This window comes from Microcella sp. (assembly GCF_019739195.1).
GTDB lineage: Bacteria > Actinomycetota > Actinomycetes > Actinomycetales > Microbacteriaceae > Microcella.
Genome location: NZ_JAHHDS010000003.1, coordinates 1,588,144 through 1,814,246, shown reverse-complemented (window position 1 = coordinate 1,814,246; position 226,103 = coordinate 1,588,144). Strand labels below are relative to the sequence as shown.

The 226,103-nt window shown below is 66.5% G+C and carries 229 protein-coding genes, 4 tRNA genes and 1 pseudogene (2 of these 234 only partly in view); 94 read left to right on the top strand and 140 right to left on the bottom strand.

Annotated elements, in window-relative coordinates:
- Positions 1-774: the 5' portion of a polyprenyl synthetase family protein gene (locus tag KL788_RS10610; RefSeq protein ID WP_293171202.1), read on the bottom strand. Its footprint begins 291 nt before the window's first position; the window shows 774 of its 1,065 coding nt (coding positions 1-774); the start codon lies at positions 772-774; its stop codon lies beyond the left edge, outside the window.
- A complete protein-coding gene (locus KL788_RS10605; RefSeq protein ID WP_293171200.1) occupies positions 771-1,508 on the bottom strand; it encodes a class I SAM-dependent methyltransferase in 738 nt (245 codons plus the stop codon). The genes KL788_RS10610 and KL788_RS10605 overlap by 4 nt, the downstream gene beginning before the upstream one ends.
- Before the next feature lie 126 nt (positions 1,509-1,634).
- On the opposite strand from KL788_RS10605, the gene KL788_RS10600 reads away from it, so the two are divergent.
- Positions 1,635-2,852 carry an isochorismate synthase gene (locus tag KL788_RS10600; RefSeq protein ID WP_428846135.1) on the top strand — a complete coding sequence of 406 codons (1,218 nt, stop codon included), beginning with the start codon at positions 1,635-1,637 and terminating at the stop codon, positions 2,850-2,852.
- 195 nt (positions 2,853-3,047) lie between these two features.
- On the opposite strand, the gene KL788_RS10595 is transcribed toward KL788_RS10600, so the two are convergent.
- Positions 3,048-3,458 (bottom strand): hypothetical protein, encoded by a 411-nt coding sequence (locus KL788_RS10595; protein ID WP_293171196.1) that lies wholly within the window; start codon positions 3,456-3,458, stop codon positions 3,048-3,050.
- Between the two features lie 356 nt (positions 3,459-3,814).
- On the opposite strand from KL788_RS10595, the gene KL788_RS10590 reads away from it, so the two are divergent.
- Both KL788_RS10590 and KL788_RS10585 read left to right on the top strand, forming a co-directional pair.
- Complete coding sequence (locus KL788_RS10590; protein ID WP_293171194.1) at positions 3,815-4,078, top strand: type II toxin-antitoxin system prevent-host-death family antitoxin; 264 nt, start codon at positions 3,815-3,817, stop codon at positions 4,076-4,078.
- Complete coding sequence (locus KL788_RS10585; protein WP_293171192.1) at positions 4,075-4,332, top strand: type II toxin-antitoxin system RelE family toxin; 258 nt, start codon at positions 4,075-4,077, stop codon at positions 4,330-4,332. Before KL788_RS10590 ends, KL788_RS10585 begins: the two co-directional genes overlap by 4 nt.
- 3 nt (positions 4,333-4,335) lie before the next feature.
- On the opposite strand, the gene KL788_RS10580 is transcribed toward KL788_RS10585, so the two are convergent.
- From KL788_RS10580 to KL788_RS10570, 3 genes are read right to left on the bottom strand one after another with little or no spacing between them, the layout of a single operon-like run.
- Positions 4,336-5,160 (bottom strand): PPK2 family polyphosphate kinase, encoded by an 825-nt coding sequence (locus KL788_RS10580; RefSeq protein WP_293171190.1) that lies wholly within the window; start codon positions 5,158-5,160, stop codon positions 4,336-4,338.
- A gap of 26 nt (positions 5,161-5,186) precedes the next feature.
- Positions 5,187-6,878 (bottom strand): 2-succinyl-5-enolpyruvyl-6-hydroxy-3-cyclohexene-1-carboxylic-acid synthase, encoded by a 1,692-nt coding sequence (menD, locus tag KL788_RS10575; RefSeq protein ID WP_293171188.1) that lies wholly within the window; start codon positions 6,876-6,878, stop codon positions 5,187-5,189.
- On the bottom strand, positions 6,850-7,206 hold the full coding sequence (locus KL788_RS10570; protein ID WP_293171186.1) for a PLD nuclease N-terminal domain-containing protein: 357 nt from the start codon (positions 7,204-7,206) through the stop codon (positions 6,850-6,852). Before KL788_RS10570 ends, menD begins: the two co-directional genes overlap by 29 nt.
- A 60-nt stretch (positions 7,207-7,266) precedes the next feature.
- Between KL788_RS10570 and KL788_RS10565 the strand changes: the two genes are divergently transcribed.
- The 5 genes from KL788_RS10565 to KL788_RS10545 all read left to right on the top strand — a co-directional run bounded on the left by KL788_RS10565 (position 7,267) and on the right by KL788_RS10545 (position 10,769).
- Positions 7,267-7,563, top strand: coding sequence for a DUF4229 domain-containing protein (locus tag KL788_RS10565; RefSeq protein WP_293171184.1), 297 nt, complete (start codon positions 7,267-7,269; stop codon positions 7,561-7,563).
- A gap of 110 nt (positions 7,564-7,673) precedes the next feature.
- On the top strand, positions 7,674-8,150 hold the full coding sequence (locus KL788_RS10560) for a thioredoxin family protein (protein WP_293171182.1): 477 nt from the start codon (positions 7,674-7,676) through the stop codon (positions 8,148-8,150).
- A 9-nt stretch (positions 8,151-8,159) separates the two neighbouring features.
- Complete coding sequence (locus KL788_RS10555; RefSeq protein ID WP_293171180.1) at positions 8,160-8,903, top strand: cytochrome c biogenesis CcdA family protein; 744 nt, start codon at positions 8,160-8,162, stop codon at positions 8,901-8,903.
- Positions 8,896-9,645 (top strand): response regulator transcription factor, encoded by a 750-nt coding sequence (locus KL788_RS10550; protein WP_293171178.1) that lies wholly within the window; start codon positions 8,896-8,898, stop codon positions 9,643-9,645. Before KL788_RS10555 ends, KL788_RS10550 begins: the two co-directional genes overlap by 8 nt.
- Positions 9,642-10,769 (top strand): sensor histidine kinase, encoded by a 1,128-nt coding sequence (locus tag KL788_RS10545; RefSeq protein WP_293171176.1) that lies wholly within the window; start codon positions 9,642-9,644, stop codon positions 10,767-10,769. The genes KL788_RS10550 and KL788_RS10545 overlap by 4 nt, the downstream gene beginning before the upstream one ends.
- Here KL788_RS10545 and KL788_RS10540 read toward each other — a convergent pair.
- The 3 genes from KL788_RS10540 to KL788_RS10530 all read right to left on the bottom strand — a co-directional run bounded on the left by KL788_RS10540 (position 10,766) and on the right by KL788_RS10530 (position 14,043).
- Positions 10,766-11,743, bottom strand: coding sequence for a 1,4-dihydroxy-2-naphthoate polyprenyltransferase (locus KL788_RS10540; RefSeq protein WP_293171173.1), 978 nt, complete (start codon positions 11,741-11,743; stop codon positions 10,766-10,768). The two genes, KL788_RS10545 and KL788_RS10540, sit on opposite strands and share 4 nt — an antisense overlap.
- 10 nt (positions 11,744-11,753) lie before the next feature.
- Positions 11,754-12,893 carry an AMP-binding protein gene (locus KL788_RS10535; protein ID WP_293171170.1) on the bottom strand — a complete coding sequence of 380 codons (1,140 nt, stop codon included), beginning with the start codon at positions 12,891-12,893 and terminating at the stop codon, positions 11,754-11,756.
- Positions 12,894-13,011: 118 nt separating this feature from the next.
- A complete protein-coding gene (locus KL788_RS10530) occupies positions 13,012-14,043 on the bottom strand; it encodes a serine hydrolase domain-containing protein (protein WP_293171167.1) in 1,032 nt (343 codons plus the stop codon).
- Between the two features lie 80 nt (positions 14,044-14,123).
- On the opposite strand from KL788_RS10530, the gene KL788_RS10525 reads away from it, so the two are divergent.
- Complete coding sequence (locus tag KL788_RS10525; protein WP_293171163.1) at positions 14,124-14,747, top strand: TetR/AcrR family transcriptional regulator; 624 nt, start codon at positions 14,124-14,126, stop codon at positions 14,745-14,747.
- Between the two features lie 105 nt (positions 14,748-14,852).
- On the opposite strand, the gene KL788_RS10520 is transcribed toward KL788_RS10525, so the two are convergent.
- Positions 14,853-15,767: a 1,4-dihydroxy-2-naphthoyl-CoA synthase gene (locus tag KL788_RS10520; RefSeq protein WP_293171160.1), complete on the bottom strand. Its 915-nt coding sequence runs from the start codon at positions 15,765-15,767 to the stop codon at positions 14,853-14,855.
- A gap of 121 nt (positions 15,768-15,888) precedes the next feature.
- Between KL788_RS10520 and KL788_RS10515 the strand changes: the two genes are divergently transcribed.
- Positions 15,889-16,893, top strand: a complete 1,005-nt coding sequence (locus KL788_RS10515; protein WP_293171157.1) for an o-succinylbenzoate synthase — start codon at positions 15,889-15,891, stop codon at positions 16,891-16,893.
- 80 nt (positions 16,894-16,973) lie between these two features.
- A complete protein-coding gene (locus KL788_RS10510; RefSeq protein WP_293171154.1) occupies positions 16,974-17,576 on the top strand; it encodes a hypothetical protein in 603 nt (200 codons plus the stop codon).
- A 135-nt stretch (positions 17,577-17,711) separates the two neighbouring features.
- Here KL788_RS10510 and KL788_RS10505 read toward each other — a convergent pair whose 3' ends face one another.
- Entirely contained in the window at positions 17,712-18,152 is a 441-nt protein-coding gene (locus tag KL788_RS10505) for a peptidoglycan-binding domain-containing protein (protein WP_293171151.1), read from the bottom strand.
- A gap of 114 nt (positions 18,153-18,266) precedes the next feature.
- Positions 18,267-19,229, bottom strand: a complete 963-nt coding sequence (gene ccsB, locus KL788_RS10500) for a c-type cytochrome biogenesis protein CcsB (protein WP_293171148.1) — start codon at positions 19,227-19,229, stop codon at positions 18,267-18,269.
- A gap of 107 nt (positions 19,230-19,336) precedes the next feature.
- Here ccsB and KL788_RS10495 point away from each other — a divergent pair, with 107 nt between their 5' ends.
- A complete protein-coding gene (locus KL788_RS10495) occupies positions 19,337-20,068 on the top strand; it encodes a DsbA family protein (protein WP_293171145.1) in 732 nt (243 codons plus the stop codon).
- 32 nt (positions 20,069-20,100) lie between these two features.
- Here KL788_RS10495 and resB read toward each other — a convergent pair whose 3' ends face one another.
- The 4 genes from resB to KL788_RS10475 are packed head-to-tail and all read right to left on the bottom strand — an operon-like array spanning position 20,101 to position 23,696.
- Positions 20,101-21,720, bottom strand: a complete 1,620-nt coding sequence (resB, locus tag KL788_RS10490) for a cytochrome c biogenesis protein ResB (RefSeq protein WP_293171142.1) — start codon at positions 21,718-21,720, stop codon at positions 20,101-20,103.
- The gene (locus tag KL788_RS10485; protein ID WP_293171139.1) at positions 21,698-22,462 is read right to left on the bottom strand and encodes a cytochrome c biogenesis CcdA family protein; all 765 of its coding nucleotides are present in this window, start codon (positions 22,460-22,462) and stop codon (positions 21,698-21,700) included. The genes resB and KL788_RS10485 overlap by 23 nt, the downstream gene beginning before the upstream one ends.
- Positions 22,459-23,049, bottom strand: a complete 591-nt coding sequence (locus KL788_RS10480) for a TlpA family protein disulfide reductase (protein WP_293171136.1) — start codon at positions 23,047-23,049, stop codon at positions 22,459-22,461. The genes KL788_RS10485 and KL788_RS10480 overlap by 4 nt, the downstream gene beginning before the upstream one ends.
- Before the next feature lie 14 nt (positions 23,050-23,063).
- Complete coding sequence (locus KL788_RS10475) at positions 23,064-23,696, bottom strand: histidine phosphatase family protein (RefSeq protein ID WP_293171133.1); 633 nt, start codon at positions 23,694-23,696, stop codon at positions 23,064-23,066.
- Positions 23,697-23,814: 118 nt separating this feature from the next.
- Here KL788_RS10475 and aspS point away from each other — a divergent pair, with 118 nt between their 5' ends.
- Positions 23,815-25,155, top strand: a complete 1,341-nt coding sequence (gene aspS, locus KL788_RS10470) for an aspartate--tRNA(Asn) ligase (protein ID WP_293171130.1) — start codon at positions 23,815-23,817, stop codon at positions 25,153-25,155.
- A gap of 19 nt (positions 25,156-25,174) precedes the next feature.
- Here the strand turns inward: aspS and KL788_RS10465 are convergent, their stop codons facing one another.
- The gene (locus KL788_RS10465) at positions 25,175-25,354 is read right to left on the bottom strand and encodes a YegP family protein (RefSeq protein ID WP_293171127.1); all 180 of its coding nucleotides are present in this window, start codon (positions 25,352-25,354) and stop codon (positions 25,175-25,177) included.
- An 89-nt stretch (positions 25,355-25,443) separates the two neighbouring features.
- Positions 25,444-25,803 carry a hypothetical protein gene (locus KL788_RS10460; protein ID WP_293171124.1) on the bottom strand — a complete coding sequence of 120 codons (360 nt, stop codon included), beginning with the start codon at positions 25,801-25,803 and terminating at the stop codon, positions 25,444-25,446.
- A gap of 108 nt (positions 25,804-25,911) precedes the next feature.
- On the opposite strand from KL788_RS10460, the gene KL788_RS10455 reads away from it, so the two are divergent.
- Positions 25,912-26,880, top strand: coding sequence for a ring-cleaving dioxygenase (locus tag KL788_RS10455; RefSeq protein WP_293171121.1), 969 nt, complete (start codon positions 25,912-25,914; stop codon positions 26,878-26,880).
- On the top strand, positions 26,877-27,518 hold the full coding sequence (locus KL788_RS10450; protein WP_293171118.1) for an alpha/beta hydrolase: 642 nt from the start codon (positions 26,877-26,879) through the stop codon (positions 27,516-27,518). The genes KL788_RS10455 and KL788_RS10450 overlap by 4 nt, the downstream gene beginning before the upstream one ends.
- Positions 27,519-27,603: 85 nt before the next feature.
- Here the strand turns inward: KL788_RS10450 and KL788_RS10445 are convergent, their stop codons facing one another.
- Positions 27,604-28,587, bottom strand: a complete 984-nt coding sequence (locus tag KL788_RS10445; RefSeq protein WP_293171115.1) for an MBL fold metallo-hydrolase — start codon at positions 28,585-28,587, stop codon at positions 27,604-27,606.
- Positions 28,588-28,910: 323 nt separating this feature from the next.
- Entirely contained in the window at positions 28,911-29,300 is a 390-nt protein-coding gene (locus KL788_RS14115; RefSeq protein WP_367120446.1) for a hypothetical protein, read from the bottom strand.
- 476 nt (positions 29,301-29,776) lie between these two features.
- Here KL788_RS14115 and KL788_RS10440 point away from each other — a divergent pair, with 476 nt between their 5' ends.
- On the top strand, positions 29,777-30,181 hold the full coding sequence (locus KL788_RS10440; RefSeq protein ID WP_293171112.1) for a nuclear transport factor 2 family protein: 405 nt from the start codon (positions 29,777-29,779) through the stop codon (positions 30,179-30,181).
- A 4-nt stretch (positions 30,182-30,185) separates the two neighbouring features.
- Positions 30,186-30,587: a nuclear transport factor 2 family protein gene (locus KL788_RS10435; protein WP_293171109.1), complete on the top strand. Its 402-nt coding sequence runs from the start codon at positions 30,186-30,188 to the stop codon at positions 30,585-30,587.
- 94 nt (positions 30,588-30,681) lie between these two features.
- On the opposite strand, the gene KL788_RS10430 is transcribed toward KL788_RS10435, so the two are convergent.
- From KL788_RS10430 to KL788_RS10395, 8 genes are all read right to left on the bottom strand, one after another.
- Positions 30,682-31,653, bottom strand: a complete 972-nt coding sequence (locus KL788_RS10430; RefSeq protein ID WP_293171106.1) for a phosphotriesterase family protein — start codon at positions 31,651-31,653, stop codon at positions 30,682-30,684.
- Positions 31,650-33,833: a hydantoinase B/oxoprolinase family protein gene (locus KL788_RS10425; RefSeq protein ID WP_293171103.1), complete on the bottom strand. Its 2,184-nt coding sequence runs from the start codon at positions 33,831-33,833 to the stop codon at positions 31,650-31,652. Before KL788_RS10425 ends, KL788_RS10430 begins: the two co-directional genes overlap by 4 nt.
- The gene (locus KL788_RS10420; protein WP_367120445.1) at positions 33,830-35,860 is read right to left on the bottom strand and encodes a hydantoinase/oxoprolinase family protein; all 2,031 of its coding nucleotides are present in this window, start codon (positions 35,858-35,860) and stop codon (positions 33,830-33,832) included. Before KL788_RS10420 ends, KL788_RS10425 begins: the two co-directional genes overlap by 4 nt.
- Positions 35,861-35,992: 132 nt before the next feature.
- A complete protein-coding gene (locus KL788_RS10415; RefSeq protein ID WP_293171100.1) occupies positions 35,993-36,691 on the bottom strand; it encodes an ABC transporter ATP-binding protein in 699 nt (232 codons plus the stop codon).
- A 7-nt stretch (positions 36,692-36,698) separates the two neighbouring features.
- Positions 36,699-37,436 (bottom strand): ABC transporter ATP-binding protein, encoded by a 738-nt coding sequence (locus KL788_RS10410; protein ID WP_293171097.1) that lies wholly within the window; start codon positions 37,434-37,436, stop codon positions 36,699-36,701.
- A complete protein-coding gene (locus KL788_RS10405) occupies positions 37,433-38,437 on the bottom strand; it encodes a branched-chain amino acid ABC transporter permease (protein WP_293171094.1) in 1,005 nt (334 codons plus the stop codon). The genes KL788_RS10410 and KL788_RS10405 overlap by 4 nt, the downstream gene beginning before the upstream one ends.
- A complete protein-coding gene (locus KL788_RS10400) occupies positions 38,434-39,297 on the bottom strand; it encodes a branched-chain amino acid ABC transporter permease (protein ID WP_293171091.1) in 864 nt (287 codons plus the stop codon). Before KL788_RS10400 ends, KL788_RS10405 begins: the two co-directional genes overlap by 4 nt.
- Positions 39,294-40,556 (bottom strand): ABC transporter substrate-binding protein, encoded by a 1,263-nt coding sequence (locus KL788_RS10395; protein WP_293171088.1) that lies wholly within the window; start codon positions 40,554-40,556, stop codon positions 39,294-39,296. Before KL788_RS10395 ends, KL788_RS10400 begins: the two co-directional genes overlap by 4 nt.
- A gap of 486 nt (positions 40,557-41,042) precedes the next feature.
- On the opposite strand from KL788_RS10395, the gene KL788_RS10390 reads away from it, so the two are divergent.
- Positions 41,043-41,972: a cytochrome b/b6 domain-containing protein gene (locus KL788_RS10390; RefSeq protein WP_293171085.1), complete on the top strand. Its 930-nt coding sequence runs from the start codon at positions 41,043-41,045 to the stop codon at positions 41,970-41,972.
- An 18-nt stretch (positions 41,973-41,990) separates the two neighbouring features.
- Here KL788_RS10390 and KL788_RS10385 read toward each other — a convergent pair whose 3' ends face one another.
- On the bottom strand, positions 41,991-42,797 hold the full coding sequence (locus tag KL788_RS10385; protein ID WP_293171082.1) for an SDR family NAD(P)-dependent oxidoreductase: 807 nt from the start codon (positions 42,795-42,797) through the stop codon (positions 41,991-41,993).
- 157 nt (positions 42,798-42,954) lie between these two features.
- On the opposite strand from KL788_RS10385, the gene KL788_RS10380 reads away from it, so the two are divergent.
- Both KL788_RS10380 and KL788_RS10375 read left to right on the top strand, forming a co-directional pair.
- Positions 42,955-44,631, top strand: a complete 1,677-nt coding sequence (locus KL788_RS10380) for a class I adenylate-forming enzyme family protein (RefSeq protein WP_293171079.1) — start codon at positions 42,955-42,957, stop codon at positions 44,629-44,631.
- Entirely contained in the window at positions 44,628-45,218 is a 591-nt protein-coding gene (locus KL788_RS10375) for a biotin transporter BioY (RefSeq protein ID WP_293171076.1), read from the top strand. The genes KL788_RS10380 and KL788_RS10375 overlap by 4 nt, the downstream gene beginning before the upstream one ends.
- A 15-nt stretch (positions 45,219-45,233) precedes the next feature.
- Here the strand turns inward: KL788_RS10375 and KL788_RS10370 are convergent, their stop codons facing one another.
- From KL788_RS10370 to KL788_RS10360, 3 genes are read right to left on the bottom strand one after another with little or no spacing between them, the layout of a single operon-like run.
- Positions 45,234-46,004, bottom strand: coding sequence for an SDR family NAD(P)-dependent oxidoreductase (locus KL788_RS10370; protein ID WP_293171073.1), 771 nt, complete (start codon positions 46,002-46,004; stop codon positions 45,234-45,236).
- The gene (locus tag KL788_RS10365; protein ID WP_293171070.1) at positions 46,001-47,986 is read right to left on the bottom strand and encodes an acetate--CoA ligase family protein; all 1,986 of its coding nucleotides are present in this window, start codon (positions 47,984-47,986) and stop codon (positions 46,001-46,003) included. Before KL788_RS10365 ends, KL788_RS10370 begins: the two co-directional genes overlap by 4 nt.
- On the bottom strand, positions 47,983-48,783 hold the full coding sequence (locus KL788_RS10360; RefSeq protein ID WP_293171067.1) for an enoyl-CoA hydratase/isomerase family protein: 801 nt from the start codon (positions 48,781-48,783) through the stop codon (positions 47,983-47,985). Before KL788_RS10360 ends, KL788_RS10365 begins: the two co-directional genes overlap by 4 nt.
- Before the next feature lie 127 nt (positions 48,784-48,910).
- Here KL788_RS10360 and KL788_RS10355 point away from each other — a divergent pair, with 127 nt between their 5' ends.
- The 3 genes from KL788_RS10355 to KL788_RS10345 all read left to right on the top strand — a co-directional run bounded on the left by KL788_RS10355 (position 48,911) and on the right by KL788_RS10345 (position 51,295).
- Complete coding sequence (locus KL788_RS10355; RefSeq protein ID WP_293171064.1) at positions 48,911-49,681, top strand: electron transfer flavoprotein subunit beta/FixA family protein; 771 nt, start codon at positions 48,911-48,913, stop codon at positions 49,679-49,681.
- A gap of 17 nt (positions 49,682-49,698) precedes the next feature.
- Positions 49,699-50,658, top strand: a complete 960-nt coding sequence (locus tag KL788_RS10350) for an electron transfer flavoprotein subunit alpha/FixB family protein (protein ID WP_293171061.1) — start codon at positions 49,699-49,701, stop codon at positions 50,656-50,658.
- Positions 50,659-50,764: 106 nt separating this feature from the next.
- Positions 50,765-51,295: a MarR family winged helix-turn-helix transcriptional regulator gene (locus tag KL788_RS10345; protein ID WP_293171058.1), complete on the top strand. Its 531-nt coding sequence runs from the start codon at positions 50,765-50,767 to the stop codon at positions 51,293-51,295.
- Here KL788_RS10345 and KL788_RS10340 read toward each other — a convergent pair whose 3' ends face one another.
- From KL788_RS10340 to KL788_RS10300, 9 genes are read right to left on the bottom strand one after another with little or no spacing between them, the layout of a single operon-like run.
- Positions 51,296-52,345, bottom strand: a complete 1,050-nt coding sequence (locus KL788_RS10340; RefSeq protein WP_293171055.1) for a branched-chain amino acid ABC transporter permease — start codon at positions 52,343-52,345, stop codon at positions 51,296-51,298. It lies immediately after the preceding gene.
- Positions 52,342-53,196, bottom strand: a complete 855-nt coding sequence (locus tag KL788_RS10335; protein WP_293171052.1) for a branched-chain amino acid ABC transporter permease — start codon at positions 53,194-53,196, stop codon at positions 52,342-52,344. The genes KL788_RS10340 and KL788_RS10335 overlap by 4 nt, the downstream gene beginning before the upstream one ends.
- Positions 53,193-53,912, bottom strand: a complete 720-nt coding sequence (locus KL788_RS10330) for an ABC transporter ATP-binding protein (RefSeq protein ID WP_293171049.1) — start codon at positions 53,910-53,912, stop codon at positions 53,193-53,195. The genes KL788_RS10335 and KL788_RS10330 overlap by 4 nt, the downstream gene beginning before the upstream one ends.
- Entirely contained in the window at positions 53,909-54,757 is an 849-nt protein-coding gene (locus KL788_RS10325) for an ABC transporter ATP-binding protein (RefSeq protein ID WP_293171046.1), read from the bottom strand. Before KL788_RS10325 ends, KL788_RS10330 begins: the two co-directional genes overlap by 4 nt.
- Positions 54,754-55,653, bottom strand: a complete 900-nt coding sequence (locus tag KL788_RS10320) for an SDR family NAD(P)-dependent oxidoreductase (protein ID WP_293171043.1) — start codon at positions 55,651-55,653, stop codon at positions 54,754-54,756. Before KL788_RS10320 ends, KL788_RS10325 begins: the two co-directional genes overlap by 4 nt.
- Positions 55,653-56,873, bottom strand: a complete 1,221-nt coding sequence (locus tag KL788_RS10315) for an acyl-CoA dehydrogenase family protein (RefSeq protein WP_293171040.1) — start codon at positions 56,871-56,873, stop codon at positions 55,653-55,655. The genes KL788_RS10320 and KL788_RS10315 overlap by 1 nt, the downstream gene beginning before the upstream one ends.
- The gene (locus tag KL788_RS10310) at positions 56,870-57,310 is read right to left on the bottom strand and encodes a Zn-ribbon domain-containing OB-fold protein (protein WP_293171037.1); all 441 of its coding nucleotides are present in this window, start codon (positions 57,308-57,310) and stop codon (positions 56,870-56,872) included. Before KL788_RS10310 ends, KL788_RS10315 begins: the two co-directional genes overlap by 4 nt.
- Positions 57,310-58,518, bottom strand: a complete 1,209-nt coding sequence (locus tag KL788_RS10305) for an acetyl-CoA acetyltransferase (RefSeq protein ID WP_293171034.1) — start codon at positions 58,516-58,518, stop codon at positions 57,310-57,312. Before KL788_RS10305 ends, KL788_RS10310 begins: the two co-directional genes overlap by 1 nt.
- Positions 58,519-58,528: 10 nt before the next feature.
- Positions 58,529-59,386 carry a MaoC/PaaZ C-terminal domain-containing protein gene (locus KL788_RS10300; RefSeq protein WP_293171032.1) on the bottom strand — a complete coding sequence of 286 codons (858 nt, stop codon included), beginning with the start codon at positions 59,384-59,386 and terminating at the stop codon, positions 58,529-58,531.
- 76 nt (positions 59,387-59,462) lie between these two features.
- On the opposite strand from KL788_RS10300, the gene KL788_RS10295 reads away from it, so the two are divergent.
- Positions 59,463-60,653 (top strand): acyl-CoA dehydrogenase family protein, encoded by a 1,191-nt coding sequence (locus KL788_RS10295; RefSeq protein ID WP_293171030.1) that lies wholly within the window; start codon positions 59,463-59,465, stop codon positions 60,651-60,653.
- A complete protein-coding gene (locus KL788_RS10290) occupies positions 60,653-61,522 on the top strand; it encodes an SMP-30/gluconolactonase/LRE family protein (RefSeq protein ID WP_293171028.1) in 870 nt (289 codons plus the stop codon). The genes KL788_RS10295 and KL788_RS10290 overlap by 1 nt, the downstream gene beginning before the upstream one ends.
- Here the strand turns inward: KL788_RS10290 and KL788_RS10285 are convergent.
- From KL788_RS10285 to KL788_RS10255, 7 genes are read right to left on the bottom strand one after another with little or no spacing between them, the layout of a single operon-like run.
- Complete coding sequence (locus KL788_RS10285) at positions 61,519-62,295, bottom strand: enoyl-CoA hydratase/isomerase family protein (protein WP_293171026.1); 777 nt, start codon at positions 62,293-62,295, stop codon at positions 61,519-61,521. The genes KL788_RS10290 and KL788_RS10285 overlap by 4 nt on opposite strands.
- Entirely contained in the window at positions 62,292-63,116 is an 825-nt protein-coding gene (locus KL788_RS10280) for a 3-keto-5-aminohexanoate cleavage protein (protein ID WP_293171024.1), read from the bottom strand. The genes KL788_RS10285 and KL788_RS10280 overlap by 4 nt, the downstream gene beginning before the upstream one ends.
- Positions 63,117-63,125: 9 nt before the next feature.
- On the bottom strand, positions 63,126-64,580 hold the full coding sequence (locus KL788_RS10275; protein WP_293171022.1) for a hypothetical protein: 1,455 nt from the start codon (positions 64,578-64,580) through the stop codon (positions 63,126-63,128).
- Complete coding sequence (locus tag KL788_RS10270) at positions 64,573-65,946, bottom strand: acetyl-CoA carboxylase biotin carboxylase subunit (RefSeq protein WP_293171020.1); 1,374 nt, start codon at positions 65,944-65,946, stop codon at positions 64,573-64,575. The genes KL788_RS10275 and KL788_RS10270 overlap by 8 nt, the downstream gene beginning before the upstream one ends.
- Positions 65,947-65,957: 11 nt before the next feature.
- On the bottom strand, positions 65,958-66,461 hold the full coding sequence (locus tag KL788_RS10265) for an acetyl-CoA carboxylase biotin carboxyl carrier protein (protein WP_293171018.1): 504 nt from the start codon (positions 66,459-66,461) through the stop codon (positions 65,958-65,960).
- The gene (locus KL788_RS10260; protein ID WP_293171016.1) at positions 66,458-67,537 is read right to left on the bottom strand and encodes an acyl-CoA dehydrogenase family protein; all 1,080 of its coding nucleotides are present in this window, start codon (positions 67,535-67,537) and stop codon (positions 66,458-66,460) included. Before KL788_RS10260 ends, KL788_RS10265 begins: the two co-directional genes overlap by 4 nt.
- A 1-nt stretch (position 67,538) precedes the next feature.
- Positions 67,539-68,735 carry an acyl-CoA dehydrogenase family protein gene (locus tag KL788_RS10255; protein ID WP_293171014.1) on the bottom strand — a complete coding sequence of 399 codons (1,197 nt, stop codon included), beginning with the start codon at positions 68,733-68,735 and terminating at the stop codon, positions 67,539-67,541.
- Between the two features lie 132 nt (positions 68,736-68,867).
- Between KL788_RS10255 and KL788_RS10250 the strand changes: the two genes are divergently transcribed.
- The gene (locus tag KL788_RS10250) at positions 68,868-70,235 is read left to right on the top strand and encodes an MmgE/PrpD family protein (protein WP_293171012.1); all 1,368 of its coding nucleotides are present in this window, start codon (positions 68,868-68,870) and stop codon (positions 70,233-70,235) included.
- A 7-nt stretch (positions 70,236-70,242) separates the two neighbouring features.
- Here KL788_RS10250 and KL788_RS10245 read toward each other — a convergent pair whose 3' ends face one another.
- Both KL788_RS10245 and KL788_RS10240 read right to left on the bottom strand, forming a co-directional pair.
- Positions 70,243-71,010, bottom strand: coding sequence for a crotonase/enoyl-CoA hydratase family protein (locus tag KL788_RS10245; protein ID WP_293171009.1), 768 nt, complete (start codon positions 71,008-71,010; stop codon positions 70,243-70,245).
- A gap of 2 nt (positions 71,011-71,012) precedes the next feature.
- On the bottom strand, positions 71,013-72,356 hold the full coding sequence (locus tag KL788_RS10240) for an MmgE/PrpD family protein (RefSeq protein WP_293171006.1): 1,344 nt from the start codon (positions 72,354-72,356) through the stop codon (positions 71,013-71,015).
- 191 nt (positions 72,357-72,547) lie between these two features.
- Here KL788_RS10240 and KL788_RS10235 point away from each other — a divergent pair, with 191 nt between their 5' ends.
- Both KL788_RS10235 and KL788_RS10230 read left to right on the top strand, forming a co-directional pair.
- A complete protein-coding gene (locus tag KL788_RS10235) occupies positions 72,548-73,708 on the top strand; it encodes an ABC transporter substrate-binding protein (RefSeq protein ID WP_367120433.1) in 1,161 nt (386 codons plus the stop codon).
- A gap of 77 nt (positions 73,709-73,785) precedes the next feature.
- Entirely contained in the window at positions 73,786-74,685 is a 900-nt protein-coding gene (locus KL788_RS10230) for a 3-hydroxyacyl-CoA dehydrogenase family protein (protein WP_293171000.1), read from the top strand.
- A gap of 382 nt (positions 74,686-75,067) precedes the next feature.
- Here the strand turns inward: KL788_RS10230 and KL788_RS10225 are convergent, their stop codons facing one another.
- Positions 75,068-76,282 (bottom strand): acetyl-CoA C-acetyltransferase, encoded by a 1,215-nt coding sequence (locus tag KL788_RS10225; RefSeq protein WP_293170997.1) that lies wholly within the window; start codon positions 76,280-76,282, stop codon positions 75,068-75,070.
- Between the two features lie 252 nt (positions 76,283-76,534).
- Positions 76,535-77,317 (bottom strand): IclR family transcriptional regulator, encoded by a 783-nt coding sequence (locus tag KL788_RS10220; RefSeq protein ID WP_293170995.1) that lies wholly within the window; start codon positions 77,315-77,317, stop codon positions 76,535-76,537.
- A gap of 142 nt (positions 77,318-77,459) precedes the next feature.
- On the opposite strand from KL788_RS10220, the gene KL788_RS10215 reads away from it, so the two are divergent.
- From KL788_RS10215 to KL788_RS10205, 3 genes are all read left to right on the top strand, one after another.
- Positions 77,460-78,191, top strand: coding sequence for a CoA transferase subunit A (locus tag KL788_RS10215; RefSeq protein ID WP_293170992.1), 732 nt, complete (start codon positions 77,460-77,462; stop codon positions 78,189-78,191).
- 1 nt (position 78,192) lies between these two features.
- The gene (locus tag KL788_RS10210) at positions 78,193-78,843 is read left to right on the top strand and encodes a CoA transferase subunit B (RefSeq protein ID WP_293170990.1); all 651 of its coding nucleotides are present in this window, start codon (positions 78,193-78,195) and stop codon (positions 78,841-78,843) included.
- Positions 78,844-79,015: 172 nt separating this feature from the next.
- The gene (locus tag KL788_RS10205; RefSeq protein ID WP_293170988.1) at positions 79,016-79,501 is read left to right on the top strand and encodes an alpha/beta hydrolase; all 486 of its coding nucleotides are present in this window, start codon (positions 79,016-79,018) and stop codon (positions 79,499-79,501) included.
- Between the two features lie 3 nt (positions 79,502-79,504).
- Here KL788_RS10205 and KL788_RS10200 read toward each other — a convergent pair whose 3' ends face one another.
- From KL788_RS10200 to KL788_RS10190, 3 genes are all read right to left on the bottom strand, one after another.
- The gene (locus KL788_RS10200) at positions 79,505-79,990 is read right to left on the bottom strand and encodes a glutathione peroxidase (RefSeq protein ID WP_293170986.1); all 486 of its coding nucleotides are present in this window, start codon (positions 79,988-79,990) and stop codon (positions 79,505-79,507) included.
- Between the two features lie 52 nt (positions 79,991-80,042).
- Positions 80,043-80,687, bottom strand: coding sequence for a hypothetical protein (locus tag KL788_RS10195; RefSeq protein ID WP_293170984.1), 645 nt, complete (start codon positions 80,685-80,687; stop codon positions 80,043-80,045).
- 91 nt (positions 80,688-80,778) lie between these two features.
- The gene (locus tag KL788_RS10190; protein WP_293173294.1) at positions 80,779-82,836 is read right to left on the bottom strand and encodes a heavy metal translocating P-type ATPase; all 2,058 of its coding nucleotides are present in this window, start codon (positions 82,834-82,836) and stop codon (positions 80,779-80,781) included.
- A gap of 99 nt (positions 82,837-82,935) precedes the next feature.
- Here KL788_RS10190 and ppk2 point away from each other — a divergent pair, with 99 nt between their 5' ends.
- From ppk2 to KL788_RS10170, 4 genes are all read left to right on the top strand, one after another.
- A complete protein-coding gene (ppk2, locus tag KL788_RS10185; RefSeq protein WP_293170982.1) occupies positions 82,936-83,748 on the top strand; it encodes a polyphosphate kinase 2 in 813 nt (270 codons plus the stop codon).
- A 150-nt stretch (positions 83,749-83,898) separates the two neighbouring features.
- Positions 83,899-84,900 (top strand): isopenicillin N synthase family dioxygenase, encoded by a 1,002-nt coding sequence (locus KL788_RS10180; RefSeq protein ID WP_293170980.1) that lies wholly within the window; start codon positions 83,899-83,901, stop codon positions 84,898-84,900.
- Between the two features lie 84 nt (positions 84,901-84,984).
- The gene (locus tag KL788_RS10175) at positions 84,985-85,599 is read left to right on the top strand and encodes a nucleotidyltransferase domain-containing protein (protein WP_293170978.1); all 615 of its coding nucleotides are present in this window, start codon (positions 84,985-84,987) and stop codon (positions 85,597-85,599) included.
- A gap of 92 nt (positions 85,600-85,691) precedes the next feature.
- A complete protein-coding gene (locus KL788_RS10170) occupies positions 85,692-86,000 on the top strand; it encodes a hypothetical protein (RefSeq protein WP_293170976.1) in 309 nt (102 codons plus the stop codon).
- Positions 86,001-86,141: 141 nt separating this feature from the next.
- Here KL788_RS10170 and KL788_RS10165 read toward each other — a convergent pair.
- Positions 86,142-86,229 (bottom strand) — tRNA-Ser (locus KL788_RS10165).
- A gap of 87 nt (positions 86,230-86,316) precedes the next feature.
- Between KL788_RS10165 and KL788_RS10160 the strand changes: the two genes are divergently transcribed.
- Together KL788_RS10160 and KL788_RS10155 are read left to right on the top strand one after the other, a co-directional pair.
- Positions 86,317-86,958 carry an SGNH/GDSL hydrolase family protein gene (locus KL788_RS10160; RefSeq protein WP_293170974.1) on the top strand — a complete coding sequence of 214 codons (642 nt, stop codon included), beginning with the start codon at positions 86,317-86,319 and terminating at the stop codon, positions 86,956-86,958.
- A gap of 12 nt (positions 86,959-86,970) precedes the next feature.
- Positions 86,971-87,342 carry a cupin domain-containing protein gene (locus KL788_RS10155; protein ID WP_293170972.1) on the top strand — a complete coding sequence of 124 codons (372 nt, stop codon included), beginning with the start codon at positions 86,971-86,973 and terminating at the stop codon, positions 87,340-87,342.
- On the opposite strand, the gene KL788_RS10150 is transcribed toward KL788_RS10155, so the two are convergent.
- Positions 87,339-87,845, bottom strand: coding sequence for a hypothetical protein (locus KL788_RS10150; protein ID WP_293170970.1), 507 nt, complete (start codon positions 87,843-87,845; stop codon positions 87,339-87,341). The genes KL788_RS10155 and KL788_RS10150 overlap by 4 nt on opposite strands.
- A 110-nt stretch (positions 87,846-87,955) precedes the next feature.
- Here KL788_RS10150 and radA point away from each other — a divergent pair, with 110 nt between their 5' ends.
- Positions 87,956-89,302: a DNA repair protein RadA gene (radA, locus tag KL788_RS10145; RefSeq protein WP_293170968.1), complete on the top strand. Its 1,347-nt coding sequence runs from the start codon at positions 87,956-87,958 to the stop codon at positions 89,300-89,302.
- Position 89,303: 1 nt separating this feature from the next.
- On the opposite strand, the gene KL788_RS10140 is transcribed toward radA, so the two are convergent.
- From KL788_RS10140 to KL788_RS10125, 4 genes are all read right to left on the bottom strand, one after another.
- A complete protein-coding gene (locus KL788_RS10140) occupies positions 89,304-89,753 on the bottom strand; it encodes an SseB family protein (RefSeq protein WP_293170966.1) in 450 nt (149 codons plus the stop codon).
- A 20-nt stretch (positions 89,754-89,773) separates the two neighbouring features.
- Positions 89,774-90,403, bottom strand: coding sequence for a hypothetical protein (locus KL788_RS10135; RefSeq protein WP_293170964.1), 630 nt, complete (start codon positions 90,401-90,403; stop codon positions 89,774-89,776).
- A 73-nt stretch (positions 90,404-90,476) separates the two neighbouring features.
- The gene (locus KL788_RS10130; protein ID WP_293170962.1) at positions 90,477-90,998 is read right to left on the bottom strand and encodes an amino-acid N-acetyltransferase; all 522 of its coding nucleotides are present in this window, start codon (positions 90,996-90,998) and stop codon (positions 90,477-90,479) included.
- Positions 90,999-91,144: 146 nt separating this feature from the next.
- Positions 91,145-93,643: an ATP-dependent Clp protease ATP-binding subunit gene (locus KL788_RS10125; RefSeq protein ID WP_293170960.1), complete on the bottom strand. Its 2,499-nt coding sequence runs from the start codon at positions 93,641-93,643 to the stop codon at positions 91,145-91,147.
- A gap of 177 nt (positions 93,644-93,820) precedes the next feature.
- On the opposite strand from KL788_RS10125, the gene KL788_RS10120 reads away from it, so the two are divergent.
- From KL788_RS10120 to KL788_RS10105, 4 genes are read left to right on the top strand one after another with little or no spacing between them, the layout of a single operon-like run.
- A complete protein-coding gene (locus KL788_RS10120) occupies positions 93,821-94,477 on the top strand; it encodes a hypothetical protein (protein ID WP_293170958.1) in 657 nt (218 codons plus the stop codon).
- On the top strand, positions 94,477-95,112 hold the full coding sequence (locus tag KL788_RS10115; RefSeq protein ID WP_293170956.1) for a hypothetical protein: 636 nt from the start codon (positions 94,477-94,479) through the stop codon (positions 95,110-95,112). The genes KL788_RS10120 and KL788_RS10115 overlap by 1 nt, the downstream gene beginning before the upstream one ends.
- The gene (locus KL788_RS10110) at positions 95,112-95,816 is read left to right on the top strand and encodes a hypothetical protein (protein ID WP_293170954.1); all 705 of its coding nucleotides are present in this window, start codon (positions 95,112-95,114) and stop codon (positions 95,814-95,816) included. Before KL788_RS10115 ends, KL788_RS10110 begins: the two co-directional genes overlap by 1 nt.
- Positions 95,816-96,076 carry a helix-turn-helix domain-containing protein gene (locus KL788_RS10105; protein WP_293170952.1) on the top strand — a complete coding sequence of 87 codons (261 nt, stop codon included), beginning with the start codon at positions 95,816-95,818 and terminating at the stop codon, positions 96,074-96,076. Before KL788_RS10110 ends, KL788_RS10105 begins: the two co-directional genes overlap by 1 nt.
- On the opposite strand, the gene KL788_RS10100 is transcribed toward KL788_RS10105, so the two are convergent.
- The 11 genes from KL788_RS10100 to KL788_RS10050 all read right to left on the bottom strand — a co-directional run bounded on the left by KL788_RS10100 (position 96,073) and on the right by KL788_RS10050 (position 106,769).
- The gene (locus KL788_RS10100) at positions 96,073-97,017 is read right to left on the bottom strand and encodes a sugar kinase (RefSeq protein ID WP_293170950.1); all 945 of its coding nucleotides are present in this window, start codon (positions 97,015-97,017) and stop codon (positions 96,073-96,075) included. The genes KL788_RS10105 and KL788_RS10100 overlap by 4 nt on opposite strands.
- Entirely contained in the window at positions 97,014-97,646 is a 633-nt protein-coding gene (locus KL788_RS10095; protein WP_293170948.1) for a bifunctional 4-hydroxy-2-oxoglutarate aldolase/2-dehydro-3-deoxy-phosphogluconate aldolase, read from the bottom strand. The genes KL788_RS10100 and KL788_RS10095 overlap by 4 nt, the downstream gene beginning before the upstream one ends.
- Before the next feature lie 198 nt (positions 97,647-97,844).
- On the bottom strand, positions 97,845-98,603 hold the full coding sequence (locus tag KL788_RS10090; RefSeq protein ID WP_293170946.1) for an SDR family oxidoreductase: 759 nt from the start codon (positions 98,601-98,603) through the stop codon (positions 97,845-97,847).
- The gene (locus KL788_RS10085) at positions 98,600-99,418 is read right to left on the bottom strand and encodes an IclR family transcriptional regulator (protein ID WP_293170944.1); all 819 of its coding nucleotides are present in this window, start codon (positions 99,416-99,418) and stop codon (positions 98,600-98,602) included. The genes KL788_RS10090 and KL788_RS10085 overlap by 4 nt, the downstream gene beginning before the upstream one ends.
- A gap of 32 nt (positions 99,419-99,450) precedes the next feature.
- Positions 99,451-100,302: a 5-dehydro-4-deoxy-D-glucuronate isomerase gene (kduI, locus tag KL788_RS10080; protein ID WP_293170942.1), complete on the bottom strand. Its 852-nt coding sequence runs from the start codon at positions 100,300-100,302 to the stop codon at positions 99,451-99,453.
- Positions 100,303-100,322: 20 nt separating this feature from the next.
- Positions 100,323-101,282, bottom strand: a complete 960-nt coding sequence (locus KL788_RS10075) for a 2-hydroxyacid dehydrogenase (RefSeq protein WP_293170940.1) — start codon at positions 101,280-101,282, stop codon at positions 100,323-100,325.
- Between the two features lie 87 nt (positions 101,283-101,369).
- Positions 101,370-102,464 (bottom strand): extracellular solute-binding protein, encoded by a 1,095-nt coding sequence (locus KL788_RS10070; protein ID WP_293170938.1) that lies wholly within the window; start codon positions 102,462-102,464, stop codon positions 101,370-101,372.
- Positions 102,465-102,484: 20 nt separating this feature from the next.
- A complete protein-coding gene (locus tag KL788_RS10065) occupies positions 102,485-103,606 on the bottom strand; it encodes an ABC transporter ATP-binding protein (protein WP_293170936.1) in 1,122 nt (373 codons plus the stop codon).
- Positions 103,603-105,363 carry an ABC transporter permease subunit gene (locus tag KL788_RS10060; RefSeq protein WP_293170934.1) on the bottom strand — a complete coding sequence of 587 codons (1,761 nt, stop codon included), beginning with the start codon at positions 105,361-105,363 and terminating at the stop codon, positions 103,603-103,605. Before KL788_RS10060 ends, KL788_RS10065 begins: the two co-directional genes overlap by 4 nt.
- Before the next feature lie 13 nt (positions 105,364-105,376).
- Complete coding sequence (locus KL788_RS10055) at positions 105,377-105,742, bottom strand: cupin domain-containing protein (protein WP_293170932.1); 366 nt, start codon at positions 105,740-105,742, stop codon at positions 105,377-105,379.
- A gap of 46 nt (positions 105,743-105,788) precedes the next feature.
- Complete coding sequence (locus KL788_RS10050; RefSeq protein WP_293170930.1) at positions 105,789-106,769, bottom strand: C-terminal binding protein; 981 nt, start codon at positions 106,767-106,769, stop codon at positions 105,789-105,791.
- Positions 106,770-106,891: 122 nt separating this feature from the next.
- Here KL788_RS10050 and KL788_RS10045 point away from each other — a divergent pair, with 122 nt between their 5' ends.
- A complete protein-coding gene (locus tag KL788_RS10045) occupies positions 106,892-107,866 on the top strand; it encodes a pirin family protein (protein ID WP_293170928.1) in 975 nt (324 codons plus the stop codon).
- Here KL788_RS10045 and glsA read toward each other — a convergent pair.
- From glsA to tilS, 17 genes are all read right to left on the bottom strand, one after another.
- Positions 107,863-108,912 carry a glutaminase A gene (gene glsA / locus KL788_RS10040; protein WP_293170926.1) on the bottom strand — a complete coding sequence of 350 codons (1,050 nt, stop codon included), beginning with the start codon at positions 108,910-108,912 and terminating at the stop codon, positions 107,863-107,865. The two genes, KL788_RS10045 and glsA, sit on opposite strands and share 4 nt — an antisense overlap.
- An 11-nt stretch (positions 108,913-108,923) precedes the next feature.
- Complete coding sequence (locus tag KL788_RS10035) at positions 108,924-109,109, bottom strand: hypothetical protein (RefSeq protein ID WP_293170924.1); 186 nt, start codon at positions 109,107-109,109, stop codon at positions 108,924-108,926.
- A gap of 55 nt (positions 109,110-109,164) precedes the next feature.
- A complete protein-coding gene (locus KL788_RS10030; RefSeq protein ID WP_293170922.1) occupies positions 109,165-109,743 on the bottom strand; it encodes a hypothetical protein in 579 nt (192 codons plus the stop codon).
- A gap of 134 nt (positions 109,744-109,877) precedes the next feature.
- A complete protein-coding gene (locus KL788_RS10025; protein WP_293170920.1) occupies positions 109,878-110,033 on the bottom strand; it encodes a hypothetical protein in 156 nt (51 codons plus the stop codon).
- A gap of 9 nt (positions 110,034-110,042) precedes the next feature.
- Positions 110,043-111,557: a lysine--tRNA ligase gene (lysS, locus tag KL788_RS10020; protein ID WP_293170918.1), complete on the bottom strand. Its 1,515-nt coding sequence runs from the start codon at positions 111,555-111,557 to the stop codon at positions 110,043-110,045.
- A 21-nt stretch (positions 111,558-111,578) separates the two neighbouring features.
- Positions 111,579-112,442 carry a pantoate--beta-alanine ligase gene (gene panC / locus KL788_RS10015; protein WP_293170916.1) on the bottom strand — a complete coding sequence of 288 codons (864 nt, stop codon included), beginning with the start codon at positions 112,440-112,442 and terminating at the stop codon, positions 111,579-111,581.
- Positions 112,439-113,140, bottom strand: a complete 702-nt coding sequence (locus tag KL788_RS10010) for a Rossmann-like and DUF2520 domain-containing protein (protein WP_293170914.1) — start codon at positions 113,138-113,140, stop codon at positions 112,439-112,441. Before KL788_RS10010 ends, panC begins: the two co-directional genes overlap by 4 nt.
- Positions 113,140-114,777 carry a PH domain-containing protein gene (locus KL788_RS10005; protein ID WP_293170912.1) on the bottom strand — a complete coding sequence of 546 codons (1,638 nt, stop codon included), beginning with the start codon at positions 114,775-114,777 and terminating at the stop codon, positions 113,140-113,142. The genes KL788_RS10010 and KL788_RS10005 overlap by 1 nt, the downstream gene beginning before the upstream one ends.
- The gene (locus tag KL788_RS10000) at positions 114,774-115,271 is read right to left on the bottom strand and encodes a PH domain-containing protein (protein WP_293170910.1); all 498 of its coding nucleotides are present in this window, start codon (positions 115,269-115,271) and stop codon (positions 114,774-114,776) included. The genes KL788_RS10005 and KL788_RS10000 overlap by 4 nt, the downstream gene beginning before the upstream one ends.
- Positions 115,268-115,729: a DUF3180 family protein gene (locus KL788_RS09995; RefSeq protein ID WP_293170908.1), complete on the bottom strand. Its 462-nt coding sequence runs from the start codon at positions 115,727-115,729 to the stop codon at positions 115,268-115,270. Before KL788_RS09995 ends, KL788_RS10000 begins: the two co-directional genes overlap by 4 nt.
- Complete coding sequence (gene folK, locus KL788_RS09990) at positions 115,726-116,235, bottom strand: 2-amino-4-hydroxy-6-hydroxymethyldihydropteridine diphosphokinase (RefSeq protein WP_293170906.1); 510 nt, start codon at positions 116,233-116,235, stop codon at positions 115,726-115,728. Before folK ends, KL788_RS09995 begins: the two co-directional genes overlap by 4 nt.
- On the bottom strand, positions 116,232-116,603 hold the full coding sequence (gene folB, locus KL788_RS09985) for a dihydroneopterin aldolase (protein WP_293170904.1): 372 nt from the start codon (positions 116,601-116,603) through the stop codon (positions 116,232-116,234). The genes folK and folB overlap by 4 nt, the downstream gene beginning before the upstream one ends.
- Positions 116,600-117,442, bottom strand: coding sequence for a dihydropteroate synthase (gene folP, locus KL788_RS09980; RefSeq protein ID WP_293170902.1), 843 nt, complete (start codon positions 117,440-117,442; stop codon positions 116,600-116,602). The genes folB and folP overlap by 4 nt, the downstream gene beginning before the upstream one ends.
- A complete protein-coding gene (gene folE / locus KL788_RS09975) occupies positions 117,442-118,023 on the bottom strand; it encodes a GTP cyclohydrolase I (protein WP_293170900.1) in 582 nt (193 codons plus the stop codon). The genes folP and folE overlap by 1 nt, the downstream gene beginning before the upstream one ends.
- Before the next feature lie 7 nt (positions 118,024-118,030).
- Complete coding sequence (gene ftsH, locus KL788_RS09970; RefSeq protein ID WP_293173291.1) at positions 118,031-120,043, bottom strand: ATP-dependent zinc metalloprotease FtsH; 2,013 nt, start codon at positions 120,041-120,043, stop codon at positions 118,031-118,033.
- Positions 120,044-120,358: 315 nt separating this feature from the next.
- Positions 120,359-120,913 carry a hypoxanthine phosphoribosyltransferase gene (gene hpt, locus KL788_RS09965; RefSeq protein ID WP_293170898.1) on the bottom strand — a complete coding sequence of 185 codons (555 nt, stop codon included), beginning with the start codon at positions 120,911-120,913 and terminating at the stop codon, positions 120,359-120,361.
- Positions 120,914-120,932: 19 nt separating this feature from the next.
- Complete coding sequence (gene tilS, locus KL788_RS09960) at positions 120,933-122,027, bottom strand: tRNA lysidine(34) synthetase TilS (protein WP_293170896.1); 1,095 nt, start codon at positions 122,025-122,027, stop codon at positions 120,933-120,935.
- A 78-nt stretch (positions 122,028-122,105) separates the two neighbouring features.
- On the opposite strand from tilS, the gene KL788_RS09955 reads away from it, so the two are divergent.
- On the top strand, positions 122,106-122,600 hold the full coding sequence (locus tag KL788_RS09955) for an inorganic diphosphatase (protein ID WP_293170894.1): 495 nt from the start codon (positions 122,106-122,108) through the stop codon (positions 122,598-122,600).
- A 6-nt stretch (positions 122,601-122,606) separates the two neighbouring features.
- Here KL788_RS09955 and KL788_RS09950 read toward each other — a convergent pair whose 3' ends face one another.
- Both KL788_RS09950 and KL788_RS09945 read right to left on the bottom strand, forming a co-directional pair.
- Complete coding sequence (locus KL788_RS09950; RefSeq protein WP_293170892.1) at positions 122,607-123,977, bottom strand: NlpC/P60 family protein; 1,371 nt, start codon at positions 123,975-123,977, stop codon at positions 122,607-122,609.
- 9 nt (positions 123,978-123,986) lie between these two features.
- Entirely contained in the window at positions 123,987-125,246 is a 1,260-nt protein-coding gene (locus KL788_RS09945; protein ID WP_293170890.1) for a peptidoglycan DD-metalloendopeptidase family protein, read from the bottom strand.
- Positions 125,247-125,590: 344 nt separating this feature from the next.
- Here KL788_RS09945 and KL788_RS09940 point away from each other — a divergent pair.
- From KL788_RS09940 to katG, 5 genes are all read left to right on the top strand, one after another.
- Positions 125,591-125,666: transfer RNA gene (locus KL788_RS09940), tRNA-Glu, on the top strand.
- Between the two features lie 30 nt (positions 125,667-125,696).
- Positions 125,697-125,773: transfer RNA gene (locus KL788_RS09935), tRNA-Asp, on the top strand.
- A gap of 59 nt (positions 125,774-125,832) precedes the next feature.
- Positions 125,833-125,908: transfer RNA gene (locus tag KL788_RS09930), tRNA-Phe, on the top strand.
- Between the two features lie 124 nt (positions 125,909-126,032).
- A complete protein-coding gene (locus tag KL788_RS09925) occupies positions 126,033-127,277 on the top strand; it encodes an ATP-binding protein (RefSeq protein WP_293170888.1) in 1,245 nt (414 codons plus the stop codon).
- 84 nt (positions 127,278-127,361) lie between these two features.
- The gene (katG, locus tag KL788_RS09920; protein ID WP_293170886.1) at positions 127,362-129,533 is read left to right on the top strand and encodes a catalase/peroxidase HPI; all 2,172 of its coding nucleotides are present in this window, start codon (positions 127,362-127,364) and stop codon (positions 129,531-129,533) included.
- 154 nt (positions 129,534-129,687) lie between these two features.
- Here the strand turns inward: katG and KL788_RS09915 are convergent, their stop codons facing one another.
- From KL788_RS09915 to KL788_RS09895, 5 genes are all read right to left on the bottom strand, one after another.
- Positions 129,688-130,662 (bottom strand): PD-(D/E)XK nuclease family protein, encoded by a 975-nt coding sequence (locus tag KL788_RS09915; RefSeq protein ID WP_293170884.1) that lies wholly within the window; start codon positions 130,660-130,662, stop codon positions 129,688-129,690.
- Positions 130,659-136,088: a DEAD/DEAH box helicase gene (locus KL788_RS09910; RefSeq protein WP_293170882.1), complete on the bottom strand. Its 5,430-nt coding sequence runs from the start codon at positions 136,086-136,088 to the stop codon at positions 130,659-130,661. Before KL788_RS09910 ends, KL788_RS09915 begins: the two co-directional genes overlap by 4 nt.
- 21 nt (positions 136,089-136,109) lie before the next feature.
- Positions 136,110-137,036 (bottom strand): hypothetical protein, encoded by a 927-nt coding sequence (locus KL788_RS09905; protein ID WP_293170880.1) that lies wholly within the window; start codon positions 137,034-137,036, stop codon positions 136,110-136,112.
- Positions 137,033-139,084, bottom strand: coding sequence for a hypothetical protein (locus tag KL788_RS09900; protein WP_293170878.1), 2,052 nt, complete (start codon positions 139,082-139,084; stop codon positions 137,033-137,035). The genes KL788_RS09905 and KL788_RS09900 overlap by 4 nt, the downstream gene beginning before the upstream one ends.
- A gap of 179 nt (positions 139,085-139,263) precedes the next feature.
- Entirely contained in the window at positions 139,264-139,926 is a 663-nt protein-coding gene (locus KL788_RS09895) for an HNH endonuclease (protein WP_293170876.1), read from the bottom strand.
- A 277-nt stretch (positions 139,927-140,203) separates the two neighbouring features.
- Here KL788_RS09895 and KL788_RS09890 point away from each other — a divergent pair, with 277 nt between their 5' ends.
- Positions 140,204-141,454: a DNA cytosine methyltransferase gene (locus tag KL788_RS09890; protein WP_293170874.1), complete on the top strand. Its 1,251-nt coding sequence runs from the start codon at positions 140,204-140,206 to the stop codon at positions 141,452-141,454.
- Positions 141,455-141,503: 49 nt separating this feature from the next.
- A complete protein-coding gene (locus KL788_RS09885) occupies positions 141,504-141,965 on the top strand; it encodes an iron chaperone (protein WP_293170872.1) in 462 nt (153 codons plus the stop codon).
- Positions 141,966-141,977: 12 nt separating this feature from the next.
- On the opposite strand, the gene KL788_RS09880 is transcribed toward KL788_RS09885, so the two are convergent.
- Positions 141,978-142,985 carry a tocopherol cyclase family protein gene (locus KL788_RS09880; RefSeq protein WP_293170870.1) on the bottom strand — a complete coding sequence of 336 codons (1,008 nt, stop codon included), beginning with the start codon at positions 142,983-142,985 and terminating at the stop codon, positions 141,978-141,980.
- Positions 142,986-143,030: 45 nt separating this feature from the next.
- Here KL788_RS09880 and KL788_RS09875 point away from each other — a divergent pair, with 45 nt between their 5' ends.
- From KL788_RS09875 to KL788_RS09865, 3 genes are all read left to right on the top strand, one after another.
- The gene (locus KL788_RS09875) at positions 143,031-143,234 is read left to right on the top strand and encodes an antitoxin MazE family protein (protein ID WP_293170868.1); all 204 of its coding nucleotides are present in this window, start codon (positions 143,031-143,033) and stop codon (positions 143,232-143,234) included.
- Positions 143,231-143,557: a type II toxin-antitoxin system PemK/MazF family toxin gene (locus KL788_RS09870; protein WP_293170866.1), complete on the top strand. Its 327-nt coding sequence runs from the start codon at positions 143,231-143,233 to the stop codon at positions 143,555-143,557. The genes KL788_RS09875 and KL788_RS09870 overlap by 4 nt, the downstream gene beginning before the upstream one ends.
- A gap of 67 nt (positions 143,558-143,624) precedes the next feature.
- A complete protein-coding gene (locus KL788_RS09865; protein ID WP_293170864.1) occupies positions 143,625-144,419 on the top strand; it encodes a DUF554 domain-containing protein in 795 nt (264 codons plus the stop codon).
- On the opposite strand, the gene KL788_RS09860 is transcribed toward KL788_RS09865, so the two are convergent.
- On the bottom strand, positions 144,416-144,847 hold the full coding sequence (locus KL788_RS09860) for a rhodanese-like domain-containing protein (protein ID WP_293170862.1): 432 nt from the start codon (positions 144,845-144,847) through the stop codon (positions 144,416-144,418). The two genes, KL788_RS09865 and KL788_RS09860, sit on opposite strands and share 4 nt — an antisense overlap.
- Positions 144,844-145,956: a DUF998 domain-containing protein gene (locus tag KL788_RS09855; protein WP_293170861.1), complete on the bottom strand. Its 1,113-nt coding sequence runs from the start codon at positions 145,954-145,956 to the stop codon at positions 144,844-144,846. Before KL788_RS09855 ends, KL788_RS09860 begins: the two co-directional genes overlap by 4 nt.
- A 58-nt stretch (positions 145,957-146,014) precedes the next feature.
- On the opposite strand from KL788_RS09855, the gene KL788_RS09850 reads away from it, so the two are divergent.
- Together KL788_RS09850 and KL788_RS09845 are read left to right on the top strand one after the other, a co-directional pair.
- Complete coding sequence (locus tag KL788_RS09850; protein ID WP_293170859.1) at positions 146,015-146,263, top strand: glutaredoxin family protein; 249 nt, start codon at positions 146,015-146,017, stop codon at positions 146,261-146,263.
- An 84-nt stretch (positions 146,264-146,347) separates the two neighbouring features.
- Positions 146,348-146,494, top strand: coding sequence for a hypothetical protein (locus KL788_RS09845; protein ID WP_293170857.1), 147 nt, complete (start codon positions 146,348-146,350; stop codon positions 146,492-146,494).
- 6 nt (positions 146,495-146,500) lie between these two features.
- Here KL788_RS09845 and KL788_RS09840 read toward each other — a convergent pair whose 3' ends face one another.
- The 3 genes from KL788_RS09840 to KL788_RS09830 are packed head-to-tail and all read right to left on the bottom strand — an operon-like array spanning position 146,501 to position 149,916.
- Positions 146,501-147,229, bottom strand: coding sequence for a dienelactone hydrolase family protein (locus KL788_RS09840; protein WP_293170855.1), 729 nt, complete (start codon positions 147,227-147,229; stop codon positions 146,501-146,503).
- 9 nt (positions 147,230-147,238) lie between these two features.
- Positions 147,239-147,751: a methyltransferase family protein gene (locus KL788_RS09835; RefSeq protein WP_293170853.1), complete on the bottom strand. Its 513-nt coding sequence runs from the start codon at positions 147,749-147,751 to the stop codon at positions 147,239-147,241.
- Positions 147,752-147,792: 41 nt separating this feature from the next.
- The gene (locus KL788_RS09830; protein ID WP_293170851.1) at positions 147,793-149,916 is read right to left on the bottom strand and encodes an acyl-CoA dehydrogenase; all 2,124 of its coding nucleotides are present in this window, start codon (positions 149,914-149,916) and stop codon (positions 147,793-147,795) included.
- A gap of 216 nt (positions 149,917-150,132) precedes the next feature.
- Between KL788_RS09830 and trxA the strand changes: the two genes are divergently transcribed.
- Positions 150,133-150,513 carry a thioredoxin gene (gene trxA / locus KL788_RS09825; RefSeq protein WP_293170849.1) on the top strand — a complete coding sequence of 127 codons (381 nt, stop codon included), beginning with the start codon at positions 150,133-150,135 and terminating at the stop codon, positions 150,511-150,513.
- 52 nt (positions 150,514-150,565) lie between these two features.
- Here trxA and KL788_RS09820 read toward each other — a convergent pair whose 3' ends face one another.
- The 5 genes from KL788_RS09820 to cysK all read right to left on the bottom strand — a co-directional run bounded on the left by KL788_RS09820 (position 150,566) and on the right by cysK (position 156,489).
- Positions 150,566-151,276, bottom strand: a complete 711-nt coding sequence (locus KL788_RS09820; protein WP_293170847.1) for a lysophospholipid acyltransferase family protein — start codon at positions 151,274-151,276, stop codon at positions 150,566-150,568.
- A gap of 21 nt (positions 151,277-151,297) precedes the next feature.
- Positions 151,298-153,244 carry a DNA helicase RecQ gene (recQ, locus tag KL788_RS09815; RefSeq protein WP_428846118.1) on the bottom strand — a complete coding sequence of 649 codons (1,947 nt, stop codon included), beginning with the start codon at positions 153,242-153,244 and terminating at the stop codon, positions 151,298-151,300.
- 31 nt (positions 153,245-153,275) lie between these two features.
- Positions 153,276-154,910: a SulP family inorganic anion transporter gene (locus KL788_RS09810; protein WP_293170845.1), complete on the bottom strand. Its 1,635-nt coding sequence runs from the start codon at positions 154,908-154,910 to the stop codon at positions 153,276-153,278.
- 76 nt (positions 154,911-154,986) lie between these two features.
- Positions 154,987-155,547, bottom strand: coding sequence for a serine O-acetyltransferase EpsC (gene epsC, locus KL788_RS09805; protein ID WP_428846117.1), 561 nt, complete (start codon positions 155,545-155,547; stop codon positions 154,987-154,989).
- Positions 155,548-155,553: 6 nt separating this feature from the next.
- Positions 155,554-156,489, bottom strand: a complete 936-nt coding sequence (gene cysK, locus KL788_RS09800) for a cysteine synthase A (RefSeq protein WP_293170841.1) — start codon at positions 156,487-156,489, stop codon at positions 155,554-155,556.
- Positions 156,490-156,669: 180 nt separating this feature from the next.
- Between cysK and KL788_RS09795 the strand changes: the two genes are divergently transcribed.
- On the top strand, positions 156,670-157,713 hold the full coding sequence (locus tag KL788_RS09795) for an EamA family transporter (RefSeq protein WP_293170839.1): 1,044 nt from the start codon (positions 156,670-156,672) through the stop codon (positions 157,711-157,713).
- Between the two features lie 255 nt (positions 157,714-157,968).
- Here KL788_RS09795 and KL788_RS09790 read toward each other — a convergent pair whose 3' ends face one another.
- Positions 157,969-159,927 carry a DEAD/DEAH box helicase gene (locus KL788_RS09790; protein WP_293170837.1) on the bottom strand — a complete coding sequence of 653 codons (1,959 nt, stop codon included), beginning with the start codon at positions 159,925-159,927 and terminating at the stop codon, positions 157,969-157,971.
- Positions 159,928-160,154: 227 nt separating this feature from the next.
- On the opposite strand from KL788_RS09790, the gene KL788_RS09785 reads away from it, so the two are divergent.
- Positions 160,155-160,613, top strand: a complete 459-nt coding sequence (locus KL788_RS09785; RefSeq protein ID WP_293170835.1) for a GNAT family N-acetyltransferase — start codon at positions 160,155-160,157, stop codon at positions 160,611-160,613.
- On the opposite strand, the gene KL788_RS09780 is transcribed toward KL788_RS09785, so the two are convergent.
- From KL788_RS09780 to KL788_RS09765, 4 genes are all read right to left on the bottom strand, one after another.
- Positions 160,610-161,809, bottom strand: coding sequence for a hypothetical protein (locus tag KL788_RS09780; protein ID WP_293170833.1), 1,200 nt, complete (start codon positions 161,807-161,809; stop codon positions 160,610-160,612). The genes KL788_RS09785 and KL788_RS09780 overlap by 4 nt on opposite strands.
- Positions 161,806-162,801, bottom strand: a complete 996-nt coding sequence (locus tag KL788_RS09775) for an ion transporter (protein ID WP_293170831.1) — start codon at positions 162,799-162,801, stop codon at positions 161,806-161,808. The genes KL788_RS09780 and KL788_RS09775 overlap by 4 nt, the downstream gene beginning before the upstream one ends.
- Positions 162,802-162,863: 62 nt before the next feature.
- The gene (locus tag KL788_RS09770; protein ID WP_293170829.1) at positions 162,864-165,980 is read right to left on the bottom strand and encodes an efflux RND transporter permease subunit; all 3,117 of its coding nucleotides are present in this window, start codon (positions 165,978-165,980) and stop codon (positions 162,864-162,866) included.
- Positions 165,981-166,136: 156 nt separating this feature from the next.
- Positions 166,137-167,588 carry a PLP-dependent aminotransferase family protein gene (locus KL788_RS09765; RefSeq protein WP_293170827.1) on the bottom strand — a complete coding sequence of 484 codons (1,452 nt, stop codon included), beginning with the start codon at positions 167,586-167,588 and terminating at the stop codon, positions 166,137-166,139.
- 62 nt (positions 167,589-167,650) lie between these two features.
- Between KL788_RS09765 and KL788_RS09760 the strand changes: the two genes are divergently transcribed.
- Positions 167,651-168,280 carry a YczE/YyaS/YitT family protein gene (locus KL788_RS09760; RefSeq protein ID WP_293170825.1) on the top strand — a complete coding sequence of 210 codons (630 nt, stop codon included), beginning with the start codon at positions 167,651-167,653 and terminating at the stop codon, positions 168,278-168,280.
- Complete coding sequence (locus KL788_RS09755) at positions 168,277-168,417, top strand: hypothetical protein (RefSeq protein ID WP_293170823.1); 141 nt, start codon at positions 168,277-168,279, stop codon at positions 168,415-168,417. Before KL788_RS09760 ends, KL788_RS09755 begins: the two co-directional genes overlap by 4 nt.
- Here KL788_RS09755 and KL788_RS09750 read toward each other — a convergent pair.
- A complete protein-coding gene (locus KL788_RS09750; RefSeq protein WP_293170821.1) occupies positions 168,393-169,139 on the bottom strand; it encodes a MerR family transcriptional regulator in 747 nt (248 codons plus the stop codon). The genes KL788_RS09755 and KL788_RS09750 overlap by 25 nt on opposite strands.
- Positions 169,140-169,317: 178 nt before the next feature.
- Here KL788_RS09750 and KL788_RS09745 point away from each other — a divergent pair, with 178 nt between their 5' ends.
- Positions 169,318-170,157 (top strand): DUF4097 family beta strand repeat-containing protein, encoded by an 840-nt coding sequence (locus KL788_RS09745; RefSeq protein ID WP_293170819.1) that lies wholly within the window; start codon positions 169,318-169,320, stop codon positions 170,155-170,157.
- The gene (locus KL788_RS09740) at positions 170,154-170,882 is read left to right on the top strand and encodes a PadR family transcriptional regulator (protein ID WP_293170817.1); all 729 of its coding nucleotides are present in this window, start codon (positions 170,154-170,156) and stop codon (positions 170,880-170,882) included. Before KL788_RS09745 ends, KL788_RS09740 begins: the two co-directional genes overlap by 4 nt.
- A 3-nt stretch (positions 170,883-170,885) precedes the next feature.
- Here KL788_RS09740 and KL788_RS09735 read toward each other — a convergent pair whose 3' ends face one another.
- Positions 170,886-171,542 (bottom strand): hypothetical protein, encoded by a 657-nt coding sequence (locus tag KL788_RS09735; RefSeq protein ID WP_293170815.1) that lies wholly within the window; start codon positions 171,540-171,542, stop codon positions 170,886-170,888.
- A 129-nt stretch (positions 171,543-171,671) separates the two neighbouring features.
- Here KL788_RS09735 and KL788_RS09730 point away from each other — a divergent pair, with 129 nt between their 5' ends.
- Genes KL788_RS09730 through crcB form a run of 4 tightly spaced genes read left to right on the top strand, consistent with a single transcriptional unit; the run spans position 171,672 to position 173,337 of the window.
- Entirely contained in the window at positions 171,672-172,037 is a 366-nt protein-coding gene (locus KL788_RS09730; RefSeq protein ID WP_293170813.1) for an ArsR/SmtB family transcription factor, read from the top strand.
- Entirely contained in the window at positions 172,034-172,486 is a 453-nt protein-coding gene (locus KL788_RS09725) for an SRPBCC family protein (protein WP_293170811.1), read from the top strand. The genes KL788_RS09730 and KL788_RS09725 overlap by 4 nt, the downstream gene beginning before the upstream one ends.
- Before the next feature lie 39 nt (positions 172,487-172,525).
- Positions 172,526-172,966, top strand: coding sequence for a fluoride efflux transporter FluC (locus KL788_RS09720; protein ID WP_293170809.1), 441 nt, complete (start codon positions 172,526-172,528; stop codon positions 172,964-172,966).
- A complete protein-coding gene (crcB, locus tag KL788_RS09715) occupies positions 172,963-173,337 on the top strand; it encodes a fluoride efflux transporter CrcB (protein WP_293170807.1) in 375 nt (124 codons plus the stop codon). The genes KL788_RS09720 and crcB overlap by 4 nt, the downstream gene beginning before the upstream one ends.
- Positions 173,338-173,379: 42 nt before the next feature.
- Here crcB and KL788_RS09710 read toward each other — a convergent pair whose 3' ends face one another.
- The 4 genes from KL788_RS09710 to KL788_RS09695 are packed head-to-tail and all read right to left on the bottom strand — an operon-like array spanning position 173,380 to position 177,721.
- Positions 173,380-174,273 (bottom strand): carbohydrate ABC transporter permease, encoded by an 894-nt coding sequence (locus KL788_RS09710; protein WP_428846116.1) that lies wholly within the window; start codon positions 174,271-174,273, stop codon positions 173,380-173,382.
- Positions 174,270-175,394, bottom strand: coding sequence for a carbohydrate ABC transporter permease (locus KL788_RS09705; protein ID WP_293170805.1), 1,125 nt, complete (start codon positions 175,392-175,394; stop codon positions 174,270-174,272). The genes KL788_RS09710 and KL788_RS09705 overlap by 4 nt, the downstream gene beginning before the upstream one ends.
- A 5-nt stretch (positions 175,395-175,399) precedes the next feature.
- On the bottom strand, positions 175,400-176,632 hold the full coding sequence (locus tag KL788_RS09700; RefSeq protein ID WP_293170803.1) for a sugar ABC transporter substrate-binding protein: 1,233 nt from the start codon (positions 176,630-176,632) through the stop codon (positions 175,400-175,402).
- A 33-nt stretch (positions 176,633-176,665) separates the two neighbouring features.
- Entirely contained in the window at positions 176,666-177,721 is a 1,056-nt protein-coding gene (locus tag KL788_RS09695) for a LacI family DNA-binding transcriptional regulator (RefSeq protein WP_293170801.1), read from the bottom strand.
- A gap of 165 nt (positions 177,722-177,886) precedes the next feature.
- Between KL788_RS09695 and KL788_RS09690 the strand changes: the two genes are divergently transcribed.
- The gene (locus tag KL788_RS09690) at positions 177,887-179,890 is read left to right on the top strand and encodes a glycogen debranching N-terminal domain-containing protein (RefSeq protein WP_293170799.1); all 2,004 of its coding nucleotides are present in this window, start codon (positions 177,887-177,889) and stop codon (positions 179,888-179,890) included.
- Here KL788_RS09690 and KL788_RS09685 read toward each other — a convergent pair.
- Positions 179,813-180,019, bottom strand: a complete 207-nt coding sequence (locus KL788_RS09685; RefSeq protein ID WP_293170797.1) for a hypothetical protein — start codon at positions 180,017-180,019, stop codon at positions 179,813-179,815. The two genes, KL788_RS09690 and KL788_RS09685, sit on opposite strands and share 78 nt — an antisense overlap.
- Before the next feature lie 2 nt (positions 180,020-180,021).
- Positions 180,022-181,122, bottom strand: coding sequence for an NAD(P)-binding domain-containing protein (locus tag KL788_RS09680; protein ID WP_293170795.1), 1,101 nt, complete (start codon positions 181,120-181,122; stop codon positions 180,022-180,024).
- A gap of 160 nt (positions 181,123-181,282) precedes the next feature.
- On the opposite strand from KL788_RS09680, the gene KL788_RS09675 reads away from it, so the two are divergent.
- On the top strand, positions 181,283-181,492 hold the full coding sequence (locus tag KL788_RS09675; protein ID WP_293170793.1) for a DUF3073 family protein: 210 nt from the start codon (positions 181,283-181,285) through the stop codon (positions 181,490-181,492).
- 214 nt (positions 181,493-181,706) lie between these two features.
- Here the strand turns inward: KL788_RS09675 and KL788_RS09670 are convergent, their stop codons facing one another.
- Entirely contained in the window at positions 181,707-182,069 is a 363-nt protein-coding gene (locus tag KL788_RS09670) for a hypothetical protein (protein WP_293170791.1), read from the bottom strand.
- Between the two features lie 46 nt (positions 182,070-182,115).
- Positions 182,116-183,210 (bottom strand): phosphoribosylformylglycinamidine cyclo-ligase, encoded by a 1,095-nt coding sequence (gene purM / locus KL788_RS09665; protein WP_293170789.1) that lies wholly within the window; start codon positions 183,208-183,210, stop codon positions 182,116-182,118.
- 73 nt (positions 183,211-183,283) lie between these two features.
- Here purM and purF point away from each other — a divergent pair, with 73 nt between their 5' ends.
- On the top strand, positions 183,284-184,741 hold the full coding sequence (gene purF / locus KL788_RS09660) for an amidophosphoribosyltransferase (protein WP_293170787.1): 1,458 nt from the start codon (positions 183,284-183,286) through the stop codon (positions 184,739-184,741).
- Positions 184,742-184,753: 12 nt separating this feature from the next.
- Here purF and KL788_RS09655 read toward each other — a convergent pair whose 3' ends face one another.
- From KL788_RS09655 to KL788_RS09640, 4 genes are all read right to left on the bottom strand, one after another.
- Complete coding sequence (locus tag KL788_RS09655; RefSeq protein WP_293170785.1) at positions 184,754-186,322, bottom strand: sigma-70 family RNA polymerase sigma factor; 1,569 nt, start codon at positions 186,320-186,322, stop codon at positions 184,754-184,756.
- 110 nt (positions 186,323-186,432) lie between these two features.
- Positions 186,433-188,403: a choice-of-anchor G family protein gene (locus KL788_RS09650; RefSeq protein ID WP_293170783.1), complete on the bottom strand. Its 1,971-nt coding sequence runs from the start codon at positions 188,401-188,403 to the stop codon at positions 186,433-186,435.
- A gap of 149 nt (positions 188,404-188,552) precedes the next feature.
- Positions 188,553-188,873: a hypothetical protein gene (locus KL788_RS09645; RefSeq protein ID WP_293170781.1), complete on the bottom strand. Its 321-nt coding sequence runs from the start codon at positions 188,871-188,873 to the stop codon at positions 188,553-188,555.
- Between the two features lie 37 nt (positions 188,874-188,910).
- A complete protein-coding gene (locus KL788_RS09640; RefSeq protein WP_293170779.1) occupies positions 188,911-189,267 on the bottom strand; it encodes a sterol carrier family protein in 357 nt (118 codons plus the stop codon).
- A 36-nt stretch (positions 189,268-189,303) separates the two neighbouring features.
- On the opposite strand from KL788_RS09640, the gene purD reads away from it, so the two are divergent.
- The 6 genes from purD (at position 189,304) to KL788_RS09610 (ending at position 194,835) form a co-directional block, all read left to right on the top strand.
- Positions 189,304-190,551, top strand: a complete 1,248-nt coding sequence (purD, locus tag KL788_RS09635; protein ID WP_293170777.1) for a phosphoribosylamine--glycine ligase — start codon at positions 189,304-189,306, stop codon at positions 190,549-190,551.
- Positions 190,551-191,432 carry a phosphoribosylaminoimidazolesuccinocarboxamide synthase gene (locus KL788_RS09630; protein WP_293170775.1) on the top strand — a complete coding sequence of 294 codons (882 nt, stop codon included), beginning with the start codon at positions 190,551-190,553 and terminating at the stop codon, positions 191,430-191,432. Before purD ends, KL788_RS09630 begins: the two co-directional genes overlap by 1 nt.
- Positions 191,433-191,573: 141 nt before the next feature.
- Positions 191,574-192,467, top strand: coding sequence for a VOC family protein (locus tag KL788_RS09625; protein WP_293170773.1), 894 nt, complete (start codon positions 191,574-191,576; stop codon positions 192,465-192,467).
- A 74-nt stretch (positions 192,468-192,541) separates the two neighbouring features.
- On the top strand, positions 192,542-193,333 hold the full coding sequence (locus KL788_RS09620) for an SGNH/GDSL hydrolase family protein (protein ID WP_293170771.1): 792 nt from the start codon (positions 192,542-192,544) through the stop codon (positions 193,331-193,333).
- A 60-nt stretch (positions 193,334-193,393) separates the two neighbouring features.
- Positions 193,394-194,155: an SGNH/GDSL hydrolase family protein gene (locus KL788_RS09615; protein WP_293170769.1), complete on the top strand. Its 762-nt coding sequence runs from the start codon at positions 193,394-193,396 to the stop codon at positions 194,153-194,155.
- A complete protein-coding gene (locus KL788_RS09610; protein ID WP_293170767.1) occupies positions 194,152-194,835 on the top strand; it encodes a nucleoside/nucleotide kinase family protein in 684 nt (227 codons plus the stop codon). Before KL788_RS09615 ends, KL788_RS09610 begins: the two co-directional genes overlap by 4 nt.
- Here the strand turns inward: KL788_RS09610 and KL788_RS09605 are convergent.
- Both KL788_RS09605 and KL788_RS09600 read right to left on the bottom strand, forming a co-directional pair.
- Positions 194,781-195,266: pseudogene (locus KL788_RS09605) on the bottom strand (mechanosensitive ion channel family protein); the annotation flags it as partial. The gene KL788_RS09610 and the pseudogene KL788_RS09605 overlap by 55 nt on opposite strands.
- Positions 195,267-195,281: 15 nt before the next feature.
- Positions 195,282-195,842 carry a hypothetical protein gene (locus KL788_RS09600; RefSeq protein WP_293170765.1) on the bottom strand — a complete coding sequence of 187 codons (561 nt, stop codon included), beginning with the start codon at positions 195,840-195,842 and terminating at the stop codon, positions 195,282-195,284.
- Positions 195,843-195,938: 96 nt separating this feature from the next.
- Between KL788_RS09600 and purS the strand changes: the two genes are divergently transcribed.
- Positions 195,939-196,211 carry a phosphoribosylformylglycinamidine synthase subunit PurS gene (gene purS, locus KL788_RS09595; RefSeq protein WP_293170763.1) on the top strand — a complete coding sequence of 91 codons (273 nt, stop codon included), beginning with the start codon at positions 195,939-195,941 and terminating at the stop codon, positions 196,209-196,211.
- On the top strand, positions 196,211-196,906 hold the full coding sequence (gene purQ / locus KL788_RS09590) for a phosphoribosylformylglycinamidine synthase subunit PurQ (RefSeq protein ID WP_293170761.1): 696 nt from the start codon (positions 196,211-196,213) through the stop codon (positions 196,904-196,906). The genes purS and purQ overlap by 1 nt, the downstream gene beginning before the upstream one ends.
- 16 nt (positions 196,907-196,922) lie before the next feature.
- Here the strand turns inward: purQ and KL788_RS09585 are convergent, their stop codons facing one another.
- Entirely contained in the window at positions 196,923-197,723 is an 801-nt protein-coding gene (locus KL788_RS09585; protein WP_293170759.1) for a hypothetical protein, read from the bottom strand.
- A 149-nt stretch (positions 197,724-197,872) separates the two neighbouring features.
- Between KL788_RS09585 and KL788_RS09580 the strand changes: the two genes are divergently transcribed.
- Entirely contained in the window at positions 197,873-198,376 is a 504-nt protein-coding gene (locus KL788_RS09580; RefSeq protein WP_293170757.1) for a DUF3817 domain-containing protein, read from the top strand.
- A 123-nt stretch (positions 198,377-198,499) separates the two neighbouring features.
- Positions 198,500-201,097 (top strand): beta strand repeat-containing protein, encoded by a 2,598-nt coding sequence (locus KL788_RS09575; RefSeq protein WP_293170755.1) that lies wholly within the window; start codon positions 198,500-198,502, stop codon positions 201,095-201,097.
- Here KL788_RS09575 and KL788_RS09570 read toward each other — a convergent pair.
- Entirely contained in the window at positions 201,094-202,338 is a 1,245-nt protein-coding gene (locus tag KL788_RS09570; RefSeq protein WP_293170753.1) for a mechanosensitive ion channel family protein, read from the bottom strand. The two genes, KL788_RS09575 and KL788_RS09570, sit on opposite strands and share 4 nt — an antisense overlap.
- A gap of 222 nt (positions 202,339-202,560) precedes the next feature.
- Between KL788_RS09570 and purL the strand changes: the two genes are divergently transcribed.
- Entirely contained in the window at positions 202,561-204,873 is a 2,313-nt protein-coding gene (gene purL, locus KL788_RS09565) for a phosphoribosylformylglycinamidine synthase subunit PurL (protein ID WP_293170751.1), read from the top strand.
- Between the two features lie 98 nt (positions 204,874-204,971).
- A complete protein-coding gene (locus tag KL788_RS09560; protein ID WP_293170749.1) occupies positions 204,972-207,428 on the top strand; it encodes an HAD-IC family P-type ATPase in 2,457 nt (818 codons plus the stop codon).
- Here KL788_RS09560 and KL788_RS09555 read toward each other — a convergent pair.
- Positions 207,361-208,302, bottom strand: a complete 942-nt coding sequence (locus tag KL788_RS09555; protein WP_293170747.1) for a DMT family transporter — start codon at positions 208,300-208,302, stop codon at positions 207,361-207,363. The two genes, KL788_RS09560 and KL788_RS09555, sit on opposite strands and share 68 nt — an antisense overlap.
- A gap of 63 nt (positions 208,303-208,365) precedes the next feature.
- Entirely contained in the window at positions 208,366-208,719 is a 354-nt protein-coding gene (locus KL788_RS09550; protein WP_293170745.1) for a chorismate mutase, read from the bottom strand.
- A 150-nt stretch (positions 208,720-208,869) separates the two neighbouring features.
- On the opposite strand from KL788_RS09550, the gene KL788_RS09545 reads away from it, so the two are divergent.
- Positions 208,870-209,643 (top strand): glycosyltransferase family A protein, encoded by a 774-nt coding sequence (locus tag KL788_RS09545; RefSeq protein ID WP_293170743.1) that lies wholly within the window; start codon positions 208,870-208,872, stop codon positions 209,641-209,643.
- 68 nt (positions 209,644-209,711) lie between these two features.
- Complete coding sequence (locus KL788_RS09540; protein ID WP_293170741.1) at positions 209,712-210,377, top strand: hypothetical protein; 666 nt, start codon at positions 209,712-209,714, stop codon at positions 210,375-210,377.
- Here KL788_RS09540 and KL788_RS09535 read toward each other — a convergent pair.
- The 3 genes from KL788_RS09535 to KL788_RS09525 are packed head-to-tail and all read right to left on the bottom strand — an operon-like array spanning position 210,374 to position 212,947.
- On the bottom strand, positions 210,374-210,967 hold the full coding sequence (locus KL788_RS09535; protein ID WP_293170739.1) for a GNAT family N-acetyltransferase: 594 nt from the start codon (positions 210,965-210,967) through the stop codon (positions 210,374-210,376). The two genes, KL788_RS09540 and KL788_RS09535, sit on opposite strands and share 4 nt — an antisense overlap.
- A 2-nt stretch (positions 210,968-210,969) precedes the next feature.
- The gene (locus KL788_RS09530) at positions 210,970-212,256 is read right to left on the bottom strand and encodes an adenylosuccinate synthase (RefSeq protein ID WP_293170737.1); all 1,287 of its coding nucleotides are present in this window, start codon (positions 212,254-212,256) and stop codon (positions 210,970-210,972) included.
- A gap of 40 nt (positions 212,257-212,296) precedes the next feature.
- Positions 212,297-212,947, bottom strand: coding sequence for a TetR/AcrR family transcriptional regulator (locus KL788_RS09525; protein ID WP_293170735.1), 651 nt, complete (start codon positions 212,945-212,947; stop codon positions 212,297-212,299).
- Positions 212,948-213,047: 100 nt separating this feature from the next.
- Here KL788_RS09525 and KL788_RS09520 point away from each other — a divergent pair, with 100 nt between their 5' ends.
- Both KL788_RS09520 and KL788_RS09515 read left to right on the top strand, forming a co-directional pair.
- Positions 213,048-214,340 (top strand): MFS transporter, encoded by a 1,293-nt coding sequence (locus KL788_RS09520; RefSeq protein WP_293170733.1) that lies wholly within the window; start codon positions 213,048-213,050, stop codon positions 214,338-214,340.
- A 146-nt stretch (positions 214,341-214,486) separates the two neighbouring features.
- Positions 214,487-214,897, top strand: coding sequence for a DUF3253 domain-containing protein (locus KL788_RS09515; RefSeq protein ID WP_293170731.1), 411 nt, complete (start codon positions 214,487-214,489; stop codon positions 214,895-214,897).
- A gap of 17 nt (positions 214,898-214,914) precedes the next feature.
- Here the strand turns inward: KL788_RS09515 and KL788_RS09510 are convergent, their stop codons facing one another.
- The gene (locus KL788_RS09510) at positions 214,915-215,286 is read right to left on the bottom strand and encodes a nuclear transport factor 2 family protein (protein ID WP_293170730.1); all 372 of its coding nucleotides are present in this window, start codon (positions 215,284-215,286) and stop codon (positions 214,915-214,917) included.
- Between the two features lie 610 nt (positions 215,287-215,896).
- Here KL788_RS09510 and KL788_RS09505 point away from each other — a divergent pair.
- On the top strand, positions 215,897-216,199 hold the full coding sequence (locus KL788_RS09505) for a hypothetical protein (protein ID WP_293170728.1): 303 nt from the start codon (positions 215,897-215,899) through the stop codon (positions 216,197-216,199).
- On the opposite strand, the gene KL788_RS09500 is transcribed toward KL788_RS09505, so the two are convergent.
- Positions 216,193-216,870: a TrmH family RNA methyltransferase gene (locus KL788_RS09500; protein WP_293170726.1), complete on the bottom strand. Its 678-nt coding sequence runs from the start codon at positions 216,868-216,870 to the stop codon at positions 216,193-216,195. The genes KL788_RS09505 and KL788_RS09500 overlap by 7 nt on opposite strands.
- Before the next feature lie 124 nt (positions 216,871-216,994).
- Between KL788_RS09500 and KL788_RS09495 the strand changes: the two genes are divergently transcribed.
- From KL788_RS09495 to KL788_RS09475, 5 genes are all read left to right on the top strand, one after another.
- Positions 216,995-218,332 carry an acyltransferase family protein gene (locus KL788_RS09495; protein ID WP_293170724.1) on the top strand — a complete coding sequence of 446 codons (1,338 nt, stop codon included), beginning with the start codon at positions 216,995-216,997 and terminating at the stop codon, positions 218,330-218,332.
- Positions 218,333-218,451: 119 nt separating this feature from the next.
- Positions 218,452-219,717, top strand: coding sequence for an HNH endonuclease signature motif containing protein (locus KL788_RS09490; RefSeq protein WP_293170722.1), 1,266 nt, complete (start codon positions 218,452-218,454; stop codon positions 219,715-219,717).
- Between the two features lie 68 nt (positions 219,718-219,785).
- On the top strand, positions 219,786-220,664 hold the full coding sequence (locus KL788_RS09485; RefSeq protein WP_293170720.1) for a DNA-methyltransferase: 879 nt from the start codon (positions 219,786-219,788) through the stop codon (positions 220,662-220,664).
- Between the two features lie 163 nt (positions 220,665-220,827).
- The gene (locus KL788_RS09480) at positions 220,828-221,916 is read left to right on the top strand and encodes a hypothetical protein (RefSeq protein ID WP_293170718.1); all 1,089 of its coding nucleotides are present in this window, start codon (positions 220,828-220,830) and stop codon (positions 221,914-221,916) included.
- A gap of 46 nt (positions 221,917-221,962) precedes the next feature.
- The gene (locus KL788_RS09475; RefSeq protein ID WP_293170716.1) at positions 221,963-222,739 is read left to right on the top strand and encodes an HAD-IIA family hydrolase; all 777 of its coding nucleotides are present in this window, start codon (positions 221,963-221,965) and stop codon (positions 222,737-222,739) included.
- Between the two features lie 9 nt (positions 222,740-222,748).
- Here KL788_RS09475 and KL788_RS09470 read toward each other — a convergent pair whose 3' ends face one another.
- Positions 222,749-223,864, bottom strand: a complete 1,116-nt coding sequence (locus tag KL788_RS09470; RefSeq protein ID WP_293170714.1) for a hypothetical protein — start codon at positions 223,862-223,864, stop codon at positions 222,749-222,751.
- The gene (gene pyrE, locus KL788_RS09465; RefSeq protein ID WP_428846115.1) at positions 223,861-224,442 is read right to left on the bottom strand and encodes an orotate phosphoribosyltransferase; all 582 of its coding nucleotides are present in this window, start codon (positions 224,440-224,442) and stop codon (positions 223,861-223,863) included. The genes KL788_RS09470 and pyrE overlap by 4 nt, the downstream gene beginning before the upstream one ends.
- Between pyrE and KL788_RS09460 the strand changes: the two genes are divergently transcribed.
- On the top strand, positions 224,441-225,274 hold the full coding sequence (locus KL788_RS09460) for an exodeoxyribonuclease III (protein WP_293170710.1): 834 nt from the start codon (positions 224,441-224,443) through the stop codon (positions 225,272-225,274). The two genes, pyrE and KL788_RS09460, sit on opposite strands and share 2 nt — an antisense overlap.
- Before the next feature lie 121 nt (positions 225,275-225,395).
- Positions 225,396-225,863, top strand: a complete 468-nt coding sequence (locus tag KL788_RS09455) for a hypothetical protein (RefSeq protein WP_293170708.1) — start codon at positions 225,396-225,398, stop codon at positions 225,861-225,863.
- Between the two features lie 34 nt (positions 225,864-225,897).
- Here KL788_RS09455 and KL788_RS09450 read toward each other — a convergent pair whose 3' ends face one another.
- Positions 225,898-226,103 carry the final stretch of a LuxR C-terminal-related transcriptional regulator gene (locus KL788_RS09450; RefSeq protein WP_293170706.1) on the bottom strand. 2,392 nt of this gene lie beyond the right edge of the window, so only the last 206 of its 2,598 coding nucleotides appear in the window; its start codon lies beyond the right edge, outside the window — the gene reads right to left on this strand; its stop codon occupies positions 225,898-225,900.

Genomic DNA, 226,103 nt, shown 5'->3' with positions numbered 1-226,103 from the left:
GCGCAGATCGGTTCCCTGAGGCTTGCCGGTCTCCGACTCGGGCTCGGCCAGATCGATCACGTCGTCGATGAGCTGGAAGGCCACGCCGATCTTCTCGCCGAAGGCGACCACGGGTGCCGCGTAGTGCTCGGGCGCCTTCGAGAAGATGACGCCCATCTGCGCCGCGGCGGCGATGAGCGAGCCCGTCTTGTCGGCGAGCACGCGCAGGTAGTGCTCGATCGGGTCGTCGTCGATGCGCGGGCCGATGGTCTCGTGCAGCTGCCCGAGGCACAGCCGCTCGAAGGTGTCGGCCTGCAGCTTGATGGCCCCCTCGCCGAGGCTCGCGACGAGCTTGCTCGCCCGAGCGAACAGCAGGTCTCCCGTGAGGATCGCGACCGAGTTGCCCCAGACGCTCTGCGCCGAGGGGACACCGCGGCGCATCTCGGCCTCGTCCATGACGTCGTCGTGATAGAGCGATGCGAGGTGCGTGATCTCGACGGCCTGCGCGGCGGTGATGACGGAGGGGTTGTTGCCCTCGCCGAGCTGCGCCGTCAGCAGCGTGAGCACAGGGCGGATGCGCTTGCCCCCCGCTTCGAGCAAGTAGCGCGACGTGACATCGGCCATGTCGTCGGCGAAGGCGACCTCGCGCAGCAGGCCCTCTTCGACCTCGACGAGGCCGGTCTCGATCGCGTCGGCGAAACGACGTTCCTCGCTCGAGGCGAAGAGCTTCTCGCCGAGGCCGAGCGATGCGCTGAGCGTCTTGCTGCGGCGGGCGAGCGGTGGAAGGCGGGTCAACGGTTCGCCGATCTCTTGGGGCGCGGGGCCGACGGAGCGACGGCGGGCTTGCGGCCGCGGTGCAGTGCCACGACGCCCGCCGACAGATTGCGGTACCCGACGGTCGTGAAGCCGGCGGTGCGCAGCCACTCACTGAGCACCGGTTGCGACGGCCACGCCTCGATCGACTCGAACAGGTAGCGGTAGGCGTCGGGGTTCGAGCTCGCCGCGCCCGCGATGAGCGGCATGACGTGCTTGAGGTAGGCCTGGTAGGCCGCACGCAGAGGGGCGAACGGTGGGCGTGAGAACTCACAGATCACGACGCGACCACCGGGCTTGAGCACGCGGAGCATCTCGGCGAGCGCCACCTCGGGGTGCTGCACGTTGCGCAGGCCGAAGCTGATCGTCACGGCGTCGAACTCGGCGTCGCCGAACGGCAGCTTCTCGGCATCGCCCTGCACGAAGGTGAGGTCGGGGTGCCGGCGTCGACCCTCGTCGACCATGCCCTGCGAGAAGTCGAGCGCGATGATCTCGGCACCCGTCTTGGCGAGCGCGACCGAGCTGGTGCCCGTGCCGGCGGCGATGTCGAGAATGCGCTCGCTCGGCTTCGGGTCGACCGCCTTGACGGTCGCGATGCGCCACAGCGCCGCGTTGCCCACCGACAGCACGGCGTTCGTGCGGTCGTAGCCGCGGGCGACACCGTCGAACATCGCGGCGACGTCTCGCGGAGTCTTCGACAGATCGGCCCTCGTCACAGGATCGAGTCTAGTGAGCGTCGGCCCGGGGTTCGCCGTGAGCGACCTGGGGGACTGTCGGGCGCGGAGTACCCTGAGCAGGTGCCTGAATCCGCCGCGCCCGCGGTCTCTGTGCCCCCGGTGGCGTTGCGGGCGGTGACCGCGACAGCGCATCCGCACGAGGTGTTGCTGGAGCTTGCCGACCTGCGCGACCCGCTCGTCGCTCTGCGTCGAGACGACGGCATCATCGGCATCGGTGAGCTGCTGCGGCTCGAGTTCTCGGGCCCCGATCGGCTGACCGAGGCTGCGGAGGCCTGGCGGGGCATCTCAGCCGCGGCCGACGTGAAAGACGGCGTGGGCCTCGCGGGCTGCGGACTCGTGGCGTTCGGCACCTTCGCGTTCGCCGACTCGTCGACTGCGGCGAGCGTGCTCGTCGTTCCGCAGTTGATCGTCGGCCGGCGCGACGGGGTGAGCTGGGTCACCCGCATCACGGTGCAGGGCGACGACACGGTGACCGAGCCCCCGAACGCCGCGCCGATCGGCGAGCGGCCTCGCGCGACCCTCGCCGCGGCCTCGCTGAGCCGCGAAGGCTTCACGGCGGTCGTCGGCAGTGCTGTGCAGGCGATCCGCGACGGGCGGGTCGAGAAGGTGGTGATCGCGCGCGATGCTGTGGCGAGCATCCCGCCCGATGCCGACCGGCGCGCCCTGCTGAGCGAACTCGCCGACCGCTACCCCGACTGCCTCACCTTCGCGGTCGACGGCCTCATCGGCGCGAGCCCCGAAACGCTCGTGAGCGTGCACGCGCACGAGGCGAGCGCACGAGTGCTCGCGGGCAGCACGGCCCGCGGCGCGGGGTCGGCCGACGATGCCGCCGCGGCCGCCACGCTCGCAACGAGCCAGAAAGACCTCGACGAGCACGCCTTCGCGGTGCGCAGCGTGCTCGACGCCCTGCAGCCGCACGTGCGGGCGATCACCGCGAGCGAGCTGCCCTTCACGCTCAAGCTGCCCAACCTGTGGCACCTCGCGACCGACATCGAGATGCAGCTGGGCGACGGGGCGAGTGCGCTCGATCTGGTCGCGGCGCTACACCCGACCGCGGCGGTCGCCGGTTCGCCTCGGGATGCTGCGCTCGAGCTCATCGGCGAGCTCGAGCCTTTCGATCGCGGACGCTACGCCGGCCCCGTCGGCTGGATCGACCAAGACGGCGACGGCGAGTGGGTCATCGCCCTGCGCTGCGCGCGCATCGACGACGACGGCGCACTCACGGCATATGCCGGCGCGGGCATCGTCATCGACTCCGATCCCGACTCCGAGCTCGCCGAGACCCGCATGAAGTTCCGGCCCATCGCCGACGCTCTCCGCTAAGGCTGGGCTCGTCCTACCGCGCTAGCCGCCGTCAGGAGAGCCTGAGAAGTCGTCTCTCACTACTCGGAGACTTGAGACAGACTTCTGAGACTCATCGCCCGGGCGTGTCGTCGGCTCAGCGCGGGGTCTCAATAGAAGATCGCTTCTGAGACCGCGCTAGATCTGACAGCGGTTGTTGGGAGAACTCCCCGTGCACTAAAACCCGGTGTGATTCAGTCGAGCAGTCCTACGACGCTGACCAAGAATCACCCCTGCCGGCGACCGCGTCGGACAGGAAACCGGACAGGCATTAAACCCAGGCCGAATCACATCCCTCTCCACCACCGGAAGCCCTTCGGCCTGCGCCAAGAGATCATCCTCGGCAGAGGCGCGCACCCCGGCGGCCTTCTTGATGACGTCTTCGGACAGCAACACCGGTTCATCGATGTCGAAACGACCCTCAGGAAAAGTGGGAAGCGGTGCAACGTAGTCAAGAGCCTCCACCAGGGGGGCCTCTCGCTCCTCGTCAAGGAGAATGTCGACCGGTTCCACCGGCGCCGCGACAGCGACTTGCTCGGTGCCGGGCATCATGGCTAAGCCGGCGACCAGGGCGACGGCTGAGGCCATGCCGACAAGACGAAGAGATTGGGACCAAACGACCATGTGACTACTCCGCGCTGCCAAGGGGGGTGGAGGCCGGCGAGCACGAGATGTGAGCGTCGATCAGGCATCACGCTAAGCCCCAGAGAAACCCGCCCGCAGTCGGCACTTTGGAGGACATGGCCCCGTAACCGTCACGCAGCCTTCTTCGGATTCAGGCCCGGGCGCGCGGAGGGTCGGCCCGATGTCTCAATAGACGATCGTTGAGGAGACCAGGCTTCGGAGGGCTGCGTCGGATGGGGTCAGAATCACGTGAGTTTGGCGCCTGACCGACAACGTATTCACGTTGTGTACACAAAGCCAATTCGCATACAATGGTCCTCATGGACACAGTGACTAACGAGGTTTCGACGCGCGAACTGCGCAGTCAGTTGGCCGATGTGCTCGGCCGAGCGATGTATGCGGGCGAGCGCATCGGCGTGACCCGCAATGGCAAGCTCGCCGCGGTCGTCATCAGCGTGGCTGACCTCGAGGCACTCGAAGCATTCGAGCATGCGCAGGATCTTGCCGCCTACCGCGACGCGAAAGCCGCGGACGACGGGGCTCGCGTGACCCTCGATGAACTGCGAGCCGAGCTGGCTTCTTGACCTACAGCGTCGAATTCACCACTTCCGCTGCGCGCCAGGTGAAGAAGCTTCCGCGCCCCGCCCGTGAGCGCCTTCTCGCCGCTATCCAAAAGCTCGGCGATGACCCGCGCCCGCCAGGCTGCACGAAACTGGTCGGTGAAGAGATCGCGTGGCGACTGCGTGTTGGTGACTATCGAATCGTCTACGACGTCTTCGACGACGTGCTCACGGTGCTCATCGTGCGGGCGGGGAACCGGCGCGAGATCTACCGGTAGTTGCTACGTAGCCGCGAGGCGCTTCTTCTCGGCCTCGACGTCGAAGTCGGCCGCAGGCCACTGCGGGTCGATCTTCTCGAGCGCGTCGAGCAGCAGGGTCTGCACGGCGAGCCGTGCGTACCACTTGCGGTCGGCGGGCACAACGTACCAGGGGGCGTCGTCGGTGTCGGTGCGCGTGATGGCGAGCTCGTAGGCCTGCTGGTAGTCGTTCCAGAGCATCCGTTCATCGATGTCGCCCGGGCGATACTTCCAGTGCTTGTCGGGTCGGTCGAGGCGCTCGGCGAGACGCTCTTTCTGCTCGTCGGCGCTGATGTGCAGCATCACCTTGACGAGCGCGATGCCGCTGTCGACGACGCGGCGCTCGAACTGCACGATGTCGTCGTAGCGCTGCTCGATCTCGGCGGCGGGGGCCAGCTGGCGCACGCGCCCGATGAGCACGTCTTCGTAGTGCGAACGGTCGAAGACGCCGATCATGCCGGGCGCCGGCAGCTGCTTCTCGACTCGCCACAAGAAGTGGTGGGCGAGCTCTTCCTCCGTCGGCTTCTTGAAGGCGGCGAGCTGAATGCCCTGCGGGTCGACCGCCCCGACAACGTGGCGTACGATGCCGCCCTTGCCGGCGGTATCCATCGCCTGAATCACGAGCAGAACGCGCTGGGTCGAGCCCGCCTTGCTCGCCGCGTACAGCCGCTCTTGCACCTCGCTGAGCCGCTCGGCGCCGTCGGCGAGCGCTGCCTCGGCCGCCTTCTTGTCGCCGTCGAATCCGGGCGTCGACGAGGTGTCTATGTCGTTGAGACGCAGATCGGCAGGGGGTCTCAGCAGTTCGCGCATGACTCGGATGCTACCCGCCGCTGTTCTCACGGCTCGAGCGGCACCTCGACGAGCAGCAGAGACTCAGGGGCGGTCAGCGCGTCGTCGAGCTCGGCGCGGGTGGTTGCGCGGCGATAGGCCCAGCCGCCCGCCGCGGCGAGCGACGCGAAGTCGGCGCGGTGCGGCGTGCGCATGACGGTGGCGAAATCGTCGGGGTCGGCGGTCTGCGCCACCTCGAGGGCATCGAAGATCGTGCCGCCACCGTCGTTGCCGACGATGACGTGCAGGCGGATGCCCTCCGGCAGGGGCACGAGCAAGGCCCCCGCATCGTGCAGCACCGCGAGGTCACCCGCGAGCACTCGCGTCGTGCCCGTCGAGCCGTCGCGCGCCGCGGCGAGCGCGATGCCCGTCGCGGTCGAGATGGTGCCGTCGATGCCCGCGAGCCCCCGATTGGCATGCACCCTGATGGCTTTGCCGGGCACGATCGCGTCGGCGACGCGGATGAGGCGCGACGCTGCCAGCACCAGGCGATCGTGCGGCCAGGTGGATGCCCACAGAGCCCGCGCGAGCATCCGCCGGTCGATCGGGGCGCGAAGAACGGCGAGCTCGGCCTGCGCGAAGGCGGCGCGCACGCCGCGGTCGCTCGACACCGCGAGCGACAGGTCGGGAGCGGGGTCATCGGGTGCGTCGCTCTCGAGCACGGCGCGCGACATGCTCACCCAGCCGCCCACCCAGCGCCGCACAACCGCGGGGTCGGGGGTGCCCAGCACGCGCACGTCGTCGACGACGCGGGCGCGGCGCCCGGGGTTGTAGTCTTCGACCCCCGGCGTGCGCACGACGATGACGTCGACGTCGCCGCGTTCGAGCAGCTGCGGCACCTCACGGCTGAGCGTCGGGTGCCCGAGCACGATGGCCCGCCCGACGGCCTCGCCGTGCGGCCCGCGCAGCACGTCGCGGTAGGCGACGACGGCGTGGCGGCCGAAGCGCGCGCCGCTCGACACCTCGGCGATGAGGGGGGCTCCGAGATCGACGGCCAGCTGTTCGGCGCGGGGGCCGGCGCCGTGGCCCGCGATGACGACCGTGGCGTCGTCTGGGTGGAGATCGAGCACGGTAGCCGCGACCGCGTCACTCACGGGCGGTTCGCCGAGCGCGAGGCCCGTGTCGATCGAGATCGGCCCGCTCAGGGGCTCGCGGTAGGCGAGATTGACGTGCACGGGCCCGTCAAGGCTGGCGCGCACGGCCAGCACCGCGAGCTCGCGCGCGTCGTCGAGCTCGCCGGGGGCGCCGGTGGGCGCCGGAACATCCCAGTCGGCACGCACGAGGTCGCCGAAGATGCCCGGCTGCTGCGTGGTCTGGTTCGCGCCGATGCCGCGCAGTTCAGCGGGCCGGTCGGCGCTGAGCACGATGATGCCGACCCCGCTGTGGTGCGCCTCGAGCACCGCGGGGTGCAGATTGGCGACGGCCGTGCCCGAGGTGCAGATGATCGCGACCGGGCGCCCGCTCTCGACAGCAAGGCCGAGCGCGGTGAACCCGGCGACGCGCTCGTCGATGCGCACGTGCAGCGAGACGGCACCCGTGCGAGCGAGCGCGGCGGCCGTGAGCGCGAGAGCCTGCGAACGAGAGCCGGGGCTCAGCACGATGTCGGCGACACCGCGCCGCACGAGCTCATCGAGCAGTGCGCCCGCCGCCGCGCTGGCCGGCGAGGCGGTCTCAGCGCTCGGGGTCGGCGGGGGTGTCATCGTCGAGATCGGCGAGCTCTTGCTCGAGCCGACGCAGTCGTTCGTCTTGCTCGGCGCGCCTCGTTATCTCGTCACTGCTCAGGGTGCTGAGAAAGCTGGGGTCATCGTCGGGGGCGACGGGGCGGGCCATCGAGCCGGCCGTGCGCCGCGCCTTGCCGACGAACAGCCAGAGCAGGCCGCCGATGACCGGCAACAAGACGACCACGAACGCCCACAGCGCTTTCGGAAACGCCCGCACGCGCGAACGCTCGGTGAGCAGCACGTCCACGAACGTGTAAATCGTGAACGCAATGGCAATCACGAGCAGCACGATGAGGAACCTGGTCATGCTCGCAGTCTACGCCGGGGGTCTGGGCAGGCCCCGAGAAGGGCCTCGTAGACTGCAGTCGTGAGCCCCTGGATTCAGTACACGCTGGTGCGCCTCGGCGTCTTCGCCGCGGCCTTCACCGTGCTCTACCTCGTTCTGCCGACGCCGCTCGCCTCGGTGGATGTGGTCGGGTTCGCCGCCATCGTGGTCGTCACGCTGGTCGCCGCCATCATTGCGCTCACCCTGTCGTACATCTTCTTGGGGCGGTTGCGTGATGCCGTCGCACTCGATCTGGCCTCCCGTCGCGCCCGACCCTCGATCGATCCGGATGCTGATGCCGAAGACGCCGCAGTGCGCAGCGACTCGGCCGAGAGCTGACGAGCCGTAAGAATCTGTAATCGTCTCGCCCTGTGCGCGGCCGTTGCCCGCACCTACAGTCAAGTCATCGGTCGGGCATCGTCGGCCAGAAACAACGAGAGGTGCGGGGAATGCGCAACATGACACTCATCGCCGCCATTGCGGCCACCATGCTGCTGGCGGGGTGCGCGACGGGCGGGGGCCCGGACGCAGCGCAAACACCTCCTGTTGTCTCTGCGCCGACGACGCCCGACCCGACTCCGACCGACGAGATGCCCGTTGAGGCTGAGCCGGCCGTGCAGCCCGGCGACTACGTCGAGTACTACGACGGTGCGATCGCCGAGACAGCCGGCACCAAGGTGCTGTTCTTCCACGCCTCGTGGTGCCCGAAGTGCCGTGCGCTCGAAGAAGACATTCTCGCCAACCAGATTCCCGACAACTTCACGGTCTTCAAAGTCGACTTCGACACGGCGACCGAGCTGCGGCAGCGCTACGGCGTGACCCTGCAGACCACGATCGTCTACGTCGATGACGAGGGCGACGCCCTGGCCAAGGGCGTGCTCTACGACGACACGACACTCGCGGCGCTGCTCGCCGCGGCACCCTAGGTCGCCGGCGTGGAAGGCCTGATCTTCGTCAGCCTGGCCGCGGGCGTGCTCACGGTCGCTGCGCCGTGCGTGCTGCCGCTGCTGCCGGTCATCGTCGGCGGCTCGATCGTGGCCGACGGCGAGGATTCACGCCGGGCGCGCTGGCGCCCGTTCGTCATCGCCGCGTCACTCGCGGTGAGCGTCATCGCCTTCACGCTGCTGCTCAAGGCGACGACGGCGCTGCTCGGAGTGCCGACGCAGGTCTGGCAGATCATCTCGGGCGTCATCGTCATTCTGCTCGGCATCAACCTGCTGTTCCCGGCGCTGTGGGAGTCGCTCTCGACGCGCCTCGGGCTCGGCACCCGCAGCAACAAGGTGCTCGACTCGTCGGTGCAGCGGCAGTCGGTCTGGGGCGACGTGTTGACGGGCGCCGCACTCGGACCAGTGTTCAGCAGCTGCAGCCCAACGTACGCGCTCATCGTCGCGACGGTGCTGCCCGTCTCGTTCGCCGAAGGCCTGCTCTACGTCACGCTCTACGCGATCGGCCTCGCGGTGCCGCTGCTGCTCATCGCGCTGGCCGGGCGCACCGCCGCGCGGCGTCTCGGCTGGCTCGCCGACCCTCGCGGCTGGTTCAGGCGGTCGATGGGCGTGCTCTTCATCATCGTCGGCATCGTCGTGATCATCGGGGCCGACAAGGCGCTGCAGACACTCATCCTCGACCTGGGCTGGTACGACCCGATCGCCGACCTCGAAGGCGTGCTGCGCGGTGGCTGACGCGTCGCACACGGGCGCCGCTGATCGACCGCTCGACGGTCGACGGGTGCTCGTGGTCGACGACGATCCGACGTTGCTCGAGATCGCGGCGGCCTACCTCACCGCCGCCGGTAGCGTTGTCGATGTGGCGCCTGACTCGGTCACGGCGCTCGAGCTCGCGAGTGCGCGACCGCCCGACCTCGTCGTGCTCGACCGCATGATTCCCGGCGTCGACGGCCTGACCGTGGCGCGTCGACTACGTGAGACCTCGGCCGTGCCGATCATCATGCTCACGGCGCTCGGCGAGCCCGAGCACCGTATCGAGGGGCTTGAGGCGGGTGCCGACGACTACCTCGCCAAGCCCTTCTCGCCGCGCGAGCTCGTGCTGCGGGCCGAAGGTCTCATGCGGCGCGCGAGCCCGGGGCCCGAGCCGACGGGCGAGGTCGCCCTCGGTCGCCTTCGGGTTGACGCGGCACGTCGCGAGGCGCGGCTCGACACCCGAGCACTGGCCCTCACCGCTCGCGAGTACGACCTGCTCGACTACCTCGTGCGGCGGCCTGACCGCACCATCACGCGAGAACAGTTGCTCGCCGACGTCTGGGGGTGGACGGTGGGCGACGTCTCGACCATCACCGTGCACGTTCGACGCCTGCGCGAGAAGCTCGAAGCCGACCCGGGGGCTCCGGAGATCATCCAGACCGTGTGGGGGGTCGGCTACCGACTCAGCTCGGCCGCCCTGACGTCGCCGGCGGTGCCGCGATGACCGGCATGGACTACCTGCAGATCATCGCAACCTCGGCGGGCTCTGCGCTCGTCGCCGGGCTGATCGCCGCGGTGCTGCTGCGGCTCGCCCGCCGGGCCCCCCTGATCGTGCACGTGGTCGTCATCGTCGCGGCCGCGGTCGCCGCCGTCGCCGGCGGCATCGCACTCACGGCGAGCGGCATGTACATCTCCGACGACGACACGGCGGTGGCGCTCGCGGTGACCGCCGCGAGCGGCGTGGTCTCGGTCGTCATGGCGGTGCTGCTGGCGACGACGCTGTCACGGGATGCCCGCCACCTGGGCCGCGACGCCCGACGACTCGGTGCCGGCGAGGCGGTGCTGCCGGCCCCGCGCACGACCGCCGAACTGCACGCGGTGCAGGGTGAGCTGGTGGAGTCGAGCGCGCGACTGCGCTCGGCCCGAGAGGCGTCGGTGCGCGCAGAGCAGGCTCGCCGAGACCTCGTCGCGCGCATCGCGCACGACCTGCTGGCGCCGCTCGCGAGCATCCGCGCCATCGCCGAGACGCTCGAAGACGGCATGTCGCCCGACCCGCAGCGTCACGCCCGCCAACTCGGCGGCCACGTCACCCGGCTGCACTCGCTCATCGACGACCTCTTCGCCCTCTCGCGCATCGACGCGGGCACGCTCGCGATCACGCCCGAGCGCGTCTCACTGACCGACCTTGCGAGCGATGTCGTCGCCGACTACACCGAGCTCGCGGCCCGGCACGACGTGCGAGTGCGCTTCGGCGAGAGTCAGGGCGTGACGGTCGAGGTCGATTCGCGCGAGCTCAGCCGTGCCCTCATCAACGTGCTCGTGAACGCGATCGAGCACTCGCCGGCCGGTGCCGAGGTCACCGTGACCGTCGGGGCCGTCGAGGGGCGCGCCGCAGTGGTCGTGCGCGACGAGGGCCCCGGCGTCGACGCCGACGACCTGCAGCACCTGGGCACGGCCGGGTGGCGCGGCAGCACCGCACGCACGAGCCCTCGCGTCAGCATCGCGGGCGGCGCCGGGCTCGGTCTGGCGATCACCCACGCGATCGTCGAAGCCCACGGCGGCGAGGTGCGCGCCCGCACCGTCGACCCCGGCCTCGAGGTCTCGGTGCTCTTGCCGCTGCCCGCCTAGAAGGCGATCGCCGCCGCGAGCCCGAGCCCGGTGAGCAGAGCGCCGAGCGACGTGAGCTTGAGCGCGAGCACGAGCTCGCCCGGCGTGCGCGCCAGCAGCACGATGAGCGCGACCGGCGCCGAAATGAGCAGGGTGAAGTAGACGAGAGGCGCCCACTCGAACAGCAGCGCGAAGGGCACGAGCACACCGTAGACGCCCGCGAGCAACACAGTGAAGACAATGCGCGACGGAAGGTCGCCGATGCGCACGGCCAGCGTCTTCTTGCCGACCCGGGCATCCTGCTCGCGATCACGGATGTTGTTGACGAGCAGAATCGCCGCCGCGAAGAACCCGGCGATGACGCCCGCGAGAATCGACTCGAGCGGCGCCTGCTCGATCATGACGTAGGTCGTGCCGACGGTCGCGACGAGCCCGAAGAAGACGAAGGCGACGAGCTCGCCGAGCCCCGCATAGCCGTAGGGCCGCTTGCCGCCCGTGTAGAACCAGGCCGCGACAAGAGCGACCGCTCCCACCGCGAGCAACCACCAGATGCCGGTAAGCACCACGATCGCGATGCCCGCCGCCGCAGCGAGCGCGAAAAAGACGAGGGCGACGGTCAGCACCGTGCGGGGCTTCGCAGCCCCCGAGCCCGTCAGGCGGCTCGGACCGACGCGGTAGGCATCGGTGCCCCGCACGCCATCGCTGTAGTCGTTGGCGTAGTTGACGCCGATCTGCAGAAACATCGCGACGCCGAGGCACAGCAGCGCGATCGCGAGGTTGTACCCGAGCGTGTAGTACGCCACGGCGGTACCCATCGCCACCGGCGAGATCGCGAGGCTCAGCGTGCGCAGTCGCGCGCCGGCGATCCAGTCGCGGGCGGTCGCCTTCTGCACCTTGGCTGGGTTGCCGGATGCCGCGGTCGACTTCGCGGGGTTGGTGCGCTTGGTCTTCTTGTTGGCGGGCTTCTTCGCGCGCGCCTTCTTCGTCGTGGCCACGAGCGTGAGTTTAGTGACCCTGAGTCACGCGGCGAGTCAGCGCGAGCCGGTCGGGCTTGCCGCTCGGCAGCAGAGGGAGAGCATCCACCGTCAGAATGCGATCGGGACGCGCCTCGGGAGGCAGCACGGCACCGACAGCTCGGCGAAGGTCGGCGAGCGCGGGCCTCGCCGTCGTGACGACCACGGGCACCTCGCCCCACTCGGGGTCGTGGCCCGCGATGACGACGGCGTCGGCGAGCCCGGGCTGCTCGCGCACGATGCGCTCGACGTCGCCGAGGCGCACCTTGAGGCCGCCCGTCACGATCGTGTCGTCAAGGCGCCCGGTGATGCGCAGCACGCCGTTCTCGAGCTCACCGGCATCATCAGTGCGGTACCAGCGCGCCTCGTCGTGCTCGACGAAGGTGGCCGCGGTGCGCTCGGGGTCATCGAGGTAGTACTCGGCGAGCGTCGGCCCGCCCAGCTCGACGCGGCCGTCGACGATGCGAACCTGCGCCTGACCGACCGGCACACCGTCGTAGACGACGCCGCCGCAGGTCTCGCTCGAGCCGTAAGTGCGCGTGAGGTGCCAGCCGAGCGCGGTGGCCCGCTCGACGAGCGGTGCGGGGGTGGCCTGCCCGCCCACGAGGATGCGGTCGAAACCCGCGAGCGCGCGCCGCAGGTGGTCGTCTGCCTCAGCCTCGTCGACGAGGCGGCTCAACTGCGCGGGCACCAGGGCGGTGTAGTGCGGTGCGGAGGCCTCCATGGCGGCGACGGCCCCGATCACGCGTTCGGCGGTCAGCCTGCCGGGCGGCACGGGCATCGGTGTCGTACCCGCGGCGAGCGAGCGTGCGAGCACGTTGCTGCCCGCGATGTACTGCACCGGCAGCGCGAGCAGCCACTGCCCAGGGCCGCCGAGCGCACTCTCGGTCGCGGCCGCACTGGCGAGCACGGCGTCGGCGCTCAGCGCCACGCGCTTGGGTCGGCCGGTCGTTCCGCTCGTCTCGACGACGAGCGCGATGCGCTTCTCGACTGTGAGCGGGGCCGTGTGCACAGGGTTGACTCCCCCGCCGCGGAACAGCACGGCGGGGCCGTCGCCGCTCAGCGCCTCGCGCAGTGCCACCAGGCACGCGAGCGGATCAGCAGTGTCGACGACGGCGAGCGGACGAGTCACGCGCTCACGCTACCCCGCCCACCTGCGCCCCCCTTTTCAGATCTGGGGCAAAGGGGCGCTATCCCGGGGGTGATACGCCCTGTTGGCCCAGATCTGGGCCTCGGGGAGCGTCGGGGGCTCAGGATGCTGCGACCGCGGCCGTGCGGATCATCAACTGGTAGGGCAACTGCCGCTGCGCGAGCTGGTTGACCGTGCCGACGACGATGACGCCGCTGCGAGCATCCCGATAGAAGACCACCCCGGAGGCGCCGGAGTGCCCCTGAAACTCGAACGAGCGAAAGCCCGTGAGCACGGCCGGTAAGCGAAAGCGCATGACACCCGTGCCGTACTCGAGCGGTGAGAAGATGCGGTGCCAGTCGGTGAGCATCTCGTCGAGGAGGGCCGCGTCGAACAGTCGGCCGTCGAAGAACGCTTGTACGAAGGCGACCCCGTCGCGGAGGGTTGAGACCACGGCACCCTGACCTCCGCATGAGGCGAGCAACAGCGGCAGACGGAGTTCGCGATCGCTGTGCCGGATCACCGCCATCTCGTCGAAGCGGTCGAGCGTGTCAGTAGTGAACACGTAGGTGTGGTCGAGACCGAGGGGAGCCGTGATGCGCGCGCGCACCGAATCGGCAAACGTGCGCCCGTCGAGGCGCTCGACGACGCCGTCGAGCAGCTGGAACCCGGTGTCGCTGTAGAGGCCGCGGCCGCGGCGGGCGGGGGCCATCGCGCGGGTCCACTCGATGACCTCGGCCTCGCCCCAGCCGAAGTCGCTCTGCATGGCGCGCTCAAGTGTTGTCGGGCCGTCGGGGCGCTTGCCTTCGAAGTAGTCGGCGAGACCCGCCGTGTGGCCCATGACCTCGCGCACGGTGATCTCGGCGCTGACGTCGCGGCCGCTGTCAACGGCAAGGTCGCTGAGGTCGAGGTCGGTCAGGTAGCTCGCGATCGGAGCATCCCAGTCGAGCGTGCCCTCGTCGCGCAGCTGGGCGAGGCACACGACCGTGAAGAGCTTGCTCACGCTTGCGACGAAGAACGGCCGGTCGAGATCGCCGTGCGCGACGTCGAGCGCACCGTCGGGGGTAACGACGCGCCACAGCACCTCGCCGGTACGGCGGTCGGCCGCGCTCTTCTCGATCAGGCGGTGGATGCGCTGCTCTCGTGTCGCCATGCGCGGGTTCCTCTCGGCTGGTGTTATCGCCGTTAACATCGGCAGGTCATGTCTAGCGCACTCATGTGTACACTGTCAACATGTCGAGTGCGCGGAAGGCTGCGGGGTCAGCGCGGTCTCGCCCGGAACGCACCGCGTACCACCACGGCGCCCTGCGCGAGGCGCTCGTCGACGCCGGCGAAGCTTTGGCTCGGGCCGAAGCGCTCGAAGGCGTCACGGTGCGGCGCATCGCGGCAGCGTGCGGCGTGAGCGCGGCGGCCGTCTACCGGCACTTTCCGAGCGGCGATCACCTCATCGCGGCCGTCGCCCAGCGGGCGCGCGAGATCATGGCGCGCGACATGTTCGCCCGGCTCGCCGCGGCTGTCGGGCACCCGCCGATCGACCGGCTGCGCGAGGTCGGAGAGTCGTACATCGCCTTCGCGCTCGCAGAGCCGCAGCTGTTCTCGCTCGTGTCGATGCCCATGACGACACCGCCCGATCGGCCCGACGACCCGAATGCGGCCGACCTCGTGCGCGACATCGTGCTCGAACTCGAGCCGCCTGGCGCAGTCGACGAGAGCCGCGTGGCGAGCCGCATGATGCTCGCGCAGGCGAGTGCGCACGGCCTCGCGGTAATCCTGCGCGATTTCGTGCCCGACCCCGCCGCGCGCGAGATGCTCATCGCCGGGGTGCTCGACCGCGTGGGCGCAGGCCTCGAGGCCTAGCGCCATTTTGCCCCAGATCTGGGGCAAACCGGCGTTCAGGCTTCACTGTTCAGCCCTTTTGGAGCGAATCTGGAACTGGTCAGACCGGAGGTCAGCATCCCCCGCTCAGTACTGCCAGGGAAACGGCGACCAGTCGGGCGCGCGCTTCTCGAGGAAGCTGTCGCGACCCTCGACGGCCTCGTCAGTGCCATAGGCGAGCCGCGTGGCCTCGCCCGCGAAGAGCTGCTGGCCGACCATTCCGTCGTCGGTCAGGTTCATGGCGTACTTGAGCATGCGAATGGCCGTCGGGCTCTTCGTGAGAATCGTCTCGGCCCAGTCGAGCGCCGTCGACTCGAGCGAATCGTGCGGCACGACGGCGTTGACCGTGCCCATCTCGTAGGCGCGCTGCGCGTCGTACTCACGGGCGAGAAAGAAGATCTCGCGCGCCACCTTCTGCCCGACCTGCTTCGCGAGGTAGGCGCTGCCGTAACCCGCGTCGAACGAGCCCACGTCGGCGTCGGTCTGCTTGAAGCGCGCGTGCTCGCGGCTCGCGATCGTCAGGTCGCACACGACGTGCAGCGAGTGCCCGCCGCCGGCCGCCCAGCCGGGAACGACGGCGATCACGACCTTCGGCATGAAGCGGATAAGGCGCTGAACCTCGAGGATGTGGAGGCGACTCGCGCGCCCCGGCTCGACCGTCTCGGCCGTCTCCCCTTCCGCGTACTGGTACCCGCCGCGCCCCCGGATGCGCTGATCGCCCCCCGAACAGAACGCCCACCCGCCGTCTTTCGCGCTCGGGCCATTGCCTGTCAGCAGCACGACGCCCACCTGCGGGTTCTGGCGCGCGTCATCGAGCGCCCGGTACAGCTCATCGACCGTGTGCGGACGGAAGGCGTTGCGCACCTCGGGCCGATCGAACGCGATGCGGGCGATCCGGCCACTCGTGTCGAGGTGGTACGTGAGGTCGGTGAGATTCTCGAAGCCGGGCGCGACCACCCAGCGTGCGGCGTCAAAGGTCTCAGACACAAACGGCTCGGCCATGCCGCCAGCCTACGCGCGCGCCCTGTTCGCAACTCAGGCTGTCGCGGGAGTTGTGCGCGAAAAACACCGCACATCGGTCGGTTCCGCATGAGTTGCGAACAAGAACCGACAGACTGGGGGCATGGATGCTCTGCCCGAGCTCGACGACGTGCTGGGCCGCGCCCACGTGGTGAGTGTTCCGCTCGTGACGCGGTTCCGCGGCGTGGACCGCCGCGAGGCTGTGCTGCTCGACGGCCCGAGCGGATGGAGCGAGTTCAGTCCTTTCGTCGAATACGCCGATGACGAAGCCAGCACCTGGCTTGCCGCGGCCCTCGACTTCGGCTGGCGCGACTCGACGGTGCCCGCCGTGAGAGCGAGCATCCCTGTCAATGCAACACTGCCAGCCGTTCCGCTCGACCGCATCGCGCACACCCTCAGCCTGTTCGGCGACTGCCGCACCGTGAAGATCAAGGTGGGCGAACCGGGCGAGACGCTCGCCGACGACATCGCCCGCGTGCGCGAGACCCGGCGCCTGCTCGGGCCTGCCGGCCGCATCCGACTCGACGCGAACGGCGCGTGGACCGTCGACGAGGCTGAGCACGCCGTGCGCGCCCTCGAGCAGTTCGACCTCGAGTACGTCGAGCAGCCGTGCGCGAGTGTGCCCGAGCTCGCCGAACTGCGGCGGCGCATCCACCGCATTGATGTGCTCGTCGCCGCCGACGAGAGCGTGCGCAAGGCCGCAGACCCCCTCGCCGTCGCGCGTGCGGGGGCCGCCGACCTGCTCGTCATCAAGGTCGCTCCGCTCGGCGGCATCGACCGCGCGCTCACGATCGTGGCCGAATCGGGCCTGCCCGCGGTGGTCTCCAGCGCCCTCGACACGAGCATCGGCCTCGCGATGGGCGCCGAGCTCGCCGCACGCCTGCCGACTCTCGACTTCGACTGCGGGCTCGGCACGGCCGCATTGCTCGCCGACGACGTCGTCGCCCGGCCGCTGCGACCCGTCGACGGTGCGATCGCGGTCAGCCGCGTCGCCGCCGATGCGGATGCTCTCACGAGGCTCTCCGCCGACGCCGAACGCACAGCGTGGTGGCGTGCGCGGCTTGCTCGATGCCTGGCCCTGCTCGCCGACTCGGCAGAAGCGGACTAGGCAGAAACTGCTCACGCGCGCGACCCGGAGGCGGCGATACCCTCGAAGTGTTCGCCCGCTCGCCCGTCGAAGGAGCCACCATGCGCCGCGCATCACTCGCCCTCACCGCTGTCGCCCTGCTCGTTCTCGCCGGCTGCTCGACGGGCGGCAGCACCGAGGCTGACGTCGACCCCGATGCCTCCAGCTCTGGCGAAGGTGTCGAGACCGAGGCGCCTCCGGCCGACCCGCTCGACCCCGCGTGCCTGATCGGCGACTGGGTGCTGACGCAAGAGCAGATGCAGAGCTTCTACGACGCGGTCGCGTCAGAGACCGAGGGCATCACGTTCACCGCCGAAGGCCAGGCCGGCCTGAGCTTCACCGCGACCGACTACCGCTGGACCCCGGAGTTCACGTTGAGTCTCGAGGTCGCGGGTCTGGAAGGCCAGGGCGTCACCACCGGAACACTCGGCGGCACCTACACGGCGTCAGAAGGTGTGATCACGACAACCGTGGGTGACAACAACCTCGCGGCAACCCTCACGATCAACGGCGCGGTGCAAGACGGCTCAGACATTCTCGGATCGTTCATCTCGAGCGACCCCATCAACGACACCCCCTACGACTGCAGCGACCCCGATGCCCCGGTGCTGCAGTTCGAGACGGCGACGGGCCGCACGCCCATCGTGCTCGCCCGCGCGGGCTGACGCCGGGCGCCCCCAGACTTCTGCCGCTTCGCCAGCACTGTCCTTCCCGGGGTGGAGCCCGAGGCGGCGGAGGAACACGTCGACGGCGGCGCCCCCGAGGTGGGGAGCGCCGCCGTCGAGAGCCGTGGGTCGCGCCTAGAAGGTGCCGGCGTTCAGTCGCGTCTGCAGCGCCTTGACGGTCTGCGGACCGACCGCGCCATCGGCCGTGACCTTGAGGTGCGTCTGCAGCGCCTTCTTGCTCTGCGGGCCGAAGACGCCGTCGGCGGTGACGCCGAGCTTCTTCTGCAGGGCCTTGGTCGAGGCGGGGCCGAACTTGCCATCGACGGTCACGCCGAGCACGGTCTGCAGCGCCTTCGTCGTCGCCGGGCCCCACTCGCCGTCCACGACGAGCGACGCCTTGGGGGCGCTGGCGGCAGACGTCGCTGCTGCTTCAGCCTTCTCGGCAGCTTCGGCCTTCTTCTCGCGGGCCGCTTTCGCCTCGGCGAACGCCTTGTCATTGCGAGCCTGGATGCCCGCCTTGCGGGCCGCGTCGCTACGGGCCTTCTTGGCCGCCTCGTCGTCGTCGATCTTCGCCATGGACTACTCCTCGATGTCGGGCCCGCGCATTGCCATGGTCGACGATGACTCCGGGCATCGTGGCGTCACGGTAGCACAACGGTGCAACGAGGTGAGAGGGTCTCGCGCCTTGCGCTACAGGCCCGAATAGGAGTGCAACCCGGTGAAGGCGATGTTGACGATCGTGTAGTTGAAGATGACGGCCGAGAACCCGATGATCGCCAGCCACGCCGAGCGGTCGCCGCGCCAACCGCGCGTCGCACGAGCGTGGATGTAGCCGGCGAAGAGGGTCCAGATGATGAAGGTCCAGACCTCCTTGGTGTCCCAGCCCCAATAGCGGCCCCAGGCGCGCTCAGCCCAGATGGCTCCGGCGATGAGCGTGAAGGTCCAGAACACGAAGCCCACGACGTTGAGCCGGTAGGCGAGCGACTCGAGCGTCGCAGCGCCGGGCAGCGTGTCGAGAAAGCGCAGGCCGTTGACCTTGCGCACCTCGCGCTGCGAGCGCAGCAGCTGCATGATCGAGAGCCCCGCGCCGATCGCGAAGAACGCGGTAGCAAGAGTCGCGACGAGCACGTGGATGACGAGCCAGGCCGACTGCAGAGCGGGCGGCAGCGGCACGACGTCGACGTAGAAGTTGACGGTCACGATGCCGAGCGACAGAAGGGTGAAGCCCGTGATGTAGGCGCCGAGGTAGCGCACGTCTTTCCAGAACTGCACGAGCAAGAAGACGCCCATGCCCATGGCCGTGGCGGTGAGGCCGAACTCGAACATGTTGGCCCACGGCACTCGCTCGGCGGCGACGCCGCGCAAGACCGTGGCGCCGAGGTGCAGGGCGAAGCCCAGAACGGCGAGGGCGAAGGCGGCCCGCTGGTATCGCGTGGCGCCGTTCGACGGCTCTGCCGGTGCGACCTCGGGTGCCTCGAGCACGGCGGTGGTCGCGCCCCCGCCAGCGGCGGCCGACGTCTGCACGACAGCCGCGGGCACGGGTCGTTCGGCCGAACGCTTCGCGAGATCGAGCGTGAAGAGAATGAACGAGACCGTGTACACGCCCATGGCCGAGTAGACGGCGACGAGCGAGAGTGAGACGAGGTTTTCCATCAGGCCTTCATCGTACGGTCGAAATCTGAGAGCGCGGCTCGCCCCTCAGCGACAGTCGGGCCCTTCGACCCTGGGGTGCGCCGAGCAGACCGGGTCAGAATGGAACCATGAGTCGTTCTGCCGCGCCCAGTGCGCCGTCGTCCAAGAAGAAGCCCGTCAAGAAGCCGATGTCGCCCCGCACGGCACAGTTCATCGCCATCGGCGTCGCCCTCGCTTTCGTCGCGGCGATCGCCCTCATCGTCGTCACGAGCCTCGGCGGAGGCGCGCAGACGGATGCTCTTCCTGACGTCACCCCCGAGGGTCAGGCCGAGGTGCAGCGCGCCGATTCGCACTACATCAACGGCTCAGCCGATTCTGCGGTGACCATCGTCGAGTTCCTCGACTTCCAGTGCCCCGCGTGCGCCGTTGCGGCGGGCAGCGTCGGCTCGATCATCGACACCTACGGTGACGACGTGGCCGTGGTCATTCGCAACTTCCCGCTCACGAGCATCCACCCCCACGCCGTCGACTCGGCCGTGGCCTTCGAAGCCGCCGCTGCCCAGGGTGCTGCCGCCGAGATGTACCGGGCCCTCTTCGCGACGCAGCAGCAGTGGAGCCCCGGCAGCGGCTCGCAAGCCGACGTGTTCCGCGGCCTGGCAGAAGACCTCGGTCTTGACATGGCGGCGTACGACGCCGCGGTCGCCGACCCGGCCACGCTCGAGCGCGTGTCGCGCGACAACGCCGACGCAATGGGCCTGGGCTTGCAGGGCACCCCGAGCTTCTTCATCGACGGAGAGCAGGCGGCGATCGCCTCGCTCGACGACCTGGCCGCTCTGGTCGCTCAGGCTCTCGGCGAGTAGACCAGCCAAGAGCGGTCGCGGGCGACCGACGGCTAGCGAGTCGCCGGCTGCTGCGGTCGGGCGAGCAGCTCGACGTGCCGGTCGGCGAGTTCGCCCACCGCGCGCTCGAGCCCGGCATCATCACCACGCGCGAGGCCCGCGTACTGCAACCGCACCCCTTCGCCGTCGGCCGTTGCCACGACCCACAGTCGACGCCGCGGCACGAACAGGCTCGTCAGCAGCCCGGCGAGCACGAGCAGCGACGAGATGAGCACGCCCGCCTGCGTCGGGTCATGGTGGATATCGAGGCTCACGAAGCGCGGCAGGCGCGTGAACTCGACGCTGCCCCGCCCGTCAGGCAGCTCGGCGCTCTCGCCGAGCTGCAGCACGATCGAGTCGACGCCCGTGTCGCCTCCGGTGATCTGGTCGAGGTCGTCGGTGTTGAGCGAGTAGGCGTTGCGCGGCACCCCCTCGTCGAGGCCGAGGTCGCCTTCGAAGACGTTGAGCGTCAGCACGGGGTTGTCGGGCTCGGGAAAGATCGAGCTCAGGGCCCCCGAGTCGAGCGCGACGGCTGAAGGGTAGAAGAAGCCGATCATGCCGAGCTGCTCGTCGAGCCCGTCGGGCACCTTGACGACGCCCAGACTCGTCAGGTTGGCGTCTTGCGGCAAGAACGGCACGGGCTGACTGAACACCGCTGTGCCCTCGCCATCGAAGACGGTGATCCAGGGCGCGAATCCGTTGCCGAGCAGGTAGGCGTTCGTGGCGCCGACCGGTAGCGGCTCATTCACCCGCACGGTCTCGGCACGGGATTCGCCGTTCTCGGTGACCGTCACCGACGCGGTGAAGTCGAGCGGAATCGGTCGCCCGGTCGTGGTGTCGAGGTCGTAGACCGCCTCGAAGTCGTCGAGTCTGAGCGAGAACGGGTCGAGCCGGGTCTCGTCGAAGAAGCGGCCGGGGCTGAACGAGTCGTAGCTCGTGAGCTGGTTCGTGAACGTCTGCCCCTGCACGATGACGCGCTGGCCGTTGTAGCCGAATCCACCCGCGAGACCGATCGTGGCGAGAATGCCGACGAGCGCCATGTGAAAAACCAGGTTGCCGGTCTCGCGCAGGTAGCCGCGCTCGGCGCTGAGAGAGTCGCCGTAGCGCTCGACGCGGAAGCGCTGTTTACGCAGCAGCGTGCGCGCTTCGGCGAGCGCCGTCTCGATATCGACGGATGCTCTCCGCTCGGTGTGCCCGACGAGCCGGTCGAGGCGTGCCGGAGTGGCCGGGGGTCGCGCGCGCAGCGCCTTCGCGTGATGCTGAGTACGCGGGATGATGCAGCCGATGAGCGACACGAACAGCAGCAGGTAGATCGACGAGAACCACACCGAGGTGTAGGTGTCGAAGACCTGCAGGGCGTCGAGCACCGGGAAGAGGTCGGGGTTGTCGCGCTCGAACTGCACGACGCCATTGGGGTCGGCCGAGCGCTGCGGCACGAGCGAGCCGGGAATCGCGGCGACCGCGAGCAGCAGCAGTAGCACGAGCGCTGTGCGCATGCTCGTGAGTTGGCGCCAGGCGAAGCGCAACCAGCCCGCCGCATCGAGCTTCGGCTGGGCGATCGTCGAGCGCGTCGCGGGCTCGTTCTTGTCAGGCTCAGTGCTGTCGTGAAAGTCAGAGGGGCGTAACGGTTCCACCGATCACCGCCGAAAGGCTCGAGACGAACAGTTGCCAGAGACCGGTCACCATCATGAGGCCGATGACGATGAGAAGCGCGCCGCCGATGATGTTGATGACGCGAATATTGCGCTTGAGCCACGCCGTCGCCCCGGCGACCCACCGGAAGCCGAGGGCGACGAGCAAGAACGGCACGCCGAGACCGAGGCTGTAGGCCGTGCCGATGAGGGCCGCCCGCCCGAGGTCGCCCTCGCCGAGCACAAGCGCGTTCACCGCGATGAGCGTCGGGCCGATGCACGGCGCCCAGCCGAGGCCGAAGACGATGCCGAGCAGAGGTGCCCCGGCGAGACCCGTGGTCGTCGTGATGCTCGGCGTGAGCGTGCGCTGCAGAAAGCTCACCTGCCCGATGAAGACGAGCCCCATGACGATGACGATGACGCCCGCGATGCGCGTGATGAGGTCGAGCCACGGCAGCAGCAGCAGACCGGCCGTGGCGAAGACGATCGAGAAGCTGACGAAGACCGCGGTGAACCCGAGCACGAAGAGCGCAACCCCGAGCAACAGCCGGCCGCGGCCCTTCTCGAATTCTTCAGCACGCGTGAAACCGCCGATGTAGGCGAGGTAGCCCGGAACGAGCGGCAGCACGCACGGCGAGGCGAACGCGAGAAACCCCGCGGCGAGCGCGATCGGCAACGCGAGCAGCAGGTTGCCACTCAGCACGATCTCACCGATCGGGTTGACGGCGGCCGCGAGCGTGATCACTGCGCTTCGGCGAGCACGTCGGTGATCATCGACCGCAACACGCTCGGCTCTGTGAGCAGCCCCGAGATGCGCGCGGCAACCCTGCCCTGCTGGTCGAGCACGAGAGTCGTCGGCACGGCGTTGGGTGCGACCTGGCCCGCGAAGGCGAGGCGCACAGACCCGTCATTGACGTCGAGGATCGAGGGGTAGGTCACGCCGAACTCGTTGGCGAATGACAGGGCGGTCGGCGCCTGGTCGTAGATGTTGACTCCGAGAAAGCTAACGCCGTCGGCGGCGAACCGCTGCGAGAGCTCTTCGAGGTCGGCGGCTTCGAGGCGGCACGGAGGGCATCCGGCGTACCAGAAGTTCACGACGAGCACGTCGCCGAGATAGTCGTCGCTCGAGACCGAGTCGCCGTTCTCGATGAGCCCCGCGAACTCGACGGGCTCACCCCGGTCGGCCGCGGCGATGACGGTGTAGGCGCCGTCGCCCGAGATGTAGCCCTGGCCGGTGCCGTCGCGATACTGCTGCGCGAGCGGATCGCTCGAGGTGCAGCCGGCGAGAACGATCACGGCCGCGGCGAGGGCGAGGGCGCTCGCGCGGCGCACGGCGGTTCGGTGGTTCACACTGCTCCCAGGTCGGTCGACTCTGCGATCAAGTCTGCACTCGGCTGCTGATAGTCGGTCTCAGTGAAGCGGCCGTCGGCCCAGGTGAAGCTCGTGACGCTCGAGAGCGAGCAACGGCGCTTGCGGGGGTCGTGATGCAGGGGCTCTCCGGCGAGAGCGCGGTGCGCCATCCAGATGGGCAACTGGTGGCTGACCATGACCACCTCACCCGAGTCGACAGACGCGCGGGCATCGGTCATGGCGGAGAGCATCCGTGCTGCGATGTCGGCGAAGGGCTCGCCCCAGCTCGGCAGCCGCGGGTTGCGCAGCAAGTGCCAGTTGCGAGGGTCAGAGAGAGTGCGGCCGTTCATGCGCTTGCCCTCGAAGCGGTTGGTCGGCTCGATGATGCGCGGTTCGGTGCGCACGTCGAGCCCGAAACCCTCCGCCCAGGGCGCCGCCGATTCCTGCGCGCGCTGCAGCGGGCTGGCATAGAGCGCGGTGACCGGATGCCCCGCCAGCAGCGACACAGACGCGGCAGCCATGCGGTGCCCGAGGTCACTGAGCCCGAAGTGCGGCAGTCGCCCGTAGAGCACACGATCGGGGTTGTGCACCTCGCCGTGGCGCACGAGGTGAACCAGGTCGGCGGGCATGCTTTCAGTCTAGAGTTCGCAGGCTTGGTCGCCGCCGGGAGCGGCGGCCACAGCAGCACAGCGTCGCCGCCGAGAGCGGCGGCGGGCATCCCCTGCCCCGCCGGTAGGCTTGGGCCTCATGACTCGCACCGTGATCGCGCACCTCGCCCCCCTGCCCGACGGCCCTGTAACCGTCGCCGGATGGGTCGAGACCGTGCGTGATCAGAAGAAGGTGCAGTTCGTCATTCTGCGCGACGAGTCGGGAGCCGTGCAGCTGGTCAACCCGGCCACGAGAGATCTCGAAGACGGTGCCTCGGCCGAGGAGCTCGCCGCCGCCGCGCTCACCGAGACCATCGGCGGGCTCGCGCACGGCACGATGGTGCGCGTCACGGGCGAGCTCAAGCACGACGAGCGCGTCAAGCTCGGCGGCATCGAGGTGAAGATCGCCGCGCTAGAGGTCGTGAGCGAGGCCCTCGCCGAGACGCCGATCGCCGACGACTCCAGCCTCGACAAGCGGCTCGACTGGCGTTTTCTCGACTTGCGTCGCCCCGAGGCCTCGCTGATCTTCAAAGTTCAGACGACGTTCGAGCACGCCCTGCGCACCTGGTGGGTCGAGCGCGACTTCATCGAGCTGCATACCCCCAAGCTCATGGCGAGCGCGTCAGAGAGTCGCGCCGAGCTGTTCGAGATGGAGTACTTCGAGACGAAGGCTTACCTCGCGCAGAGCCCGCAGTTCTTCAAGCAGATGGCGCAGCCCGCCGGCTTCGGAAAGGTCTTCGAGATCGCTCCGGCCTTCCGCGCCGACCCCTCGTTCACCTCGCGCCACGCGACCGAGTTCACCTCGATCGACGCTGAGATCAGCTGGATCGACTCGCACGACGACGTCATGGCCATGCACGAGCAGCTGCTGGCCGCGGCGTTCGGCGCAGTCGTCGAGAAGCACGGGGCCGCGATCGAGGCAGCGTTCGGCGTCGAGCTGAGCGTGCCGACCGCGCCGTTCCCGCGCATCCCGCTCGCCGAGGCGCGCCAGATCGTGGCCGACGGGGGCTACGAGATTCCGCGCGCCGACGGCGATCTCGACCCCGAGGGCGAGCGCCGACTGAGTGCGTGGGTGAAGGCCAACCACGGTCACGACTTCGTGTTCGTGACCGACTACGCGACCGGAATCCGGCCGTTCTACCACATGCGCCGCGAGGGCGACCCGAGCATCACGAACAGCTACGACCTGCTCTACAACGGCGTCGAGATCTCGACCGGCGCGCAGCGTGAGCACCGCATCGACGTGCTCATCGAGCAGGCGAAAGAGAAGGGACTCGAGCCCGAAGAACTCGAGTTCTACCTCGACTTCTTCCGCTACGGCGTGCCGCCGCACGGCGGTTTCGGTATGGGCCTCGCGCGCGTGCTCATGCTCATGCTGGGCCTCGGCTCGATCCGCGAGACGACCTACCTGTTCCGCGGCCCGACGCGCCTGCTGCCGTAGAGGTCAGGTCAGGCAGCGGCTAGGTCAGGTCGACGACCGTGGCTCCGGCCGCGTGCTTCATGACCGACTCGACCGCACTCTTTGCCGAGGCCTTCGCCTTGTAGTTCTCGCTCACCGCGAGGGTCTGGCCATTCGACGACACGATGCGCCAGAAGTACGGCTGGGTCGCGCTCTTGCCTTTGACGATCTCGAACTTCATCGGTCTCTCCCGTCTGCGGGCGGCCTCGGGTGCCGCCTCTGTCGTGATGCTATTTCGCTATCTCGCATCGCGCCAGAGGCGTCAGAGATTCAGACGGTGAAATCGGGGCGGATGCTCCAGCCGGTGTACTGCTCGAGCTGGGCCATGAGGGTCAGCGCCTGCAGTCGCGCGTGGTCGTCGCTCACCGTCGAGTAGACGTCAATCGCCAGGGGCGGGGGCTCGCCGAACTTCGGAATCTCGATCTCGACCCAGGCGCCGCGGCCGTCGCGCGCTTCGTCGAGCGGCACGAAGGGGCGCATGGTGCGCTGCCTCTCGACGGGACGGTCGACGGCGAGGGCGACGATGGCGAGAGCATCCAGCTTGGTCACGGCGCTCATGACCACGATCGTGGCGCAGTATTCCGCCGGCTGGTCGGGGCGGCGCAGCAGTTGCCGCAAGGGGTCGAGCATGAGGCAACGCTAGGCGGCGATTCTGAATGCGCGCCGGGGTGGGAATACCCCTGTCACTCTATGCGTTTGCATGAATACTATTGAGGCGAGCACGACAAGGAGCCCACCATGACCGTCGCCCCCGAAGGCCTGCACCATGTCACCGCGATCGCCGGCGACCCGCAGAAGAACATCGACTTCTACATCACCGGGCTCGGCCTGAGGCTCGTGAAGAAGACCGTCAACTTCGACGACCCCGGCACGTACCACCTCTACTACGGCGACGAGTCGGGCCGGCCCGGCAGCCTCATGACCTTCTTTCCGTGGCGGGGCATTCAGCAGGGGCGCATCGGCGCTGGCCAGCCGACCTCGACCGCCTTCTCGGTGCCCGCGGGCTCGCTCGGCTGGTGGGTCGACCACTTCGCCTCGGTCGGTGCCCAGGCCCGCATCACTTCGACGAGCTCGAGCGAAGAGCGGCTGCTCGTGCACGACCCCGACGGCCTGCAGATCGAGCTCGTCGCGACGCACGAGCACGACCCGCGCGACCCGTGGGACTCGGCGAGCGTTCCTGCCGAGCACGCGATTCGCGGCCAGCACTCGAGCGTTCTCACGGTGCGCGACGCGGAGCAGACGATCGCCCTCATGGTGAACGATCTCGGCATGCGGGTCGTCGAGCAGGAGGGCAACCGCACGCGCCTCGCCTCGGGCGTGGGTCTGCCGGGCGCACTCGTCGACGTGCACGGCTCGAACCTCGTGCAGCCAGGACTCACGGCGGGCGGCACGGTGCACCACATCGCCTTCCGCGTGCCCGACCAGGCGACGCAGCAGCAGTGGCGCGACGAGCTCGCCTCGCGCGGCCACCGGGTCACCGAGATTCTCGACCGGCAGTACTTCACGAGCATCTACTTCCGAGAGCCCGGCGGCGTGCTGTTCGAGATCGCGACCGACACCCCCGGCTTCGACGTCGACGAGCCGCTGCTCGAACTCGGCCGCTCACTCAAGCTGCCGCCGTGGCTCGAGCCCTCGCGCGAGCAGATCGAGCACGCCGTGATTCCGATCACGCTGCCGGCAGAGAACAACCCCGAGGTGGCGGCATGAGCCCGGATGCTCTACCGACGGTCGACCTCGACGAGTGGCCCCACCTCTTCATCGAGGGCGCTTCGGCCGTTGCGCCGGTCGTGCTCACGCTGCACGGTACCGGCGGTGACGAGCGCGAGATCGTCGCACTCGGCGAGGCCGTCGCACCGGGAGCCGCCGTGCTCTCGCCGCGCGGCCGGGTTCGCGAGGGCCTCGCGAACCGATGGTTCCGGCGCCTCGGCGAGGGCGTCTTCGACGTCGACGACGTCATCGTGCGGGCCGCAGAGCTCGCCGCCTTCGTGGTCGCCGCGCGGTCGCGGTATGCGCTCGAGGGACGCGAGCTGATCGCGGCGGGCTTCTCGAACGGCGCCAACATCGCCCTCGCGACGGCGCTGCTGCATCCCGACGTGGTATCCCGCGTCGTCGCGTTCAGCGGCATGTACCCGTTCGGCGACCGCGAGCCCGGCGGCTCGTCACCAGGACTCGAGCTGCTGCTGCTGGGCGGCGACCACGACCCGATGGCGCCGGCGACGAGCGTCGACCGGCTCGAAGCGTTCGCGAGCGCGAGGGGGGCATCCGTCACCCGGCACCGCCGCCCCGGCGGCCACGGCATCGAGGCCGGCGAGCTGCAGTTCGCGAAGGAGTGGTTGGCCCGCTGACGCGCGAAAGAGGGCAGGCACGACCGACATCGACCGCTGTGCTGGCCGACACCCGTCGGTCATGCGGCAGCCGTCGACGCCCGCCTCAGGGTCGCGCGGTCGGGTAGCGCTCGAACCACTCGGTTGCGTTTCCGCTCTCGACGAACTCGCGATGCAGGGCCGTCTGACGCAGGGCTGATTCGAGCGCATACCCCCTCAGCGCGGCCCATCCTCGTGTCCACGAAACTCGCCGGGCGTACTGCCAGATCGACGCGGAACCGAGTTCACCGAGAAGCTCCGACACTTCTCGGGCACGACGCACGTGGTGATAGGCAATCTGCCGTCTCCTCTTTCCGAGTTTCGTGAAGCCGTACTCATGGCCCGGAAGCACGTCGAATGCGTCGAACGCAGAAAGCTTCTCGAGCGATGTCAAGAAGTCATGAACGGGATCATGCCCCGGAAGAGAACCGATGCCGATACCGGAGAAGATCTGCGGAAGCACATGGTCGCCTGTGTAGACGACCTGACGATCACGGTCGGCCAGGCACAAATGCCCCTGCGTGTGACCGGGCGTGGCGACCACTTCGAGTGAATGCCCTTCGAACGGCAGGATCTCACCGTCGTCGACTGTGCCGTCTGCATGAACCGGTCGATCGTCGTCCTTCTGCTCGGTGGGAACGGTCAGATCGTCGCGACGATCTTGCGGAACACCCCAGGTCTCCCATTGCGCTTCACGGGCCTGAAGAGTGCTCGGCTCACCGGCCTCTGATCGAGCAATCACGTCACATTCCACCGTCGACAAGAGCAGACGGGCGCCCGTGCGCTCCCGCAGTTCGGCGCTCAGCCCCAGGTGGTCGCGGTGAAAGTGAGTGGCCAAGACTGTGCGCACGTCGTGAATGCGAAGACCAATGTTCTCGAACGATCGAGACAGTTGCTCGTATGAGCCGATGCCAGCCCAACCCGGGTCGATGACATGCAGGTCGCCCCGGGGCGAGACGAGCACGTAGCACAAGGTGAAAGGCAAACCCGGAACTGGAGTACGCGTAGCGATCGCCCATATTCCCTCAGCAATGCGGGTTGGCTCGGCCACCCGACCGTGCCTCCACGACTCACGCTGCGCCACGCACTGGTCGAGGGGTCGCACCACGGGGCCCTCGCGCACGTTCGAAGCCTAGCGCGCGGTCACAAGGTAGACAGGTGCTCCGTGCGGCAAGTTCGTATCTTTGAGGGCCGCGGTCTCGGGAGCGTCCGGTCGCACTTCCGGGCGGCAGCGGTGCTTATCGCCGCTCTGCAGAACGACATCCTTCTCAACGTCCCCGGTGATCGAGCCCGCAAGGCCAAGCGCATCTTTCGTTTCGACCAAGTGGGCACAGAGCGAGTGCCGGTTGCGGCCGCCAACCGTGACCTTCCTGGTCATCGGAGTGGTACTGCCCCAGGTCGTACCGCAGTAGACGGTGGTCTTCTACTCGCTCGATAGCTCGTGCAGGAACCAGTTCTAAGTAACCCCAAGGCCGCGAAACCGCGGTGGTCGGAGGTCTTCCGCAGTTGCTCCAGCTGCTCGTACGGCGGAACGGCACCACAGCGTGAAGCCACGTTGACGACGAGCGCGACGCGATTGGCAGACTTGGCGAAGGCTGTCTCGCGGCCCTCGATCACGGAGTGCAGTAGATTGGCGTGCTTCAGTGTGCTTGTGCTGATACATAGGCGCAGCCTGGGCACACGCGTGCACTCGCTCAGCGAGCAGAGAGCACGCACTGGCAGCTGGTGGAGCACGCGACCGGCTGCAGCGACGGAGTCGCACATGGACAGGTGCGCTTCGAGGAGCGCCAAGCTCAGGTTCCGCAGTACGAGCACGAGCCGCGGGTCGTCAGCCTGTGCGAGCATCTCGTCGGTCGATGCCCATTTTCCTGGGCAACCGAATGCAGTCATTCAGCCAAATACGCCGGAGTGAGGCCGCTGGTCTACGTCGAAGAGAGCGAAAGTTGGCCGCAGGTCAAGAGGGCTGCGAATGGATCAATGCGTCGCCCGCAGTCGGAGCCGCGCACGATCGCAATCCACCGATGCCGAAGCACACTCCCCCATTGGCTTCCGCGAGCGTCACACGTTCGCTGTTGAGATCAGCGCTACGCGTGAACTCCATGTCGGACAGCCGACAACTTCTAACCCAATGCGCTCTTGTTTAGGCTTAAAGCAGGAGCGCTTCATTGCCTCTGTAACGTATTTTTTTCAGGTCCAAAAATTTGCTACTATGTTGAAATAATTCCCAGGAATGGATCTCTATGTCTCAGGCCCTGTACGAAGAGTATGTCCACGCACTGATCGATCGTGACTGGGCGAGACTCGAGACAACCCTCACCGAAGACGTGCGAAGAGAGGGATTCGACGGGCCACGAGACTCAACATTCAGCCGCGCTGAGTACCTCGAATACCTAGCGCGTGTTATGGATCCGATTGAGAGCTTCGGATACGACGTGCATCGCATAGTCTCGACCGACGATGGACAGGTCGGGCTTGTCGAAGTCACCAGCCGCTACCTTGAAGACAGCGTGAGTTTCGGCTATCGCATGGCCTTCGTCCTCACGAAGCGCGCTGGTGAGGAACGGATCGAGAACGTCGAGATCTATTGGAAGACCCCTGAGCATCGCCTCAAGCAAGAAACCGTCTACGACCGCAGCTCGGAGTGAACTCATGTCTCTAGAAGTCTTTCAGTCTTACCTGCAAGGCATCATCGACCGCGACTGGGACCAGGTTACGGCCACGCTAGCCGCTGGTGTCCATCGCGAAGGCTACGACGGACCGCAAGACTCAACCGATGGACGCGACAACTACATCCAGTTTCTTGACCGTGTAATGACCCCCATCGAAGGGTTTGGGTACGACGTCCACCGAATCGCCTCAACGGAGAACGGAAAGGTGGGCCTCATTGAGGTCACGAGTCGCTACGTCGAGAACGGCGAAGAGTTGGGCTATCGAATGGCATATGTCATCACCGTCGATGACAATGACCTCATCGACAACATCGAGATCTACTGGAAGACACCCACCAAACGCCTTTCTGTCGACACGGTATACGACCGCACGGCAGGCTAGTTGCGCCGATTCCGGAGCTTCTCACGAAGCCGCCCCCAGCGGCGGGCTTGTTTCGCAGCAGTCGCCCCGGTCTGCACAATGCACCAGCAACCAGCTAGTGGCTGCCAGCGAGGATTCGTGCAGGGTTTCCCACGATGATCTGATCGATCGTTTCTTCCGAGACACCGCGGCGCCTCAGCTCCGGAAGAACCTGCTCAGAGACGATGAGATGGGTCCATTCGGGCATGATGCGGTCCTTGTGAGTCGGAGCCATGTTCACGCTGTAGAGCGACGAGTCATGCGAGACAACGAGTTGTTCCGCGTACCCGAGTTCAATCAGCTGGTGAAGAGTGTCGACCCGTTCCGTATCCACTCCCGTAATCGTCATTCCGAATCGGTCCAACCCCACCGTTGAACCCGCATCCAGAAGGCGTCGCAAGTACGTGATGTCCGTTGTGTCTCCGCTGTGTCCGATCACGACGTGCTGCAAGTCGATTCCCAGTTCTGTGAAGCGCGCCTGCTGATCGAGCCCGCCGAGCACATGAGGGTTCGAGTGCGTCGCAATCGGCACGCCGGTCTGTTGGTGCGCGGCTGCAGCCGCGGCGAATACGCGGGCGACATCGTCGGTGATACCGAACCGATCGCTCGAGACTTTGATGATCGCCGCCTTCACCCCCGTACCGGCGATGCCTTCCCGGATGTCACCGATGAACATCTCCGCCAACGGATCCTCATCGATGTACCCCCCGCGGGAGTGCGTTGAGAAGTAGGTCGGAAGATCACGCTGTGTGTAGAAGCCAGTCGCCACAACAATGTTGACAGGACTCTCGGCCGCCAACCGTTGAATGCGCGGAATCGATCGGCCGAGACCCATGACCGTGAGATCAACAAGGGTCGAGATGCCCGCTGCGGCAAGCGCACGCATCCGCGCCAACGCTGCTGCGTGCATGACATCCTCATCCCATTCACCCGTTGGGTAGTTCTCCTCCAACTCGGGGTTTCTGATGAAGAGGTGCTCGTGCATGAGAGTAGCGCCGAGGTCCTTCACTGCGACTTCGCCGCGCACTGTCGCAACCGTGCCGGTCATGCCACACGCTCCTCGCTGGTCAGCACGGGCGCCGCCAACGTCGGCCAGTCAGCCGTCACGACGTCCACTTCGAGCGCCGCAGCGCAGGAGGGGCAGTAGTACTCCCTCATGAGAACCTCAGGTGACGTCGTGCGAGGGGCCACGGCCATGTCAAGTTCTTCGTATCGAGCCGCAATCTCCTGTACCTGCATCGTCGCTCCATCTCGCCAATTGCGGGAGATCGGTCCCAAGACCTGGAGACAGGACTCGCAACGCCACGTGCCATCCGCGACACCGATCGAGATTCCGATATTGCTCGGTGCCCGTAATTCCGCCCGGGGCTCTGCGCCAATGCGCCTGCGACGCAGCTCCTCACGAGCGCTGGCTGTCGCGTCCGGATCGACCATTCCGGTCTCCGTGAGAATTACGGCGTACGCTGCCTCCGCGTGTTTGCGCGTTATCCAGCCAGCCTGCACATCTTCCGCGACTATCTCCGGACTCCGCAGCAGAGGGTCGCCGAGACCGCTCCCGCCGCCGCCTGCATGGATGACCACGTCTCCGCGTTCGACTACGAGATCAGACATCTTCTTGCGGTAGTACTCGGTCTCTCCGGTCAGGCGGGCTTCCTCGCTCGGCGCGATGCCGTGATCCAGGAGTTCCCTGACGCCAGCGCTCCGAATGACGCGCGCAGCGCTCGCCGCGCCGGGAAACCCCCCGCCGGGACCGCACGCGGGCTGGTGGGCGACGTTATTCCATGCGGGACCGCGGAGCTTCTCTGCGTGCGCGATCTCGTAGGCCTCTTCCATACCCTGCCCACCGCGCATGGCCCCAGGTCCGCCCGAGTTCGGCGCAATTCTCTTCCACAGAAACCGCGTGGGTCCGTCGTGTTCGTAGACCTCGAGCTCGGGGATGCGCGCCGCGAGTTGCCCCGTGCCGCCGTGCACATCCTGCCCATCGTGGTTGGTCTGTGCGCCACCTCCGGTTCCGATCGCATCGTCCATGTAGAAGATCGTCGACTGGTGGCCTGCATCATGAGTACCCGAAAGTGCGTTTGACGAGTGCCCGTTGTGGGCGATACCTGCGACCCGACTACGAAGCACGGGATCGTCAGAAAGCGAGCACGCTTGGATGAGCAGACTCGCGGTGAGCTTGCGCACCGCGAATCCCGTCTCTACGTGCCCAAAGCTCACTGCCGCAGGCATCGTGGGGTTGACATTGGTTCCCGGCTCGCCGAAGTCGAACGAAAGCGGCCGCCACATTCCTCCGTTGATCGGAAAGTCGCCGTACCCCAAGAGCACCACAAGCGGAGCTGCGATCGACCCAATCATCGCCCCTCGACCAGCGTTCACGTAGGCCTCGATCTGCGGGAAGCCCTCGAAAGAGAACACGAGATCAGACCCATCGATCGCGAGCCGTCCCTGAATGGGGAGCATGACGTCAGGGTCGGCGCGACCGTCCCACTCCACCCAGTCCACAGCCTCGTAGACACCGTCGGGCATGCTGGAGATACGTTCTCGAAAGGTCTTCTCAGTGAGGTCTTTGTTGTGCTCCGAGTAGGCGAGATGCGCGTCGATACCGAACCGCTCGATCACCTCGTTGAGTTTGGACGCACCGACGTGACTCGCGGCGATCATGCTCCGGATATCGTTGATCACCGGCCGTGGGGCGCGAACGTTGGCCGCAATGAACTTTTCCCATTCTGGGTCGAGCAACCCACCTCGAATGACGCGGATCGGTGGGAACCGCAAGCCTTCTCCGAAGATGTTGAGGGCACCAGGTGCAATTCCCGAGACTCCCGAACCGCCGATGTCGAGTACATGAATATTGGTGAAGGTCCAGCCCTGGTGGGTGTCGCCCGTGAAGACCGGCATGATGATTCCGACGTCTGCCTGATGAAGCGCGCCTCCCACGTGCGGGTCGTTGACGATCCAGCCATCGCCCGGGGCAAGATCGCCGAGCTCAGCCGCTGTTGCCGCGACTGCCTGCGTTCCGACGAGAGACGACCCAAGATGCGCCTGAACGAACGCTGCCGAGCCGAGGTGCTCGGGGATCGCGTCGAATACGCAAGCCTGGAAGTCAGAAGCCTCGGTGACGACCGGAGAGCCCGAGGTGCGACGGAGTGTGATCGCCATTTCGTTGGTGATGTTCTCCAGCGCGCGACGGTGAACCTCTGCAGCCAAGGTGTCGTTGATGGCACTCATGAGATCTCTTCCGTTGTCGTGGTCACCTCTGTGTCGGTGAGTACGTAGTTCAGAAACTCATCGCGCGACGCTCTGAAGCCGGGCGGCACGAAGATCGTCGTGTCAGACGCATCGATGATCGCCGGGCCGTTCACCGAACTGCCCGGGGTGAACTTGTCATCGGCATAGAGCGGGATGTTCTCCCGGGACCGCTTCGAAGGCAGGAAGACCGCACGCGATCCGGTCTGAATCTTGTTCGGCGCAGTCGCGCTGAGCGCGGCCGGGGTGAGTTGTGCTTTGTCTCGGCTTGCGCGAGCGGTGACGACGTAGTTGACAAGCCGAACGGTGGAGTCCTTCCAGGCAGTCCCTGCGCCGTAGGTTCGCTCGTAGAGTCTGAAGAACTGTTCAGATAACTGCGGGGCATCCGACGCTGAAATCGTCGCGGTGTCGAGCGCCATCGGCAGTTCGTGGTGCTGTCCTGTGAAGCGGAACTCGCCGCTGTACTCGAGCGCGATATCGTCCGCGCTGAAGCCTTGAGCCTGAAGCAGTTCACGCGCTTGCCCAAGCATCTCCTCGGCTATTGCGCCCATCGCATCCTCGTCGATCGAATCGAGCTCGTCGCCGATGGTGCGCGTCAGGCGCACCATGTAGTCGGAACTCAAGACCCCCACCGCACAGAAGACCGAACTGTTGTGCGGGATGATCACCCGCTCGATCGTGAGTCTCCGTGCGATCTCCGCTGCAAACATCGGGAGCGTGCCCCCGTAGGCGACGAAGGCGAAAGCGCGCGGGTCATACCCCTTGGCGACTGTTACCTCGCGCATGGCGCTCGCCATGTGGGCGACGACCAGATCGTGCACCGCGGCCGCGGAGTTCTCGATGTCAGAACCAAGAGGAGTTGCGATGACCCTGTCCAGAGCGTTCTCAGCGAGGTCGGGCCGCAACTTCAAGCGGCCGCCGAGGTAGTTCTCGGGGTCCATAACCCCGAGAACGATCATCGCGTCGGTCACGGTCGGCTCGGTACCACCGCGGCCGTAAGCGGCGGGTCCCGGCTCAGAGCGCGCGCTCTGGGGGCCGACTCGAGGCACACCGCGTTCACTGATCCAGGCGATCGAGCCACCGCCGGCACCGACCGAGTCGATGTCGACGATGTTCACCGTCGTGCGCAGCGGACCCACTTGCACATCGCCCGCTATGTGCGGCTCATAGTCGGTGATAATGCCCGTGTCAAAGCTCGTACCCCCCATATCGCCGAGCAGGACATGGGGAGTCTGCATCCGCTCGGCAAGCGCCTTGGCGCCGACAGCGCCACCCGCGGGGCCGCTGCCATAGAGAGCCAGAGGCTGTTCGGAGGCAGCCTCGCTCGACATACGGCCGCCCAAACCTTGGAAGAACGAGAGATTGCCCGTGAATCCGCCCTCGTCGAGGCGGTCCCTGAGCGACGCGACGAAACGAGTGGCTTCGCTCTGCACGAATGCGCTAAGCACCGCAGTCGTCCAACGACGGTTCTCCCCGATGACCGGCGACATTTGGTGCGACTGGACGACGAACGTCCCGATTCCTGCATCGCGAACGGCCTGCGCCGCACGCAGCTCGTTGTCAGGATTCAGGTAGCTGTTCACGAAGCAGATCGCGACGCTGACCACCCCGAATTCATCGACAAGTCGACGAGCAGCGGCAACGATTACCGAAGGGTCGGGGGCGAGCAACACGCTTCCGTCACCGTCTGTGCGCTCGTCGATCTCGACGATCCACCGCCGATCGACCATGTCAGGGGCATTCTCCTGAAGGTGGTCGTCCCGTACCGCGCTGCGGTGTGAGTCGCCGATACGGAATGTGTCTTTGAATCCGCTGGTCACGAGCACGCCGACGCGCGCACCGCGAAGGGTCATGAGAGAGTTAGTGACCACTGTGGTCGACACCGTGAACTCAGTGGTCGCCGCAAGAAACTCAGCGCTCGGAACCCCGACAACCTCGGCGACGACACCGACCGCTTCGAGCACACCTTTGCCGAAGTCGTCGTATGTCGTGAGTGCCTTGCCCCGCACGACGCGGCCGTCCACCGCGGCGGCAACATCAGTGTGGGTGCCTCCGACGTCGATGCCAATCTGGACCGGCGTACAGAATCGTTCCTGCACGGGTGATTTCCTCTCGTTCACGAATGGTGTGCGTGTGCAGGACTAGTGCGCACTTCGGCCTAGATAGAGATCTTCGATCAGGGGGTCGTCCTGCAGGGCGCTGGGCGTGCCACTGAGCTCGACTCCACCGCGCACCATGACGTGCACTTCACTGCTCTCAGTCATCGCAATCTTCACGTTCTGCTCAGTCATGAGTACTCCGATGCCCATGTGTCCCAAGCGACGCACGACATCGATCACTCCACGAATGGCGACAGGTGACAGGCCGATCGAAGGCTCATCCATCAGCAAGTAGCGAGGTCGGGCAGCGATGGCCCGCGCCATGCTCACGAGTTGCTTCTGCCCTCCGGAGAGTGATCCTCCCTCACGGTCGGCGAAATCGGCGAGCAACGGGAAGCTCTCTGCGAGCTCGTCGTAGACGCCTTTGTCGGACTTCTTTGTTCCGAGGAGCACCTGTTCACGCACAGTGAGTTCGGGGAACACTCCCCGCGCATCTGGCACGAAGCTGATGCCCCGGCGGGCTCGCACATGAGACGACGAGTGAGTACAGCGGGTGCCATCGACAACGACGTCACCGCCATGCGAGATGAGACCAAGGATTGCCGACATAAGGCTCGTCTTGCCCGCTCCATTGGGGCCGATCACTGAGATGATCTCGCCGGGTTTCACCACCAAGCTCACCCCACGCACCGCAGTGATCGGGCCGTAGCTCACTGTGACGTTGTTGATTTCCAACGGCATGCGATCCTCAATTCCCCATGTACGCGGTCACGACGGCCGGGTCGCGCAACACGGCGTCTGTCTCACCGTCGGCGAGTACGGCACCTTTATCCATCACGATCGTGCGAGTCGAGATTTGGCGCACGAATTCCAGGTCGTGCTCGACGACAAGGAACCCACGGTTGTGCTCAACTGCCCATGCCATGATCATGTCGCCGATGCGCCTGCGCTCGCCGTCGGTGAGACCTGCGGTCGCTTCATCAAGCATGACAACGCGGTCACCGCCGATGACGGCCATCACAATGCCGACGAGCCGGCGGTAGAGAAAGCTCAGTTGGTCGACGGGAACATCAAGGTGCTCTTCGAGGCCGGCCGACCGAACGAGCTGCATGTGCACAGGCTCGAGCACGCGTCGACGCAAGAGCTTGCCGTGGAGCGCGGCGACGCTGAGATGCTCGCGCGCAGTGATTCCCGTCGCGAAGGCGACTCGCTGAAACGCCCTACCCAGTCCCATTCGCGACCGCCCGAAGATTGTTTCGCGCGTGAGGTCGATGCCGTCGAGCAGGATCGCGCCCCCGGACTGCGGCACGAAACCCGACACGGCGTTGATGACGGTCGACTTGCCGGCCCCGTTGGGTCCGATCAGGCCGACGATCTCACCCGGGTTCACATGACCACTGAAGTCGTTAACAGCCTTCGTTCCACCGAAGGTCACTGTGATGTTCTGAATGCTGAGGACTGGTGCGATCGTCGACGGCAAGTTCATTTCTGTGCCTCCTTCGCGGCGTCGGGCACGGGGGCATCAGAGGTGGGAGGCTGCGTGGCCCGTTTTCCCGGATACATGCGTCGCATGAGTTTGGCTATCTCCGGCACGATCCCAAAGGGAGCGACAAGGATGGCGAGCAACAGGAGCGCGCCCGCGACGATCTGGTCTACGACCGCCGAGAGGTTGAAGAAGGCAGGAATGACCGCGACGATCAGAACCCCGACTACGGTGCCGGTACGAGTGCGCATCCCCCCGACGATCACAATCGACAGCGGAATAATGAGGTATTGGAATCCGAAGACGTCAGGGCTGATGAACCGGGTGGACTGCGCGAAGAATGCACCGACGAGACCCGCCATGAGCCCGGAGACGACGGTGACGACCAGCCGAAGCCGACGCACGTTGACACCACTCACGAGAGCAAGTTCCCGGTCTTCCCGCGCCAGTTCAAGGACCACCCCAGGCGTCGAAGACTTCAGCAAGGAGTAGGCCACAAGCAGCAGCACGAAGATGGTGCCGGCGTAGATCGTCTGCGTCGAGAAGCGCAGAATGTCGGGAATGACCGGCCACCCTTCTACCCCCGGGATGCCCGCGGTACCTCCGAGCTGCGCGTTCGCCCGCACGATGACAGCGAGAATCATGGTGAATGCGAACGTCACGACCGAGAAGTAGATCCCAGAAAGCCGAAACGTGAGGAGGGCCATGACGGCAGCAACGATGCCCCCTAATGCGATCGCCCCCAGCGTCGCGACGAGCCAGTTGGTGCCCGCACTCGTCAGCACGGCATACGTGTAACCCCCCGCGCCAAAGAGTGCCGCGTGTCCGAGACTCAGTTCACCGAGGAGGCCGAAAACGACCTGGAACGACACAGCCAGCGCGCCCATGATGAGCGCGAACTGCAAGGTCGGAAGGAGCGACGCAGGCGCGGTGAACGCCAGGGTGACAACGAGGCCCAAGCCAACGACCGCGAGGACGGGAATGCGCACGGTCAGATTTCTCATGCTGAGGTCCTTGTGTTGAACAGGCCACGCGGGAAGAACACGAGCGCCACGATGAGGAGCACGTAGATCACTGCCGGGGTATACGCGCCCGTGAGGTTGACGCTCAAGAGCACTTCTGAGATCCCGATGACGAAGCCGACGATGAGAGCTCCCCAGAGTTGCCCGAGACCGGCGAGCGCCGCGATCGCGAATGCCTTGAGGAAGAAGTGCTGGCCAGCGAAAACAGTGGGAACAATGTTCGCGGCGACGAGAGCGCCTATCGCCGCGGCGATGACGACACCGACGAGTACAGCGACGATGTACGTGCCCCTCACGTTGACTCCTGAGACGCCCGCAAGGTTTGGCTCCTGGGCAACCGCTCGAATCTCCGCGCCCCGCCTCGTCCGCTTCATGAAGAGCACGAGGGCGAGGGTCACAAGCGGAGCAAGCACGACGATGAGCAGCTGCTGCAGGGTCACATGGGTTCCGAGAAGCCGCAATACGGTCTGCGAAAGAGGCGTATCGACGAGTACCGGATTGGTGCCGAAATACATGAGGCCAAGATTGACCAGGATCACGTCAATCGCGAGCGTACCGATGATGACCGCGTCTGGATCGGCCACCAACCGTATGATCACGAACCGAGCGATGATGAACCCGATGACCCCGACCAACAGAACAGCCACCACTACGGCAAGCGAATTGCCGGCCAGCGAGGCATTGAGTCCTCCGAACGACGCGACGATCATCGCGCCGAGCATGTACATCGTTCCGTACGAGAAGTTGATGATTCTCGAAATACCGATGGTGTAGGTGAGCCCGACCGCCGCGAGGGCGTAAGCCCCCCCGACGATCAGACCCTGCAGCAGCTGACCAGTCACTCGACCGACACGATCTCGCCGCCCACCACCTGCACCGCGATCTGCGGAGCGACCGCTTGGCCGCTAGCAGAAAACGAGATGACACCCTGCGGCATGTCCCAGTCGTTCTCGAGAATCGCCTGGTAAACCTCGCCAGCGTCGCGCGTACCAGCCATCGCGGCCGCAGCGTGGTAAAGCTTCACAGAGCTGTACTCGATGAGTCCTTGGATCGAAACGTTCGTGTCGACGCACTCTGCATGATCCGGTGCGTAGGCCTCGAAGTCCTCGCGCATCTGCGTCGACGCGTCGTTCTGCACAGACATGTTCCACGAGTCAAACCCGTATACGCCTTCGAGATCCGCACCGCCGGCATCCACGAGCGGCGCGTTCAGAATGGAGAGTCCGAGAGCAAGCGGAACATCCGTTCCGGTCCGCGTGTACTCACGGATAAACGCGAGCTGCTTGTCGAATCCCGCGATCGGCAAGAAGAACGCGTCGGGGTCGGTCGCGAGCAACGCGTCAATCTGCGAGGCGAACGTGACCTCGTCGAACGGCACGGACTGGACTGACACCTCGACGTCAGTACCGAGAGCGTCGGTCGCTCCCTTCGCCATCTCTTGCGAGTACTCAATGTCTTGCGTGAGCATCGCTACCTTCGAGACGTCGAACTCGTCGAGCAAGAACTGTGCCGCAAACGCACCTGCAACGGAGGTGTCGGGCTGCAGTCGAGCCACCCGCGCGCCGCTCGTGAGAATTGACAGCGCCTGCGAGGTGCCTGCAGTCGTGATCGCGCCGGCATCGGCGAAAATGGGCAGCTGGGCGGCGACCTCCGAGGTCGTCGGACCACCTTGGAAGAAGACGATGCCTTCACTGGTCAGTTCACCTGCGACACGCGCAGCTTCAGCGGGATCGGCCTTGCTGTCTTCGATGAAGAGCTCGACCTCCTCACCAGGGTTGGTAGCCAGAGCGTTCAAAGCGTCGCGAGCGACCAGTGCGCCACACGCCTGTGCTTGTCCGATGGACGCAGTCGGGCCAGTCAGCGGCGCAACCACACCAATCTGAAGCGGCATTAGCTCGCCGTCCCCTTCAGTGCTGACACTCTGGTTGCAGGCAGCAAGGGGCAAAGTCATTGCAGTGACGGCCAGTCCGACAGCCGCAGTGCGGGTCCAACGCTTCATTTCACACTCACCTTTCCGGTCGGCTGAATGAACGGCCGCCAGCTGTGGAGCCAACATTCGGCGCGCGCGTCGCGCCGCCGTACACGGGCTCTGAATCGACATTGATCCTCTCCGGGAGTGGAGATTCTTTTAATCCTGAACCATATACTTCAGACACTGATTGTCAAGGACTAGCGCCGAAAATGTGATCGGTCGTTTGTGCTTGAAGCGATTGCGAGTTCGAATCGATGGTCGACAAACCGGACCCTAGGCTGGTGATGTCGCGAGGCAGTGAGGGCTGTCGAGGGAGGGCCAAAGGCGCATCGGGCCCGCACTGCAGTGCGTCGAGCTCACCGCATTCTTCTCATCGCCGTGAAGCGGACGATGACTTCTCTCGCAGTTCGGCGGCACCGAGTCCCTCGTCGGCCCCCTCGAGCGGTAGACAATCGTGCGGGGTCGGGAAGTGGCGTGCAGTGAGCGGGCGTGAGGGGCAGTCTCACAAGGACTCAGCCCATCGGTTCGCTTTTATTCAACCTTGAAGTACAGTAAGCGCCAGCATAGGGCGAGACGACCGTCGTCACAGCGTGCCCACGACCGATGGAGGGACCCATGAAGTTTCTCGACGACCGCTCCCCCTCTCAACGGCTGCTGATGGTAGTCGTGCTCATGCCGATCGCCGTCATCGTGGCTGGCGCTGTCGTATGGCTCGCCACGCTCGTTCGCGAGATCCCCGCAGTAGAGTCGTTTATCCTTCGGTACCCCGGAGAACTAGAGTTGCCCGAGGGCACCCGTGAAGGCATCCCCCCGTGGGTCGGCATCACTCACTTCGTGAACATGCTGTTCATGTTGCTCATCATCCGGACCGGTTGGCAAATCCGCACCGGGGCGAAACCCGACTCGTACTGGACCCGAAACAACGCTGGTCCGCTGCGCACGAAGTACCCACCGACCAAGATCTCCTTGACCCTGTGGACCCACCTCGTGCTGGATGTGCTGTGGATCACCAACGGAATCGTCTACATCGTGCTGTTGCTGGTCAGTGGGCATTGGGCGCGGGTGATTCCCACCAGCTGGGAGGTTTTCCCGCACTCGATCTCGGTGGCGCTGCAGTACGCATCGTTCGATTGGCCGTCAGAAAACGGTTGGATCAACTACAACTCGCTCCAGGTCCTCGCCTACTTCGTCACGATTTTCGTTGCGGCGCCGCTCGCCATCGTCACCGGCGTTCGCATGTCGCCCGCCTGGAGTCCTCGTTTTCGAGCGCTAGAACGCATCTACCCGGTGACGCTCGCGCGGGTCGTGCACTTTCCGGTCATGCTCTACTTTGTGGCTTTCACGGTGGCTCACGTCACCCTCGTGCTCGCGACGGGGGCTCTCCGCAATCTCAATCACATGTACGCCAGTCGTGACGAGGTCTCGTGGGTGGGCGCGCTGATCTTCGCAGGCTCACTCATGATCATGGCGACGTGCTGGTTACTCTTGCGCCCGATGCTTCTGCGACCGGTCGCGTTGCTCGGTGGGCAAGTCACCAAGCGATAGGACAGAGCGAAGATTGCGCTACTGCCCCCCTTCAAAGCGCAGGGCATCTGCATAGGTCGGCATATGCGCTGTGAGCCCGCCGTCCACGACGAGCGCATGGCCTGTTATGAAGCGTGCGGCATCACTCGCCAAGAATGCGACCACGTCGGCAACCTCTTGCGGGCCAGCGTGAAGCGGAAGCAATTGGTGCCGTGTCAAGAGCTCTCGCTTCGCGGGGGGTAGCCCCGTGCCGGCGGCGCGATTGACATCGATGAGCCCAGGGATGATGGCATTGCAGCGAATGGATTGTCGGCCATATTGAGTGGCCACGGACTTAGTGAGTTGAACGACGGCAGCCTTGGCTGCGCCATATGCAGTGAGACCGAGGTCGCCGAGAAGTCCCGACGCCGACGCGGTGTTGATGATGCTGCCACCCCCTCGGTGAACCATGGCGGGGATTGCATGCTTGCAACCGAACATCTGCCCGCGAAGGTTGACCTCGAAGGTGTCGTCCCAGTGACGAGAGTCTGCGCGTGTCACGGAGCCGTCGTCGCGCACCAGATGCATGGCAGCCGCATTATTGTGCATGATGTCGAGGCCGCCCCATCGGGCGAGAGCGGCGGCGACTGCAGCGGAGACTTGTGCTTCGTCGCGCACGTCGCACCCAATCGAAAGGGCGTCTCCACCAGCCTCTCTGATCTCCTCTGCCCGCCTCTCGACTGTCTCTGCCGCAATGTCTGCAAGCAGAACGCTCGCGCCCAGTCGGGCGAGGGTTGCAGCGCTCGCCGCGCCAATTCCCGTGGCCGCTCCCATGACGAGCGCGATCTTGCCTTCTAGATTTGCCATGCCACGATGGTACGGTAGTGCCCTGTCATTTAGATTCAAACCATCGAGGCAAGTTCTTCATGAGATAAGTCTTCTTCCCTATCTCTAGTGGGCGAAAAGACCAGTTGAGCATTAAGTTCAGACTTGAAATGCTTTGCCTCTCAGTGCAGAATCAGGTGTGTCGCTAGGCCATCCGGTCGGCCTGCGTGACGCGAAACAAAGGAGTTTTCGTGACGATCTTTCGCACTGGCCACGTGGTCGGGCTTCAATGGTGAGCTCAGCATTCACGATCGGCGACCGGTTGCGCACCCACGCCACCGAGAGGCCGAATGACGTCCTGCTCGTCGACGCAGGGAACGATCGCACACTCACCTACGGCGAGGTCTACGGCCGCGTGCGCAGATTGGCGTCTGCGCTCCACGAACTGGGTGTGCGGAAGGGCGACCGGGTCGGAGCGATCTCTGTCGACAATTATCGGTTTGCTGAACTCCTGCTCGCGACGATGAGCATGGGTGCCACGATCGTGCCCATCAATCCGAGAGCAGTGCGACGCGAAGTCGAGACTTTTCTCGCAAAGTCGGAGGCGCGTTTGCTCTTCGCTGACGCTCGTAGCCTTGAGAATGTGCACGATATCGCCGACGTCCTCGGCTGTATTGGAGCGATCGTCGCCTTTGACCCAGACTCTCCGCTCCGTCCAGAGCCAGGCGGCGCCGACTTCTCTTATGACGCCCTGCTCGCCGAGGCACCTAACGGCCATGAGTGGCCTGACATCGAGGACTCCGACATTCTGCGACTGTCATTCACGAGCGGTACGACTGGCACACCGAAGGGCGTGCTTCAGAGTCATCTGATGCTCAAGCGACTCGCGATCCAATGCTCGATCGATCGAGAGTTCACCCGTCGCACATTTCACTACAACGGTTCTCCCCTTTTTCACGTGTCGGGTTTCTCGCACCTCTTGGCGGCGGTTGCCGTCGGCTTCCGCATACTTCTGATGCCCGCGTTCAAGCCATCGGAGCTCTTAGACTGGCTGAGCGACGGAGGGCTCACCGACGTATTTCTTGTGCCGACGATGGTGAGTAGCCTTCTCACGACCCCCGACATTGAAGGCCGCGACTACTCGCAGGTCAGGTCATTCGGCTACGGCGCTGCCCCTATGCCCCCCGCGCTGCTGCGTCGGGCCATGGATGTGTTCGGGTGCGACTTCCTTCAGTTGTTCGGAGCCAGCGAATGTGGAAGCCAGACGGTACTCGGCTGGGAAGAGCACCGTCGTGCCGTCGCAGGCGAGCACTGGCTCTTGGCTTCCATCGGAAAAGCGGCCTTCGACACGGAGGTAAGACTGTGCGACGACGACATGAACGATGTGCCTCCTGGCGAGATCGGAGAGATAGTGTCGCGCGGAGATGTGAACATGTCGGGCTACATGGACCTGCCGGTCGAGACGGCTCGGGTGATGATCGATGGCTGGTTTCGTAGCGGAGACATGGCTCGTCGTGACGACGACGGCTACCTCTATCTGATGGGCCGCAAGAAGGACCTCCTCATTCGTGGTGGGGAGAACATCTACCCGATCGACATTGAGAGCGTCCTGTTCGAGTTTCCCGGTGTTCGGGAGGCTGCTGTTGTCGGCTATCCGGACGAACACTGGGGTGAGATCGTCATGGCGTACCTGGTCGTGGATTGGCCGGAAGACCGCGAGGAAGACTTGCTCGCCTTCTGCCGCACCCATCTGGCCCCGCAGAAGATCCCCGTGCGCCTTGCCTATCTCGACACACTTCCCAAAACCTCCACCGGCAAGATCGACAAGGTCGCCATTCGCAGCATCCTCCACGAAGACCGAAAGGAATCGTCATGACCGCACTTTCCGCCCCCGCTCCCGCCACACTCGCAGACTGGGCCGTCCGCCGAGCAGTGCTCACTAACGCGCTCCTGGTGGTCGGTGGCGCTGCATTTACCGGGATACTCGCTCAAGTCTCGGTGCCTCTCTGGCCCGTACCTATCACCGGGCAGACCCTGGCGGTGCTGCTGGTCGGAACATCCCTCGGCGCAGCGCGGGGATCCCTCTCCCTCGCGGTGTACGCGCTCCTGGGCATGGCGGGCGTGCCGTGGTTCAGCGACCAGACGGGCGGATGGGGAGTCATCGTGGGGCCCACCGGAGGTTACATTCTCGGCTTCATCGCAGCGGCCGCGCTCACGGGCTGGCTCGCGGAACGTCGCTGGGACCGGCGGTGGTTCGGCGCTCTGGTGTCGTTGAGCGCAGGAACCGTCGTGGTGTTCGCCTTCGGACTCCCCTGGCTCGCGTTCAGTCTCGGCTTGAACCTCGAGCAGACTCTCCAGGCTGGTCTCTTTCCGTTCTTGATCGGCGGCGCCATCAAGGCCGTCATCGCTGCCGGTCTCATTCGAGGCGCCTGGACGCTCGCTGACCGCAGAGCCTCCTCGTGACCGACGCGCCGCTTCTCAGCTCGGGATGAGCCCGGCAAAGCTAGCGGTGAGCCCGCCATCCACCACGAGCACGTGCCCGGTCACATAGCCTGCGAGTGCGGACAGCAGAAAGAGCACAGGTCCTGCAACGTCGTCAGCAGTGCCCGTGCGCCCGAGTGGCACTACCTTGCGCCGTCTAGCTTGAACGGCTTCCGTGTCGATCTTGGCCCCGGATCCGCGGATACCAGTTCCGCTGACCAATCCCGGCGACACAGCATTGACTCGAATCCCCATCTGACCCCACTCGCTCGCGAGTTGCTGGGTGAGCGACACCACGCCCGCCTTCGAAACGCTGTACGCTCCGAGCCCGGCAAATGGGAATTGGGCTGCAATCGACGCCACATTGACTATCGATCCACCGCCGCGTAAGTGAGGCCGGGCGGCGCGCGCGCAATGCAGCATGGCGAGAAGATTAACGTCCATGGCAAGCTTCCACTCATCGAGAGTCATGTCGGTGAGCGTCGCGGTGCGATAAAGGCCCGCGTTGTTCACGAGACCGGTGAGTCCGCCGAAGTGATCGACAGTCCTATTCACGACGATCTCGGCGGTCGCGCGCTCGGAAATGTCGCCGGGCACCGCGAAGCCTCCGATCTCCGCGGCGACAGCCTGTGCTCTGGGGCCGTCGATATCATTTACTGCCACCGCCACCCCAGCTGCTGCGAGGGCACGCGCGATGCCCGCGCCGATGCCCGAGCCCGCTCCGGTCACGAGAACCTTTTCGCCGTGCATCGTCATTGTCATCGTCATCCGACCACCTCTAGTTTCGAGTCCAGGGCGTAGATTTCGCCGTCTGCCGTGATGCAGACGGGATTCAGATCGAGAGTCGCGATATCGGGACGACGTAACGACAGGTCAGCGACGTCCGCGACCAAGTCCTGCACCGCTCGAGCCGACGGACCGACGACGTGTGAGGCGACCAGTGAATGAATGTCTTCTGGCCCGAGCGGCGCGCTGGCGAAGTCCACCGCATCGCCGACGTGGGTTCCCCCGATACCGAACGACACAAGCGGACCATGCTCGCGACTGCGCACGAATCCGACGATCAGCTCGGTTTCGTGCTCGATCTGTTCATGCGCGCTCACTGGTGCGCCGGGAAACCGGCTGTGCAGGAATGCCAAGGCTGCATCGAGCTCGGCGCGACTGTTGATGTCGCGGATCACACCTCCGGCGGCGGCTCGGTGCGCGAGGGACTCCGCCTTCAGTACCAACGGAAGACCGATCTCCATCACCAGAGCGTCGATGTCCGTCTCCACGTCCATCGAACGAGGCCATTCGACTCGGACGCCCTCAAGAACAGCACGCGACTCGGCCCCGGTGATGAGCCGCACAGGCCCACGTTGCAGATCAGTGTGATCCGGACTGAGCGCGGGGGACGTGCGCCTGAACCGTGCCGCAAGCGCACGAGCTTTCGCGACACCTTCACGCGCACTGGTCGCCGTGACAACACCGTCCCACCGTTCGATTGGCGGAGCCCCTACGATCGCGGACAGGACGACTGCGCGACCGTGGCCCTGAGCGATGTCGACGAATGAACGCGCGACCGCGGTGTGCTGCGGCAGCTCGGCACGAGGGAGCCCCACTCCCGCGACATGAACAAGCACTGAGTAGCAGCTGTCCGTCGCATAAGACGTCACGATGTCCGCGAAGGCGGCGGCGTCGTTCATCACCGCCGCACCGAGGTCGTGGGGATTCCCGGCATGAGGAACGGCGGTTTCTGTTGCCTTCGAGGGAGTTTCGAGCGCGAGCCCGCCCCGTTGGGCGGCATCTGCCATCGCGACGGCTCCGCCGCCCGAAGTCGTCAAGACAGCGACGCCCCCAGGCTGGGGAATAGGGAGACCTGGCGTCGTCAGCGCTTCTATCGCCCACACCGCTTCCTCAAGGTCTCGACAAGCCAAGATGCCAGCCTGTCGTGCAACGCCCTCCACGATGCGTGCAGGTGTCGCGAGCGATCCGGTGTGCGAAGCCGCGGCAGAAGAACCTGCTTCTGATTGACCGCCCTGAACCAACACCAAGTTCTTGCCCCGCGACGCCGCGTCGGAACCGGCGACGCGGAGCAGCCGGACATCTGCGATCGACTCGGCATACAAGAGCACCGTCTCGATTCGGCTGTCCTCGAGAAGCCCTGCGACCAAGTCCGGATACCCGAGCACAGCCCCGTTGCCGTACGACACCGCGGTCGACACACCGATGTCGCGTGCCGCCAGAGCGGCAACCACACCGGACAGCATGCCGCCGCTTTGCATGACCAACCCCACCGGTCCACGTGAGACAGAGGGCAGCGGACCGGCGTACCCGAAAAACCCGTCCTCGAGCGACATCAGTCCCATGCAGTTCGGGCCGAGAACTGGCACCTCTGTGCTCGTGGACCAAGCACGAAGAGCCTCTTCTTCGTCGGGCGAGAAGTCCGAACTGATGACGACCACTGCTTCGATGGGCGCCCGCGTGCTTTCGAGAACCGGCACGCAATGACGCGCCGGAATCGCCATGTAGACCATTCCTGGTTCATCGACGAGATCGAGGGAACGCGCCGTGGGTCGACCCCTCACCTCAGTTCGCGAATGGCTTACTAGATGAATGGGCTTACCGAACCGAAATGCGCCAGAAGTCAGGTTGGTCAGTAGCGCATCGGCGAAGAAGGACTCGGGGGATGCGCCGACGATGGTGACAGCAGACGGCGAGCGCAGCGCCGCGAGCCCCTGTCGCTGCGCCGGGCGCTCAGGAATGGTCATTGCCGGCGGAAGTCGAAGAGCTGGTACGCGACAGCGGGGTCGAGAGTTGCGTTCATGTCGGTCACGACGCGCCGGTTCAAGACACGCTTCGTGAACGCAAGGACGTCGGCTGATCGCCTGAGTAGACGCGCGATGAGGTCATCGACGGCGGCATCCAGCTCTGCGAGTGGCACGGCGGTGTTGATCATGCCTGTCGCCGCGAGCTCGGCACCTGTGTACTCCTCAGACAAGAAGAAGTACTCCTTCACCTTCGGCGGCGACATGAACTGAGAAACGAAAGAGAGCGCGCCATCGCCCGGTACGAGACTGTAGTGCGGCCCCACCGGCTCGTTCCCGTGGGTGGGCATCGTTTCCCCGAGCGCGAGGTGCATGTCACAGATCTTCGCGTCCTCGCGAGCAACCACGAGGTCGGAGTTGAACATGAGGCTCTGGCCGAATCCCATCGCATCGCCGTTGACCTTTGAGATGACAACTTTCTCCATCTCGGCGACGGCCTGGTGGGCACGGATGATGCCAGTAAAGCGCTCCCACTCGCCTCTCGGGCTTCCGAGTCGGCCGTTCTGTGATCCGCTCCGATAGTTGTCGGTGGGAGGAGGAACAAGAAACTCGCCGTCCTCTTCTCCGGTCAGCACGACGATGCGAATGTCGTCATCGAGTCGCAACTCCGAGAGCGCTCTGCCCATCTCGTGGTGGATTTCGGCGTATGGCACGAGATTCATTGATACGCGGAGCGGCTTCATTCTCACCGTGGCAACCCCGCCAGTGCGTGCGATCGAGATGGCGCGATACTCGGACACGATACATTTTCCTTTACTGTTGAATCTTCTGTCCTAGCCTAGCGTCTCCTCTCTGTAGAATTGAACTTGTCATCATCATCAGGAGTTGTTACAGTATTGAAATACTTAGCTGCAAAGGGGTGAATCCGTGAAGATCGTCGTCCTTCTCAAACAGGTACCCGACACCTGGGGCGAACGCCGACTCGACCTCGAGACGGGATGGCTCGATCGTGCCGCCAGTGAGGCAGTCATCGATGAGTCGGGCGAGCGCGCGCTCGAGTTGGCGCTGGCATACCGCGATGCCAAGAACGCCGCAGAGATCACCGTCATGACGATGGGACCTCGACAAGCTGCTGATGTCCTGCGCAAGGGTCTGGCCATGGGCGCCGACCGCGCCGTGCACATCCTGGATGATGCCCTGGCTGGCTCAGACCTCAGCTGGACCTCATTGGTGCTGGCCACCGCGATCAAGCGAGAAGGTTTCGATCTCGTCATCGCTGGTAACGAATCAACAGACGGGCGCGGCGGTGTCATTCCGGCAATGCTCGCGGAGCGGCTGGGGGTCGCCGGTCTTGGGTACCTGAATGTTGCCGAACTCTCTGACCTCGAGGTTCGTGGGGAACGGGCGACGGAGTACGGAACGGCTGACGTGCACGCCGCCCTCCCCGCTGTGATCTCCGTCACTGAGCGAGCACCGGAGGCTCGGTTCCCAAGCTTCCGGGGAATCATGCAAGCCAAGAAGAAGCCTCTCGAAGTTCGACACCTCGCCGACCTCGGCCTGAACGAGACCGCTCGGGCCGTCTCGGTGATTCTGAATACGGCAGAGCGGCCAGCACGCGACTCTGGCCGCAAGATCGTAGACGATGGCACCGCCGGTCAGCAGATTGCGGATTTCCTCGTCGAAACCAAGCTGATCTGACGCTGGAGGTTTGTCACATGGCTCACGCCCTCGCTCTCATTGAGACCCTGCCGTCCGGGGCGATCGCCCCCTCGGCCTCGACCACGCTCAGAGCCGCCGCAGCCGTAGGGGATCCCGTCGCGGTGATCGCCTTGCGGCCGGGTGCCGGTGACGAGCTGGCCGACGAGCTCGGCAGCCTCGGCGCTCGAGTGGTGTTCATAGCAGAGATAGACAGTGCTCTATCCACCGTTACAACCCCAGCACTCGCAGCCCTCGCCGCTGCCACTGAGCGCTACTCACCGGCAGCCGTCTTCGCGCCGAACTCGACGGATGGTCGCGAAGCGGCGGCGCGCCTGGCGGTGCGGACGGGTGGCGCGCTGGCTGTGGATGTGGTCGGCGTGCAGGGCGGTGAGCGGATCAGGCTTGCTCACTCGGTGTTCGGCGGTGCGTTCGACGTCGAATCGACGGTCGAGGGCGGCCTGGTAGTCGCCACCGTGCGGATCGGTAGCATTGACTCAGAGGCACCAGCCACGTCTGCAGAAGTTGTTCGAATGGCTGTCACCGAACAGTCGCCAGCTGGCGTGATCGACGGTGTTTCCGAGTTGCCCTCCACCACGAATCGCCCCGACCTGCGCAGCGCGCCGCGGGTGGTGGCGGGTGGCCGTGGCATCGGCTCTGCCGAGAATTTTGCTCTTGTTGAGGAACTCGCTAATTCTCTCGGAGCGGCGGTGGGCGCGTCACGAGCCGCGGTCGATGCCGGCTTCGTTCCTCAGTCGTATCAGGTCGGCCAAACCGGCACCATCGTGTCACCACAGCTCTATGTCGCCCTAGGTATCTCCGGTGCCATTCAGCACCTGGCGGGCATGCAGACGGCCAAGACAATCATCGCCATCAACAAAGATGAGAATGCGCCAATTTTCGACATCGCAGACCTCAGTGTCGTCGGCGATGTGTTCACGGTGGTGCCCCAACTGATCGAGGCCATCAATCGGCGCTGAGGATGCTCGCCAAATGGAATGTCTTTCACATGTGAAATACAAGCTCAAGCCCAAAAGCTGAGGGCTTCCTGGCATGTCGGGCGAGATTCCAGGCTAATGTTTCAATATGGATGCAGTGGACCTTTTCAGTGCGCAGTGGATCGCGGAGCGCCCGGGACTTGATGTCGAACCTATTGAAGCATGGGGGCGCCTGAAGCGTTCAGCGCATCTCTTCGAGAAGGCGCTTTCGCAAGTCCTCGAGGAGTGCGACCTCAATATGTCGGAGTTTGAGGTGCTCTCGGCGCTTGTCCGCTTGGGCGCGCCGTACGAAACTCGCCCGACGGAACTCACCCGATCGCTCATCATTACGCCGGGGGCAGTCACCGCCCGTTTGTCGACACTCGAGCGCCGTGGGCTGATCGCGCGCCGCGCCCATCACGAAGACGGACGAGTTCAACTGGTATCCCTGTCTGCGAATGGTCTCAGACTCTTCGAACCCGCCTTCGATCGGATCGTAGACACGTGCTCGTCGATCCTCAACTCCCTCAGCGTCGAAGACAGACGTGACCTCCACTCCTCGATGAGAGGACTCATGTCAGTGCTCGACTCCTCCGCGCAACGGCGAAGTCAGAAGAGGCTCAGCGCCCCCAGCAGTTGATTACACCCGGTGGCGCCGAGCCAAGAGTCGCTTTCCGGTGTCGCGCAACAGGTGCCACAGCCCCAACAGGCCCGAAGGCCACACTGTGAGTACGACGACGAGTACGAGTCCAAGAATGAGCTTGTCGACGCTTCCGCCCAGACTGAATAGGTTCTGCTGGGTGATGATCAAAGCGACGCCAATGACTGGGCCGAGCAGCACTCGGCGTCCGACGATCGCGGCGGCCGTGAGCATGATGATGAGAAAGTACATCTCGAAGAGATCGGGACTCACATAGCTTCGGTAGTAGGCGTACAGCCACCCGGCAAGTGCGGGGGGAACCGAGGAAATCACGAGAAGCAGGAATCGGGCCCGCGACACGTTGACTCCCATGGTGGTCGCCAAGTCAGGGTTCATGTAGGCCATCAAGGAGGTACGTGCGAGCTTCGAATGGCGGAATCTCGAGATGCCGAGAATCACCAGCACCAGCACCACATAGACGACCGGCCACATGTCTTGAACCGAGTTAGTCGCGATTTGGATCGGTCCGATGCTGAGGTCGAGAAATGGCACGCCCACAACACCGTCGGAGCCGCCCACGAACTCCCAGTTGTGCGCGATGTTGCTCAGCACTACCGCGGCCGCGTAGGTCGACAGCGTGAAGATGAAGGCTCGGGACTTGTAGACCGCCCCTCCCAGCACTGCTGCGAGTGCGAGGCAGAGCACGATCGACGCTACTAGCGTCATCCAGCTGTTCCAGCCGAACCGAGTTGCGCTCGCCGCGGTCACGTAGGCACCAGCCGCCCAAAATGCGGTATGACCAAGACTGATGTCTCCGAGGTACGACAACAGCATGTCGACCCCGTAGACCATCAGCGCGAAGATCGCGATCACGACGAGCGTGTCATAGATCCGAATGCCCCCTCCCAGCGCCACAGGCAGAAAGAAGAAGGCGACGATCACCGCGGGCACTCCCGCCCACCTGATGACGCGCTCGCGAGTCGAGTATGGACGGATCCCCGGAATTGAGAACTGCGACGGGGGGGCGCCTGTTTGCTTGTTCATGGTCATTGCACCTGCACTCCTCGCGGACGAATGATGAATAGCAGCAATACGATCGCGAACAACACGCCAGTCGTGTAGGCGGGCGAAACGAGTGCGCCGAAGATCGATGTGAAGAGACCGACCCCGAGTGCCGCGAGCAGATTGCCCCAAATGCGGCCAACACCGCCGAGCACGACGATGACGAAGGTCAGCAAGACCTGTTCACCTCCGACGGTGGTGAACACTGGGCTGCGAGCGGTCAAGAGAGCCCCCGCGAGGGCAGCCAGAACCGTGGAGAAAGCGAACACCGTGATGTATACCTGAGCTGGGCGCAAACCGCCCAGCTCGGCCAACTTCGGGTCTTCCGCCACCGCCCGAATCACGCGCCCGAGCCTTGTACCTTGCACTACGAAATAGGTCACGGTGAAGAGCACGAGCGCCAGCACGACGACGATGATGTCCTGAACGCTGAGGCGCACACCCGCAACGTCGACATAGATCTCTTGGAACGGCGATATGACCCTCTGCGCGTTTCCGCCAAAAATCAGTGTCGCGAGCGAGGAGAGCACATAGCTGAATCCGAGCGTGACGATCATGATCCGCACGAGGTCGTGCTCGATCGTCATCCCGAGAATCACCCGCTGCATGAGCATTCCCACGAGACCCGCAACCACGAGGGCGACTACGAGACTCACGAGATACGGAGCACCGGTCATGGTCATGAACCACCAGGTGACGAACGCGCCAATCATGTAGAACTGCCCGTGCGCAAAGTTGACCACCCGTGCGGCACCGAGCAGCAGTGTCCAGCCGAGCGCGAGCAGCGCATACCCCGAGCCAATCACGACTCCGTTGATGATTTGAGCGATAGTGATCATGATTCGGTCCCGAGATAGGCGTCGATGAGGCGTGGGTCGTCCTTGAGTTCGTCCGGAGTCCCTCTCGTAAGCACCGAACCGCGCTCCAAGAGGATCAACTCGTCCGAGACACCGAGCACCGCAGTGACGTTCTGTTCAGACAGAAGGACACTCATGCCGGAGTCGACGAGGTTGCGTACGAACTGCAGAATCTCGACGATGACCTGAGGGGCCAGGCCGATCGAGGGCTCGTCAAGCATGAGCAGAGTCGGGTTGGCGATGAGCGCACGTCCGATTGCGAGCATCTGCCGCTGCCCTCCGGACAACGAACCCGCCTGCTGCTTCTTCCGTTCCGCAAGCCGAGGAAGGAGCTCGTAGATTTCTTCGAGGCTACGTTGCCCTTCGCGATGGCTCTCACGATGAAGTGTGAGGTTCTCCTCCACAGTGAGCGAATAGAAGATCGAATGCGACTCAGGCACCAGTGTCACGCCTGCGTTAGCGCGATACACCGTCGACCTCTTGCTGATGTCTTCCTCGCGCAGGAATACGTCACCGGTCTGGATCGCCTTGCCTCGCGACCATCCTGCTATCGCGCTGAGGAGGGTCGACTTGCCGGCCCCATTCGATCCCACCACGGTAATCAGACTTGCTTCAGGTATCTCAAGGTCGAGTGGCTGCAGCGCAACATTGCCGCCATAGCGAACCGTGAGCCCCTTCGTGGTCAAGATGGCGCTCATGCTGCCCGCCCCAAGTAGGCCTCGAGAACCTTCTCATTGGTGCGAATCTCGTGGGGGGTCCCTGCAGCGAGCATCGCGCCCCGATCGAGCACTACTATTCGGTCTGCCACCGACATGATCAGGTCCATATGGTGCTCGATCACAACGAGTGCGGTGCCTGTCTTCGCGATCCTCTGGAGCGTCTCGGCCAAGTCGCGCATATCAGACCCACCCACGCCGGCGGCTGGCTCATCGACCAGCAAAGCCTTAGCGCCAGAGCCGAATGCGAGGGCCACCGACAGCATTCGCTGCGTGCCGTAAGGAATCTCGCTGGGCAAGTTGCCGAAGAGCTCAGAAGGCACACCGAACTCGGTCAGAAGCTCTCCAGCCATCGCCAGACGACGCCGCGTCTGCCGGGTCTCTCTCCTCGGAAGAAGTACCGACGCCCAGAGCGGAGTGCCTTCATGCTGAAGTAGTGCACTCGAAGCGTTCTCAATCACGGAGAGCTCGTTGTAGAAGGCGTTCTGTTGAAATGTGCGTCGGAGCCCGAGTCGCGAGAGCCTGTCGGTCGGAACCCCAGTCACATCCTGACCATCGAGAAGAACAGCGCCGACGTGCTTGACACTGTTGGTGATCGCCGCCATGCAGGTGCTCTTTCCGGCGCCGTTGGGACCGATGATGCCGAGGATCTCTCCCGGAGCGACCGACCACGAGACATCGTCGAGAGCCACGAATCCCCCGTACTTCACGCCGAGCCCACGCACTTCCAAGGCGCCGTTCTCAATGACCGCCGCCGCCGCGACGGACTTGTCAGTGACCGCGGCCTGAACGTCCGTTTCACTGAGGCCGAGCGACTCGTCTTTCATGCTGCACCTGCCTTGATCTGCGCGAGGAGGAAGTCGGCTTGCGCCGGAACTCCGTCTGGGGTGAATGACCCGGCCTCGTCGTGAACCTTGTCCAAGTTCGCGATGAGATCGTCGACCGTCAGGCGAGTATTCACGTAGCCAGGTGTCTCGGAGATATTCACGAGAGCTACGCGCCCTCCTCCTGCGGCAATGGTCTGACCGGTCCACGGGCACTCGCGACTCACCATGAGTGCAACCACGGGGCTCACCAAGGCCGGGTCGAGCGCCTGAGCGAACTCCTCTTCCAGGGTGTCGTTCGACATGCGGGTGCGCGCCGCCGGCGAGAGTGAGTTGGCTTTGATCCCATCGCGTGCACCCTCTACCGCGAGAGTGCGAGCCAAGCCGACCATGCCCATCTTCGCGGCGGCGTAGTTTGCCTGACCGAAGTTGCCGTATAGCCCAGCGCCGGATGTCGTCATCACCACTCGCCCGTAACCTTGACTGCGGAAGTGCGGCCACGCCTTCTGGGTCACGAGGAACGATCCGACGAGATGCACCTCAAGCACTGCTCGCAACTCGTCCATGCTCATTTTTCCGAAGGTCCGGTCACGCAGAATTCCGGCGTTGTTCACCACTGCGTCGACACGTCCAAAGGTGTCGAGCGCTGTACGAACTAGCCGATCCGCACCCTCCTCGGTTGCGACTGAGTTCTCATCAGCAACTGCCTCACCGCCCGCCTCGACGATGAGCCTCACGACCTCGTCAGCCGGCCGTTCGCCGAGATCCTGCCCTTGCAGGCCGACTCCGACGTCGTTCACGACGACTCGCGCACCGAGTGAGCCGAGCAGCAGGGCGTGTTCACGGCCCATGCCAGCCCCCGCGCCCGTGACAATGACGACGTCTCCTCCGAGTTGCATCAGCTCTGCCCTTCCCTTGCGTGAGTGATGGTGCTAGTCCTTTTGGCTGCGGCGGGCACACCAAGGATGCGGCCCGCGAGGATATTGCGTTGAATCTCATCGGTGCCGCCGGCGATCCGGTACATCGGCGAGTTGAGCGCCTCATAGGCCCAGTGGTCACCCATTGGACCGTCGGTCACCATTCCCGCCGCTCCCTGCAGATCGAGACCGAGTCTTGTAGTGCGGCTGATGTGCCGACCGTGATGGATCTTCTTGACTGAGCTCTCCATCTCCGGGTCCCTTCCGTGTGCCAGCGCAGACTGCACTCTGGCATCGAGAAGATCGAGCATTCGCTCGCCGATGTACACATCGATGAGTTCTCGGCGGCGGTCGGACCCCGGCTGGTCGGGTGCCGCAAGCGCGAGCCCCCTGAGTTCGTCGAAAGACGGGCCCTTATGGCCGCCGCCCATAATGGCGCGTTCGTAAGTGAGCGTCGTAAGCACGACGCGCCAACCGTTTCCCACTGCGCCGAACTCGCTGCCGCCAGGAAGCCGAAGGTCGTCGAAGAACTCCTCGTTGAAGTGCGATGACCCGGTCATCTGCCGCAAGGGGCGAATGTCGATCCCTGGTAACGCCATATCCACGAAAAAGCAGGTGAGGCCTTTGTGCTTCGGCACCTCCGCATCAGTTCGAGCCAAGAGCATCGCCCATTGGCAGTAGGTGGCGCCCGAAGTCCAGACCTTCTGTCCGTTCACCACCCAGCCATCGCCATCTCGCACCGCTGTGGTGCGGACGCTGGCCAGATCAGAGCCGGCCAGCGGCTCACTGTAGAACTGGCACCAAATCTCCTCGCCGCGCAGCATCGGCGGCAGGAAACGTTGCTTCTGCTCTTCCGTAGCGTGCGCAATGATCGTCGGCCCGATCATGCGAATCGCCACGTCAAACACAGCGGTGGTCACTCCGAACTTCGACTGCTCCTCCGCGAAGATGATTTCTTCCGTGGTCGACAGCCCCTGTCCGCCGTACTCCTTCGGCCAACTCAAGCCTGCGAATCCCGCGTCGGCAAGCTTCGCCTGCCAGTCACGGGACTGACGAAGAAAGCGTTCCTCGGCCTCGCCTTCGAGCGCACCGTATCCGTGAGAGAAGTCCTCTGGTGAGCCTTTCTCGGGAGCGTTGGACTGAAGCCAAAGCCGAACACGCGCACGGAACGCGGCCTCTGCGGGGGTATCGGTGAGATTCACGAGTCTGCCCGCGGAGTGAAGAACGGCAGAGTGATATCGCCTGCCGATACGGGTTCGAGTTCGACCGGGAGGTCGATCCGAACGTCGTCGGGATCAATGCCCGTAAGGTTCGTCATCATGCGTGGTCCCTCTTCGAGTTCAACGATGGCCAGCGTGAAGGGCACCAGTGAGCGGAACGGCTCTGCCCCATGTGTCCTCACCACCGTGAAGGTGTGCACCGTGCCTTTTCCTGTGGCGGCAAACCACTCAACGCTGCCCCCGCACGTGGCGCAGAGTGAGCGCGGATAGAACTGTGCGATGCCACAAGCGGTGCACCGCTGCAGACGAAGTTCGCCGCGCGCAAGACCCTCCCAATACTCGGCGCTGTCAGAATCGGGCATCGGGAGAACCCGGTCGGACGCCCTCAATTCCACAGAGGTGTTCGCTTCCTTGCCCATCACGGTTGCCTCCCGAGGATCGCGACGCCGATATGGGACAGGATTCCTCCGCTGCCAGAAACGAGTGCGAGCTGCGCATTGGGAGTCTGCGCGTCGCCCGCATCGTGACGCAGCTGCCGGGTTGCCTCAATGATGAGGAAAATGCCGCGCATGCCGGGATGGCATGCGCTGAGGCCGCCCCCGTCGGTGTTAGTCGGCAATGCTCCACCGACCTTGAGCTTGCCGTCAGAGACCCAGGCCCCGCCCTCGCCCTTGGGGGCGAACCCGAGATCTTCCAGTTGGAGCAGGACGGTGATGGTGAAACTGTCGTAGATCTGCAGGGTGTCGATGTCGTCGCGGGTGACATCTGCAGCACGGAACACGTCGTCGGCCACCATCGCCGCGGCGGTTTGGGTGTAGTCGGGCATCTGCGCGATGTTGTAGTGCGTCGCGGCGTTCTTGGCAGCCAGCACGTAGACCGGCGTCGTCTTGAGATCGCGCGCGCGCTCGCCGCTCGTCATGATGACCGCACCTCCACCGTCTGACACCACACAACAATCCCAGCGATGCAACGGGTCAGCCAGCATGGGAGAAGCGAGTACTTCCTCCACGCTCAGCGGGTCTCGGTACATTGCATTCGGATTGAACTGAGCGTTGTAGCGCATTGCCACCGCGATTTCAGCGAGTTGGGCACTCGTCGTTCCGTACTCATACATGTGCCGCTGAGCCGCAAGCGCGTATGAACTGATGATCGAGCTGCCCCAGGGAGCTTCGAAAGCCGCAGCGTTTCCTTGCCGCCTCGGCCCGGACTGCGGCTGATCAAACAGGTACGTGGTTGGTGCGAGGCCTTTGGCGCCGAGCCCGCGCTTATGACGACTGCGTGCATCCGATCCGTAGACGATCAGTGCCACTTCGCACTCGCCGGCCGCGATCGCCAGAGCCGCGTGCTGGAGAAGTACCTCGAAGGCCGATCCGCCGGTGAAGGTACTGTCGAAGTATCGAGGCTGGATACCGAGATACTCAGCGAGGTTTTCTGCGTCTTCGAAGTGAGGAAGCGCGTCGCCGGCGCTGAAGAAGCCGTCCACGTCTGCTTTCGTGAGTCCGCTGTCGTCGAGGGCACGCCGGAATGCAAGTGCGGCGTGCTGCTCGCTCGTCATTCCGGGTGCCACGGGATAGTCGCTGAGTCCGATTCCGGCTATCGCGACTTCTCGCTGCAAGGCTCCGCGCATGAGGTCTCTCCTATCCCGCCGCTGGCGCGCCGATGGAAGCTTGTCCTGACGAAAGAACCTGACGTCCATCTGCGTCAGCCGCCGAGAACCGCGCCACCTGCCCGCTCCCACTGACCTCGACCACGATCGGATCCCCAGGAAACGCAACGCCCGTGAAGCGACAGCCGAGCCGGCGCAGCTGCGTCGGGTCACCTCCCCCGACCGCGCTCACAACCGCACGACCAGCGAGCGCGAGCGAGCACATGCCGTGCAGTATCACGCCGGGGAGCCCGATCGCCTTCGCTGCGTCATCGTCGAGGTGTATCGGGGAGTCGTCTCCCGATGCAGACGCGTACCGCGCGGGGAGGCCGAGGTCCGTCGGCATCTCGACGACCTGGGTTCGGGACGAGCGAAAAGCCGCCGGATTCGTTGGCAGTTCTCCAACGCCCGCGTTCGCGATGACGCCGATCACGAAGGCAGTGCTGACCTGGTGAACGAGAAGTTCACCCTGAGTCGAACGGGACTCCGCCTCGATAGCCACCACTGACCCCTTGGATGTCGGCTTGACGCCGACGAGGCGGGCGCGCGTCTGAAGTATGTCTCCGGGGCGGAGCGGCCGAGGGGAAGTGATCACGTGTTCGCCATGCACTTGTCGCCCATGGCCGGATGGCGGAATCACCGCGTTGAACTGGTCAACGATGTGACGCCAGGACGGAACGACGCCGTACATCAAGGGCGATACTTCTCCGCGGAGCATACGCTCGTCGGTCTCACCAATCGCCTCTGAGTACGCGACGATGGCTTCATGGCGCACGACGGATTCGGCCTCGGGAGTCCACCGACTCACAAGTCCAATCTCGAAGTCATCATTGACCAGCATCTGCGCCATTGTTGTGACTGTACGGGATTAGTCCAGAGATTTCAATATTGAATCAAACTGGTGTCATTGCGCATTCTGCCCCTAGGTGGCAGTGTCGCTCATCTACTTCAATGCTGTAGCATATGACAAGCGGCAGCGACGGCGCGCTCGCCCCGCACGACGAATCGGGAGCACTATGGATTTCGACGAGACCGAAGATCAGCGAGATCTGCGTGAGATGGTCCGCGAGTTCCTGGACCGTCGCTGGAGCGAGTCTGAGGTGCGCCGCCAGATGGCGACCGAACGTGGTTACAGCGATGCCATCTGGAAACAGGTTGTCGACCTGGGACTCCCCGGCGTGCTCGTACCTGAAGAACACGGCGGGCTCGGGCTCGGCATCGTCGAGGCGGGCATCGTGCTCGAGGAGTTCGGCCGTACCCTGTTCACCACTCCGTTTCTCGCCAGTTCAGTTGGCGCGACAAGCGCAGTTCTGGCCGCGGGAGACATGGAGCGCGTCGAGGCGCTCGCCTCCGGCGCACACCTGGCGACACTGGCGACCGTCGAGGCCGATGGCGACTGGCGCGCATCATCGGTTGAGACGACTGCCACCGCGAACAGGGATGAGGTTCGCCTCACCGGAGAGAAGCACTTCGTCGTCGATGGCCTTGCCGCCGACGAGTTCTTGGTGACGGCACGAGACGATTCCGGTGTGAGCTTGTACGCAGTCTCGAGCAGCGCCAGCGGCGTGACAGTGAGCCCTTCAGAGACTCTTGACCAAACTCGCAAGCTCACGCGCGTCACCTTGAGAGATGTACCCGGCGAGAGAGTGGGCAGTGCAGGTGACGGGGCACGAATCGTCAACGAATCTTTGGCGTTCTGTGCGCTCGCACTTGCAGCCGAGCAGATCGGAGCCGCGCAACGATGCCTAGGAGCCGCGGTCGGCTACGCCAATGTTCGGGAGCAGTTCGGGCAGCTCATCGCCGAGTTCCAAGCCGTGCAACACCGCTGCGCCGACATTCTCGTCGAGATCGAGAATGCTCGAAGCGTACTGCTCTATGCGCTCGGGGCGACGGAATCGCGCATAGAGGGCTGGCAAGACGCGATTTCCGTTGCGAAAGTGGCATGCTCCGACGCGCTCAACTACGCGGCAGCGGAGAACCTCCACCTTCACGGAGGCAACGGATTCACCTGGGAATACCCGGAGCACCTTTACTTCAGGCGAGCTCGTTCCGCTGATTTGCTCTACGGCTCGCCCGCTTTCCACCGCGCATTGCTCGCCGAGTCGCTCGGTCTGTGATGGCGGATTTGACGACGACACCGTCGGGCTGGCGGATGCTTGCGGAGGGCTACGGATTCGTCGAGGGGCCTGTTGCCCGCGGCAACCTCGTGGATTTCGTGTCAGTGAACCGTGGAGTGGTGTACCGCGCTGCTCTTGACGGAACCGGGGCGACCAAGCTCCGCGAACTCGGAGGCGGCCCAAACGGGGCAGCGGCCGACGCGTCCGGGCTCTGGGTCGTCAACAACGGTGGCCGCGTGATGGACGGTAAGTCGGAAATCACCACCGATCCGGGAATCCAGAGAATCGGTCTCGACGGATCGGTCAGCGCGTGGCTACGTTCAGATCTGCACGCCCCGAACGACTGTGCCTTCGGTCCTGATGGTCGACTCTGGTTCACTGATCCATACGGTCGGCTGCTCCCGCCGGTCGACGGCCCACAAGGTCGAGTGTGGGCTTTCAACCCCTCTGACGGCGAGTTCGAGTTGATTGCAGAAGGCCTGCCACACCCGAACGGCCTCGCGTTCAGCGCAGATGGTTCGGAACTCTACGTCACAGACACCAAGGATTGCTCCGTCGTGGCGTTCGATGTCGACGGCGCAGGCGTACGCCGCGGTCGTGAGGTCTCCGTGCTACCCCACGGACAACCTGACGGCATGGCATTCGACCTCGAAGGCCGACTCTGGATCGCCGCCACCACATCCGAAGGTATCTGCGTGCTTGAGACAGACGGGTCTTGGAGCTTCATCGACCTCGGCGACTCGTTCCCCACGAATCTGTGTTTCGCCGGAGATGAGCTCACCACGTTGGTGGTGACTGCGGCACGCGGAGGCCGGGTTATTGCGCGAGACGCGGTCGCCCCGGGCGTGCCACTCTTCGGCGCGCCCTAGTCCTCTTGACCGCGCGGACGATTGACGAATGCTTCCGCGCCCTTGCGGGCATCTGGGGTGTCACCGTACATTGCCGTCACCGACTTCCACAGCGGTGAGGCGACAGCCGACGGCAGGTCGCCCAGTCCGCTGTCAAGCCCGCGCTTCAGCCCGGCCACAACAGTCGGAGAGAACGCGGCGATGATGCTGGCCATCGCGTAAGCCTCATCGAGCAAGCTGTTCGGCCCCACGACGCGACTGACGAGGCCGTAGTGCAGGGCTTCCTGAGCGTCTAGTCTGCGACCGGTGAAAACCATGTCCAGTGCAACCGCCGCCGGCACCCCGATGCGTCGCAGATACAGCGGACTCTCGGTTGCCCTGCCCACCTTTGCCTGCGGACTGCCGAAGATGGCGCTCGTCGCCGCTATCCTCAGGTCGCACTCAGCCGCCATCTTGAGACCCGCACCCATGCAGTATCCGTCGATCGCCGCAATAACTGGCTTACCCGGGGGGGTATCGACGGGATAGCCTGTACGACCACCGAGCTCCCAGTCAGGACCCGTCTGAGCTTGTTGGTACGCTTCGGCGGTTTCTTTCATGTCGCGACCAGAACTGAAGGATGAACCAGGGACTCCTGCGATGACGGCGACTTTCACCTCATCGTCTTCGCGGACTCGATCCCAGAAACCGGCGAGCGCCGCGCGAAGTTCGCTGTCGAGGGCGTTGTGCACCCTCGGGCGATTCATCAGTCCAGTGAGAACGCCCTCACGCAGATGGGTTGAGAAGGTGTTCATGAGCTCGCCGGGAGGCCGAGAATCTCACGTGCTTGCGACGGGGTTGCGACCTCTCGCCCGAATGTCTTCGCAAGTCCGGCGAGACGCTCGACGAGCTGCTTGTTTGTCGCCAAGACGCCCTTTTCGTAGTACCAGTTGTCTTCTAGACCCGTGCGCGCATGACCACCCATGAGGATGGCCAGCACATCCATCGGCAACTGGTGCCGGCCGATTCCCGCCACAGACCAAATCGCACCCTTCGGCAGACTCTCGACCAAGTGCACGAGATGCTTCGCCGTCGCCGGGGCTCCCCCATTCACGCCGAGAACGAACTGCATGTACAAGGGGTCATCAATCAATCCCTCTTCGGCGTATCGCACAGCGTTGCCGATCTGTCCGGTGTCGAAGATTTCGATCTCCGGCTTCACTCCGTGCTGCTGCATCTTCTTCGCCAGCTCCCGAAGGAACTCGGGCTTGTTGTAGAACACGTGCTCGTTGAAGTTCATCGTTCCTGCGTCATAGGAAGCGATGTCGGGCGACAGGGTAAGGGGCGAGAATCGCGTCTCCCAATCGTCGACGTTGGAGCCAGTGAAACTGGTCGTGAGATTGATCAGTATGTCGCTGTCGTGCTCCTTGATGTAGTCGACCGCACGCTTGAAGTACTGAACGTCGCCCGAATGCACGCCGTTGTCGTCCTTGGCGTGAATGTGCACGATCGACGCGCCTGCTTGCCAGACCTCGATCGCCATCCTTCCGATGTCTTCCGGGTCTTTCGGAAGGTTTGGCATGGCATCTTTATTGAGCGAGCCCGAGATTGCAGCATTGATGATGAGCGGTTGCATGGGTGTCCCCTATCGATGAAGCTGGATGTCGAGTTCGCCTTTACGCACGTGAACCGACTGTGCGCGAGATGCCGCGGCGTCGCGAAGGGCAAGGATGAGCGGATGCTCGTCGCGCTTCGGATACGCAGTCTGCACGGGCCCAGCCGCGATCATCGCATCGACCGCAGGACCGGGAACGAGAATGCGCAACAGCAGTTCCTCGTCAGTGAGGTGGATTCCGTGCTGCTGACGAAGCTCCTTGAGACTCGGCTGAGGCAACTCCCAAGCGGCAAGCTCTTTCGCTCTCTTGTGGCCGAGAATCTTGTCTCGCGCGTTCTCGTCCATCGGCGCTGGCGGGGTACCAAAGCGGCCTAGCGCGTACAAGATGACTTCATCGGTGACGAGTCCGTAGCGTTCACCGGTTGTGATGTTGAGCACGGACTGTGTGCCGATGAACTGCGAGAATGGCGTCGCCATGACCGGATAGCCAAACTCCGCGCGCACCCGCGCCCCTTCGTCGAGCACTTCCTGAAGCCGATGCTCCATTCCGTGAGTGCTGAGCTGAGCCCTCAGTGTGCCCATCATGCCGCCCGGCATCTGCTCGGTGAATGTCTTTACGCGGAACTCCTCGACAGCTCCGAGCCGGTATCCCTCGCGCTTGCCGACGTATTCAAAGTGTTCAGAGATGCGATCGATCGCCGTGAGGTCTAGGCGCGTTGTGTGGCCGAGTTCCGTCACGTTCTCATGCATAACTTCTGTCGAGGGAAGCGAGGAACCGTTAGCCAGTGGACGCGAAGCCGTGTGAATTCTCGTGATGCCGAGTTCGATTCCCATCAAGTAGATAAGCGGGGCTAGGCCGGTGGTGTTGTGAACATGCAGCTCGATCGGAACACCGTTCGCCGCTTCGATGATGGCTGGCAGAAGAGTCCGAGCGCGATCGGGAGTGAGCACACCGGCCTCGTCAGCCAGCATGATCGCATCGGTGTGCCTCCAACTGGCAAACTCACGGATCTTGTCGGCGAAGAACTCGTCTGTGTGAACAGGGCTCTCCGCATACGTCGCGGTCGGGACCGACTCCGCACCCAAGCTCGAGACGACCTCGCCTAGGCGCTCCATCTTGTCGATGTTGTAGAGGCAGTCGAAGAACCAGAAGCTGTTGATGCCGTGTTTCATCATGACGCTGACCGAGAGATCAATCACGGAGTAGGGCTGCAGGCTGAAGTTGGCCGTGTCGGGTCGCATGCCCGCGCGCAACACCATGCCGGGCATTCGACTCGTCACTAAGTCGAGTCCCTCGTATGGGTTCTCTTTGAAGTCGCGCACGAGCAGCGACTGAATCGTCGTGCCGGTCAGCTCGGCGGAGAGGAAGCCCGCTTTGGGGAACTCGTCGGCAACGGGCAAGATATGCGCCGCGCGCATCTTCATTCCCCACAGACTCTGTTGTCCGTCTCGCAGGGTCTGATCAAGAAACTCGATCTCAGCCATGTGAGCCCCCATCTGACCACTTAGGCATAAAGTCCGCTTCGAGCCAACGGGTCGTGACTCCCATTGCCGCGAATGCCGGATCAGTCACTACGGCTTCGAGAAGCGAAAGGTTCGTGCTGATTCCGTCAACCCGCACTCGCTGAAGGGCGCGAGAAGTCGTCGCGATCGCCTCTTCACGATTCGCGCCGCGCACGATGATCTTGGCCAACAGCGAGTCGTAGTACGGAGGCACGATGTAGCCGGGGAACAAATGGGTGTCAACCCGAACATCGGTGCCCTGTGGAGCGACCCACTCGGTCACGCGCCCCGGCGTGGGCATGAAGTCCCGGGCGGGGTCTTCTGACGTCAGGCGACACTCGATAGCGTGACCTCTCACCACGATGTCTTCTTGGTCAGGCAGTTCCGCTCCTTGGGCAAGACGCAACTGCTGACGAACGATGTCGATCCCAGTGACCATCTCGGTCACCGGATGCTCAACCTGCACCCGGGTGTTGATCTCCAGGAAGAAGTAGTCGCCGCGCACGACATCGACGAGGAATTCCACGGTACCGGCGCCGAGGTAGTTCAATTCGCGCCCCAGCGCTACAGCGCTGGCGTGAAGCCCGTTGCGCAGCTCGTCGCTCAGGCCGAACGCAGGTGCTTCCTCAACGATCTTCTGATAGCGACGCTGAACGGAGCAGTCACGTTCTCCGAGATGGATCACACCGCCTCGCCCGTCGCCCAATATCTGCACTTCGACATGTCGGCCACGCTCGACAAATCGCTCGACGAACACCCGCCCGTCGCCGAATGCCTCCTGCGCTTCTCTGCCGCCCTGCTCGATTGCGCTCAGAAGGGCGGCTTCATCAGCGACGAGACGCATGCCGCGTCCTCCGCCCCCGGCCGATGCCTTGATAAGCACCGGGTAACCGATCGCACGCACGTGTTCCAGCAGTCCCTCTGCATCGGAGGACGGCTCGACGCCTTCGGCCACTGGGATACCGAGTGACTTTGCGAGGGTGCGAGCGGTGGACTTGTCACCGCCCCTTCGCAAGCTATCGACAGAGGGACCGACCCATGTGAGCCCGTTCTCGTCACAAGCGAGCGCCAGCTCTGGGCGCTCGCTCAAAAAACCGTATCCGGGGTGAACTGCGTCGCAGCCAGTCGCGATAGCCGCATTGACGACAGCTTCGACAGAGAGGTAGCTCGCACTGGCTTGAGCTGGTCCGATCACGACCGCGCGGTCAGCCATTTTGGCCGCGAGCGAGTCGCGATCGGCATCGCTGATGACGGCGACGGTCTCGATTCCTTCGTCGAACGCCGCACGGATGATTCGCACAGCGATCTCGCCGCGGTTGGCCACAAGTAGGCGATGGATGGGGGTCATTACTGAGTCGCTCAGAGCATCGCAATAGTGAGGAGCGGCTGATCGAATTCCACGACCTGGCCGTTTTCGACGTGGATTCCGGTGACAGTACCCCGAACGCCGGGCTCGACGCGAGTCATCATCTTCATGACTTCAACGATCGCCAGTGGAGAGTCGGGCTCAACCTCGTCCCCGACCTCGACGAACGAGGGAGCCCCCGGCTGCGGAGCTCTCCAGAACACTCCAAGAGACTTCGCCCGCACGATGTGCTCATGTGCCGAAGCAGTGATCGGGGCGGCCGTCGACGACTCTGAGACGGTCGGTGGAGAGACAGCGGCGGGAGTCGTCGACGCTACTGGTGCGGGGGCAGATTGCGCAACGCCCAGCCCGACTCCGGAATCCGAGAGCTGCAACTCGAAGTCGCCGAACCGCAATCGCGCCTCACGCCAGCCCGATGCTTTCAACAGGTCGATAATTGCCGTGATGTCGCTCAACTCAATACTGTTGTTCAAGGAGTGGTCTTCCTGTTCGTTCATCTTGCATCGCCTTCTGCCTCATCGAGGCCGCCTGCCCACAGAGTGGCGGGGGCATCCACTGCCCACCGACCAAGCCATTCTTCGCACTGGCCGACCGTGGGTCCGGTCATCGCATGATGCTGGATTCGCTTGAATCCGAAGTGCACCCCGCCTTCCCAGGTGAATCCCATACCGCCATGGAGCTGAATCGCTTCACTCCCCATGCGCAGTCCGGCGCTTCCCACAAAGGCTTTCGCCAAGTGGCCGAGCGCAGACGGCTCGCCATGAGTGGGGAGTTGATCAGCGGCATGGATACTCATCTGCTGGGCGGCATAGACATCGGTCGCGAGGTCTGCGGACCGGTGTCGAAGTGCCTGGAACGAGCCGACTGGCACCCCGAACTGCTCTCGCGCGCTGACGTAGGCCATCGTCGACTCGAGCAACGCTTGTGACTGTCCAGCGATCGCAGCGGACTGTGCGACAAGGAGTTCGGCGCGGAACCGATCGCTCTCCGGTCCGTCGAGTCCTCCGAGCGATTCGCCAGCACCGGTGACCTTTACAGCCGCCAGAGTGGGGTCTGGGTCGTTGGCCGGCACTCGGTCACCCACGCCCGGCCTGATCGCTTCGAAGTCGAGGCCGTCACGGCTGTCGATCGCCAGAATCACCGTGACATCGGCACCGAAGGGAACCCAGCCGCTGTCTCCCGGCTCGAACGCAGAGGCGACTGCCAGTACCGGAATGCTCTCACCGACGACACACGACTCGAGGATTTCATTCGCCTGGGGGGTATTGAGTCGACGGAGCAACCGCATGGCGCTCCAGATCTCAACGATCGGAACGGGCAGGGGCAGGTCGCGGCGGTGAAGTCGCTTGATGGCCTCGAAGTACAGTAAGGATTGGGTGTCGCCGTCGAGGGCGAAATCCAGCCAACCTTGGTCTCGAATGACTGCAAGTGTCTGGCTCATCGTGAGAAACTCGGGCGTTTCGTCTGGTCCAAGACGAGGACCACCGATCTCCTCGAGCAAGTCGGACCAGTAGCCGAGCACGTCTGCCGCCTCAGCATCGAGATGGTCGTCAAGCAAGGTCGTGAGGAGCATGTCACGCCACCTTCTTGCGACCGCTGGGCAACTCGAGCAGTCGACTGGCGATCAAGTTGCGCTGGATCTCACTCGTGCCAGCCGAAATGGTGAAGTGGCGAGATTCTGCCTGATCGTGCAGGCGTTCTTTGGGACCCTCGGTGAAGTAGGGTGCACCCCACCAACGCAGCTGGTCATCACCCATCGTGCGCCACGTCTCGGTGGTGTAGAGCTTCACGAGAGACTCGAGTCCTTCAGGAGCGGTGCGATTCTGACCACGCTCGAGCAAGTCGGATGCAAGCACTTGAATGGCGTACACGCGTGCGTAATCTGCGCCAAGGTGCGCGACTGCACGGTGCTCCGCCGGGAGCTCGCGTGCCGTCGAGACGACATCGTCAAAGATGCGCCGAATGTCGGAATACCGTGCCAAGCAGTAATCGGCCCCCCTCTCGTCCTGCAAGACGCTCCGGACGATGGACCAACCCGCGTTTTCTTCACCCACGAGATTGGCGGCAGGGACCCTGACGTCGTTGAAGGAAACCTCGTTGAACTCGGCATGGCCCGACATGGTGATGATCGGGCTGATCTCAATGCCTGGGGTGAGAAGGTCGACGAGCAGCACGGAGATTCCGTCTGCGCGCGAGTCTGCAGGCCCCGTGCGGACAAGCAAGATAATCCAGTCGGCGAACTGTGCGAAGCTCGTCCAGATCTTTCGGCCATTGATGACCCACTCGTCCGAAACGCGCTGTGCTGTCGTGCGGATGTTCACGAGGTCGGATCCGGCTGACGGTTCTGAGAAGCCCTGACACCACAGTTCGTCACCCGTGCGGATGCGCGCGAGGTGCTGTTGTTGCTCAGGGGTGCCGAACTGCCACAGCACCGGAGCGACAAGCCTCTTTCCGAGACGATTCAGTCCCTCGGGCGCGTCAAACCGCGCAGTTTCTTCAGTGAAGATCGCCCGCTCGACCGCGTCGGCACCACGGCCACCGTACTCTTCTGGCCACGTGGGGACGGCCCAGTCTCTCGAGGCGAGCACCTGCTCCCAGTCGCGAAGATACGCGCCCAGGTCCTCGAACGAGTCATATCGCTCGCGCCAGCCAGGCTCGACCTTGTCGGTGTAGAAGGCGCGAAGCTCTTCGCGAAAGGCTAGCTGGCGACCGGTCAGCTGTAGAGGCATTGCTCGCCTTCCTCGATCGACCACGTAGTCAGAATTGTTCAAAGGTAAAGGAGTGCACGCATCGCTGTCAAGGCAGGCATTTGAACAGCATGTCTTTCCATGACTGCGAACTCGATTTGCCCCTAAACTATCTCTCAGACGAGTCGATGGCGACCGTCGCTGAAGGAGATCACGATGACACGAGCACCGAAGTCTGATTCGCTCGCCGAAGTGTTGGTGGAGCTCCTCGCCGACATCTCGGCGAAAAGCCTCCCCGACTCCACGCGAGACTCCGTGGCGCGAAACTCTCTCCAGGTATTCGGAGTCATGAGGCTGGGACTGCAGAACCCAATAGGGCGAGACTCCGTCGAGTACACAGCGAAGTGGGAATCGGGAAGCGCCGCGACCATCGTGGCGCATGGCAAGCGATCGGGCACTTGTGCGGGTGCGGCGTTTGCGAATGCGGTTGCTGCACACTCTGACTTTCGAGAAGACACCCATGCGGGGAGCTCCTCCCATCCCGGGGTCGTGGTGATCCCGGCCGTGTTCGCTGTGGCCGAGGCGATGGGAGGTACGCTTCCACCCGGTCGTTATGCGGAAGCTGTCGTGGCCGGTCACGAGCTCATCGGACGACTCGGTGGGCCCGCAGCCGAGCGAACAACCGCGCGCGGCTTCCGTCCACCCTCTGTGTACACCGTTTTCGGAGGCACTCTGGCGGCCGCACTAGCCATGGGCCTGACGCAAGAACAGCAAGTTCATGCCCTGGCGATCGCTGCGCAGGGAGCATCCGGCATAACCCATCCGTTCCTAGCCGGGTCGGATGAATGGTTTCTCGCCCCCGCGCTTGCCGCGCGCCACGCGGTCATGTCGGCGATGCTCGCGGCTGAGGGTGTCGAGGGTTCACGCTTTGCGTTGGAGGGGCCCGAGGGCGTCTTCGTCGCCTTCGCGGGCGAGACTCTGCCAGTGGACCTCCGGCCTGCAGGACATGGTGGTTTCGAGATCGAACGAGCCCGTCTGAAGGCGGCCCTCACCTGCGGGTGGAATCAGTCGCTCGTGCACCAGCTTCGTGAATTCAATGTTCGGGCCGACCACGTCAGTGCCGTACGTGTTCGCCTGAGCACGATCGCTGGAGAGTACCCGGGGGTCGCAAGCGCCGGGCCGTTTCCCTCCCGGTCTGCCGCATTGCTGAGCGCGCCGTGGGCAGCCGCACTGCAACTTGTGCGAGGGTCACTCGACCACAGCGGATACGACGACCTCGAAGACCCCGAGTTGCTCGAGGTCGCACGCCGTGTCGATGTGACACCGACCGGCGACCTGCCTGGCTACGCCACGGAAGTCGCGATCGACCTCACCGATGGAACGACTCGTTTCTCGGCCGACGGCAACGACAATCCAGCGTTCTCACTAGACACCAGGGGGCGAGTGCTGGAGGCACTTCACCGCAATTACGCGTCATCGGGGTTGGACGAATCTCGAGTCGACGTTCTCGACGCAGCCATGACCAACCTTCTCGAGACGGGCAGTACAGCGAACCTCGCCGCCGCGATCGGCGAAGCGGACTAGCGGACCCTCACCGTCCGGTCCATCGAGGTTCGCGCTTCTCTTTGAATGCCGCGGCACCCTCGCGTGCGTCGTAGCTGTGCGCGATCGCATCGGCAATCTCGAACTGACGCGCAAACGCCTCCGCTTTGGGCCAGTCTCTCGCTTCGACCATGATGTGCTTGCTCGCACGAACAGAGAGCGGCGCATTGCGCGCGATCTGACGGGCGATATCGAGGGAGGCCTCCAGTGCCGCACCGTCGTCGGTCAGGTCGGAGACGATGCCGAGGTCGGCCGCACGCGACGCATCAATCACGTCGCCTGTGAGCGCGAGGCGCATCGCCACGTGGTAGGGAATTCGCTCAGCGAGCGTCAACAGACCGCCTCCCGTTGCCACGAGCCCTCTCTTCACCTCGGGCAGGCCGAACTTCGCCCCCCGCGCAGCGACGATGATGTCGCAGGCGAGCGCGATCTCGAACCCGCCGGCGAGTGCATACCCTTCGACCGCCGCGATGAGCGGCTTCGGCGAGCTTCGCTGCACGATCCCTGCGAAACCCCGCCCCGGTACACGTGGCGACTCACCGCGTAGCTTTGCGCCGAGATCGGCACCAGCACTAAAGGTGCCGCCAGCACCGGTCACGATGCCGACGAGAAGCTCATCGCGCTGGTCGAGCTGATCAAGCGCCGCGGCGATCCCTACCGCTGCTGCAGAATCGATCGCGTTGCGCACCTCGGGCCGATTGATGGTGATCGTGAGCACCCCCTCGTGAGTGCTCGTCAGTACCGCAGCGCTGGACATGCTCACAAGGGTCGCCCCAAGATTTCTAGGATCGAACTGAGGTCGGTGCCTTCGAGCGCCGGCGGAATCACGTTGACGAGTTCATCGATGATCGCTGGGTCAAGGCCGCTCACGGCGAACTTGCCCCTCAAGGACTCGATGACCTCGGGCACAGTCAGGAGCCACCGCGCCTCGGTGCCCGTCGAGGTCAGCGATTGCACAGAACCGTTTCGATGGTGAACATCGATGACAGTGTCGTAGGCCCGATTCGCGGGAGACGCGCTCAAGTTGACGCGGTGTGCCGCATCCACGCGTGCAGGATTCGCGAGGTCGCGGTAACTCGTCACGTCGAGTCGCCCATCGTGCAGCAGCGAACCGACCCCGAACTCCATCGACAGCACCGCCGCTGTATACGTCCCGTACGGGCCTTGGTTGTGAACCCCGGGAAACGCGAATGCCTCAGGGCTGACCGAAATGTCGATGGTGTCGACGCTAGAGAAGTCGACACCCGCTTGGAGCAGAGCGTTCGCAGCTGCCTGATTCCACCCGCAGGTCAGGACCGTCTTAAGTCGTGTCGTCTCGATCTCCCAGTCGGGTTCATCGGGATCGACGATGGCCGCGAGATCGACCCCACCGTATGCACGATAGAAGCCGATCTCGCCTTCGAGAAGGCGGGGCGCGCCCACGATTCCCTCGCGCGCGAGAAGCGAAGCAAGGAGCCCGTTCTTCGCGGCGAACCCCGGAAGCAGTATCCAGTCGTCCGTGCCGTCGAGATAGGGCTGGTTCAATCCGGCCGCTAGGTGCGTTGACAGCGTGATCGCAGATTCAAGCTGGGCTCGGTCAAGACCGAGAATCTTTGCGGCCGCGACCGCTGCCCCGAAGACGGTGTAGATCGCGCTTGCCCGAAAACCCCGCGGAGTGGAGGAGTTGGCACCCAGTCGGCCGAGCCGGCCGATCACCTGATAGCCAGCGACGACGGCTTCGCCGAACCGTCCAGCGGGGAGAGGCTCACCGAGCATCTCGAACGCGGCCAGCGCCGCGGGGATGACGGTGACGCCGGGATGCGATTGGCTGTCGACGTGAGCATCGTCGCGGAAGTCTGCGTGGCACACTGTCGCGTTCGCCATCGCGGCATCGCCCGGTGCGATGGTGGCACCACTAGCGATCATGGTCGCCTTCCCGGGCGCCGAGTGCCGGGCGTACGCCATCACGCGTTGACTGATGTCGCGATCGAGGCCGAGAAAAGTCGTGCCCAGTACATGCAGGGTGCTGCGCACTGTTGCATCTTTGGTGGCGGGCGACAGGCCCTGCCAACGGATCTCTTCGACAATGTCCGCGACGTCTGCGGCCGACTGAATTCTCGCCATTGCGCATCCTTTCACCATCTAACTGTTTTTCGAAGAGTACGACCTATGTAGACCCAGAGGCAAGGTAACAATGATGTATCGGGGCCTCAGTTGAGAAACTTTGCACTTGAACTTTCTTTCGAACAGGTGGATGATGCTACCAATCTGGCGCACGGCCAGACCTGCAATCACATCACGCTCAACACGAAGGAGTGTCCGTGAAAACCTCAAACACCAAGGTCGGGCTCGGAGTAGCCCTGGCCTTTACTCTGCTGATCGCCGGCTGCTCAAGCGACGCAACGCCTGCCGAGCCGAATGGCGACGCAGACCCGATCATCGCGGGAGCACTCTTCTCGATGACGGGCCCGCTCGGCCCCACCGGAGAGCGCATTCTCGCTGGCGTTCAAATCGGCATCGACGAAGTTAACGCTTCGGGTGGCGTGCTCGGGCGCCAGATCGAACTCATCAGTGCCGACGACGAGGGAACGGCGGCGGTCGCGGTCAACCGGGCTCAGGAACTCGTCGCTGAGGACATTGATGTCGTCTTCGAAGGGGTCCTGAGCACAGTGTCGCTCGCCTCGCAGCCGATCTTTGCCCGCGCAGGGGTCATGGACGTCACCATCACCGCCGCCGCTCCGGACATCCTGGCCGGCACGGTGAATCCCGACGCCGTCAGGCTCAACGCAGATAATGACCTCACCGCGCAGTCGATCGCTGACTACATCAACGCCGAGGGCTACGAGAACGTCGTTGTACTGCAACAAAACGATGTATACGGCGACAGCCAGGGTGGGGCGACCATCGCGGCGCTCGATAATGAACCCTCGCTGATCATTCGGTTCGACCCGAAGCAGACCGACTTCAGAGTCGAAATGGAGCAGGTCATTGCCGCCGACCCCGACCTTGTGTTGATCGTCAACGCTTCGTCTGACACGGGCGGTCCGGCTATGCTTTCGCAGTTGCGAAGCGCTGGATACGACGGGCCCTTCACGATGGCGCCGACGACCCTCACCCCGACCGCTATTGAACTAGCTGGCGGTGCCGCTGACGGTGGAATCTCGACGCAGGCGTACATTTTCGACCAGGAGCCGTTCGTCAGCTACCCCGGTACGCAGCGACTCGTCGAGGCATACAAGGCGTTTTCGGACGACCCGCCCACCCACGAGGTGGCGTTCGCTTATACCGCCGTGCTCGTCTGGGCCGCAGCTGCCGAAGCAGCAGGCAACCTCGAGCGCTCCGCGGTCGCCGCAGAGATCAAGGGCAATTCGTTCGACAACACCGCGTTCGGAGAGGTCTCGTTCGATGACAAGGGACAGATGAGCTCGACGCTTCAGCTTTACCGAGTCGAGAATGGCGAGATCGTCACCTTCTAGGCCCACTGCACCACACGGAATGCCCTCGCGGGCGAAGCGCGCGAGGGCATTCCGGTCTTCTGAAAGGGGGAACCGGGATGAGCGAATTCGCGTCGCCCACACCATCGGCTAAGGACAAGCGATCGGCCACGTCGGCGCCGAGCGTCGCGGTCATCGGCGCTGGCCGAATGGGTGCGGGTATCGCGCACGCATTTCTCGTGAGCGGCTCGACGGTCACTCTGTGCGATGTCGACACTGCGGCCACGCAACGCGGCGTCGACACGGTCGTCCGGTCTGTGTCGGTTGCTCACGAGCGGAACACGCTACGGGAGTCGCCTTCGCTCGTGCTTGCTCGCCTCGCAACGATGGTCGGGGCCTCTGCAATCGGCGCTGTCGACCTAGTCATTGAAGCGGTACCTGAGAACATCGATCTGAAGCGTTCGGTTCTCGCCGACGCAACCGCCGGCGTGCCGACGACAACTGTTGTTGCGACCAACACCAGCAGCATCAGCATCGCGGAACTCGCGGACGCGGTCTGCGAGCCAACACGATTTCTTGGTATGCACTTTTTCAACCCCGTACCGGTCAGCAAACTCGTCGAGCTCATCCGAGGTGAACACACCGACGACCGCACAATCGAGTTGGCGCGGACTTGGGTGCTCGCGCTCGGAAAGCAGGAAGTCATCGCGGCCGATGCACCCGGGTTTGCGACCAGCCGCCTTGGGGTCGCCATCGGTCTCGAGGCGATTCGGATGTTGGAGCAGAAGGTCGCCAGCGCCGAAGACATCGATCGCGGAATGGTGCTCGGGTACGGATTTCCCGTCGGGCCACTACGGCTCACCGACATTGTGGGGCTCGACGTCCGGCTGGAGATCGCCGAGTACCTCGAGCGCACTCTGGGCCCGCGATTCGAGCCACCAGCGCTGTTACGTTCGCTGGTCGCGCAGGGTCACCTCGGCCGCAAGTCCGGTCGCGGCTTCTACCGCTGGGCGGACTGAGCCTTCACTGCGGTGCCTCAGAACGGGAGAATGCTCGCGTGCATTGCAGGGCGAGCCGAATGAACGTGGAGAGGCGACTCCCGATCGATGCTCGGGGTGGACCCGGTGCCGTGTCTGACTCTGAGTTTGGTGAGATCCAGTCTCGAGTCACTCTGCTGCAACGCGCTAACTCAAGCGTGCAAAGGCGATTATCTGCACTATGCCGCGTGCGGCGCTCATCAGCCCTGACAGAGTCAAGGGCTCTTGTCCAGCTCCGCCCGGGAAGGGCGACGCAGCAGCCAATTGAACCGTTGGGAGTGAATCGTTCACAAGACCACCACTAACTCGGTCGCCATACGGCCGACAAGAATCTCCGGAGGGCGATTCCGACTCACTCTTCTCGCTACACCCTTTCGAAGACTGCCGCCAAGCCCTGACCGCCGCCGATACACATCGTTTCGACTGCGAGAGTCGCATCCAGTGCACGCATTTCGTGCGCGAGTGTGACGAGGATTCGCACTCCGGTCGCGCCGATCGGATGTCCGATGGAGATGCCGCTTCCACGTGGGTTGACCCGTGGGTCCTCAGCGTCCACATTCCAGTCCTGCAGACAAGCGATTGCCTGCACCGCGAAGGCCTCATTTAGTTCGATGATATCCAGGTCAACAAGTCGGGCGCCTGCACGCTGTAGCGCCTGCCGCGTCGCAGCGACGGGACCGATTCCAAACAGCTCAGGTTCAACTCCACTGACCGCCCACGATCGAAGTCGGAGCATGGGAACGAGACCCAACTCGAGGGCGCGTGCGGGCGTGGTGACGATGACAGCGGCGGCGGCATCGTTCTGTGCGCTCGAATTCCCGGCCGTCACTGTGGCGTCAGGCTCTTTGTTTCGCATGATCGGAGTGAGCGCTTCGAGTGCCTCCAGCGAGGCGTCCGCGCGCGGGTTCTCGTCCCTATCGACGACCGTGTCGCCGCGCCGTCCGGGCACCGTCACGGGGATGATTTCCGCTGCGAACGCACCGGAGGATTGAGCTGACACGGCGCGCTGGTGTGACCGAAGGGCGAATTCGTCCTGCGAGTCGCGAGTTATGCCGTACAGTCGCCGCAGAACTTCAGCCCCTCCGATATTGCCATCAGGCGTAGGAAAATTCTCGCCGCCTGCCGTCAACCGTCCACGCACGAGTGCGTCATGGAGCATTATTCCAGGACCGGTTACCCCCCGTCGCCCCTGTTCGCTGTATAGAGGCGCGTTGCTCATGGATTCCACACCTGCAGCAATGACGACCTCGCTCACGCCGGTCTGGATTTCCATCGCGGCGTTCAACACGGCCTGAAGACCCGATCCGCACCTCCTGTCGAGCTGATAACCAGCTGTGGTGACCGGTAGTCCGGCATCCAGAGCAGCAACTCGCCCTATGGCCGGGGCCTCCATCGTTGGGTAGCTCTGGGCCATAACGACACCGTCGACCGCATCGACATCGAGACCGGAACGCTCGACGAGCGCGGTAAGCGCGGTGCGTGCCAGCGCTCGGGCATCAAGGGTCGCCAACGCGCCACCGAAACGTCCGACTGGTGTTCGCACCGGCGAACAGAATACGACGTCTCGAAGCTCCGTCATAAGGGGCCCCTCCATATTGTGGGCATTCCGTGGCTCGCCGCTTTCCCGCGTCGTCAAATTTCATTTCAACATTGAAATAGCTTAGCCCGCTCCTCTCCCAGACACAACTGCACGTCCCCGCCATCCACCAGTCGTTGAATATCGAGTTCTAGGTGTGGCCTTACGGAACATTGTTGCCGTTCGATTCATCGAGACCCTTCGGCAGGGTATGGGTGACCGTACTCACGTCATCAAACGAGAAGTCTTCGGATTTCACGCTTGGACTCTGCGCGCCCGGACTGCTTGGCTGAGGGCATGAGCATGCTGCAGCAAAGCGTTGCCAAGATCACGCTGCCGGTCAGGGCGAAACCGCGGCTGTATTCCCGTCAGCGATAGCGCCCACGCCGGTTCACCTCGCTTGTCGAATACGGCCGCTCCCATGCCCCAGCTACCTTCGACAACAAGCCCAGGGTTCAGCGACCACCCGCTCTCCCGAACCTTCCTCAGCCGAGCCACTAGAGCCTCGCGTCCATGTTCTTCGCCCCACTCCGAAGTGAGATCGATGCCATCAAGGTAGGCTTGGCGCTCGCTTGCGGTCATGAAAGCGAGAATCGCCAGACCCGCGCTCGCGACACCCAAGGGGAGGCGGATCCCCTCATGCAATACGAATGATCGAATCGGGAAACTACCCTCTTCGCGCAATAGGCACACTGTCTCGTAGCCTCTCCGCGCTGAAAAGAAGGCGCTCTCCCCTGTCAACCTGGCGAGGTCACGCACGTGTTCGCGGGCCAACTCAGTGATGTCATACCGTTCGGTGGCGACAGTCCCAAGAAGGTACAGTTCGGGTCCCGGTACCCACGCCATGCCCTGTCTATCGAGAAAGCCTTCATCAGCTAGCGCGGCCAGAAGGCGATATGTCGTCGGGCGCGTAAGACCAGTCGTCGCCGCGAGCTCGGTTGTCGACAGGGCCTTCGGAGCGTGGGAACTCACGGCTCGCAAAAGGGTGCTGATTCGAGCGACCACCTGAGTTCCAGCGCGAGCATTGTCACCCTTCATGTCCACATTATGAACGCATTCGAACCCACTCGCCACATAGAGAGCGGAACTTGATCCGTCCACTCAATTACGCCTAGCGTCACGCCTATGCGCCATGTGGTCGACCTAATTGGTGCGGTCAGGGACTAGCGAGGGATGCTCCGTGGGAAACTACAAGGTTCGGAATTCAGCCATTGAAGTTCTGCGCACAATCGTGATGGACGGGCAAACCATCGCAGTCGGAGGGTTCGGGATGAGCGGAAACCCGACCGACCTGATCGAAGCCCTGCGCGACACAGGGGTGCGTGACCTCACGATCGTGAGCAACAACATGGGGATCGATGGAGTCGGCCTCGGGTTGCTCATCGAAAGCAGACAGGTGCGCAAGGTCATTTCGAGCTACGTCGGCGAGAACAAGTTGTTTGCCGAGCATTTCATCTCAGGTGAGCTCGAGGTCGAGTTCTCCCCTCAGGGGACTCTCGCCGAACGAATGCGCGCAGGAGGCGTTGGCATCGCAGGCTTCTACACCCGCACAGGAGTGGGCACACTCGTCGCCGAGGGCAAACCCATCACAACTTTCGACGGTATTGACTTTCTGCTCGAGCGCGGCATCGTCGCCGACGTCGCGCTCGTCAAGGCATACCGCGCCGACCCCGAAGGCAATCTGATCTACCGCAAGACAGCACGCAACTTCAATCCGCTCGCCGCTATGTGCGGGCGCGTTACCGTTGCCGAAACCGAAATAGTCGAGAACGACTGGCTCGACCCCGACGAGATTCATACACCTGGCATTTTCGTGCAACATGTCGTCGTCGCCGCACCTCGCGAGAAGCCTATCGAGCAACGCACCGTAAGGCATCGCAATGCTTCGGATGTCGAAGCGGGAGCCCGCTGACATGGCTTGGACGAGAAACGAGATGGCGGCGATCGCCGCAGAAGAACTGCGTGATGGACAGTATGTAAACCTCGGCATTGGCATTCCGACGCTGGTCGCCAATCATGTTCCCGCCGGAGCCACGGTGACCCTTCAGAGCGAGAATGGGCTGCTCGGAATGGGCCCGTTTCCGTGGGCGGGCGAGGAAGACGCCGACCTTATCAATGCGGGTAAGCAAACGGTGACGATCTTGCCAGGTGGGTCGTTCTTCGACTCAGCAACCTCATTTGGCATGATTCGCGGTGGTCACGTAGCTCTCGCCATTCTCGGCGCCCTGCAAGTGTCGGGTTCGGGCGATCTGGCGAACTGGATGATTCCCGGCAAGCTCGTCAAGGGCATGGGCGGCGCAATGGACCTCGTCGCCGGTGTCCCCCGCGTCATCGTGCTGACCGAACACAACGCGAAAGACGGTACCGCGAAGATCGTGGCCGAGTGCACGCTACCGCTGACCGGCAAGGGCGTGGTGCATCGCATTATCAGTGACCGCGCGGTCTTCGACGTGACCCCCCACGGCCTGGTGCTGCGCCGGCTCGCCGACGGCGAGAACGTCGACGCGATTCGCGCGGACACCGGAGCAAACTTCGATATCGATCTCGAGGAGGTACCAGCGTGAATGACGTCATCGCGGGTTTCGTCAGCGTTCCCTTCATCAAACCCTGGGGCGTCACTCCCACGCTGTCAGTAGTCAAACTCGGTGCACACGCAGCTTGAGTAGACTTCGGGTCGTCAACCTCGACGAGTAGCCCCACCTCTTCACCGAGGGCACCACGGCCGACGCGCACTCCGTGCTCTCGCCGCGCGGCCGGGTTCGCGAGGGCCTCGCGAACCGATGGTTCCGGCGCCTCGGCGAGGGCGTCTTCGACGTCGACGACGTCATCGTGCGGGCCGCAGAGCTCGCCGCCTTCGTGGTCGCCGCGCGGTCGCGGTATGCGCTCGAGGGACGCGAGCTGATCGCGGCGGGCTTCTCGAACGGCGCCAACATCGCCCTCGCGACGGCGCTGCTGCATCCCGACGTGGTATCCCGCGTCGTCGCGTTCAGCGGCATGTACCCGTTCGGCGACCGCGAGCCGATCGGCGACGTCAGTGCGGTCGAGCTGCTGCTGCTCAACGGCAGCGCAGACCCGATGGCGCCCGCGGCGAGCGTCGACGTGCTCGAACGTGCGGCGAGCTCGCGCGGAGCATCCGTCACACGCACCACGCGCCCCGGCGGCCACGGCATCGATCGCAGCGAGGTCGACGCGGCACGCGACTGGATCGCCGCACGTCGATAGCGTTCAGCGCGGCAGATTGGCCTCGATGAGGGCCACGATTTCGGGCGCGTGGGGCACCACGTTCGGGCGGAAGCGGTGCACCTCGCCGCTGGGCAGCACGACGAATTTCTCGAAGTTCCAGGTGATCGGGCCGGCGAGTCCGTGCGCGTCTTTCGTCTCGACGAGTGCCGCATAGAGTGGGTGCCGCTTCTTGCCGTTGACCTTGACCTTCTCGGTCATCGGGAAGGTCACGCCCCAGGTGGTGCTGCAGTACTCGGCGATCTTCTCCTCGCTCGAGAGCTCTTGCAGAAACTGGTTCGAGGGCAGGCCGAGCACGGTGAATCCCCGATCGCCGTACGCCTTCTGCAACCGCTCGAGCCGCTCGTATTGGGGGGTGAGCCCGCACCGCGACGCCACGTTGACGACGAGTACGACGTGATCGGTGAACTCGGCGAAGGTCGTCTCGCGCCCGTCGAGCATCGTGAGTGGAGCATCCGCGAGGGTCGTCATGATCTGAGCGTAGGTGGCCATGCTGGACGCGAACGGTGCGGGCCCTCGACGATCACGGTGTGTGGGCCGGAAGCTCGTCGAGCGTGCCCCCGGCGGCCGCGGCGGCCTCGAAGAGCGGAAGGTGCGATTCGAGGGATGCCCGGCGCAGGTTGCCGAGAACCTTCACGAGCCGCGCGTCATCGGCCTGGGTGAGCAACTCGTCGTACAGCGCCACGTTGTTGATCTCGCCCTGCGCCCATGCCTCGGCGGCGGTCTGCAGATCGGCCGGCGCGACCACGATGCCGATGTAGGGGTTCTCAGGAACCTCGATGCCGGCCCGCTCGAGCTGCCGCGTGAGCGCGTCAATGTGCCGCAGCTCACCTTCGAGAATCGTCGCGTAGGGCTCGACCATGCCGAAGCTGTCGAGCACGGCAAGGTACGACGCCGCGGCGGCATATTCTCCGACGGGCGACATGAGTGCATCCCACGCGAGCGCCGCATCGCTCTCGGGCTCGACGCCGGCAGGCAGCGCGGTCGTCGCGGGCGCTGCCGGCAGGGCGATGCCCGGATCGGGCTCGGCGAGCGCGACGGGTGTCTGGGTAGAGCTCTGAGTCGACGGGTCGAGCTCTGAGTCGACGGAGGTCGAGCATCCGGCGAGCGCCATGAGCACGATGAGCGGCGTGGCGACGAGAGCGGCAGCAGTGCGAGTGAGAGTCATGGTGTTCCTCCTGGGGATCACCTCGACGGTATACCCCCCAGGGTATGTGCCATCTTGACGTCAGCTATGAGTGGGCCCTGAGCGCGGGCAGCTATTCGCCGAGGCGCTCAGGCCGCAGATCGAGCCGCCGCAGCAGCTGCGCATTGAGCGCCACGACAACGGTCGAGGCAGACATGAGCAGCGCGCCGATCGACATGGGCAGGATGAACCCGATGGGCGCGAGAACGCCCGCCGCAAGCGGAACCGAGAGCAGGTTGTAGCCCGCGGCCCACCACAGGTTCTGCTTCATCTTGCGGTAGCTCGCCCGCGAAAGCTCGATCACCGACAGCACGGAGCGCGGATCGTCGCTGGCCAAGATGACGCCGGCCGAGCCGATGGCGACGTCGGTGCCTGCGCCGATCGCGATGCCGACATCGGCGGCCGCGAGCGCCGGAGCATCATTGACGCCATCTCCGACCATCGCCACGACGAGTCCTTCGGCCTGCAACTCGTCGACCTTCGCGGCCTTGTCGTCGGGGCGCACCCCGGCGAAGACGCGGTCGATGCCGAGGTCGGCGGCGACCGAGTGCGCCACGGCCTCGGCGTCGCCGGTGATCATGACGACAGTGATGCCGAGCTCGCGCAGAGCATCCACAGCCTGCCGCGATTCGGCGCGCACCTCATCGGCCAGCGCGAGCGCGCCGACCACCTCGTCGTCGACCAGCACGTGCAGAATGATCGACCCGTTCTCGCGCCAGCTGTCGGAAGCAGCGAGCGCGCTGGCGCCGTGGCGCTCGAGCATCGAAGGGCCGCCGACGCTCACTCGGCGCCCGTCGACCTTGGCCGTCACGCCCTCGGCGGGGCTCGACGTGAAGTCAGAGGCACTCGGGATGCTCAGCTCGCGCTTTTCGGCCGCGCGCACGATCGCGCGCGCGAGCGGGTGCTCGCTGTCGGCCTCAGCCGCTGCGGCGAGCGCAAGCACCTCGTCGTCGCTGCGCGAACCCGTGGTCTCCATCGCCGTCACCGTCGGGGCACCCATCGTGAGGGTGCCGGTCTTGTCGAACAGCACCGCGGTGACCGAGCGCATGCGCTCGAGAGCGAGGCGGTCTTTCACGAGCACTCCGCCGCGGGCCGCGCGCTCGGTGGCGATCGACACGACGAGCGGAATCGCGAGCCCGAGTGCGTGCGGGCAGGCGATCACGAGCACGGTGATGGTGCGCACGATCGCGTCGCCGGGCATGCCGAGCGCGCTCCACACGATCGCGGTGATCACGGCCGCCCCGAGGGCGAACCAGAACAGCCACGCCGCGGCGGTGTCGGCAAGGCGCTGTGCGCGCGACGTCGAGGCCTGCGCATCGGCGACCAGGCGACGGATGCCCGCGAGAGCCGTATCGTCACCCACCGCCGTGACACGCACGCGCACGCCCGAATCAGTGGCCACAGTTCCGGCCACGACGTGGTCGCCTGGCTCGCGGCGCACCGTGCGCGATTCGCCGGTGATCATCGACTCGTCGAAGGCTGCCGAGCCCTCTTCGATCTCGCCGTCGATGGGCACGCGGGCGCCGGGCCGCACGATCACCAGGTCTCCGACAGCCAGGTCGGCGGGGTTCACCGTCTCGACGCCCTCTTCTGTCACGCGCTCGGCCTCGTCAGGCAGCAGCGCGGCGAGAGAGTCGAGCGCGCTCGTGGTCTGCGCGAGAGAGCGCATCTCGATCCAGTGCCCGAGCAGCATGATCACGATGAGCAGTGCGAGCTCCCACCAGAACTCGAGCTCGTGCGGCAGCAGGCCAAGGCTCGCGCCCATGCTCGCGATGAACGCGGTCGTGATGGCGAGCCCGATGAGCAGCATCATGCCGGGGCGTCGGGCCTTCAGCTCGTCGAGCGCACCGGTCAAGAAGGGGCGGCCGCCCCACACGTACATGATGGTGCCGAGCACGGGCGCGATGAACGCAAGGCCGGGAATGGCCGGCAGCTCGTAGCCCAGCAGCATCCCGAACATCGGGCTGAAGGCGATCACCGGTATCGCGAGAGCCAGGTTCCACCAGAACAGTCGCCGGAACTGCGCGACATGGTCGCCGTGCCCGCCATGGCCTGCGTGGCCGCTGTGGTCGCTGTGCGTGCTGTGGTCGTCGTGAAGAGTCTGCTCGGCGTGGTGATCGTGCGTTGTCATCTCGTTCATGGCGGCTACGGTATACCCCCCTGGGGTATGAGTCAACCCCTTCCTCTCGACCGGAAGGGGCGTACAGTGCGGTCAAGGCGAGGAGCACCCATGGCGAAGAAGAAGCACCCGAAGCGAGTGCCCAAGAAGCTCTACGAAGCGGAACTCAAGCGCCTGCAGATCGAACTCGTCGAGATGCAGCAGTGGGTCATCGCGACCAGGCGACGCGTTCTCGTCATCTTCGAAGGTCGCGATGCCGCGGGCAAGGGCGGCGCGATCAAGCGCGTCATGCAGTACCTCAACCCGCGCCACGCGCGCATCGTCGCCTTGCCGCAACCCTCCGAGCGCGAGCGTGGCCAGTGGTACTTCCAGCGTTACATCGAGCTGCTGCCGACCGCCGGCGAAATCGTGCTCATGGACCGCTCGTGGTACAACCGCGCTGGCGTCGAGCGCGTCATGGGCTACTCGAGCGACGACGAATACCAGCGCTTTCTGCGTCAAGTGCCCGTCGTCGAGCGCATGCTCGTCGAAGACGGCATCATCCTGCTCAAGTACTGGTTCTCGGTCTCTGACGACGTGCAGCAGAAGCGCTTCGCCTCGAGGGTCGACGACCCGTTGCGCCGATGGAAGCTCTCCCCCACCGATCTCGAGTCGATCAAGAGATGGGAAGACTACTCGCGCGCGAAAGACGCCATGTTCGCCGCAACCGACATACCCGAGGCGCCGTGGTGGACGATCGAGAGCGACGACAAGCGAGCATCCCGCATCAATGTCATCAGCCACCTGCTCGGTGAGATCCGCCACGAGCGCTCTGAGCCCGAACTGGTCGCGATTCCCGATCGACCCCCCGCGACCGACTACCAGCGGCCCCCGCGCGAGCAGCACCAGCACGTGCCCGATGTGGCGAGCAGATTGGGCTCGTAGACGCGCCTCGACGACTGCTACTCTCGTCGCATCGTGAGCACTCTGTTCTGTTGTCGCTGTTGTCGCTAGTTCCCTTCGCGAACTAGACCCTCGGTGCGCCTTCTCTGCGCCCGCCCCTCCCGACAGCACGACTCACGAACAGGAATACCCATGCGCACGCTGCCCATTCTCGACCTCTCCCTACTCGCCGGCTCGGCCGACGACGCCGCCCGCTTCCGCGACGAGCTGCGGCGCGCCACCCACGAGGTCGGCTTCTTCTACCTCGTCGGCCACGGCCTGAGCCCCGAGCTCATCGACCGGATGATGCAGACAGCGCGCGACTTCTTCGCGCTGCCGGTCGATGCGAAGCTCGCCATCGAGAACACCCACAGCCCGCACTTTCGCGGCTACACCCGCATGGGCGGCGAGCTCACGCAGGGCGCGACCGACTGGCGCGAGCAGATCGACATCGGTGCCGAACGGGATGCTGTGCCGCTCGATTCAGGAGTGCCCGACTTCTGGGCGCTCGAGGGCCCCAACCTGTGGCCCGCCGAGCTGCCCGCCCTGCGCGAGGTCGCGACCGAGTGGATCGACCGGCTCGGCGAGATCAGTGTCACCCTCTTGCGCTCGTGGGCCGAGGCGCTCGGAGCACCCGCCGACACCTTCGATGCCGCCTTCGCGAGCAACGCCTCGCCGCACCTCAAGATCGCACGATACCCGGGGCGCGAGCAGACCGAGGGCACGCAGGGCGTCGGCGCGCACAAAGACCTGGGCGTGCTCACGCTGCTCTATGTCGAAGAGGGCAAGGGCGGTCTGCAGGTCGAGAAAGACGGCGAGTGGATCGACGCCCCCTCGGTGCCCGGCGCATTCGTGGTCAACATCGGCGAGCTGCTCGAGATCGCCACGAACGGCTACCTCAAGGCCACCCTGCACCGCGTGCAGTCGCCCCCCGCCGGCGACTCGCGCATCTCAGTGCCGTTCTTCTTCGGCCCGGCGCTCGACGCAGAGATTCCGACGATCGAGCTGCCGCCCGAGCTTGCGGCTTCGGCGCGGGGCGTGACGGTCGACCCCGGCAACCCCCTGCACCCCGTATTCGGCGTCAACTGGCTCAAGAGCCGCGTGCGCTCGCACCCGAACGTGGTCGAGGCGCACTACCCGCACTGGATGTCATGACGTTGCGCGATGCTGCGTCCACGCCCACTTTTGTACGTATATGCGTACTATCGTGCAGTAACCACAGAAGGGGGGAGCCGCGTCATGCAGCTTGATGCACCCCTGCGCACCGTCACTGCTTCGGTCGATGGCGATGTTCTCAGCGTGTTGGCACGAAGCGATTCCGAGCACACAGTCGCAGACCTCAGACGCATCATCGACAGTCGGTCGAGCGAGGGCATTCGGCGCGCGCTCCACCGTCTGGTCGCCCAGGGCGTCGTGCTCAATCGCCACGTGGGCCGCTCGATTGCCTATCGGCTGAATGTCGACCACCTTGCAGCGAACGCCATCGTTGAGCTCAGCGCAATCCCATCAACGCTTCGCACACGCATCACCCATGCGCTCGAGGAATCGCCCGATCCGCCCCTGTTCGCCGCGATGTTCGGTTCAGCCGCGCGCGGCAGCATGACGGAGCACAGCGACATTGACATCGCGCTTATCCACCGCGGTACCTCGACGGAACCAAGGGAAAACGAGATCGCTGCATTGGAGCACGACATCTCGCTATGGACGGGGAACGACTGTCGCGTCTTGAGCCTGACTGAAGCCGAAATTCGGGGGCAACAGGCCAATGAGCCGGTCTTGGTAGACATCTTGAATCACGCCATCACTCTCTACGGAGACCGAGAGGCGTTTCGTGCCCTGATCAGGCCGCAGTGACCCCGCCGACTCGAGCCGCGGGGCGCTCAGACGCTGCGGCAAGGTTCGCTGTAGCCGAGGAGTTCGCAGAAACCGCTGCCGCGCTCTATGACGTGTCGACAGCGACGGCCCAGTATCCCGACGTCTACGTCACCAACGCGGTGCATTGCGGCATCGCCGCAGCCGACGCGATTTGCATTGTGACGCTCGGCGAGTACTCCGCTTCCGGCAACCATGGCGAGGCAGTGCAGTTGCTCAAGCGCGCTCATCCGGCCGCGAGCACGAGCCTTCAGCGACTGCTCGCGATCAAGACAAAGGCAGGGTACTCGCCGACTCCGGCGTCAGCGGCCGATGTTCAGACTGCCTTACGCGCGCACGAGGCGATTCTGCAAGCAGCACGAGCGTCGATGGCCGGTTCATGACGACCAGGCTTTCCGCGAGCTCACGATCGTTTCCAGCCGCGACTATCAGCTCACAGGACGACCGAAAGGGCCCCAGAGAACAAGAAAACCCCCGAACCATTAGGTTCGAGGGTTTCCTATGTCCTGAGACAGGACACAACGCGGTGACGGTGGGATTTGAACCCACGGTGGGCTCAACACCCACACAACTTTTCGAGAGTTGCACCTTCGGCCGCTCGGACACGTCACCGCGACAGAGTTTAGTACAGGCGCGCGGGCGGGTCGAACCGGGGGCGACCGCGGCTGAGCATCCACTCGTCGTGGCTACGATGCGTGCATGGCCTGGTCGTTGCGCACTCCGTTCACGAACGCGCGGCGACGGGCCTGGGCGCGACGGGCACAGCAGCCCGGCGAGCTGCTCTACGTTGCGGTCGGCGACTCGGCAGCACAAGGGGTTGGGGCGCTCCGCCTCGACGCGAGCTACGTCGGCAGGCTCACCTCGCGCCTCGAGCGGCTGAGCGGGCGCACGGTGCGCGTCGTCAACCTCTCGCGCTACGGCGCGCGCCTCAACGACGCGATTGAGCGACAGGTGCCCCTGCTCGCCGACCTCGACCCCGACGTCGTCACGGTCGCGATCGGATCGAACGACATGGTGCACTTCGACGACGCCGCGTTCAGCGCTGGCATCACGCGCATCATCGCCGCGCTGCCGCCGCACTCGATCGTCGCCGACCTGCCGTGCTTCCACTTCGGAGAACGCGAACGGGATGCTGTGACCGCCTCGCGCATCATCGCCGACCTCGTGCGCGCCCGCGGTCTGCCCTTCGCGCCGCTGCACCGCGTCACCGAGAAGCGACGGGGCTGGGGGTCATGGCCCGAATTCACCTGGGACCAATTTGACCCTTCGGCCCTCGGCTATCGCGTGTGGGAGTCGGCGTTTGCGGGCGCGCTCGCGACGCGAGCGCGAGCCCTCGGCTGAGAGGATGCGTGCATGATGGAGAAGACCACGATCGCCGCCGAACTCGCGCAGGTCACCGACCACTGGACTCCGCGCATCATCGGCCAGGTCAACGACCAGTACGTCAAGGTGGCGAAGCTTCTCGGCGAACTCGTCTGGCACGCGCACGAGAACGAAGACGAACTGTTCTGGGTCGTCTCGGGCCGACTGCGTATTCAGCTCGAGGGCCGTGACGAGGTCGTGCTCGATCCCGGCGAGTTCTTCGTCGTGCCGCGCGGCGTGCGTCACAACCCCGTCGCCGACGAGGAGGTCGAGATCGTGCTCATCGAGACCGTGACGACGGCCCACACGGGCGATGTGGTCGTCGAGCGCACGGTGCCGATCGAGAGGCAGCTGCGCCCCTAGGGAATGCGGCGGAAGAGCGAGAACTGCTCGGTCGTGCGACCGCCCGGACCCTCGGCCGTCATCGTGTAGTCGGTGAACGGCCACTGGCAGTCGAACCGCAGCGAGTCGGCCGGCTCGCCGCTGTACTGCGCGTTCGCCTCGAGCGGCCCGCTGAAGCTCGTCGCCTCCGCGTCATCGACGCGGCCGAGCGCGAACCAGACCGTCTCGGCACCAGACGTTGACCACTTGAAGACGAGCGGCACCTGGCGATTGGCGCCCGAGCAGAACATGAAGAACTCTTCGTCAGGGAAGATGCAGTCGATGAGCGGCGGCGCATCGGGCTCGACCGCGGGAGCCTCCCCCGCACACGACTGGGCGGCCTGCTGGGCGATCTCGCTCAGCGGTTCGGTCGACTCGACGACCGGCGCCGGTTCGGCTATTGGTTCGGGGGCCGCGGGCGAGCATCCGCTCAGCAGAACCAGGGCGGCGAGGGCAATGGCGAGGCGGGCAACTCGGGTAGGCATGATGAATCCTCCGCTCGGGTGCGTTGCGTCGACCCTACGGGGGGCGCTCGAGACCGGCAACCGTGCGCAGGCGCGCCGAGGTCGGTGCAGCGCCGTATTCTGAAGCCACCATGGCCAAGCCCACCGCGAACTTCGTCTGCACCGAGTGCGGGTGGTCGACCTTGAAATGGGCTGGGCGCTGCGGCGAATGCCAGCAGTGGGGCACCGTCATCGAGAAGGATGCTCCGACGCGGCACACCGCGCCGGCCCGAGTTGCCGAGGGCCGGGCCGCTCGCCCCATCACGTCGATCGAGCCGCGGGGCGAGAGTCACACGCCCACCGGCATCGCCGAGTTCGACCGCGTGCTCGGCGGCGGCATCGTGCCCGGCGCCGCCATTCTGCTTTCGGGCGAGCCCGGCGTCGGCAAGTCGACGCTGCTGCTCGAGGTCGCCGCGCGCGCCGCGAAGCTCGGCCAGCGCGTGCTCTACGTGAGTGCCGAAGAATCTGTCGCCCAGGTGCGGCTGCGTGCCGGCCGCACGGGTGCCCTCACCGCCGAGCTCTACCTGGCCTCTGAGACTGACCTTGCCACGATTCTCGGCCAGATCGACGAAATGCAGCCCGCGCTCGTCATCGTCGACTCGGTGCAGACCGTCGCCTCGTCGCTCGTCGATGGGCTCGCTGGCGGGGTCAGCCAGGTGCGCGAGGTCGCGGCGACGCTCATCCGCATCGCGAAAGACCGCGACATTCCCGTCGTGCTCGTCGGCCACGTCACGAAAGACGGCACGATCGCGGGCCCGCGTCTGCTCGAGCACCTCGTCGACGTCGTCTGCCAGTTCGAGGGCGACCGCCAGACCGCGCTGCGCTTCGTGCGCGCGCTCAAGAACCGCTTCGGCCCGACCGACGAGGTCGGCTGCTTCGAGATGACGGGCGACGGCATCGCCGAGGTCGCCGACCCCTCAGTCTTGTTCCGGTCGGGGTCGAGCACGCCCGTCAGCGGCACGTGCGTCGCCATCGCCATGGAAGGCCGCCGCGCTCTTCCCGTCGAGGTGCAGGCGCTCATCGTCGCCTCGAATGCTCCGCAGCCGAGGCGCGTCGTCAACGGCGTCGACTCGTCGCGGGTCGCGATGCTGCTCGCCGTGCTCGAGCGCCGCTGCGGCATGCCGCTCAGCGGGTTCGACGTGTACGTCTCGACGGTCGGCGGCATTCGCCTCACCGAACCCGCGGCCGACCTCGCGATCGCGCTGGCCGTCGCGAGTGCGCGTCGCGAGAAGGCTCTGGATGTTCACCTCGCCGCGATCGGAGAAATCAGTCTCGCCGGTGAGATCCGCGCGGTGTCGGGAGCGCCGCAGCGTGCCGCCGAGGGTGCGCGCCTCGGCTACACCACGGTGATCGACGCCTCAGCGCTGCACTTGCGCGAAGCCGTGCGGCGCGCGTTCGCGAGCGCGCACGACGAGAAGCTCGACGTACCCGAGTTCTGAGTCACTCGGCGGTCAAGCGCAAAGCATCGAGCACGTCTTGCGGCTCGGCCTGCATCGCGTGCGGGCCAGCGACGTCGAACCACACGGCCTCGAGCACGCCGATGTTCTGCTCGAGAAACTCTGCGAGGGTCGCACCGTCGTACGCGAGCACGCGATGCTCAGCCTCACCGGGCGTCATCGCCGCGTAGTTCTCGGGCGCCGAGAAGAGCAACAGCATGTACTTATCGGCCTCGCCCCGCCTGAAGACGCGCACTTGCGGCGGCCCATCGACGGGCAGCAGCGGCACGATCACGTGGTCGTTGCGCAGAGCAAACGCCACGGCCGCGGCATCTTGACGATCGAGGGCGGCATCCAGCCTCAGCTCAGGCGGCAGAGTCGACGGCGGCAGCGCGGCCGCGGCAGCTCGTCGAGCGGGTGAGCCTGATCGCTTCGGGGGCTTTTTCTTCGGCATCCCGACCAGCCTACGCGGCCCTAGTTCAAGATGAACGGCCGGTCGTCCGCGCTCTCGAACTCGCCCACCGTGACGCTCAGCCGGTAGGTCGCCCCGCCCGCAATGACGCTCGGGCGGTCGTCAGCGACGTCGCAGTCGCCAGGTGTCGAGCGGGTGCGGCTCCACGCGAAGGGCGTGCTCTCGACCTCGACACCGGGCTCGAGCACGAGCGGCGCGGGCACGCCGGGGTCTTGGCAGTCGGTCGAGGCCCAGATGCGATCGCTGCCCGAGACGATCACGAACTCTTGCACGTCAGGGCCAGCCTCGAGCGAGCACGCGGCCGCGCCGGTGTTGAGCAGCGTGAACGACAGCAGCGGCTCTTGGTCGGCGGGGTAGCTCGCGGCGTCGGTGACGGGCGTCACGACGACCTGCGTCGCGATGCATGCGACAACATCGGTCGGGTCGGTGGGGTCGGTCTCGCCACCGGGCTCGGTCGTCTCGGTCGTCTCCGGATCAGGCGTCGGCTCGGCCGCAGGGTCTCCCGACCCGGGGCGCACGATGATGAGCACGATGATCACGATGACCGCGAGCAGACCCAGGCCCACGATGAGGCGCCGCCGCCAGTAGACCTCGGGCGGCTGCGGTCCGACCGGATGACGCAGCGTCGACATGACCACAGGGTAGGCCCGCGGGGCGGCCGAAGCGGGATGCTCGCGCGGCGTGGCCCCGACTCGCAGTGCTCTCTTAGGCCGTGAGCGACTTGAGCATGCGCGTGTTGCCGAGGGTGTTGGGCTTCACGCGCGAGAGGTCGAGAAACTCGGCGATGCCTTCGTCGGGCGAGCGCAGCAGCTCGCTGTAGACCTCGGGGTCGACGAGCAGCTGCTCGTCGGTGGCCGCGAACCCGTGCCGCTCGAAGAAGTCGACTTCGAACGTGAGGCAGAACAGTCGGCGTAGCCCGAGTCGGGTCGCTTCGGCCTCGAGCGAGGTGAGCAGCGCGTGCCCGACGCCTGCGCCGCGCCAGTCGTCAGCGACGGCGAGAGTGCGCACTTCGCCTAGGTCTTCCCAGATGACGTGCAGGGCCCCGCAGCCGATGACCTCGCCGGTTGCGTCGTCGACCGCCACGCGAAACTCTTGCAGCGACTCGAAGAACACGACAAGCTCTTTGCCGAGCAGAATGCGCTGCTGCACAAGCGGCTCGACCAGCCGCTTGATCGCCCGCACATCGCCCGTGCGCGCTTCGCGCACGCTGAACTGTCTCGCCGTCACCGCACCAGCCTAGAGCCGCGCCAGCCGTGACAAATCACGGAACTTCGCGCCAGCATCCTCTCGCTCGCCGCATGGGCCCGCTGAGATCAGGGCGAAGTTCCGTGATTCGTGACATCAGGCATCCGTTGCAGGATGCCCGCTCTGGCCTAGTCCGCGACTGGAAGCTCACCAGCCGACGCCGGGGCGCCCGCCTCGACTGCCGCGAGCTGCTTCTGCGTGGTGACGAAGGTGAACTCGCCGTCGACGAAGTCGACCGCGACGTGGTCGCCGCCGTTGAGCTCGCCGTGCAGAATGCGCTCGCTCAACGCGTCTTCGATCTCGTGCTGCACTGCGCGGCGCAGGGGTCGGGCGCCGAGCGTAGGGTCCCAGCCGATCTTGATGAGCTGAGCCTTCGCGGCGTCGGAGACCTCGATCGTCATGTCTTGATCGAGCAGGCGCTCGCGCAGCCGCTTGATAAAGAGGCCGACGATCTGCATGAGCTCTTCTTCGTTGAGCTGCGGAAAGACGATCGTCTCGTCGACACGGTTCAAGAACTCGGGCTTGAAGTGCTTCTTGAGCTCTTCGACGACCTTCGAGCGCATGGCCGAGTACGACGCCGCGGCGTTGCCCTCGAGCGTGAAGCCGACGGGTCCACCGGTGATGTCTTTCGTGCCGAGGTTGGTCGTCATGATGATGACGGTGTTCTTGAAGTCGACGACGCGGCCTTGACCGTCGGTCAGTCGACCCTCTTCGAGCACCTGCAGCAACGAGTTGAAGATGTCGGGGTGCGCCTTCTCAATCTCGTCGAAGAGCACGACCGAGAACGGCTTGCGACGCACCTTCTCGGTGAGCTGGCCGCCCTCTTCGAACCCGACGAAGCCGGGAGGGGCACCGAACAGTCGCGAGACGGTGTGCTTCTCGCCGTACTCCGACATGTCGAGCGCGATGAGCGCGCCCTCGTCGTCGAAGAGGAACTCGGCGAGCGCCTTGGCGAGCTCGGTCTTTCCGACACCGGTCGGGCCAGCGAAGATGAACGAGCCGCTCGGGCGCTTCGGGTCTTTCAGGCCCGCGCGCGTGCGGCGGATCGTCTTGGCGAGCACCGAGATCGCCTCCTCCTGGCCGATGACCCGCTGGTGCAGGGCCTTCTCCATGAAGATGAGGCGAGAGCTTTCTTCTTCGGTGAGCTTGAAGACGGGGATGCCCGTGGCCTGAGCAAGCACCTCGGCGATGACGCCCTCGTCGACGGTGCCGCTCGCGGCCACCTCGCCCGCGCGCCACTGCTTCTCGAGACGCAGCCGCTCGCCGAGCAACTTCTTCTCGTCGTCGCGCAGGCTCGCGGCCTTCTCGAAGTCTTGGTTCTCGATCGCCAGTTCTTTCTCGGTGCGCACGCCGGCGATCTTCTCGTCGAACTCGCGCAGCTCGGGCGGCGCCGAAAGAATCGACAGGCGCAGGCGGGCGCCGGCCTCGTCGATCAGGTCGATGGCCTTGTCGGGCAAGAAGCGGTCTTGCACGTAGCGGTCGGCGAGATTCACCGCGGCGACAATCGCGCCGTCGGTGATCGACACCTTGTGGAAGGCCTCGTACTTGTCGCGCAGCCCCTTCAAGATGTTGATCGAGTGCGGCAACGAGGGCTCGTTAACCTGCACGGGCTGGAAGCGGCGCTCGAGCGCGGCATCCTTCTCGAAGTGCTTGCGGTACTCGTCGAGCGTCGTCGCACCAATCGTCTGCAGCTCACCGCGGGCGAGGAGAGGCTTCAGGATGCTCGCCGCATCGATCGCGCCCTCCGCAGCTCCGGCGCCCACGAGGGTGTGAATCTCGTCGATGAAGACGATGATGTCACCGCGAGTGCGGATCTCCTTGGTGACCTTCTTGAGGCGCTCTTCGAAGTCGCCGCGGTAGCGGCTGCCGGCGATGAGCGAGCCGAGGTCGAGCGAGTAGAGCTGCTTGTCTTTGAGCGTCTCGGGCACTTCACCCTTGACGATTGCCTGGGCGAGGCCCTCGACGACGGCGGTCTTGCCGACGCCGGGCTCGCCGATGAGCACGGGGTTGTTCTTCGAGCGGCGCGACAGAATCTGCATGACCCGCTCGGCCTCCTTCTCGCGACCGATGACGGGGTCGAGCTTGCCTTCGCGCGCGGCCGCCGTGAGGTTGCGGCCGAACTGGTCGAGCACCTGCGAACCCTTGTCGGGGCTGGGGCTGTCGCCGCCGACGGCGACGGCCTCTTTGCCCTGGTAGCCCGAGAGCAGCTGGATAACCTGCTGACGCACGCGGTTGAGGTCGGCGCCGAGCTTGACGAGCACCTGCGCGGCGACGCCCTCGCCCTCGCGGATGAGGCCGAGAAGGATGTGCTCGGTGCCGATGTAGTTGTGGCCGAGCTGCAGCGCTTCGCGCAGGCTCAGCTCGAGCACCTTCTTCGCGCGCGGCGTGAAGGGAATGTGGCCGGTCGGCTGCTGCTGCCCCTGGCCGATGATGTCTTGCACCTGCTCGCGCACGGCGTCGAGCGAGATGTTGAGCGACTCGAGCGCCTTGGCGGCGACGCCCTCGCCCTCGTGGATGAGGCCGAGAAGAATGTGCTCAGTGCCGATGTAGTTGTGGTTGAGCATCTTGGCTTCTTCTTGCGCCAAGACCACCACACGACGGGCACGGTCGGTGAACCGTTCGAACATCTCGCACTCTCCTCACGCGACACCGTCAACTGGGTTTGGTGCCGCTGTATCGAGGGTAACCAGAGCACCCTGGGTTAACTGCCCCTGTTCGCCCTAGGCGTGACGGAGGTTGCGCTTCAGCGAGAGCATCCGTATGTTAACGACAGTCGATAATAACGATCAACGATAAGGATGCTCATGCCGACATCGCCCACTCCGCCGACCCGCATCGAACGCGTGTTCTTGCGCGTCATCGCCGTCGGTGCTCTGCTCGTGGCAGCTCTGGCCGTCGTCGCAGCCGTCGTCGGAACCGCGTCCATCGCCAACGACAAACGGGTCGACGTGACAGGCATGCTCATCGCCAATGCCGAGACGCCGGCGTTCACCGAGAGGAGCGACGCCATCACCGACGCTCGCTACGACAGCGTGAGCGCGACGGTGACTGGCCTCAGCGGCGAAGCCCGCGCGTGGCTGGTGACCGAGCACCTCGCCGCGACACTGTTGACTCTCGGGCTCGCGCTCGTCGTCGCTTGGGTGGCCTTGCGCCTCGCAGCGGGCCGCCCCTTCGTGCGATCTGCAACTGTCGCGCTCGGCGGCACCGCCATCGTCGTCACGGCGTGCGGTCTGATCGAGCAGACGGCTGCAGCGCTCGGTCACGCTGAAGTGGTGAGCTTCTTGGGTGCCGACAAGCTCACCGCAGGCGGCAACGCAGAGAACCCGAGCTACGAGGGCTTTGTCGCTTTCGGCCTCAACCTCGACCTCGCGCCGATCGGCTGGGGAATCGCCCTGCTCGTCATCGCGAGCGCCTTCGAGCTCGGTCAACGACTACAGCGCGACACGGAAGGCCTCGTCTGATGAATACGCCAACACCTGGCCGGGTTGGCGGCCGTCTGATCCTGCTGACCGTTGCGGGGGTCACGACACTTCTCACACTCGCCATGCTGCTCAACGACATCGTGCGCACGGTGTACCTGCTCGAAGGCGCCTACGATCTCGAAGTCGGCCTCGGGTCACCGATGGGGGTGCCGGCGAGTATTCCCGGCGACAGCTCTCTATCCAGCTCGTACTACTGGACCGTCCTTATCTCGAGCTTCGAGCCTTTGGAGGGGCCGAAGCAGCTGCAAGCGCTCGCCATCTGGGTCACCACGCTCACCTTCGTGGCGGCGGCCGTGGTGATCCTGCTGCTCTGCCGACGGTTGTGGACAGGGCGCACCTTCGCGACCTCGGCGGCAACCGGCCTCCTGATCCTCGCCGTGCTCGCCCTCGTCACCGCGTGGCTCGCCCCGTGGCTTCGACACCGGGCCGACTCAATTGCGCTCGAGCAACTGGGCTACGCGACGAGCGGCGGCGAGCAGTGGGTGCAGGTGCACCGCTACGACCTCGGAGGCATCGACGGCCCGTTGCTCGTGCTGGGCACCGTGCTGCTGCTGGCCGGTCTCGTGTACCTCGGTGCACGACAGCTGCAGAACGACACGAAAGGCCTGATTTGATGGATCCGATCACTCTCGTGCTGCTCGTTGGGCTCGGCTTCGCTGTGCTCCTCGTCGCGGGCATCGGCAGCCAACGGCGTACCGGCCCGTGGCTGCCCCGCCTCGTTGCAGGCGGGGCAATCGTGCTCGCCCTGCTCAACGTCGTCGGCGGCATCGTCGGCATCGTCGCCGCGTTCGCATTTCCCACGCTCAGCTTGCGAGTGCCCGTCATCGCGCGGGCAGAGCTGACGCCCGCCGATCTCCGTGCCAGCGACGCGGAGGTCGTCAGTGGCGGAACGGAACAGGTCAGCATGCAGCTCACCGCCAGCGGACTCGACGTGCTCACTCGTGTTCTCGTGGCGGCAGAGGTCGTCATCACGACGACGGTCATTGTCACCTTGCTCGTGATGGTCGCGCGTCTTGCGCAACAGTCGATCTCGACTGAACCGTTCTCGCCACGGCTCGGTCGGCTGCTCGTCATCGGCGGCTCAGTGCTCGCCGTCGGATCGGTCGCCGCTCAGATCAGCAGCGCACTGTCGGGCGCTCGAGCGGCCGAGTTGCTCTTCGCCATGAGGCCCGATGCCCTCGGAGGAGGGTGGACCTACGACACACCGGCAGTCTTCTTCGATGTCGTGCCGGTCGGCGTCGGGCTCGCGCTCGTGGTGATCGCAGGGCTCATCCGCAATGGCGAGCGTTTGCAGCGCGAGACGAAAGGGCTGGTCTGATGAGCCCGGCGGTCTCGGATGAGGAGGAGACGGGCATCCACTGCCGACTCGACGAACTGCTCGAGCAACGCGGCATGACGCTGACCCGGTTGAGCGAGCTCGTCGGCGTGAGCATCGTCAACCTCTCGGTGCTCAAGAACGACCGGGCGCGGGCGATCAGATTCTCGACGCTGCGCGCGATCTGCGAGGCGCTCGACTGCGAGGTCGGCGAGCTGCTCGTGCTCGACGATGTGCGCGACCCGAATGGAGGTGGCCGCTAGCGCTCCACCGGCTCACGCGATTCCAAGATCGCGAGCTCGTCTCTCCGGGCGTAACCTTCCCAGTCACCGGGGCCCAGGCACGCGAACGCTCCCGTTCGCACCGCGGTCTCTAGCCGCTGTCTCGCTGGCAGTCCGGCGAGCAGCTCGGCGAGATATCCCGCGACGAATGCATCGCCAGCGCCGACAGTGTCGACGGGAGTAATTCGAACCGCGGCCACCTCGTGCGTCTCACCGTCGATCAAGCCAAGACAGCCCCTCTCGCCGAGCTTGATCACCACCTGGGTGGGGCCGAGTGCCGCAATGCTGGCAGCGAGTGTCGCCGGATCGGTGCCAGCCACCAAGAGCCTGGCTTCATCGAGACCCGCGAAGACGATGTTCGAACGAGCGGCAATGTCTCGATACTCACTGCTCGCATCTCGACCGCGCCAGAGAGTGTTGCGGTGGTTGACATCGAACGACACCGGCACCCCGGCGTCTCGTGCACGATCGATCGCGGCGTGAAGCGCGGCGTGCGCACTGTCAGAGAGAGCTGCCGTGATGCCGGTCACGTGTACCAACTGCGCTTCTTCGATCAGACCCGCAGGTATATCGTCGACCGACAGATTGCGGCCAGCACTGACAGACCGGTAGTACGTCACTCGGGTGGCAGCGGCGGTGCGCTGCTCTTTCACCATGAGACCGGTGCTCGCCGAATCATCGACCGCGGCGACCACCGTCACGCTCTCGGCACGAAGCTCTCGAACGACTCGATCGCCGAGCCCGTCGGCTCCAATTCGACCGATCCAGGTGCTCGGTGCACCCAGTCTCGCCACTCCAATCGCAACGTTGCTCTCTGCCCCGCCGATCGCCAGCTTGAAATCTGTGACGTGGGCGAGCGACCCGAGCTCTGCGGCTCGGAAGAGGCCCATCGTTTCGCCGAGAGTGACGACCCCCGTCGTCATGACCGACTGCCCAGACGCGATGTGAACTCCTGGCTCACCCTGCTGATGCCGGTGAAGTCGCCCCTCGCGATCATCTGTCGCGTCACCATCCAGCTTCCGCTCACGGCGGGCACAGCCGGATGCCCGAGGTATTCGAGGGCGTTGTCGGCGGTTACTCCACCGCTGGGCACAAAGCGCGTGTGCCGAAAGGGTGCCGCCAAAGCCGCAATGGTCGGCAAGCCCCCCAACCGATCGGCGGGGAAAAGCTTCACGGTGTCGACGCCTGCGTTGATCGCTCGCTGCACTTCAGTCGCGGTGGCAACGCCCGGAAGAACTGCGACTCCCGCGTCGAGCGCTCGACTCACCACCTCGTCATCGAAACCAGGAGAGACAATGAACTGAGCGCCGGCCGCAAGGCTTCGCTCGAGGTCGTCGCGATTCAACACCGTGCCGGCCCCGACCACGAAGCCAGGGATTCCGAGATCAGCGATGGCCGCAATGGCGCCGAGGCCCGCATCCGTTCGCAGCGTAACTTCTGCGCAGTGAATCCCGCCCTCGGCGAGGGCCAGTGCAACGTCACCCGCACGAGTTTCGTCATCGATCACGACGACCGGAACAATCGGCCCCACGTCTGCCATTGTGCTGGGCACCGTTGATCCTCCTAGCGAAAGTTGGCTCCACCGCCGACGTGCGGCAACTGACCAGTGTCAAACGATGACAGATCGGAGGCCGAGACGACAACCTATGCTCACCGCCATGCGCTCACCCCCGCGCATGAAGTTCACAATGCAGGCCGCATCGACCGTTGCGTCGAGGCGGCTCTGCACGTGCGTTCCCACGCGGAGTGGTCACCGCCCCAGCCATCCGCCGTCGACCGGCAAGACGGTGCCGTTGACGTAATCAGAGGCTGGCGATGAGAGGAAAACGACCGCGCCAGCGATGTCGGAAGGCCTCGCCCATCGTCCGGCGGGGATGCGATCGCTGATCTGCGCGAACCGCTCCTCGTCGGCGATAAGCGCCGAGTTCATGTCGGTGTCGACATAGCCGGGCGCAATCGCGTTGACGTTCACGCCGTGCGATGCCCACTCGTTCGAGAGCGCCTTCACGAGCTGAGCGACACCGCCTTTGCTCGCCGCGTATCCCGGCACCGTGAGCCCGCCCTGGAAGCTCAGCAAGGAAGCGAGAAAGACGATCTTGCCCGACCCGCGCTCTACCATCCCCCGACCGATCTCCCTGCTGAGGATAAAGGGAGCTGTGACGTTGACGGCGAGCACCTCGTCCCAGAGTTCGTCCCCGTGATCGACGATTGGGGCGCGCCGATTGATGCCAGCGGCGTGGACGAGGATGTCTGGGACCTCGACAGATTCGGCAATTCTCTCGAGCGCGCGGTACAGCGACGTGCGATCGCCCAGGTCGGCGCCGATTCCCCAATAGCGGCGTCCGAGGCGTTCGACGGGTTCGCGCGAAGCCTCAGCGGTGCGCTCCGTTGACGCGATTCCGACGACGTCAACGCCCTCGTGCGCGAGAGCGACTGCCGTCGCGAGGCCGATCCCTCTGCTCACCCCGGTGACAACCGCCGTGGCTCCCTGCGGGATACTGCCGATCATCGTGGCAACGCCGTCGCCGCATCGGGGGATGCACCGAGCAGTGCCGAGATCGCTTGCGCCGTCGCAACGACGCTCTTGCCGAGCGCGCTGTCGTTCTGCTCCGGAACCTTGGCGGCCGGTCCGGCGATGCTGACGGCACCGATGACCGTGTCGTTGTGGTCGAAGATGGGGGCCGCGCATCCCCGGATGCCTTCGCGGTTCTCCATATTGTCGACAGCGAATCCGCGCTCACGGGCGAGCGCGAGGTTGTCGATGAGGAGCGATCGGGATGTGATGGTGTTCGCGGTGCGAGCCACAAGCGTCTCGGGCAATCGCTCATCCAGTGTGTCCGCGCTCGTCCAGGCGAGAATCGCCTTTCCGACCGCGGTCGCAAATGCGGGCACGGCATCGCCGACCCTGCTGAAGATGCGCACGGGCTCCGGACTGTCGACGACCTCAATGTAGATGACGTCTGATCCGCTGATTGTCGCGAGGTGCGCGGTGTCGCGCGTCTCGGCGACGAGTTCGCGCATCGCGGGCAACGCGACGCGACGCAGATCGATCCTGCGCAGGTACTCCGAGCCCAGCCGCAGATTAGCGACGCCCAGGCTGTAGACCTGCAGGTCATCGTCGTAGCTGAGGAAGTCGCGGGCGACAAGCGTACGCAGCACGCGGTGGGTCGTTGCTTTGCTGTGCTGCAGCACTGCGCTGCACGCCGCGAGCGTCATGCCAGGCTGCGGGCTTGCCGCGATCGTGATGAGCATCTCGAGCGCGCGATCCAAGCTCTGCGTCCCTGCGATGGGCGACTTATCGTCGCCGGGCTTCTCTTTGGCCACTGGGGGCTCCTCAAAAAATGGGGCGGACGTGATTAGGATGCCTCAGCTCTCGGCGGCGCGCCAAGTTGCACGACCGAAACCTGGTCCATGTCTGTGAAACTCTGGTTCTCTCCCGCCATGACCCACACGAACGAATAGTTGGTTGTTCCGGCCCCGAGGTGAACTGACCAGCTCGGCGAGACGACTGCTTCGTTGTTGCGCATTGCGACTGATCTCGGCGCATCGGGCATTCCCATGAAGTGTTGGATACGGTGCTCGTCAGGAAGGTCCATGTAGAGGTAGACCTCGGTGCGGCGGTCGTGGGTGTGGGGGGGCATGCTGTTCCAAACGTTGCCGGCCTTGAGCGCCGTAATGCCGAGGACGAGTTGCGCCGTGCGAACACCGTCCTCATGCAGATGCTTATAGATCGTCCGCTCGTTCGCGGTCGCCGTCTCGCCCGCCTCGACGCGCAGTGCCTCGGAGAGCGGCACAAGGGTCGTCGGGTACGTCATGTGCGCGGTTGCCGAGGCGAGGTAGAAGCGCGCACTGCTCTCGTTCGTCTCCAACACAATGCTCTCGGCGCCACGGCCGATGTACAGCACGTCCTTGGCATTGAGGTTGTACTTCGCGCCGTCGACAACGACTGAACCCGAGCCCAGCACGCCGACCACAGCGAGCTCACGGCGCTCGCAGAAAAAAGCGCTCTTGAACCCTTCGGGCGCCGTTAAGGCAAGGGGCTTGCCCGCCGTCGGAACTGCACCGCCCAGCACCATGCGGTCGTGGTGGCTGTAGACGAGCGTCACCTCATTTGCGGTGAACAGATCATCCACGACGAACCGCTCGCGCAGGTCGGCGGTGGAAAGGGCGTTGAAGTCGTCAGGATGGGTGGCATATCGCGTCTGCATGATGTCTCAGTTCTCGTGTGTTAAGTCAGCGTGTTGGTCGGCGCACCGGCTGCGAAAGCCAGGATGTTCTCTCCCGCGAGCCGGAAGACTTCGTCGGCTTCGTCAGTGTGAAAGCCGATGTGCGGTGTCATGACGACGTTGGTCGTCGCGTGGGGAAGCGAATCGAGTGCGGGCGGCTCGTCGTCAAAGACGTCGATACCCGCGCCGAAAAACGCGCCGGCTGCGAGCAGTTCGCTCATCGCCGCGGTGTCGACCAACTCCGCCCGCGCAGTGTTGACCAGGATCGAGGTCGAGCGCAACCGTTGCAGCAACGAGCGGTCGATGAGGCCGTCCGTCTCGGTGTTGTGAACGAGGTGTAGAGAAACGACGTCGCTCGTGTCGAAGAGCTCGTCGAGCTCGACGCGAGTGGCACCGAGTTCGGCGTCGCGTTCAGCCGAATCGTTGCGGCTCCAGTAGATGACGTCCATGTTGAGGGCTTGACCCATGGCGATGACGCGAGACCCGATCGCGCCGGCCCCGACGACGCCGAGCCGACGACCTGCGACCTTCAGCCCCTGATTCTTGGCCCAACCTCCCGACCGCACAATGGCGTCACCTTCCACCACTCGGCGCGCGACCGCGAACATCAGAGCGATGGCGTGCTCGGCGACGCTCTGACTCGCAAAGTCCGGCACGTTGGTGACCGTCACGTTACATTCAGCCGCCTCCTCCATCGACACGAAGCGTCGCGCCCCGGTGCCGACGAAACTCACGAGTGACAACTGAGGATTGCGGCGCATGAGTTCAGCAGGAACTGGGCCTTGGTCTCCGATCACGTAAAGCGCGTCGTATCCCGCCGCGCGCGTGATCGTGGCCTCGCTGTTCGCGAACGACTCCTCGAACCAGTCGAACGTGTGGCCTTCCTTTTCAAGCGGGGTTTTCACATCACGCTCGACAATGTCTCGGTACTGAGCTTCGCCGTCAATGCAGACGATCCTCATGGCGGTGGTGCCTTTCTGTTGCGTATGTGAAGGGTGCCGGCAGGGTTGCCCGCGACGAGCGCTCGGCGCGGGCAACCCGACTGATGGTTACTGACCGACCCAGCGGTTGAACTGGTCGAGAACCGCGTCGAGGTTCTCGAGGTAGTAGTTGCTGTCTTGGAGCACAGAGCCTTCGACATTCGATCCGACCGGCAAGAACGACTGCACGTCTTCGGGGAAGTCGCTGGGGCTGAGTGACTTCAGGGAAGCGGGGATCGGAGTCGGCACTCTTGATGCGAATGCGATCTGGCCATCCACATTGTTGATCACGTGCGCGAGCAACTGCTGTGCTGCAGCGCTGTTCGGTGCACCGGCAGGGATCGCCCACACGCTGTTGGAGTACCCGGCCTCGTTCCAGGTGATGGCCATCGGAAAGCCGTTTTCGGAGAGTGCGGTAAACGCACGGTTGGCCCACAGGATGCCAATGTCGCACGAACCGTTCTCGAACGATTCGATCGACTGCGCACCACTCGTCCACCACGTGATGTTGTTCTTGATCTCATCGAGCTTGGCGAGCGCGCGGTCGACATCGAGGGGGTAGAGGTCGTTAGGGGCGACGCCTTCCGCGATGAGTGCCGCCTCAAGAGTCCAGCCGTACTGAGGGTTGTTGAAGAAGCAGCGGGTGCCGGGGAAGGTTTCGAGATCCCACAAGTCCGCCATCTCGGTGGGCTTTTCGTCGGGATACGCGGAGTCATCCCATGCAAGTACCATGCCGAAGGTTCCGACTTCGATGCCATACTCAGAATAGGTGCCATCCCCGAGGTCGCTCACCGGCACGATTGAGGTGTCTATCGGCTCGAGCAGCCCGTTCTCCGCGGCCGTCGCCGCGTCGTTGACCGTCGGGAAGACCACAAGGCTCCACGGCATCGACCCGGCGTCCGCCGAGGCGAAGAACTTCGTGGCAGCCTCGTTGTAGTCGCTCGTGACAGTGACACCGGTATCAGTCGTGAAGTCAGCGAACAGCGTCTCGGCCTGCGTCTCAAACACGACGCCGCCGCTTGTGTCGTAGAACAGGATGTCGCCGCTGATGCCGTCAGTCGAGTCTGTTGGCGCTGGATCCGCGGTGGCGCATGAGCTGACGGCAAGTGCCATGACGAGCGAACTCGCCCCGACGGTCAAACGTCGTCTGGTTGTATTATTCATTGCTCTCCTCGTTTGCGATTTCAGTTGTGGAATTGGGTGGAGCGGTCGGGGGATTCGCGCGGGACGAGCGCGGATTCCCCGATGCGAACGGACAGTGTCACCCGATCGCCGACGGCGGGAATTCGACCATAGGGATCGAGATCCGCCGAACATTCCATGAACTCGGTCGTCAGCTTCACGCTCTGGCGCTGTCCGAGAAATCGACTGTCGGTGACGACAGCCGTCGTGATCGCGTCATGGCCTTCTGGCGCTGTACCCGCGCTGATGACAAGTTGCTCAGGGCGCACCGAACAGTAGACGCTCGCGGAACCGGCCTGCGATCCGGGGCGAGCCGTCACGAGAGCGTCGCCGATTCGCACGACTGTGCCTTCTCTCGAGGCCGACGAGATTTCGGCGGGAAAGAGGTTGGTCTTGCCGAGAAACGTTGCCACGAAGAGGTCGTTCGGCGCGCGATAGAGCTCCTCCGGTGTTCCGATCTGCGAGATCCTGCCATCACGCATGACGCCCATCCGGTCAGAGAGAATGAAGGCCTCGTCCTGGTCGTGCGTGACGTACACGGCCGTCGTATTGGCTTCTTTCTGAATCCGGCGGATCTCCCCGCCGAGGTCTTGCCGCAGTGCGCGGTCGAGCGCGCCGAGCGGCTCGTCGAGAAGGAGCACGCGAGGCCGCTGCGCGAGCGCCCGGCCGAGCGCGACGCGCTGCTGCTGGCCACCACTCAGTTGCGCGGGATATCGGTCGCCGAGACCGCCGAGAGCAACGAGCTCGATCATCTCTGAGAGTCGAGCCGCGCGGGCCTGTGCCTTCACCTTGCGAATTTTGAGACCGAACTCAATGTTCTCGGCCACAGTCAAGTGGGGGAAGAGCGCGTAGTTCTGGAAGACGAATCCAATGTCACGCTTCTGGGTCGGAACGTGCGTGACATCAGCATCATCGATCGCGATGTGGCCGCGTTGCGGTTCTAACAACCCGGCCATGATGCGCAGCAGCGTCGTCTTTCCCGAGCCAGAGGGCCCTAGGAGTGTGAAAAACTCCCCCGCTCGCACCTCGACAGACGCGTCGTCGAGTGCGACCGCACCGTCGTAATCGAGTCCGACGCCCGAGGCAACAACGCGTCCCCGGCTTGTGTCGCTTACGGTCGTCATGAGTCCTCCTGTAGTGCTGCACGCCTCCGCGCGGCCATTGATCCGCCCACGCCGCGCACGACGACGACGAGCACGACGAGCAGAATAAGCAGGGATGCGACTGCGGGCACGGTCGGGATTATGCCGCTTTCGAGGTACTTGTAGATGGTGACGGGCAGAGTCTTGGTCGGACCCGTCTGCAGGAAGAGGGCGAGCACGACTTCGTCCCACGACGTGACGAACGCGACAGCGAAGGCTCCGAGCACGCTCGGCAGGATTCCGCGCACGACCACTGTCCAAAACGCTCGTGTGCGCGAAGCGCCGAGCGTCCAGGCTGCCGCTTCGATCCCGCGATCTGCACCAGCCATCGACGCGGCAATGAGTGCGTACGAGAGTGGTGCGGCAATGACCGTATGCGCGAGGATAAGCCCGCCCACGGTACCGGTGAGTCCGAGTTGCAGCGAGACATCGAACATGCCAATCGCGAGCAGGATTCCCGGCGCGATGATGGGCGCGAACGCAAGTGCCCCGATTACGGCTTTGCCCGTGATCGACCGCATCTCGCTCGTGAACCTCGCAAGCGCAAGGGCAATTGACACCGACAGCGCTGCCGTACCGAGGCCGACGATCGTGCTCTGCATGATCGGACCAAGCCAGGTCGTTGTCGTGAAGACCTGTGCGAACCAGTGAAGAGTGAAACCGCGCGGCGGGAAGACGACTGTTCCCGTCTCACCAATCGAGAGAGGAAAGACGAACAGCACGGGCACGACGAGCACGGCGAGGGTCACGACCGTGAGAACTGCTGAGACGATCAAGGCGGGCGACCAGCGGAACGGCATCTCCGCGCTCACACCCTTCGCCTGCACAGAACCGACGCCTCCGGGCTGGAAGCTGCCTGCGATGCGGACGACTCCGACGTAGCAAATCGCGGTGGCAATGAGCAGTACGACTCCCATCGCGCTCGCAATGCCCCACTGATAGATGTCGATCTGCTGTTGGATGTACACCGCGATCGTTTGATCGCGCGGGCCGCCCAAAATGGCGGGAACGACGAAAAAGCTCAGCGCGAGAATGAAGATGAGCAGCGCCCCGCTCATGAGTGACGATCTGATCATGGGCAAATAGACCCGGAAGAAAGCGTAGGTTGCCGACGCGCCCATCGTGCGAGCCGCAAGCATGAGGTTGCTGTCTACGGCAACCATGCCCGCGTACAGCACGAGGATCATGTAGGGCAAAAGGTACATGACCGTTCCGACGAGAATTCCCCCTTGCGAGTAGAGCAACGTCATCTCACCGAGACCGAGCGCGAGACTCAGCTGGTTGATCGGGCCATTGGGACTGAGTATCGAGGTGACGGCGAAGAGCCGCACGACGATCGACACCCAAAACGGTATGAGGATGAGCAGGAGCAGGATGGCGGCGGTGCGCCGCCGCAGGCGTGAGATGAAGTACGCGGTGGGAAAGGCTAGGAGTGTGGTGATGAGCGTCGAGTTGACCGCGAGGAGCACCGTGCGGCCTTCGATCAACAGGAGGAAGTCATCGCCCCACAATTGTGCGAAGTTGCCAAAGGTGAAGTTCGGGGCTTCGCTGTCGAACCGGCCATCCGGGCTGAGGCTTCGGAGCACGATCGTGAGGATGGGCCACAGAAAGAAGACGACGTAGAAAACGATGATCGGCGCCAGGAGCCCCCATCGGGCGAGTAGGGCGCGCGAGCCGCGCCGACGGAGACCTCCCGTCGCGGGTATCTGCGTCGTGGCTTCGCTGGCACTCAACGTCATGTCTTCACCTGGCCTAGGCCTGCGCCACTGGAGCGCTGTAGATGACATAGAGCTTGCGAGCAGTTTGGTCGACGTGCCACCGTCCACTCCACCCGGGTTGGAGCGCGATGACGACGCCGGGAGCGATCGGAGAGACGTTGCCGTCGGCGTGTTCGATGCGACCCGCTCCCGAAACGAAGTGGATGACTTCGCCGACGTCATTTTTCACCGAGTCGAACACGCCGGGCGTGACCTCCCAAATGCCGACCTCGAGCGCTCCGGTGTCGAGGATGACACGCTCACGGCAAACCGGCTTGCCAGAGAGGATGCGCGCGGGAGCCGCGCTCGGGCTGAGCTCGGCATCCGCGATATCGAGCAGGTGGTTGGATATGCCGATCACCTGATGTCACCTCCTTCAGATTATGGAACAACGTACCAATCTTGGATTACGTTCGCGTTTCCGGCCGGGGTCGCACAAACGTGCCGGCGCTCTCGTGTGCCAAGAGAGCCGCGCGGTTCACAATCGTGGGTGCGCCAAGGCCCACAAGAACTGATGCGCAACGTGCCGCGATCAGCCGCCGGAGTCGGTGTTCCGACTGCTCGGAATACCAAGCGATGTGATTTGTGAGGGTGACCCGTGGCGCCGTGAGCAGGGGGTCACCATGCGGCGGCTCACTCTCGAGAACGTCAAGGGCTGCGCCCGCGATCCGACTCTCGGTCAATGCGGCGACGAGCGCCTCGCTGTCGATCAGCCCACCTCGCGAGACGTTGACGATGTGCGCGCCGGGCGACATGCGCTCGAGCGCCGCTGCGTCGATAATGTGCCGAGTGGTCTCAGTCAGGGGGCAGTGCAGGCTGATGACGTCACCCATGGCGATTGAGTCATCGAAGCTCACAAGCTCGGCCCCATCCACAGCTTCGGCGAAGGGGTCGTATGCCACGATGCGCCCGAAAAAGGGCGCCATCAGGCGGATCACTTCCCGACCAATTCGCCCGACGCCGATGAGCGCGAGAGTCGCCGTCGAAAGCGCGCCAATCGGCCGCAACTCACTCCAGTCGCTCCACTGCCCGCTCCTCACGAGCAGATCGGCCTCGCGGATGCGGCGAACTGACCCGAGGATAAGCGCCGCCGCGTGCGTCGCTACCTCTTCTTCGCAATAGTCGGGAACGTTGACAACAGAGATACCTCGAGCGGCGGCGGCATCGAGATCGATCGTGTCCACGCCGACGCCGTAGCGTCCGATGACGCGCCAACTCGGGTTCGCGTCGAGCTCTGCTGATCCGATCGTGGCGTACTGCACGAGCACACCATCTGCACTCACCGAGGTTAATCGAGCGTCAACGACCGCGATATCGTGCTCCGCCGCGGCGGCGCTCTCGAGCGCAATGTCGCCGTACGAACTGTCGAGCACTGCAAGAGTGAGCATGACGGGTTTCCTTGTCTCAACTTTTGATACACCGTTCCATATTTCGACGACTGCTGTCAATACCCTCGTAGCTTTCGGGATCGCGCAATGTTCACGAGAGTGCCTCGACGTAGGGTGATCGGGTGAGCAACCTTGAGGTCGAGCCCGACGAGCTCGTGGCCGACGCGCAGCCTGCCGCGAGCATCCAGGTGCTCGAGCCGCGCGAGGTTCCGCTCGGCGGGCCGCGCGCCATGACGGTGCGCCGCACCCTGCCGCAGCGTGCCCGCAGCCTCATTGGCGCCTGGTGCTTCGTCGACCACTACGGGACCGACGATGTGGCCGACACGGGCGGCATGACGGTGCCGCCGCATCCGCACACGGGCCTGCAGACGGTGAGCTGGCTGTTCGAGGGCGAGGTCGAGCACCGCGACTCGAGTGGCGCGCACGCGATGGTGCGGCCCGGCGAGGTCAACCTCATGACGGCAGGCAGCGGCATTCAACACTCCGAAGTGTCGACACCGGCCACGAAGCGCCTGCATGGCGCGCAGCTCTGGGTCGCCCTGCCCGACCGCGACCGGCACGTCGCGCCGTTTTTCGAGCACGCCGAGCCCGCACCCATCACCGTCGGTGATGCGACGCTGCGAGTCTTCGTCGGCGAGCTGGCCGGCTCGGCGCCGAGCCCCGTGCGCACCTTCACCGCACTCGTGGGTGCGCAGCTCGACCTGCCTGCCGGGGCGAGCATCGACCTGCCTGTCGACCCGCGCTTCGAGCACGGACTTCTCGTGGATGCTGGCACGGCGCTGCTCGACGACACCGAGGTGCCCCGCGACCACCTCGGCTACCGCGCGCCGGGCAGCGGCAGGCTGCGCATCACCGCGGGCGACGCTCCCCTGCGGGCGCTGCTGCTGGGCGGCGAGCCGCTCGGCGAGCCCATCGTCATGTGGTGGAACTTCATCGGCCGCGACCACGACGAGATCGTCGCGTTTCGCGAGCAGTGGCAGGGCGAGGTCATCGACGGCGCCGACCCTGATGGGCGGTTCGGGCGGGTCGAAGGCTGGCCGGGCTCGGCCTTGCCTGCCCCTGCGCTGCCCACCGTGAGGTTGAAGCCCCGGGACTAGGCCGAGGTATCTATCGACCCGGTATCGACGGCCCCCGACTCGTCGGCCTCGTCGTCGTCGGTCGCCTCAGCGTCGCCTTCTTCGAGGGCGGCAGGCAACCGGCGGTCTTCGGGCAGAGCGAGCGCGTGCCACGAGAATCGGTCGGCGAGGCGTTCGCAGGCCTGCACGGAGCGCACGCTGTTGCCCTTCTCGTCGAGCAGCGGGCTGTAGAGGCCGAGGCCGAACTGAGCGGGGCTCGCCGTGATGATGCCCCCTGCGACGCCACTCTTCGCGGGGCTGCCGACCCGCAGCATCCACTCGCCCGAGGCGTCGTACATGCCGCACGTCACCATGATGGTCAGCACGTGCCGCGCGACCTCGCTCGAGAACACGCGGTCGCCGTTGACCGGGTTGCGGCCTCCGGCGGCGAGCGTCGCCGCCATGACCGCGAGGTCTCCCGCGGTGACGAGCACGGCGCACTGCCGCAAGTAGACCTCGAGGGTCTCGTCGACGTCTGCCGTCATCGAGCCGGCGCTGCGCATGAAGTAGGCGAGTGCTCGATTGCGGTCGGCGGTCGCGAGTTCTTCTTCGTAGACCTTCTCGTCGACCTCGAGCTCGCGCCCCGCGCACGCAGACAGCACCCCGAGGATGCGCTCGAACCGCGCGTCGGCCGAGTCGGCCTTGACGAGCGAGCACGTGACGATCGCCCCGGCGTTGATCATCGGGTTGTCGGGCCTGCCGGTGCCTTCTTCGAGGCTCACGGCGTTGAACGATTCGCCGCTCGGCTCGACGCCAACGTGCTGCAGCACGCCATCGAGACCGCGGTCGACGAGCGCGAGAGCCAGCGTGAAGACCTTCGAGATCGACTGCACCGTGAAGGCGACATCGTGGTCACCAGCCGCCGCGAAGCCGCCGTCGGGCGTGCACACAGCCAGGCCGAACTGGCGCGGGTCGACCTCGGCGAGTGGCGGAATGTAGTCGGGCAGCTCGCCGTCGTCGACCTCGAGCAGCTCGTCGTGCACGGTCTGCAACGCGTCGCCCACCGACGCGGGCAGATCATGCAGCATGGTTGCCGCCCCTACTCGTGCGGGTCGGCGCCGAGCTTCTCGAGTCGGGCGCGCTCTTCGGCCTCGATCTGCGAGTAGGTCTGGCGCTCGGCCCGGTCGGCGCGGATGATCGCGCGCATGGCGAACCAGAAGATGAGTCCGAGCAGGATCGTCGGGGTCACCGAGAAGATCGCATTGCCCCAGAAGTCTTCAGGCATGGCACCACCCTACGACCACTCGACTGCACGCGTGTCGAGTGCGGGCAAGCTGGGCCTACTCAGAGCGTCGGCGCTGCAGCAGTGCGAGCACGAGCACGATGAGCGCGAGCGTCGCCGCGGCCCCCACCACGAGCGGGGCGAGCAGGTAGGTGTCGGCGAGGGGCGCGAGCGCAGCATCCGTCGACACGGTCTCGTCGTCGAGAGATTCGGTCGGCAGTTGCGGCCCCTCGAGTGACTCGTCGAGGTTCGACGCGTTGCGCACGGTGACGTCGCCGACGGCGGTCGAGAGGCGTCCGTTGCCGAGAGTCACGATGACGCAGTAGACGCCGTCGGCGACGGCGGCACTCGGGATGCTCGCCACGAAGCCGCCCGCAGCGTCGACCACGGCGTCGCGCTCGAGCACGGGAGCCGCGCAGTCGCCGAAGGTCTGCGGCGCGAGCGCGACGGCGATCTCGGCAGAGGCGTCACCGTCGGCGGTGCCTGTGACGTCGAACAGCCCGCTGACGGTCGTGCCTGAAACGGGGCTCGTGATGCGCAGCGACTGAGCAGCGAGGCTCGGGCTGGCGACGAGCAGGCCTGCGAGGGCGAGCACGGGCACGAGGGCGCCGAGAACGCGGAGTCGGTGAGACAGCATGGGGGTTGCCGTTCGGGTCAGGCGATCGACGCCGACCGTCGGGGTGGCAGGCGTCGTGATTCGGGTGCCCTCAGGCTAGGCCGGGGCCAGCGACGCGCACAGACCCCCCTTAGGGGGTAGACGGCGAGAGAATCTCAGCCCTTGGCGAGAATGCCGACGATGCCCGAGATGAGCAGGTAGGCGCCGATGCCGCCGACGACCAGCCAGAGCGCGAGTCGGTTCATGCTCGGGCCCGTCTTCTTCTCGTCGTCGCCCGGCAGCTTGAGCTCGTCGTCGCGGTTGAAGACCATGTCGCGACCCTACTTCACCAGCGGAAAGAGAATGGTCTCGCGAATGCCGAGACCCGTGAGCGCCATGAGCAGGCGGTCGATGCCCATGCCCATGCCGCCGCTCGGGGGCATGCCGTGCTCGAGCGCGGTGAGGAACGCCTCGTCGAGTTGCATCGCCTCGAGGTCGCCGCCCGCGGCGAGCGCCGCCTGCGCGACGAACCGCTCGCGCTGCACGACCGGGTCGACGAGCTCAGAGTAGGCGGTGGCGAGTTCGAAGCCGCGCACGTAGAGATCCCACTTCTCGACGACGCCCGCGATGCTGCGGTGCTCGCGCACGAGCGGGCTCGTGTCGACGGGGAAGTCCATGACGAAGGTCGGGCGCACGAGGTCGCCCTTCACGAAGTGCTCCCACAACTCTTCGACGTACTTGCCGGGCAGCGGGTGCTCGATCTCGATGTCGACCGCATCCGCCAGCTTCTTGAGCTCGGCCATGGAGGTCTGGGGCGTGATCTCGACCCCGGCCGCGCCGCTGAGGCTCGTGTACATGCTCAGGCGATCCCACTCGCCGCCAAGGTCGTACTCGGTGCCGTCGGCCCACGTCACGACGTGCGAGCCCGAGACGGCGAGCGCCGCGTTCTGAATCATCTCTTGCGTCAGATCGGCCATCTGGTGGTAGTCGCCGTAGGCCTGGTAGGCCTCCAGCATCGCGAACTCGGGGCTGTGGGTCGAGTCGGCGCCCTCGTTGCGAAAGTTGCGGTTGATCTCGTAGACCCGCTCGATGCCGCCGACGACGGCGCGCTTGAGAAACAGTTCGGGCGCGATGCGCAGAAACAGCTCGGTGTCGAAGGCGTTCGAGTGGGTGACGAAGGGGCGAGCGGATGCTCCACCGTGCATCGTCTGCAGCATCGGCGTCTCGACCTCGAGATAGCCGTGGCTCGCGAACGTGCTGCGCAGACTCGCGACGGCCGCGGCCCGGGCGCGCACGGTCTGACGCGCCTGCTCGCGCACGATCAGGTCGAGGTAGCGCTGGCGCACGCGCGTCTCGTCGTTGAGCTCGCTGTGCAGGTTCGGCAGCGGCAGAATCGCCTTCGCCGCGATCGCCCAGCTCGACACCATGACGCTGAGCTCACCACGCTTGCTCGTGATGACCTCGCCCTCGACGAAGACGTGGTCGCCGAGGTCGACGAACTCTTTCCAGCGGTCGAGCGACGTCTCGCCCACTTCGGCGAGACTCACCATCACCTGCAGGCGGCTGCCCTCGCCTGACTGCAAGGTCGCGAAGCAGAGCTTGCCGGTGTTGCGGCTGAAGACGACACGGCCCGCCAGAGCAACCCGCTCACCCGTGGTGGTGTCGACATCGAGGTCGGGGAACCGCTCGCGAACATCCGGAATCGTCGTGGTCACCTCGAGGCCGACCGCGTAAGGGTCGATGCCGGCATCGAGCATGCGCTGCCGCTTGTCGAGACGCACCTGCTTCTGCTCGGCGATCTCCTCGATCGTCGGCTCGGCGGCGTGCTCGGCAGGTGCGGCAGTGTTCTCGGTCATCAGGCTCCTCGGTTCAGCGTTTCAGCCTATGTGCAGCAGCTCAGTGTCGATGAGCCGCGTCTCGCCGACCCGTGCGGCGATGAGCGCTCGCGCGGGCCCGCGGTGGTCGTCGTCGACGGGCTGGAACGTGTCGGGCCGCACGACGGCGAAGTAGTCGAGCTCGACGCCGTCGGCCCCCATGATGACGCCTTGGGCGGCGGCGATCACGGCGTCGATGCCGCGGTCGGCGGCCGACTGCGCCGCTTCGAGCGCGTCGGGAATCGCCCGCGCCGCCCGGCGCTGCCGCTCGCCCAGAAACTGGTTGCGGCTCGAGAGCGCGAGACCGTCATCGGCGCGCACGGTCTCGACGACCTCGATGCGGGTGCGAATGTCGAGGTCGCGCACCATGCGCTGCACGAGGTAGACCTGCTGCGCGTCTTTCTCGCCGAAGAGGGCGAGGTGCGGCTGCACGATGCCGAGCAGTTTCGCCACCACAGTGAGCATGCCGTCGAAGTGCCCGGGGCGCGAGCGGCCCTCGAAGCGCTCGCCCGCCGCGCCCGCCGCTACGTGAATCTGCACCGCACCCGAGGGGTACATCTCGTCGACGGCGGGGGCGAAGACGGCGGTGACGCCGTGCCCGATGAGGGCATCCCGATCGGCGTCGAGGTCGCGAGGGTACTTGTCGAAGTCTTCGCTGGGCCCGAACTGCATCGGGTTGACGAAGATCGAGACGATCACGATGTCGGCAACCTCGCGCGCGCGCTCGACGAGGGCGAGATGGCCGTCGTGCAGCGAGCCCATGGTCGGCACGAGAGCGATGGTCGACCCGGCGTCGCGGGCAGCATCGAGCCGAGACCGCAGACCGGCGATGGTCGTCTCGACGGCGGGAGGAGCAGAGGCGGTCACCGGTCGATGCTATCGACGGTCGCGCTCTGCAGCGCATTCTCGACGGCCGAGCGCACCACGGCGCCGAGCACGCGCCCGGGCTGCTCGACTCCGATCGCGCGCAGAGCCTCGACCGACTGGCCGACGATCGCGGTCGAGAACTGCGAGGCGGCCGAGACGGCTTCGGCGTACGCGGCGCGGTCGTGCTCGTCAATGACGATCGGCTCGGCACCCATCTCGACGACGAGCGCCTGAGCGATGGGCAGCACGGGCGTCGGTGCCGTCACCGCGCACCACGCGTCGCGGAGGCGGGCCAGGTCGACGCTCGTGCCGGTGAACGCGAGGGCCGGATGCACCGCCAGCGGTATCGCACCCGCAGCCCGCGCGGGGTCGAGCACCGCCACGCCGAAGGCGGCCGCGGTGTGCAGCACGAGCTGGCCCGGCTGCCACGCCCCGAGGGCCGCGAGGCCCGCGACGAGATCGCTCAACTGGTCGTCGGGCACCGCGATGATGACGAGCTCGCTGCGTTCGACGATGCTCGGCACCTCGAGCACGGGCACCCCCGGCAGCATGCTCTCGACGCGATCGCGCTCGTCGTCGGTGGCGGCCGAGATGCCGACGAGCGCGTGCCCGGCGCCCGCGAGGGCTGCGCCGAGCACGGGTCCTACGCGACCCGCGCCGATGATGCCGACGCCGAGCCGGCCGTCGCGCGCGCTCATCACGAGCGCCAGCGGTGTGTGCGGTCGGTGTCAGCGCTCGCGATGGCTGCATCGAGCACGGTGTCGAAGAAGGTCATCGCGTCGGTGCGGTCGAGGGCGCCGAGAGTGGGCGAAATGGGCCCGGCCACAGTGTGGGCGTGTACGTCGGCGAGCCGCAACGAGCGCAGCAGTGGGCCCTGGTTGACCGACACCGACTGCAGGCGGGCGAAGGGCACGATGGTGAGCCCGCGCCAGATCGCACCCGTGCGCAGCAGAACGGCGGCCGGCGTGAGCGCGAAGCCGTTGCGTCGCCGCGAGAACCAGCGCATCGCGCGCGCTCGCGGTGGCGAGATCGTGAAGCCTCCCTCGTCACCCGAGCCGAGCAGGCCGAGCTCGAGCGTCGCCCGCGCCTCGTCGGTAGCCACGTCGGGCAGCAGCAGGCCCAGCACGGCGCGCACGTCGTCGAGGTTGCCGACAGGCAAGATCGTCGTCTGCTGCTGGCCGGCCGCGCCGTTCTGCGATGAGCGAGAGGCGCGGTTGACGGCGATCTGCCACCAGCCAGCGGGCCGCCACAGCAGCGGCTGACTGACCCGCACCGAGTGGATGCGCCCGGGCGGCAGGGTCTCGTTGGTCGTCGAGAGCAGGCCGAAGCCCACGCGCACGCCGTCGGGGGTCGAGGCGATCGAGTAGCGCAGCGACCGCGTGATGCGCGCGATCGCGAAGCCGCCGAGACCGATGAGCGTCGGGAACATCGCGAACAGCAAGAACAGCTCGCCCGTGATACCGACGAAGATCGCAAGGCCGATCATGAGCCCGACGAGGATGATCGTGGTCTCGCTCAGCAGCGTGGAGCCGATCAGTCGCCCGGGGTTCATGCGCACGACCGACTCGGGTGCGGTCAGTTCGACGTCGAGCTCGGGGGCGAGCAGTTCTGAGACGCGTGCGTCGAGCATCCCGCTCGGCGTCGTGCCCTCCGCGCTGTCGACGGCGGCCTCGCGGCGGGCCCCTGAGGCGAGCAGCAGAATGTCGCGGCGCAGGGCGTCGGCGTCGCGACCTCGCAGGTAGGCGAGTTGCACGTTGGCGTCGTTGCCGGCCGATGAAACTTCGAGCTTGGCTGCGCCGAACAGGCGGGGGATGAACGGACGACCGATGTTGATGCCCTGAATGCGGTCGAGCCGGCCCTTGCGGTTCGTGCGAAAGACGATGCCCGAGCGCACTTCGACGACCTCGTCGGTGATGCGGAAGGTGTGCATGCGCCACGACAGCCAGAACCCGGCGACGATGAGCAGCAGCACGCCGAGCCCGACGAACAGCGCCACGATAATGAGCTCTTCGCGCACGATGAAGTCGATCGCGTCAGACTCGAGGTCGCCGCCCGGAGGGCCGGGAATGAAGATGTCGTCGCCGCCGCCGAAGAACAGTTCGATGAACCGGTCGCGCAGGTTGACGATGAGTACGCCGATGATGGCGATGAACGCGAGCCCGCCGCGGAACAGCGGCGTCGCGGGGTGTAGCCGGTGCCACTCACCGTCGGCGTAGTCGGTCGCGAGGGCGGATGCTGGCACGGTCGTCGGCGCCGGTGCCGCGTCGCCCTGCTGCGGGTCGGCGGGCCGCTCGGGCTGCGACTCTGCCTGCGACTCCGGCTCGATCGTGCTCACAGCCCTGCCCGGCGGGTCTCGGCGACCGCCACGAGGTGGTCGCGCAGCTGCTCGGCGGTCTCGAAGGGCAGACCGGGAATGGTCACGCCGCTCGACGCCGCCGCCGTGACGAACTTGAGCTCGGCGAGCCCGAAGGCGCGCACGAGCGGCCCGCGGTTGATGTCGACGAGCTGCATGCGCCCGTAGGGCACCGAGACGAAGCGTTGAAACATGATGCCGCGGCGAAAGAGCAGGTCGTCGTCGCGCAGCAGGTAGCCGATGGCGCGAACGCGTCGCGGCGTGAGCGCGAGGGTGAGCAGGAAGATCGCCCCGAGCGCCGCCCCGATGAACCAGCCCTCTTGCCAGCCGAGCCAGAACGGTAGGAAGCCGGCGGCCGTGACGATGGCACCGAAGATGAGCGTCGAGATCATGTCGACGGTGATGTATTTCGGCGACACCCGCTGCCACTCGGTCTCGGGCCGCTCGAGTCGGTGCGGTTCGGGGGTCGTGGTCATGCTGACTCCTGCGTGAGTTCGTCGGTCGGCTCGTCGGGCGGCAGTGAGCACCAGTGCTCGGCCACGAGGGCGGCGGCCACGAGAGCCACCGCGGCCACCAGCGTCGCCCCCGCGGTCAGCGACGAGCCTAACGGCACGACGGCTCGGCTGAGCAGATAGATGAGGATGCCCGCCGCGGCCCCCGCGAGCAGCGCACCCGCGAGCGCGCTCGCCTTGGCGAGCACGACCACGCGGGTGGCGAAGAAAGGGTCGATGCGGCGCTCGCCTTTGGCGGCGCTGCGCACGGGCCACGCGAAGGCGACGAGCAGCACGGCGATGAGTGCGAGAGCCACGGCAAGCGACACGGGCGGCACGAGCACGGCGACGCCGCGCATCGCGAGCACGATGTTCACGAGGTAGAGCGCGGCGAGTCCGGCGAGCGCCGCGATGAGCAGCGCTAGCGGTTGCGTGCGGCTCACGGGGCGGCCTCGGGGTTCGGCATCTCACGCAGCCGGGCGAGCAGCGCCGCAATCGGACCGTGGTGGGGCAGCTCGGCGTCAGGCTGCACTTCGAGCCAGGGCGCGAGCACAAAGTCGCGCTCGTGCGCACGCGGGTGCGGAACCTGCAGCACCTCCGAGTCGATCTCTAGCGCGTCGAGCGCGATGAGGTCGAGGTCGAGAGTGCGGTCGCCCCATCGTTCGTCGCGCTCGCGACCGTTGGCCGTCTCGATCGCGCGCATGGCGTCGAGCAGTGTGTAGGGGTCGAGCCGCGTCTGCAGCAGGGCGACGCCGTTGAGGTATGCCGGCCGGTCGGGGTCGAGCCCGTCGACCGTCAAAGCCACCGTGCCATGCCACGACGAGACGGCGAGGATGCTCGAGTCGGGCAACGCGTCGAGCGCAGTCACCGCGTGCTCGAGCGTCGCCTGCCGGTCGCCGAGGTTGCTGCCGAGTGCGATGACGGCGGTTGCGGCATGGGCATGCGTCACGGCCGGCCTCGCACGATCGTGACGCTCACGTCGTCGAAGGGCACGGGTATCGGTGCTTGCGGCTTGTGCACAGTCACCTCGACCTCGTGCACTGCGGGGTACCCCAGCGCGATGGCCGCCACCCGCTCGGCAACCGTCTCGATGAGGTCGACGGGGTCGGTCTCGACGGCCTCGACCACCGCGACTGCGAGCTCGCCGTAGTGCACAGTATCGGCGACGTCGTCGCTCGAGGCGGCACGGGCGAGGTCGAGCGTCACGCGCACGTCGATGATGAAGTCTTGCCCGTCGCGGCGCTCGTGCTCGAAGACGCCGTGGTGCCCCCGCGCCCGCAGGCCCGTCAGAGTGATGGCATCGCGCGGCACACTCACGGCGCACCCCCGCCCCAGCCGCTGCGCCAAGCCTCGACCACATCGAGTGCGCGGGCGCTCGAGCGCACGTCGTGCACGCGTAGAGCATCCACCCCCGCGACCGCAGCGAGCGCGCCGATGACCGCCGTCGGCAGGTCGCGCTCGTCGAGAGGCGCGTCATCGGGCAGCAGCGCGCCAATGAAACGCTTGCGCGAGGCGCCCACCAGCACGCGCGCGCCGAGCACGTCGAGCTCGGCGAGGTGCGCGAGCAGCTGCCAGTTGTGCTCGGGGTGCTTCGCGAACCCCAGCCCCGGGTCGACCCACAGGCGGCGCGGCGCGATGCCCGCCTCGAGCAGGGCGTCGAGCCGCGCGCGCAGCTCGTCACGCACATCGTGGGGGGCCCACTCATAGGTGCTCACGGCATCCCACTGATCGCTGGGCCCTCGCCAGTGCATCGCCACGAACTCGACCTCGAGCTCGGCGACGAGAGCCGCCATGTCGGGGTCGTGCAGCCCGCCGCTCACGTCGTTGACGATGACGGCACCGGCATCCACCGCAGCGGCTGCGGTCGCGGCGTGCATGGTGTCGATCGACACGCGGATGCCCTCCGCAGCGAGCGCCGCCACCACGGGCACCACGCGCTCGCGTTCGACCTTCGGCGCCACGGGCTCGGCACCCGGCCGGGTCGACTCGCCGCCGATGTCGATGACGGAGGCGCCCTCAGCCACCAGGTGCAGCCCCTGTGCGACGGCGGCATCGACCTCGACGAAGCGCCCGCCGTCGCTGAACGAGTCGGGCGTGACGTTCAGAATGCCCCACAGCTGCGGGCGCACGTGGGCGGCGCCCCCGGCCAGGCTCATCAGCCGCGCCCGCCGATGAGGGCCATCACCTCGGCGCGGCGCACCGGGTCGGCGAGGGCTCCGCTCGAGGCGACCGTCACGGTCGTGCTCTCGGCCTGCCGCGGGCCCCGGGCGCCGACGCAGCCGTGCCGCGCATCGATGACGACGAGCACGCCGTGCGGGGCGAGCCCAGTGTCGAGCGCCGCGACGACGTCTTCGCCGAGGCGCTCTTGCAGCTGCGGACGCGAGGCGACTGTCTCGACGACGCGCGCGATGCGGCCGATGCCGACGAGCCGCTCGGCGGGCAGGTAGGCGACGTGCGCGACTCCGGTGAAGGGCAGCAGGTGGTGCTCGCAGATCGAGCGCAGCGCGATGTCGCGCAACAGAACGAGCTCGCCGCGCTCGCCCGGGTCGGTCTGCATCTCGACTTCGTCGCTCAGCAGCGGCACGGGGTCGACGCCGACGCCGGCGAAGAACTCGGTGTACGACTCGGCGACCCGCTGCGGGGTCGTGAGTAGGCCGGGGCGCTGCGCATCCTCACCGATCGCGGCCAGAATCTCGGCGACGGCCGCCTCGATGCGTGCTCGGTCGATCGGGGGCATGCCAGGCTCAGTCGTCGCGACCGGCGGAGTCGTGAGTCGGAGCGGCGTCGTGCTGCGCGGCAGGCGACGGGCTGCCGTGCGCGGTGCTCGCCAGGGCCCCCGCATCGACGGGCGCCTTGCTGGGCATCGGCACGGGCGGCAGGTCGGGCAGCGGCCGGTCGACGCTCGAGAGCCACTGCGGTCGCTCGGGCAGCTTCTTGACCTCGGCGAAGAGCTCGGCGAGCTGCAGGTGGTCGAGCGTCTCTTTCTCAAGCAGCTCGCTCGCGAGTCGGTCGAGAATGTCGCGGTTGTCGTTGATGACCTCCCACGCCTCGTCGTGCGCCTGGTCGATGAGCGCCCGCACTTCGGCGTCGACGTTCTCGGCGACGCTCTCGCTGTAGTCGCGCTGGTGCCCCATGTCGCGGCCCAAGAACACTTCGCCGCTCGACGAGCCGAGCTTGATGGCGCCGACCGTCGCACTCATGCCGTACTCGGTCACCATGCGGCGCGCGATCGACGTGGCTTTCTCAATGTCGTTCGAGGCCCCGGTGGTGGGGTCGTGAAAGACGATCTCTTCGGCAACGCGGCCGCCCATCGCGTAGGCGAGCTGGTCGAGCAACTCGTTGCGGGTCACCGAGTACTTGTCGTCGATCGGCAGCACCATCGTGTAGCCGAGCGCCCGCCCGCGCGGAAGAATCGTGACCTTTGTGACGGGGTCGGTGTGTCGCATGGCCGCCGCCGCGAGCGCGTGGCCGCCCTCGTGGTACGCAGTGATGAGCTTCTCGTGGTCGCGCATGATGCGCGTGCGGCGCTGCGGGCCGGCCATGACGCGGTCGACAGCCTCGTCGAGGGCTTCGTTGGTGATGCGCTCGCCGTTGACGCGCGCAGTCAGCAGCGCGGCCTCGTTGAGCACGTTGGCGAGGTCGGCACCGGTGTAGCCGGGGGTCTTGCGCGCGAGCACTTCGAGGTCGACGTTCTCGGCCATGGGCTTGCCCTTGGCGTGCACCTGCAGAATCTTCTCGCGGCCCTTCATGTCGGGGGCATCGACCTGAATCTGCCGGTCGAAGCGGCCCGGGCGCAGCAGCGCGGGGTCGAGAATGTCGGGGCGGTTGGTCGCCGCGATCATGATGACGTTGGTATTGGGGTCGAAGCCGTCCATCTCGACGAGCATCTGGTTGAGCGTCTGCTCGCGCTCGTCGTGGCCGCCGCCCATGCCGGCGCCGCGATGGCGGCCGACGGCGTCGATCTCGTCGACGAAGATGATCGCCGGCGAGTTCTCTTTCGCCTGCGTGAAGAGGTCGCGCACGCGGCTCGCGCCGACGCCCACGAACATCTCGACGAAGTCTGAGCCCGAGATCGAGTAGAACGGCACGCCGGCTTCACCCGCGACCGAGCGGGCCAGCAGTGTCTTGCCCGTGCCGGGAGGGCCGTAGAGCAGCACGCCCTTCGGAATGCGCGCACCGACGGCGAGGAACCGCGCCGGGTCTTTCAAGAAGTCTTTGATCTCTTCGAGTTCTTCGATGGCCTCTTCGGCCCCGGCGACGTCGGCGAAGGTGACCTGCGGCGTCTCCTTGCTGACGAGCTTCGCGCGCGACTTGCCGAACTGCATGACCCGGCCGCCGCCGCCCTGCAGGCGCGTGAGCAAGAAGTAGAAGATGATGCCGATGATGAGGAACGGGATGATCAGGCCGAGCAGGCTGACGAAGAAGTTCGATTGCGGAACCTCGTCGGTGAACTCCTCCTCGATGGTCGCCGCGTCGATGGCCGCGACGACAGCGTCGCCGCGGGGGGCGACGTAGTAGAACTGCAGGTTCTGCCCCAGCTCGTCGTCGGGCTCGGCGAGCACGAGGTCGACCCGCTGCTCGCCGTCGACGATCTTGACCGACGTGAAGGTCTCGTCGGCGAGCAGTTCGAGGCCCTGCTGCGTGCTGATGGCGCGAAAGCCGCCGATGCCGCCGAGCAGCGCGAACCCGGCCCAGATGACCAGAGCGCCCACCACGATGAAGGGAAGTGGTCCGCGCAGCAGGCGCTTGGCGGTCATGGGTTCGCGGGCCATCGGGCGCGCACCTTTCTATCGGTGGAACGTGCCTGTCAGGCTATCGCGCGTCGCCAATGCGACCGCTGGATGTTCGCCGCGGGCATAGCGGCGAACCCAGGGCACAGCCGTCGCGGGCGCAGGTCTCGCCCAGCGTCCCCTTGATACCGCCACGACTGCAGGCGTCCGCTCGGCATCCAGGTCGCCGCTGAGGCAGTGTGCCTCCGGCGGCATGTGCCGCGAGAGGCACATTGCGTCAGGAGCAAGACTCCCGCTGAGCGCTGCGAGGCCCGCGTCGTGCGAGTGAGAGCTCTCGACGAACTAGTCCTGGTAGACGTGGGGGGCGAGCACGCCGACCGCGCGCAGGTTGCGGTACTTCTCCGCGTAGTCGAGCCCGTACCCGACGACGAAGGCGGGCGGAATGTCGAAGCCCACGTATTCGACGTCGACCTCGACCTTCGCCGCCTCGGGCTTGCGCAGCAGGGCGAGAATCTTGACGCTGTTCGCGCCGCGCGACTCGAGGTTGGCGCGCAGCCACGAGAGCGTGAGCCCCGAGTCGATGATGTCTTCGACGATGAGCACGTCGCGGCCGGCGATCTCGGTGTCAAGGTCTTTGAGAATGCGCACGACGCCGCTCGACTGCGTGCTCGCGCCGTAGCTGGAGACGGCCATCCAGTCCATCTCGACGTGCACGGCGAGCTCGCGCGCGAAGTCGGCCATGACCATGACGGCGCCCTTGAGCACGCCGACCAGCAGGGGAGGCGTGTCGCCGTAGTCGGCCTCGACCCGGCGCGCGAGCTCGGCGAGCTTGGCGTGAATCTCGTGCTCGGTGATGAGCACCTCGGTCAGGTCAGAGCGGATGTCTTCGACGTCCACGGAGTTCTCCTTCGGCGGTTCAGGGGCGGTCGGGTTCGTGGTCGTCGGGCTCGCGATAGTCCGGCAGGTGTTCGTTCTCGAGGGCCAGCGAAAAGACGATGCGGGCTCCCGTGCGCTCCACCCTAACGCCGGGCAGGTGCACCGGCCCTTGCCCGTGCCAGTCGGTCACGAGCCGCGCGACCTCGAGGGTCTGCGCCCGCGAGATCGACACACCGAACTGCCCGCGGGCGATGAGCCTGATCAGGCGGTGCCGGATCGCCGCGGGGTTCGCGGCGAGGCCGGCGACCGAGAGCGAGCATCCCCCCTCGGCCAGTTCGGTGAGGTCTTCGGCCACTTCGTCGACCAGATGATCGAGGGCCTCGGCGTCTTCGCGGGCGATCGCGGCGGTGCGGGCGAGCGCCTCGATGATTCCCTCGTCGAGCTGGTCTTCGAGCAGCGGAAGAATCGTGCGCCGCACTCGAACGCGTGCGAAGCGGGTGTCGTCGTTGTGCGGGTCGTGCCACGGCTCGAGGTACTGGTCGTCGCAGGCCTGCTGCAAGGTGTGCCGGCGCACGCCGAGCAACGGTCGGCGGTAGAGGTCGTCTGCCACGGCGGCCATGCCCGCGATGCTCAGCGTGCCGCTGCCGCGCGCCAGCCCGAGCAGCACGGTTTCAGCCTGGTCGTCGAGCGAGTGCCCGAGCAGCACGGCGATCGCGCCCCACTCGCGCACGCACCGCTCGAAGGCCGCATACCGGGCGTCTCGTGCCGCGGCTTCGGGGCCGCCCGCCCCGATGACGTCGACGCGCTCGATGCGCACGGGCTCCAAGCCGAGGTCACGGGCAGCCTGTGCAGCCGCCTGCGCGACCGCGGCCGACTCGGCCTGCAGGCCGTGGTCGACAATGACGGCGCCGGCGCGCAGCCCTAGTCGTGGAGCCTCGAACGCGGTCGCCGCGGCGAGGGCCATCGAGTCGGGCCCGCCGCTGAGCGCGACGAGCACGAGGGGTCGCGATTCCGCCGAGCCCGAGTGACCCGCGGTGAGCTCGGCGAGGCTGTCACGTACCGCGCGGCGCACGTCGGCGACCGCGGGGGTGAGCCGCGGTCTACGCTCTGAGGCCGCGGGCAGTGAGGGGGGCATCCACTAAGGTTAGAGCCGGTCTCGCGCGCGTGACCCTGCCGATTTTCCGCTGATTCTCATCGTCGAAGGAGCACCCCCGTGGGCGCCTACCCCGTCATCATCGAAGTGCCCAAGGGCAGCCGCAACAAGTACGAGATCGACCACGAGACTGGTCGCGTCATGCTCGACCGCGTGCTCTTCACCTCGTTCGTCTACCCGACCGACTACGGCTTCTTCGAGAACACCCTCGGACTCGACGGCGACCCGGTCGACGCGCTCGTGCTCACCGAGTACCCGCTCTTTCCGGGCGTGGGCCTCGACGTGCGCCCCGTCGGCGTCTTCAAGATGACCGACGACGGCGGCAGCGACGCCAAGGTCGTCTGCGTCATGGCGAAAGACCCGCGCTGGTCGCACATTCAAGACGTCGGCGACGTGTCGGAGTTCACGAAGAAAGAGATCGAGCACTTCTTCGAGCACTACAAAGACCTCGAGCCCGGCAAGTGGGTCAAGACCGAGGGCTGGGGCGACGCCGCCGAGGCCGAGGCGATCATTCAGGCCGGCATCGCGGCCTACGTGCCGCCCGCTGGCCACTAGCCTCGCTCAGGCGCTGGGGCGCGCGACGACCGGAATGCGGTCGTAGTTGCGCACCGTCACGATGCGCACGGGCTTGCCCGGCGATGGCGCTTCGAGCATCTGGCCGCCGCCGATGTAGATCGCCACGTGGTACTTCGAGCCCGAGGCCGAGCCGCCGTAGCTGTAGAAGATGAGGTCGCCGGGCTGCGCCTGCGCGTAGGGCAGCAGCTGGCCCCGCGTCGCTGCGCGGTTGTACTGCGCCGAGACCGAGTGCCCTCCGATCGCGAGGCCCGCGGCCGAGTAGGCCATCATCGTGAGCCCTGAGCAGTCCCACGCGTTCGGGCCGCTGCCGCCGAACAGGTACGGCTCGCCGAGCTGAGCGCGCGCGAACGCAATCGCCGCGTTGACGACGGCTGCATTCGGCGGGCCGACGGATGCTGGCGGCGGGCTCGCGGGCGTACTCGGTGAGGGGGCAGGGGCACTGGGGCTCGGCGCCGGGGGCGGCGGGCTGCTCGGTGAGGGCGCCGGGTTGGGCGCGCTCGGGCTTGGCGCGGGGGCGCCCGGTGCGGGGCTGCTCGGGCTCGGGTTCGGCGCGGGCGCGCCGCTTCCGCCAGAACCGTCGCCGCCTGCACCGCCACCCCCTGAACCGCCGAGCGAGTCGAGGTACTCACGCTCAAGGGCCGCACTGCGCCCGGTGAGCGTTGCGAGCTGTGCTGACAGCTCGCCCAGCGCGGCTTCTTGCGCGGCCACGCGTGCTTCGGCCTGCTGTGCTGCGGTGTTTGCCTCCGCGAGCGCCTGCTCGGCCTCACCCGCGAGGGCCGCTCGTTCGCCGCGAGCGAGCTCGGCCTGCTGCGCGAGAGCCGTGGCCGCGTTGCGGTCGAGCGTCGCGAGCGCCATGACGGCGTCGGCGCGAGTGCCGAGGGCGCTCATGGTTCCGAGTCGGTAGAGAAGATCATCCGCCCCGTCGCCGCTCGTCAGCAGCGCCGCAGTGACGTCACCTCCGCCGGCTCGTGACAGTTGGGCGACCACCTGTGCGGCCTGGCGCCCCGTGGTGTCGGCGCGCTCGAGGGCGGCGTCGCGCCGTCGTTCGATCGAGGCGAGCGCGAGGTCGGCGTCGTCGAGGGCGAGTTGCGCGAGCTGCAGCGCTTCACCGCGAGCGAGCGCATCACGGGCGGTCTCGGCGTACTGCTCTTCGAGCCCGCGCACGGTGTCGATGATGCGTGAGATGGCGATCTCGGTCGCTTCGACGTCACCCTTTGCCTGCTCGACCTCATCCCAGGTGGGCGCGCCGGGCGCCGCGACGGCCGTGCGGTGCGACGAGCTGTCGACCCCGAGCGCGAGAACCAGAGCCGTCACCAGGGCGACGACTCCGATGCCGCGACGCCCGAGGCGACGCATCAGAGTCGGCTACCCAATCGAGAGCCCTTTGTTGCGCAAGTAGGGCACGGGGTTGGTGGGCGATCCGCTCTGCCGCACTTCGAAGTGCAGGTGGCAGCCGTTCGAACTGCCGGTCGTTCCGACGCGGGCGATGCTCTGCCCCACGGCGACCGACTGGCCCATGCTCACCAGAATGCCGCCGCTCTGAATGTGCCCGTATGCGGTGGTGATGCCGTCGCCGTGGTTGATGCGCACGTAGTAGCCGTAGCCGCCGTTCCATCCGGCGTATTCGACGGTGCCACCCGCCGCGGCGTACATCACGCGGCCGCAGGGTGCGGCGATGTCGGTGCCCGCGTGGAATCGCACCGTGCCGCTGATGGGGTGCACGCGGTTGCCGTAGTGCGACGAGATCCAGCCGCTGACCGGCACCGTCCAGCCGTTCGCCACCTGACCGGTGCTGAAGCTGCCACCACCTGATTCGGCCTGGCGCGCGGCAACCCCGGCGGCGTAGTCGGCCTCGGTGGCGGCACGATTCTCGACGAGCACCGCCAACTGGGCTTCAAGTCGAGCCTGGTTCTCCTGTTGAGCGACCAAGGCGGCCTGCGCCTCTTCGGCCGCGGCCTGCGCTGCCGCATAGGCGGCCTCGGCCTCGATGCGCAGCTGGTCACGAATCTCTTTGGCGACGTTCGCCTGGTCGGTGAGCGACTGCGCGGCATTCTGGTCTTGCAACGCCGCGGCGTAGATGCCGTCGGCCTGCTCGGTGATCTTGCTCGCGAAACCGAGCCTCGAGAGCAGCGAGTCAGCCTGGCCGGGATTGCTGAAGAGGGCCGCCGAGATGTCGCTGCCGCCCGAACGCGCGAGCTCGGCGACGAACTGGCCGGCGCGCTGGCGCGACTCGTCGGCGCGCGCCTGCGCCTCGTCGGCCTGCAGTTGCAGCTGCTCGGCGTTGTAGGCGGCCTCGTCGAAGGCCAGTTGCGCTTCGTAGTAAAGGTTGCCCGCCTCTTCGGCGATGGCCTGCGTGCGCTCGACTTCGGCTGCGATCGCGGCGATGGCCGCACGAATCTCGCGGATCTTCGCTTGCGCCGCCGCCACATCGCGCCGCGCCTCGAGCACGTCGTTCCACGACGGGTAGTCGACGGCATAGGCGGGCTGCTCTGCGGCGGTGACTGAACCCGTCACGAGCAGAGCGAGCGCCGCGATCGCAGCGGTGAACGCACTGGCGCGACGACGGCGCGGACGTGCCGCAGCATCCCCCGCCGTGCTCGCCGTTGCCGGCGTCGCCGTCGTCATCGTTCCGCTCCCCCAGCGTGCGTGTGACTGCATCGTGCCTATCCGATTCCGGTGCGCTGCTCCAGTCGAAACGCGTTATGTCGCAACTGTCACACCCGCACCATTGAAAACAGTATCAACGGATGCCGCGTTCGGCCAGGCCTCGCACCGCACGCCGCAGAGGGCGCAGCCTGAGTTTCGAGCGCACACCCCTGCGGCGACGCTAACCCGCGGGCAGACGTTCGAGCGGGAGGTCATCCGGTTCGTCGCCGAACGCACTCGACCGGCGGCCGCCGCGCAGTTTGGCAAACTGCGCACCCGACCCGTATGCTTGTGCCTCGGTTGCTCTGCGGCTCGCGCCACCTGGCCCCATCGTTTAGTGGCCTAGGACACCGCCCTTTCACGGCGGCAGCACGGGTTCGAATCCCGTTGGGGTCACCAGCAGCGCACCGCTTACAACTGAATATGTTTGGCCCTGTAGCGCAGTTGGTTAGCGCGCCGCCCTGTCACGGCGGAGGTCGCCGGTTCAAGTCCGGTCAGGGTCGCCACGGCGATGAGCCCTCTCTTCGGAGGGGGCTTGTTCCGTAAGAGGGCCTCCAGGCCTTCTGGCTCTGTAGCTCAGTTGGTAGAGCGCACGACTGAAAATCGTGAGGTCACGGGATCGACGCCCGTCGGAGCCACCACTTCTCTCTCTCTCTCTCGTCAGCATGAGACTCTTGTGGGCGGCTACCGCGAATCTACGAATTGGGCTCCGCAAATGTACGGATTCGGTGTCGCGAATCTACGAGTTTGCGATACTCTCGCGGGGTGACGGACTTTCTCCCACGACACGCGGCCCCCGTCGCGAGAGAGTACCTCGAGCATTTCCCCGGCATCGTGATCGAAGGGGCACGCCAAGTCGGCAAGAGCACCCTCGCGCAGGAGATCGCCCAGCCAGACGCACTGATCCGAACACTCGATGATGAGCAAGTCAGGGCAGCGGCCATCGCTGACCCCGCCGGGTTCATCGCCGAAAGCGGCGAGCGTCAGCAGGTCATCGACGAGATCCAGCGGATGCCATCACTGACGCTCGCGATCAAGGCGTCGATCGACCGAGACCGTAGACCGGGGCGGTTCATTCTCACGGGATCAGCAAGTCTGCTTCGGGTGCGGGGCACGGTCGACAGCCTGGCGGGTCGCGTGGGTCGGATGAACCTGCATGGCCTGAGCCGCGGCGAAATCATGGGCACTGCGGATGACTTCGTCAGCACGGTGATCGACGGAATCGAGACCATCACGAGCGCCGAGTCTCACTACACCCGCACCGGTTACGCAGCCCTGCTTGCGGCTGGCTCCTACCCCGAGATTTACGCCGCAACACCTCGCGTGCGTACAGCGTGGTTTGAGGGTTACGTTCGAGGTGTCGTCGAGCGAGACATGTCAGAGCTCAAGCGCGAAGTGCGGCCTGCCCGGTCGATGGCAGTGTTGCGCACGCTAGCGGGGCGACAATCAGCAGAACTCGTCAAGGCGACGTTGGCCAGTGAGACTACGGTGCCAGCAACCACCATCACGGGCTACCTCGACCTCGTACATGACGTCGGTCTGGTCGCGAGCCTTCCGCCGTGGACGCCCAACCTCGCCAAACGCGAGATCGGTCGACCGAAGACCTTCATTGCCGATTCGGGGCTCGCCCTCTGGCTCGCACGGGTAACCCCAGACCAACTCGGCCGACTGGAGTACGGTGAGGCGTTCGGTGCCTTCCTCGAAGCGTTCGTGGCCGCCGAATTTTTGAAGCAGCGCACGTGGTCGGCGCGGCCGTACGACATCTTTCATTGGCGCGACCGCGACGGCGGCGAGGTCGACATCGTCATCGAGCTCAACGACGGCAGCGTGATCGGCATCGAAGTGAAGTCGGCGAGCTCGTTCACTGCCCGACAGTTCACGGGGCTCGCCCGAATGCGCGACGCTCTCGGCTCGAAGTTTGTCGCCGGCATCGTACTCAACACCTCCGAGACGGGTTATCGCTATGCCGATCGGCTATATGGCGCGCCCGTGTCAGCGCTCTGGAACTAGCCTGGACGAGAGCGTTTCACCCCCGGCACACCCACCCCACTGAACCGCGGGGTGTTCCCGCTGGGGCAAGAGAAAGAGGACCACATGACTGACGTCGCCACTGCCGGAACCTGCCCCGTTGTGCACGGAGCCCACACGTCGAAAGACGGTTCGGTCAAAGAGTGGTGGCCGAAGGGGCTCAACCTCGACATCCTCGCTCAGCACGACACCAAGACGAACCCGCTCGGGGCTGACTTCAACTACCGCGAAGAGCTGAAGAAGCTCGACGTCGACGCACTAGTCAAAGACGTCAAAGAGTTGCTCGTCACGAGCCAAGACTGGTGGCCGGCCGACTGGGGCCACTACGGCGGGCTCATGATCCGCATGGCCTGGCACTCCGCGGGCACGTACCGCATCGCCGACGGCCGCGGTGGTGGCGGGTCAGGCACGCAGCGCTTCGCTCCGCTCAACTCGTGGCCCGACAACGCGAACCTCGACAAGGCGCGTCGCCTGCTCTGGCCGATCAAGAAGAAGTACGGCAACCGCATCAGCTGGGCCGACCTCATGATTCTCGCCGGCACGCTCTCGTACGAGTCGATGGGCCACAAGGTCTTCGGCTTCGCCTTCGGTCGCGAAGACCTGTGGCATCCCGAGAAAGACACCTACTGGGGCAGCGAGCAAGAGTGGCTGGCGCCGAGCGACGAGCGCTACGGCAGCGTCGATGACCCGAGCACGATGGAGAACCCGCTCGCCGCCGTGCAGATGGGCCTCATCTACGTGAACCCCACCGGAGTCAACGGCGTGCCCGACCCGCTCAAGACCGCCGCCCACGTGCGCGAGACCTTCGCGCGCATGGCCATGAACGACGAAGAGACCGTCGCGCTGACCGCGGGTGGTCACACCGTCGGCCGCACGCACGGCAACGGCACCGCCGAGGTGCTGAGCGCCGAGCCCGAGGGCGCCGACATCACCGAGCAGGGCCTCGGCTGGAACAACCACGTGAGCCGCGGCATCGGCAAAGACACCATGACGAGCGGCATCGAAGGCGCCTGGACGACCCACCCGACCCAGTGGGACAACGGCTACTTCACGATGCTCTTCAGCCACGAGTGGGAGCTGCGCACGAGCCCGGCCGGCGCACCGCAGTGGGAGCCGGTGGCGATCGCCGATGACGACAAGCCCTTCGATGTCGAAGGCACGGCGCGTCAAAACCCGATCATGACCGATGCCGACATGGCGATGATCAAAGACCCGATCTACCGCGAGATCTCTGAGCGCTTCTACAACGACCCCGAGTACTTCAGCGAGGTCTTTGCGCGCGCCTGGTTCAAGCTGACCCACCGCGACATGGGGCCGCGCAACCGCTACGTCGGGCCGCTCGCGCCGACCGAAGACCTCATCTGGCAAGACCCCGTGCCCGCCGGCAAGGCTGACTACGACGTGGCGGCGGTCGCGGCGAGCATCCTGAACAGCGGTCTGTCGATGACTGACCTGGTGACCACCGCGTGGGATTCGGCGCGCACCTACCGTGATTCCGACAAGCGCGGCGGAGCGAACGGTGCCCGCATTCGTCTGGCCCCGCAGCGCGACTGGCACGGCAACGAGCCGGAGCGCCTGCACCGCGTGCTCGCCGTCTACGAGGCGCTGTCGGCCGAGACTGGCGTCAGCGTGGCTGACCTGATCGTGCTGGGCGGCAATCTGGCGGTCGAGGATGCTGCGCGCAAGGCGGGCGTCGAGGTGAGCATCCCGTTCCACCCGGGACGCGGTGACGCGACGCAAGAGTGGACCGACGTCGACTCGTTTGCTCCGCTCGAGCCGATTCACGACGCGTTCCGCAACTACGTGAAGAAGGACTACACGGTGCCGGCCGAAGAGCTCATGCTCGACCGCGCCAGCCTCATGAACCTGACGGCGGTCGAAATGACCTGCCTCATCGGCGGCATGCGCGTGCTCGGCACGAACTTCGGTGGCACTAGCCACGGCGTCTTCACCGACACCGTCGGCGCGCTGACGAACGACTTCTTCGTGACGCTGACCGACCTGGGCTACGTGTGGGAGCCGGCCGGCTTCAACGCCTACAACCTGCGCGACCGCACGACCGGCCAGGTGCGCTACACGGCCACCCGCGCCGACCTCGTGTTCGGATCGAACTCGATTCTGCGCTCATACGCCGAGGTCTACGCGCAAGACGACAGTCGCGAGAAGTTCGTGCACGACTTCGTCGCCGCCTGGACCAAGGTCATGAACGCCGACCGCTTCGACCTCGTGGCGAGCTAGCCACCAGCGCGTCCGGCCATTGGATGCTCGGCCAGGGGAGTCGATGGACTCCTGGACTCACTTTTCTCCTGGCATACGCGTGATGCCCGACTTGGGAAATCAGGCATTCGCGACGGCGTTGTGGCGCTCAACGCTTGAACTGAAAGGTTAGCCGTTACGCAGGCGCGATGTGGAGGCGTGTGCTGCTGGTGGCGCACCAGTCCCCTAATGGGCTGTCTCTACGCCGCCGGATTCGGACGGCGCGGACGAACTGACCGGGCGTGGCGCCCTCCGGAAGGAGGCCTGCGGGTATTCCCGTAAGCCAATCGCTGCCGACAAGCAGTGCAACGGTTCCCGAAGTCGAGTGCTCGATGCTGACAATTCTGCCTTCGATCGCGTCAGCGTGATCCCAGGTGGAGAGGGCTTCCCAATGCGGCTGGCAGATCATGCGTTTCGGGCAGAATCGGCACGTGGCTGCATCAGGGCGGGCGGTGATGCCAGCCAACAGCCTCGCGGTTCGGATGTCGCTGAGGAGCTCGGCAGTTGCTGAGGGGGTCACACCGATCTCTACGGGTCCGCTCTGGAGGCTGAACACGATCGCACTTTGCGGAAGCGAGCCGTAGGTCGCCTGGAAGAGGTGCGCGTAGAACCTCATCTGGTGCTCTATCGCTGGCGATGACAGCACAGAGGCGTCGCGTCCAGTCTTGAGATCGACGATGAGTCCGCCGGGGCCGGGAGCTACTAGGTCAACGATGCCGAATAGATGCTCCTGGTCGTCGACAAGCATCAGTTCACTCAGGAGCCCCGTACGCTCACTCGCGCGGCCGAGTATCGCTGCAAGTTCCTTCCCCCTGGACTTCAGGCGTGCCCGCGTGATGATTGCCTGGGGCATGCGCGCCGGCTCCGCACCGTGCACTTCCGCGACTTCGTCAAAGCGTTCCTGCAGTCGCCCTCCTGGGTCTGGAAACGACCACTCTCCTGCTTCAGCCCAGGCTTGCAACGCGAGGTGCGCCACCGCGCCAGCGTTGCTTGCGCTGTGCTCGGGCGGCTTTGCCGGAGCCGCAGTAGGCGAGGCGGAGGCGGGGCAAGACAAGAGGCGCCAAGTGGCTGTCGCTGACCACCATCGCGGCGCTTCATCAACGGAAGTCATGCACCTGCTAACTCGGAGTCGGAGATGAGCTTAAGTACACGGCGCGGATCGCGATCGAGGGTGAAGGAGTCGACAAAGACCACACCATTGAGCCCCTTTTCGGACGCCTCGATCTCGGCCATCGTCTCGGCGAGACGTGACGCAATGAGAGTCTCTTCTGAAGCCTCGAAGGCGTGGCGGGCGATCAATGCGAATGAACCGGCGCTGGGGCTGTCGTATCGTGCGACCGGGACGTTGTTGCCGATCAACTTCGCATTGTAGGCGCGCGCCCAGCGTTTGATGGCGGCCATTTCTGTGACGCGATCGACATTCAGTGGCCGCCCCTGTAGCAGGCGAAACAGGTCCCTAGCGAGCCGCCAATCGAGTAGGGCGTGATAGGCCATGTTGCCGTAGTCCCGTAAGCAGCGGTAGCACGAAGAACTGCAATCATCCGCGTGCGAGGGCTCCTCCAATTCAGTCAGGTAGGTGTCGATCGCGCCGAGGAATTCGGGCAGGAACTCCTGTGAGCCGAGTCGGGTGCAGAACCCTGCACCGTTCTCGAGGGTGTCCGCGAGAAATGCATATGTTGAGGGTTCAGTTCCAGTGACGCCTGAGTAAATGCCGGCCGCCAACTCTAGGGGCTGAATGTCGAGTGCCGCGGAGGCGACGGTGCGCAAGAGGAACGCAAGCGAGTACCAGCCGGCACGTCTGCTATCGGTGACTTCGTCAGCGCCATACGGCTGGCGGACGCCCGAGACGAGGTTTAGCCTTAGCCCAGCTTTGGAGTCCGTAGGTGCAGCGGCGCCGGCAAAGAAGAAATCGGTGTGTTGGATCGCGCCGAGGGCGACGTTTATGGGGTCGCCAATGGCGAATGACGAATGGAGCAGTCCGGCGTCGATCGCGCGAGTCGAGACGTAGCCGCCCCATTCGGGGCCGCCCGGAGTCGCCCGGCGGAGAGAGAAGAGCTGTCCACCGTTGTCGTTGATGACGTACCGAGAGCCGGGGCCGGCCAAGATCAAGGCGTTGCCGGGAGTCTGACGGGCGAGGGCGTCCATGTCGGTCATTGCTCGTGCAGCCATAGCGCGGGGGCTCCACGAGAAGTTGCCATCGAAATCCGTGCCGGGCGCGCTTCGGAACCCCAAAGGTTCACGGAGCGGGATGGTGTTGTATGAGCCGGGTCCGGCGCCACATCTTGGGCATGTGAGGACGATCTGCTGTTCGCCGAGATAGGAGCAGGCGCGACAAACGGACAACAGCGATTCAGCGCCGAGCGGTTCAGTTTCGGCCTGGGGGCGCGGACCGAATGGCTTAAACGCGGTGATCCCAACAACTGGGTAGACGGTTCCATCACGAACGACTTCGCTCATGGGAGCGAACTGACTGACGGCCATGCTCAAGTCGCGGTCGATGACCCCAGCTGGCGGCCATGGGTAGGAGCGCTGCGGCCGCTTCAGGTAGAGGTACCGGACCGAAGTGGGGAAGCCGAACATTGGCAGTAGACCACTTTCGGCGAGCAGCTGACTGAGATCCGCGTGGCGCTGGGTCCGAGCCGCGTTATCGATGTCGTCGAGAAGGGTGCTTGCACACCTCGCTGCCTCCTCTTCTGCGCTGCCCTGGAATGCCGTACTTCGGGCGAGAGATCGCGCAGTTTCCCGAGCAACATCTGTGTTGTTTCGCAACCAGTCTTCGAGTCTGGGCCGGAGCATCGTTTGCCAGTCGGCGGCCTTACCGAACGCGCCATGCACGTTCGCGCTAGCGTCTTCGCCGGCCTCTGCGGAGATGAAGTCAGACGACGCCTGGCGGAGTATCTCACTGCGGAGCGAGCGGGAGAAGATCTCGGGCCGATCTAGGGCGAGGTAAGGCTTCGGTGTCGGGTCGTTCGTGATGCGATCCGGTCGTTCGAAGTAATACTCGTCGTGGCTGCGGCCGCGGCAGACGGTCAGCGCGATCGCGACTGGCGAGTTGCGGCGCCCCGCGCGGCCGACCCGCTGCTGATAATTGAACCGGCTCGGTGGCATATTGCCGAGGACGACTGCCGAGAGCGCGCCGATATCGACTCCGGCTTCCATCGTCGTGGTCACCGAGAGGATGTCAATGGCATCAGTTAGCTCATTCTCGCCAGAGCCCAGGAAGACGTCCTGGAAGCGTGATTGGCGGGACTGCGCATCGATGCGATCAGTCTGGCCAGTCAGCTCTGCGGAATTGAGACGGAACCTGCCGTCGTCCCGGATGGCTTTCCACGAGTAGTAGTCCTGGGTCAGGTCAATAGGGACAGCAGTGGCGGGCAGCGGCTTAGCACACTTCGTGCAGTAACCATTACCAGTGCTCAGGTGTTGGCGGCTACATCTGTTGCATATCCAGGCACGTCCTTCACCAACCCGCAATACGACAGCGGAGGGGTCGATCAGATACTCCGTTATTGCGGTGTCGGCTCTGCTCAAGGCGTCGTCGCGGAGGCCATCTATGGTGGATGCTCCTGCGGCTGCCACTGCTGTCCAGAACTTTCGGAGTTTGGGGGTCGGCTCGTCGCGGCGAGTGCGCAAGCCAAAGAACCGACGCTGATCGGCAAGGATGCGCAAGGCCGCGCGTGCCTGTCCGGTGGCAGGATCAGCCGGAGTTTCGGCTGGTGAGGTGTCGGATGCAAGCGCTAGCCAGCCAAGGCCGAGGGATTCGAAATCGCGCCCCCCGCCTGAAAACAGCCCCTCTAGAAGCTCCTCCTCAAGGGAGCGGGCGATGTCACTAAGTAGAGACTTCTGCGGGTCAGTGAGTCCTGGCTTTGGCGTGGGCGGCGTGGAGCTCCAGTCGTATAGCTCGGACCATGGCACAGCGGGATCTTCGGCGGTCTCGCGGAGGCGAGCGCGCGGGCCTCCAGGGTTCATTCCAAGCTTGAGCAGATCGGAAGAAACCTCGGCGACGAGCTCCCTCAGAGATGGCGGGGCGGCGAGCGCGGCCTTGAGTCGCTCGGCGTCGGCGAGGCCTGTTCCGGGCTTCCCGTCCCACACGTTTCGGAGTTCGTCAAGCGATGAGGCGTTGCGCTTCCTGAGCCGCTCGAGAGCGGCGAAAGACTCGGGAGTTTTCTCGTTACGAACTACGTGACCCTCAGCCAGTTCGACATCACTCACGCTGACGCCCGAGCTGGCAAGTCTTGTGTACAGCAACTGACGCAGGAGGTCCTGGTAATGCCGCAAACTCAGACCGGCAGAGAGCTTCGCGGCATCCTGTCTACTGTCGGTGAAAACGATCAGCTTGCGGTCTGCATCTGGAAGGTCATTGGCGAGCTCAGTAGTGAGCACCTGATTGATCTTTTCGAAGCCAGTTCGCATCTGCCGGATGGGGGAGCGCTGGGTGGCTGGATCTGTTGCCGCCAGCCTTCCATTGCGACCGAACTGGATCTCCCAGTCATCCCCACAGTTCGGACACTGCGTTGGGAATGGGCTCACGGTCTCTGGGGCGCGGCGCAGTTCACCAGTTGTGCTGTTTTTGGCGATGCGGGCGTGAAAACTCCATCCAGTGAATCCCTCGGCAATGTTGCTAATCTCGCCTGACGCCGGGATGAGCTTGCTCGGTCGGAAAGCGTATGCGACGGCATTGTTGTCGCGGCCCCAGGTGGTCGAATCGAGATTGGTCAAGGCGCCCTCCGGGCGCGGCCAGTAAACAAGGTAGTTGTCGGCGGTGCGCTGCAACGTGACCTGGTCGGGCAATTTAGCGAGTTCCGGTACGTCTGCAAGCAGCATCGTCTTAACTGCCGGCTTTTGGAGTTCGCCTTCGGGGGCAAAGCCACCAAGGAGGACGTCGCCACAGTTTTGGCAATAGAGCAGTTCGAGTACCCTAGCGCCGCACTCGCACCGAGTTGCCGGTTCGGCATAAAGTCTGCCCACGGTGCGATCTGCCTGCGGGTCGACGACGGCTGAACAGGCAGGGTCGCTGCATGCCCACATACCGACTACGTTGCGGAAGAAGAGATGAGCGCGAAACTTCGGATCGTGCGGCTGCGGCTCTTGGGCGAGCCCGGCAAGGACATTCGCGATTGCGGGCTCCGACACTTCGCTGGGGGTCCCGGGGAAGATCTCTTGAGCGACCTGGCTGAGCGTCATAGCCCCGCCAGCCCCATCGGCGTGAAGTACACCGCGAATAGCGCTCACCACACCCGCAGTTCTCCCGTCTGCAGCAGCGGCCGCCGCATCTGCGACGGCGAGAATCTCCGGGTCGACAGCAGGGGGTATCTGGTATCCGTCCGGGGTCGCGCTGGCTCCAGCGACAAAGTTGAACGTACCGGGCTCGACATCGAAGAACTGGTGCAAGTATTCCTCGTCTCGTGCGGGATCAAGCGAGGCTGAAGCCGCGAGGACTCGGAATTGCTCGGGTCGATCGTGCAGGCCGAGGCGGCGCTTCAGTGTCCGGAGCAGATAAGCGACCTCGGTGCCCGCGGTTCCACGGTAGGTGTGCAGCTCGTCAACGACGAGGGTGAAGACGTTGGCGGGGTTGTCTAGCCATCGGCGCGTGGAGTCGAAGAAATGGCCGTCCCGCTCGCGAAGCAGCATCACGTTCAGCATTGAGTAGTTCGTGATGAGAATGTCGGGTGGGTAATCGATCATGTCCCAGCGGGAGCGCATCTCGGCCCCGTCCAGGCGCGGCACGAAGTAGCGAAGATCGTCGTCATCATTGTCGACTGCGATCTGGCGCGCTCTGGCTCCGCGCTGGTCGGTCTGACGCAGGTAGCGGCGCAGTTCGCCGAGGGCGAGACTGTTGACACGACTGCCTGTAACTGGAGTAGCCCCGGTGTACCGGCCAAAGTAGAAACGGTGACTGTTTCGGTTCGCGTCGAGCCAGGCGCGGATGTCGTCATTGTCGAGAGCGCGACGCAGGCGGATGAGCTGATCGTCAACTAGCGCGTTCATCGGATAAAGAACGATCGCGCGGACAGCAGTTTCGCGACCGTTCTCCCCGTCGCGCTGAGTATGGAATGAGTTGTCACCGCCAGTCCACCAGTCAGACGCGGAGGCTCCACTCCCTGTCCAGGTGCGCGATTCGCTCAACATCGAGGACAAGAGCGGCATAAGAAACGACTCAGTCTTGCCTGAGCCGGTTCCCGCGGTGATCACCATATGCCGACCGCGCTGCAATCCCGCAGTAAGGGCTTCTTCCTGATGCCGATAGAGCGAGGGGACGCCCTGCATCAAGCCGGCGTTGATGAAGTCCGCCAGGTCAGGATCTGCGCCCGCGGCTGCGGCGGAATCAGCGAGGCTGCGGCCTGTGCTTTCGTACTCGGCCCGGAGCTCAATCAGAGGTTTGCGGTACGCGCCACCGTCGCGGTCGAGGAGCGCTCGGCGTTCGGCCTGAAGGCGTTCGTCGGCGAGGCCGAATGGCGTGTCGTAGTAGCGGAAATAGGCGTCGCGTAGGTGCTCGAACGTCTGGATCGCGTCCAAGTTCCTGGTTGTACTGGTCATGTGCGGACCGGGTCTCTCTGCTTAGCTGCTGGTCTGCAGCGTCTGCCCAAGCGAGGAGGCGACTCGGGCGGCGATTTCTCGGGGGACATTGTCGTAAAGGGAGGTCTCAGCGGCACTTCCGAATCGCGGCACAAACCCGCTACAGAGCACGAGTGCGCGCGCCTGGAGCGGCGGCAACGACGCTCCCCAGTCGACTATGACTGTGCCTGTTCTGGTTCGGTGATCGCCGTCGGGCCGCCAGCGGATGACGGTCTCGCCCCGCCGTGCGAGCTCGGCGAAGACTCCTCTTGAGAGGTCGGTGGCGTACCAGCCGCCCTCGCGTCGCAGTAAGTGTTGCCAGCGGCCGTTGACCTGCTCGCGGTGTAGGCCCTCGCTGGGATTCGGTCGGCTGGGCAATGTCGGCGCCCACGTTTGTGGGCTGAAGCTGGAGAGGTGCTCGAATGGCGAGTCGTAGGCTGGAGGTGCCGTCGGTTTGGCAGGGGCTGTGGTCCCGAGCAAGGCTGCTATTGCGGCTGCCGCGCAGCCAGAGTAAACCGCGCCGAGTGCTGCAGCGTACTCCTCGAGGTCGCGGGTTCGCTCGTAAGGCATGAGGATCGTGCACGGAGGGGGGATGTCTCGGCTGGAGCCAAGTCGTCGTGCTTGCTCCGCGTAAACCCCCTCTTCGTCGATTGCGCGGAGCAGCCGTTGCCGTCGTGCCCCGACTAGGACCGCGAGGCCATCGGCGAGCGGGAGCCTGGTGATAACTGGCGGAGCAACAGACCACTTCCCGTGCTTCCAATCGACTTCGCAATGGCCAAGCGCTGAGGCGTCTCGAAGCCATCTTCCCGTGGCGCTCTCGTGCAGATCGAGGTTCTCAGTCCGTGCAAGCCACGCGGCACGGGCGCGGAAGTCGGCGATCGTGCCGTTTCCGGCTTCGCTGATCCAGGCCAGCAGGAGGTCGCCGATCATGCCGCACCCCCGGCCATACTTAGCTGCATCATCCAGAGTCGCGCGCCATTCGGGTCGCTACATGCACGCTTCCATGCCTCTAGAACGTCAATTTCGATGTCGTGCTCTTTCGGTTCTGAAGCGCCGATCTCCGTGAGGCGCCAATGCGACCCGCGACGCTGGGCCAGCCAACAGGCGCTCGCAGGTGCACCAATCTCGAAGCGCGACGAGTGGATCTCGATGTCGATACTCGAGAGGAACGTAGGCGGTTCGGGTTCCGCCAGGCGCTCGGTGCGCCCATCGTCGTGCAAGAGCCAGGACTCGTCACGGCCGCGGCGCGCGAGTACCAGGTGAGAGCTGGCGGGGTCATGAACGCTGGCGCCTGTTACGGCGATCTGCTCGTCCTTCCCACTCATCTCTATGTCACTGGTCCAGCCGAGGGTAGCGGTACCTGGGGGCGGGGAAGGAGCTGGTCCCTCTTCCAGGGTGGTGAAGGAGAGCTCTTGCCCGTCAGCATCGACGACATGGCCTCCTGCCTCGCTGATGAAGCGACGCAGTTCAAGCGGGAAACCATTCGCCTGGAGCTGCTCACGACGACCGTCGAGAATTACGGTCGCGGGGCGCGGATCGACTCCGGAAGGAAGTAGTAGGTCCGGTTCGCCGCCGACCAGATAATGCGTCGCAGAGATTGAAGTGGCGATGGGAAGCCCGCGAACAAGCCGTGCGCGAGGAATCACAGCGGGGGTGACACCTATGCGGCGCAGGCCCGGAATTCCGTTCAGTGCTCGCTGAAGGGACTGGCCGTCGGTGAAGCGGACTTTTTCGAACATGGCGTAACCGGAGAGGAGAACGGACCCGCGCTGAGGCACGACACGCCAACCCTCTGCGGCGGCCTGGCTGAGAACTTCTTGAAACTCCGTGACGTGCGGGGCGCCTATCGCGACCAGATGCTCCTCGAAGGGAAGTATCCCCGGAGTTGAAGTCCAAGCACCCGTTTGTGGATCAGGTCGCAAGAAGATCACAGGTGATGGCGCAAACTCAGCCGTGAACTCGCTACCGCGCAGCTGGAATCCGGAAGTCAGCAAACCGGGAGTTACGGCCGGGCTTCCCTCAACAGAGTAGTATTCCAGGCCAGCCAAGGCGGTGAGGTTGACTTCCCGGTCGCCGTCCAGCGAGAGAACTGTGAGCTGCTCAGGCCCGCCTGGCGGGATGGGGAACAGCCAGCTAACCAGCCATGCATCAAGATCGATTTTGAGCCGCATTGCGATCCTTTGCTTCCCATCACTGGTCAGCACCCGGCCGTCCCACGATCGCGCATGGGCTTCGACAACCTCGGCGAGCAGCTGGCGAAGATCCGCGTCGCTTAGCGCACGCATAAAGGTCTCACTCAGCCGGTTCTGGGCCGCTGCCGTCCAAATGTCGAGCGCACGGGCGATGACGAGGGCATCAGGTGTCTCGCCGGGAGAGAAGTCGAGTGCCTGGAAGAAGCGGGTGAGCGCAATGCGATCGCTCTGTCGCACGAGGGCTTGTGAGAGTGGGTATCCGATCCGCTGAAGATGCGGGTGGTCCCGGATCGTCGAGGCCCCTACAGCACCGTCTTGCCTTTCAATCCACTCGTGCAACCCGCGCCACATCTCGACCGCGTCAAGGAAAGCACCGCCCTCCCTTAGGTCTTTACGCAGAGACTCGATGGTGCCCGGGTCGGCAACTGGGGTGAGCGCTTGCGCGAGCCGAAGGTAGTAGTTGGTGGAGCGCGCCTCCGCGTCGGATCGCATCCTGGTCGCAGCGAGCACCGTCAGGGCTATCACTGGCAGCACCGGTGGCGCATCAAGTTGCGTGCCCCGCTGCCACTTCCTGTAGTAGGCCATGATGGGCTCGAACATCAAACGGCCGTGCGCGAGTCGGAGCCGACTGCGCACCGCATGGGCAAGGTCATCTGATGCATTCTCGGCGTCCGGTCGGAGCCGAGTGAGCTCACTCTCGTCAAGAAAAAGCACAGTTGGGCCATCGTGTCGAAGCAAGAAGGCGGAGGAAAGCACCTTTTGCCAATCCTCGTAGTCGCCCATCATCGCGCCAGACCCTCCTGCAACAATTTTGATGTGAGGTTATCTTGAAACGCAGACAATCCTGTCGCCTCGCGCCGCCTCGCTGTTGAAGCGGCTTATCTGAGAGCAACAAGGCGCTGGCTGGAGGCTCAGTCTTGACTATGGACTCTTCAGACGCCAAGACCAGGCCGAAGCGATGCGGTTCAAGACCCGTGAACCTCGCGAGAGAGTTCGGCCATCAGTTCAATGCGCTGAGAAACCGGAAGGCGAGCCCAGTCCGTAAATATGCGCTCCTTGTCCGTCAAAGGTCGGCTACCGCGTTGCATCCACTGGAAGAGCTCCAGCTTGTCGGCGCGGCCGCCCACGTTCCGAACTCGAGTCAACACTTCATTCTTGTCAGGGGGATTCAATGTCGCGTCGCGAGACTCGTCGTTGCAGCGCTGGCACTCGGTACGCAGGTTGTCGTCGTCATCCGATCCGCCCCTCGCGACTGGAATGATGTGGCCGATCGTCAGAGTCGCGCGGCGGCCAGGGGCATCTGCGAATTCGCTACCACCAGCGATAAAGCACACCTGGCACGTATTGCCATCTCTATCGAAGATGCGACGGCGCTTAGCTCCAGTCACCGACTTGCGACCCGATGAAACTGGCGGCTTTTCGCCGAGGTCGACGCGAATGCCAATCTTCCGCACGAGGTACTCGTCGGGCTTGAGTGTCGGGTTCCCCTTGTAGTTGTCGATCACCCATCCGATCTCACGGAGATCGCGCATCCGCCGGTCAGCCTGCGAAACGCCAGGGACCGCATTGAACATCTCAAGCTTCGAGAACTTGTTGCCCTCGCCGACCAGAGCTACGAAGGCAGCCACCCTCGCCTTCGACGACTTGGGGCGCATCGGGTCTATTGGCAACGGAAACTCCTTGAGATCAACATGAGTTGTAGTTGGATTCTGGCCTATCAAACGCACATTGTCTGGGCAACGATGTACCTTAGAACATGTGTTCGACTACCTCGACGCCGTGACAGATCGGACACAAACCAGCGAACTCGGCCGGACACGGGTGCCGACGGAGTCAGGTTCCCGTCCGAATGGCAGCACAATATAGCTACGAGACCTTGTTGTCTCAGGAGTGGGAGCGTTACTTGTGAGCGACCTAGAAGTCGTCGAGATTTGCGCCGGTGCCGGCGGCCAGGCTCACGGTCTCCATCGTGCGGGTTTCCATCATGCTCTTGCAGTGGAGCTCGACTCTCAAGCGGCGGCGACACTGGAGGCGAACTCGACATGGCGTGTCGCCGTCGGGGATGTCGCAGACCCTGCCGTCTGGAATCCATCCGAATATGAAGGTGTGGCGCTGCTCGCGGGCGGTGTGCCCTGCCCGCCGTTTTCCATGGCGGGCAAGCAGCTCGGGTCCGCCGACGAGCGGGACCTGTTTGCCTGGGCAGTCGAGCAGGTTGGGGTCGTGAAGCCGCGGGCTCTCATGCTCGAGAACGTTCGTGGCCTAGCTGCCCCGCGGTTCGCGGCGTACCGCCAGCACGTTCTCGACAGGCTCGCACAGTTCGGATACGTCGGGGACTGGCGCCTACTCACATCGGCGGACTTCGGTCTTCCACAGCTTCGGCCACGATTCGTCCTCGTCGCGATGAAGCCTGAAGATGCGGCTTACTTCAGATGGCCCGAGCCGTTCGGAAGCCGAGTCACAGTCGGCGAGGCGATCGCCGACCTCATGGCCGAGAATGGGTGGCTTCACGCTCGCGAGTGGGCCTCATTCGCGAACGGGATCGCGCCCACCCTCGTCGGCGGAAGCAAGAAGCACGGGGGTGCCGACCTTGGCCCCACGAGGGCGAAACTGGCATGGTCGAAGCTCGGTGTCGATGGGAAGGGAATCGCCGAGGAAGCTCCCGGGCCCGACGCGCCGCACTTTTCTCTCCGCGCTCCGCGCCTGACGATCCCGATGGTGGCTCGTCTGCAGGGTTGGGGATCGGACTCAGGTTGGGTCTTCACTGGGCGAAAGACTTCTCAGTACCGGCAGATTGGCAATGCCTTTCCGCCGCCGGTTGCCGAAGCCGTCGGACGCGCGATCAAGAGTGCCCTGCTCCACGAGGGAACGCCCCACGAAGTTCCTGAGCTGGTCAGCGATCTTCATGACCCGATCTATCGTGAGCTCTCGCGGGCGGCAGACTTCGTGTCGCTCGATCGTCTCGTCGCGGCCATGACTGTCGGAACTGAGTCGCTGGTTCAGCGGCAGCTTGCTGTCCTCGCTCGTGACTTCGAACTTGACGAATTACAGACCGCGAACGGCCCGATGTATCGGCTCGGGGACTTCAAGGGATTCACCGGCGAATCGTCACACCCCAGGAACGAATACATCGCCCAACACCGCAACCGCGTCAGCTGATCGAGAGACCTAGAGCGTCTGCGCCTAGTGCGGGTCTACCCTGGCCTCCATGAACGACAAGAGCCGAGCATCCACCGGCAATGACGGGTTCACCGCGGACGAGCGGGCCGCGATGAAGGAGCGGGCGGCCGAGCTGCGCGCACAGGCGAAGCGGGCCAAGGGCGCCGCCAAAGCCGAGGCCGAGCTCAACGACCTACTCGAGGCGATCGCGAAGCTTCCTGACGAGGGCGACCGCGCGCTCGCCACGACGCTGCACGAGGTGATCATGGCGGCGGCTCCGCAGCTGGCTCCGCGCACCTGGTACGGCATGCCCGCCTACGCGCTCGACGGCAAGGTGCTGTGCTTCGTGCAGCCGGCCAGCAAGTTCGACACCCGCTACACGACGCTCGGGTTCAACGACACCGCGCAGCTCGACGACGGGGCGATGTGGCCGGCGTCGTTCGCCGTGACGAAGCTCGGCGCAGCCGAGAAGAAAGCCATCACCGAACTGGTGCAGCGCGCGGTGGGCTAGAGCCGGGGCAGGCTAAAGCCCGAGCAGGCGGTCGGTGTCGCCGAAGACCTCCAGGCCCGCCGCGTGCGCGGTGCCCTCGAGCAGGGTGCGGCCCGACGCATCGCGGTGGCGCAGCGTGATGCGAGCATCCAGTGTCTCTTCGACCCGCTGGTGCATCGCCGTGCGCAAGGGCGCGTGCAACAGCCCGCCGCGCACCCGCTCGGCCTCGAGCTCGAGCAGGCCGTCGCGGCCCTCGATGCTCCACCGCACGTGAGTGTCGTCGATCTCGAGGCGGCGCTCGCGGGCGCGCGTGTACGTGGTCCAGCGATGCAGGCGGCCGCCGTGCTTGAGCCCGACGATGAAGCCGCGGAAAGACCCGCCCAGCCACGGGATGATCGCGACCGACCCGATCAGCGACGCCCCCGTGTCAGAGCCGTCGGGCGCGTCGATGTGGTTGCTCGCCATCCACACGTAGCCGGCCGGGAAGGCCTTGCCCCAGTCTTTCTCGATGTAGCCGCGCCCGCCGTCGAAGCTGCGGGTCTCGCCCTCGACCGACAGCTCGCCGGTCAGCCCGTGGCCGAACGAGACGATGCCGTGAAAGCACTCCATGAAGGGCACGAGCCCGTACCAGCCCATGATTCCCGGTTCGCGCAGCGTCACCGGCCAGGGGTCGAGATCGGTCGTGTACCGGATGCTCCCCCGCAGCTGCGGCAGGTCGAGCGTCACCCCGCTCGGGCCGAAGGTGTTGCCGCCGACGCGCACGTCGAACCGATCACTGGCCGCCTCGAAGTCGGTGGGATCGAAGCGGTGGTACCAGCTGCGGCCGCTCAAGCCGTCGAGCACCTGCACGAAGGCCTCGTCGCGTTCCCCACCCGCGTCAGCCAGCCCGCGAAAGACCCCCGGGATCACCGCCCACCGCTGCGATCGGTCGGCCGACACGAGCTTGATGTACCACCCCTCGAAGTAGCCGCGGCGCACTCCGCGCCCGTGGAAGGCCTCGGGGTGCCGCACGCCGCGCACGTAATCGACGAGGGTTCTCATGGCGTCACCCTACTGGCGACGGGGCGTGACATGTAACATTGCCGTATGTCTTCTCGAGCCCGTGTCTCTGCGTACCGAGACCGACTGCGCGCCGAAGGCCTGCGGCCGGTTCAGGTGTGGGTGCCTGATGTGCGTTCGACATCGTTCGCGGTCGAGGCGCAGCGCCAGGCAGCATCGGTCGCCGCCGCGTCGGTACACAGTGACGACATGCAGTTCGTCGAGGCCATCAGCACCAGCTGGGACGAGTGAAACGCGGCGAGATCCGGCTCGTCGCCGGAGGGGTCTACGCTAGCAAGCCGCGCCCGGCGGTCGTCATGCAAGACGACCTCTTCGCCGCCCTCGACTCGGTGACCGTGTGCCCTCTGACGACCACCGTCGTCGATGCACCACTTCTGCGCGTGCTGATTCCGGCAACCGAGAACTCCGGTGTCGACGCTGACAGCTACGCGATGGTGGACAAGCTCACCACCGTCAGGCGCGCGAACGTTGGTACCCGTGTGGGAGAGGTCACGGCACAGCAGCTCACCGACCTTGAACGCCGAATACTGGTGTTCCTCGGCATCGCCCGTTAGGCCGCCGCGCACGCCTGAGCATGAGGTCGCGTCAGTGGGCACGTTCGGGGCCGAATAACCTAGAGCAGTGATCGTCGGCCTCGGCACCCTGCTCAACATCGTCACCATCGTCATCGGCGCCACGATCGGTGTGCTCATCGGCCGACGACTGCCCGAGCGCACGAGCCGCGTCGTCACTGACGCTCTCGGCCTCATCACGATCGTGCTCGGCGGCCTCAACCTCGTCGCCCTGAGCGACCCTGACTTCGTCGGCGCGGTCGGCGCAGGCGGCACCTTCTTGGTCGTCATCGGCGCGCTGCTGATCGGCAGCATCGTCGGCTCGCTCGCCGGCATCGAAGCACAGCTCGAGAAGTTCGGCGGCTGGCTGCAGCGCCGTTTCACGACCACGCGCGCGAGCGACGAGCCCACTCTGCACCCCGACGGCGCCCCGCTCGCCCTCACCGGCCGCGATCGTTTCATCACGGGCTTCGTCGACGCATCACTGGTCTTCGCGATCGGCCCGCTCGCCATTCTCGGAGCCTTTCAAGACGGCACCGGCCAAGGCATCGAGCAGCTCGCCCTCAAGTCAACCCTCGACGGCTTCGCCGCGGTTGCCTTCGCCGCCTCGCTCGGCTGGGGCGTCGCCTTCTCGGCGATCCCCGTCGGCATCTGGCAGGGGCTACTGACGGTGCTCGCATTCTTCCTCGGCACGGTCATGTCGGGCGCGGCGATCGCGGCACTCACCGCAACGGGCGGGGTGCTGCTGCTCGGCGTCGGCCTGCGCCTGCTCAACCTGCGCGCCGTGTCGGTCGCCGACATGCTGCCGGCGCTCATCGTGGCGCCGCTGCTGACGGTCGGGGTGTCGGCCCTGCTGGGCGGCTAGACGACGTTCGTGAGCGGGTCGATCTCGCGGTGCAACGGCCCGTTCACGTCTTCGACCGGGTAGCCCTCGCGGGCCCAGTACTCGAAGCCGCCGAGCATCTCTTTCACGGGCACGCCGAGGCGCGCGAGCTCGAGCGCCGCCTTCGCGCCGCCGTTGCAGCCGGGCGACCAGCAGTAGACGACGACCGGGATGCCCACGCCGAGCTCTGCCACTCGAGCAGCGAGCTCTTGCCTGGGGATGTGCAGCGCCCCGACCGCATGCCCCTGATCGTAGGCAGCCTGCCCGCGCACGTCGACGAGGTGGAACTCGACGCCGGCCTGGCGCGCCGCCCACACGTCGGAGGCATCGGTCTCGACCGCGAGCTTCGCGGCGTAGTGCGCGGCGGTCGCACCCGAGTCGGCGAAGCTGCCCAGCGGAGAGTCGGTCATGCGGGCACCGTCCCGGGCTTCGGCGCAGCAGCCGTCGCCGCAGCAGAAGGCTGCTCGACGACCGCGTTGATGTAGCGGATGAAGATGGCGATCCAGGCGAAGATGATCGCGAAGGCCACGAGCTCAAAGGCCGTGAGGTTGTAGTACTGCACGGGCTCGAAGAGCAGGGCGCCACCGATAAGGGCCGCGGCGAAGCCGGCGCACACGACGAAGAAACGCCGGGGCAGCCCGGTGAGGATCCACGGCGAGGCGAACAGCATCACGAGGAAGGCCACCGCCATGCCCATGGCCGAGAGGTTGTGCAGCAGGATGCTCACCGTCAGCGGAAAGATGCCGACGCACGCGAGCATCACGCCCATGACGACGAAGATGATCGACACCGTGCGGGGTGCGGTCGGCTTGACGAGCACGCCCCGGTCGACGAGAACCTGCAGGTCGCGCTGCAGGTAGAGCGCGAACGTCGTCACGAGCACGCCCGCAATGATCAGGGTGATGTTGAACAGGCTGCTCGAGCGGTCGCCGAAGGTGCCGAGTTGGCTGAAGTGGTATTCCCACCAGGCCGGGTCGCTCGCCGTGGCCATGGCCGTGAGCGTGCCGAACGTCATGAAGAGCACGAGCAGGCTCGAGAGCTTGGGGGTCGTGATCGACGAGACCGAGAGGTAGATCCAGTAGGCGCAAAGAGCGGTGACGACCGCCATCGCGATGGTCGTGAACGGCGCGTCGAGCACGAGGCCCTGAAAGCTGCGCTGCAGAAGCAAGAACGTGGCGATCGAGGCGAGCACGGCGAGCACCGAGTGCACGAGGGCGACCGATGTGGCGTCGACGATGAACTTCCACGACTTGAGCTCGAGGCGCCACTGCTGCCCTTCGATCGAGCGGCTGCGCCAGTATCCGACGTAGGCGACGATCACCCCCGCGATGAGGATCGATCCCGCTGTGGCGAGGCCCAGCGAGAGTCCACCCCAGATGGGCGGGTTGCTGCCCGCGAAGAGAATGCCGCCGACGATGAGGGTCACGACGCCGACAGCGATGGCGACCGCGAAGGCCTCGCTCTCGACGTCGAGCAGGGTGCGACCGCCGGGCCGCGATGATGACAGGGTCTCGCTCATGCGGTCAGTCTAGAGACGGCGCGGGAACAATGGTGGGCTCGGTCGAGTTGCAGTTTCTATGACTGATTCAGCCAGCACCATCACCATGTACGGCGCCGACTGGTGCCGCGACTGCCGCCGCACCGAGGCCCTGCTCAACGAGCTCGGCGTCGACTGGACCAAGGTCGACGTTGAGGTCTCAGCCGAGGCCGCCGCGCAGGCGCAGGCGATCAGCGGTCGCACCAACATTCCCGTGGTCGTGTTCCCCGACGGCTCGCACCTCGTCGAGCCGAGCGATGACGCCGTGCGCCAGAAGTTGGGCGTCTAGCCGACCTCGACGCCGCGCTCTGGGTGCGACAGCGTACGCTCAGCACTACAGAGCCGGTCAGGCTCTCAACGAAAGAGAGCCGTCATGGGCGAGAAGTCTGCACGCAAGAACACCCCGAAGACCGCCGCGTCGAAGACTCTGAAAGAGAAGCGCATCGCCAAGGCCGACAAGAAGGCGTCGAACGGGCGCACGCAGAACTCTGACGCGGTCACGAACGCGACGAACAAGTAGGGCGCCTCAGGCGAGCGTGCGATCGAAGAACTCGTCGATGCGCCGCCAGGCGTCTGCCGCCTCATCGGGCTGGTAGCCGAGCCGCAGCATCGGACCCATCGCGATGCGCGCGAGTCGCGTGCCGTTGGGCACCGCATTGAGAAAGGCGTGCCCCGCCTCGGGGTACTCGACCACGTCGTGCTCGATGCCGCGGGCGGCGAGCGCCGTCTCGAGCTTCTCGGCCGCGCCCCGCAGGCTGAGGTCGCGCGCACCGAACGTGCCGACCACGGGGCAGGCACCGTCGAGGGCGTCGTCGAGGTCGGCTGGCAGCATCCCGTAATTGACGGATGCTGCGCCATAGCCGCCCGACCCCGCCAGCAGCAGCGCGAACCCGCCGCCCATGCAGAAGCCGATCACGCCCGCGCGGTCGGTCGTGTCGTCGCGCTCGAGCAGCAGACTGCGGGCGGCCTCGATGTCGTCGAAGGCTGCCCCGGTGCCGCTGCGCAGCGCGCGGAACGTCGCCACGAGGCAGCGCCGCGCGCCACCGCGGCTGAACAGGTTCGGCATGAGCACGAGGTAGCCCATGCCGCGCAGGCGCTCGAGGTGGTCACGCATGGCGTCGTCGATGCCGAACAACTCGTGCACGACAACGAGCGGGGTGAACGGGCCCGGGCCGTCGGGCACCCCGAGCACACCGGTGAGCTCACCGCCGCGCAGGTCGCCCGGCTGCGGAATGACGATGTCGGTGAGGCTCATTCACGCACTCTACGCGCGAGGCGAGCGGATGCGCCCGACGCCGGGCACCAACCGACCGACGCGCGCGGCATACGTCGCGTAGTCGGAGTACTGGTCGGCGAGCATGAGTTCTTCGAACCGCGACTTCGTCATGAGCACGCTCAGCAGCGCGACCCACGCGATGAGGTGCAGCCACGAGGCGCCGATGACGACGAGGCCGACGCCGAGCACGAGCAGACCCGAATAGATCGGGTGCCTCACGAGACCGTAGACGCCCGTCGTGACGAGTTGGCCGTCAGCTTTCGGAATCGGGCTCGGGGTGAGGGTGCGCCCGAGCCCGGCACCAGCGGCGAGAGCGATGCCGATGCCGAGCGCCACCAGCACGAGGCCCAGCACGAGCGTGCCGACCTCCCGCAGCCACAGGTCGCCCCAGGGCAGGAAGCCGAGCAGTATCAAGAAGACGAATTGCAGGCCGACGAGCGCCCAGGCCGCCGCCGGGTGCAGTCGAAAGGGCGTCGCAGGGTCAGGCACAGCATCCGTCATGCCCTGACCCTACGCCGCGCGGAATGTTGCCGCAGCAGCGATCAGCGACGAGCCTTCTTGGCCGCGAGCAGATCTTTTTCATCGATCGGCGCGAGCCCGCTGCGGTGCAGCTCGGCGTAGTAGTCACGTGCCTCGTCTTGCCGCGCCTGCTCTTCGCCCGTCGCGATGTCGGCGCGAATGTGCTCGGGAGCGAATTCGAACGCGTCGGTGAGTGCTCGCGCGTGCGGGCGCAGGCGCGGCAGCAGCCGGTCGTCGATGTAGTCGGTGATCGCCTGAGCACGGTGGTCGCTCAGTCGGCCGTGAATCACGTACCAGGCGAGGTTCTTCTCGATGAGGCCGAGCCCGAACAGGTCGCGCAGCCAGGTGAGCACCTGACGGTTGCCCTCGTGCTCGATCGTCTCGAGGGCCTCGGTGAAGGCCTCCCACTGCAACAACTCGCCGTGCGCCTTGGCCGTCTCGATGAGCGCGTTCTGGTGGCGGTTGAAGAGGGCGGCGGCCTGCGGCTTCGGCAGCTTGGATGCTGAGCGCAGCTTGCTCGCGAGCTCAGCCACCATCGTCTCGACTCGGTCGGTCAGCAGCTGCCGCTGCGATGCCGTGTCGCGCACGTAGCCCACCGAACGCGCGGTCGAGCCGAAGTCGGCGACCGACTGCGCCAGGCGGCGCAGGCCCGAACGGTTGACGACAGCCTCGTTGACCTGGTCGGCGACGTAGTGCGCCATGACGCCGGCGTCGGCCTTCGCGAAGGCGCGGCTGTAGTCAGTGAGCAGACGCTTGGCCACGAGCTGCAGCAGCACGTTGTTGTCGCCCTCGAAGGTGGCATAGATGTCGAGGTCAGCGCGCAGCTGCGTCAGCCGGTTCGCGGCAAGGAAGCCCTGGCCGCCGCACGCCTCGCGCGCTTCTTGAATGATGTCGAGCGCGTTCCAGGTGCTGAGCGACTTGAGCGCCGCGGCGAGGGTCTCGAGGTCTTCGCGGTCGGCATCGGTGTCGGTGCGGCCCGAGAACACCGCATCGAACTTCTCGAGAAACACCTCGTGCGCAAACGACATGGCGTAGGTCTGCGCGAGGCGCGGCAGCAGGCGGCGCTGGTGGCGCTGGTAGTCGAGCAGAACTACCTCTTCTCTCTCGCCCCCGTCGAACTGGCGGCGCTCGGTGCCGTAGCGAATGGCTATGGTCATCGCGAGCTTGCTCGCGACCGTGACAGCGCCGTCGAGCGAGACCCGGCCCTGCACGAGCGTGCCGAGCATCGTGAAGAAGCGGCGGCCGGGGCTCTCGATCGGCGAGGTGTAGACACCGTTCTCGTCGACATTGCCGTAGCGGTTCAGCAGGTTGGTGCGCGGCACGCGCACGTTCGTGAAATGCAGGCGGCCGTTGTCGATGCCGTTCAGGCCGCCCTTGAGCCCGTCGTCTTCTCCGCCGATGCCGGGCAAGAAGGCGCCCTTCTCGTCGCGCAGCGGAACATAGAAAGCGTGCACGCCGTGGTTCACCCCGCGCGTGATGAGCTGGGCGAACACGACCGCGGCCTTGCCGTGCAGGGCGGCGTTGCCGAGGTAGTCCTTCCAGGCGGCGCGGAACGGCGTGTGGATGACCCACTCATCGGTCGCGGAGTCATAGGTCGCCGTCGTGCCGACCGCCGAGACGTCGCTGCCGTGACCGGTCTCGGTCATGGCGAAGGCGCCGGGGGTCGTCAGGTTCAGCGCGTCGGGCAGCCACGCCTGGTGGTGCGGCGCCGTGCCGAGCTGCAGAATCGCCGAGGCGTAGAGCCCCCACTGCACGCCCGACTTGATCTGCATGCTGGGGTCACCGATCACGAGCTCTTCGAAGCTCGCGATGAAGCCGCCGAAGTCGTCGTCGCCGCCAAACTCTTCGGGGAACGCGCGGTGCACCGTGCCCTGCTCGACGAGCAGCTTCAGCTGGCCGAGCACGCGCTCGCGGTGCTCGTCCATGCCGTGGGTCGGAACGCGGTGGAAGGCTTCTTTTCGCATGAGCTCGCGCGAAGCACGACGGCTGTCGGCCCAACGCCCCATCAGTTGCTGGCCGAGTGCGGCGACGTCGAGCGTCGGGCCAGCATCCGTCGTCGCGATCGTGCTGTCATCGGCCTCCGGCGGGGTCGACGGGGCGAGGGGTGCGGTGGCCTCGGTGGGCGCAGAAGACTCAATGGTGCTCATGAGGGCCACGCTAGAACTGCGGCGAGCGTCGCGGGGTTTCGTGGTGCTCGCTCCACGAAGGGCGCGACGACGGTAGGCACGCGCTTTGTCGATACCCTCACAAAGCTGGGCGTTCGCATAGTGGAGAGGCTCAGAGTGGGCGGACGCTGACGCCCGCCCCGTTCGCCAGGAGAGAATACCCCCCAGGGTATCGAGCGTGTGTGTCAGAATGATCGCATGGCAACCGTGAACCTCACCGCAACCGACTTCGAGCAGACCGTCACGTCTGACGGCATCACGCTCGTCGACTTCTGGGCCGAATGGTGTGGCCCGTGCCGCCAGTTCGCCCCGATCTTCGAGAAGGCGAGCGAGCAGCACGCCGACGTCACCTTCGGCAAGGTCGACACCGAGGCCGAGCAGGCGCTTGCCGCCGCCGCGAACATCCGCTCCATTCCAACGCTCATGGCCTTCCGCGACGGCATCCTCGTTTTCTCGCAGCCCGGAGCCCTGCCGGCACCCGCCCTCGAGCAGGTCATCACCGCCGTGAAGGGCCTCGATATGGATGACGTGCGCCGGCAGATCGCTGCCGCGCAAGCCGAGGCACCCGCTGCTCAGTAGTGCTTGTGCGCCGGTGCTGAGGGGCTAGAGCTCGCTGCGTTTTCTGTCTGCGCTAAAGCTCAGACCGGGTGCGAAAAAAGCGACGGACGCGCTCACCCACGTTCGCGGGCGGCGGCTCGTTGTAGTGGTCGACGTACTCTTGCCCGCTCATCGCCTGGATGCGCAGCATGAGTGCATCGGTCGCGTGTCGACGCGCACGGCCAGAGTTCGCGGCGCCGAACGACGAGAGATCCATCGGCTCGCCGAACTCGATCGTGATCTTCGCGCGGCGGATGCGCTTCGAGCCGACCGGCTGCAGGTTCTGGGTGCCCGTGAGCGCCACGGGTACAACGGGCACGCCGGCTGTCAGCGCGAGCCAGGCGACACCGGTCTTGCCCCGGTAGAGCCGCCCATCGCGCGAGCGCGTGCCTTCGGGGTAGATCGAGAAGGCCTCGCCGGCCTCGATCTTGGCGAGCCCGGCATCGAGCGCCTCTTGAGCGGCCTGGCCCGCACCGCGCTTGACCGGGATCGCGCCGACGCTCGTGAAGAAGCTACGTGAGATCGCGCCCCTGAGCCCCGTGCCGGTGAAATACTCCTCTTTCGCTAAGAAACTCACTCGACGGCTGGCCAGCATGCTGATGATGATTGAGTCGATGAACGACAAGTGGTTGCTCGCGACGACGACGCCGCCCTCGACGGGCACGTTGTCGCGACCGATGATCGTCGGCCGCCAGATCGCCTTCGCGAGAGGCGCGACGAACGCGCGGGCGACGAAGGTCAGCATGTGTTCATCGTGGCACGCGGCCTATTCCGGCGGGGGAATGTCGTTGAACGGTTCATCCAAGTAGGGCGGCTCGTCGGGGTAAGGGGGCTCGTCGGCGAAGGGCGGCTCGTCGGCGAAGGCGGGCTCGTCACGCGACGCAGCAGCGGCTGGTTCGTCACCCCGCACGATCGCAAGCACGGCTGCGCCGAACTTCTCGAGCTTGGCCGCGCCGACCCCGCTCACCTGCCCAAGCTCGTCGAGCGTCGCCGGCTCGGTGAGCGCGATGCCGCGCAGCGTCGCGTCGCCGAAGACGATGTAGGCGGGTGCCTCGAGAGCCCTCGCGGTGGATGCTCGCCACGCGCGCAGCCGCTCGAACAACCCGGCGGCCTCGGCCGGCAGGTCGCTCGGCGCCGAGCGCTTCGACCCCCGAGACGCGCGGCTGGTGCGAGGGGCTTCACGGCGCAGCCGCACCTCGCGCTCGCCCTTGAGCACCGCGGCACTGCTCTCGGTGATGCCGAGCGTGCCGTACTCGCCCTGCACCGCGAGCAGGCCTTGGGCGAGCAGCTGCCGCACGACGCCGCGCCACTCTTGCTCGCCCAGCTCGGTGCCGATGCCAAAGGTGCTGAGTTCGGTGTGCCCGAGCTGCTCGACGCGCGGGGTGCGCTTGCCCAGCAGGATGTCGATGAGCTGCCCTGCACCATAGCGCTGGTTGCGCTCACGGTCGAGCCGCACGACGGTCGAGAGCAGCTTCTGCGCCGGCACGGTGCCGTCGAATGCTTCGGGCGGTGACAGGCAGGTGTCGCAGTTGCCGCACGGGGTTGACTGCTGCCCGAAGTAGGCGAGCAGCTGCACCCGCCGGCACTCGACCGTCTCGCACAGCGCGAGCATGGCGTCGAGCAGTTGCCCCATTCGCCGCTTGTAGGTGGCGTTGCCCTCGCTGCGCTCGATCATCTGGCGCTGCTGCACGACGTCTTGCAGACCGTAGGCGAGCCAGGCCGTCGCAGGCAGCCCGTCACGCCCGGCACGCCCCGTCTCTTGGTAGTAGCCCTCGACGCTCTTCGGCAGGTCGAGATGTGCGACGAAGCGCACGTCGGGCTTGTCGATGCCCATGCCGAACGCGATCGTCGCGACCATGACGATGCCCTCTTCGCGCAGAAAGCGCGACTGGTGGTTCGAACGTGTGGCTGCGTCGAGGCCTGCGTGATACGGAAGCGCAGGAATACCGTGCTCGGCAAGCGCGATCGCTGTCTTTTCGACGCTCGCCCGCGACAAGCAGTAGACGATGCCCGCGTCGCCGGGGTGCTCGCTGCGGATCAGCTGCAGCAACTGCTGCACGGGCTGGTTCTTCGGCTCGATGCGGTACTGAATGTTCGGCCGGTCGAAGCTCGCCACGAACTGCCGGGCCCGACCGAGATCGAGCCGGGTGACGATCTCGCGCGCGGTCGCGTCGGTCGCCGTCGCCGTGAGGGCGATGCGCGGGATGCTCGGCCAGCGCTCGTGCAGCAGTGACAGTGCCAAATAGTCAGGCCTGAAGTCGTGCCCCCACTGCGACACGCAGTGCGCCTCGTCGATCGCAAAGAGTGAGACCGTGATGCGGTCGAGCAGCTCGGCAGTGCTCGGCACGGTGACGCGTTCGGGCGCCATGTAGAGCAGATCGACCTCTCCCGCGAGCAGGGCGGCCTCGACGGCCCGGCGCTCATCGGGCGACTGGGTCGAGTTGAGAAAGGCCGCGCGGGCGCCGACCGCCGCGAGAGCATCCACCTGGTCTTTCATCAACGCGATGAGTGGCGAGATGACGACGCCGACGCCCTCGCGCACGAGCGCGGGAATCTGGTAACAGAGGCTCTTGCCGCCGCCCGTCGGCATGAGCACGAGGGCATCACCGCCGCCGACGACGTGATCGATGATGGCCTGCTGCTCACCGCGAAAGGCGGGGTAGCCGAAGACCGTCTCGAGCACCTGCTGGGGAGTGGCGGCGGTCGTGGTCACTCGCCCCAGGCTACCCGGCACCGCTGACTGCTCAGGGCGTCTCGCGCAGGATGTGCGAACGCGCGTGCTCGACCGCATCGTCGAGGGAGGCGACGAGGTGGTTCGGGTGCCGCAGCGCTCCGACGACGCCGACGCGGGTCGCGAGCCGAAGGTGCCGCTCTTGAATGCCCTTGATGATGACGGTGATGCCCCGTCGCTCAAGACCCTCGATGAGCTCGACGATGACGCGGGCGCCCGTCGCATCGAGGTCGCGGATCTGCGAGAGCCGCACGATGACGACGCTCGCCCCCGCCGTCTCGCTGATGGCGTCGGTGAGCCGCTCGGCCGCGCCGAAGAACAGGGCACCGTCGAGGCGGAAGAGCGCGATGCGCTCATCACCGGGCTGCGGCTCGCCCGGCAGCGGCTCGCGGTGCACCCCGCTCGAGGCCGCGAGCGTGCGCAGCGCGATGATGCCAGCCGCGAGGATGCCGATGCCCACCGCGATGATGAGGTCGAAGGCGATCGTGACGGCGGCGGTCGCGACAAAGATGAGCGCGTCAGACCGCGTCGCCGTGACGATGCGCCGCACGGTCGACACCGAGACCATGCGCACCGCCGTGACCATGAGCACGCCCGAGAGCGCGGCGAGCGGAATGGTCGCGACAATCGTGCTGGCCAGGTAGACGACACCGATGAGCACGATCGAGTGGATGATCGCCGCGAGCCGCGACCGCCCGCCGGCCCGCACGTTCACGGCCGTGCGGGCGATGGCTCCCGTGGCGGGCATGCCGCCGAAGAGTCCCGAAGCCACCGAGGCGAGACCCTGGCCGACGAGCTCGCGGTCGGGGTCGAGCCGGCCGGTGTCGGCGAGCGAGGCACCCACGCGCGCGGAGAGCAGAGACTCGATGGCAGCGAGCGCCGCGATCGTGGCAGCCGGAATCAGCAGTGCCGCGATGTCGACCCCCGACAGACTCGGCAGTCCGGGCGCGGGCAGCGCGGCAGGAAGAGTGCCGATCGTGTCGACCGGCAGCGCCAGCCAGGTCGTGATCACCGTGACGACAATGATCGCAATGATCGAGCCGGGCACCCAGGGGCGCACGAGCGGTGCGACGACCATGATGACGGCGACCACCGCGACGATCGCGAGCGGCACGAGTGCCGCGGCCCAGTCGGTCGCGACGACGGTCTGCACAGCGGCGACGAGCGAGTTGGGGCTCGGCCCCGCCGGTGCCCCGAGTGCGGCGGGCACCTGCTGTAAGAAGATGATGACGGCGATGCCGAGCGTGAAGCCCTCGATGACGGGCCACGGAATCACCGCGACCGCGCGCCCGAGCCGCAGCACCGCGGCGATGAGCACCATGATGCCCGCCATGATGGTGACGAGCGCCACGACCCCCGCGCCCTGCGCCGCGACGATGGGCCCGAGCACGACAACCATCGCACCGGTCGGCCCCGAAACTTGGATGTTCGAGCCGCCGAACACGGCAGCGACGAGTCCGGCCACGATGGCGGTGATGAGCCCGGCCTCGGCACCCGCGCCCGAGCTCACGCCGAACGCCAGCGCGAGCGGCAGTGCGACGATGCCGACCGTCAGGCCCGCGATGAGGTCGCCCTTCCAGGTGCGCCGCACCATCGCGTAGTCAGCGCGCCGCGGAAGCAGGCCGAGCACGTAGCCCCGAGCCGTCATCGAGCCTCACTCTCTCAGACTGCTCAGCATGCGCCCGACCGGCACCGCGGGCAAGGGCAGAAGGTCCTGCGGCGCCCTAGATGTGGATGGCCGGGTCGATGAGAAAGCCGTCGGCGCCCGTGGTGCCCGCGCCGCGATCGAGGGGGCGGGAGGTTGCGGGAATTCCGGTGGCGACCGAGTCGGCAGGAACATCCTTCGTCACGAGGGCGAGCGCGCCGATCTGCGAGCGCGCGCCGATCGTGATGGGGCCGAGCACCGTCGCCCCAGCGCCGATGAGCACGCCATCGTGCACGGTCGGGTGCCTCTTGACCTTCTCGAGTGTTCGGCCGCCGAGCGTGACGCCGTGATACAGCATGACGTCGTCGCCGATCTCAGCGGTCTCGCCGATGACGACGCCCATGCCGTGGTCGATGAAGAGGCGGCGGCCGATGGTCGCGCCCGGGTGAATCTCGATGCCTGTCCACCAGCGCGCGCCCTGCGAGATCATGCGCGCGAGCAGCCGCAGGCGCCACCGCCAGAGCCGGTTCGCGATGCGGTACCACCACACGGCGTGCAGCCCGACGCTGGTGAGAAAGACCTCGAGGCCCGACCGCGCGGCCGGGTCGCGCAATCGGGCGGTGCGGATGTCCTCCCGCATGCCCATCTACGCGCGAAGGTCGTCGTAGAGCACGCTCGACAGGTAGCGCTCGCCGTAGCTGGCCACGATGACGACGATGGTCTTGCCCGCGTTCTCGGGGCGCTTCGCGAGCTCGACAGCGGCGTGCACCGTGGCGCCCGACGAGATGCCGGCGAGGATGCCCTCTTCGGCCGAGAGTCGGCGGGCCATGGCGACCGCCTGCTCGATGTTCACGTCAATGACCTCGTCGTAGACCTCGCGGTCGAGCACGGCGGGCACGAAGTTGGCGCCGATGCCGGCGATCTTGTGTGGGCCGGGGGCGCCGCCGTTGAGAATAGGGCTCTCGAGCGGCTCGACCGCGACGACCTGCACGCCGGGCTTCTGCTGCTTGAGGTACTGGCCGGTGCCGGTCAGCGTGCCGCCGGTGCCGACACCCGAGACGAAGATGTCGACGGCGCCGTCAGTGTCGTTGTAGACCTCGGGGCCCGTCGTGCGGCGGTGAATCTCAGCGTTCGCCTCGTTCTCGAACTGGCGGGCGAGCACCGTGCCTGGCCGCTCGGCAACGATCTTCTCGGCGGCCGCAACGGCGCCCTTCATGCCCTCACTGCCGGGCGTGAGAATGAGCTCGGCCCCGTAGGCCTTGAGCAGCATCTTGCGCTCGTTGCTCATGGTCTCGGGCATCGTGAGCACAGTCTTGTAGCCGCGTGCCGCACCGATCATGGCGAGGGCGATGCCGGTGTTGCCGCTCGTGGCCTCGACGATCGTGCCGCCGGGCTTCAGCTCGCCGCTCTTCTCGGCCGCTTCGACGATGGCGAAACCGAGGCGGTCTTTCACGCTCGCGGAGGGGTTGTAGAACTCGAGCTTCGCGAGCACCGTGGCGCCAGCGCCATCGGTGACCGAGTTGAGCGTCACCAGCGGGGTGTTGCCGAACACCTGCGTGATGTCGGAGTAGATGCGGGCCATGAGGGTGTCTCCTTGAGAAGAGGGTCGGGTCCGTGGTGGTGGCGGAGGTCTGTGGTTCTAGGGTACGGGCGGCACACCGCGGTCGCGCGAATATGACGGTGCGGGCATCCGTCGACGACAACCCTCGGATTCGCTCCAGCATTCCCCTCCTGCCAGAATCGCCCGAGGAGGTGCGCCACTGTGCTCACGGTTGTTCTCGGGCTCGCGGGCGCCCTGGTCTACGGCGCGGCCGACTTCTTGGGCGGCCTCGCCGCTCGCCGCATCAGCGCCTTGCGCGTCACCGCGATCGGCGCGCTGTCGGGTGTGTTGCTGCTCGCCATCGGGGCGCTCATCGTGCCGGGCGTGTGGTCGGCCGAGGCGCTGTTCTGGGGCGCGCTCTCGGGTGCGACGGGCGCTGCGGCGATCGCCCTGCTCTACGCGTGCCTCGCGATCGGACCGATGAGCATCCTGTCGCCCTTGACGGCCGTGACGTCGGCGATCGTGCCGCTCACGTGGGGGCTCGCGACCGGGTCTGAGCTCGGCGTGATCGCCTACCCGGCGTTCGCGCTGGCCCTCGTCGCCGTGGTTCTCGTCGGGCTCGTGCCCGACCAGCGCGCGGTGCGGCCAACCCTGCGCGGGCTGCTCATGGCCACCGCCTCGGGCGTGCTCATCGGAGCCTTCTACATTCTCATCGACTTCACGCCCGACGACTCGGGGCTGATTCCGCTCGTCGCCAATCGCACAGTCAACGCGACCATCATGGTGACGCTCATCGTCGTGCTCGCCTTCGTCGCGGGGCGACGGCACGTGCGGGCGACGGATGCTCCGGCCGCGGTGCTCGACGGCACCCACGGTGCCCCGCGCGTGTCGCAGGGTTCTGGCGCCACGACCTCGCCTTACGAGACTGCGTCTGCCGGCGCACCGGTCGACCCTGCGGCGGTCGGCGCTCCCGCCGGTGTCGCGCGCCCCAGCCTGCTCGCCGCGGCAGCCGCGGCGCTGCGCGGCGGCTGGCGCGGTGGTCTCGCGCTCGCGATCGCGTGCGGGGTGCTCGACGCGATCGCCAACATCATCGTGCTCGTCGGCCTGCGGCTCGGCGACCTCACGGTCGTTTCCGTGCTCACGGCGCTCTACCCGGCGGGCACGATCTTGCTCGCGGCGGTCGTGCTGCGTGAGCGCATCGCGCCGCTGCAGTGGGCCGGACTCGCGCTCGCCCTGGCCGCGAGCGCGATGCTCGCCGCGGCCTGAGCGAGCATCCGACGCCTTCCAGCCGCCCGCGCGCTGCCCGCCTGCGCAAGCATCCGCCGCCCGCCCGAGCGGGCCTCCGTCGCCCGCCTGCGCAAGCATCCGTCGCCCGCCTGCGCAAGCATCCGTCGCCCGCCTGCGCGGGACTCGTGAAGTCAAGGAAGTCTGGACGACTTCGGTCGCGTGCTTCCTTGACTTCACGAGTCTGCGCGACGGGGGTGCGGACCGCGCAGGGCTGGCGCGGGTGCCGCGCTCGGGTTACAGGGCCGCGAGCTCGTCGAGCAGACGGTCGCCGGGGCGCACTGCGTGGGTCTCAGCGGTGATCTCGGCGCGACCCAGCAGTTCGTCGAAGCGACGGGCACGCGGCTTCGTGATGAGCGTCACCACCATGCCGACCTTGCCCGCGCGACCCGTGCGGCCCGAGCGGTGCAGGTAGGTCTTGTACTCGTCGGGGGCGTCGGCCTGAACGACCAGAGAGATGTCATCGACGTGGATGCCCCGCGCAGCGACATCGGTCGCCACAAGAACCTTCACGCGCCCGTTGGTGAGCTTCTCGAGGTTGCGCGAACGGCGTGCCTGGTTGAGGTCGCCGTGCAGGCTGACCGCCGGAATTCCGGCGTCGTCGAGCTGGTCAGCGAGCTCTTCAGCGAACGCTCGGGTTCGGGCGAAGACGAGAGTCTTGCCCGAGCCTGCCGCGAGCTGCTCGATCACCGCGCGCTTGTCGCGCTGCTCGACGAGCAGCACCTTGTGCTCGATCGTCGACGACTTCTGGTCTTCACCGGCGACCTCGTAGACCGAGGGGTTGCGCAAGAACTCCGAGACCAGCGAGGCGACACCCGAGTCGAGCGTTGCCGAGAACAGCAGCTTCTGGCTGTCGCGCTTCGTGCGGCGGATGATGCGCTGCACCGGCTCGAGAAAGCCCAGCTCGCACATGTGGTCGGCCTCGTCGAGCACGACGACCTCGACCTGGCTGAGGTTGAGGCGACCCTGCTCGATGAGGTCTTCGATGCGGCCCGGGGTGCCGATGATGATGTCGACACCACGCTGCAGGGCACCGACTTGGCGACCCTGGGGCACGCCGCCGTAGATCTGCGTCGTGAAGAGACCGACACTGCGGGCGATGGGCTGCACAGTGCCGTCGATCTGCAGGGCGAGCTCACGAGTCGGCGCGAGGATGAGCGCGCGCGGGGCGCGGCCCATTTGACGGTTCTTGCCGCCGCCGTTCTCCATGAGGCGCTCGACGAGCGGGGCTCCGAAAGCGATGGTCTTGCCCGAACCCGTGCGGCCGCGGCCGAGCACGTCTTTACCGGCGAGCACGTCGGGAATCGTCGCCGCCTGGATCGGGAACGGCTGCACCGCGCCAAGGTCTTCGAGCGTGCGCGTGATGTTGTCGCCGAGGCCCAGGTCGCGGAACGTGATGCCCTCGACGTCTTTCGCCACGACCGCGTCAGCGGTCAGGCGTTCGAGCAGGACGTCGTCGACCTTGCCGGCCTTCGCGTCGCGGCTCGGGTAGAAGCTCGACTCGCGGCGCTCGGGGCGTGACTCGCGGTCGAACGAGCGCGGTGCCCGGTCGTCGCGGTCAGAGGTGCGGGCAGGTCTCTCATCGCGACCCGTCGAGCGAGCAGGGCGGGCGTCGCGGTCGAACGAACGAGCGGAGCGCTCGTTGCGGGCGGCACGCTCGTCGCGAGCAGAATCGCGTGCAGAGTCGCGCGCCGGTCGGTCGTCGCGGCCACCGCGGTAGGCGGGGCGAGCCGAGCCTGCGGTGTCAGACTTCGGGCGCCAGTCGGGGCGGTGCGTCGCACGGCCGGTGCCGGTGCGGGCTGCACCAGAACGGTCATCGCGCTGCGGGCGGCCTGAGCGGTCATCCCGTTGCGGGCGCGCGGAGAGGTCGTACTGTGCACGCGGCGCGCGGTCGTCGCGCTGCGGGCGGCCGGCGCGGTCGTCGCGCTGCGGTCGACCATAGCGATCGTCCCGCGGCGCGCGCTCGTCGCGCGATGCCGACTCAGGGCGCGCTCGCTCGGGGGCGTGACCGCGGTCGACGCGCTCGTCACGGCTCCAGCGAGCCTTCTTGGCGGGCGCGTCAGCGTCTTCGGGGCGGTAGCCGCGGTGCTTCGGGCTGCGTGACCCGGGCGCGCTGGCGCGAGCGCCGCCACCCGAGGTCGAGGTACGGGAGTTCTGGGGGTTGCGCGAAGCGCCGCCCTTGTTGTTCTGAGGCATGGTTCTTTCTGCGTGGTGCGAAGAAGCGTCGTCGGCGCACGCGCGCCGCGAATCCAGGCAGTCGTCGACTGGAGGCCGTCACATCTTGAGGTGATCTCTGACCGCCGATCGGCGGAGAGTACCGGCCATGAAGACACACAATTGCTCACGCGGAGTGCCCGCGCTGTCTTCAGCCGACCCTCCATACTACTCGAGTCGGTGCTGACAGCCGATATTCTGGGCCGATCGTGACCACCATCACCATCGAGAGCCCCCAGCAGCCCGAGATCGAGGCCATGCTGCGCGAGGGTGACGCCTACGCGCTGAGCCTGTATCCGCCCGACAGCTGCTACATGCTCGACCTCGACGAACTGGCCGCCGACGGGGTCACCGTGGTCGTCGCGCGCAACCCCGACGGCACAGCGCTCGGCATGGCCGCCCTCGTCGACCGGGGCAACGGATCAGGCGAGCTGAAGAGACTGTTCGTGCGCGAGGCCGGTCGCGGGCGCGGCGTGGCGACGGCGGTCATGGATGCGCTGGAATCCGCGGCCCGTGAGCGCAGCATCCACACCCTGCAGTTAGAGACCGGCCCGAAGCAACTGGCCGCCATCGCGCTCTACGAGGCGCGCGGCTATCGTCACATCGAGAACTTCGGGCCGTACGTCGGCGACGAGTTCAGCGTCTGCATGGAGAAGAGCCTGAGCTAAGAGACAGCAGCCGGCTCGCTCATGAGCACTTCCGCGAGCACGATGAGACCGAGAGCGAGCAGCGCCGAGGCCAGCACCGAGAGAACCGAGAGCGGCGGAGTGAGCAGCGCGGGAACGATCGCGAGCGCGATGAGCGTCGAGTGCACCATGAGGCGTTCCCGCAGCATCCACTCGCCGAACCGGCCGAGACCGAAGCCCGACCGCGCTCGTGCCGCTCGAGCCGACGACATGCCCTCGGCGGCTCGCGCGCGCCACGTGCTCACGCGCGCCCCGGGGCCGAACCACCAGCCGACGAGGCCGACAAGCACGCCCAGGGTGAGCAGAGCCAGGATCGTCGTCGTCGCGTAGCCGAGCACCGCGTCGAAGACCACGCCGACGAGGGCGCTCGACTCTGGCCCGACATAGGCCGTGAGCGCGGTACGGGCAAGGGCGAAGCCGATCGCGAGCAGCCCGGCGATGACGGCGAGGAAGACACCGACGGTGCGCAGCGTGAGCGCGCGTCGAGGGCTCAGCAGGATCGCGCCAGCGATGAGCGCCGCCGTGACCCAGGGCAGCCAGACTCCGATCGCGATGCCAACCTGGTAGATCACCCGCGCGAGTGCGAGGTTCGGCACCTCGGCGATGACGATCGAACGGTCGATGTCGGGAATCGCAGCGGCGAAGGGCACGCCCTGGGCGACGAGCGCCGCGCGAACGTCGGCGACGATCGGGCCGAGAGGTAGCCGCAGCGTGCCGTCGCGATCGAGCTCGAGCAGCGAGTCGGGCGAGCCCGACAGCAGTCGGATGCCCTGCGCATGCAGCAGCTCGACCGACGACGCCCACGCCGAGCTGAAGGCGGGTGACCGCACGACCTCTCCGACGACGTCGGCGACGAGCGCGCGCACGCCGGCGGCGATCGGCTCACTGACGAGCTCGAGCGCGTCTTGGGCTCGATCGCCAAGCTCGAGGGCCTCGCCGAGTCCGCTCAGCAGATCAGACGTGACCCCCGAGATGTCGACCTGCTCGTCGACGAGCGCCGTGACCTCGACGATGATGCGGTCTTGCACCGCGGGGTTATCGGCAAGCGGAGCGAGCGCCTCGACGAAGCGCTCGGTCTCGACGAGCTGCACGGTCGCCCAGTGGGCCATGACCGCCCCGGGAACCAGCAGCAGGCCGACAGTGGCCAGAGCCCCGGCCGCGACACTGCGGGCTCTCATGTCGCGCTGCCCGCCGACTTGAGACGGTCGATCTCGTCGCGGATGCGCCGGATGTGGTCGGGGGATGCCCGCCCCGCGCTCGCGAGGGCGTCGAGCTCGGCGTCGAGCGAGTCGAGCTCGGCGCGCGTCGAGCGAGCATCCGTCGCCGCATCGTCCCCGCCGCGCGGCAGCCGGATCGTGCCGGTCGCCGTCGGCAGGTTCTCGGTCGCCCGGTCGGCGGTGACCTCTTCGCGAGCTTGGTCCATGGCGGTGAGCACGATGCCGATGAGCACGTTGAGCACCGTGAACACGATGAAGAACATGTACGAGAGGAAGAAGAGCAGGGCGAGGGGCGTGATCTCGAGCCCGGCGAGAAACGAGTCAGGAAAGTTCTCGAGCGTCAGCATGACCGTGAGCGTGATCATGGCCGCGCCGATGTTGCCCCACTGCTCGGGGTTCTGCGTACCGAAGAGGTACACCCCAGCCATGGCGTAGATGAACATCAAGAAGCCGATGAGCACGGCGAGGTTCGCGAGCGGGGCGACCGACTTGATCATCGAGAGCATGAGGATGCGCGCCTCGGGCAAGAAGCGGAAGATGCGCAAAATGCGCAGCAGTCGCACGAGTCGGAAGATGACGGTGGCGCCGTCGAGGAACGGGATGGCGACGACGATGATGAAGTCGAAAACGTTCCAGGGGTTGCGGAAGAACATCCACGGCTTGCGGCCGTACGAGACGATGCGCAGCACGAGCTCGATCGTGTAGAAGATGATCGCGAAGCGGTCGATCGCGATCGCGGTGGCTGCGACTCCGGCCGGCAGGTCAGAGTAGGTGAGCACCCCCAGCGCCGCCGCATTGGCAATGATCACGGCGATTGTGACGAACTCGAACGCGTTGCCGTACATCAGGCGCGCGAGCCACTGAATGCGGTAGGGCGCGAGCTGCACGGTCGTGCTCGTGAAGACTCCGGGCGAGACCGTGGCGGAATCGTCGGAGGGCGGCGCTGCGGTCATGGCGAATCGCTTTCGGTCAGGGTGTGCTCACGCTAGCAACACCTGACCACGGCGACCACTGGCTAGCTGGCGGGCTGCCCCTCGAGAGTCGTGGCCTTCGCCTTGCGCTTGGCCGCGCGACGCTCAGCGGCGCCCTCGACCAGGTAATACAGCGCCGGCAGCACGACGAGCGTCAGCAGTGTCGACGACACGAGGCCGCCGATGACCACGATCGCGAGCGGCTGCGAGATGAACCCGCCGCTGCCCGTGATGCCGATGCCGAGCGGCAACAGTGCGAAGATCGTCGCCGCCGCGGTCATGAGAATCGGGCGCAGACGGCGCGACGACCCTTCGACCACGGCCTTGTAGGCGCTCATGCCTCGCTCTCGATACTGGTTGACGAGGTCGATGAGCATGATCGCGTTCGTCACGACGATGCCGATGAGCATGAGCACGCCGATGAGCGACGGCACGCCGAGCGGAATGTCGGCGATGAGCTGCAGCGCGATCGCGCCGGTCGCCGCGAACGGAATCGACACGAGCAGCAGCAGCGGCTGGCGCAGGCTCTTGAAGGTCGCGACCATGATCACGTAGACGATGAGGATCGCCGCGAGCAGGGCGAGGCCCAGCTGGCTGAACGCATCGGCCTGCTGTGAGGTGACGCCGCCGAGCTCGGCTTGCACGCCGGTCGGCAGGTCGGCAGAGTCCACCGCTTCCTGCACCTGGGTCGACGCCGACCCGATGTCGGCGATCGCCGGCGTGACCGTGATGGTCGCGCTGCGCACGCCGCGCACGGTCGTGATGCTCGCCGGCCCGTCGACCTGCTCGATCGTCGCAAGCTCGCTGAGCGGCTGCGGCCCGATGGCGGTCGGGATGCTGAAGTCACGCAATTCGTCGACCGTGGTGGGAGCATCCACATCGCGCAAGAAGATCGACAGCGTGCGGTCGTCGAAGACAACGCTGCCGACCGACGCGGGGAACATCGCCGCGGTGACAATGCCGCCGACGGCGATCTCGCTCAGGCCGAGCTCGGCAGCCCGGTCGCGGTCGACCTCGATAGCGATGTAGGGCTGCGTGTCGGCGAGGTTGCTCGTCGCCTCGGCCGTCGCGTCGAGCGCGCGCACCTCGTCGAGAATGCTCTGCGAGGCAGCCTCGAGGTCGTCGGTGCTCGTCGCGGTGATGTCGATCTCGATGTCGCTGCCGCCGAAGCCCGCGCCCTGGCCCGACTGCACGCTGAACTCGCCGGCGTCGTCGAGACCCTCGAGGGCGTCGCGCACGTTCTGCGCAAGCTCCGTCTGGTCGAGCGACTCGTCGGTCGTCAGCGAGAACGTGATGTCGCCGCCGCCGAAGATGCTCGCAAGAGTGCCGCTACCCGAGCCGATCGAGGCCTGCACGGTCTCGACGCCCTCGACGTCGATCAGTTCTCGCTCGGCGAGCATGGCCGCGGCATCGAGTTCTTCGAGGCTCGAGCCGTTCGGCAGCGTCTGCGAGACCGTGAGGGTGTTCTGGCCCGAGTTGCCGATGAAGTTCGTCTTGAGACCCGTGGCCAAGAAGCCGGTGCCGCCGAGCACGAGCACGGCAAGCAGCAGAGTGGCGATGGGGCGCTTGAGGGTCCAGCGGATCACGGGCAGGTAGCCGCGCTGCAGCAGCGTCGGCCGGGCCGACTCTTCGTCGATGCTGAGCGGAGCGTCGGCTGCGACGACGTCGGCGTCGGCTGCGTGCTTGCGGGCCTTCGGCGCGCGCAAGAACCAGTACGAGAGCACGGGCACGATCGTGAGCGAGACGAAGAGCGAGGCGGCGAGGGCGATGGCCGTCGTCAGCGCGAAGGGCCGGAACAGCTCGCCGGTGATGTCGCCGACGAGGGCGATGGGCAGGAAGACCGCGATCGTGGTGGCGGTGGCGGCGGTGATGGCACCCGCGACCTCTTTGACACCGACGAGAATCGCTTGCGTCTTCTCTTCGCCGAGCGCGAGGTGGCGCTTGATGTTCTCGACGACGACGATCGAGTCGTCGACGACGCGGCCGACCGCGATCGTGATGGCGCCGAGGGTGAGGATATTGAGGGTGTAGCCCGAGACCTGCATGCCGATGAAGGTCAGCAACACCGAGGTCGGAATCGAAATGGCGGTGACGATCGTCGCGCGCACCGACAGCAGGAAGATGAGAATCACGATGACGGCGAAGCCGAGGCCGAGCAGACCCTCGGTAGCGAGCGCCTCGATCGACTTCTCGATGAACGGCGCCTGGTCGAAGACCACCGTGAACTCGGTGCCGTTGCCGATCGCGTCGGCGATCGCGGGCAGGGCGGCCTGCACGGCGCGTGAGACCTCAACAGTGTTGCCGGCGGGAGTCTTGGTGACGGCGAGCGTCAGGGCTGGTTCGCCGTTGACCCGCGAGTAGCCGCTGACCGGGTCGTTCTCGACCTCGACAGTGGCGACGTCAGAGATGCGGGTGTCGGCGACCTCGGCGCTCAGCAGCGGCAGGGCCGCGAGCTCGTCGGCCGAGGTGATGCGCACGCCCGAGATGACGGGCAGCTCGAAGCCGTCTTCGGTGATGACACCGGCAGGCAGCAGCACGCCGTAGGCATCGAGGGCATCGGTGATGTCGCCCGTCGTCAGTCCGCGCGCGAACAGTTCGTCTTTATCGGGCGTGATCGTGACGCGCTCGCCGACGGCGCCCTGAATCGAGACCTCACGCACGCCGTCGAGATCGTTGAGCTCGATGACGGCCTGCGACTCGAGCGCCGATTCGAGCTCGCCCGCGCTGAGGTTGCTCGTGACGGCGATCTGCACAATCGGAAAGTCGTCGATCGAGCCGGTGAGCACTTGGGGCTCGACATCGTTCGGCAGGTTCAGGCGGTTGATGGCGAGCTGCACGCGCTGCTCGGTGCGCACGAGGTCGGTGCCAAAAGCGAAGCTCGCCGAGACGATCGAGAAGCCCGTGCTCGATGTCGCGTTCGATCCGTCGAGGCCGGGGATGCCCTGCACCGCGGTCTCGATCGGCGTCGAGACGTCTTGCTCGACAATCTCGGGGGCCGCACCGGGGTACTGCGTGATGACGATCACCTGCGGGAAGGCCACCGACGGAATCAGCTCTTGCTTGAGCGTCGTCAGTGCGATGCCGCCGAAGAGGCCCACCACGATGGTGACCAGAGCGATGAGAGCGCGGTTGCGCAGGCTGAACACCGAGAGAAGGTGCACGAAAAACTCCGGTCAAGTGAGCGAGCGGGGGCTCGGGTGGCTGTGTGGGGCAGGCTGGTGCGGTGGTCAGCATCCCAGCGCACGCTGAGTATTCACACAGCGAGCGGTGAGCGCCGACCTCGAATCCGACCGATCGGTCAGGATGCCCGCGCCACGCTACACGACCGCCGCGAGCAGTTCCTGCGACGGTGCCATCGGCTCGCGGTCGACGACGCGGCCCCAGGCGCGCTGCAGCAGGTCGAGAGCCGGGAGCGTCATCTCGGCCGGGTGGCAGAACGGCAGGCGGATGAAGCGCTCGAAAGCGCCGTCGAGGCCGAAGCGCGGGCCAGCGCCGACGAGTAGTCCCTCGGCCCGCGCCGCGAGCGCGAGCTGCGAGCTCACCGGGTCGCCGAGGTTCACCCAGAGGCTCAGGCCACCATCGACCTGGGGCACCGACCAGGTCGGAAAGCGCTGCTCGAGCTCGGCGACCATGAGGGCGTGGCCGGTACGCAGTTGCTCGCGGCGGGCATCCAGCACTCGGTCGTACGAGTCGAGCAAGCGCAGCAGCACGAGCTGCTCGAGCACGGGGTTGCCCAGGTCGCCGGCGAGGCGCGCGAGCGAGAGGCGCGTGATGGTCTCGCGGTCAGAGCGAATCCAGCCGAGGCGCACCCCGCCCCAGATGCTCTTGCCCACTGACCCGACGGTGACGACGTGCGCGCCGTGGCGCTCAGCGCCGATGGCGAAGGGTGCGGGTTGCGTCGCGCGCGCGAAACCGAGTTCGCCCATGGTCTCGTCGACGAGCAGCACCGTGCCGTGCGCCGCGGCGAGCGCCTGCACGCGATCGCGCTGATCGTCGGGCATCGTGCGGCCGGTCGGGTTGTGAAAGTCGGGCATGAGGTAGGCGAGGGCGGGCGCCGTGCGGGGCATGACCTGCTCGAGCACGTCGTCATCCCACCCTCTGTCGGTCGTGACGGGTACCGACACGAGCCGAGCACCCGCGGCCAGCAAGGCCTCGACAGCGTGCGGGTAGCTCGGTGCTTCGACGAGGGCGCGGTCGCCGCGGGCCAGTAGCGTGCGGGCGATGAGGGCGATCGCGTGCTGGGCGCCGAGCGTGACCATGATCTCGTCAGCGCTCGTCGGCAGCCCGCGCACTGAGTAGCGGTCGGCGAGAGCCTGGCGCAGCACGAGCAGGCCGTGCGGGTCAAAGCCGCTCTCGTGCAGGTGGGCGGGCAGCAGCTCGACCGCCTCGCGTGCGGCCTGAGCGACGATCGGAATGGCGGGCAGCGTCGCCTTCGAGAGGTCGAGCATGCCGGGGGCCGCAGACTCGCCAATCCAAGGAACCCCGTCAGACTCGCCGAGCGGCAGTCGCGCGACGGTTCCCGAGCCGCGCAGGCTCTGCGCGAAGCCGAGGTCGCGCAGTCGCGCGTAGGCGGCTGCGACCGTCGTGCGGCTGAGGTCTTCGTGGTCGGCCAGCAGGCGCTCGGCGGGCAGCCGCGTGCCGAGCGCGATGCGCCCGTCGAGAATGAGCAAACGGATGCGATCGGCGAGCGCTTCATAGAGCGGAGTCACGCCGCTCGGTCGCCATTCGCCGAGCTGTGAGGCCAATGCGCGGGCCGATAGGGTCGCCATGCGGCCACGGTAGCAGAATTGGCATCTTGTGAGAAGGCCAATTTGACCGGGATGATGATGCCATGTCTGCACCGCGCATCATGATCCACCGCTGGGGCCAGTTGCTGCTCGGCCTCTTCTTCTACGGCGTCGCCGTCGCCCTGCTCATCCAGGCCAACGTGGGTCTCGACCCCTGGACGGTCTTCGCTCAAGGGCTCGAGGTGCAGACCGGCTGGTCGATCGGACTCATCGTCGTGCTCATCGGTGCCGGGGTGCTGCTGCTCTGGATTCCCATTCGCCAGAAGCCCGGCATCGGCACCGTGCTCAACGTGCTGCTCATCGGGCCCGTGATCGACCTCGCGATGCTCGTCATCGAGACGCCCGAGCAGCTCTGGGCGCAGTGGCTGATGTTCGCGGGCGGGCTCGCCCTGCTCGCCGTCGCCACAGGCCTCTACATCGGCGCCCGCTTCGGCCCCGGCCCGCGCGACGGACTCATGACGGGTGCGCACGCGCGCTTCGGCTGGAAGATCTGGAAGGTGCGCACGGGCGTCGAGGTGACCGTGCTCGCAATCGGCTGGCTGCTGGGCGGCACGGTCGGGTTCGGCACCGTGGCGTTCGCGCTGCTCATCGGCCCGATGGTCGGGGTGACCTTGCCGCTGCTGCGAGCTCCCGGAGAGCATCCGCAACCTGCTCCCGCGGCGGTGCCCGCATGATCGGCGTGACGATCGCGCTCGGCGGTCTGGTTCTGTGGGCGATCATCGCGACGATCGAGACGGTGGCGAGGGACGGGTACGGGCCCATACCCGTCCGCTCGCACTACGGGTTCTACGCGAGCTCGCTCGCCGCGTAGACGCCCATCGCGTCGCGCACGTACTGCGCGCCTCCGGGGCCGCCATAGTGCTTCGCGAAGCGCTGGTCGGCGACGTACATGTCGCCCAGGCCCAAAAAGGCCTCGGCGCTCGGAGCCGTGCCTCCCCAGCCCGCGCGCACCCAGGCGTAGTGCCGGGCGACGAGCGCCTGCACCTCGGCGGCGTCGACCGGGGTGCCGGCCGCATGTGCTGCGGCGAATGCGCGAGTGATCTCACCGGCTTCCGCTTGGAAGGCCGCTTGGCCGTCAGCGCCGAGTTGACGCCACCAGCGGTCGCTCTTCGCGTAGGCATTCTTGCCCCACCGTTGTTCGACCTCGTCTTGGTAGACGGTGTGGTCAAAGCCATCGAGCATTTCTTCTGCCATCAGTTGTTCACCTCCTTCTAGTTTTCGAATCGTGGTCGCGACGCTCACGATCTGCCGCTCGACCCGCTCTCGCTCTTGTTCGAGCCAGTGCAGGTGGGCGACGAGCGCGCGGGCATCGTCGGTCTGGCCGGCGAGCACCTCGGCGATCGCTGGCAGCCCGAGACCCAGCTCGCGCAGCATCAAGATGCGCTGCAACCGGGTGAGCGCCGCCTCGTTGTAGTACCGGTAGCCGTTGCTGCCGATGCTGCTCGGAGGCAGCAGCCCGATGTCGTCGTAGTGCCGCAGGGTGCGGCTCGTGGTGCCCGACAACCGGGCGATGTCTTGAATCGACCACTGCATGCCCCTCACGGTAGAGGTTGACGTTGCGTCAAGGTCAAGTCGTTGTGCGAACATCCGTATTGCGCGATTCGCACACGCGATATATCGTGACTCTCAGAACGCGATATATCGCGTCATTCGAACAGCGCGATAGATCGCACTACGGATGCCCACCTCGGGCACGAGCAAGGAGCACCTCATGGCCCACGAAACCTGGATCGTCACCGAACCCACCGTCATCGATCTCGAGCTCGTGCGCTCGCTCAAGGTCGGGCTGATCGGCGGGCAGGTCGACATCGTCGCCCACGACGAGCCCGGCGCACGCGTCGAGGTGCACTCGGTCGAGGGCCGCGACTTGAAGGTCGCGCTCGAGGGCGACACGCTCGTCGTCGACCACCCGCAGCTGAAGTGGGAGACCTTCTTCGACAACTTCCGGCTCTTCAGCGGCAAGGCGAAGGCCGATGTGAGCATTCTCGTGCCGCGCAACGCAGCAGTGTCGGTGAGCATCGTCTCGGCCGAGGGCCTCATCAGCGGCGTGCACCACGACGTGAGCGTCAACACGGTCAACGGCGATGTCGTGCTCGATGGCATTGTCGGCGCAGTCGACCTGCACGCGGTGAGCGCCGAGGTCTCGGTGCGCTCGCACCTGGGCAATCTCACGGTGCAGACAGTCAGCGGAGACGTGACCGCTTCGGGCACGATTCCGAGGTTCACGTGCGACTCGGTCTCGGCCGATGTCGTCGCCGACCTCTCTGGCATGCCTGACCGCATCACCAACAGCTCGGTCTCGGGCGATCTCACCGTGCGGCTCGACGCTGGCGTGCCCGCGCAGTACTCGATCAACACGCTGTCGGGTCGCCTGCAGCTCGACGATTCGAGCATCACGGGCATCAAGGGCCGCTTCACGGGGCGCTACGGCCAACTGGCAGGCTCCTTCACCGAAGTGCGCGCGAGCTCGGTGAGCGGCGACGTCTCTGTCGTGCACACCGACCGCGCAGGTTCCGCCGCGCCCACCGATACTGCTGAGGCGTCAGCGTGAGCCCCGCGGTCTTCGGCCACGGGCACCTGCGGCTCTATCTGCTCTCGGTGCTCGACGATCGGCCGATGCACGGCTACGAGATCATTCAGGCGCTGAAAGACCGCTTTGGCGGCACCTATGTGCCGTCGGCGGGCACCATCTATCCTCGCCTGGCGAAGCTCGAGGCCGAGGGGCTCGTGACGAAAGAGTCAGACGGACGCAAGACCGTCTACGCCCTCACCGACGCCGGCCGGGCCGAGCTGAACGACCGGCGCGACGAGCTCGACGACATCGAGAACGGCATCGGCGATTCGGTGCGGCGCCTGGCTGACGAGGTGCGGGCATCCGTGAGCGATGCGATGTCGACGCTGCGGGCCGAATTGGCGGCTGCCGCGCGCGAGTCGCGTGACGACCGCAACCACGTGGTCAACGAGGCTCGGGATGCTGCGCGCACGGCCGGCGCCACTGCGACGAGTGCGGCCTCGGCTGCGGGGGCCGCTGCTACCGACGCCGTGCGCGATGCTGTACACGACGCCGCGGCCTCGATGCACTCGAGCCCCACCGAGTCGCGCTCTGATGCTCGGGCGCAACTGCAGCGTGCGGAGGTGCTGCTGGCCGAGTTCCGCCAAGACGTGCGCACCGACTTGCGCTCGGCCGTCGCGCGGGGCTCGCTCGCGTCGTCGACGATCGACGACCTCGAGTCACGCCTGTCGCGCCTGCGCGCTGACATCGGCGGGTTGCTCTAGTTCTCAGTCGGCCCAACGCAGCGGCACGTAGAGGTCTTGCACGCGGTCGCTGACCGCGGTGTGGTCGTTGCGCGTGTAGAGGCCGCACTGGTCGACGCTGCAGTCGACGTTCTCGTCGGCGACGGGCGGCAGTTCGATGTAGGCGGTGAAGGTGCCGGCGTCGGGGTCGTCGAACGAGCGCGCGCCGAACAGGCGCCAGGCGAAGGCGCCGTTGATCCAGTTCGAGGCCGCGTACTGCACGACCCCTTCGTCGAACTCTTCGACCTCTTGTGAGCCGACACCGCCGAGGCAGGGCCCGGGCTTGCCGTCGAGCTCGTCGGGAACCTTGCACACCGCCACATAGATGCCCTGGTCGGGGTCGAAGCCCTCTCCGCTGACGACGAGCCGGTCTCCCGCTGAGACGGCCGAGAGGTCGGGCTCGGCGCCCGACTCGGTCGCGACCGAGATCGTGCGAGTGCGGTCGTCATCGCCCGTCGCCGTGATGGAGGTCGGAAACTCTCCGTCGGCCACCCGCGCTTGCCCCGAGCTGCCCTGCGGCTGATGCGTGACGATCGGCACCGCCACAAGCGCGATCAGCACAAGCAGCACGACCACAACGCCTGCCACGATCCACGGCCACCGGCGTCGACGGCGCGGCGCGACGGCAGGGGTCTCGGTCATTCGCTCAGTCTAGGGAGCGCGGCTGAGGGCGAGCACGGGCCGAACGTCCCGCTCAGCTCCGGCTACGGCCTTGACACGTCAGCGCCGATGACTATGGTTAAGCAATCGCTTAAATACGGAGGTCGTCGAGTGGAAACCGAATTGCAGCTCAATCGCGTGTTCGCCGCTCTCGCTGACCCGACGCGGCGACGTATTCTGTCGCAGCTCTCGCAGGGGCCAGCCAAGGTCGGCGAGGTGGCATCGCGCTTCGAGGTGAGTGCCCCGGCGATCTCGCAGCACATCAAGGTGCTCGAGCGTGCGGGGCTCGTAACTCGTACCGCGCAGGCGCAGTGGCGAACCCTCGCTCTGCAGCCCGAGCCGCTCGACCTCGCGACGGCGTGGGTCGACGAGCAGCGCCGTGAGTGGAACCTGCGCCTCGACGCTCTTGAGCAGCACCTCGCCGACATGAAGAACCGACTGAACGCCGACACCACGACAGACAAGGAACAGCCATGACCGTCTCGACCGAAGAGTTCACGATCACCCGCACCTTCGATGCACCGCGCGAACTCGTCTGGCGCGCATGGACCGACGAAGGCGAGCTCGCCCAGTGGCTGCATCCGTTCGGAGTGACGACCGACTCGGTGTCGTTCGACGTGCGCGTCGGCGGCCGCTACCGCTACACGATGACCAACACCGAGACGGGCGACACCTACCCGACCGGCGGCGAATACGTCGAGGTCGAGCCTTTCGATCGACTCGTCTTCTCATGGGGCGAGCCCGAGGCCTCGGTCGACGATGCGCCGCGCATCACCCTCACGTTCATCGAGCAGGGTGACCAGACCGAACTCGTCTTTCACCTACGTGGTTTCGAGGGCAAGCCTGGTGACGGTTTCGTCTACGACGGGTGGGATGAAGCGATGACAAACATGGCTCGTCTCTTGGCCGGCGAATCGCTCGACTGAGCCCGACCGCGGCGAGCGCCCGCGAGTAGGCTCGCGCGAGTGACGACTCAGGCCCGCATGCACACCGGTGCAACCCCGCGCGACCTGCTGGCCGTCTTCGTCGGCGGCCTCATCGGCACGACCCTTCGGGTGCTCATCGACGTCGCAATCGTGCATGACCTCGACGAGTTCGCCGTCAGCACGCTGCTCGTCAACACCGTCGGATCCTTCGTGCTCGGCCTGCTCGTCGCCGCCCTCTGGCCGCGCGTGCCGAGCTGGGTGCGCGTGGGGCTCGGCCCGGGCATCCTCGGTTCGTTCACGACGTTCTCGGCCCTCGCGATCTCCGTCGTCGCCCTCGCGCGCACGGGCGAGATCATCGTCGCGGTGTTGTCGATCGTGCTGAGCATCGGGTTCGGGATGCTCTCCGCCTGGGCCGGCCTCGCCCTCGGCGCCCGGCTCAACCCTCGCCAGACTCGCGAATTCAAGGAAGTCGACGAGTGACCCCCCTCGTGCTGCTCGCCGTCGCCGTGGGCGGAGCCCTCGGCGCCGTGCTGCGTCAACTCACGTCGGTGAGTCTCGCGGGCCGCGGTCGCGTGCCGCTCGGCGTGCTCGTGGTCAACGTCGTGGGGTCGTTCGTCGCCGGAGTCGCACTCGGCGCTCCGCTCGACCCCGCCGTGCAGCTGATCATCGTCAGCGGCCTGTGCGGAGGCCTCACGACCTTCAGCACCTTCGCCGTCGAGACCATCCAGCTCGTGATGGCCGGCAAGCACCGGGCTGCCCTGCTCAGCGTCGGCCAGAACCTCGTCTTCGGTATCGCCGCGGCGGTCATCGGCCTCAGCCTGGGCATGGCAGTCGCCACCACCCTCGCCTGACCGGCTACCCATGAGCAGCCGGCCAGGCGAGCACCACCACCACTACCCCTTTTCCGCACCCTCGGTCGTGTTCATGATGCGCTTCTGGAAGATGAAGAAGAGCACCGCGACCGGGATGGTCATGAGCACCGCTGCCGCGAGCTGCAGCGGGAACTGGTTGCCTGAGCCCAACTGGCCCGAGACGAGTGAGGCGACACCCGTAGTGAGCGTGTTCAGCTCGGGGCTCTGCCTCGACACGATGAAGTGGCCGAGCTCGTTCCACGAACCCTGGAACGAGAGGATGAAGAGTGTCACGAGCGCGGGCCTCGCCATGGGAAGCACGATCGTCCAGTAGACCCGGAACGTGCCGGCGCCGTCGATGCGCGCCGCCTCTTCGATGCTGACCGGTATCGAGTCGAAGAACTGCTTCATGATGAACACCCCGGCCGCCGTCGACAACAGCGGGATGATCATGCCCCCGTAGGTGTCGTAGAGCCCCAGCTGCTGCAGGATCAAGAAGCGGGGAATCAGCAGCACGACGCCCGGCACCGACAGAATCGCGATGAAGGCGACGAATACGACCGTGCGACCGCGGAAGTGCAGGCGCGAGAGCGCGTAGCCGGCTAACGAGTCGAAGAAGACACGGCCCACCGTGACGATCGTCGAGATCAGCAGGGTATTGCCGGCCCACTGCGGAAACGGCACGTCGCCGAACAGCCGCTCGTAGGCGGCGAACGTGACCGTCTCGGGAATCAGGCCCAGCGCATTCTGCGTCGCCTCAGCATCCGTCTTGAACGACGCCGCTATCGAGATGATGAACGGATAGATGTAGATGAGCGCCAGCCCGATGAGAATCAGGTAGCCGACGAGCATGCTCGTGCGCGCCCGTGTTCCGATTCTCTTGCGGCGCGTGAACGACCGCTTCGGGGCGTCCACCTCCGGAGTCGTGGCGGTCATCGCAATCCTCCATCCACCGTGAAGGCCGTCGCTGAGGCCGCCTCCTCGGCGGGTTTCGACGTCGTGCTCTTCCGCTTCTTCGGGCCGCGTTCTTTCAAGAACCAACGCTGCAGCACGGTCAGCACGATGATGAAGAGGAAGAGGATGAACGCGATCGCCGCGCCCTGACCCCATTCGAGGTCAACGAACGAGCTGCGGTAGGCCAGGAAGGCCGGAGTTGAGATCGTGCCGCCCGCAGACGCCCCGCCGAGCACGTAGATCTGGTCGAAGACCTGCCACGAACCGATCAGGCCGAGCGTGAGCACGGTGAAGAGGGTCGGGCGCAGCATCGGCACGGTGACCGAGAAGAACTTGCGCACCGGGCCGGCGCCGTCCATGAGCGTCGCCTCGTCAATCTCGGCGCCGATGCTCTGCAGAGCCGCCAGGAACAGCAGCATGAAGGTGCCCGACGTGGTGAAGATGGCGAGCATGATGAGCGAGGTCATCGCCACGGACGGTCCGGCGAGCCACTCCCACGCAGAGATGCCGAGAAAGCCCGGCTCGGCGAGAGCAGGCGGCGGGCCGCTGACCCCGAAGGCCGAGAGTGCTCCGTGCACGAGGCCGGTCGAGTCGTTGAACCAGTCGGGCCCATCGATACCGAACGCGCCGATCACGGCGTTCACGGCACCGGAGGCGGTGAACAAGAACTGGAAGACGATGACGATCGCGACGGTGCTCGTGACCGACGGAAAGTAGAACGCCGTGCGGAAGAAGCCCTTGCCGCGCAACGCCGCGCGATTGACCTGCACAGCGAGCAGCAGCGAGATGATCGTCTGCAGCGGCACGACGAGCAGCACGTAGTAGAGGTTGTTGCGCACCGAGATGCCGAAGTTGCGCCGATCGAGACCCTCGTCGACGGTGATCGCCGCGTAGTTCTCGAGCCCGACGAAGTTGACGCGCGGGTTGAGCGGCGACTGGAATCCGTTCCAGTCGCTGAGGCTCACCCAGAACGCCAGCGCGATCGGGATCACGAGAAAGACGGCGGTGATGATCACGGACGGGGCGATGAACAGCCACCCCGAGCGGGCCTCGCCGCGGCGGATTCCTCCGCCGCGGCGAGGCCGTACTGCTGTGCTGGGCACAGTGGTTATCCGTTCGCCTCGTCGAACGCGGCCTGCAGGTTGGTCTGCAGGGTGCCGAGCAGGGCCGACGGGTCTGCGCTGCCGATCTGCTCGAGCTGCACGTTGAAGTCGGCGAGCGCAGCGGATGCGCCCTGGAAGGCGACGGGGCTGGTCGCCGAAGCGACACCCGCCACGAATGCGGCGTTGTCCGGGAACTGCTCCGCGTACGCGGCCGAGCCTGACTCGGTCGACGGGATCACACCGAAAGCCTCGGCGAACGCGAGCTGCTGCTCATCGCTCGTCAAGAACTCGATGAGGTCGAGAGTGGCGTCCTTCGTCTCCGAGCCGACAGGCATGCCCCAGCAGTTGCTGAACGCGAAGGTCGACGGGCCAGCAGGGCCGGCTGGCAGCTCGACCGAGATGAAGCGGCGGTCAGGGAAGTCGTTCGCCATCGCACCGTTGATCCACGGACCTTCGATCACCATGGCCGCCTTGCCGAGACCAAAGGCCTCTCCGCCCCAGCCCGCTTCGAGTTCTTGCGGGAACTTGAGCGAGCCGTCGGCGATGAGCCCCTGCAGGTACTCCAGAGCCTCGGCGTTCTCAGGGCTGTCCGCGGCGATCGTGTCGCCGTCGACGAGCGAGCCGCCCGCCTGGTTCATGAACACGCCGACCCGCGCGTACTCACGACCCATCGAGAGTCCGACCTGCTCGCCCGTGGTGAGCGTCTGCGCGACAGTGGCCAGCTGGTCCCAGTCGGTCGGGATGTCGGCGTCGGTCAGACCGGCGGCCTCCCACGCGTCGAGGTTGATCTGCAGGCCGAGGGTCGAGAAGTCTTTCGGCGCGCAGTAGAACTGCCCGTCGTAGCTAAACTGCTCGGCCAAGGCGGGCAAGAAATCGCCCGCGTTCGAGAGCTCGTCGGCGTAGGGCTCGATGAAGCCCTGCGCCGCATAGGTCTGGAACTGGTCCCACGGCATGTAGAAGATGTCGGGCGGGTTGTTGCCCGAGAACCCCTGACCGAGCTGCTGCACCAGGTCGTTGGCGGCGATGACCTCGACCGTGTTGCCGGTCTCGGCCGCCCACGCGTCGGCGGCCGCCTGCACGGCGGTCGTTTCGGCGTCACCGCTCGAGCCGATGAGCATGGTCAGCTCCTGGCCCGTCTGAACGTCTCCGTCGCCACCCTCGTCAGCAGACGAGCACGCCGCTAGAGTGACGACGAGCCCTGCTGCGAGAGCAGCGGCGCTCCATTGTGATGTCCTCACGATGTTTCCTTTCGATGAGTGATTGCCGGAGCCTCAGGCGCCGGTGGTCTCGCCGAACGCGCGGTGGGTAGACCGGCGTTCGACAAGTCGAGGCACGAGCAGCCGATTCGTCGGCTGCTCGTTGCTGTCTGGATTTGGCAAGACGACATCGCCTTCCGGCCCGAACAGCAGGGTCAGGGTGGCCGCGACGACTTCGTCGAGCGGCTGGTCGATGCTCGACAGTCCGATCGCCGAGGCGACCGGGGTGTTGTCGAACCCGACGACGGGCAGATCGGGCTGCCCGAGGGCAGTCGCGGCCATCGATGCGCCGAGGGCGAGCGAGTCGCTCGCGCACACGATCGCGTCGCAGGGCTCGCGCAGCGAGAGAAGGTGGCGCGCCGAAGCCGCGCCCTGGTCGACACCATCTTCGGTCACTACTTGGTAGGTCGTGAGGCCGTCGGCGTCGAAGCCGCTCGCCTCTTCCCACCCCGCGCGGCGCTCGTCGCCCGTGCCCGAGGGGCTCGGCCAGCCGATGTAGCCGACGCGTGAGCATCCGGATGCTCGCAATTTCGCCGTCGCATCGCGCAGGCCCGCGCGACCATCGACGTCGACCCAGCGGTGCCGCGGGTCGTCGAAAGACGAGCCCCACGGCCGGCCAAACGAGACGAACGGTACGTCGTGCTCGATGAGCCACGCGATGCGCGGGTCGCCGTGAAAGGTCGCGATGAGAATGAAGGCGTCGATGTCGCTGCCGTCGCGCAGCCGGCGGATGTGCGCGAGCTCGTCGTCGGCGCCGTTGGCCGTGAAGATCATGACGCGCAGGTCTCGCTCGTCGGCCTGCTCGGCGAGCTTGTGCACGAAGCGGTCGAGCACGGCCCCCGAGATGCCGTCGCGCAGCGGGTCGAGGCGCAAACCGATGGTGGACGACTTGCGAGTGCGCAGGCGACGGGCCGAGGCGTGCGGCCGATAGCCGAGGCGGTCGATGGCCTCTTGCACCCGTTCGCGAGTCTTCTCGCGCACGATCTGGGGCGAATTGATCACGTTCGAGACGGTCTGGCGTGACACCTGGGCGGCCTCGGCGACGTCGTCGACGGTCGGCATCTTCGCCATCGCCCGCCTCCTTTGGTGGTCTGCCCGCCCCGCCGAGTTACATCGGCGAGAAATTCGAACGATCCATTTTGATCGATCAAATTATTCGGTAGTGTTGCCGATGTCAGACACCGGTGTCAACCCCTCCGGCGTCGACACCCTCGACCAGGCCAGGAGGCTCACCCCGTGACCGCATCGCTGCAACCCCTGCTCAACGACGAACTCGTCGTGTTGCGGGCCCCCACGCAAGCCTGGTCGTCGCCGTCGGGCGCGATGGGCGGGGCAGCGATTCATGGCGTCTATGTGAGCGACGTGCGCCTCATTCGCGGGCTGCGTGTGCGCATCGGCGATCGGGATGCTGAACACCTGTCGACCGGAACGCGCGGTGCTGACTCCGTGCGCATCGAGTCGCTCTTGCGCCACCTCGACGACCGCACGCCCGACCCCGAAGTGCGGCTGACGCTCGAGCGCACGGTCGACGCCCGCGGCATGGTCGACACCCTGACAGTGCGCAACCGGCACGAATACTCGCTGACCGCCCCTCTGGTGATCGAGCTCGACCTCGACGCCACGAGCATGGAGTCGGTCAAGCTCGGTCACGGCCCCGGCGATGCCCCGGCCGTGACCGTCGACGGCGGTGTCGCTCGCTGGCTCGGCCAGAGCGTCACGGCGAGCGTGAGCTCGCCAGATCTCGGCATCGAGCAGACGGCCACGGGCATCAGACTCACGGCCGAGCTGACGATCGGGCCGGCCAGCGCGACGACCGTGTCGTGGCGCCTCGACGCCGACGACGCGATCGGCGCCGTGCGCGGCGACTCTCGACCCGTACCGTGGAGCCGGCCCGAGGTGCTCGCGGGCGACCAGCGGCTGAGCCGCTGGGTCGACCGAGCGCTCGACGATCTCGACGCGCTGCGCATGACGACGGCGCAGCATCCTGAAGAAACGTTTCTCGCCGCTGGCGCACCGTGGTTCTTCACGCTCTTCGGGCGCGACTCGATCTGGGCGGCCCGCATGATGCTGCCGCTCGGCACCGAGCTCGCGGGCAGCACTTTGCGCGTGCTCGCGGGGCTGCAGGGCACCCATCACCAGCCCGCCTCGGCCGAAGAGCCCGGCAAGATCATGCACGAGTTGCGACGCGAGGCACTCGTGATCGACGACGACATCACGCTGCCTCCCCTCTACTACGGCACCGTCGACGCGACGCCGCTCTTCGTGTGCCTGCTGCACGACGCCTGGAAGTGGGGGCTGCCCGACGACGAGGTGCGCGCGCTGCTGCCGCACCTCGAAGCGGCGCTCGGCTGGATGCGCGACGACGGCGACGCCGACGGCGACGGCCTGCTCGAGTACATCGACCGCAGCGGACACGGGCTCGCGAACCAGGGGTGGAAAGACTCGGGCGACAGCGTGCAGTGGCGCGACGGCTCACTCGCCGAAGGGCCGATTGCCCTGTGCGAGGTGCAGGCCTACGCCTACGAGGCGGCGATGGGTGGCGCGGCGCTGCTCGAGGCCTTCGACCGTCCCGGTGCCGATGAGTGGCGCGCGTGGGCGGCCCGGCTGCGCGAGGCCTTTCACGCGAAGTTCTGGATCACCGACGCGTCGCTCGCTGGCGCCCTGGGCCCCTACCCGGCGATCGCGCTCGACGCGCAGAAGCGCCCGGTTGACACGGTGACGAGCAACCTAGGCCACTTGCTCGGTACGGGCCTGCTCGATGCCGAGCAGTCGGCGCTCGTCGCCGCCCGCCTTGGCTCGCCCGAGCTCGACTCGGGCTACGGCCTGCGCACGATGTCGACCGACTCGACCGGCTACTGGCCGCTGAGCTACCACGGCGGCTCGGTCTGGACGCACGACACCGCGATCGCCGTTCTCGGCCTCGCGCGCGAGGGTCACGATGAAGTCGCCTCGTCATTGGCCCGCGGTCTGCTGCGCGCCGCCGAAGGCTTCGACTACCGCATGCCCGAGCTGCACTCGGGTGACCCGGTCGACGTGGTCACGCGCCCCATCCCCTACCCGGCGGCGTGCCGACCGCAGGCGTGGTCGGCGGCGTCGTCGGTCGCGGTGCTCACCGCCGCGCTGGGCTTGGTGCCGGATGCTGCTGCCGGCACCCTCGCCAGCTCACCGTTGCTCGGGCTCGGCTCCGTCGCTGCTCGAGGTCTCAGGGTCGGAGCCAGCACCCTCGACGTCGGCCTCTGACGACTGCGCGCGCTCGCGCATCGCGCGGCGCACGGGCGGCAGCAGCACGACGATCGCGATGACCGCGAGCACGAGCAGCAGCACGCCCAGCACGGCGGCCGTGACGACGACGATCGTGAATAGATCCACGGCTAGCGCCCCATCTTGCTGAGCGTGGCGACGACCTGCCGGGCGATGTTGCGACCAGCACGGTTGGCGCCGATGGTCGATGCCGCGGGGCCATAGCCGGCGAAGAAGATGCGCGGGTCGCGCTCGGAGTGGTGGCTCGCCACCGCGACGCCGCCCTCCTTCTCGCGCAGCTTGAGCGGGGCCAGGTGGCGCAGCTCAGGTCGGAAGCCCGTGGCCCAGATGATGGCGTCGGCAGGCTCGCGGGTTCCGTCGGCCCAGACCACAGCATCCGGCTCTATCGCCGTGAACATAGGCTTGAACTCGAGAACGCCACGATCGAGAGCGGCCTGGATACGGCGGGTGCGCGGCACTCCTGTTCCCGAGACGATGCTCGGCAGTGCGCGCCCGGCGCGCGCCGCGTTGTCTTGCATCGCGACAGCCTGCTCGGCCGCCTCGAGGTTGAGCTCGACCTCGTCGAGAAACTCGGGCGGGCGGCGCGTCGCCCACGAGATGCTGGCCGCGTGCGGCTCGAGCTCGAGGATGAAGCCGATGGCGCTCGTGCCCGCGCCGACCACGACGACGTTCTGGCCAGCGAAATCTTCGGCCGCAACGTAGTCGTTCGTGTGCACCTGGCGACCGGCGAACGTGTCGCGTCCGGGGTACCAGGGCACGAAGGGAGAGCCCCAGGTGCCCGTGGCGTTGACGACCGTCGAGGCACCGAGCTCGAGCTCGCCGTTCTCGGTCGTGAAACGCACGAGCAGGTCGCGGCCGAGGTCGCTGACCTGCGTCACGGCGGCGGGTCGCACGACCTGCAGGCCGTGGTGCTCTTCATAGCGGCGGTAGTAGTCGCCGACGACCTCGCGCGCCGGAGCGTGGTGATCGGCGGTCGTGAAACTCAGCCCCAGCTCGTCCATGCCCGGCAGGTCGTTGACACGGTGTGCCGAGCCGAGTCGCAGGGCCTCCCACCGGAACTGCCAGGCGCCGCCCGTGCTCGGGCCGCGGTCGAGCAGCACGAACTCGTTGCCGGCTTCGAGGCCGAGTCGCTTCAAGTAGTAGGCCACCGAGAGGCCTGCTTGACCCGCTCCGATGACCACACACGAGGTCGTCAGGTCGGGGGTCGTCACCCGGTCAATGCTAAGGGGTGCGACGCTCGCCGCCGTGGGCGGTCAGGCTCGACGAACCGGGCCTGCGTGCTAAACTTCCGCACAGTTTTTCTATCGTCCTGACTCGGCATTCTGGGGTTCTCCCGGTCTCACCCGACTACACACTGTGAGGGGGTCACGCATGGGGCGCGGCCGACAGAAGGCAAAGCACACCAAGGTGGCGCGGGAGCTCAAGTACTACACCCCCGACACCAACCTCACGGCGCTCGAGCGCGAGCTCGCTGCCGCTGCGCACGAGAACGAGTACGAAGACAAGTGGGCGCACCTCGTCGACGATGACGACGAGGCTGACGAAGACGACGACGCGAGCCCGGCGGCTCAGACCGCGTAGGTCCTTGCGCGGCATGGAGGTGATCCGATGACGCGAGAAGACGCGCGCCAGACGGCAGGTATTTCGCCGCTCCAGCAAATGATCGCCGACGGTCTTGCTACGCCCGCGACGCGTTCAATGGAAAGCCTCCCCCTCCCTCCCGAGGGGCCCAGCCTGTCGGCGGCACTCGAGCAAGAACGCGAAGCCGACTTCCGCTGAGGCAACTGAGGTCTCACTATCGCTCTGCGAGCATTTGTTGCAGGGCGGCAATGAGGTCAAGTCGCCAACGAAAGTCGACCTTCTCAACTTCGGCGGCGAGACCGTCTGTACGGAGCTCAGCGACGTCAATCGACTGCACTACCGATACGGGCAGCGGAACAGCCGCAAAGGCGTCTTCTGCGGCGGTGTAGCCGAGTGCTCGTTGGTCAAATTCGGTTGCGAAACGCTCGACTGCCGCCTCGAGCTGATCATCGAGTACCCGCGCTTCATCATCGTGCAGCGACCTGATCCAGGCCTCGACGGGACCAAGAGCAACCCGGCTCGGTGACTCGGTTGGCAGTGCCACAGTGCCGATCACCCCGGAGTGCTTGATCCACACGTGGTCTCCTCCTTGTGCGACGTCGTGAACTGCGTGCGGCGACGAACTAACTAGCGAACGAACCCACGAGCTTCACGGCGCCGCCGTTGACGCCCTTGGCGCCCTGCTCGAAGCCGGCCAGGTCGTGCGCGGTCGTCGAGACGCGGCCGGCGACCCACGCGGGCACGCCCCGACCCTCGAGCGAGCGGATGACCGAACTCGCGCTGTCGTGGGCAACCACGGCGAGCATCCCGATACCGAGATTCCAGGTACCTTCCGTCGATTCGAGCGAGTCGCCGGCGAGGTCGGTGAGCACGCGGAAGACGGTGGGTGGGCTCCACGAGCCGCGGTCGAGCTCAACCCAGCTGCCGACCGGCAGCACGCGCGCGAGGTTCGCGGCGATGCCGCCGCCCGTCACGTGACTGAGCGCATGCACGGCGCCGGGCAGCTCGGCGAGCACGTCGAGCAGCGGCGCGGTGTAGAGCGCGGTCGGAGTGAGCAGTGTCTGGCCGACGACGCCGCCGAACTCGGGCAGCTCGTCGTGGTAGCCGATGCCCTTCGTAGAGAGAATGTGCCGCACGAGCGAGAAGCCGTTGCTGTGCAGGCCCGAACTCGCCATCGCGATGACGACGTCGCCGTTGTGCACGCGCTCGGGGCCGAGCAGGTCATCGGCTTCGACCACACCCACCGCGGCGCCGGCCACGTCGTAGTCGTCAGGGCCCAGCAGACCCGGATGCTCTGCCGTCTCGCCCCCGACCAGAGCCGTGCCCGTCTCCGCGCAGGCCTCAGCGATGCCCCGCACGATGTCGGCGATGCGCTGCGGGTGCACCTTGCCGCACGCGATGTAGTCGGTCATGAAGAGGGGCTTCGCGCCCACGACGACGATGTCGTCGACGACCATCGCCACGAGGTCTTGGCCGATGGTGTCGTGAATGTCGAGGGCCTGCGCGATCGCGACCTTCGTGCCGACACCGTCGGTGCTTGAGGCGAGCAGCGGGCGGCGGTAGTCGCGCAGCGCACTGGCGTCCCAAAGCCCGGCGAAGCCGCCGACACCGCCGAGAACCTCGGCCCCGTGCGTGGCCGCGACGGAGGCCTTCATGAGCTCGACCGCCCGGTCGCCCGCGGCTGTGTCGACGCCGGCGGCGGCATAAGAATTCGTCATTCGTTCATCCGTTCCGCGGTCTGACAGACTGGCCTGCGTCACCGTCAACCTTACGGTCTGGAGCACGCCCCGCATGTGCGGCATCGTCGGCATCGTCTCGTCGAGTCCCGTCAACCAGCAGGTCTACGACGCGCTGGCCCTGCTGCAGCACCGGGGGCAAGACTCGACCGGCATCGCGACCGCTGAAGGCCGCGTGCTGCACATGGCCAAAGCCAAGGGGCAGGTGCGCGAGGCCTACCGCACGCGCGACATGCGCAGCCTGCTGGGCACCATGGGCCTGGGGCACGTTCGATATGCGACCCGGGGTTCAGCATCCAGTGAAGAAGAGGCGCAGCCGTTCTATGTGAACGCGCCCTACGGCATCATCCTCGTGCACAACGGCAACCTCACGAACACGCGCGAGCTGACGCGCGAGCTGTTCGATGTCGACCGCCGCCACCTCAACACCAACAGCGACACCGAGCTGCTCGTCAACGTGCTCGCGCACGAGCTGCAGGCTCAGGTCTCGGGCGCCGAGCTCGATCCCGACCAGGTGTTCGCCGCGATCACGCGCCTGCACGAGCGTGTCGAGGGCTCGTACGCGGCGATCGCGCTCATCGCGGGGCACGGGCTGCTGGCGTTCCGCGACCCGTTCGGCATTCGGCCGCTCGTGCTCGGCCGACGCACGACGGGCCTCACGGGCGACGAGTGGGTCGTCGCGAGCGAGTCGCTCGTGCTCGAGGCGGGCGGTTACGAGATCGTGCGCGACCTCGCTCCGGGCGAGGCTGTGTTCATCACGAGCTCGGGCGAGATGGTCTCGCAGCAGTGCGCCGCGAAACCACGTCTGATTCCCTGCTCGTTCGAGTACGTCTACCTCGCGCGGCCCGACTCGATCATGAACGGCATCTCGGTCTACGAGGCCCGACTGCGACTCGGCGACCGGCTCGCCGACACCATCGCGCAGTACACGCCCAAGGGCGACATCGACGTGGTCATGCCGATTCCCGACTCGTCGCGCCCCGCCGCGATGCAGGTCGCCCAGAAGCTCGGCATCGAATACCGCGAAGGCTTCTACAAGAACCGCTATGTGGGCCGCACCTTCATCATGCCCGGCCAGGCCGAGCGCAAGAAGAGCGTCAAGCAGAAGCTCAATGCCATGTCGAGTGAGTTCGCCGGCAAGAACATCCTCATCGTCGACGACTCGATCGTGCGCGGCACGACGTCGAAAGAGATCGTCGAGATGGCTCGCGCAGCCGGAGCCAACAAGGTCACGTTCACGTCGGCCGCACCGCCCGTGCGCTACCCGCACGTCTACGGCATCAACATGCCCACGCGCACCGAGCTCGTCGCGCACGGCCGCAAGATTCCCGAGATCAACACCGAGCTCGGCAGCGACTACCTCATCTATCAAGAGGTCGCCGACATGCAGGCCGCGATCATCGAGGGCAGCGACATCACCGAACTCGAGATGAGCTGCTTCACGGGCGACTACGTCACGGGCACAGTGAGCCCCGAGTACCTCAGCTGGGTCGAACGCAACCAGCTGAGCTGACGCTCACGCCGGCTACTGCACGAGCACGATCGTGATGCTCGAGTCGTTCGAGCCGAGCACGATGGGCTTCACGAGCTGCTGAACCAGGGCGTCGAGGTCGCCGACCAGACCGCCCAGCAGCCCGCCCTCGGGCAGCAGCCCTGCGAGGTAGCCCTCGTCGATGGTCTGCACGAGTTCGAGCGACGACAGCCCGCCGGGCACGGCGGTCGCAGCAATCGTGAAGGTGCCATTGCTGCGCACCGTCGTCGTCGCGTAGACCTGACCGGCCGTCTGCAGCGAGAGGTGCGCACCGGGAGTCGCGGTGCCGGTCAGCTGCAGGTCGAGGTCGGCGCCCACGATGCCGCCCGGCGCGGTGTGCCCGGCCGGAGGCTCGCCCCCGGTGATCGTGTCGATGATGCCGTCGACGACCTCGCTGGCGCCCGTAGCGGTCTCGGTGGGCAACGGGATGCTCTCAGTGACGTCATCGGAGCTGTCACGGTCGAGGGCGCGAGGGTCGACCTCGATCACTCGACCTGCTGAGCCCGCGTCATCGACGGCAGGGGTCGTCTGGATCTCGGCTGATACAGGCGATGGCTCCGCCTCCGTCATCGACGACGCGAGAGGCCCAGCTGCGGCCGCTACGACAATGGCTGCACCCACGGCCACCTTCGACGCGACGGCCCCGGCCCCCGTTCCCGCGGCACCGACCAGCGCGGCGAGACCTTCGGGCAGGGCTGAACCTCCCGCTGTCGGGTCACCGCCGAGCTCTGCACCCGTCATGCCCGCCGCGTGGTCTGCTCCGCCCGCAGCGCCGGCGGCCTGTTCGAGCGCGACCGCCGCGCTCGAACCGACGAAGAGCGGCAGAAGCACAGAGCGCAGTCGAACCCCGACGTCGTGCACCTCTTCAGAGACGATCGCGCAGTGCGCACAGTTCGCAAGATGAAAGGCAAGCCGATCTGTATCGCGCACACTCAGCTTGTGGCGTTCGTGTTCGCCAAGGCGCTCCATCGCCCATCGGCATTCGCCGCTGGCTTGCGCGTCTTCGACGTGCGCCTGCAGCCACGCGATGCGCAACCCCTCACGCGCACGAAACGACAGTGCCGCCGTCGCATTGGCATTGAGCCCGAGCAAGGGAGCCGCCTCGTGCGGGTCGAGCCCCTCCACCTCGGTGTACCAGAGCACGGTCTGCCACCGCTCGGGCAGTGAGCGGAAAGCTTGCGCGGTCAGCGACCTGTCGAGGGCGATGACGGCCACGTCGTCTTCGACGTCTGGCGGCATGAGAGCATCCAGATCATCGACAGCGATCTCATGACGAGCGCGCCCCTGCGATGCCGCCACGTGGCGAATGGTCGAATACAGATAGGGCCGGAACGCGCCGGTTGGCCCCCGCCCGTCGAGTACGAGCCGAAGAATACGCTCGAACGCCTCGGCCACGATGTCGTCGGGGTCGAGGTGCGTGATGGCTCGCGCCACTGAGACTCCCGCGGCGGAGTGCCGCTGCCACAGCTCACCGAACGCGGCACGATCACCGCGACGCGACCGCCGCAGCAATTCCTGGTCTGCAACGCCGTCAGCGTTGCGAGCCGAATCGAGGATCCCCATCCCAATTCCCCATTTCTCATGGATACTCCGGATTCTGGCCACCCGCAAGGGGTAGGCGGAGTGGGCGGCGGCCAGACCGCACCCGATCGGTCTGGCCGCCCGTGCAGGCGCTACCCGAGAAGCACCTCACGACTCAGCGCCCAGCTGCCGTGACGAGCCCGCATGAGAGCGAGACCGGCGGCGAGCAGGCCCGCGATGAGCATCAACAGACCGCCGATGTTGACGCCCGTGTAGGCGAGAGGTCCGCCGTCGCTGAGGGTGATCGGGCCGCCGGGGCCGCAGTCGTCACCCGTGCAGTCCGGGTCACCGGGGCCACCCGGGCCATCGGGGTCTTCCGGATCATCGGTCGGCGTGACGCCCGGCCCGACAGTCGCCGAGGCCAGATCGATCGACACCAGCGCTCCCTGCAGTACGGCAATTCTCACGGCGGTCTGAGTGAAGAAGGTGCCGGGGCCAGCAGAATCTGATCCGGTGCTCTTCAGGTTCACCTTCACCGAGAGCACATCGGCGAGCGCTGTGCCGAGGCTCGCGCCGCCCAGCAGCCCGGTCGCGACCGGCTCGACGACCGTTTGTTGCAGCGCACTCTGCACGGCCGCGATCACATCGGACTCGTTGCCCAGTGCGTCTGCGATGCCCAGTGAAATGCCACCGAGCACGGCCGACAGGTCGAGCTGCACGGGCACGCCGAGCACCGTCAGGGTCGCACGAGCGATCTCGGCATCAGCATCCCCCAATCCGCTCAGATCACCGGCGATGCGCAAGTCGAGTGAGGTGCGCAGGTCGGGCAGCACCTTCTCGGTGATCGTGCAAACCAGCTCGGTGAGCGGCTCGGTCACGTGACCCGTGCCGCCGTGCCCGCCGCCTCCGCCGAGGAGTCCGCCGGTCAAGCCGTCGAGCAGCCCACCGACCACTCCATCGCCACCGCCCAAGTTGCCCAGAATCGGCACTTCGACGCACGTCTCGACGCTGTCGCCCTGCTGGGGCGTCAACAGCGAGAGCGTCGCGCGAATGTCGACGCGCACTTCGTTGATCGCTTCGCGCACGACGTCGACCACGTCATCGGCGAGGTTCGCGACATGGGTCGTGATCGAATCGAGTACCGGCACGAGAACCGACTCGCTGAGCAGTTCGGTGCCCGGCGGCAGCGAGTTGAGGTCTCGGCCGAGAATGGTCTCGAGATCGAGCACGATGGCCCCGCGCTCGAGGTCGACGGATGCGCCGGGCGAATCGAGGCGCGCCGTGAGCAGCGGCTCGACGGCCGAGCGCAGGTCGGTGTCGATCGCGACATCGACGTCGACGAGATTCGCGTCGCCACCGAGCACTCCGCCCAAAGCGTGTCGCACCGCCTGGGTGATGTGCCCCGAACTGCCGCCGAGTGACGCCAGCCTCGATTCTGCCGGTTCGAGAGCCGCGAACACGCGTTGCGAGAGGTCGGTGAGCGCAGGCGTGCGCACGAGCAACTGTGCGCCGGCGAGGCTGTAGTCGCCGGTCGCGACCTCGCCATGCCCTTCGGCGCTCGCACCGATCGCGCTCAGACGCAGATCGAGCGACGTGATCGAGTTCGCGAATCGTGAGCCGAGCAGAGCCGAGAGGTCGACGACCACCGAGCCCGAAGCGTCGGCAGCGCTCGGCCGCACGTCGACGGCCCCCGCATCGCCGAGAGTCAGCACGTGAGCTTCGGCAGAACTGTCTGACCACGCGCCGGCCCACTGCTGAACGGCGCCGGCATCGATGCCCTCGCCGACGTCGAGCGCGACTCCGTTGGGCAATTCGAGGCTGATCGAGCGCAACACATCAACGGCGAGCGGGTTCGCGTCGACCACCTCGTCGACGCTGCCGCCGTTGGCCGCAATCGCAGCGCGCAGATCGGCGAGATTCGACAGGTTGCTGCCGACGACACTTCCGCCCAGCAGCTGAGCTCGCGCGTATGCGACGAGGTCGTCGCCAGACGACGAGTCAGCGTGAGCGGCTGATGCCCCGAGCAGGGCAGGGGCTGCGGCAAGCAGCCCGGCTATGGCGAGAGCGCCGGCGCGGCGAGGCCTCGAACCCCTCGGCGCTGTCGCGTGACGAATCGAGCGCATGATCTCGTTCCCTTCCCCTGAGGTGGCGGGACGAATGCCCCGTCACAGGGGAAGACGGTAGAACGATCTGTCTCTTACGCGAATTCGCCGAAAAAGTTCTGAGTTGGGCAATCCGATGCACGCGCCGCTACGAAAGGGGCGATTCTGGCCTACTCGAGCTCGCCCTCGAGGGGCAGCGGCTCGACGACCTCGCGCTCGGCGTCGAGAGTGCGGGCGCGCTTCTGCGAACGACGGTCGAGCGCGATGCCGACGATCGCGCCGATGACGACGCCGATGGTGATGCCGTAGAGCGAGAAGTAGCCGATGAGCGCCGGCAGCCCGACGAGCGGGTCGACGGGAAAGAGCGGCGTGATGATGAGCACGACGAGAAAGCCGATGAGCCCGCCGACCACCATGAAGGCGGGAATCTTCGGGGCGCGCCGCACCTGCACGGTCGCGCGCTCAGGGGCTGGGTTCGTCGGCTCGCTCACGCCCCCATTCTGACGCACGGCGCTGAGAGGTCGGCGTTCAGTACTCGAGGGGAAACAGCCCCGACAGATCAGAGCGGGCACCGGATGCGTGCACGCGGCCCGCCGACGCCGCCTCGCCCCACGCGAGTGATCCCGTCGCAATCGCGATAAAGGTCTCGGCGTCGAGCTCGACCACGTTCGGCGGCGTGCCGCGTGTGTGCCGCGGGCCCTCGACCGCCTGCCCCGCGCCGAACGGCGGCACGCGCACTTCGACGGTGTGGCCGGGGCTCGCGTCAGCGAGCACTTGCAGCAGGTAGCGCACGGCCGTCGCGGTGTCGGAACGCTCGCCTGTGCCGTCGAGCGCCGCGCGCACAGCATCCCGCCCCGCCTGCTCATCGATGCGTGCGCGACCCATGCCAGCGACCCTATTCCCCCTCGCTAGGCTGACCGGGTGAGAATTCTCGTCATCGGCTCGGGCGCCCGCGAGCACGCCATCATCACCGCGCTGCTGAGCGAGGCCGCGCCGCACGAGATCACCGCGGCCCCCGGCAACGCCGGCATCGCCGAGGTCGTCGAGACCGTGGCGCTCGACGCGACCCGTGGCGATGTGGTCGCCGACTACGCGGTCGACAACGACATCGAGCTCGTGATCATCGGCCCCGAGGCTCCGCTCGTGGCGGGCGTGGCCGACGCTGTTCGTCGCCGCGGCATCGCCGTCTTCGGCCCGGGTGGCGCCGCCGCGCAGCTCGAAGGCTCGAAGACCTTCGCCAAGCGCGTCATGGACGACGCCGGGGTTCCGACGGGTCGAGCGGTGCGCGCCGGCACTCTCGCCGAGGTGGTGTCGGCACTTGACGCGCTCGGTGCTCCCTACGTCGTCAAGGCCGACGGGCTCGCGGCCGGCAAGGGCGTCATCGTCACCGACGATCGCGCCGCCGCACTCGCTCACGCCGAGCACTACCTGCAGCAGGGCGGGGTGCTCGTCGAAGAGTTCCTCGCCGGCCAAGAGGTCAGCCTCTTTCTGCTGAGCGACGGCCACACGGTGCTGCCGCTGAGCCCCGCGCAAGATTACAAGCGCATCGGCGACGGCGACACCGGCCCCAACACGGGCGGCATGGGCGCTTACTCGCCGCTGCCGTGGGCGCCCGAGGGCTTCGTCGACGAGGTGATCCGCACGGTCGCCGAGCCGACGGTGCGGCAGCTCGATCGCGAAGGCACCCCGTTCATCGGGTTGCTGTACTGCGGCCTGATCGTCACCGAGAAGGGCATCCGCGTCATCGAGTTCAACGCGCGGTTCGGCGACCCCGAGACGCAGGTCGTGCTGCCGCGGCTCGTCACGCCGCTGAGCGAGCTGCTCTTCGCGGCGAGTACTGGCCAGCTCGCCGGGCGCCCGCACCCTGCGTTCTCGGCAGATGTCGCCGTCACGGTCGTGCTCGCGAGCGAGGGCTACCCCGAGCTGCCGATCACGGGCCGCGCACTCACCGGTCTCAACGAGGCGGCCGCGGTCGAGGGGGTCACGATCGCGCACGCCGCTACCGCCCGCACGATCGACGGCTTCGTCGCCACGGGCGGCCGCGTGCTGAGCGTCGTCGCGACCGGAACCGACTTCGCCCAGGCCCGCGAGCGCGCCTACGAGGCGATCGGCCGCATCGGCCTCGAGGGCGGCCAATACCGCACCGACATCGCGGCGCGCGTCGTCTGATGGATGCTCTCTCCGAGCTCGGCTGGCAGCACGTCTACTCGGGCAAGGTGCGCGACCTCTACGAGCACGCCGATCATCCTGCGCTCTTGCTCGTCGTCGCGAGTGATCGAGTCAGTGCGTTCGACCACGTGCTTGAGCCGGGCATCCCGGGCAAGGGCGCTCTGCTGACCCAGTTGACCCGCTGGTGGTTCGCTCGACTGCCCATGCCCAACCATCTCGCGACCGTCGCCGACCTGCCCGCCGCAGCTGAACTGGCCGAGGTGCCGGTCGAGGTCGCCGACCGCGCCATGCTCGTGAAGCGCCTCGACATGCATCCGATCGAGTGCGTCGTGCGTGGGTACCTCACGGGCTCGGGCTGGGCCGAGTACCGCGAGTCGGGCACCGTCTGCGGCATCGCACTGCCCGAGGGCCTGAGCGACGGCGACCGCCTGCCCGAGCCGCTCTACACGCCGGCCTTCAAGGCGCCGATGGGCGAGCACGACGAGAACATCAGCTTCGAGCGCTCGGTCGAGCTCGTCGGGGTCGAGGTCGCGACGGCGTTGAGGGATGCGTCGCTCGCGATCTTCGCGACCGCCAGCGAGATCGCGCTCGAGCGCGGAGTCGTGCTCGCCGACACCAAGTTCGAGTTCGGCACCGACCCGGCCACGGGTGCGCTGACCCTCGGCGACGAGGTGCTCACGTCGGACAGTTCTCGCTACTGGGACGCCGAGCTCTACGCGGCTGGCGGCCCCTCGCGCCTCGACAGCTTCGACAAGCAGATCGTGCGCAACTGGCTCGCCGCGAACTGGGATCGCACGGGCGAGCCTCCGGCGCTGCCCCCCGAGATCGTCGAGCGCACAGCCGCCCGTTACCGCGAGCTCATCGACCGCCTCTGCGGCTAGCTCCTTCATGCCACAGATCTGGGGCAAAAGGGCGCTTCCAGGTCAGGGTTCCGCCCATGTGAGGCGAATCTGGGGCCAAGCACGTCGGCCCAGACACGCGCGCGACGGAATGGCGCTGGATGCTCCCACGTTGACACCCGCATGACCGACTCAGCACGCCTCGCCGCCGACACCGCCATGGGACCGGTGACCCTCGACGTCGCCGACCTCGACGCGATGACGGCGTACTACCGCGACGCGGTGGGCTTGAGTGTGCTCGACGCCGCAGGGTCGGTGGTGACGCTCGGTCGAGCGGGCACCGTGGCATCAGCATCCGTCGTCGTCGTCGTCTTGCGCCACAGCCCGACCCTGAAGCATGCCGGTCCGCGCGAGGCGGGGCTCTTCCACACGGCGATCCTGTTCGAGACGCAGGCCGCCCTCGCAGCGGCGGTCTACACGGTCGCGACGGCGCATCCGCAGCGGTTCACCGGCTCAGCCGACCACCTCGTCAGCCAGGCCTTCTACTTCGACGACCCCGAGGGCAACGGCGTCGAGCTCTACTGGGATCGCGACCGCACCCAGTGGTCGTGGGTGCACGGCCAGGTCGAGATGGGCACGCTCTTTCTCGACCCCAACGCCTTTCTGCGCGAGCACCTCACCGACGAGGCGCTCGCGGCCCACGGCTCGGCGCCGAGCGTCGTCGGTCACGTGCACTTGAGCGTTGGCGACACCGCGACCGCGCAGCACTTCTATGTCGACCAGCTGGGCTTCGACCTCACCACCTCGTTCGGCGGGCAAGCCATCTTCGTGAGCGCGGGCGGCTACCACCACCACATGGCGATGAACGTGTGGCGCAGCAGCGGTGCCGGCCGACGGATGCCTGCCCTGGGCCTCGGCCAAGTAGACCTCGTGCTGCCGTCGGTCGATGAGGTCGGCGCCACTGCCGAGCGCCTGCAGCACCACGGAGTCGCCGTGCGCGACGACGGGCGCACCCTCGAGCTCGACGACCCCTGGGGCACTCTGCTGCGCCTCACCCCCGCCCTCGAGCGCGCGTAGATTCACCCCAAACGGGCGGAACCGCGCGACTGAAGCGCCCTTGTGCCCCAGATCTGGCACCTAGACTTCCGGGCGTGAGCGAGTTCCGACCCCCGCGCCGACTGCGGTTGAGCCGCGCCATCGCGGCGGCGCAAGGGCCCGTGCTGCTGACGCAGGGGCGCCGACTGCGCAAGAGCACGCCGCGGCTTCCGGATGCTCCGCTGCCGTGGCACGGCCGCGTCGACCCGGGCGGCTCGGGTGGCGGCGAGCGAGCATCCCGCCCCCTGCATCTGCTCGTCATCGGTGACTCGACTGCCGCGGGTGTGGGGGTCGACCACGCCGACCTCGGTCTCGGCGGACGCCTGGCCGAGGCGCTCGCGGTCCGCACCGGGCGGCCGGTGCACTGGCGCGCGGCCGGACGCAATGGGGCGACCGCGGGCGACCTCGTTCGGCAGTACCTCACGCCCGCCCTCGTCGAGCCCACCGACCTCGTGTTTCTGACCGTGGGAGCCAACGACGCTCTCGCCCTGCGTTCGGCGAACGCGTTTCGCCGCGACATCCGGCGCATCATCCAGCGCACCTTCGCAGCGCATCCCGAGGCTGCCCTGCTCATGTCGTCGCTGCCGGCGTTCTTTCGTTTCTCGCTGCTTCCCGACCCGCTGCGGCGCAGCCTCTATCGGCACTCACAGGCGCTCGAGCGCGAGGCTCGTGCGCTCATCGCCGCCCACCCGCGCGCCCACATGTCGCCCCCGCCCCCGCCCTACACCGAGGGCTTCTTCGCGAGCGATGACTTTCACCCGAGCGCGATCGGCTACCGCGACTGGGCCGACTTCGCGGTCGAGGATGCCGTAAGCGTCGGCTTCGACCGCCTGCTCGACGACCATTGAGGTGCGGCGCGAGCCGACGGCCACGTCGTTCGATCGCACCGCAGGCCTAGACTCGCGCCCATGACCTCGAGCCCCCGACCGTTGCGCGGCCGCCGGCTCAGTCGGGCCGTGGCGCTGGCGCTTGCCCCCATCCTGTTGCCGCAGACCGTGAGGCTGCGCCGAGTCGTGCCGTTGCTGCCCGAGCCGCCTCGGCCGTGGGAGGGCGGCGGCGGCACCGACCCGATCCACCTGCTCGTGCTCGGCGACTCGATGGCCGTCGGGGTCGGCGTCGACGATGCCGCCGTGGCGCTCGCGGGCCATCTGAGCGCCCAGCTCACCGAGCTCACCGGCCGCCCCGTGCGCTGGCGGTCTCGCGGACGCAACGGGGCCACCGCCCGCGACGTCATCCGCGACCACCTCGACGAAGCCCTCAACGCCCCGACCGACCTCGTCGTCATCAGTCTCGGCGCCAACGACTCGATGCAGGTACGGTCGCACCGCGCCTTCAGGCGCGACATCAAGCGCATCCTGCGCGTGACTTTCGCCGCCCACCCCGACGCCGTGGTGCTCATGAGCGCTCTGCCGGCCTTTCACCGCTTCGGCCTGCTGCCCGAGCCGCTGCGCACAACGCTCGCCCTGCATTCGCAGTCGCTCGAGGTGAGCGCGCGCCGCGCCCTCGAACGGTTCCCGCGCGCTCACATGACACCGCCGCTGCCGCCCTACGCCGACGACCACTTCGCGACCGACGACTTCCACCCGAGTGCGAGCGGCTACCGCGAGTGGGCCGAGTTCATCGTTGCCGACGCGTTCCAGCACGGTATCGGTGCAGACCTGCAGCGATGATGCCCCCGGCATCGCTTGAGTCGCTCGACGACCTCACCGCGGCGATCGAGCGGATGCGCGCGGCCCGGCCCCGAGCATCCGGCCCCCTCATCGTCGGCCTCGCCGGCGCTCCCGGCGCTGGTAAGTCGACGGTCGCCGCTGCCCTCTCGGCCGGGTTGCCCGGCTCGGCCGTGCTGCCCATGGACGGCTTCCACCTGCCGCAGGCCGAGCTCGTGAGACTCGGCCGCCGCGACCGCATGGGAGCCCCCGACACCTTCGACGTCGACGCCTTCGTCGCCCTGCTCGAGTCGCTGCGCGATCTCCACAACTCAGGAGAAACGCTGCGTGCCCCGGGCTTCGACCGGCGTGTCGAAGAGCCTGTGCCCGGCGCGATCGCTCTGGCTCCTGAATGGTGGTGCGTCATCGTCGAGGGCAACTACCTGCTGCTGCGCGAGCACGGCTGGCACCGCGTCGCCCCGCTGCTCGACCTGAGCGTCGGCATCGTGCTCGACGACGCCATCCGGCACGAGCGGCTCATCGCGCGCCACATCGCCTTCGGCAAGAACCCGGATGCGGCGCGCGCCTGGGCGCTCGGCCCCGACGAACGCAACGCGGCCGCGATCGCGGCCACCCTTGAGCGAGCGGACTACCTGCTCGACACCTCTGCCAACGAATCGAGTGCGGGCAGTTCGACGCGCTGAATCGGCAGTGCCTCGGGCTGCGAACGTCGCACCCAGGTGACGAGCTTCTCGCGCACGTGGCAGCGCAGGTCCCACAGGTCACTCGAGTTGCGCGCACTCACGAGAGGACGCACGCGCACGATGCCGCCCGTCGCATCCGTGGCGACGACGCTCGCCGTGCGGCCGTCCCACCAGTCGCTCGCTTCGACGATGCGCGTGAGTTCGAGCCGCATCTCGTCGAGGTCGACGCGCCAATCGACGTCGAGCTCAACCGTGCCCATGAGCTGCGCCGACTGCCGAGTCCAGTTCTCGAAGGGCGTCGTCGTGAAGTAGGTCGAGGGCAGCACGAGACGGCGTTCGTCCCAGATGCTCACCACGACATACGTCAAGGTGATCTCTTCGATGCGGCCGAACTCTCCCTCAACAGTGACCACATCGTCAATGCGAATCGCGTCGGAGAACGCGAGTTACATGCCCGCGAAGACATTCGCGAGCGACGATTGTGCCGCGAGCCCCGCGACGACGCTCACGAGGCCAGCCGAGGCGAGCAAGCTCGCACCGGCGGCCTGCGCGCCCGGGAAGGTGAGCAGCATGGCGGCGAGCGCGAGCACGCCGATGATGACGGTGGCGAGTCTGCGCACAATCGTGAGCTGGGTCTGAATGCGTCGCGCCACGCGGTTGTCGTCGGCGGTGATGTCGTAGCGCCGCTGCACCCGATCGAACAGCAGGCGCACGACAGCGCTGAGCAGCCACGCGCTCGCGCCGATCACCAGAATCGTGAAGACCTGGTTGATCGTGCTGCGCCACGCGGGCTCGGGAAGGGTCAGCGACACGGCGATCCACGTCGCAACGACGAAGAGCAGCACGCGCAGACGTCGGCGGGCGGGCCCGAAGCTGCGATAGACGCCGGGCCATCGACGCGCGATGACGCGAGTCGCGAGCGAGATGATGCCGACGACGATGATCACGGCGACGAGCGCGATCGCCACTGCGACGCCGAGCAGGGTGTAGCCAGTCAGTTCGAGCACGAGGGGGTCTCCTTCTGGTTCGAGTTCTGGTGCGCGACGAAAAACGCCCAGGATAGGCTGAACTCGTATCGTTCGCCCACTGCGCAGGGAGCCGCCGTGCCCACCATCGTCGTCGAGGTCATGCCCAAGGCCGAGCTTCTCGACCCGGCTGGCAAGGCCGTCGCGGGGGCTCTGCACCGCCTCGGTCACGAGCACATCGCCGACGTGCGCATCGGCAAGCGCTTCGAATTGCACGTCGACGGCGAGGTCGACGCCGACCTGATGGCGACGGTCGAGCAGCTGGCCGCCGACATGCTCAGCAACGGCGTGATCGAAGACGTCATCAGCGTGCACGTCAGCGGTGCAGGCGTGGCCGGAGAAACCCGCTAGTGCGCATCGGCGTCGTCACCTTTCCCGGCTCGCTCGACGATCGAGATGCGCAACGCGCCGTGCGCCTCGCGGGCGCCGAGCCCGTCGCGCTGTGGCATGGCACCCACGACCTCATGGGCGTCGACGCGATCGTGCTGCCCGGCGGGTTCAGCTACGGCGACTATTTGCGCTGCGGCGCCATCGCGGCCCGATCGCCGATCATGGCCGAAGTCATCGCCGCCGCGAACAGCGGCATGCCGGTGTTGGGCATCTGCAACGGCTTCCAGATTCTCGTCGAGGCGCACCTGCTGCCCGGTGGTCTGATCCGCAACGACCACGGCGACTTCATCCGCCGCGACCAGCGCCTGCGCGTCGAGAGTACAGACTCCTCGTGGACCAACGGGTTCACCCAGGGCCAAGAGATCACCATCCCGCTCAAGAACGGCGAGGGCGGGTTCATCGCCGACGAGCTGACTCTTGATCGGCTCGAGGGCGAGGGCCTCGTGGCCTTCCGCTACCTCGACGTCAACCCGAACGGCTCGCTGCGCGACATCGCGGGCCTGCGCAACGAGCGCGGCAACGTCGTCGGCCTCATGCCGCACCCCGAGCACGCGGTCGAACCGGGCTTCGGCCCGAACACGCCCGCCGCGATGCGATCGGGCATCGACGGTCTCACCTTCTTCACGAGCGTGCTCACCGCCTCGGTCATGAGTTAGGGCCCAGCCCGCACAGTCACCACCCGAGTCGACGCGCGATCGCGTCGGCGGCGCCTGACGGAAACTCGTTCCACCCCGGTTCGAGCACCCGGCGCGTCAGCTCGAACAGGCTCTGAGCCGCACGCTCGGCCGGCTGCGCGATTGCGGCTTCGATGTCGGCGGCGATCTCAGGAAACGCCTCCTCGAGCCGCCGCGTCGGCTCGATGCCCGCAGGCTCGGCGCCGTCAATGAGCTGCGCCCGCGCACGCAGAGCCAGCACCAGGTGCTTGACCGCCCACTGCCGGATGAACTGGCCGCCGTTGAGCGTCTCGCCCCGCCGCAGCCGGCCGGTGCCGATGAGCAGCTTGACGAGCACGAGGCGTGTGTCGTTGAGCGCGTCGGTAGCGGGAAGGGCGGCGGCCCGAGCCTGCGACTCAGAGATCAAACGCGCGACAGTCGCATCGGCGTCATCGACGGTGACGGTCGCCTCCTCGGCGAGCGCGCCCGCGAGCTCGCCCGGTTCGGCGACGGCAAACTCGAAGACATGGCCGTCGTCGTAGACCGCAACGAAGCCGAGCTCGCCTTCTCGTGCCGTGAGCACCAGCCGTTCCTGATCGGGCAGCCAGTCGAGGTCGCGGCGGGCAACGGCAGCAGCGCCGGGCGCCGCGATAGCGAAGAAGTCGTGATCAGACCACTCGTCGCGCCGCGCTGCGGCGTCGTGCGAGCCGGAGCCGAGCAGGGCGAGGCCAGCAAGGGCCGGATGCTCGCGCACCGCCGCCGTCAGCGCTGAAGACAGGCGCTCGAAGTCAGCAGAGTAGGGGGAAACAGAATCAGTCATGGGTCACCTCAAAAAGAAGGGCGCACACGCGCCAGCGGAAGAGTTGCTCGCTGCGACGCGGTTGCACGAAAGCCATGACAGAGCCGTTGAGTTGTGGTTGGTGATGCTTCCACACGGTTCGCCCGCGCGCAAGGTGATGAAATAGACCCATGACCGAGCCCCGCCTCACCGCGCCGCCCTCGAGGGCCGCAGGCCTCACTCCGAAGAAGCTCTACCGCATCGTCGCGATCGCCGAAGCGATCACCTGGACCCTGCTCATCACAGGCCTCATTCTTCGCGCCACGGCGGGGCTCGACATTGCGGTCACCATCGGCGGCAGCATCCACGGCTTCGTGTTCCTCGCCTACGGCGCGACGGCAGTGCTGACAGCGATCAACCAGCGCTGGAGCGTCGGCCTCGGTCTGGTCGCGGTCGTGACGGCGATCATCCCCTACGCGACGATCCCCTTCGACATCTGGGCGCACCGCACCGGCAAGCTCGAGGGCGACTGGCGCCGCGAGGCGACGGACGACCCGCGTGATCAGCGCTGGTTCGACCGGCTGGTGCGGTGGATGCTCAACCACCCGTACCTGCTCGCCGCACTGATTCTGCTCGCGGTCGTGGTGCTCTTCACGGTGCTGCTGGCGCTGGGGCCTCCGATTCCGAAGTCGTAGACCCCCAACGGGGCGAGACGTCATCACCCCGAACGGGGGTGATACGCCAGGTTTCACTTTTTGGGTAGTGTCGAACTGGCCTTTCTCATTTCGCCGTCGTTGCGCATACCCATACGGAATCTCATGACTCGCTCGTCACGCCGCCGCCCGCTCACGCTTTCAGCAACGACCGCTGCCTTCGCGCTCGTGGTGGGTGGCCTCGTGGTTCTGCCGGCCTCACCCGCCTCGGCTGTGGGAGTCTCTGACTTCGCGGCCCTCGAGTCGCAGCTCGCTGCCGGCAACGATGTCGAGCTGACCGCCGACATTTCGTCACCGGCCAGCACTCTCGCCGTGCCAGAGAACGCCACGCTCGACCTGGCCGGATTCGACCTGGCGACCGACGCGGTCTCGCTTGCCACGGGCGTGTCGTTCACGGTGACCGATAGCGGCTCGGGTGGCACCTGGATCGCAGAGGCGACGGCAGACGCCGACGCGGGCTTCGAGAACACCGGTGCCACGCTCACCATCGATGGCGGCACGATCACGGCCGACGGGGGCAACCTCGGCGCGGGCATCGGTGGAGACGACGGCGCGAGCGGCGGCACCCTGGTCGTCAACGGCGGAGCGGTCACCGCACGCAACTCAGGCATCTTCTTCGGCGGCACCGGATACGCGGCGGGCATCGGCGGGGGTGCCGACGGCGGCGGCGGCACCGTGACGATCACCGGAGGTACCGTCTCGGCGACGGGCGGCTCGGTGGGCGCAGGCATCGGCGGCAGCAACGGTTCGACTCTCGACGGCGGGGTTACCACGATCTCGGGGGGATCAGTCACGGCGGTCGGCGGTGGCAGCGGCGCGGGCATCGGCGGAGGGTTTTTGCAAGACGGCGGCACCATCAGCATTAGCGGCGCCACGACCACGGTCACCGTGGTCACCGGTCGCTATGCCGCGGGCATCGGCGGCGGCCGCAGCGGCGCCGGTGGAGACATCACGATCGATGGCGGAACCGTGTCGGTGACGACAGCTGTCGCCGACGACACCGGTGCTGCCATCGGTGGCGGCGAGCGGGGTGCGGGCGGCACCATCACGATCAATGGCGGCACCATCACGGCGAATGCCACGCGCGTCGGCACCAACTACACGGGCTCTGCCGGCATCGGCAGCGGCGACGCGAGCCTGAACAATTCAGGCCAGAGCGGAATCGTCACGGGCACCGAGGCCGCCGGCGGCACCATCACGATCAACGGCGGCACCGTGACCGCGCGCGGCTCGGGTGGTGGCGCGGGCATCGGCGGCGGTGATCGAGTGAGCGGCTGGATCGTCGAGATCAACGGCGGCACCGTCAACGCCTACGGTGGAGAGCAAGCCGCCGGCATCGGCGGAGGCAACCGCGGCAACGGCGGCGACATCTCGATCAATGGCGGCACGGTCAACGCCTACGGAGGAGAGAAGGCCGCGGGCATCGGCGGCGGCGACGGCTTCTTCAGTGGCGGTGGCGGCGGCACGATCGCCATCACTTCTGAGGTCTCCGCACCCACGGTCTACGCCCGCAGCGGCACCTACGGGGCGGGAATCGGCGGCGGCGAGCTCGGCGGCTCGTCCGCGATCACGATCGGCGAAGGCACATCGGTCACTGCAGACGGCGGACTGTTCGGCCCGGCCATCGGTCGAGGCATCAATGGCGACCCCTCGACGTGGAGTGTGAGCGGAACACTCACTCTGCCCGCGAACTCCTTCGTGACGGTGTTCTCCGGCGAGAGTGCGACGGTCACCGAGACCGGAGTCGTGCGCGGAGCCGGTAGCGTCGGCGTCGCGTCGGGCGCGACACTGCTGAACAACGGCATCATCACGAACACCTCGGTCGGCCCGCAGAACCTGGTTCTCGACCACAGCTACCGGTTCGAGTTCGACGGCAACTTCGCGGGCTCCGACCCCATCGACGCCGTCGAGGTCTTTGCTCCGACCTTCCAGTCGGGTGAGCGCGAGCTGCCGACCCCGACGCGACCCGGCTTCTTCTTGAGCAGTTGGAACACCGTCAGCGACGGAAGCGGCTCGACCGTGACACCGACGAGCACCATCGCCGCCGGGGGTACGCTGTACGCCCAGTGGACCACTGACCCCCTCGCGGTCATCCCCGCGACGGATACGGTCACAGCGGGCGGCGACATCGAGTTTCTCATTCAGGATCGCAGCGACGGCGACCTCGACGTGACCTCGGTCTCAACAGTCACCACCGGCGAAGCGAGCGACATCGTCACGACGAAGACAGACGGGCTCATCGAGTTCACGCTGGCGGGCGAGCGTCTCATCACCGCGACGCTCGATTCCGATTCTGCGAAGACCGGAACGACGATGATCACGGTGCTCGCTGACACCGCGAACCCCGACGGCCTCGAGGCGACGCCGTCGGCGACCACGGTCAATGAGGGCGGTTCGATCACGTTCGACTTCGCCCTTCTTGACCCCTACGGCAACCCCTTCCCGGTGCCCGGCGAGGTCGTGCTGACGAGCGATGTCGCCACTGACGTCATCGACGGCAACACGGTGAGCTTTCCGACCGCAAGCGTGCACACCATCACCGCGAGCTACGACGGATTCGAGACGACGGTCGAGATCACCGTGATCGCCGCAAGCGATCTCGCTGCTACCGGCGCAGACCCCGCTGTGCCGCTCGGGCTGGCAGGGCTCCTCCTGACGCTCGGAGCAGTGCTGCTGCTCGCGCGACGTCGCGCAGTGGTCTAAGCGGGGGCTTCAGGTCGAGACGTTCCGCCCGAACGGGCCGGGGCATCGGGGTCGGCCGACGGCGCCATCATTTGCTGCGCTCGCTGCTGAGCCTCGGGGGTGCCGCTGAACAGCTGCTCGCGTGCTGACTCGTCGGCAGGGTCGATGGTCGGCGCACTGTCGGTGTCGGGCATGACGACGCGCGTGCGGGGCATCGACGCGGGGCTCTCGACCTGCACCCACTCGACGAACTCTTCGCGCAGATAATTGCGCAGATCGAAGAGTGCCCCGGCGTCGGCAGCGCTCACGAGAATGCGCACTCGCACCATGCCGCCCAGCGCGTCAGAGACCTGCAGCACCGACACGCGCGTGTCCCACAGGGGGGTCTTCTCCAGCAGCGTGGCGAGATGATCGCGCATGGCCCCGGGGCTGACGCGCCAGTCGAGATCGAACTCGACCGAACCCAGAAGCTCACTGCCGGTGCGTGTCCAGTTCTCAAACGCCTGGGTCGTGAAGTGGGTCGACGGCACGACGAGGCGCCGATCATCCCAGATGCGCACGACCACGTAGGTCAGCGTGATCTCTTCGATGCGGCCCCACTCGCCCTCGACAATCACAATGTCGTCGACGCGCACCGCATCGTTGAAGGTGATCTGAAAGCCGGCGAAGACGTTGGCGAGAGTCGACTGGGCGGCGATGCCCGCGACGATACCGGCGAGGCCGGCTGAAGCCAGCAAGCTGGCTCCCATCGCCTGCATCTGCGGGAAGGTCAGCAGCGCTGCGCTCACGGCCACGACGATGATGATGACGAGCGAGAACCGTTGCAGAAACTCCAGTTGCGTGCGCGCCCGTCGCGCCGCACGGTTGCTCGCGACATCGGCCGGGTAACGCGAGAGCGCTGACGTGAAGCCGAAGTCGACCGCCTCCACCAGGAGCCAGGCAAAGAGGCCGATCGTGCCGATCAGCAGCACTCGCTCGGCGATCTCTGACAGCCGCGTGATCGGCGCCGCGAAGTCGATCGCCACCCACAGACCCGAGACGAGCAGCAGCAGGCGCAGCGGGGGGCGCACTTCTCGTGCGAGAGGCGCAGCCCACGACCGGCGGCGCGCGAGCACGCGCACAACAAGCTCGACGACGAGCATGAGCAACAGAGCCACGCCGACGGCGATGCCGGCGACCAGCAGCAACTCGAACCAGACCCTCAGCTCGACATCGGCGAGCTCGACGAACTCGTCATCGATCGCCCCCACGAGACGCGCCACGGTGATCAGCCGATCACTGATTCAGCGCTGCGCCGAGAAACATCGCGCCCAGAAAGACGAGCAGACCGATGAGGGCGTACATCCAGATCATGCGGGCGTTCATGGGCGGCTCCTCGGCGTCGCACTGGTCGTGGTCGGCGTCGCACGGCCGACGAAGCCCAGCCTAGGCGCGGATAGGATCGAAGCGCCCGGTTCACCTTCACTTCAGGAGCCTTCAGCCTCGTGACCACTCGCACGCAGATTCCCGCTCCCGACACGGTCGACAACGCTGCGGCGACGCCCGAGAAAGTGCAGCCCTTCGAGGCACTCGGCCTCAAGGCCGACGAGTACGAGGCCATCAAGGCCTTGCTCGGCCGTCGCCCGACGAGCGGCGAACTCGCGATGTACTCGGTCATGTGGAGCGAGCACTGCTCCTACAAGTCGAGCAAGGTGCATCTGCGCCAGTTCGGCCAGAAGGTCTCTGACGAGATGAAGACCCACCTCATGGTCGGCATGGGCGAGAACGCGGGCGTCGTCGACATCGGTGAGGGCTGGGCGGTCACCTTCAAGATCGAGAGCCACAACCACCCGAGTTACATCGAGCCGTTCCAGGGTGCGGCGACGGGCGTCGGCGGCATTGTGCGCGACATCATCTCGATGGGCGCGCGCCCTGTTGCGGTGATGGATGCCCTCCGCTTCGGATGCCTAGACCACGCCGACACGGCGCGCGTCGTGCCCGGGGTCGTGAGCGGCATCAGCCACTACGGCAACTGTCTGGGGCTGCCCAACATCGGGGGCGAGACCGTCTTCGACGCCGTGTATCAGGCCAACCCGCTCGTGAACGCTCTCGCCGTCGGGGCTCTGCGGCACGAAGACCTGCACCTCGCGAACGCGCGCGGTGTCGGCAACAAGGTCGTGCTGTTCGGCGCGCGCACGGGCGGCGACGGCATCGGCGGCGCGAGCATTCTGGCGAGCGACACGTTCAGCGAGGGTGGCCCCACGAAGCGGCCCGCGGTGCAGGTCGGCGACCCCTTCGCCGAGAAAGTGCTCATCGAGTGCTGCCTTGAGCTGTATCGCGGCGAGCTGGTGGAGGGCATCCAAGATCTGGGCGCCGCCGGCATTTCGTGCGCCACAAGCGAGCTCGCGGCGAACGGCGATGGCGGCATGATCATCGACCTCGACGCGGTGCTGCTGCGCGACCCCTCGCTCACCGCCGAAGAGATTCTGATGTCAGAAAGCCAAGAGCGCATGATGGCGATCGTGCACCCCGACAAGCTCGAGGCGTTTCTCGCCGTGACGGCGAAGTGGGATGTCGAGACGAGCGTGCTCGGCGAGGTCACCGACACGGGCCGCCTGCTCATCGACTGGCAGGGCGAGCGCATCGTCGACGTCGACCCGAAGACGGTCGCGATCGACAGCCCCGTCTACCACCGCCCCTTCGCGCGCCCCGAGTGGCAAGACGCGCTGCAGGCCGACACGACCGCCCGCCTCGCACGACCGGCTGACGACGACGCCCTGCGCGCCCAGGCCCTGCAGGTGCTCGGCGGCCCGAACCTCGCCGACACCGCGTGGATCACCGACCAGTACGACTATTACGTCATGGGCAACACGGCGCTCGCGACGCCCGACGACGCCGGCATGATCCGCATCGACGAAGAGAGTGGACTCGGGGTCGCGCTCGCGACCGACGCCAACGGCCGCTATTGCCAGCTCGACCCCTACGCGGGCGCGCAGCTCGCCCTCGCCGAGGCGTACCGCAACGTCGCCGCGTCGGGTGCCGTGCCCCGCGCGGTGAGCGACTGCCTCAACTTCGGCAGCCCCGAAAACCCCGACGTGATGTGGCAGTTCGAGCGGGCCGTCACGGGTCTCGCCGACGCGTGCCTCGAGCTGGGCATCCCGGTCACCGGCGGAAACGTCTCGTTCTACAACCAGACCGGCGACGTGCCCATCCACCCGACCCCCGTCGTCGCGGTGCTCGGCGTCATCGACCATGTCGACCGCCGGCTGCCCTCGGGCTGGCAAGACGAGGGCGAAAACCTCTACCTACTCGGCACGACGCGCGACGAGCTCGACGGCTCGGTGTGGGCCGACGTCATCCACGGCCACCTCGGCGGGCTGCCGCCGCAGGTCGACCTCGCCGCCGAGCGCAACCTCGCTGGCCTGCTCGCGGCCGCCGCCGAAGAGGCGCTCGTCACGAGCGCCCACGACCTCTCAGAGGGCGGTCTGCTCGCGACTCTCGCCGAGGGCGTTCTGCGCTTCGGTCTCGGCGCCCGCGTCTGGATCGACGAACTCATGGAGCAGGAGGGCGTGGATGCTCTCGCCGCCCTGCTCTCAGAATCCACTGCTCGCGCGCTCGTGTCGGTGGCCCGCGAAGACGACGTCAAGTTCCGCGGACTCGCCGAAGGCCGTGGCGTGCCGGTGCTGCGCGTCGGTGTGACCGACAGCGAGGTCGACGGGCTCGAGGTGCAAGACCGCTTCACGCTCACCCTCGCCGAGCTGTCGCACGCGCACCGCGACACGCTGCCCGCCCGCTTCGGCGCCCGCGTCGGCGGCTGAGCCGCCGACCGTCAGCACAGTGGCGGCTAGGGTCACCCGCGCAATACCAGACATACTTTTCGGCTGTGCCATAGGGTGCGGCCGATAGGCTCGCGACCGTGACTTCGACGGCAGACTCCTCCACTGGCCTCTCGCTCGCCGAGGTTCAGCATCGAACTGAGCTCGGCCAGACCAACGTCATGCCGAGCGACACGGGCCGCTCGTTCTGGCGCATCATGCAGGCCAACCTGTTCACGCTCTTCAATCTCATTGTCGGCGGCAGCTTCGCGCTGCTGCTCGTGCTCGGCTATTGGCAAGACGCGCTGTTCGGCTTCTTCGTCATCGCCAATGTCGTCATCGGGGTGGCGCAAGAGTTCCGCGCGAAGCTCACGCTCAGTCGCCTCGCCGTGCTCAACGCCCCGCGAGCCCGCGTGCTGCGCGACGGCAGTATCGCGGAGGTGCGCGTCGGCGAGGTCGTCATGGACGACGTCTTCGTGCTCTCGGCGGGCGACCAGGTCACGGCCGACGCCGTCGTGCTCGAGAGCCACGGACTCGACATCGACGAATCGCTGCTCACGGGCGAGGCCGACCCGGTCTCGTCGCCCGCGGGGCGCGAGCTCATGTCGGGCTCGACGGTCGTCGCGGGCAGCGGGCTCGCGCGGGTCATCCGCGTCGGAGCCGACTCCTACGCCGCGCGCATTACGGCCGAGGCCAAGCAGTTCTCGCTCGTGCGCAGCGAGCTGCGCAGCGGCATCGCGAAGATCATCAAGTGGATCACCATTCTGCTGCTGCCGGTCGGCGCGATCGTCGTCAACGGTCAGATGCAGGCGGTCGGCGGCTGGGAGGTCGCGATCGCGACGGGTGCCTGGCGCGAGGCGACGGTGGCCTCGGCCGCGAGCCTCATCGCCATGATTCCGCAAGGCCTCGTCTTCATGACGAGCGTCGCCCTCGCGGTCGGAGCCGTGAAGCTCGCCCGTCACGAGGTGCTCGTGCAAGAGCTCGCCGCCGTCGAGGGCCTGGCTCGCGTCGACATGCTGTGCCTCGACAAGACCGGAACCCTCACCGAGGGCCGCATGATTCTCGACTTCGTCGAACCGATTGCCGGCGCCGAGCTCGACTCCGCATCCGAGGCCGTGCTCGCCTGGATGGGCGCGGACCGCAACGCCAACGCGACTTCGGTCGCTCTCGTCGCCCGCTTCACGACCCCGCCGGTCGAGCAGCCGGTGCGCGCGATCGAGTTTTCGAGCCGCCGCAAGTGGAGCGCCGTCTCGTTCGCCGACGGCCCGGCCCGCGGCACCTGGGTGCTCGGAGCCCCCGACATCGTGCTCGCCGACGTGCCCGATGCGGCGGATGCTCTCGCCCGGTTCGCCGAGCGCGCGACGGCCGGCGAGCGCACGGTCGTGCTCGCTCGCACCGCGGTCGTGCTCGATCCGCCGGTCGAGCTCGCCGACGGTGAGCGGGCACCCGAGCCTGAGTTGCCCGCGAGGCTGAGCGCCGTCGCCCTCGTGTCGTTCCGTGAGAAGGTGCGCGACGACGCTCAGGAGACGCTGGGGTACTTTCGCGAGCAGGAGGTCGAGCTGTGCGTCATCTCGGGCGACGACCCGCGCACCGTGGCCGCGGTCGCGCGCGAGGCGGGCATCCAGCACGAGGGTCCGGGCTTCGACGCGCGCCAGCTTCCCGAGAATGAAGCAGAGCTCGACGCGATCATGCGCGAGCACCGCGTCTTCGGCCGCGTGAGCCCCGAGCAGAAGAAGGCCATGGTGCTCTCGCTGCAACGCCTGGGGCACACCGTCGCGATGACGGGCGACGGCGTCAACGACGCGCTCGCGCTCAAGCACGCCGACATGGGCATCGCGATGGGCTCGGGTGCCGCGGCGACGCGCGCGGTCGCGCGCCTCGTGCTGCTTGACGGCCAGTTCAGCCGCCTGCCGCGCATCGTCGCCGAGGGTCGGCAGGTCATCGCCAACGTCGAGCGCCTCGCCAAGCTATTTCTGTCGAAGACGACCTACGCCATTCTGTTCGCCGTCGTGTTCGGCGCGCTGCTGTGGCCGTTCCCCTTCCTGCCCCGCCAGCTGTCGATCGTCGACGGCCTCACGATCGGGCTGCCCGCGCTCGTGCTCGCGCTGTTGCCGAACATCCAGCGCTATCGGCCAGGGTTCCTGCGGCGGGCGGCGCGCTTCTGCATCCCCTCGGGGCTTGTCGTCGCCGGCACCCTCATCTCGGTCGTCGCCTACGCCTACCTGGGCGGTGCCGAGGCTTCCGTCGTGCAGACGGTCGCGGTCATCACGCTGACCCTCTCGGCCCTCTGGGTGCTCGTGATCTTGTCACGGCCCTTCACGCTCATCACGAGCCTCGTCGTCGTCGCGGCCTACCTCGGGCTGCCCGTGCTGCTGTTCATCCCCGTCGTCACCGACTTCTTGCAGCTCGGCGCACCGCCGCTCGAGCTCATCCTCATCGCCGTCGGCGCGAGCGCGGTCGCCTCGCTCGTGCTCGAGATCATGCACCGCATCATTCAGCGGAACGGCGACGACTCGGCAGCCGCAGTCGCCGCTGGGCGAGCAGCACGCCGAGGATGACGAGCACGGCGCCGACGGGCTCGTTCCACACGAGGGTCTCGCCGAGAATGAGCACGCCCAGCAGCACGCCCACGGGCGGTGAGATGTAGGTGACCGTCGCGGCCCGCGTCGGCCCCCAGGCGCGGATGACGTTCTGGTTCCACGCGTAGGCGAGCCCCGTGCCGAGCGCGCCGAGCAGCACGATCGCGATGATCACGGTCGGCGTGAGCTGCACCGGGTCGGCGCCGATGATCGGCGTCAGCAGCAGCATCCACACCGCGGCGAGGCCGATCATCACGAACGAGATCATGATCGCGCTCAGGCCAGTGTCGCCGAGGAAGCGGCGCATGTACGAGAGGCTGAAGCCGTAGCAGGCGGTCGCGCCGAGCAAGGCGAGATAGGGCACGACATCGCCCGTGCCCAGCTCGAGCCCCTGCCACGGCCCGATGATGACGATGACACCGACGATGCCCACGATGATGCCGAGCCGTTGCTCGCGCGTGAGCGACTCGATGCGGAACGCGAGCCCTGCAATAAGTGCGGTCATGATGGGCGTCGTCGCGTTGAAGATGCTCGCGACGCCCGAGGCGACGAACTGCTGCGCCCAGGAGAAGAGCAGATACGGGATGACCGCGAAGGTCACCGACAGCAGCGCCAGGTGCGCCCATACGCGTTTCGATCGCGGCAAACGGTCGCGCGTGACGAGCGCGATGAGCCCGAGCGTGATTGCGCCGAACAGCGTGCGGCCCGTCGCGACCTGCACGGGCGAGAGACCCTCGAGCGCGAGGGCGATGAACAAGAAGCTCGCGCCCCATACAACGCCCGCGAGAGTGAACTGCACCGCGACCCAGGCGTCGGAGGAGCGCGGTGCCGTACGGGCGGGAGTATCGATCACCTGGTGAGACTACTGCCGCGCACGGGCCCTGTCGGCCGCGCCGAACGCGATGGCGCGAATGCGCTAGTTCGGCGCGTCGGCATCCGTCGTGATGGTGCCCGTCGTGGCGATCTGTTCGTGGTGCTGAATGACCTCGGCGACGACGAAGTTGAACCACTTCTCGGCGAACGCGGGGTCGAGGTGCGCATCTTCGGCGAGCGCCCGCAGCCGCGCGATCTGCGTCTTCTCGCGCTGGGGATCGCTGGGCGGCATCTCTGTCGCAGCCTTGAGGCGACCGACCTGCTGCGTGAACTTGAACCGCTCGGCCAGAAGATGGATGAGCGCCGCGTCGATGTTGTCGATGCTGCGGCGCAATGAGCCGAGTTCGTCGTGAGCCGCGGTGCCCGCGCCGGTGTGAACGTCTGAAGCGTCGGTCATGCTTCGAGCGTAATGCTCGCGAGCGCGCTGCGCGGGCGCGCGAGTGTACCCCACCTTTCGAATAGTGGGGAGGGCCTTGCCCGCGCTGTTCCGGCACCCCTTGAGTGGAGTTCAGCGACAGGAGACCCCTGTCTTCACCAAGGAGGATCCATGTATCGAGAACTGCCCACAGAACGGGTGTCGGTCGTGATCCCTGTGCGCAACGACCGCGACTACCTCGAGCGCTGCCTCGACGCCCTCGCACTGCAGACCTACGCGCCCTTCGAGGTCATCGTCGTCGACAACGGCAGCACAGACGGGGCGGCGTCGATCGCCGCGCAGCGCGGCGCGCACATCGTGCATGAGTCAGAGCTCGGCATTCCTGCCGCGAGCGCCGCCGGGTACGACGCGGCGCGTGGCGACCTCATCGCCCGTCTCGATGCCGACAGCATTCCCGGCGTCACCTGGGTCGCGTCAGTGTGCGAGGCGTTCGCCCGTCACTCGAACGCGGCCGCGATCACGGGCAGCGGCATGCTCATGGACGACGACGGCACGCCGCACCGCCGCAGCTCGCGCTTCTTCATGCGGTCGTACTTCGGTCTCGTCGGTCTCGCGCTCGGCCACCCTCCGCTATGGGGGTCGGCGTTGGCGATGCGCCGGGCCGCGTGGCTCGAGGTGCGCGACGAGGTATGCCGTCACGACCAGAAGATGCACGACGACATGGATCTCAGCATCCATCTCGGCCCGCGTTTCGAGATCGTGCTCGATCGCACCCTCACTGTGCCCGTGTCGTCGCGCCCGCTCACGTTCGACCTCAGCGCCGTCGTGCGGTTCGCCCGCGGCTTCTATACGATTCTGCGGCACTGGCCTCGCGAGTTCCCTCCCGTGCGCATGCTGCGTCGCGCTCGTGCGCACCGCACGGTGGAGGCCCTGCAGACCGCGTAGCGGCAGGTCGCCGAGGCGGCGCGCAGAACACTGGTGCGCCGACGTCGCGAGCACCCTAGAGTGACGCCATGTCGACGGACGACTCTGCGCGCGGCACCTGGCGCGACTCTGCTCTGACGCGCGTGCTGGGTTCAGCCTTCGGCTGGTTCGCCGGTGCGCTCGCCCTCACCCTGCTCTACCAGGCGGTGAGCGAGCTGGCCGCGCTCGGCGGCTTCTGCGCCCGCGGCGGCCCGTATGTGATTGCCGTCGAGTGCACCGACGCGATCGTGGTCTTCGCGCCGGGCAGCATTCTGGGCGGCCTCGTCGCCGTCTTCGTGGGCGCGGTGCTCGCCCAGGGCTTCGGCACGCCCGTGCTCGCCTTCGCCTGGCCCGCCCTGTTCGTGAGTCTCGCCGTGTCCTTTTTCACCACTTTCTTCATCAGCGGCGACCTCTCGGGCCTGCTCATCGGCATCTTGTTCGTCGCGATGGGTCTCGCACCCCTCGTGCTGCTGCTGCGTGCCGCACCTCAGCGCATGCTGCTGGGCAGGGTCGACGCTCAGGGCCGCCCGTTCTGGGAGGCGCACCCCGCCCGCGCCCACCTGCTGTCGCTGCGGCGCCCGCCTGAGCCCGGCGAGAATCACCCGAGCGTGGGCGACTGGATGCTCTCTCTCGGTATCGCGATCGCGTCGAGCGTCGGCGGCATCGCCCTCGGCGTGGTCTGGTTCACCGCGGTCGCGACGGCTGCTGGCGCCTAGCCCGCAGCCAGCCGGCGCTCGAGCCCGGCTCGCACGTCGGGCCACTCGTCGACCACGATCGAGTAGACGGCGGCGTCGCGCCACGAGCCGTCGGCGCGCTGCGCGTCGCGCCGCGCGATCCCCTCGAACTGCGCGCCGAGCTTCTCGATGCCGGCGCGCGACCGGGCGTTGAGCACATCGGCCTGCAGCTTCACGCGGCCGTACCCGTGGTCGAACAGGTGGCCGAGCAGCAGGAGCTTGCACGCCGGATTCACGCGGGTTGCCCACACCTGCGGCGCATAGGCGGTGTAGCCGACGTGCGCTGACTCGGCCGCGGGGCTGAGGTCGAGAATCGTCGAGGTGCCGATGACGGCGCGCTCAGCATCCGTCACCACGTAGACGTGCGCGCGCCCGACCGGCAGATACGTCGGCAGCCACGCGGCGAAGTCTTCGCCCGAGCGCGCACCGGCGGGCCCGCCGCCCCAGCCGCCAGCGAAGACCTCGGGGCGGCCGAGTGCCGCCGTGAGACCCGGCAGGTGCGCGGGCGTGTAGGGCTCGAGCCGCACGCCGTGCCCCTCGAGCACGGCATAGGGCAGGTCGCGCGCAACCATCGTCAGCCGAGCAGGTCGTGCCGCACGACGATCGCGTCGCGAGCGGGGCCGACGCCGATGGCCGAGATGCGCGCGCCGCTCATGGCCTCGATCGCGAGCACGTAGTCTTGCGCGTTCTTCGGAAGGTCGTCGAAGCTGCGCGCGCCCGTGATGTCTTCTGTCCAGCCCGCAAAGTTCTCGTAGATCGGCACCGCGTGGTGAAAATCGCTCTGAGAGACGGGCACCTCGTCGACGCGCTGACCGTCGACCTCGTAGGCCACGCAGACGGGGATTCTCTCGAGCCCCGTAAGCACGTCGAGCTTGGTCATCACGAAGTCGGTGACGCCATTGACGCGCGCCGTGTAGCGGGCGATCGGGGCGTCGTACCAGCCGCAGCGACGCGGGCGGCCCGTGGTGGTGCCGAACTCGAAGCCCGTCTTGCGCAAGAACTCACCCGACTCGTCGAACAGCTCGGTCGGGAACGGCCCTGCACCGACGCGCGTCGTGTAGGCCTTGACGATGCCGATGACGCGGTCGATGCGGTTGGGGCCGATGCCCGAGCCGGTGGCCGCGCCGCCGCTCGTCGAGCTCGACGAGGTGACGAAGGGGTAGGTGCCGTGGTCGACGTCAAGCATCGTCGCCTGACCGCCCTCGAAGAGCACGGTCTCGCCGCGCTCCAGCGCCTGGTGCAGCACAAGGGCAGTGTCGGCAACCATGGGCCGCAGCCGGTCGGCGTAGCTCAGCAGCTCGTCGACGACCTCATCGACGAGAATCGCGCGCCGGTTGTAGATCTTGACGAGCAGGTGGTTCTTGATGTTGAGGGCGCCCTCGACCTTCTGGCGCAGGATGTTTTCGTCGAAGAGGTCTTGCACACGGATGCCGACGCGGTTGATCTTGTCGGCGTAGGCCGGGCCGATGCCGCGCCCGGTTGTGCCGATCTGGCGCTTGCCGAGAAAGCGCTCGGTGACCTTGTCGAGCGTGCGGTGATACGACGTGATGACGTGCGCGTTGGCACTGATGAGCAGCTTCGAGACGTCGACGCCGCGCGCGCTCAGCGCATCGAGCTCGCCGAACAGCACCTCGATGTCGACGACGACGCCGTTGGCGATGACGGGCGTGACGCCCTCGGTCAGAATGCCGCTCGGCAGCAGGTGCAGGGCATACTTCTCGTCGCCGATGACGACGGTGTGGCCGGCGTTGTTGCCGCCGTTGAACTTGACGACGTAGTCGATGCGGCCAGCAAGAAGGTCGGTCGCCTTGCCTTTTCCTTCATCGCCCCACTGGGCGCCGATGATGACGACGGCAGGCATGGGTGGTCCCTTCGAGACAGGTGAGGGGTTGCCCTTGAGTCTATCGGGCGGGGCTCTCGGCCCACTGCCCGCGGGCTGGCACGGGGTTAACCCGAGCGAGGGCCCCCACCTCGAGGCCCAGCTGACGCTCGGCCGCGCCGAAGACGATCGCGTTCGCTTCGTCGACGTCGATGACGCCGACGGCGTGGTGCTGCACGGCCACTCCGTCGGCGACGGCCGTGAGCAGTCGCGAGTCGGCCGCGGGGTCGGCGCTCGCGCCGAGCCCGGCATCCACCACCCGTTCGATGACGGCGGTGAGGATGCGCTCGCAGTCGCGATGGTGGCGATCGAGCGCAGCGGCGAGCGGAGGCGTGCGGGCGGCTTCGCTCCACGCGTCGATCCACACGCGGTAGTGGTTCTCGGGGGTCGCGGCGAGCCAGCCGGCGAGGGCGCTCAGCGGGTCGAGTCCGTCGAGCAGGGCGCGGTCGCTCTCAAGCTCGCTGCTGACGGCGAAGTCAAAGGCCGCGGCGACAAGCTCATCGCGGCTCGTGAAGTAGTGGCGAATCAGGCCGTGCACGACTCCGACCTCGGTCGCGACCTCGCGCAGCGTGACCCCCGCGAAGCCCTTGCGCGCCACGAGGCCGAGCGTCGCGCGAACGATGTCGTCGCGGCGCTCGTCTGAGCTCTTGCGTGCGGTCTTGCGGTCGGCCACAGTGTCGAGCATAGGCCGGTCGGCCCCATCGTTGTCCAGCCGGACAAGCCGTGCTAGCGTTGTTATCCATTTGGACAACAAGGAACCGGGAGTCACCATCATGTCGCAGCGGCAGCCGAGCACGACGCGCCTCGTGCCGAGCGTCGTCACGGCCATGGTGCTGCTGTCGGGCGCCTCGTTCGTCATCTTCCCGCTCATTCCCGCGCTGCAGAGCTCGCTGGGTGTCAGCACCGCCGAGATCGGTTACCTCGCCGCCGTGGGCTTCGGCGCCGCGCTCATTGCCGAGCTCATCGTCGCCCCAGCCGCCGACCGCGGGCACGCGCGCCTCATGGCCGTCACCGGCGTGCTGCTCGTCGCCGCGTCGCTCGGCATGAGCGCGCTGGCCGGCGCGGGCTGGCAGCTCATCGTCGCGCGCGGCATCGGCGGCTTCGGCTTCGGCATCTTCGTCATCGCCGCGAGCGCCCTGCTCGTGCGCAGCGACCACGCGCGCAGCGGCGAGCTACTCGGGCGCCTCGGCGCCGCCGAGCTCGCGGGCATCGCGATCGGCCCCCTCGCCTCGGGTGTCGCGATCTCGTTCGCCGGCCCGTCGGCGATTCTCGGCGTCACCGCGGTCGTGGTGCTCGCGGCGCTCATTCCGGTGCTCGCCGGATTCCGTGAGGCGCGGCGCGCGGCGGCCGGTGTCGGCGACGCGATCGACGGCGACGACCCGCATCCGACCACCGGGGGCATCGCCGCGGGCGTCATGGGCTTCGACGGCACGGATGCTGGTGGTGGCCTGCGCCTGGGCGCAACCCCGCCGGCCTCGAGCCTCGACCTGCTGCGGTCGCCGCGCATCATCGGCATCGTGCTGCTCTACGCCGCCGTCATGGTGCCGACGGGAGCCTACGACGGCATCTGGCCGCGCTTCATGGCCGACATCGGGGCAAGCCCGCTGCTGACGGCGGCGAGCTATGCGCTCTTCGCGATTCCGTACGTGCTCGTCGCGGGCTGGGCGGGGCGGCTCGCCGACCGCCGTGGCGGTGTCTCGGCGTACTGGCGCGGGCTCGCGATTCTGCTGCCGATCGTCACGCTCTACGGCTTCGTGGGCAACCCGTTCATCGCCACCGGCATGGGTTTCGTCGAGTCGACCGGTCAGGCGCTCGCCTTCATCGGTGCCGCGGCCGCCATGGCGCACGGCGTCGACCCCGCCCGGGCCGGCTCGGCCCAGGGGCTGCTGCGCGGCATCGGGCTGGTCGCCGCCACCATCGCGGCCGCGCTCTCGGGCCTGGCTTACGAGGCTGGCGGGCAGCTGCTGCTGTTCGGCGGCACCGCGGTGGCCGTGTTCGTCATCGCCGCGGTCGGGCTGCTGCTCGCGCGCAACTGGCGCGGTCGCAGCTGGTCGGCACCCGCCTGAGTAGCCCCTCCCCCGTTGTCGGTCACTCTGACGCCGGACTTGCCACTTGTCGTCGCCTTCTGCGGGCAATGCGACGACAAGTGGCAAGTCGAGCCACACACTGCGGTGTCGAGGATGCTCGCAGACGCGCACGGCACCCTGATCTCATGAGGCGGCAGCGAGTTCGGAGTGGCTCACCCCACCAACGCGCCGACAAGGTGTGCGGCTCGTGCGGTCGCCGCATCGAGTGGCGCGCAAAGTGGGCGAGCGACTGGGATGCGGTGCGCTGGTGCAGTGACGCCTGTCGCGCCCGCGGCGTGCGGCCTGTCGATCGCGAGCTCGAGGCGAGCATCCGGAGCCTGTTGGCCGGCCGCGCCGCCGACGCGACGATCTGCCCGAGCGAAGCAGCACGCGCGATCGGCGGCGACGACGAGACAGCCTGGCGCGCGCTCATGGAGCCCGCCCGACGCGCGGCCCGACGCCTCGTCGCCGCGGGCGAGGTCGAGATCACGCAGGGCGGCCGAGTTGTCGATCCCTCGACGGCGAAGGGGCCGATCCGGGTTCGTCGCGCGCGGTGAGGCTCAGGCGCTCACGCTCAGTCGTCGGCGGGCGTCTGCTGGTGCGCCCCGACGCGCCAGCGACCCTCGTGATACACGTAGGTCGTCGACATGCGCAGGTCGACCGTCGTCTCGCCGCGCGTCGCCCGCACCCGGTAGACGAGAATCGCCGCGCGGTCGCCCAGCCTCACGACGCGGTGCTCGCTCATCTCGTAGCCGTCCCACGTCGAGCCCTGCAGCGCCACCATGATGGCGCCGCGCTCGATGACCGACCCCGGCACGATCATCACCGCGTCGGGCGTCATCGCGTGGTGGTAGTAGGTGCCGCCGTCTCCCCGGCAGATCGCATCCCACCCCTCGCGCTCCTGGTGAATGAGTTGTGCGGGCAGATCGTCGGTGATCGCGGTCATGGGCCCAGTTCACTGCCTCGGGCGAGCGCCGTCAAGACGGAACGGGGCACAGGGAAGAAATGGTGGGAACCTCGCTTTCGACTGTCTGCCTTCGTATGCTCGACAGTGCGCCACTCGGTTGTCGACTCAGCTGACCGAGACGACGGGAGGGCCCGACATGTCGAAATTTGTGCCATACGTCATCACGGTCGTCGCCTCCGTAGCGCTCAGTGCCGTCACGGCGTGGGCGATCACGAGCGCAGTTTCCGCGAGCACCGTCCAGCAGCTGACTCAACAGCTCGCCGCCATCGAAGGTCTCCCCGGTCCGGCCGGCCCAGTGGGGCCGCAAGGGTTGCCAGGCGAACCCGGCGCTGTAGGGCCAGCCGGACGGGACGGAGCCACCGGGCCATCAGGAGCAGACGGCGCGACGGGGGCGCAAGGCCCTCAGGGCATGCAGGGCCCCCCAGGCGCGCAGGGTCCTCAGGGCGAGCAGGGGGTTCAAGGGCCCATCGGCCCCGAGGGCCCGCAAGCGCCCCCGTTCACGGTGAGTTCTATGGTCGACAGTGCGACTGTCTCTTTCTCTGAAGCGTTCCGAATCACGCTTCCCGACGTCCCCGCGGGAACCTATCTCGTGACGATCCGTCTCGATCGCGTCACGAGTGAGGGCTCCGGTGCGTTCGGCTTCGAGTTCGGCTGCACGCCGGCGTTGCAGACCGGCGGAGCCGCTGGCGGTGGATCTTTCATTGTGCAGGCCGAGGAGCAAGGCGGCACCTCTGGGTTCTCACTCGACGTCGCTGACCTCGAGGCGACGGCGCAGCAGACTTTGCCCACTCCCATGAATCTCTACATGGACTGCAGTCTGCTGGGGGCGGGACCCATCTTTCCCGACCTCCAGCTCGAGGGCGCGACGATCACCGCCGTTCGGCTCTACTGAGCGACGGGGGGTTGAGCGCGAGCGTGGTGGCGCACCCACTCGTGCATGACGATCGCGGCCGCGGCGCTCGCGTTGATCGAGCGCGTCGAACCGTACTGGGTGATCTCGATGACCTCGTCGGCGGCGGCGAGCGCCTCGGGGCTCAACCCCGGGCCCTCTTGCCCGAAGAGCAGGATGCACGCGCGCGGCAGCGGCGCAGCATCCACGGGTCGTGATCCCGGCACATTGTCGACGGCGACGATCGGCAGCCCGGCGTCGCGGGCGAACGCGACAAGGTCGGCGATGGTGTCGTGGTGCCGCACGTGCTGGTAGCGGTCGGTGACCATGGCGCCGCGCTTGTTCCAGCGGCGGCGGCCGACGATGTGCACCTCGACGGCGAGAAAGGCGTTGGCGTTGCGCACGATCGAGCCGATGTTGAGGTCGTGCTGCCAGTTCTCGATCGCGACGTGAAAGGGGTGCCGACGTTCGTCAAGGTCGGCGACGATCGCCTCCATGCTCCAGTAGCGAAAGCGGTCGATGACGTTGCGGGTGTCGCCGTTCGCGAGCAGCTCGGGGTCGTAGCGCGGGTCGGTCGGCCAGTCGCCTTGCCACGGCCCGAGTCCGTGCGTCGTGCGCTCGGGGCTGGGCTCACCAAAACCGGGCTCGCCGGGGCCGGGCTGCGCGTCATTCACAGAGTCGACACTAGGGTGCGCGCCCTACCAACGCTCACTCTCGTCGCGTAGCCTGAACCCACCACGGCGCGTACCCGCGCGGCCGTTGAGGCCGCGCACTGAATCCCGAGCACGAGGGGTGTCGATGACGACGTTCGAGCAGAAGCCGACGCAGCCCGATGCCGAGGCGCCTGCCACCGGGCCCAACCCGGTGCGAGCATCCCGAGACCGCGCCGTCGACCTCACACGCGCAGCATGCCTCGTCGTTGTCGTGGGCCTGCACGTCATGATGGCCGGCATCACGGTCGGCACCGACGGGCTCGCGATCACGAACTCGCTCGACGGGCATCCGATCTTCGCGTGGAGCACGTGGATCGTGCAGGTCATGCCCCTCTTCTTCGTCATGGGCGGCTTCTCGGCCCTGCTTGCCTGGCGTCGGCAGCGCGAGCGCGGCGTGCTCGCGAGCACCTACGTGCGCGACCGCGTCGCCCGCCTCGCGCGCCCGGCCCTTCTGCCGCTCGGTCTCGTCGGCATCACCCTCGCGGTGCTCGGCCTCATCGGGCTGCCTGACGCGGTGCTGACCGACGTCGGATTCCGCATCGGGCAGCCGCTGTGGTTCTTGGCGGTCTACCTGGGGTGCGCCGGCCTGGTTCCGTTCATGGCGCGCCTGCACGAGCGCGCACCCTGGGTGACCTTGCTCGGGATGCTCGCCGCGGTGATGGCGGTTGATACCGTCGCCCTGCTCACCGCGCAGCCCCTCATCGGAGCCCTCAACCTGCTCTTTGTCTGGGTGTTCATTCAACAGCTCGGGTTCTGCCTCGCCGACGGATGGTTCGACTGGCGGCGGCGCTGGCTGCTGCTCGTCGGCGGACTCGGTGCGTTCGGGGTGCTGCTCTTCATGGTGCTCGTCATCGGCTACTCAACTGACATGTACGACAACCTCAACCCGCCGACGGCCGCGATTCTCGTGCTCGGCGTCGGGCAGACCCTGCTGTTCGCCTGGCTGCGGCCGTGGCTGAACAGGCTGGCGCAGCGCGAGACCCTCGCAGGGCTGAGCGACGCGATCAACAAGAACGCCATGCAGATCTATTTGTGGCACGTGCCGGTGATCGTGCTCATCGCGGTCGTGCTCGTGATTGCCGGCGCTTCGTTCCCCGAGCCGCTGAGCGGTGAATGGTGGCAGAGCCGGCCGCCGTTCTTGATCGCGGTGGCGTTGCTGCTGATTCCGATCGTCATCGGAGTCGCCTGGCTCGAGCGCCGGGGCGAGCGAGCCGAGGCGGCGCCGGTCGGGCCGTGGCTTGCGGCCCTCAAGGTGCTGCTCGGCATCTCGGGGGTCGTGACGATTCTCGTCGCCGGCTTCACGCCCGCGTACGGCGCCGCGATCGGCGTGACGCTGCTTCTCGTGGCGGTGCTGCTGCGGTCGCCGCGCAAGCGTCGGCCGGTGGCGGCGGATGCTTGCGCGGGCGGCGCTGCCCCCGAGTAGCGCCGCGCAGCCGGTTAGCCCCTCCTCCACAGAAGCCCTGATCAGGCTAGGTTTCACAGGCCCGGGCGGCTGTCTCTACGTGGTCCGGGAATGTCGGTGGTGACTGCTTGACTGTGCGCATGTCGACCCTCGCACCCGTTGCCGTGCCGCTCACCGCTGCGGCCGTCGTCGACGGCGCGATGGGCACGGTGCTCGACTCGATCGTCGAGGTCGAGCGGCTCATGGCCTCGCTGTCGGCGTATCGAGCCGTGGCGATCGACGAGCTGCACCGGCTTGCGCTCGCGGCAGAGGGGCCTGCTCGCTCGGGCCCGGGGCGGCCGTGGTCGCCGGTGGTCGCCGCCCGCCGGGTGGCGGCAAGCGAACTGGCCGCAGCAACGCGCATCAGCGAGCGCGAGGCAGAGCAACTCGTCGCCGACAGCGCCTCGCTCGTGCACGAGCTGCCGGCGACCCTCGATTCGCTGCGCTCGGGTCGGCTGAGCTACCGGCATGCGAGCATCCTCATTGACGAGGTGCGAACCGTGCCCGCGCAGTCGTGGCCGGCATTCGAGGCTGCCGCTGTGCCTGAGGCCGAAGCCCGCACGCCGGGCGGCTTTCGTCAGCGCGCACGGGCGGTGCGCGAACGCCTGCACCCCGACTCGATCGCCGACCGTCGACGCGCGGCCGAAGAGTCGCGCTCGGTGCAACTCGAGACTGGCCGCGATGGCATGGCCTGGCTCACCGCGCACCTGCCCGCCGAACAGGCCATCGGCGCGTACCGCCGCCTCACCGAGATGGCATCGAGCCTGGGTGCTCCCGACGAACCGCGCACGCTCGCCCAGCGCCGGGCCGATGTCTTCGCCGACCTTCTCCTCGACGGAATGGTGTCGGGCAGTGGCCTGGGCCGAGGAGTGCGCGCGAGCGTTCTCGTCACGGTTCCGGTGCTGAGCTTGCTCGACTCGGGCGTGCAGACCTCGAGCGCGATCATGCCAGCGTCACTCGAGGGCTACGGCCCCATCTCTGGCGACGTCGCGCGCAGACTCGCGGCACACGCGCCGAGCTTCGTGCGGCTTCTCACCCACCCCGAGAACGGCACCGTGCTCTCGGTCGGGCGTGAACGCTATGCGGTTCCACGTGATCTCAAGCTCTGGCTGCGCATCCGTGACGAGACCTGTCGTTTTCCCGGGTGCGGGCGTGCCGCGGTGAACGCCGACCTCGATCACACCGTCGACTGGCAGCACGAGGGTGCGACCCGACATGACAACCTCGCGCACTTGTGCGAGGCCCATCACCGACTCAAGCATCAGACCGCCTGGCGAGTGAACCAGGCGGGAGGTGGCGCGCTCGAATGGCTGGCGCCGAGCGGTCGCGCCTATCGCACCGAGCCCGCTGTGCGCCTGGCTGGGTGAACCCTCGGCTCGCTGAGCGGGGTGAGCCCATGGCTGTCGGCTGCCTTCGACCCTGTTAACCTCGGCCCATGAGCGCGCCGTCGGCAGCAGAGTCACCCGAACCGGCGCTGTGGTCACCCCGCGGGCCCGACCTGCTCATCCACGGCGACAACCTCGACGTCATGGCGCAGCTGCCCGACGAGAGCATGCAGCTCGTCTACCTCGACCCGCCCTTCAACACTGGTCGCGCTCAGCGTCGTGCGACAACGCGCAGCACACGCGACCCCGAGGGCACCCACCTCGGTTTCTCGGGCACGAACTACACCCGCACGATCGAAGCCCTGACCAGCTACGACGACGCCTTCACCGACTACTGGGCGTTTCTCGCCCCCCGGCTCATCGAGGCGCACCGCGTGCTGCGCGACGACGGAACACTCTACTTGCACCTCGACTGGCGCGAGGCGCACTACGCCAAAGTCGCGCTCGATGCGCTGTTCGGCCGCGAGTGCTTTCTCAACGAGCTCATCTGGGCCTACGACTACGGCGCCAAGTCGCGCCGACGCTGGCCGACCAAACACGACACGATCCTCGTCTATGTGAAGAACCCCGCCACCTACTACTTCGACAGCGAGGCGGTCGACCGCGAGCCCTACATGGCTCCGGGCCTCGTGACACCCGAGAAAGCGGCGCGCGGCAAGCTGCCGACTGACGTGTGGTGGCACACGATCGTTCCGACGAGCGGAACAGAGAAGACGGGTTACCCGACTCAGAAGCCCCTCGGTATCCTGCGCCGCATCGTGCAAGCCTCCACCCGTGAAGGCGACTGGGTGCTCGACCCCTTCGCGGGCAGTGGCACGACCGCTGCGGCCGCGCGCGCTCTCGGGCGACGCAGCATCAGCATCGATGCGAGCGCGGATGCTGTGGCCGTCGCCGCCCGCCGCCTCGACCTCGATCCGCTCGGGGCCTAACCGGTCTCACGGCTCAGCAGCCACCCGGGCCCAGGGAGCCGAGCCACACAACTTCGACATTTACCCCGTGCATTCGGCGATGATACGGTCAAAGTGGAGCCTGTCTCACGGCTTGATCACTTTGGGCATGGTTGATGCCTCAACTTTTCGGGACCGTACTCACATGACCACTCGTCGCCTCCTCGCGTCGGCCGCGCTCGCGGCAGCCCTGTCTCTCGCGGCATTGCCCACGGCTTCGTTCGCCGCTGACCTCACCGAGCCTGAAGTGGTCGGGTCTAGCGGATACTCGCCGCTGTACGCCGTGGACGGCGGGGTGTACGGAATCAGCGGAGGATCCCTCTGGCGCATCGATGGCACGAGCCCTGAGCTCGTCACGTCAGGATTCACGAGCGTCGGTCAAGGCGTCGACTTCGGCGGGGCGTTCAACCTCGTGTCGCAAGACAACCTTGATCCGAACTTTGAGAGCAACGTGGTGCGGGTGCTCGCCGACGGCACGGTCTCGACCACGCTTGATCTCAACACCGGTCAGTTTCTCGGCGGGGTGAGGGCGCTCGGCGCCACTGACAGCGCGCTGTTCGCCAGCACGTGGCAATCCGGCGGCGGAGTTGTGCGCACCAGCGCCGACGGGCTCACTTGGTCGACCTTCACCAACCCCTCGTTCTTTCCGAGCACGGTGACCCGGCTCATCGGCATCGGATCACTGCTGTATGCGCAAGGCAGTTCGACAGGGCCGTTCCAGTCAGGCGTCTTCGTCTGGAACAACACGGAGTGGGTTTTCGTAACCACCCCGGGTGGCATCACCTCGATCGACCGAGGCGACGGGCGCCTGCTCGTGGGCACCAGCGAAGGGCTCTACGCGGTGACCGGTACGACAGTGACCGAGCTCGACGGCGATGCGGTGAACCCTCGGCACATGGCTGAGTTCGGTGGGGCCGTCTACTACGTCGACGACAGCAACGTGCTCACCCGTGTGCAAGACGGCACCGTCACCGTTCCGTATCCGGCCCTCGGTGTTCCCCAGAGCATTCTCGCCACCGACACCGAGTTGTACGTCACGGCAGATGGCACGACCTATCGCATCGGCTTTGCGCCGGGTTCCGGTGGCTCGACGCCCGATCAGCCCGAGCTTGCCGACACCGGTTCGAATGACCTCGTGCCGCTCATCGCCGGCATCGCCATCGGCATCGTCGTGCTGGGCGGCGCGCTGCTCATCGTGCGCGCGGTGCTCGCGCGTCGCACCAACAAAGGCTGAGCATCCCGTAGATCTCTCGAAACATCGCGCCAGTAGGCTGACCCGCATGGCAGACCGCGGCGCGATCGAGAGCTGGCTCACCGACATGGACGGCGTGCTGGTGCACGAGAACACTCCCCTGCCCGGTGCTGTCGAACTCATCGCGCAGTGGCGCGATCGGGGCACCCCGTTCTTGGTGCTCACGAACAACTCGATCTTCACGCCGCGCGACCTCGCCGCACGTCTTCGAGCGAGCGGCCTCGACGTGCCCGAAGAGTCGATCTGGACGAGTGCGCTCGCGACGGCCGACTTCTGCGCCAGCCAGATTCCGAACGGTCGGGCGTACGTGATCGGCGAAGCGGGTCTCACGACCGCGCTGCACGAAGCGGGCTTCATCATGACCGAGACCGACCCCGACTATGTGGTCGTCGGCGAGACCCGCAATTACTCGTTCGATGCCATCACAAAGGCGATCCGCCTCATCGGGCAAGGGGCACGCTTCATCGCGACCAACCCCGATGCGACCGGTCCGAGTGCCGAGGGTCCGATGCCGGCGACCGGTGCGATCTCGGCGCTCATCACCAAGGCGACGGGCAAAGAGCCCTACGTCGTCGGCAAGCCGAACCCCATGATGTTCCGCTCGGCCATGAACCGCATCGGCGCGCACAGCGAGACCACGGCGATGATCGGCGACCGCATGGATACCGACATCGTCGCGGGCATCGAAGCCGGGCTGCACACGGTGCTCGTCATGACCGGCATCAGCGACGACCGTGAGATCGAGAAGTACCCCTTCCGGCCCGACGAAATTCTCGCCGGCGTGCACGAGCTCGTTGAGAGCTGAGTCGTCGCGTCAGCCCGCGGGCGGCGCAGGCGGCACGGCGAGCGATCGGGTTAACGGTTCGCCCGACGAACGGCTCACGAAGCAGAAGTAGTCTTGCTGCCCCTCGTCCCACTGCTCTTCCGTCACGGCGAACGCACCCTGCAACTGAACGTCGGTGTAGACACTCGCCGCCGCGAGGTCGATCACACCAGGAGCGCTACACAGAATCGCGATCTGCGCAGCGAGCACCTCGTCGCCCGGGTAGGGGCCTTGCTCGGTCGCCCCTTCAGGCAGGGGGAACGGCAGTCGGGCCACGAGCTGGCCACCGTGCACTTCTCCGCAGTCGATCACGGTGTATTGGTCTTGCCACGCGTTCTCGAAGGGCTCGAGGCATTCGCCTCCCCACAGTTCGTCCCACCAGTAGTCGCCCGGCGGCACGGGGCCGATCGGCCGCTCGGTCTCGGTCGGCGTGGGGGTCGGCGTCGGTGTCGGCGAGGGTTCGGCTCCCGGCGCGGGGCCGAGCAGGTCGGGGATGCGCGTGCCGACGAAGAACAAGGCGACAAGAGCGAGCAGGGCGACGAGAGAGCCCGCGATCCAGAGCAGCACCTTCTGGTTCTTGGTGAGCGGAGCCCGAGGCGGCTTCTCGCCGCCGTCGGTCGCCGCAACGCGGCGCGGGGCAGCGGGAATCAGTTGCTCGTCGAACTCGGTGAACTTCTCGCTGCCGAACAGCTCGTCGAGCGCCCCGCCCTCTTCGGGCGTGCGCATGAGCTCGGTCGCGGCGTCGCCCGCGGGGCGGCCGAGCTGGTCGGTGGCGGGCTGATCGGCCGTGGGCTGGTCGGTGGCGGGCTGATCGGCCGCGGGCAGGGCGACCGTCGGCTCGGGCACGACCTGCATCGGCTCGGTCGCTGAGGGCTCGAAGGGAACAGGCGTGGCAGCGGGCGGGGGCGGCATGAGCGGCGGCGGCAGTAACCGACCCGGGTCGGGTGCGGGTGCAGACCCGGCGCTGGGCGGAGGCAGCGCAATGGGAGCCGATGACGGCGGCGGGGGCGACGTCGGCGGCGACGCGAACTGGGTTCTGAACCACTCGTCGGCGTCGAATCCCCCGGTCTCCGGCGCGTCAGCACCCGGGTCGCGCTCGTCGTTCACGCGAGACCCAGGTCGGCCAACCCGATGGCCGCGCGGTATTCGTAGCCGGCCTCTTCGATCACGCGGCGAGCATCCGTCGCCCGGTCGACGACGACCGCGACCGCGACGACCGTTGCGCCGGCCGCCTCGAGAGCGCGCGCCGCGGTCAGAGGCGAGCCGCCCGTCGTCGAGGTGTCTTCGAGCACGACGACGCGCTTGCCGGCGACGTCGGGGCCTTCGACCTGCTTTCCGCGGCCGTGGTCTTTCGGCGCCTTGCGCACGACGAAGGCGTCGTACGTCAGCCCGCGGGCGGCGCCCTGATGCAGCACGGCGGCTGCGATGGGGTCGGCGCCCATCGTCAGGCCGCCGACCGCATCGATGTCGGGAATGTCGGCGATGAGATCGACCATGACTTGACCGATGAGCGGAGCAATGCGGTGATCGAGGCTCACGCGCCGCAGGTCGATGTAGTAGCTGGCTTTCGCGCCGCTCGTGAGGGTGAAGTCTCCGTGGAAGACGGCTTCAGCGCGCACGAAGTCGATGAGCTGCGCCTTCACGTCGTTCACACCCCTCACTGTAGTTCGTAGGCTGAACCCCATGCGCATCGCCACGTGGAACGTGAACTCCATCCGCACCCGCCATGGGCGCGTCGTCGACTGGATCGTGAACGCCGACATCGACGTGCTCGCGATGCAAGAGATCAAGTGCAAGCCCGAGCAGTTTCCGCTCGAGCCCTTCGAGGCGGCGGGCTACGAAGTCGTGCTACATGGGCTCAACCAGTGGAACGGGGTCGCCATCGCGAGCCGCCTGCCCATGACCGACATCGAGATCGGGTTCGCGGGGCAGCCGGGATTCGCCAAGGGGCACGAGGGGCCGGATGCTCCGCTCGAGGCCCGCGCGATCGGCGCGACGATCGACGATGTGCGCGTCTGGAGCCTCTACGTGCCCAACGGCCGCGGCCTCGACGACCCGCACATGGACTACAAGCTGCGGTTCTTGCGCGCCCTCGCCAACGACGGCGCGCGCTGGATGCGCGACAACCCCGGCGGTGCGCTCGCGCTCACGGGCGACTTCAACGTGGCCCCGACCGATGCCGACATGGGTGACCCGAGCTTCGTGCCGGGCCTCTCGACGCACATCTCGCCCGCCGAGCGCGAGGCCTTCGCCACGCTCGAACAGGCCGGGTTCAGCGACGTGGTGCGGCCCCTCGTGCCCGAGGGCTACACCTTTTGGGACTACAAGCAGCTGCGGTTTCCGCGCAACGAGGGCATGCGCATCGACTTCATCCTTGGCTCGCCGGGCTTCGCCGATCGGGTGGTGGATGCCCGCATCGAGCGCGAGCAGCGCAAAGGCGACGCTCCGAGCGATCACGTGCCCGTCGTGGTCGACCTCGATGGCGATGATGACGACGATCGGCCGATGATCTTCTGAGTCGGCTCGGGTGCCGACGAGTAATCACTACCTATGGCACGCGACCCACGATGAGAGCACACTGGAGCGACAGCACGGCCGCCGCGCGCGGCCCCGTGAACGATTTCGACAGGAGCTCCCCATGCGCCGCACCACCCCCGCCATCGCCGCCCTCGGTCTCGGCCTCGCCCTGACCCTCAGCGGCTGCTTCGCCAACCCGCTTGAGCAGCTCACCGAGGGCCTCGTCGAGGGCGGAGTCGAGCAGCTCATCGAAGACCAGACCGGCGTCGACGTCGACATCGACGGCACGGGTGCGAGCCTGCCCGACAGCTGGCCGGCCGATGTTCCGACGATCGACGGCAACGTTATCTTCTCGGCCGCCGCCAACGAATCCTTCACCGCCGCGATCACGGTGCCCAACCTCGCCGCCGCCGAGCAGGCCTTCACCGACCTGCTCGACGCGGGATACACGCAGACGGCCGAGCTTCAGCTCGGTGAAGGCGCCGCGTCGCGCTCGTTCGAGAACGGCACCTACAACGTCACCGTGGTCATCGCCGAGAACGGCGACGGCACGGGCCAGGTGCAGTACAGCATCGTTCCGGTCGGCTGACCCGAACGCTTCGCGCGGGCAGCCCTGACGATGGTCAGAGCTGCTCGCGCAGCTCTTCTTCCAGCTCTCCTCGCCCGCTGATGCCGAGCTTGCGGTAGACGCTTGCCAGATGGTTGTCGACCGTGCGCACCGAGACCCCCAGACGATCGGCGATCTCGCGGCTGCGCTCGCGTCGTGCAGCAGCTTGCGCGATGAGCCATTCGCGCTCGGTGAGGCCGAAGTCGAGCCGCGCACTCGCCG

Coding starts and splice junctions, on each gene's coding strand:
- KL788_RS10595 (WP_293171196.1), bottom strand. CDS start 3,458: ATGGCCTCAGCCGTCGCCCTGGTCGCCGGCTTAGCCATGATGCCCGGC.
- KL788_RS10590 (WP_293171194.1), top strand. CDS start 3,815: ATGGACACAGTGACTAACGAGGTTTCGACGCGCGAACTGCGCAGTCAG.
- KL788_RS10580 (WP_293171190.1), bottom strand. CDS start 5,160: ATGCGCGAACTGCTGAGACCCCCTGCCGATCTGCGTCTCAACGACATA.
- menD (WP_293171188.1), bottom strand. CDS start 6,878: ATGACACCCCCGCCGACCCCGAGCGCTGAGACCGCCTCGCCGGCCAGC.
- KL788_RS10570 (WP_293171186.1), bottom strand. CDS start 7,206: ATGACCAGGTTCCTCATCGTGCTGCTCGTGATTGCCATTGCGTTCACG.
- KL788_RS10560 (WP_293171182.1), top strand. CDS start 7,674: ATGCGCAACATGACACTCATCGCCGCCATTGCGGCCACCATGCTGCTG.
- KL788_RS10545 (WP_293171176.1), top strand. CDS start 9,642: ATGACCGGCATGGACTACCTGCAGATCATCGCAACCTCGGCGGGCTCT.
- KL788_RS10530 (WP_293171167.1), bottom strand. CDS start 14,043: ATGGCGACACGAGAGCAGCGCATCCACCGCCTGATCGAGAAGAGCGCG.
- KL788_RS10525 (WP_293171163.1), top strand. CDS start 14,124: ATGTCGAGTGCGCGGAAGGCTGCGGGGTCAGCGCGGTCTCGCCCGGAA.
- KL788_RS10520 (WP_293171160.1), bottom strand. CDS start 15,767: ATGGCCGAGCCGTTTGTGTCTGAGACCTTTGACGCCGCACGCTGGGTG.
- KL788_RS10515 (WP_293171157.1), top strand. CDS start 15,889: ATGGATGCTCTGCCCGAGCTCGACGACGTGCTGGGCCGCGCCCACGTG.
- KL788_RS10510 (WP_293171154.1), top strand. CDS start 16,974: ATGCGCCGCGCATCACTCGCCCTCACCGCTGTCGCCCTGCTCGTTCTC.
- KL788_RS10505 (WP_293171151.1), bottom strand. CDS start 18,152: ATGGCGAAGATCGACGACGACGAGGCGGCCAAGAAGGCCCGTAGCGAC.
- ccsB (WP_293171148.1), bottom strand. CDS start 19,229: ATGGAAAACCTCGTCTCACTCTCGCTCGTCGCCGTCTACTCGGCCATG.
- KL788_RS10495 (WP_293171145.1), top strand. CDS start 19,337: ATGAGTCGTTCTGCCGCGCCCAGTGCGCCGTCGTCCAAGAAGAAGCCC.
- KL788_RS10475 (WP_293171133.1), bottom strand. CDS start 23,696: ATGCCCGCCGACCTGGTTCACCTCGTGCGCCACGGCGAGGTGCACAAC.
- aspS (WP_293171130.1), top strand. CDS start 23,815: ATGACTCGCACCGTGATCGCGCACCTCGCCCCCCTGCCCGACGGCCCT.
- KL788_RS10465 (WP_293171127.1), bottom strand. CDS start 25,354: ATGAAGTTCGAGATCGTCAAAGGCAAGAGCGCGACCCAGCCGTACTTC.
- KL788_RS10460 (WP_293171124.1), bottom strand. CDS start 25,803: ATGCTCGACCCCTTGCGGCAACTGCTGCGCCGCCCCGACCAGCCGGCG.
- KL788_RS10455 (WP_293171121.1), top strand. CDS start 25,912: ATGACCGTCGCCCCCGAAGGCCTGCACCATGTCACCGCGATCGCCGGC.
- KL788_RS10450 (WP_293171118.1), top strand. CDS start 26,877: ATGAGCCCGGATGCTCTACCGACGGTCGACCTCGACGAGTGGCCCCAC.
- KL788_RS14115 (WP_367120446.1), bottom strand. CDS start 29,300: ATGTGCGACTCCGTCGCTGCAGCCGGTCGCGTGCTCCACCAGCTGCCA.
- KL788_RS10440 (WP_293171112.1), top strand. CDS start 29,777: ATGTCTCAGGCCCTGTACGAAGAGTATGTCCACGCACTGATCGATCGT.
- KL788_RS10435 (WP_293171109.1), top strand. CDS start 30,186: ATGTCTCTAGAAGTCTTTCAGTCTTACCTGCAAGGCATCATCGACCGC.
- KL788_RS10430 (WP_293171106.1), bottom strand. CDS start 31,653: ATGACCGGCACGGTTGCGACAGTGCGCGGCGAAGTCGCAGTGAAGGAC.
- KL788_RS10425 (WP_293171103.1), bottom strand. CDS start 33,833: ATGAGTGCCATCAACGACACCTTGGCTGCAGAGGTTCACCGTCGCGCG.
- KL788_RS10415 (WP_293171100.1), bottom strand. CDS start 36,691: ATGCCGTTGGAAATCAACAACGTCACAGTGAGCTACGGCCCGATCACT.
- KL788_RS10410 (WP_293171097.1), bottom strand. CDS start 37,436: ATGAACTTGCCGTCGACGATCGCACCAGTCCTCAGCATTCAGAACATC.
- KL788_RS10405 (WP_293171094.1), bottom strand. CDS start 38,437: ATGAGAAATCTGACCGTGCGCATTCCCGTCCTCGCGGTCGTTGGCTTG.
- KL788_RS10395 (WP_293171088.1), bottom strand. CDS start 40,556: ATGTCGATTCAGAGCCCGTGTACGGCGGCGCGACGCGCGCGCCGAATG.
- KL788_RS10390 (WP_293171085.1), top strand. CDS start 41,043: ATGAAGTTTCTCGACGACCGCTCCCCCTCTCAACGGCTGCTGATGGTA.
- KL788_RS10385 (WP_293171082.1), bottom strand. CDS start 42,797: ATGGCAAATCTAGAAGGCAAGATCGCGCTCGTCATGGGAGCGGCCACG.
- KL788_RS10375 (WP_293171076.1), top strand. CDS start 44,628: ATGACCGCACTTTCCGCCCCCGCTCCCGCCACACTCGCAGACTGGGCC.
- KL788_RS10370 (WP_293171073.1), bottom strand. CDS start 46,004: ATGACGATGACAATGACGATGCACGGCGAAAAGGTTCTCGTGACCGGA.
- KL788_RS10365 (WP_293171070.1), bottom strand. CDS start 47,986: ATGACCATTCCTGAGCGCCCGGCGCAGCGACAGGGGCTCGCGGCGCTG.
- KL788_RS10350 (WP_293171061.1), top strand. CDS start 49,699: ATGGCTCACGCCCTCGCTCTCATTGAGACCCTGCCGTCCGGGGCGATC.
- KL788_RS10345 (WP_293171058.1), top strand. CDS start 50,765: ATGGATGCAGTGGACCTTTTCAGTGCGCAGTGGATCGCGGAGCGCCCG.
- KL788_RS10340 (WP_293171055.1), bottom strand. CDS start 52,345: ATGACCATGAACAAGCAAACAGGCGCCCCCCCGTCGCAGTTCTCAATT.
- KL788_RS10335 (WP_293171052.1), bottom strand. CDS start 53,196: ATGATCACTATCGCTCAAATCATCAACGGAGTCGTGATTGGCTCGGGG.
- KL788_RS10330 (WP_293171049.1), bottom strand. CDS start 53,912: ATGAGCGCCATCTTGACCACGAAGGGGCTCACGGTTCGCTATGGCGGC.
- KL788_RS10325 (WP_293171046.1), bottom strand. CDS start 54,757: ATGAAAGACGAGTCGCTCGGCCTCAGTGAAACGGACGTTCAGGCCGCG.
- KL788_RS10320 (WP_293171043.1), bottom strand. CDS start 55,653: ATGCAACTCGGAGGAGACGTCGTCATTGTCACGGGCGCGGGGGCTGGC.
- KL788_RS10310 (WP_293171037.1), bottom strand. CDS start 57,310: ATGGGCAAGGAAGCGAACACCTCTGTGGAATTGAGGGCGTCCGACCGG.
- KL788_RS10305 (WP_293171034.1), bottom strand. CDS start 58,518: ATGCGCGGAGCCTTGCAGCGAGAAGTCGCGATAGCCGGAATCGGACTC.
- KL788_RS10300 (WP_293171032.1), bottom strand. CDS start 59,386: ATGGCGCAGATGCTGGTCAATGATGACTTCGAGATTGGACTTGTGAGT.
- KL788_RS10290 (WP_293171028.1), top strand. CDS start 60,653: ATGGCGGATTTGACGACGACACCGTCGGGCTGGCGGATGCTTGCGGAG.
- KL788_RS10285 (WP_293171026.1), bottom strand. CDS start 62,295: ATGAACACCTTCTCAACCCATCTGCGTGAGGGCGTTCTCACTGGACTG.
- KL788_RS10280 (WP_293171024.1), bottom strand. CDS start 63,116: ATGCAACCGCTCATCATCAATGCTGCAATCTCGGGCTCGCTCAATAAA.
- KL788_RS10275 (WP_293171022.1), bottom strand. CDS start 64,580: ATGGCTGAGATCGAGTTTCTTGATCAGACCCTGCGAGACGGACAACAG.
- KL788_RS10270 (WP_293171020.1), bottom strand. CDS start 65,946: ATGACCCCCATCCATCGCCTACTTGTGGCCAACCGCGGCGAGATCGCT.
- KL788_RS10265 (WP_293171018.1), bottom strand. CDS start 66,461: ATGAACGAACAGGAAGACCACTCCTTGAACAACAGTATTGAGTTGAGC.
- KL788_RS10260 (WP_293171016.1), bottom strand. CDS start 67,537: ATGCTCCTCACGACCTTGCTTGACGACCATCTCGATGCTGAGGCGGCA.
- KL788_RS10250 (WP_293171012.1), top strand. CDS start 68,868: ATGACACGAGCACCGAAGTCTGATTCGCTCGCCGAAGTGTTGGTGGAG.
- KL788_RS10245 (WP_293171009.1), bottom strand. CDS start 71,010: ATGTCCAGCGCTGCGGTACTGACGAGCACTCACGAGGGGGTGCTCACG.
- KL788_RS10240 (WP_293171006.1), bottom strand. CDS start 72,356: ATGGCGAGAATTCAGTCGGCCGCAGACGTCGCGGACATTGTCGAAGAG.
- KL788_RS10230 (WP_293171000.1), top strand. CDS start 73,786: ATGAGCGAATTCGCGTCGCCCACACCATCGGCTAAGGACAAGCGATCG.
- KL788_RS10225 (WP_293170997.1), bottom strand. CDS start 76,282: ATGACGGAGCTTCGAGACGTCGTATTCTGTTCGCCGGTGCGAACACCA.
- KL788_RS10220 (WP_293170995.1), bottom strand. CDS start 77,317: ATGAAGGGTGACAATGCTCGCGCTGGAACTCAGGTGGTCGCTCGAATC.
- KL788_RS10210 (WP_293170990.1), top strand. CDS start 78,193: ATGGCTTGGACGAGAAACGAGATGGCGGCGATCGCCGCAGAAGAACTG.
- KL788_RS10200 (WP_293170986.1), bottom strand. CDS start 79,990: ATGACGACCCTCGCGGATGCTCCACTCACGATGCTCGACGGGCGCGAG.
- KL788_RS10195 (WP_293170984.1), bottom strand. CDS start 80,687: ATGACTCTCACTCGCACTGCTGCCGCTCTCGTCGCCACGCCGCTCATC.
- KL788_RS10190 (WP_293173294.1), bottom strand. CDS start 82,836: ATGACAACGCACGATCACCACGCCGAGCAGACTCTTCACGACGACCAC.
- ppk2 (WP_293170982.1), top strand. CDS start 82,936: ATGGCGAAGAAGAAGCACCCGAAGCGAGTGCCCAAGAAGCTCTACGAA.
- KL788_RS10180 (WP_293170980.1), top strand. CDS start 83,899: ATGCGCACGCTGCCCATTCTCGACCTCTCCCTACTCGCCGGCTCGGCC.
- KL788_RS10175 (WP_293170978.1), top strand. CDS start 84,985: ATGCAGCTTGATGCACCCCTGCGCACCGTCACTGCTTCGGTCGATGGC.
- KL788_RS10160 (WP_293170974.1), top strand. CDS start 86,317: ATGGCCTGGTCGTTGCGCACTCCGTTCACGAACGCGCGGCGACGGGCC.
- KL788_RS10155 (WP_293170972.1), top strand. CDS start 86,971: ATGATGGAGAAGACCACGATCGCCGCCGAACTCGCGCAGGTCACCGAC.
- KL788_RS10150 (WP_293170970.1), bottom strand. CDS start 87,845: ATGCCTACCCGAGTTGCCCGCCTCGCCATTGCCCTCGCCGCCCTGGTT.
- radA (WP_293170968.1), top strand. CDS start 87,956: ATGGCCAAGCCCACCGCGAACTTCGTCTGCACCGAGTGCGGGTGGTCG.
- KL788_RS10140 (WP_293170966.1), bottom strand. CDS start 89,753: ATGCCGAAGAAAAAGCCCCCGAAGCGATCAGGCTCACCCGCTCGACGA.
- KL788_RS10135 (WP_293170964.1), bottom strand. CDS start 90,403: ATGTCGACGCTGCGTCATCCGGTCGGACCGCAGCCGCCCGAGGTCTAC.
- KL788_RS10125 (WP_293170960.1), bottom strand. CDS start 93,643: ATGTTCGAACGGTTCACCGACCGTGCCCGTCGTGTGGTGGTCTTGGCG.
- KL788_RS10120 (WP_293170958.1), top strand. CDS start 93,821: ATGCCGACATCGCCCACTCCGCCGACCCGCATCGAACGCGTGTTCTTG.
- KL788_RS10115 (WP_293170956.1), top strand. CDS start 94,477: ATGAATACGCCAACACCTGGCCGGGTTGGCGGCCGTCTGATCCTGCTG.
- KL788_RS10110 (WP_293170954.1), top strand. CDS start 95,112: ATGGATCCGATCACTCTCGTGCTGCTCGTTGGGCTCGGCTTCGCTGTG.
- KL788_RS10105 (WP_293170952.1), top strand. CDS start 95,816: ATGAGCCCGGCGGTCTCGGATGAGGAGGAGACGGGCATCCACTGCCGA.
- KL788_RS10100 (WP_293170950.1), bottom strand. CDS start 97,017: ATGACGACGGGGGTCGTCACTCTCGGCGAAACGATGGGCCTCTTCCGA.
- KL788_RS10090 (WP_293170946.1), bottom strand. CDS start 98,603: ATGATCGGCAGTATCCCGCAGGGAGCCACGGCGGTTGTCACCGGGGTG.
- kduI (WP_293170942.1), bottom strand. CDS start 100,302: ATGCAGACGCGATATGCCACCCATCCTGACGACTTCAACGCCCTTTCC.
- KL788_RS10075 (WP_293170940.1), bottom strand. CDS start 101,282: ATGAGGATCGTCTGCATTGACGGCGAAGCTCAGTACCGAGACATTGTC.
- KL788_RS10070 (WP_293170938.1), bottom strand. CDS start 102,464: ATGAATAATACAACCAGACGACGTTTGACCGTCGGGGCGAGTTCGCTC.
- KL788_RS10065 (WP_293170936.1), bottom strand. CDS start 103,606: ATGACGACCGTAAGCGACACAAGCCGGGGACGCGTTGTTGCCTCGGGC.
- KL788_RS10060 (WP_293170934.1), bottom strand. CDS start 105,363: ATGACGTTGAGTGCCAGCGAAGCCACGACGCAGATACCCGCGACGGGA.
- KL788_RS10050 (WP_293170930.1), bottom strand. CDS start 106,769: ATGCTCACTCTTGCAGTGCTCGACAGTTCGTACGGCGACATTGCGCTC.
- glsA (WP_293170926.1), bottom strand. CDS start 108,912: ATGCTGCATGATCTGCCCGCGTCGGTGGGCGACGCGTTGCAGACCGTG.
- KL788_RS10035 (WP_293170924.1), bottom strand. CDS start 109,109: ATGCCTGAAGACTTCTGGGGCAATGCGATCTTCTCGGTGACCCCGACG.
- KL788_RS10030 (WP_293170922.1), bottom strand. CDS start 109,743: ATGCTGTCTCACCGACTCCGCGTTCTCGGCGCCCTCGTGCCCGTGCTC.
- KL788_RS10025 (WP_293170920.1), bottom strand. CDS start 110,033: ATGGTCTTCAACCGCGACGACGAGCTCAAGCTGCCGGGCGACGACGAG.
- lysS (WP_293170918.1), bottom strand. CDS start 111,557: ATGACCGAGAACACTGCCGCACCTGCCGAGCACGCCGCCGAGCCGACG.
- KL788_RS10010 (WP_293170914.1), bottom strand. CDS start 113,140: ATGAGCGCGCGCGACGGCCGGCTCGGCGTCGGCATCATCGGCGCGGGT.
- KL788_RS10000 (WP_293170910.1), bottom strand. CDS start 115,271: ATGACCACGACCCCCGAACCGCACCGACTCGAGCGGCCCGAGACCGAG.
- folP (WP_293170902.1), bottom strand. CDS start 117,442: ATGAGCCTGGCCGGGGGCGCCGCCCACGTGCGCCCGCAGCTGTGGGGC.
- folE (WP_293170900.1), bottom strand. CDS start 118,023: ATGCCCCCGATCGACCGAGCACGCATCGAGGCGGCCGTCGCCGAGATT.
- ftsH (WP_293173291.1), bottom strand. CDS start 120,043: ATGACCGCCAAGCGCCTGCTGCGCGGACCACTTCCCTTCATCGTGGTG.
- tilS (WP_293170896.1), bottom strand. CDS start 122,027: ATGCCCCCCTCACTGCCCGCGGCCTCAGAGCGTAGACCGCGGCTCACC.
- KL788_RS09950 (WP_293170892.1), bottom strand. CDS start 123,977: ATGCGTCGCCTCGGGCGTCGCGGCATCGGAGTCGTCGCCCTGGTGACG.
- KL788_RS09945 (WP_293170890.1), bottom strand. CDS start 125,246: ATGACGACGGCGACGCCGGCAACGGCGAGCACGGCGGGGGATGCTGCG.
- katG (WP_293170886.1), top strand. CDS start 127,362: ATGACTGACGTCGCCACTGCCGGAACCTGCCCCGTTGTGCACGGAGCC.
- KL788_RS09915 (WP_293170884.1), bottom strand. CDS start 130,662: ATGACTTCCGTTGATGAAGCGCCGCGATGGTGGTCAGCGACAGCCACT.
- KL788_RS09910 (WP_293170882.1), bottom strand. CDS start 136,088: ATGACCAGTACAACCAGGAACTTGGACGCGATCCAGACGTTCGAGCAC.
- KL788_RS09905 (WP_293170880.1), bottom strand. CDS start 137,036: ATGATCGGCGACCTCCTGCTGGCCTGGATCAGCGAAGCCGGAAACGGC.
- KL788_RS09900 (WP_293170878.1), bottom strand. CDS start 139,084: ATGATGGGCGACTACGAGGATTGGCAAAAGGTGCTTTCCTCCGCCTTC.
- KL788_RS09885 (WP_293170872.1), top strand. CDS start 141,504: ATGAACGACAAGAGCCGAGCATCCACCGGCAATGACGGGTTCACCGCG.
- KL788_RS09880 (WP_293170870.1), bottom strand. CDS start 142,985: ATGAGAACCCTCGTCGATTACGTGCGCGGCGTGCGGCACCCCGAGGCC.
- KL788_RS09875 (WP_293170868.1), top strand. CDS start 143,031: ATGTCTTCTCGAGCCCGTGTCTCTGCGTACCGAGACCGACTGCGCGCC.
- KL788_RS09860 (WP_293170862.1), bottom strand. CDS start 144,847: ATGACCGACTCTCCGCTGGGCAGCTTCGCCGACTCGGGTGCGACCGCC.
- KL788_RS09855 (WP_293170861.1), bottom strand. CDS start 145,956: ATGAGCGAGACCCTGTCATCATCGCGGCCCGGCGGTCGCACCCTGCTC.
- KL788_RS09850 (WP_293170859.1), top strand. CDS start 146,015: ATGACTGATTCAGCCAGCACCATCACCATGTACGGCGCCGACTGGTGC.
- KL788_RS09845 (WP_293170857.1), top strand. CDS start 146,348: ATGGGCGAGAAGTCTGCACGCAAGAACACCCCGAAGACCGCCGCGTCG.
- KL788_RS09840 (WP_293170855.1), bottom strand. CDS start 147,229: ATGAGCCTCACCGACATCGTCATTCCGCAGCCGGGCGACCTGCGCGGC.
- KL788_RS09835 (WP_293170853.1), bottom strand. CDS start 147,751: ATGACGGATGCTGTGCCTGACCCTGCGACGCCCTTTCGACTGCACCCG.
- KL788_RS09830 (WP_293170851.1), bottom strand. CDS start 149,916: ATGAGCACCATTGAGTCTTCTGCGCCCACCGAGGCCACCGCACCCCTC.
- trxA (WP_293170849.1), top strand. CDS start 150,133: ATGGCAACCGTGAACCTCACCGCAACCGACTTCGAGCAGACCGTCACG.
- KL788_RS09820 (WP_293170847.1), bottom strand. CDS start 151,276: ATGCTGACCTTCGTCGCCCGCGCGTTCGTCGCGCCTCTCGCGAAGGCG.
- KL788_RS09810 (WP_293170845.1), bottom strand. CDS start 154,910: ATGACGGCTCGGGGCTACGTGCTCGGCCTGCTTCCGCGGCGCGCTGAC.
- epsC (WP_428846117.1), bottom strand. CDS start 155,547: ATGCGGGAGGACATCCGCACCGCCCGATTGCGCGACCCGGCCGCGCGG.
- cysK (WP_293170841.1), bottom strand. CDS start 156,489: ATGGCCCGCATCTACTCCGACATCACGCAGGTGTTCGGCAACACCCCG.
- KL788_RS09790 (WP_293170837.1), bottom strand. CDS start 159,927: ATGCCTCAGAACAACAAGGGCGGCGCTTCGCGCAACCCCCAGAACTCC.
- KL788_RS09780 (WP_293170833.1), bottom strand. CDS start 161,809: ATGAGAGCCCGCAGTGTCGCGGCCGGGGCTCTGGCCACTGTCGGCCTG.
- KL788_RS09775 (WP_293170831.1), bottom strand. CDS start 162,801: ATGACCGCAGCGCCGCCCTCCGACGATTCCGCCACGGTCTCGCCCGGA.
- KL788_RS09765 (WP_293170827.1), bottom strand. CDS start 167,588: ATGGCGACCCTATCGGCCCGCGCATTGGCCTCACAGCTCGGCGAATGG.
- KL788_RS09760 (WP_293170825.1), top strand. CDS start 167,651: ATGTCTGCACCGCGCATCATGATCCACCGCTGGGGCCAGTTGCTGCTC.
- KL788_RS09755 (WP_293170823.1), top strand. CDS start 168,277: ATGATCGGCGTGACGATCGCGCTCGGCGGTCTGGTTCTGTGGGCGATC.
- KL788_RS09750 (WP_293170821.1), bottom strand. CDS start 169,139: ATGCAGTGGTCGATTCAAGACATCGCCCGGTTGTCGGGCACCACGAGC.
- KL788_RS09745 (WP_293170819.1), top strand. CDS start 169,318: ATGGCCCACGAAACCTGGATCGTCACCGAACCCACCGTCATCGATCTC.
- KL788_RS09735 (WP_293170815.1), bottom strand. CDS start 171,542: ATGACCGAGACCCCTGCCGTCGCGCCGCGCCGTCGACGCCGGTGGCCG.
- KL788_RS09725 (WP_293170811.1), top strand. CDS start 172,034: ATGACCGTCTCGACCGAAGAGTTCACGATCACCCGCACCTTCGATGCA.
- KL788_RS09710 (WP_428846116.1), bottom strand. CDS start 174,273: ATGACCGCCACGACTCCGGAGGTGGACGCCCCGAAGCGGTCGTTCACG.
- KL788_RS09695 (WP_293170801.1), bottom strand. CDS start 177,721: ATGGCGAAGATGCCGACCGTCGACGACGTCGCCGAGGCCGCCCAGGTG.
- KL788_RS09675 (WP_293170793.1), top strand. CDS start 181,283: ATGGGGCGCGGCCGACAGAAGGCAAAGCACACCAAGGTGGCGCGGGAG.
- purM (WP_293170789.1), bottom strand. CDS start 183,210: ATGACGAATTCTTATGCCGCCGCCGGCGTCGACACAGCCGCGGGCGAC.
- purF (WP_293170787.1), top strand. CDS start 183,284: ATGTGCGGCATCGTCGGCATCGTCTCGTCGAGTCCCGTCAACCAGCAG.
- KL788_RS09655 (WP_293170785.1), bottom strand. CDS start 186,322: ATGGGGATCCTCGATTCGGCTCGCAACGCTGACGGCGTTGCAGACCAG.
- KL788_RS09650 (WP_293170783.1), bottom strand. CDS start 188,403: ATGCGCTCGATTCGTCACGCGACAGCGCCGAGGGGTTCGAGGCCTCGC.
- KL788_RS09640 (WP_293170779.1), bottom strand. CDS start 189,267: ATGGGTCGCGCACGCATCGATGAGCAGGCGGGGCGGGATGCTGTGCGC.
- KL788_RS09630 (WP_293170775.1), top strand. CDS start 190,551: ATGGATGCTCTCTCCGAGCTCGGCTGGCAGCACGTCTACTCGGGCAAG.
- KL788_RS09625 (WP_293170773.1), top strand. CDS start 191,574: ATGACCGACTCAGCACGCCTCGCCGCCGACACCGCCATGGGACCGGTG.
- KL788_RS09615 (WP_293170769.1), top strand. CDS start 193,394: ATGACCTCGAGCCCCCGACCGTTGCGCGGCCGCCGGCTCAGTCGGGCC.
- KL788_RS09610 (WP_293170767.1), top strand. CDS start 194,152: ATGATGCCCCCGGCATCGCTTGAGTCGCTCGACGACCTCACCGCGGCG.
- KL788_RS09585 (WP_293170759.1), bottom strand. CDS start 197,723: ATGACTGATTCTGTTTCCCCCTACTCTGCTGACTTCGAGCGCCTGTCT.
- KL788_RS09580 (WP_293170757.1), top strand. CDS start 197,873: ATGACCGAGCCCCGCCTCACCGCGCCGCCCTCGAGGGCCGCAGGCCTC.
- KL788_RS09575 (WP_293170755.1), top strand. CDS start 198,500: ATGACTCGCTCGTCACGCCGCCGCCCGCTCACGCTTTCAGCAACGACC.
- KL788_RS09550 (WP_293170745.1), bottom strand. CDS start 208,719: ATGACCGACGCTTCAGACGTTCACACCGGCGCGGGCACCGCGGCTCAC.
- KL788_RS09545 (WP_293170743.1), top strand. CDS start 208,870: ATGTATCGAGAACTGCCCACAGAACGGGTGTCGGTCGTGATCCCTGTG.
- KL788_RS09540 (WP_293170741.1), top strand. CDS start 209,712: ATGTCGACGGACGACTCTGCGCGCGGCACCTGGCGCGACTCTGCTCTG.
- KL788_RS09535 (WP_293170739.1), bottom strand. CDS start 210,967: ATGGTTGCGCGCGACCTGCCCTATGCCGTGCTCGAGGGGCACGGCGTG.
- KL788_RS09530 (WP_293170737.1), bottom strand. CDS start 212,256: ATGCCTGCCGTCGTCATCATCGGCGCCCAGTGGGGCGATGAAGGAAAA.
- KL788_RS09520 (WP_293170733.1), top strand. CDS start 213,048: ATGTCGCAGCGGCAGCCGAGCACGACGCGCCTCGTGCCGAGCGTCGTC.
- KL788_RS09515 (WP_293170731.1), top strand. CDS start 214,487: ATGAGGCGGCAGCGAGTTCGGAGTGGCTCACCCCACCAACGCGCCGAC.
- KL788_RS09510 (WP_293170730.1), bottom strand. CDS start 215,286: ATGACCGCGATCACCGACGATCTGCCCGCACAACTCATTCACCAGGAG.
- KL788_RS09495 (WP_293170724.1), top strand. CDS start 216,995: ATGACGACGTTCGAGCAGAAGCCGACGCAGCCCGATGCCGAGGCGCCT.
- KL788_RS09490 (WP_293170722.1), top strand. CDS start 218,452: ATGTCGACCCTCGCACCCGTTGCCGTGCCGCTCACCGCTGCGGCCGTC.
- KL788_RS09485 (WP_293170720.1), top strand. CDS start 219,786: ATGAGCGCGCCGTCGGCAGCAGAGTCACCCGAACCGGCGCTGTGGTCA.
- KL788_RS09480 (WP_293170718.1), top strand. CDS start 220,828: ATGACCACTCGTCGCCTCCTCGCGTCGGCCGCGCTCGCGGCAGCCCTG.
- KL788_RS09475 (WP_293170716.1), top strand. CDS start 221,963: ATGGCAGACCGCGGCGCGATCGAGAGCTGGCTCACCGACATGGACGGC.
- KL788_RS09460 (WP_293170710.1), top strand. CDS start 224,441: ATGCGCATCGCCACGTGGAACGTGAACTCCATCCGCACCCGCCATGGG.
- pyrE (WP_428846115.1), bottom strand. CDS start 224,442: ATGGGGTTCAGCCTACGAACTACAGTGAGGGGTGTGAACGACGTGAAG.
- KL788_RS09455 (WP_293170708.1), top strand. CDS start 225,396: ATGCGCCGCACCACCCCCGCCATCGCCGCCCTCGGTCTCGGCCTCGCC.